212 protein-coding genes and 1 tRNA gene (2 of these 213 running past the window's edge) are annotated in these 225,988 nt (G+C 66.2%); 108 read left to right on the top strand and 105 right to left on the bottom strand.

Features of this window, described 5'->3' with window-relative positions:
• Both AC0WR5_RS04345 and AC0WR5_RS04340 read right to left on the bottom strand, forming a co-directional pair.
• Positions 1-152, bottom strand: partial view of a GNAT family N-acetyltransferase gene (locus AC0WR5_RS04345; protein WP_475867235.1) — the 5' end (the start) only. It extends 667 nt beyond the left edge of the window; the window shows 152 of its 819 coding nt (coding positions 1-152); it begins with the start codon at positions 150-152; its stop codon lies off the left edge, out of view.
• Positions 149-838: a GntR family transcriptional regulator gene (locus AC0WR5_RS04340; protein WP_475867233.1), complete on the bottom strand. Its 690-nt coding sequence runs from the start codon at positions 836-838 to the stop codon at positions 149-151. The genes AC0WR5_RS04345 and AC0WR5_RS04340 overlap by 4 nt, the downstream gene beginning before the upstream one ends.
• Positions 839-1,091: 253 nt before the next feature.
• On the opposite strand from AC0WR5_RS04340, the gene AC0WR5_RS04335 reads away from it, so the two are divergent.
• From AC0WR5_RS04335 to AC0WR5_RS04280, 12 genes are all read left to right on the top strand, one after another.
• Entirely contained in the window at positions 1,092-2,084 is a 993-nt protein-coding gene (locus tag AC0WR5_RS04335) for an ABC transporter ATP-binding protein (protein WP_475867232.1), read from the top strand.
• A 42-nt stretch (positions 2,085-2,126) separates the two neighbouring features.
• Positions 2,127-3,392, top strand: coding sequence for an ABC transporter substrate-binding protein (locus tag AC0WR5_RS04330; protein ID WP_475867230.1), 1,266 nt, complete (start codon positions 2,127-2,129; stop codon positions 3,390-3,392).
• A gap of 382 nt (positions 3,393-3,774) precedes the next feature.
• Positions 3,775-4,695 (top strand): ABC transporter permease, encoded by a 921-nt coding sequence (locus tag AC0WR5_RS04325; protein WP_475867228.1) that lies wholly within the window; start codon positions 3,775-3,777, stop codon positions 4,693-4,695.
• 3 nt (positions 4,696-4,698) lie between these two features.
• The gene (locus AC0WR5_RS04320) at positions 4,699-5,535 is read left to right on the top strand and encodes an ABC transporter permease (protein ID WP_475867227.1); all 837 of its coding nucleotides are present in this window, start codon (positions 4,699-4,701) and stop codon (positions 5,533-5,535) included.
• Position 5,536: 1 nt separating this feature from the next.
• Positions 5,537-6,193: an aspartate/glutamate racemase family protein gene (locus AC0WR5_RS04315; RefSeq protein WP_475867225.1), complete on the top strand. Its 657-nt coding sequence runs from the start codon at positions 5,537-5,539 to the stop codon at positions 6,191-6,193.
• A gap of 302 nt (positions 6,194-6,495) precedes the next feature.
• Positions 6,496-7,146 carry a GntR family transcriptional regulator gene (locus AC0WR5_RS04310; protein WP_475867223.1) on the top strand — a complete coding sequence of 217 codons (651 nt, stop codon included), beginning with the start codon at positions 6,496-6,498 and terminating at the stop codon, positions 7,144-7,146.
• A 161-nt stretch (positions 7,147-7,307) separates the two neighbouring features.
• The gene (locus AC0WR5_RS04305; protein ID WP_475867221.1) at positions 7,308-9,437 is read left to right on the top strand and encodes a DEAD/DEAH box helicase; all 2,130 of its coding nucleotides are present in this window, start codon (positions 7,308-7,310) and stop codon (positions 9,435-9,437) included.
• Between the two features lie 161 nt (positions 9,438-9,598).
• A complete protein-coding gene (ytfQ, locus tag AC0WR5_RS04300) occupies positions 9,599-10,558 on the top strand; it encodes a galactofuranose ABC transporter, galactofuranose-binding protein YtfQ (RefSeq protein WP_475867219.1) in 960 nt (319 codons plus the stop codon).
• Positions 10,559-10,653: 95 nt separating this feature from the next.
• Positions 10,654-12,204 (top strand): galactofuranose ABC transporter, ATP-binding protein YtfR, encoded by a 1,551-nt coding sequence (ytfR, locus tag AC0WR5_RS04295; RefSeq protein WP_475867218.1) that lies wholly within the window; start codon positions 10,654-10,656, stop codon positions 12,202-12,204.
• Positions 12,201-13,268, top strand: coding sequence for an ABC transporter permease (locus AC0WR5_RS04290; RefSeq protein ID WP_475867217.1), 1,068 nt, complete (start codon positions 12,201-12,203; stop codon positions 13,266-13,268). The genes ytfR and AC0WR5_RS04290 overlap by 4 nt, the downstream gene beginning before the upstream one ends.
• Positions 13,265-14,269 carry a galactofuranose ABC transporter, permease protein YjfF gene (gene yjfF / locus AC0WR5_RS04285; RefSeq protein WP_475867215.1) on the top strand — a complete coding sequence of 335 codons (1,005 nt, stop codon included), beginning with the start codon at positions 13,265-13,267 and terminating at the stop codon, positions 14,267-14,269. The genes AC0WR5_RS04290 and yjfF overlap by 4 nt, the downstream gene beginning before the upstream one ends.
• A 24-nt stretch (positions 14,270-14,293) precedes the next feature.
• Positions 14,294-15,055, top strand: a complete 762-nt coding sequence (locus AC0WR5_RS04280) for a FadR/GntR family transcriptional regulator (protein WP_475867213.1) — start codon at positions 14,294-14,296, stop codon at positions 15,053-15,055.
• Here AC0WR5_RS04280 and AC0WR5_RS04275 read toward each other — a convergent pair.
• From AC0WR5_RS04275 to AC0WR5_RS04250, 6 genes are all read right to left on the bottom strand, one after another.
• The gene (locus AC0WR5_RS04275; RefSeq protein ID WP_475867212.1) at positions 15,037-15,747 is read right to left on the bottom strand and encodes a GntR family transcriptional regulator; all 711 of its coding nucleotides are present in this window, start codon (positions 15,745-15,747) and stop codon (positions 15,037-15,039) included. The two genes, AC0WR5_RS04280 and AC0WR5_RS04275, sit on opposite strands and share 19 nt — an antisense overlap.
• Before the next feature lie 90 nt (positions 15,748-15,837).
• Positions 15,838-16,539 (bottom strand): VIT1/CCC1 transporter family protein, encoded by a 702-nt coding sequence (locus AC0WR5_RS04270; protein ID WP_475867210.1) that lies wholly within the window; start codon positions 16,537-16,539, stop codon positions 15,838-15,840.
• A gap of 186 nt (positions 16,540-16,725) precedes the next feature.
• Entirely contained in the window at positions 16,726-18,000 is a 1,275-nt protein-coding gene (locus tag AC0WR5_RS04265) for an ABC transporter permease (protein WP_475867209.1), read from the bottom strand.
• Entirely contained in the window at positions 17,997-18,920 is a 924-nt protein-coding gene (locus AC0WR5_RS04260; protein ID WP_475867207.1) for an ABC transporter permease, read from the bottom strand. The genes AC0WR5_RS04265 and AC0WR5_RS04260 overlap by 4 nt, the downstream gene beginning before the upstream one ends.
• A complete protein-coding gene (locus AC0WR5_RS04255; protein ID WP_475867205.1) occupies positions 18,917-20,008 on the bottom strand; it encodes an ABC transporter ATP-binding protein in 1,092 nt (363 codons plus the stop codon). Before AC0WR5_RS04255 ends, AC0WR5_RS04260 begins: the two co-directional genes overlap by 4 nt.
• 127 nt (positions 20,009-20,135) lie before the next feature.
• Positions 20,136-21,290 (bottom strand): extracellular solute-binding protein, encoded by a 1,155-nt coding sequence (locus AC0WR5_RS04250; protein ID WP_475867204.1) that lies wholly within the window; start codon positions 21,288-21,290, stop codon positions 20,136-20,138.
• Positions 21,291-21,578: 288 nt separating this feature from the next.
• Here AC0WR5_RS04250 and pdxR (AC0WR5_RS04245) point away from each other — a divergent pair, with 288 nt between their 5' ends.
• Positions 21,579-23,132: a MocR-like pyridoxine biosynthesis transcription factor PdxR gene (pdxR, locus tag AC0WR5_RS04245; protein ID WP_475867202.1), complete on the top strand. Its 1,554-nt coding sequence runs from the start codon at positions 21,579-21,581 to the stop codon at positions 23,130-23,132.
• A gap of 73 nt (positions 23,133-23,205) precedes the next feature.
• Positions 23,206-23,883 carry a pyridoxamine 5'-phosphate oxidase family protein gene (locus AC0WR5_RS04240; protein WP_475867200.1) on the top strand — a complete coding sequence of 226 codons (678 nt, stop codon included), beginning with the start codon at positions 23,206-23,208 and terminating at the stop codon, positions 23,881-23,883.
• Between the two features lie 61 nt (positions 23,884-23,944).
• Here AC0WR5_RS04240 and AC0WR5_RS04235 read toward each other — a convergent pair whose 3' ends face one another.
• The 8 genes from AC0WR5_RS04235 to AC0WR5_RS04200 all read right to left on the bottom strand — a co-directional run bounded on the left by AC0WR5_RS04235 (position 23,945) and on the right by AC0WR5_RS04200 (position 33,177).
• Positions 23,945-25,381, bottom strand: a complete 1,437-nt coding sequence (locus AC0WR5_RS04235) for an amidase family protein (protein ID WP_475867198.1) — start codon at positions 25,379-25,381, stop codon at positions 23,945-23,947.
• Positions 25,359-26,741, bottom strand: coding sequence for a glutamine synthetase family protein (locus tag AC0WR5_RS04230; RefSeq protein WP_475867197.1), 1,383 nt, complete (start codon positions 26,739-26,741; stop codon positions 25,359-25,361). Before AC0WR5_RS04230 ends, AC0WR5_RS04235 begins: the two co-directional genes overlap by 23 nt.
• A 33-nt stretch (positions 26,742-26,774) precedes the next feature.
• Entirely contained in the window at positions 26,775-27,503 is a 729-nt protein-coding gene (locus tag AC0WR5_RS04225) for a type 1 glutamine amidotransferase (RefSeq protein WP_475867195.1), read from the bottom strand.
• Positions 27,504-27,514: 11 nt separating this feature from the next.
• Positions 27,515-28,642 (bottom strand): ABC transporter ATP-binding protein, encoded by a 1,128-nt coding sequence (locus AC0WR5_RS04220; protein ID WP_475867194.1) that lies wholly within the window; start codon positions 28,640-28,642, stop codon positions 27,515-27,517.
• Positions 28,639-29,733, bottom strand: coding sequence for an ABC transporter ATP-binding protein (locus AC0WR5_RS04215; RefSeq protein WP_475867192.1), 1,095 nt, complete (start codon positions 29,731-29,733; stop codon positions 28,639-28,641). Before AC0WR5_RS04215 ends, AC0WR5_RS04220 begins: the two co-directional genes overlap by 4 nt.
• Complete coding sequence (locus AC0WR5_RS04210) at positions 29,730-30,590, bottom strand: carbohydrate ABC transporter permease (protein WP_475867190.1); 861 nt, start codon at positions 30,588-30,590, stop codon at positions 29,730-29,732. Before AC0WR5_RS04210 ends, AC0WR5_RS04215 begins: the two co-directional genes overlap by 4 nt.
• Positions 30,591-30,593: 3 nt before the next feature.
• Entirely contained in the window at positions 30,594-31,535 is a 942-nt protein-coding gene (locus AC0WR5_RS04205) for a carbohydrate ABC transporter permease (protein WP_475867189.1), read from the bottom strand.
• Positions 31,536-31,608: 73 nt separating this feature from the next.
• Positions 31,609-33,177 (bottom strand): extracellular solute-binding protein, encoded by a 1,569-nt coding sequence (locus AC0WR5_RS04200; protein ID WP_475867187.1) that lies wholly within the window; start codon positions 33,175-33,177, stop codon positions 31,609-31,611.
• Positions 33,178-33,491: 314 nt separating this feature from the next.
• Between AC0WR5_RS04200 and pdxR (AC0WR5_RS04195) the strand changes: the two genes are divergently transcribed.
• Both pdxR (AC0WR5_RS04195) and AC0WR5_RS04190 read left to right on the top strand, forming a co-directional pair.
• Positions 33,492-34,997, top strand: coding sequence for a MocR-like pyridoxine biosynthesis transcription factor PdxR (gene pdxR / locus AC0WR5_RS04195; RefSeq protein WP_475867185.1), 1,506 nt, complete (start codon positions 33,492-33,494; stop codon positions 34,995-34,997).
• 137 nt (positions 34,998-35,134) lie between these two features.
• Complete coding sequence (locus AC0WR5_RS04190) at positions 35,135-36,550, top strand: coniferyl aldehyde dehydrogenase (protein ID WP_475867184.1); 1,416 nt, start codon at positions 35,135-35,137, stop codon at positions 36,548-36,550.
• A 9-nt stretch (positions 36,551-36,559) separates the two neighbouring features.
• Here the strand turns inward: AC0WR5_RS04190 and AC0WR5_RS04185 are convergent, their stop codons facing one another.
• A complete protein-coding gene (locus tag AC0WR5_RS04185; RefSeq protein WP_475867182.1) occupies positions 36,560-37,600 on the bottom strand; it encodes an AraC family transcriptional regulator in 1,041 nt (346 codons plus the stop codon).
• 106 nt (positions 37,601-37,706) lie between these two features.
• Between AC0WR5_RS04185 and AC0WR5_RS04180 the strand changes: the two genes are divergently transcribed.
• Genes AC0WR5_RS04180 through AC0WR5_RS04165 form a run of 4 tightly spaced genes read left to right on the top strand, consistent with a single transcriptional unit; the run spans position 37,707 to position 41,853 of the window.
• Positions 37,707-38,981, top strand: coding sequence for an MFS transporter (locus AC0WR5_RS04180; RefSeq protein WP_475867180.1), 1,275 nt, complete (start codon positions 37,707-37,709; stop codon positions 38,979-38,981).
• Positions 38,981-39,733: a hypothetical protein gene (locus tag AC0WR5_RS04175; protein ID WP_475867179.1), complete on the top strand. Its 753-nt coding sequence runs from the start codon at positions 38,981-38,983 to the stop codon at positions 39,731-39,733. The genes AC0WR5_RS04180 and AC0WR5_RS04175 overlap by 1 nt, the downstream gene beginning before the upstream one ends.
• 12 nt (positions 39,734-39,745) lie before the next feature.
• Positions 39,746-41,023, top strand: a complete 1,278-nt coding sequence (locus AC0WR5_RS04170) for an aminotransferase class III-fold pyridoxal phosphate-dependent enzyme (protein WP_475867177.1) — start codon at positions 39,746-39,748, stop codon at positions 41,021-41,023.
• A complete protein-coding gene (locus tag AC0WR5_RS04165; protein WP_475867175.1) occupies positions 41,020-41,853 on the top strand; it encodes an SDR family NAD(P)-dependent oxidoreductase in 834 nt (277 codons plus the stop codon). Before AC0WR5_RS04170 ends, AC0WR5_RS04165 begins: the two co-directional genes overlap by 4 nt.
• Here the strand turns inward: AC0WR5_RS04165 and AC0WR5_RS04160 are convergent.
• The 3 genes from AC0WR5_RS04160 to AC0WR5_RS04150 are packed head-to-tail and all read right to left on the bottom strand — an operon-like array spanning position 41,850 to position 44,980.
• A complete protein-coding gene (locus tag AC0WR5_RS04160) occupies positions 41,850-43,472 on the bottom strand; it encodes a glycerol-3-phosphate dehydrogenase/oxidase (RefSeq protein WP_475867173.1) in 1,623 nt (540 codons plus the stop codon). The two genes, AC0WR5_RS04165 and AC0WR5_RS04160, sit on opposite strands and share 4 nt — an antisense overlap.
• A gap of 8 nt (positions 43,473-43,480) precedes the next feature.
• Entirely contained in the window at positions 43,481-44,308 is an 828-nt protein-coding gene (locus AC0WR5_RS04155) for an aminoglycoside phosphotransferase family protein (RefSeq protein ID WP_475867171.1), read from the bottom strand.
• Positions 44,309-44,332: 24 nt separating this feature from the next.
• Positions 44,333-44,980: a class II aldolase/adducin family protein gene (locus AC0WR5_RS04150; protein WP_475867169.1), complete on the bottom strand. Its 648-nt coding sequence runs from the start codon at positions 44,978-44,980 to the stop codon at positions 44,333-44,335.
• A gap of 60 nt (positions 44,981-45,040) precedes the next feature.
• On the opposite strand from AC0WR5_RS04150, the gene AC0WR5_RS04145 reads away from it, so the two are divergent.
• Positions 45,041-45,640, top strand: a complete 600-nt coding sequence (locus AC0WR5_RS04145) for a TetR/AcrR family transcriptional regulator (RefSeq protein WP_475867167.1) — start codon at positions 45,041-45,043, stop codon at positions 45,638-45,640.
• On the opposite strand, the gene AC0WR5_RS04140 is transcribed toward AC0WR5_RS04145, so the two are convergent.
• From AC0WR5_RS04140 to AC0WR5_RS04125, 4 genes are all read right to left on the bottom strand, one after another.
• The gene (locus AC0WR5_RS04140) at positions 45,637-46,704 is read right to left on the bottom strand and encodes a hypothetical protein (protein WP_475867165.1); all 1,068 of its coding nucleotides are present in this window, start codon (positions 46,702-46,704) and stop codon (positions 45,637-45,639) included. The two genes, AC0WR5_RS04145 and AC0WR5_RS04140, sit on opposite strands and share 4 nt — an antisense overlap.
• Before the next feature lie 2 nt (positions 46,705-46,706).
• On the bottom strand, positions 46,707-47,672 hold the full coding sequence (locus AC0WR5_RS04135) for an isopenicillin N synthase family dioxygenase (RefSeq protein WP_475867163.1): 966 nt from the start codon (positions 47,670-47,672) through the stop codon (positions 46,707-46,709).
• A gap of 255 nt (positions 47,673-47,927) precedes the next feature.
• A complete protein-coding gene (locus tag AC0WR5_RS04130; RefSeq protein ID WP_475867161.1) occupies positions 47,928-48,314 on the bottom strand; it encodes a DUF302 domain-containing protein in 387 nt (128 codons plus the stop codon).
• Positions 48,315-48,436: 122 nt separating this feature from the next.
• Positions 48,437-49,342 carry a hypothetical protein gene (locus tag AC0WR5_RS04125; RefSeq protein ID WP_475867159.1) on the bottom strand — a complete coding sequence of 302 codons (906 nt, stop codon included), beginning with the start codon at positions 49,340-49,342 and terminating at the stop codon, positions 48,437-48,439.
• Positions 49,343-49,591: 249 nt separating this feature from the next.
• Between AC0WR5_RS04125 and AC0WR5_RS04120 the strand changes: the two genes are divergently transcribed.
• From AC0WR5_RS04120 to AC0WR5_RS04085, 8 genes are all read left to right on the top strand, one after another.
• Positions 49,592-50,401, top strand: a complete 810-nt coding sequence (locus AC0WR5_RS04120; RefSeq protein ID WP_475867158.1) for a hypothetical protein — start codon at positions 49,592-49,594, stop codon at positions 50,399-50,401.
• A gap of 9 nt (positions 50,402-50,410) precedes the next feature.
• On the top strand, positions 50,411-52,216 hold the full coding sequence (locus AC0WR5_RS04115; protein WP_475867155.1) for a glycosyltransferase family 2 protein: 1,806 nt from the start codon (positions 50,411-50,413) through the stop codon (positions 52,214-52,216).
• Between the two features lie 4 nt (positions 52,217-52,220).
• Positions 52,221-53,987, top strand: coding sequence for a hypothetical protein (locus AC0WR5_RS04110; protein ID WP_475867154.1), 1,767 nt, complete (start codon positions 52,221-52,223; stop codon positions 53,985-53,987).
• Between the two features lie 72 nt (positions 53,988-54,059).
• Entirely contained in the window at positions 54,060-55,436 is a 1,377-nt protein-coding gene (locus AC0WR5_RS04105; protein WP_475867152.1) for a hypothetical protein, read from the top strand.
• On the top strand, positions 55,436-56,176 hold the full coding sequence (locus AC0WR5_RS04100; protein ID WP_475867151.1) for a hypothetical protein: 741 nt from the start codon (positions 55,436-55,438) through the stop codon (positions 56,174-56,176). Before AC0WR5_RS04105 ends, AC0WR5_RS04100 begins: the two co-directional genes overlap by 1 nt.
• Positions 56,166-58,493, top strand: a complete 2,328-nt coding sequence (locus AC0WR5_RS04095) for a sulfatase-like hydrolase/transferase (RefSeq protein ID WP_475867149.1) — start codon at positions 56,166-56,168, stop codon at positions 58,491-58,493. The genes AC0WR5_RS04100 and AC0WR5_RS04095 overlap by 11 nt, the downstream gene beginning before the upstream one ends.
• A 28-nt stretch (positions 58,494-58,521) precedes the next feature.
• Complete coding sequence (locus AC0WR5_RS04090; RefSeq protein ID WP_475867147.1) at positions 58,522-59,523, top strand: glycosyltransferase family 2 protein; 1,002 nt, start codon at positions 58,522-58,524, stop codon at positions 59,521-59,523.
• 35 nt (positions 59,524-59,558) lie between these two features.
• Positions 59,559-60,650: a glycosyl transferase family 90 gene (locus AC0WR5_RS04085; RefSeq protein WP_475867145.1), complete on the top strand. Its 1,092-nt coding sequence runs from the start codon at positions 59,559-59,561 to the stop codon at positions 60,648-60,650.
• Positions 60,651-60,690: 40 nt separating this feature from the next.
• Here AC0WR5_RS04085 and AC0WR5_RS04080 read toward each other — a convergent pair whose 3' ends face one another.
• Positions 60,691-61,293 (bottom strand): superoxide dismutase, encoded by a 603-nt coding sequence (locus tag AC0WR5_RS04080; protein ID WP_475867144.1) that lies wholly within the window; start codon positions 61,291-61,293, stop codon positions 60,691-60,693.
• 89 nt (positions 61,294-61,382) lie between these two features.
• Here AC0WR5_RS04080 and AC0WR5_RS04075 point away from each other — a divergent pair, with 89 nt between their 5' ends.
• Complete coding sequence (locus AC0WR5_RS04075) at positions 61,383-62,048, top strand: helix-turn-helix transcriptional regulator (protein ID WP_475867142.1); 666 nt, start codon at positions 61,383-61,385, stop codon at positions 62,046-62,048.
• Positions 62,045-62,176, top strand: a complete 132-nt coding sequence (locus AC0WR5_RS04070) for a hypothetical protein (RefSeq protein WP_475867141.1) — start codon at positions 62,045-62,047, stop codon at positions 62,174-62,176. Before AC0WR5_RS04075 ends, AC0WR5_RS04070 begins: the two co-directional genes overlap by 4 nt.
• Before the next feature lie 25 nt (positions 62,177-62,201).
• Here the strand turns inward: AC0WR5_RS04070 and AC0WR5_RS04065 are convergent, their stop codons facing one another.
• The gene (locus tag AC0WR5_RS04065; RefSeq protein ID WP_475867139.1) at positions 62,202-63,038 is read right to left on the bottom strand and encodes a protein NO VEIN domain-containing protein; all 837 of its coding nucleotides are present in this window, start codon (positions 63,036-63,038) and stop codon (positions 62,202-62,204) included.
• A gap of 349 nt (positions 63,039-63,387) precedes the next feature.
• A tRNA-Ser gene (locus AC0WR5_RS04060) sits at positions 63,388-63,477 on the bottom strand.
• 287 nt (positions 63,478-63,764) lie between these two features.
• Between AC0WR5_RS04060 and AC0WR5_RS04055 the strand changes: the two genes are divergently transcribed.
• The 9 genes from AC0WR5_RS04055 to aroQ all read left to right on the top strand — a co-directional run bounded on the left by AC0WR5_RS04055 (position 63,765) and on the right by aroQ (position 72,826).
• On the top strand, positions 63,765-64,982 hold the full coding sequence (locus tag AC0WR5_RS04055) for a D-alanyl-D-alanine carboxypeptidase family protein (RefSeq protein WP_475867138.1): 1,218 nt from the start codon (positions 63,765-63,767) through the stop codon (positions 64,980-64,982).
• Between the two features lie 16 nt (positions 64,983-64,998).
• Positions 64,999-65,631 carry a dTMP kinase gene (gene tmk / locus AC0WR5_RS04050; RefSeq protein ID WP_475867137.1) on the top strand — a complete coding sequence of 211 codons (633 nt, stop codon included), beginning with the start codon at positions 64,999-65,001 and terminating at the stop codon, positions 65,629-65,631.
• Between the two features lie 7 nt (positions 65,632-65,638).
• Positions 65,639-66,775 (top strand): DNA polymerase III subunit delta', encoded by a 1,137-nt coding sequence (locus tag AC0WR5_RS04045; protein WP_475867135.1) that lies wholly within the window; start codon positions 65,639-65,641, stop codon positions 66,773-66,775.
• Positions 66,776-66,815: 40 nt separating this feature from the next.
• Positions 66,816-67,628, top strand: a complete 813-nt coding sequence (locus AC0WR5_RS04040; protein WP_475867134.1) for a TatD family hydrolase — start codon at positions 66,816-66,818, stop codon at positions 67,626-67,628.
• Positions 67,628-68,425: an MBL fold metallo-hydrolase gene (locus AC0WR5_RS04035; RefSeq protein WP_475867133.1), complete on the top strand. Its 798-nt coding sequence runs from the start codon at positions 67,628-67,630 to the stop codon at positions 68,423-68,425. The genes AC0WR5_RS04040 and AC0WR5_RS04035 overlap by 1 nt, the downstream gene beginning before the upstream one ends.
• A gap of 21 nt (positions 68,426-68,446) precedes the next feature.
• The gene (locus AC0WR5_RS04030; RefSeq protein WP_475867131.1) at positions 68,447-69,379 is read left to right on the top strand and encodes an AEC family transporter; all 933 of its coding nucleotides are present in this window, start codon (positions 68,447-68,449) and stop codon (positions 69,377-69,379) included.
• Between the two features lie 91 nt (positions 69,380-69,470).
• Positions 69,471-70,241: a hypothetical protein gene (locus AC0WR5_RS04025; protein WP_475867130.1), complete on the top strand. Its 771-nt coding sequence runs from the start codon at positions 69,471-69,473 to the stop codon at positions 70,239-70,241.
• Positions 70,238-72,301: a sulfotransferase gene (locus tag AC0WR5_RS04020; protein WP_475867128.1), complete on the top strand. Its 2,064-nt coding sequence runs from the start codon at positions 70,238-70,240 to the stop codon at positions 72,299-72,301. Before AC0WR5_RS04025 ends, AC0WR5_RS04020 begins: the two co-directional genes overlap by 4 nt.
• A gap of 84 nt (positions 72,302-72,385) precedes the next feature.
• Entirely contained in the window at positions 72,386-72,826 is a 441-nt protein-coding gene (gene aroQ / locus AC0WR5_RS04015; protein ID WP_475867126.1) for a type II 3-dehydroquinate dehydratase, read from the top strand.
• 433 nt (positions 72,827-73,259) lie between these two features.
• On the opposite strand, the gene AC0WR5_RS04010 is transcribed toward aroQ, so the two are convergent.
• Complete coding sequence (locus tag AC0WR5_RS04010) at positions 73,260-74,132, bottom strand: MurR/RpiR family transcriptional regulator (protein ID WP_475867124.1); 873 nt, start codon at positions 74,130-74,132, stop codon at positions 73,260-73,262.
• A 134-nt stretch (positions 74,133-74,266) separates the two neighbouring features.
• Between AC0WR5_RS04010 and AC0WR5_RS04005 the strand changes: the two genes are divergently transcribed.
• The 9 genes from AC0WR5_RS04005 (at position 74,267) to AC0WR5_RS03965 (ending at position 83,447) form a co-directional block, all read left to right on the top strand.
• On the top strand, positions 74,267-75,028 hold the full coding sequence (locus tag AC0WR5_RS04005) for an N-formylglutamate amidohydrolase (protein ID WP_475867122.1): 762 nt from the start codon (positions 74,267-74,269) through the stop codon (positions 75,026-75,028).
• The gene (locus AC0WR5_RS04000; protein ID WP_475867120.1) at positions 75,025-75,618 is read left to right on the top strand and encodes a TRAP transporter small permease subunit; all 594 of its coding nucleotides are present in this window, start codon (positions 75,025-75,027) and stop codon (positions 75,616-75,618) included. Before AC0WR5_RS04005 ends, AC0WR5_RS04000 begins: the two co-directional genes overlap by 4 nt.
• Position 75,619: 1 nt before the next feature.
• The gene (locus AC0WR5_RS03995) at positions 75,620-76,948 is read left to right on the top strand and encodes a TRAP transporter large permease (protein ID WP_475867118.1); all 1,329 of its coding nucleotides are present in this window, start codon (positions 75,620-75,622) and stop codon (positions 76,946-76,948) included.
• Between the two features lie 56 nt (positions 76,949-77,004).
• Complete coding sequence (locus tag AC0WR5_RS03990) at positions 77,005-78,054, top strand: TRAP transporter substrate-binding protein (RefSeq protein ID WP_475867117.1); 1,050 nt, start codon at positions 77,005-77,007, stop codon at positions 78,052-78,054.
• Positions 78,055-78,130: 76 nt separating this feature from the next.
• Positions 78,131-79,492 carry a glutamine synthetase family protein gene (locus AC0WR5_RS03985; protein WP_475867115.1) on the top strand — a complete coding sequence of 454 codons (1,362 nt, stop codon included), beginning with the start codon at positions 78,131-78,133 and terminating at the stop codon, positions 79,490-79,492.
• 2 nt (positions 79,493-79,494) lie between these two features.
• A complete protein-coding gene (locus tag AC0WR5_RS03980) occupies positions 79,495-80,871 on the top strand; it encodes an aldehyde dehydrogenase family protein (RefSeq protein ID WP_475867113.1) in 1,377 nt (458 codons plus the stop codon).
• A gap of 10 nt (positions 80,872-80,881) precedes the next feature.
• Positions 80,882-82,027, top strand: coding sequence for an iron-containing alcohol dehydrogenase (locus AC0WR5_RS03975; protein ID WP_475867111.1), 1,146 nt, complete (start codon positions 80,882-80,884; stop codon positions 82,025-82,027).
• A 117-nt stretch (positions 82,028-82,144) separates the two neighbouring features.
• The gene (locus tag AC0WR5_RS03970) at positions 82,145-82,765 is read left to right on the top strand and encodes a DNA-3-methyladenine glycosylase I (protein ID WP_475867110.1); all 621 of its coding nucleotides are present in this window, start codon (positions 82,145-82,147) and stop codon (positions 82,763-82,765) included.
• A gap of 52 nt (positions 82,766-82,817) precedes the next feature.
• A complete protein-coding gene (locus AC0WR5_RS03965) occupies positions 82,818-83,447 on the top strand; it encodes a DUF4136 domain-containing protein (RefSeq protein WP_475867108.1) in 630 nt (209 codons plus the stop codon).
• An 88-nt stretch (positions 83,448-83,535) separates the two neighbouring features.
• Here the strand turns inward: AC0WR5_RS03965 and AC0WR5_RS03960 are convergent, their stop codons facing one another.
• A complete protein-coding gene (locus tag AC0WR5_RS03960) occupies positions 83,536-83,781 on the bottom strand; it encodes an accessory factor UbiK family protein (protein WP_475867106.1) in 246 nt (81 codons plus the stop codon).
• Between the two features lie 115 nt (positions 83,782-83,896).
• On the opposite strand from AC0WR5_RS03960, the gene lgt reads away from it, so the two are divergent.
• Genes lgt through pgeF form a run of 3 tightly spaced genes read left to right on the top strand, consistent with a single transcriptional unit; the run spans position 83,897 to position 86,633 of the window.
• On the top strand, positions 83,897-84,799 hold the full coding sequence (gene lgt, locus AC0WR5_RS03955) for a prolipoprotein diacylglyceryl transferase (protein ID WP_475867105.1): 903 nt from the start codon (positions 83,897-83,899) through the stop codon (positions 84,797-84,799).
• Complete coding sequence (locus AC0WR5_RS03950; RefSeq protein WP_475867103.1) at positions 84,796-85,881, top strand: class I SAM-dependent methyltransferase; 1,086 nt, start codon at positions 84,796-84,798, stop codon at positions 85,879-85,881. Before lgt ends, AC0WR5_RS03950 begins: the two co-directional genes overlap by 4 nt.
• The gene (gene pgeF, locus AC0WR5_RS03945) at positions 85,878-86,633 is read left to right on the top strand and encodes a peptidoglycan editing factor PgeF (protein ID WP_475867101.1); all 756 of its coding nucleotides are present in this window, start codon (positions 85,878-85,880) and stop codon (positions 86,631-86,633) included. Before AC0WR5_RS03950 ends, pgeF begins: the two co-directional genes overlap by 4 nt.
• Before the next feature lie 39 nt (positions 86,634-86,672).
• On the opposite strand, the gene AC0WR5_RS03940 is transcribed toward pgeF, so the two are convergent.
• On the bottom strand, positions 86,673-87,173 hold the full coding sequence (locus tag AC0WR5_RS03940) for an Lrp/AsnC family transcriptional regulator (protein WP_475867099.1): 501 nt from the start codon (positions 87,171-87,173) through the stop codon (positions 86,673-86,675).
• Positions 87,174-87,383: 210 nt separating this feature from the next.
• Here AC0WR5_RS03940 and trxB point away from each other — a divergent pair, with 210 nt between their 5' ends.
• The 3 genes from trxB (at position 87,384) to AC0WR5_RS03925 (ending at position 91,503) form a co-directional block, all read left to right on the top strand.
• Positions 87,384-88,364: a thioredoxin-disulfide reductase gene (gene trxB / locus AC0WR5_RS03935; protein WP_475867098.1), complete on the top strand. Its 981-nt coding sequence runs from the start codon at positions 87,384-87,386 to the stop codon at positions 88,362-88,364.
• A gap of 370 nt (positions 88,365-88,734) precedes the next feature.
• Positions 88,735-90,450, top strand: a complete 1,716-nt coding sequence (locus tag AC0WR5_RS03930; RefSeq protein ID WP_475867096.1) for a bifunctional sulfate adenylyltransferase/adenylylsulfate kinase — start codon at positions 88,735-88,737, stop codon at positions 90,448-90,450.
• A 210-nt stretch (positions 90,451-90,660) separates the two neighbouring features.
• A complete protein-coding gene (locus AC0WR5_RS03925) occupies positions 90,661-91,503 on the top strand; it encodes a glycosyltransferase family A protein (RefSeq protein ID WP_475867095.1) in 843 nt (280 codons plus the stop codon).
• 6 nt (positions 91,504-91,509) lie between these two features.
• Here AC0WR5_RS03925 and AC0WR5_RS03920 read toward each other — a convergent pair whose 3' ends face one another.
• The 3 genes from AC0WR5_RS03920 to AC0WR5_RS03910 form a co-directional block, all read right to left on the bottom strand.
• Positions 91,510-92,376: a hypothetical protein gene (locus AC0WR5_RS03920; protein WP_475867093.1), complete on the bottom strand. Its 867-nt coding sequence runs from the start codon at positions 92,374-92,376 to the stop codon at positions 91,510-91,512.
• Positions 92,377-92,553: 177 nt separating this feature from the next.
• On the bottom strand, positions 92,554-92,790 hold the full coding sequence (locus AC0WR5_RS03915; RefSeq protein ID WP_475867091.1) for a DUF1150 family protein: 237 nt from the start codon (positions 92,788-92,790) through the stop codon (positions 92,554-92,556).
• Between the two features lie 4 nt (positions 92,791-92,794).
• Positions 92,795-93,208, bottom strand: coding sequence for an Hsp20 family protein (locus AC0WR5_RS03910; protein ID WP_475867090.1), 414 nt, complete (start codon positions 93,206-93,208; stop codon positions 92,795-92,797).
• Positions 93,209-93,431: 223 nt separating this feature from the next.
• Between AC0WR5_RS03910 and AC0WR5_RS03905 the strand changes: the two genes are divergently transcribed.
• The 3 genes from AC0WR5_RS03905 (at position 93,432) to AC0WR5_RS03895 (ending at position 95,362) form a co-directional block, all read left to right on the top strand.
• Positions 93,432-93,656, top strand: a complete 225-nt coding sequence (locus AC0WR5_RS03905) for a YdcH family protein (RefSeq protein WP_475867088.1) — start codon at positions 93,432-93,434, stop codon at positions 93,654-93,656.
• Between the two features lie 151 nt (positions 93,657-93,807).
• Entirely contained in the window at positions 93,808-94,296 is a 489-nt protein-coding gene (purE, locus tag AC0WR5_RS03900) for a 5-(carboxyamino)imidazole ribonucleotide mutase (RefSeq protein ID WP_475867087.1), read from the top strand.
• Positions 94,289-95,362, top strand: coding sequence for a 5-(carboxyamino)imidazole ribonucleotide synthase (locus AC0WR5_RS03895; RefSeq protein WP_475867085.1), 1,074 nt, complete (start codon positions 94,289-94,291; stop codon positions 95,360-95,362). Before purE ends, AC0WR5_RS03895 begins: the two co-directional genes overlap by 8 nt.
• Positions 95,363-95,506: 144 nt before the next feature.
• Here the strand turns inward: AC0WR5_RS03895 and AC0WR5_RS03890 are convergent, their stop codons facing one another.
• The 4 genes from AC0WR5_RS03890 to groES form a co-directional block, all read right to left on the bottom strand.
• Positions 95,507-96,637, bottom strand: a complete 1,131-nt coding sequence (locus tag AC0WR5_RS03890; RefSeq protein WP_475867084.1) for an alpha-D-ribose 1-methylphosphonate 5-triphosphate diphosphatase — start codon at positions 96,635-96,637, stop codon at positions 95,507-95,509.
• Between the two features lie 85 nt (positions 96,638-96,722).
• Positions 96,723-97,241, bottom strand: coding sequence for a GNAT family N-acetyltransferase (locus AC0WR5_RS03885; RefSeq protein WP_475867082.1), 519 nt, complete (start codon positions 97,239-97,241; stop codon positions 96,723-96,725).
• A 245-nt stretch (positions 97,242-97,486) separates the two neighbouring features.
• Positions 97,487-99,136: a chaperonin GroEL gene (groL, locus tag AC0WR5_RS03880; RefSeq protein WP_475867080.1), complete on the bottom strand. Its 1,650-nt coding sequence runs from the start codon at positions 99,134-99,136 to the stop codon at positions 97,487-97,489.
• A 53-nt stretch (positions 99,137-99,189) separates the two neighbouring features.
• Entirely contained in the window at positions 99,190-99,477 is a 288-nt protein-coding gene (gene groES, locus AC0WR5_RS03875; protein ID WP_475867078.1) for a co-chaperone GroES, read from the bottom strand.
• Positions 99,478-99,814: 337 nt separating this feature from the next.
• On the opposite strand from groES, the gene AC0WR5_RS03870 reads away from it, so the two are divergent.
• Together AC0WR5_RS03870 and AC0WR5_RS03865 are read left to right on the top strand one after the other, a co-directional pair.
• Complete coding sequence (locus tag AC0WR5_RS03870) at positions 99,815-100,201, top strand: ArsR/SmtB family transcription factor (RefSeq protein WP_475867076.1); 387 nt, start codon at positions 99,815-99,817, stop codon at positions 100,199-100,201.
• On the top strand, positions 100,198-100,671 hold the full coding sequence (locus AC0WR5_RS03865) for an SRPBCC domain-containing protein (protein ID WP_475867074.1): 474 nt from the start codon (positions 100,198-100,200) through the stop codon (positions 100,669-100,671). The genes AC0WR5_RS03870 and AC0WR5_RS03865 overlap by 4 nt, the downstream gene beginning before the upstream one ends.
• 55 nt (positions 100,672-100,726) lie before the next feature.
• Here AC0WR5_RS03865 and AC0WR5_RS03860 read toward each other — a convergent pair whose 3' ends face one another.
• Positions 100,727-101,713: a ligand-gated ion channel gene (locus tag AC0WR5_RS03860; RefSeq protein ID WP_475867072.1), complete on the bottom strand. Its 987-nt coding sequence runs from the start codon at positions 101,711-101,713 to the stop codon at positions 100,727-100,729.
• Between the two features lie 183 nt (positions 101,714-101,896).
• A complete protein-coding gene (locus AC0WR5_RS03855; RefSeq protein ID WP_475867071.1) occupies positions 101,897-102,541 on the bottom strand; it encodes a DUF2161 domain-containing phosphodiesterase in 645 nt (214 codons plus the stop codon).
• Between the two features lie 405 nt (positions 102,542-102,946).
• On the opposite strand from AC0WR5_RS03855, the gene AC0WR5_RS03850 reads away from it, so the two are divergent.
• The 5 genes from AC0WR5_RS03850 to AC0WR5_RS03830 all read left to right on the top strand — a co-directional run bounded on the left by AC0WR5_RS03850 (position 102,947) and on the right by AC0WR5_RS03830 (position 107,887).
• Positions 102,947-103,867, top strand: coding sequence for a manganese-dependent inorganic pyrophosphatase (locus tag AC0WR5_RS03850; RefSeq protein ID WP_475867069.1), 921 nt, complete (start codon positions 102,947-102,949; stop codon positions 103,865-103,867).
• A gap of 260 nt (positions 103,868-104,127) precedes the next feature.
• Positions 104,128-105,408 carry an O-acetylhomoserine aminocarboxypropyltransferase/cysteine synthase family protein gene (locus AC0WR5_RS03845; protein ID WP_475867067.1) on the top strand — a complete coding sequence of 427 codons (1,281 nt, stop codon included), beginning with the start codon at positions 104,128-104,130 and terminating at the stop codon, positions 105,406-105,408.
• Positions 105,409-105,522: 114 nt separating this feature from the next.
• Positions 105,523-106,398: a TIGR01459 family HAD-type hydrolase gene (locus AC0WR5_RS03840; protein ID WP_475867065.1), complete on the top strand. Its 876-nt coding sequence runs from the start codon at positions 105,523-105,525 to the stop codon at positions 106,396-106,398.
• 101 nt (positions 106,399-106,499) lie between these two features.
• Positions 106,500-106,943: a MaoC family dehydratase gene (locus AC0WR5_RS03835; protein ID WP_475867063.1), complete on the top strand. Its 444-nt coding sequence runs from the start codon at positions 106,500-106,502 to the stop codon at positions 106,941-106,943.
• A 50-nt stretch (positions 106,944-106,993) separates the two neighbouring features.
• Positions 106,994-107,887: a DUF817 domain-containing protein gene (locus AC0WR5_RS03830; protein WP_475867061.1), complete on the top strand. Its 894-nt coding sequence runs from the start codon at positions 106,994-106,996 to the stop codon at positions 107,885-107,887.
• Here the strand turns inward: AC0WR5_RS03830 and AC0WR5_RS03825 are convergent.
• Positions 107,826-108,200: a hypothetical protein gene (locus AC0WR5_RS03825; protein ID WP_475867059.1), complete on the bottom strand. Its 375-nt coding sequence runs from the start codon at positions 108,198-108,200 to the stop codon at positions 107,826-107,828. The genes AC0WR5_RS03830 and AC0WR5_RS03825 overlap by 62 nt on opposite strands.
• A gap of 107 nt (positions 108,201-108,307) precedes the next feature.
• Here AC0WR5_RS03825 and AC0WR5_RS03820 point away from each other — a divergent pair, with 107 nt between their 5' ends.
• Complete coding sequence (locus AC0WR5_RS03820) at positions 108,308-109,087, top strand: alpha/beta fold hydrolase (protein ID WP_475867057.1); 780 nt, start codon at positions 108,308-108,310, stop codon at positions 109,085-109,087.
• On the opposite strand, the gene AC0WR5_RS03815 is transcribed toward AC0WR5_RS03820, so the two are convergent.
• Positions 109,084-109,269 (bottom strand): hypothetical protein, encoded by a 186-nt coding sequence (locus AC0WR5_RS03815; protein ID WP_475867055.1) that lies wholly within the window; start codon positions 109,267-109,269, stop codon positions 109,084-109,086. The two genes, AC0WR5_RS03820 and AC0WR5_RS03815, sit on opposite strands and share 4 nt — an antisense overlap.
• Before the next feature lie 304 nt (positions 109,270-109,573).
• On the opposite strand from AC0WR5_RS03815, the gene AC0WR5_RS03810 reads away from it, so the two are divergent.
• Positions 109,574-109,900, top strand: coding sequence for a hypothetical protein (locus AC0WR5_RS03810; RefSeq protein WP_475867053.1), 327 nt, complete (start codon positions 109,574-109,576; stop codon positions 109,898-109,900).
• A 208-nt stretch (positions 109,901-110,108) separates the two neighbouring features.
• Here AC0WR5_RS03810 and AC0WR5_RS03805 read toward each other — a convergent pair whose 3' ends face one another.
• Genes AC0WR5_RS03805 through AC0WR5_RS03790 form a run of 4 tightly spaced genes read right to left on the bottom strand, consistent with a single transcriptional unit; the run spans position 110,109 to position 114,564 of the window.
• Entirely contained in the window at positions 110,109-110,978 is an 870-nt protein-coding gene (locus tag AC0WR5_RS03805; protein WP_475867051.1) for an SDR family NAD(P)-dependent oxidoreductase, read from the bottom strand.
• Positions 110,979-111,029: 51 nt separating this feature from the next.
• The gene (locus AC0WR5_RS03800) at positions 111,030-112,058 is read right to left on the bottom strand and encodes an SDR family oxidoreductase (protein WP_475867049.1); all 1,029 of its coding nucleotides are present in this window, start codon (positions 112,056-112,058) and stop codon (positions 111,030-111,032) included.
• A complete protein-coding gene (locus AC0WR5_RS03795; protein WP_475867047.1) occupies positions 112,055-112,981 on the bottom strand; it encodes a bile acid:sodium symporter family protein in 927 nt (308 codons plus the stop codon). The genes AC0WR5_RS03800 and AC0WR5_RS03795 overlap by 4 nt, the downstream gene beginning before the upstream one ends.
• Positions 112,978-114,564: a flavin-containing monooxygenase gene (locus AC0WR5_RS03790; RefSeq protein ID WP_475867045.1), complete on the bottom strand. Its 1,587-nt coding sequence runs from the start codon at positions 114,562-114,564 to the stop codon at positions 112,978-112,980. Before AC0WR5_RS03790 ends, AC0WR5_RS03795 begins: the two co-directional genes overlap by 4 nt.
• A 92-nt stretch (positions 114,565-114,656) precedes the next feature.
• On the opposite strand from AC0WR5_RS03790, the gene AC0WR5_RS03785 reads away from it, so the two are divergent.
• The gene (locus AC0WR5_RS03785; RefSeq protein WP_475867043.1) at positions 114,657-115,325 is read left to right on the top strand and encodes a TetR/AcrR family transcriptional regulator; all 669 of its coding nucleotides are present in this window, start codon (positions 114,657-114,659) and stop codon (positions 115,323-115,325) included.
• Positions 115,326-115,450: 125 nt separating this feature from the next.
• Here the strand turns inward: AC0WR5_RS03785 and AC0WR5_RS03780 are convergent, their stop codons facing one another.
• Positions 115,451-115,933, bottom strand: coding sequence for a cytochrome b (locus AC0WR5_RS03780; protein ID WP_475867041.1), 483 nt, complete (start codon positions 115,931-115,933; stop codon positions 115,451-115,453).
• A 203-nt stretch (positions 115,934-116,136) separates the two neighbouring features.
• On the opposite strand from AC0WR5_RS03780, the gene AC0WR5_RS03775 reads away from it, so the two are divergent.
• Positions 116,137-116,310, top strand: a complete 174-nt coding sequence (locus AC0WR5_RS03775) for an entericidin A/B family lipoprotein (RefSeq protein WP_475867039.1) — start codon at positions 116,137-116,139, stop codon at positions 116,308-116,310.
• Between the two features lie 672 nt (positions 116,311-116,982).
• Complete coding sequence (locus AC0WR5_RS03770; RefSeq protein ID WP_475867037.1) at positions 116,983-117,591, top strand: hypothetical protein; 609 nt, start codon at positions 116,983-116,985, stop codon at positions 117,589-117,591.
• A gap of 19 nt (positions 117,592-117,610) precedes the next feature.
• Here the strand turns inward: AC0WR5_RS03770 and lepA are convergent, their stop codons facing one another.
• The 6 genes from lepA to AC0WR5_RS03740 form a co-directional block, all read right to left on the bottom strand.
• Positions 117,611-119,410: a translation elongation factor 4 gene (gene lepA, locus AC0WR5_RS03765; RefSeq protein ID WP_475867035.1), complete on the bottom strand. Its 1,800-nt coding sequence runs from the start codon at positions 119,408-119,410 to the stop codon at positions 117,611-117,613.
• Positions 119,411-119,560: 150 nt separating this feature from the next.
• Complete coding sequence (locus tag AC0WR5_RS03760; protein WP_475867033.1) at positions 119,561-120,202, bottom strand: hypothetical protein; 642 nt, start codon at positions 120,200-120,202, stop codon at positions 119,561-119,563.
• Positions 120,199-120,942, bottom strand: coding sequence for a hypothetical protein (locus AC0WR5_RS03755; protein ID WP_475867031.1), 744 nt, complete (start codon positions 120,940-120,942; stop codon positions 120,199-120,201). Before AC0WR5_RS03755 ends, AC0WR5_RS03760 begins: the two co-directional genes overlap by 4 nt.
• A 386-nt stretch (positions 120,943-121,328) precedes the next feature.
• The gene (locus AC0WR5_RS03750; protein WP_475867030.1) at positions 121,329-122,714 is read right to left on the bottom strand and encodes an NAD-dependent succinate-semialdehyde dehydrogenase; all 1,386 of its coding nucleotides are present in this window, start codon (positions 122,712-122,714) and stop codon (positions 121,329-121,331) included.
• Between the two features lie 210 nt (positions 122,715-122,924).
• Positions 122,925-123,281 (bottom strand): SHOCT domain-containing protein, encoded by a 357-nt coding sequence (locus tag AC0WR5_RS03745; protein ID WP_475867028.1) that lies wholly within the window; start codon positions 123,279-123,281, stop codon positions 122,925-122,927.
• 109 nt (positions 123,282-123,390) lie between these two features.
• Positions 123,391-123,834: a DUF6325 family protein gene (locus AC0WR5_RS03740; RefSeq protein ID WP_475867026.1), complete on the bottom strand. Its 444-nt coding sequence runs from the start codon at positions 123,832-123,834 to the stop codon at positions 123,391-123,393.
• A gap of 452 nt (positions 123,835-124,286) precedes the next feature.
• Here AC0WR5_RS03740 and AC0WR5_RS03735 point away from each other — a divergent pair, with 452 nt between their 5' ends.
• Both AC0WR5_RS03735 and AC0WR5_RS03730 read left to right on the top strand, forming a co-directional pair.
• Positions 124,287-125,045: an MBL fold metallo-hydrolase gene (locus AC0WR5_RS03735; protein WP_475867024.1), complete on the top strand. Its 759-nt coding sequence runs from the start codon at positions 124,287-124,289 to the stop codon at positions 125,043-125,045.
• 310 nt (positions 125,046-125,355) lie between these two features.
• Positions 125,356-125,676 (top strand): hypothetical protein, encoded by a 321-nt coding sequence (locus tag AC0WR5_RS03730; RefSeq protein WP_475867022.1) that lies wholly within the window; start codon positions 125,356-125,358, stop codon positions 125,674-125,676.
• 80 nt (positions 125,677-125,756) lie between these two features.
• Here the strand turns inward: AC0WR5_RS03730 and AC0WR5_RS03725 are convergent, their stop codons facing one another.
• Positions 125,757-126,224 carry a low molecular weight protein-tyrosine-phosphatase gene (locus AC0WR5_RS03725; RefSeq protein ID WP_475868880.1) on the bottom strand — a complete coding sequence of 156 codons (468 nt, stop codon included), beginning with the start codon at positions 126,222-126,224 and terminating at the stop codon, positions 125,757-125,759.
• Positions 126,225-126,324: 100 nt separating this feature from the next.
• Here AC0WR5_RS03725 and AC0WR5_RS03720 point away from each other — a divergent pair, with 100 nt between their 5' ends.
• On the top strand, positions 126,325-127,026 hold the full coding sequence (locus AC0WR5_RS03720) for an NAD-dependent deacylase (protein WP_475867021.1): 702 nt from the start codon (positions 126,325-126,327) through the stop codon (positions 127,024-127,026).
• On the opposite strand, the gene AC0WR5_RS03715 is transcribed toward AC0WR5_RS03720, so the two are convergent.
• From AC0WR5_RS03715 to AC0WR5_RS03700, 4 genes are all read right to left on the bottom strand, one after another.
• On the bottom strand, positions 127,023-127,460 hold the full coding sequence (locus tag AC0WR5_RS03715; protein WP_475867019.1) for a copper chaperone PCu(A)C: 438 nt from the start codon (positions 127,458-127,460) through the stop codon (positions 127,023-127,025). The two genes, AC0WR5_RS03720 and AC0WR5_RS03715, sit on opposite strands and share 4 nt — an antisense overlap.
• Positions 127,461-127,664: 204 nt before the next feature.
• Positions 127,665-127,955 carry a 50S ribosomal protein L28 gene (rpmB, locus tag AC0WR5_RS03710; protein ID WP_475867017.1) on the bottom strand — a complete coding sequence of 97 codons (291 nt, stop codon included), beginning with the start codon at positions 127,953-127,955 and terminating at the stop codon, positions 127,665-127,667.
• A 294-nt stretch (positions 127,956-128,249) separates the two neighbouring features.
• Positions 128,250-130,676, bottom strand: coding sequence for an ATP-dependent helicase HrpB (gene hrpB, locus AC0WR5_RS03705; RefSeq protein ID WP_475867015.1), 2,427 nt, complete (start codon positions 130,674-130,676; stop codon positions 128,250-128,252).
• Between the two features lie 41 nt (positions 130,677-130,717).
• Entirely contained in the window at positions 130,718-131,326 is a 609-nt protein-coding gene (locus AC0WR5_RS03700) for a YdeI/OmpD-associated family protein (RefSeq protein ID WP_475867013.1), read from the bottom strand.
• A 147-nt stretch (positions 131,327-131,473) separates the two neighbouring features.
• Between AC0WR5_RS03700 and meaB the strand changes: the two genes are divergently transcribed.
• From meaB to AC0WR5_RS03680, 4 genes are all read left to right on the top strand, one after another.
• Positions 131,474-132,451, top strand: coding sequence for a methylmalonyl Co-A mutase-associated GTPase MeaB (gene meaB / locus AC0WR5_RS03695; protein ID WP_475867012.1), 978 nt, complete (start codon positions 131,474-131,476; stop codon positions 132,449-132,451).
• Positions 132,452-132,848: 397 nt separating this feature from the next.
• The gene (locus AC0WR5_RS03690) at positions 132,849-134,030 is read left to right on the top strand and encodes an acetylornithine transaminase (RefSeq protein WP_475867010.1); all 1,182 of its coding nucleotides are present in this window, start codon (positions 132,849-132,851) and stop codon (positions 134,028-134,030) included.
• An 85-nt stretch (positions 134,031-134,115) separates the two neighbouring features.
• Positions 134,116-135,042, top strand: coding sequence for an ornithine carbamoyltransferase (argF, locus tag AC0WR5_RS03685; protein ID WP_475867008.1), 927 nt, complete (start codon positions 134,116-134,118; stop codon positions 135,040-135,042).
• 295 nt (positions 135,043-135,337) lie between these two features.
• Positions 135,338-137,377: an MDR family MFS transporter gene (locus AC0WR5_RS03680; RefSeq protein ID WP_475867007.1), complete on the top strand. Its 2,040-nt coding sequence runs from the start codon at positions 135,338-135,340 to the stop codon at positions 137,375-137,377.
• 76 nt (positions 137,378-137,453) lie between these two features.
• Here AC0WR5_RS03680 and AC0WR5_RS03675 read toward each other — a convergent pair whose 3' ends face one another.
• From AC0WR5_RS03675 to AC0WR5_RS03655, 5 genes are all read right to left on the bottom strand, one after another.
• Complete coding sequence (locus AC0WR5_RS03675) at positions 137,454-138,551, bottom strand: ABC transporter ATP-binding protein (protein WP_475867006.1); 1,098 nt, start codon at positions 138,549-138,551, stop codon at positions 137,454-137,456.
• Positions 138,552-138,559: 8 nt separating this feature from the next.
• On the bottom strand, positions 138,560-140,215 hold the full coding sequence (locus AC0WR5_RS03670; RefSeq protein WP_475867004.1) for an alpha-glucosidase family protein: 1,656 nt from the start codon (positions 140,213-140,215) through the stop codon (positions 138,560-138,562).
• A gap of 9 nt (positions 140,216-140,224) precedes the next feature.
• Positions 140,225-141,376 carry an ABC transporter permease subunit gene (locus AC0WR5_RS03665; protein ID WP_475867003.1) on the bottom strand — a complete coding sequence of 384 codons (1,152 nt, stop codon included), beginning with the start codon at positions 141,374-141,376 and terminating at the stop codon, positions 140,225-140,227.
• Positions 141,377-141,389: 13 nt separating this feature from the next.
• Positions 141,390-142,400, bottom strand: a complete 1,011-nt coding sequence (locus AC0WR5_RS03660) for a carbohydrate ABC transporter permease (protein ID WP_475867001.1) — start codon at positions 142,398-142,400, stop codon at positions 141,390-141,392.
• A 104-nt stretch (positions 142,401-142,504) separates the two neighbouring features.
• Positions 142,505-143,773, bottom strand: coding sequence for an ABC transporter substrate-binding protein (locus AC0WR5_RS03655; protein WP_475866999.1), 1,269 nt, complete (start codon positions 143,771-143,773; stop codon positions 142,505-142,507).
• Positions 143,774-144,021: 248 nt separating this feature from the next.
• Here AC0WR5_RS03655 and AC0WR5_RS03650 point away from each other — a divergent pair, with 248 nt between their 5' ends.
• From AC0WR5_RS03650 to gph, 3 genes are all read left to right on the top strand, one after another.
• Positions 144,022-145,053, top strand: a complete 1,032-nt coding sequence (locus AC0WR5_RS03650; RefSeq protein ID WP_475866998.1) for a LacI family DNA-binding transcriptional regulator — start codon at positions 144,022-144,024, stop codon at positions 145,051-145,053.
• 36 nt (positions 145,054-145,089) lie between these two features.
• Positions 145,090-146,412, top strand: coding sequence for a GH1 family beta-glucosidase (locus tag AC0WR5_RS03645; protein WP_475866997.1), 1,323 nt, complete (start codon positions 145,090-145,092; stop codon positions 146,410-146,412).
• Positions 146,413-146,800: 388 nt separating this feature from the next.
• On the top strand, positions 146,801-147,451 hold the full coding sequence (gene gph / locus AC0WR5_RS03640; protein WP_475866995.1) for a phosphoglycolate phosphatase: 651 nt from the start codon (positions 146,801-146,803) through the stop codon (positions 147,449-147,451).
• Between the two features lie 23 nt (positions 147,452-147,474).
• Here gph and AC0WR5_RS03635 read toward each other — a convergent pair whose 3' ends face one another.
• The 7 genes from AC0WR5_RS03635 to AC0WR5_RS03605 all read right to left on the bottom strand — a co-directional run bounded on the left by AC0WR5_RS03635 (position 147,475) and on the right by AC0WR5_RS03605 (position 153,480).
• Positions 147,475-148,398, bottom strand: coding sequence for a hypothetical protein (locus AC0WR5_RS03635; RefSeq protein ID WP_475866993.1), 924 nt, complete (start codon positions 148,396-148,398; stop codon positions 147,475-147,477).
• Between the two features lie 263 nt (positions 148,399-148,661).
• Positions 148,662-148,940: a putative hemolysin gene (locus AC0WR5_RS03630; protein ID WP_475866991.1), complete on the bottom strand. Its 279-nt coding sequence runs from the start codon at positions 148,938-148,940 to the stop codon at positions 148,662-148,664.
• A 107-nt stretch (positions 148,941-149,047) separates the two neighbouring features.
• Complete coding sequence (locus AC0WR5_RS03625) at positions 149,048-149,440, bottom strand: DUF983 domain-containing protein (RefSeq protein WP_475866989.1); 393 nt, start codon at positions 149,438-149,440, stop codon at positions 149,048-149,050.
• A 103-nt stretch (positions 149,441-149,543) separates the two neighbouring features.
• Positions 149,544-150,179: a LysE family translocator gene (locus AC0WR5_RS03620; RefSeq protein WP_475866987.1), complete on the bottom strand. Its 636-nt coding sequence runs from the start codon at positions 150,177-150,179 to the stop codon at positions 149,544-149,546.
• A 162-nt stretch (positions 150,180-150,341) separates the two neighbouring features.
• Positions 150,342-151,832 carry an inorganic phosphate transporter gene (locus tag AC0WR5_RS03615; RefSeq protein WP_475866986.1) on the bottom strand — a complete coding sequence of 497 codons (1,491 nt, stop codon included), beginning with the start codon at positions 151,830-151,832 and terminating at the stop codon, positions 150,342-150,344.
• Positions 151,833-151,898: 66 nt separating this feature from the next.
• Positions 151,899-152,399, bottom strand: coding sequence for an NUDIX hydrolase (locus AC0WR5_RS03610; RefSeq protein ID WP_475866984.1), 501 nt, complete (start codon positions 152,397-152,399; stop codon positions 151,899-151,901).
• 178 nt (positions 152,400-152,577) lie between these two features.
• Positions 152,578-153,480, bottom strand: a complete 903-nt coding sequence (locus AC0WR5_RS03605) for a LysR family transcriptional regulator (protein ID WP_475866983.1) — start codon at positions 153,478-153,480, stop codon at positions 152,578-152,580.
• A 185-nt stretch (positions 153,481-153,665) separates the two neighbouring features.
• On the opposite strand from AC0WR5_RS03605, the gene AC0WR5_RS03600 reads away from it, so the two are divergent.
• The 3 genes from AC0WR5_RS03600 (at position 153,666) to AC0WR5_RS03590 (ending at position 156,106) form a co-directional block, all read left to right on the top strand.
• The gene (locus tag AC0WR5_RS03600) at positions 153,666-154,079 is read left to right on the top strand and encodes a DoxX family protein (RefSeq protein WP_475866981.1); all 414 of its coding nucleotides are present in this window, start codon (positions 153,666-153,668) and stop codon (positions 154,077-154,079) included.
• A gap of 135 nt (positions 154,080-154,214) precedes the next feature.
• Positions 154,215-155,180 (top strand): glutathione S-transferase family protein, encoded by a 966-nt coding sequence (locus tag AC0WR5_RS03595; protein ID WP_475866979.1) that lies wholly within the window; start codon positions 154,215-154,217, stop codon positions 155,178-155,180.
• Positions 155,181-155,533: 353 nt separating this feature from the next.
• A complete protein-coding gene (locus AC0WR5_RS03590) occupies positions 155,534-156,106 on the top strand; it encodes a manganese efflux pump MntP (protein WP_475866978.1) in 573 nt (190 codons plus the stop codon).
• A 28-nt stretch (positions 156,107-156,134) separates the two neighbouring features.
• On the opposite strand, the gene AC0WR5_RS03585 is transcribed toward AC0WR5_RS03590, so the two are convergent.
• The 7 genes from AC0WR5_RS03585 to AC0WR5_RS03555 form a co-directional block, all read right to left on the bottom strand.
• Positions 156,135-157,529 (bottom strand): FGGY-family carbohydrate kinase, encoded by a 1,395-nt coding sequence (locus AC0WR5_RS03585; RefSeq protein ID WP_475866976.1) that lies wholly within the window; start codon positions 157,527-157,529, stop codon positions 156,135-156,137.
• A gap of 6 nt (positions 157,530-157,535) precedes the next feature.
• On the bottom strand, positions 157,536-157,850 hold the full coding sequence (gene rhaM, locus AC0WR5_RS03580) for an L-rhamnose mutarotase (protein ID WP_475868878.1): 315 nt from the start codon (positions 157,848-157,850) through the stop codon (positions 157,536-157,538).
• A complete protein-coding gene (locus AC0WR5_RS03575; protein ID WP_475866974.1) occupies positions 157,850-158,878 on the bottom strand; it encodes an ABC transporter permease in 1,029 nt (342 codons plus the stop codon). Before AC0WR5_RS03575 ends, rhaM begins: the two co-directional genes overlap by 1 nt.
• Entirely contained in the window at positions 158,865-159,866 is a 1,002-nt protein-coding gene (locus AC0WR5_RS03570) for an ABC transporter permease (RefSeq protein WP_475866972.1), read from the bottom strand. Before AC0WR5_RS03570 ends, AC0WR5_RS03575 begins: the two co-directional genes overlap by 14 nt.
• Positions 159,863-161,416, bottom strand: a complete 1,554-nt coding sequence (locus tag AC0WR5_RS03565; RefSeq protein ID WP_475866970.1) for a sugar ABC transporter ATP-binding protein — start codon at positions 161,414-161,416, stop codon at positions 159,863-159,865. The genes AC0WR5_RS03570 and AC0WR5_RS03565 overlap by 4 nt, the downstream gene beginning before the upstream one ends.
• Positions 161,417-161,520: 104 nt before the next feature.
• Positions 161,521-162,513, bottom strand: a complete 993-nt coding sequence (gene rhaS, locus AC0WR5_RS03560) for a rhamnose ABC transporter substrate-binding protein (protein ID WP_475866968.1) — start codon at positions 162,511-162,513, stop codon at positions 161,521-161,523.
• 74 nt (positions 162,514-162,587) lie between these two features.
• Entirely contained in the window at positions 162,588-163,391 is an 804-nt protein-coding gene (locus AC0WR5_RS03555) for a DeoR/GlpR family DNA-binding transcription regulator (protein ID WP_475866966.1), read from the bottom strand.
• A 185-nt stretch (positions 163,392-163,576) separates the two neighbouring features.
• Here AC0WR5_RS03555 and AC0WR5_RS03550 point away from each other — a divergent pair, with 185 nt between their 5' ends.
• Positions 163,577-165,682: a bifunctional rhamnulose-1-phosphate aldolase/short-chain dehydrogenase gene (locus AC0WR5_RS03550; RefSeq protein WP_475866964.1), complete on the top strand. Its 2,106-nt coding sequence runs from the start codon at positions 163,577-163,579 to the stop codon at positions 165,680-165,682.
• Positions 165,683-165,821: 139 nt separating this feature from the next.
• Positions 165,822-167,096, top strand: coding sequence for an L-rhamnose catabolism isomerase (rhaI, locus tag AC0WR5_RS03545; RefSeq protein ID WP_475866962.1), 1,275 nt, complete (start codon positions 165,822-165,824; stop codon positions 167,094-167,096).
• A gap of 42 nt (positions 167,097-167,138) precedes the next feature.
• On the opposite strand, the gene AC0WR5_RS03540 is transcribed toward rhaI, so the two are convergent.
• Entirely contained in the window at positions 167,139-168,056 is a 918-nt protein-coding gene (locus tag AC0WR5_RS03540) for a LysR family transcriptional regulator (RefSeq protein WP_475866960.1), read from the bottom strand.
• Positions 168,057-168,217: 161 nt separating this feature from the next.
• On the opposite strand from AC0WR5_RS03540, the gene chvE reads away from it, so the two are divergent.
• From chvE to AC0WR5_RS03485, 11 genes are all read left to right on the top strand, one after another.
• Positions 168,218-169,270 carry a multiple monosaccharide ABC transporter substrate-binding protein gene (gene chvE, locus AC0WR5_RS03535; RefSeq protein ID WP_475866958.1) on the top strand — a complete coding sequence of 351 codons (1,053 nt, stop codon included), beginning with the start codon at positions 168,218-168,220 and terminating at the stop codon, positions 169,268-169,270.
• A 132-nt stretch (positions 169,271-169,402) separates the two neighbouring features.
• Positions 169,403-170,968 carry a multiple monosaccharide ABC transporter ATP-binding protein gene (gene mmsA / locus AC0WR5_RS03530; RefSeq protein WP_475866956.1) on the top strand — a complete coding sequence of 522 codons (1,566 nt, stop codon included), beginning with the start codon at positions 169,403-169,405 and terminating at the stop codon, positions 170,966-170,968.
• Positions 170,969-170,980: 12 nt separating this feature from the next.
• Positions 170,981-172,174, top strand: a complete 1,194-nt coding sequence (gene mmsB, locus AC0WR5_RS03525) for a multiple monosaccharide ABC transporter permease (protein WP_475866954.1) — start codon at positions 170,981-170,983, stop codon at positions 172,172-172,174.
• A gap of 87 nt (positions 172,175-172,261) precedes the next feature.
• The gene (gene araD, locus AC0WR5_RS03520; RefSeq protein WP_475866952.1) at positions 172,262-174,007 is read left to right on the top strand and encodes an L-arabinonate dehydratase; all 1,746 of its coding nucleotides are present in this window, start codon (positions 172,262-172,264) and stop codon (positions 174,005-174,007) included.
• Positions 174,007-174,933 (top strand): Gfo/Idh/MocA family protein, encoded by a 927-nt coding sequence (locus AC0WR5_RS03515; RefSeq protein ID WP_475866951.1) that lies wholly within the window; start codon positions 174,007-174,009, stop codon positions 174,931-174,933. Before araD ends, AC0WR5_RS03515 begins: the two co-directional genes overlap by 1 nt.
• 13 nt (positions 174,934-174,946) lie before the next feature.
• Positions 174,947-175,864 (top strand): dihydrodipicolinate synthase family protein, encoded by a 918-nt coding sequence (locus AC0WR5_RS03510; protein WP_475866949.1) that lies wholly within the window; start codon positions 174,947-174,949, stop codon positions 175,862-175,864.
• Positions 175,865-175,878: 14 nt separating this feature from the next.
• Positions 175,879-177,396: an aldehyde dehydrogenase (NADP(+)) gene (locus tag AC0WR5_RS03505; protein WP_475866947.1), complete on the top strand. Its 1,518-nt coding sequence runs from the start codon at positions 175,879-175,881 to the stop codon at positions 177,394-177,396.
• A gap of 3 nt (positions 177,397-177,399) precedes the next feature.
• Positions 177,400-178,317: a 2-dehydro-3-deoxygalactonokinase gene (locus tag AC0WR5_RS03500; RefSeq protein ID WP_475866945.1), complete on the top strand. Its 918-nt coding sequence runs from the start codon at positions 177,400-177,402 to the stop codon at positions 178,315-178,317.
• A 26-nt stretch (positions 178,318-178,343) separates the two neighbouring features.
• A complete protein-coding gene (locus AC0WR5_RS03495) occupies positions 178,344-178,952 on the top strand; it encodes a 2-dehydro-3-deoxy-6-phosphogalactonate aldolase (protein ID WP_475866944.1) in 609 nt (202 codons plus the stop codon).
• Positions 178,949-179,824, top strand: a complete 876-nt coding sequence (locus tag AC0WR5_RS03490; RefSeq protein ID WP_475866943.1) for an SMP-30/gluconolactonase/LRE family protein — start codon at positions 178,949-178,951, stop codon at positions 179,822-179,824. The genes AC0WR5_RS03495 and AC0WR5_RS03490 overlap by 4 nt, the downstream gene beginning before the upstream one ends.
• 1 nt (position 179,825) lies before the next feature.
• Positions 179,826-180,824 carry an aldose epimerase family protein gene (locus AC0WR5_RS03485; RefSeq protein ID WP_475866942.1) on the top strand — a complete coding sequence of 333 codons (999 nt, stop codon included), beginning with the start codon at positions 179,826-179,828 and terminating at the stop codon, positions 180,822-180,824.
• 46 nt (positions 180,825-180,870) lie between these two features.
• Here the strand turns inward: AC0WR5_RS03485 and AC0WR5_RS03480 are convergent, their stop codons facing one another.
• The 6 genes from AC0WR5_RS03480 to AC0WR5_RS03455 form a co-directional block, all read right to left on the bottom strand.
• The gene (locus AC0WR5_RS03480; protein ID WP_475866941.1) at positions 180,871-182,322 is read right to left on the bottom strand and encodes an aldehyde dehydrogenase; all 1,452 of its coding nucleotides are present in this window, start codon (positions 182,320-182,322) and stop codon (positions 180,871-180,873) included.
• A 14-nt stretch (positions 182,323-182,336) separates the two neighbouring features.
• Positions 182,337-183,095, bottom strand: coding sequence for an ABC transporter ATP-binding protein (locus tag AC0WR5_RS03475; RefSeq protein ID WP_475866939.1), 759 nt, complete (start codon positions 183,093-183,095; stop codon positions 182,337-182,339).
• Complete coding sequence (locus AC0WR5_RS03470; protein ID WP_475866937.1) at positions 183,088-183,816, bottom strand: ABC transporter ATP-binding protein; 729 nt, start codon at positions 183,814-183,816, stop codon at positions 183,088-183,090. Before AC0WR5_RS03470 ends, AC0WR5_RS03475 begins: the two co-directional genes overlap by 8 nt.
• Positions 183,813-184,730, bottom strand: a complete 918-nt coding sequence (locus tag AC0WR5_RS03465) for a branched-chain amino acid ABC transporter permease (RefSeq protein ID WP_475866935.1) — start codon at positions 184,728-184,730, stop codon at positions 183,813-183,815. Before AC0WR5_RS03465 ends, AC0WR5_RS03470 begins: the two co-directional genes overlap by 4 nt.
• On the bottom strand, positions 184,727-185,599 hold the full coding sequence (locus AC0WR5_RS03460; RefSeq protein ID WP_475866933.1) for a branched-chain amino acid ABC transporter permease: 873 nt from the start codon (positions 185,597-185,599) through the stop codon (positions 184,727-184,729). The genes AC0WR5_RS03465 and AC0WR5_RS03460 overlap by 4 nt, the downstream gene beginning before the upstream one ends.
• A 73-nt stretch (positions 185,600-185,672) precedes the next feature.
• On the bottom strand, positions 185,673-186,887 hold the full coding sequence (locus AC0WR5_RS03455) for an amino acid ABC transporter substrate-binding protein (RefSeq protein WP_475866931.1): 1,215 nt from the start codon (positions 186,885-186,887) through the stop codon (positions 185,673-185,675).
• Positions 186,888-187,021: 134 nt separating this feature from the next.
• Here AC0WR5_RS03455 and AC0WR5_RS03450 point away from each other — a divergent pair, with 134 nt between their 5' ends.
• The 3 genes from AC0WR5_RS03450 to AC0WR5_RS03440 all read left to right on the top strand — a co-directional run bounded on the left by AC0WR5_RS03450 (position 187,022) and on the right by AC0WR5_RS03440 (position 191,649).
• Complete coding sequence (locus tag AC0WR5_RS03450) at positions 187,022-187,900, top strand: helix-turn-helix domain-containing protein (RefSeq protein WP_475866929.1); 879 nt, start codon at positions 187,022-187,024, stop codon at positions 187,898-187,900.
• A 143-nt stretch (positions 187,901-188,043) separates the two neighbouring features.
• A complete protein-coding gene (locus AC0WR5_RS03445) occupies positions 188,044-188,949 on the top strand; it encodes a substrate-binding domain-containing protein (RefSeq protein WP_475866927.1) in 906 nt (301 codons plus the stop codon).
• Positions 188,950-189,027: 78 nt separating this feature from the next.
• A complete protein-coding gene (locus AC0WR5_RS03440; protein WP_475866926.1) occupies positions 189,028-191,649 on the top strand; it encodes a methyl-accepting chemotaxis protein in 2,622 nt (873 codons plus the stop codon).
• Between the two features lie 110 nt (positions 191,650-191,759).
• Here AC0WR5_RS03440 and AC0WR5_RS03435 read toward each other — a convergent pair whose 3' ends face one another.
• Genes AC0WR5_RS03435 through AC0WR5_RS03425 form a run of 3 tightly spaced genes read right to left on the bottom strand, consistent with a single transcriptional unit; the run spans position 191,760 to position 194,563 of the window.
• Positions 191,760-193,064 (bottom strand): TRAP transporter large permease, encoded by a 1,305-nt coding sequence (locus AC0WR5_RS03435; protein WP_475866925.1) that lies wholly within the window; start codon positions 193,062-193,064, stop codon positions 191,760-191,762.
• A complete protein-coding gene (locus tag AC0WR5_RS03430) occupies positions 193,057-193,569 on the bottom strand; it encodes a TRAP transporter small permease (protein ID WP_475866923.1) in 513 nt (170 codons plus the stop codon). The genes AC0WR5_RS03435 and AC0WR5_RS03430 overlap by 8 nt, the downstream gene beginning before the upstream one ends.
• Before the next feature lie 4 nt (positions 193,570-193,573).
• Positions 193,574-194,563, bottom strand: a complete 990-nt coding sequence (locus AC0WR5_RS03425; protein WP_475866922.1) for a TRAP transporter substrate-binding protein — start codon at positions 194,561-194,563, stop codon at positions 193,574-193,576.
• A 334-nt stretch (positions 194,564-194,897) separates the two neighbouring features.
• Here AC0WR5_RS03425 and AC0WR5_RS03420 point away from each other — a divergent pair, with 334 nt between their 5' ends.
• On the top strand, positions 194,898-195,827 hold the full coding sequence (locus AC0WR5_RS03420) for a LysR family transcriptional regulator (RefSeq protein WP_475866920.1): 930 nt from the start codon (positions 194,898-194,900) through the stop codon (positions 195,825-195,827).
• Here the strand turns inward: AC0WR5_RS03420 and AC0WR5_RS03415 are convergent.
• The 6 genes from AC0WR5_RS03415 to AC0WR5_RS03390 are packed head-to-tail and all read right to left on the bottom strand — an operon-like array spanning position 195,824 to position 201,707.
• Positions 195,824-197,053 (bottom strand): four-carbon acid sugar kinase family protein, encoded by a 1,230-nt coding sequence (locus tag AC0WR5_RS03415; protein ID WP_475866919.1) that lies wholly within the window; start codon positions 197,051-197,053, stop codon positions 195,824-195,826. The two genes, AC0WR5_RS03420 and AC0WR5_RS03415, sit on opposite strands and share 4 nt — an antisense overlap.
• Positions 197,050-198,315 (bottom strand): ribulose-bisphosphate carboxylase large subunit family protein, encoded by a 1,266-nt coding sequence (locus AC0WR5_RS03410; protein ID WP_475866917.1) that lies wholly within the window; start codon positions 198,313-198,315, stop codon positions 197,050-197,052. Before AC0WR5_RS03410 ends, AC0WR5_RS03415 begins: the two co-directional genes overlap by 4 nt.
• 10 nt (positions 198,316-198,325) lie before the next feature.
• Positions 198,326-198,865 carry a VOC family protein gene (locus AC0WR5_RS03405; protein ID WP_475866915.1) on the bottom strand — a complete coding sequence of 180 codons (540 nt, stop codon included), beginning with the start codon at positions 198,863-198,865 and terminating at the stop codon, positions 198,326-198,328.
• 10 nt (positions 198,866-198,875) lie between these two features.
• The gene (locus AC0WR5_RS03400; RefSeq protein WP_475866913.1) at positions 198,876-200,153 is read right to left on the bottom strand and encodes a TRAP transporter large permease; all 1,278 of its coding nucleotides are present in this window, start codon (positions 200,151-200,153) and stop codon (positions 198,876-198,878) included.
• Positions 200,150-200,677: a TRAP transporter small permease gene (locus tag AC0WR5_RS03395; protein ID WP_475866912.1), complete on the bottom strand. Its 528-nt coding sequence runs from the start codon at positions 200,675-200,677 to the stop codon at positions 200,150-200,152. Before AC0WR5_RS03395 ends, AC0WR5_RS03400 begins: the two co-directional genes overlap by 4 nt.
• A 4-nt stretch (positions 200,678-200,681) precedes the next feature.
• Entirely contained in the window at positions 200,682-201,707 is a 1,026-nt protein-coding gene (locus AC0WR5_RS03390; protein ID WP_475866911.1) for a TRAP transporter substrate-binding protein, read from the bottom strand.
• A gap of 215 nt (positions 201,708-201,922) precedes the next feature.
• On the opposite strand from AC0WR5_RS03390, the gene AC0WR5_RS03385 reads away from it, so the two are divergent.
• Positions 201,923-202,966 (top strand): LacI family DNA-binding transcriptional regulator, encoded by a 1,044-nt coding sequence (locus tag AC0WR5_RS03385; protein ID WP_475866909.1) that lies wholly within the window; start codon positions 201,923-201,925, stop codon positions 202,964-202,966.
• On the opposite strand, the gene AC0WR5_RS03380 is transcribed toward AC0WR5_RS03385, so the two are convergent.
• Positions 202,963-203,673 carry a Rieske 2Fe-2S domain-containing protein gene (locus AC0WR5_RS03380; protein WP_475866908.1) on the bottom strand — a complete coding sequence of 237 codons (711 nt, stop codon included), beginning with the start codon at positions 203,671-203,673 and terminating at the stop codon, positions 202,963-202,965. The two genes, AC0WR5_RS03385 and AC0WR5_RS03380, sit on opposite strands and share 4 nt — an antisense overlap.
• Positions 203,674-204,019: 346 nt before the next feature.
• Positions 204,020-205,468 carry a flavocytochrome c gene (locus tag AC0WR5_RS03375; RefSeq protein ID WP_475866906.1) on the bottom strand — a complete coding sequence of 483 codons (1,449 nt, stop codon included), beginning with the start codon at positions 205,466-205,468 and terminating at the stop codon, positions 204,020-204,022.
• 422 nt (positions 205,469-205,890) lie between these two features.
• Between AC0WR5_RS03375 and AC0WR5_RS03370 the strand changes: the two genes are divergently transcribed.
• Complete coding sequence (locus tag AC0WR5_RS03370) at positions 205,891-208,095, top strand: NADP-dependent isocitrate dehydrogenase (RefSeq protein WP_475866904.1); 2,205 nt, start codon at positions 205,891-205,893, stop codon at positions 208,093-208,095.
• 112 nt (positions 208,096-208,207) lie between these two features.
• On the opposite strand, the gene AC0WR5_RS03365 is transcribed toward AC0WR5_RS03370, so the two are convergent.
• From AC0WR5_RS03365 to AC0WR5_RS03345, 5 genes are all read right to left on the bottom strand, one after another.
• Positions 208,208-208,699, bottom strand: coding sequence for a GlcG/HbpS family heme-binding protein (locus tag AC0WR5_RS03365; RefSeq protein WP_475866903.1), 492 nt, complete (start codon positions 208,697-208,699; stop codon positions 208,208-208,210).
• A 339-nt stretch (positions 208,700-209,038) separates the two neighbouring features.
• Complete coding sequence (locus tag AC0WR5_RS03360; protein WP_475866901.1) at positions 209,039-209,968, bottom strand: L-lactate dehydrogenase; 930 nt, start codon at positions 209,966-209,968, stop codon at positions 209,039-209,041.
• Positions 209,969-210,384: 416 nt separating this feature from the next.
• Complete coding sequence (locus tag AC0WR5_RS03355; protein ID WP_475866899.1) at positions 210,385-211,533, bottom strand: HlyD family secretion protein; 1,149 nt, start codon at positions 211,531-211,533, stop codon at positions 210,385-210,387.
• Between the two features lie 14 nt (positions 211,534-211,547).
• A complete protein-coding gene (locus tag AC0WR5_RS03350) occupies positions 211,548-213,362 on the bottom strand; it encodes an MFS transporter (protein ID WP_475866897.1) in 1,815 nt (604 codons plus the stop codon).
• Positions 213,359-213,808 carry a MarR family winged helix-turn-helix transcriptional regulator gene (locus AC0WR5_RS03345; protein ID WP_475866895.1) on the bottom strand — a complete coding sequence of 150 codons (450 nt, stop codon included), beginning with the start codon at positions 213,806-213,808 and terminating at the stop codon, positions 213,359-213,361. The genes AC0WR5_RS03350 and AC0WR5_RS03345 overlap by 4 nt, the downstream gene beginning before the upstream one ends.
• Positions 213,809-214,049: 241 nt before the next feature.
• On the opposite strand from AC0WR5_RS03345, the gene AC0WR5_RS03340 reads away from it, so the two are divergent.
• From AC0WR5_RS03340 to AC0WR5_RS03315, 6 genes are all read left to right on the top strand, one after another.
• On the top strand, positions 214,050-214,865 hold the full coding sequence (locus tag AC0WR5_RS03340; protein ID WP_475866894.1) for a helix-turn-helix transcriptional regulator: 816 nt from the start codon (positions 214,050-214,052) through the stop codon (positions 214,863-214,865).
• Between the two features lie 173 nt (positions 214,866-215,038).
• Positions 215,039-216,151 carry an ABC transporter ATP-binding protein gene (locus AC0WR5_RS03335; RefSeq protein WP_475866892.1) on the top strand — a complete coding sequence of 371 codons (1,113 nt, stop codon included), beginning with the start codon at positions 215,039-215,041 and terminating at the stop codon, positions 216,149-216,151.
• A complete protein-coding gene (locus tag AC0WR5_RS03330; RefSeq protein WP_475866890.1) occupies positions 216,148-217,101 on the top strand; it encodes an ABC transporter permease in 954 nt (317 codons plus the stop codon). Before AC0WR5_RS03335 ends, AC0WR5_RS03330 begins: the two co-directional genes overlap by 4 nt.
• 4 nt (positions 217,102-217,105) lie before the next feature.
• A complete protein-coding gene (locus AC0WR5_RS03325; protein WP_475866888.1) occupies positions 217,106-217,939 on the top strand; it encodes an ABC transporter permease in 834 nt (277 codons plus the stop codon).
• 30 nt (positions 217,940-217,969) lie between these two features.
• Positions 217,970-219,001, top strand: a complete 1,032-nt coding sequence (locus AC0WR5_RS03320; protein WP_475866887.1) for an extracellular solute-binding protein — start codon at positions 217,970-217,972, stop codon at positions 218,999-219,001.
• Between the two features lie 114 nt (positions 219,002-219,115).
• Entirely contained in the window at positions 219,116-220,348 is a 1,233-nt protein-coding gene (locus AC0WR5_RS03315) for a serine hydrolase domain-containing protein (RefSeq protein ID WP_475866885.1), read from the top strand.
• A 2-nt stretch (positions 220,349-220,350) separates the two neighbouring features.
• Here the strand turns inward: AC0WR5_RS03315 and AC0WR5_RS03310 are convergent, their stop codons facing one another.
• From AC0WR5_RS03310 to AC0WR5_RS03285, 6 genes are all read right to left on the bottom strand, one after another.
• Positions 220,351-221,838 carry a gamma-glutamyltransferase gene (locus AC0WR5_RS03310; RefSeq protein ID WP_475866883.1) on the bottom strand — a complete coding sequence of 496 codons (1,488 nt, stop codon included), beginning with the start codon at positions 221,836-221,838 and terminating at the stop codon, positions 220,351-220,353.
• A 10-nt stretch (positions 221,839-221,848) separates the two neighbouring features.
• Complete coding sequence (locus AC0WR5_RS03305; protein ID WP_475866881.1) at positions 221,849-222,598, bottom strand: SDR family NAD(P)-dependent oxidoreductase; 750 nt, start codon at positions 222,596-222,598, stop codon at positions 221,849-221,851.
• Positions 222,595-223,977: an amidase gene (locus AC0WR5_RS03300; RefSeq protein ID WP_475866880.1), complete on the bottom strand. Its 1,383-nt coding sequence runs from the start codon at positions 223,975-223,977 to the stop codon at positions 222,595-222,597. Before AC0WR5_RS03300 ends, AC0WR5_RS03305 begins: the two co-directional genes overlap by 4 nt.
• Positions 223,977-224,300, bottom strand: coding sequence for a 2Fe-2S iron-sulfur cluster-binding protein (locus AC0WR5_RS03295; protein WP_475866878.1), 324 nt, complete (start codon positions 224,298-224,300; stop codon positions 223,977-223,979). Before AC0WR5_RS03295 ends, AC0WR5_RS03300 begins: the two co-directional genes overlap by 1 nt.
• Positions 224,301-224,354: 54 nt before the next feature.
• Positions 224,355-225,551, bottom strand: a complete 1,197-nt coding sequence (locus AC0WR5_RS03290; protein WP_475866877.1) for a cytochrome P450 — start codon at positions 225,549-225,551, stop codon at positions 224,355-224,357.
• Between the two features lie 76 nt (positions 225,552-225,627).
• Positions 225,628-225,988, bottom strand: partial view of a hydantoinase B/oxoprolinase family protein gene (locus AC0WR5_RS03285; protein ID WP_475866875.1) — the end only. It continues 1,397 nt past the right edge of the window; only the last 361 of its 1,758 coding nucleotides appear in the window; its start codon lies beyond the right edge, outside the window — the gene reads right to left on this strand; it ends in the stop codon at positions 225,628-225,630.

The following is a 225,988-nucleotide window of genomic DNA, read 5'->3' as shown; positions in this document are numbered from 1 at the left end:
ACCACGCGGCCCGCGCGCTCGGCCACGAAAAACCCCTGCGGATCGGCGGCGAGAAAGGCCGCGGCATCGCCGAGACCGGGGTTCCAGCCCTCTGCCGCCGCCCAGTCGAGCAGCAGCGCGACATCCTCCGCCGTGGCAACTCTCATGCTCATCCGCCCAGCGCCTCCTTCAGCGTCCGCGGCGCCGAGGTGCTGTTGCGCAGGTCGAGCGAGGTAACGAGATCGAGCAGGTGGCTCTTCATCAGTTCCTCGGCCAGCCCCCCGTCGCCGGCGCCCAGCGCGTCCAGCAGCGCATGGTGGGCATTGCTCTCGCAGAGCGCCGTGCGCCGCTGCCAGTAGAGCGCGATGATCAGCGACGAGCGCGCGATCAGCTGCCGCACGAATTCCTCGATCGTGGCCTGGTCGGCGATCCGCGCGATCTCGATGTGGAACTGCCCCGAGAGATAGAGCGACCGCCCCACCTCGCCCGCGTGCATGGCGGCATGTTCATCGGCGATATGCCCCTTGAGCAGCGCCAGGTCCGCATCGGTCATCCGCTCGGCCGCGGATTTCGCCGTCCGCGGCTCCAGCAGCGCCCGCGCCTCGAAGACCTCGCGCGCCTCGCGCACAGAGGGCCGCGCCACATAGGCCCCCCGGTTGCGGCGCAGCTCGACCAGCCGGTCATGGGCCAGCTGCTGCAGCGCCGCGCGCACCACCGTGCGGCTGACACCATAGATGGTGCCCACCTCGTCCTCGCTCAGCTTGGCGCCCGGTTGCAGGCGATGCTCGTGGATCGCCAGGGCCAGTTGCCCCGCCACCCGCTCGCTCGCGGGATCCCCCGCCGGTTTGTCTGCCCGCATCTGAACCACCTCTCGCTGGCCGTCATGATTCTCTTCGCAACCCTATCAAAGGGGTCTGGCGGGCGCCGCAGCAATTCCAAACAGGATTGTATACGATCATGTTTTTAAAATTGTCTGTAAAATTGTGCACGAGCGCCCGACAACCGCCGCGAGAATGATCACTTCATGTTTCTCACCCGTGATCCGGCAATTTTCCCTGCCGCCGCGCGGCCGGCCTCTCGCAGGGTAAGGGCACACCACGGGGAGACGCGGCATGCGCACAGGACTGGATCTCGAACTTTCCCATGTCACCAAACGCTACGGAAGTACCGTCGCGGTGAACGACATCAACCACGTCTTTCCCAATGGCACCTACGTCTGCCTGCTCGGCCCGTCGGGCTGTGGCAAGTCGACCACCCTGCGCATGATCGCCGGTCACGAGACGATCTCCGAGGGCTCGATCCTGCTCGACGGCAAGGATGTCTCGCACCTGCCGCCGGCGAAACGCGGCACCGCCATGATGTTCCAGAGCTATGCGCTCTTTCCGCATCTCTCGGTCAAGGACAACGTCGCCTTCTCGCTGAAGATGAAGGGCACCGACAAGGCGACCCGCCTGAAGGCGGCGATGGAGATGCTCGACCTGGTCGACATGACCCACCTGGCCGAGCGCCTGCCCGCCCAGCTCTCGGGCGGCCAGCAGCAGCGCGTGGCCCTGGCCCGCGCCCTTGTGACGAAACCGAGGGTGCTGCTCCTCGACGAGCCGCTCTCGGCCCTCGATCCCTTCCTGCGCATCCGTGTCCGTGCCGAGCTGAAGCGGCTGCAGCGCGAGCTGGGCATCTCCTTCATCCATGTCACCCACGGCCAGGACGAGGCCCTGGCGCTCGCCGACGAGATGGTGGTGATGAACAACGCCGTGATCGAACAGGCCGGCCCGGCAAGAGAGATCTTTGCCCATCCCCGCACCGAGTTCGTGGCCCGTTTCATGGGCGGTCACAACGTGATCGACCTGAACGGGGCCCGCTATGCCCTGCGCGCCGACGACGTCCGCTTTGCCGATGCGGGCAAGCCCGCCCACAGCGCCACGATCCGCAGCGTCGAATACCAGGGCGCCCATGTTGCCGTCACCTCCTCCATGCCCGCCGGCGCGGGCGAGACCGAGGTGCTGGCCCTGATCCCCGAGGAGACCTTCTTCGCGGATCCCAAGAATCCGGGCGATGCCGTCGGCCTCGCCTGGGACGAAGGGCGGCTGCACCGCCTTCAGGCCTGACCCCGGGCCACCATCCAACGATCCAACAGTGAGGAAACTGCCATGAGCAAGATGCGCTACAGCCGCCGCTCGATCCTGAAAGCCGGGGGCGCCGCCGTCGCCGCCTCTGCCCTGCCCGCTCCCATGGTCTGGGCCCAGGAGATCAAGGACATCACCCTGCGCCAGTTCGGCACCGGCGTGTCGAACCTGAACGATGTCGCCACGAAGGTGAAGGAGGACCTCGGCTTTACCCTGGAGATGACCGCGCTCGATTCCGATGCCGTCACCCAGCGTGCCGCCACCCAGCCCGACAGCTTCGACATCGCCGACATCGAGTACTGGATCTGCAAGAAGGTCTGGCCCACCGGCAACCTGCAGGCCATGGATGTCTCGAAGATCTCGAACTACGACAAGATCGTGCCGCTGTTCAAGAACGGCAAGCTGACCCCCGAGACCGATATCGCCCAGGGCACCGCGCCCCATACCGTCAGCTTCATCGAAGAGCCGGGCGCCAAGAGCTTCGCCAGTGAAGAGACCAACTGGATGACGCTGATCCCCACGATCTACAACGCCGATACCCTTGGCATCCGCCCCGACCTGGTCGAGGGCCCGATCGACAGCTGGGCCGAGCTGCTGAACCCCGCCTACAAGGGCAAGGCCTCGATCCTCGACATCTCCTCGATCGGCATCATGGACATGGCCATGGTCTGCGAGGCCATGGGCGAGGTCCAGTACGGCGACAAGGGCAACATGACCAAGGAGGAGATCGACAAGACCATCGCGATCTTCACCGAGGCCAAGAAGAACGGCCAGTTCCGTGCCTTCTGGAAGACCTTCGACGAGAGCGTCAACCTGATGGCCTCGGGCGAGGTGGTGATCCAGTCGATGTGGTCGCCCGCCATCACCGCGGTGAAATCCCGGGGCATCCCCTGCGTCTACCAGCCGCTGAAGGAGGGCTATCGCTCCTGGGGCGGCGGTCTCGGCCTCTCCAAGGGGCTCTCGGGCATGGAGCTCGATGCCGCCTACGACTACATCAACTGGTATCTCTCCGGCTGGGTCGGCGGCTACCTGATGCGCCAGGGCTACTACTCGGCCGTGCCACAGACCTCCAAGGACTACATGACCGAGAACGAATGGGGCTACTGGTTCGAGGGCAAGCCCGCCACCGACACCATCACCAGCCCGACCGGCGACAAGCTGGCCGAGGCCGGCGACGTGCGCGACGGCGGCGACTTCTACGAGCGGATGGGCCGCGTGGCCTGCTGGAACTCGGTCATGGACCAGAACCAGTACATGGTGCGCAAGTGGAACGAGTTCATCGCCTCCTGATCCGGCGCTGATCGAACGACGCCGGGGCAAGAGTGGCATCCGCCCCGGCACAGGTCGGCCCGCGTGCTCCCAGGGCGGGCCGGCCCCCTCGCCTCCGCCCGGGACCATTGGATCCCCGGGCCGGGCGTGATCGTCGGGCGGCGGTTCTTCCTGCGCCAGTGCCCGTCCCTGCACCGTCCGATCCCCTTCTCGGGCGGTGCCCGGACCCCCCCGGGCCGCAGCGCCGATGCTGCACTGCAGTACCGACGTGATACCGACGTAATACCGACGCGATACAGCACGCGTTTTTGGCCATGATCCCATTGACTTGCTGCGGTGCGGTGCAATTCGGCGCAGATCACCGCACCGACGTTCCGAACCTCTAGCCGAAAGGCCGCTTCCGATGTCCGAAACCACTGTCCAGGCCCCCTCTGCCGCCACGGCCAAGGCCCCGCCCCCGCGCGAGGGGCGCCGTCTCGGGCGCCATGTCGTGGGCTGGCTCCAGGCCCTGCCGCTGACGCTGGTCCTGGTCTTCTTCCTGATCCTGCCGATCATCACAATCGTGATCGTAAGCTTCTGGCAAGCCACGGAATTTTCGATCATCCCGGCCTTCAGCCTGGAGAATTACCAGTTCCTCTTCTCCTCGCCGGTGACCTACAAGGTGTTCTGGGCCACCTTCCGCTATGCCTTCATCACCTGGGCGCTGACGCTCACCATCGGCTTCACGGTGGCCTATTACCTGGCCTTTCACATCCGCAGCCAGTCGGTGCAGATCGCGCTCTTCCTGCTCTGCACCATCCCGTTCTGGACCTCGAACATCATCCGCATGATCTCCTGGATCCCCTTCCTGGGCCGCAACGGGATCGCCAATAAAACCCTTATCGATCTGGGACTTATCGACCAGCCGCTGGAATGGCTTCTCTATTCCGACTTCTCCGTCATCCTGGCCTTCGTGCATCTCTACACGCTCTTCATGGTAGTCCCGATCTTCAACACCATGATGCGGATCGACCATTCCCTGCTCGAGGCCGCCCGCGACAACGGCGCTTCCGGTTTCCAGACCCTGGTGCACGTGATCATCCCGCTGACCAAGCCAGGCATCATGATCGGCACCATCTTCGTGCTGACGCTGGTGATGGGCGACTTCATCACCGTGCGCTTCATGTCAGGGTCGCAGCGCGCCAATGTCGGCCGGCTGATTTCCAATGATATCGGGCTGTTGCAATACCCCTCGGCCTGCGCCACGGCGGTGGTCCTGCTGCTGACGGTGCTGATCGTCATCGGGATCCTGCTGCGCTTCGTCAACATCCGCAAGGAGCTCTGAGCCATGGAAAAGCGCCCCCGCAGCTTCTGGTTTCTCACCGCCTTCTTCGTGCTCTTCGTGCTGTTCCTCTACGGCCCCACGCTCACCATCGGCATTCTCAGCTTCCAGGGGCCCGAAGGCGGGCTGACCTTCCCGATGCGCGGCGTCTCGCTCTACTGGTTCCGCGATCTCTTCCAGGAACAAGCCGTCGGCGACATCTGGGGCGCCTTCCGCCGCTCATTGGCCCTCGGCATCATGGTGATGATCGCCACCGTGGTCATCTCCGTTCTGGCCGGTCTCGCCTTCCGCAAGCGTTTCGCCGGGTCGGCCTTTTTGTTCTATCTCGCAATCACTTCGCTTGTGATCCCCTCGATCCTGATCTCCCTCGGTGTCGGGCTGATCTTCAACCAGCTTGGCCTCAAGATCCACTGGGCCACCTCCGGCTTCGGCTCGCAACTGACCTGGACGCTGCCCTTCGGCCTGCTGATCGTCTTTGCCGTCTTCAACCGTTTCGATCCCAGCTACGAAGAGGCCGCCCGCGACCAGGGCGCCAGCAACTGGCAGGTGGTGCGGCACGTGATCCTGCCGATCATCGCGCCCTCGCTGATCGGAGTCGCGCTCTTCGGCTTCACCCTGTCCTACGACGAGTTCGCCCGCACCCTGCTGACCGCCGGCAGCTACAATACCCTGCCGCTGGAAATCTTCGGGATGACCACCAATGTGACCACCCCGGTGATCTATGCGCTCGGCACGATGACCACGCTTTTCTCCTTTGCGATCATCGCGCTCTTCATCTTCGTGGTCTGGTCCACCGGGCGCCGCCGGGCGCGGCTCGGCTCGGATGCCGGCAAGGGTGTCTAGGATGCGGCTGCTCTTCATCAACCCCAACTCGACCGAGGCCGTGACCGAGAGCGTGGTGGCCGCCGCCCAGGCCATCCTGCCCGAGGCCGAGGTAATCGGCTGGACCAACCGCGACGGCCCGCCCGCCATCCAGGGCCCCGAGGATGGCGCCGCCGCGCTGCCCGGCCTGCGTGCGCTGCTGCCCCGGGCCCGGGCAGAGGGCGCCGATGCGATCATCATCGCCTGTTTCGACGACACCGGCCTGGCCGAGCTGCGCGCCCGGGCCCATTGCCCGGTGATCGGCATCGGCCAGGCCGCCTTTCACATGGCCAGCCTGCTGGGCGGCGATTTCTCGGTGGTGACAACCCTGCCCGTCTCGGTCCCGGTGATCGAGGAAAACATCACCGGTTACGGGTTCGCCGGCCATTGCACCTCGGTCCGGCCCTCGAACCTGGCGGTATTGACCGTCGAGGCCGGGGGCCCCGAGGTGATGGCCCGCCTGGGCCAGGAGATCCTTGCCGCCCGCGGCGAGGGCGCCGGCACCGTGGTGCTGGGCTGTGCCGGCATGGCGCACCTGAAGGCCGAGCTGGCCGCGAATTCCCCGCTGCCGCTGATCGAGGGCGTCGCCGCCTCTGCCCTTCTGGCCAATGCGCTCGTCCGTCTGCAGCGCAGCCTCTGAGGCGGAGACGCCCTGCGGGCCCCATCCCGACAGAATCACCCGCGCATCACATTGGCGCGACCTGTGACACCTCCGTCGACGCGCCCATCACGACGCGGGCCGTGCCGCTGCGGAAAAATCCTGCGACAATCCCGTGGGTTGACCTTGGTGGCGAACTTGGTGACACAAGGGAAAGGTTTCTTTCCACCGCTTCAATCTGAGAAGATGCCTTTCAACCCGGCCCGCGCCCCCGTCGGGCCTGTGGCAGAACCGCCACAGACAACGGCCAAGCGGACCGACGCCAACGCAACAGGAGAACCCAGGTGGAGCCATTCGAACTGCCGCAGCGTGCACCCAGCTTGCGTGACCAGGTCTACCAGGCCCTCCGCCGCCAGATCAGCGACGGCTCCTTTCCGCCCAATGGCGTGGTAGAGCTCGACCTCTCCGAAACACTGCAGGTGTCGCGCACCCCGGTGCGCGAGGCTCTGTTCCAGCTTTGCCGCGAAGGCGTTCTGGTCAAGCGTGGCCGCGGCTATCACCTGCCCAAGCTCGACAAGACGGACCGCCGCGAGATCTTCGAACTGCGCCGGATCATCGAACCCGAGGTGGTGGGCCTGGCCATCGAACGCGCGGGCGACAGTTTCTGCGAGGCCATACGCGCCACGCTCGACGCCGAGATCAAGGCGCATGAAGCCGAGGATGTGCCCGCCTTCATCACCGCCAACGGGGTGTTTCGCGGCACCCTGCTCGATGCCTGCGGCAACCGTCGCATGGCCTCGATGATGCGGCTGATGGACGACCAGGTGCAGCAATTGCGCCTTGTCACCCTGTCCGATCCGCTGAACCGCGCCCTGACGATCGAGTACCATCAGCGCGTCGTCGAAGCCTGTGGGCGCCACGATGCCGCCGGCGGCGTGGCCGCGATGCGCGAATTCATGGATGCCTCCTGGGCGCACTACCGTTCGGGCAGCTGAGCTGCCGCACAACACAGGATTTCTGGGCTTCCGGCAAAACTCTGCTATACAAGACGCACGGAATGCGTTAGGCGCCAGCCTTTCGCCCCTCCTACCTTCCTGCCGCGCCGGCCCGTCCGGGGCCGCCCGGCCGCCCGCCTTCCAGAAAAGCAGATCACCTCTTGAAACAGACCCTTGCAGCGGCCCTCGAACGCCGTGGATATGAAACCCTCACCCAGGTCCAGCAGGCCGTCACCGCGCCCGAGCTGGCCGGCGCCGACCTGCTCGTCTCGGCCCAGACCGGCTCCGGCAAGACCGTGGGCTTTGGCCTGGCCATCGCCCCCACCGTGCTGGGCGAGGAGGATCGTTTCCCCGCCGCCTCCACGCCGCTGGCCCTGATCATCGCACCGACCCGCGAACTGGCGCTGCAGGTCAAGCGCGAGCTGGCCTGGCTCTATGCCGATGCCGGCGCGGTCCTGGCCTCCTGCGTGGGCGGCATGGACATGCGCGACGAACGCCGTGCCCTGGAACGCGGCGCCCATATCGTGGTGGCCACGCCCGGCCGCCTGCGCGATCACCTGTCGCGCGGCACGATCGACCTGCAGGACGTGCGCGCCGTGGTGCTGGACGAGGCCGACGAGATGCTCGACCTGGGCTTCCGCGAGGACCTCGAGTTCATCCTGGGCGAAGCGCCCGAAGACCGTCAGACGCTGCTCTTCTCCGCCACCGTGCCGCCCTCGATCGGCAGCCTGGCCAAGAGCTATCAGCGCGATGCCGTGCGCGTGCAGACCGCCGCCGAGTCCAGCCAGCACAGCGACATCGAATACCGCGCCCTCTCGGTTGCGCCCCATGACGGCGACAATGCCATCGTGAACCTTCTGCGCTTCTACGAGGCGCCCAACGCGATCATCTTCTGCAACACCCGGGCCATGGTGAACCGGCTGACCACCCGCCTGTCGAACCGTGGCTTTGCCGTCGTGGCGCTCTCTGGCGAGCTGTCGCAATCGGAGCGTTCGCACGCGCTTCAGGCCATGCGCGACGGCCGCGCCCGCGTCTGCGTGGCCACCGACGTGGCCGCCCGCGGCATCGACCTGCCCAACCTCGAGCTGGTGATCCACGCCGAGCTGCCGTCGAACTCGGAAACCCTGCTGCACCGGTCCGGCCGGACCGGCCGCGCCGGGCGCAAGGGCGTCTCTGCCCTGGTCGTGCCGCCCGCCAGCTTCAAGAAGGCGCAGCGCCTGCTGAAATGGGCCAAGCTGAACGCCGACTGGGGCCCTGCCCCCTCCGTCGAAGAGGTCACGGCGCGCGACGAAGAGCGCATGCTGGCCGATCCCGCCTGGCAGGAAGAGATCACGCCCGCCGAGGCCGAGAGCATCGCCAAGCTGCAGGCTGAGTTCAGCCCCGAACAGATCGCCGCCGCCTACCTGCGGCTCTACCACACAGCGCATTCCGCGCCCGAGGAGCTCTCCGCCCCCGGCGAGCGCCCGCAGAAGGAACGCCGCGAATTCGGCCCCAGCACCTGGGTCTCGGTCTCGCTCGGCCGTGACCAGGGCGCCGAACCGCGCCGCCTGCTGCCGATGATCTGCCGCGCCGGCGACCTGACCAAGGACGATATCGGCGCGATCCGCGTGCAGGGCAACGAGAGCTTCGTCGAAATCCGGCAAGCGAGCATCGACGGTTTCGTCGCGGCCCTGGGCACCGCCATGATTCTGGAGGAAGGCGCCGCGGTCACCGTGCTCGACACGCCCCCCGCCGCCGCCACCCAGCGCCCCGAGCGCGGCCCGCGCCCAGAGCGCGGTCCCCGTCCGGATCGCGGCCCCCGTCCGGATCGCGGCCCCCGCCCTGATCGTGGGGATCGTCCGGATCGTGGCCCTCGCCCGGACCGTGGTGACCGAGAGGATCGCAGCGAGCGTCCTGCCCGCCCGCGCCCCCAGGACGCCGAGCGCAAGGAACGCGACCCCGAGGTGCACCAGTCCTACAAGAAGGCCGGCAAGCCCGGGGCAAAGCCCTATGGCAAACCCTCGGGTGACAAGCCCTACGAGAAAAGCCGGGCCGACAAGCCGCGTCATTCCAAGGCTGGCGCCCCTACAGGCAAACCCGCTGGCAAGCCTGCTTATGCCAAGGACAAACCCGCGAAATACGGCTCCGACGACAAGCCCAAGGGCAAGTCCTACAAGCCGAAGGGCCCGCCGCCGCCCGCGGGCAAGCCCAACAGCAAGAAGAACAAGGCCCGATCCGGCATGTCCAACGCTCAGGATCCAAGCAAATCCCTGCGTGGCCCCGACGCCCGGCCGCGGCGCCCGAAATCCTGATAACACAACGATAATTTCGGTTACCAAAGGGCGCTGCGAACCTCTCGCTGCGCCCTTTTTGGTTGTACCCCACAACGACTTCACAATCAAACATGGACATAAATAGTATAATATGACTAATTTCGAGTCGTGAGCGGGAGGCTCACGCAAGGGAGGAAATCATGAACCGTAAATACGTGCTTGGCGCGGCCGTTGCCGCGTCTCTCGCCGCCATGAGCGGCACAGCCTGGGCCCAGACCGTCGGCTTTTCGCAGATCGGATCCGAGAGTGGCTGGCGCGCGGCAGAAACCACGCTGACCCAGCAGGAGGCCGAGAACCGCGGCATCGACCTGAAATTCTCGGACGCCCAGCAGAAGCAGGAAAACCAGATCCGCGCTATCCGCTCCTTCATCGCCCAGGGCGTGGATGCGATCATGCTGGCGCCGGTCGTAGCCACCGGCTGGGACAACGTGCTGCAGGAGGCCCGCGAGGCCGAGATCCCGGTGGTCCTGCTCGACCGTCAGGTCGACAGTTCCGATGATCTCTACCTCACCGCCGTGGGCTCCGACCTGGTGCACGAGGGCGAAGTGGCCGGCGACTGGCTGGTCGAGGCCGTCGCAGGCGCGGATTGCAACGTGGTCGAGCTTCAGGGCACCACCGGCTCCTCGCCCGCCATTGACCGCAAGACCGGCTTCGAGCAGGCCATCGCCGATCACGACAACATCAAGATCATCCGCAGCCAGACCGGCGATTTCACCCGCACCAAGGGCAAGGAAGTGATGGAGAGCTTCCTCAAGGCCGAGGATGGCGGCGCCGACATCTGCGCGCTCTATGCCCATAACGACGACATGGCCGTGGGCGCGATCCAGGCCATCAAGGAAGCCGGCCTGAAACCGGGCAGCGACATCCTCGTGGTCTCCATCGACGCCGTGCCCGACATCTTCCAGGCCATGGCCGCCGGCGAGGCCAATGCCACCGTCGAGCTGACGCCGAACATGGCCGGCCCCGGCTTCGACGCGCTCGAGGCCTACTGGAAGGACGGCACCGCCCCCGAGAAGTTCATCCAGACCGAGTCCAAGCTCTACACCCAGGATGACGACCCGATGGCGGTCTACGAGATGAAGAAGGACCTGGGCTACTGAGCCAGGCCCGGCGGGCCCCGCGCGGGCCCGCCACTCCGCCCCCGGCCGCCGGGGGCGCCCCACCGAACGGAACGCCAGTCAAAGGGAGGCCCGCCTTGGCCGATGCCAGCACCCCGCCCCTTCTCTCTGCCCGCGCCCTCAGCAAGATCTTTCCCGGCACCCGCGCCCTCGACGAGGTCGATTTCGACCTGCGCGCCGGCGAGGTCCATGCCCTGCTGGGCGAAAACGGAGCCGGAAAATCCACTCTCATCAAGTGCCTGACCGGCGCCTATCAGCGCGACGGCGGTGCGATCTTCCTCGACGGCCGGCCGATCAGCCCGCGCGACACCCAGCACGCCCAGGCTCTCGGCATCGGCACCGTCTACCAGGAGGTCAACCTGCTGCCGAACCTGACCGTCGCCGAGAACCTGATGCTGGGCCGTCAGCCCCGGCGCCTCGGGCTGATCCGCAGCCGCGCCATGCGGCGCGAGGCCGCAGAGATCCTCGCCTCCTACGGCCTCGACGTCGATCCGAACCGCACGCTCGAAAGCTATTCCGTGGCCATCCAGCAGATCATCGCCATCGCCCGCGCCGCCTCGCTCTCGGGCAAGGTGCTGATCCTCGACGAACCCACCGCCAGCCTCGACACCCGCGAGGTCGAGATGCTCTTCGACGTGGTACGCGGGCTTCAGGCGCGCGGCCTCGGGATCGTCTTCATCTCGCATTTCCTCGACCAGGTCTACGAGATCAGCGACCGCCTTACCGTTCTGCGCAACGGCCGCCACGTGGCCACCGTCGCCGCCGCAGAGACGCCCCAGCTTGAGCTGATCAACCTGATGCTCGGCCGCGAACTTGGCGCGGAAACCCATGAGGGCGGCGCCGGCCCGGCACCGGAGGGCCCGCCGGTGCTCGACTTCGAACAGTTCGGCCGTCGCGGCGCCATTGCGCCCTTCGACCTGTCGATCCGGGCCGGCGAGGTCGTGGGCATGGCAGGCCTGCTCGGCTCGGGCCGCACCGAGACCGCCGAGACGCTCTTCGGCGTCCGCCCCCACGACAGCGGCAGCGCCACCTCAGAGGACAAACCGCTCTCGCTCTCTTCCCCGCGCGAGGCCATCGCCGCGGGCTTCGGCTTCTGTCCCGAGGACCGCAAGATCGACGGCATCGTCGGCGAGCTCTCGGTGAGAGAGAACATCATCCTCGCCCTGCAGGCCCGGCGCGGCTGGGCCCGGCCGGTGCCGCGCCGCGAACAGGCCGAGCTGGCCGAGCGCTATATCGCGCGCCTCGACATCCGCACCCCGGATGCCGAAAAGCCCGTGGGCCTGCTCTCGGGCGGCAACCAGCAAAAGGTCATCCTGGCCCGCTGGCTGGCGATGAACCCGCGCTTTCTCATCCTCGACGAGCCGACCCGGGGCATCGACGTGGGCGCCCATGCCGAGATCATCCGCCTGATCGAGGAGCTCTGCGCCCAGGGCATGTCGCTCCTCGTCATCTCCTCCGAACTGGAAGAACTGGTGACCTACAGCCACCGCGTGATCGTTCTGCGCGACCGCCGTCACGTGGCCGAGCTGACCCAGGACATCACCACCGACACCATGGTGGCGGCCATCGCCGCCCGTTCCCCCGCGGCAGAGCCCGCACAGCCGCAAGCGGAAAGGGCCAGCGCATGAGGCTTACCCACGGCTCCTTCCTGCGCCGCATCGCGCCGCAGCTTCTCACCCTAGCCGCCGTTCTGGCGCTGATCGGGGCGCTCAACCCCGGCTTCTTCGATATCGCGCTGGCCAACGGGCGCCTCTTCGGTAGTCCCATCGACATTCTCAACCGCGGCGCACCGGTGGCGCTGCTGGCCATCGGCATGACGCTGGTGATCGCCACCAAGGGCATCGACCTTTCGGTCGGCGCCGTCATGGCGATCTGCGGCGCCGTCGCCGCCTGGACAATCTCCCAGGGCTACGGCGCCGGCGCTGCCGTGACCCTCGCTCTCGCGGCGGGCCTCGTCGCGGGCCTCTGGAACGGCATGCTGGTGGCGATTCTGAACATTCAGCCCATCATCGCCACGCTGATCCTGATGGTGGCCGGGCGCGGCATCGCGCAGCTGATCACCCAGGGCAAGATCCTGACCTTCACCAATGCTGCGCTCACCTGGCTCGGCTCCGGCACGCTCTTCTCCATCCCCGTGCCGGTGGTGATCTGGATCGTCACCGCCGCGGTGATCACCCTGCTGGTGCGGCGCTCGGCCCTCGGCCTGCTGATCGAGGCCATCGGCATCAATGCCCGCGCCAGCCGCCTGTCCGGCGTCAACACGCGGGTGCTGATCATCGCGGTCTATGCCACCTCCGGCCTCTGCGCGGCGCTGGCGGGCATCATCGTCACCGGCGACATCCGCGGCGCCGATGCCAACAACGCCGGCCTCTGGCTGGAGCTCGACGCGATCCTGGCCGTGGTCATCGGCGGCACCTCCCTGCTGGGCGGGCGGTTCTCCATCGTGGCCTCGGTGCTGGGCGCGATGATCATCCAGTCGGTCAATACCGGCATCCTGCTCTCGGGCTTTCCGCCGGAATTCAACCTGGTGATCAAGGCTACGATCATCGTCGTGATCCTGGTGCTGCAATCGCCCCGCGTCGCCGCCGCCATCGCCCGCTGGAACGAACGCCGTCGCGACAGAGACGCCCCCCGCAACGACGGCCGCCGCAACGGCACCCATCGCGTGAAAGAGGAGACCCCCGCAGAATGAACCCGCGTTTCCTGCCGCTCGCGGCCACCCTCGCCATCTTCCTGCTGGCCTACGGTATCTGCATCCTGCAGTTCCCCGCCATGCTCTCCACCCGGGTCGTGGGCAACCTGCTCACCGACAACGCCTTTCTCGGCATCGTCGCGGTGGGCATGACCTTCGTGATCATCTCCGGCGGCATCGATCTCTCGGTGGGATCGGTCATCGCCTTCTCCGGCGTCTTCATCGCCGTCATGCTGCGCGATACCGGGCTGCATCCGCTCGCGGTCTTTGCGCTGCTGCTGGTGATCACCACGCTTTTCGGCGCCGTCATGGGCGGGCTGATCCACCTGCTGGAGATGCCCGCCTTCATCGTCACGCTGGCCGGCATGTTCATGGCCCGCGGCCTGGCCTATGTGCTCTCGATCGACTCGGTGCCGATCGATCACGGCTTCTATGACCGTCTCCAGGGGCTCTACTGGCTGATGCCCGGCAAGGGGCGGCTGACCCTGATGGGTGGCATGATGCTGCTGGTGGTGCTGGGCGGCATGCTGCTGGCGCACCGCACCCGCTTCGGCACAAATGTCTATGCCCTCGGCGGCGGCATGCAGGCTGCCCGCCTGATGGGCGTTCCGGTCGGCCGCACGACAGTTCTGATCTATGCGCTCTCCGGGTTCCTTGCAGGGCTTTCCGGCATCGTCTTCTCGATCTACACTTCTGCCGGGTACTCCCTGGCCACCGTGGGCGTCGAGCTCGACGCCATCGCGGCGGTGGTCATCGGGGGAACGCTGCTGACAGGAGGGCGCGGGTTCGTGGCAGGCACACTGATCGGGGTCATGATCATGGGATTGATCCAGACCTACATCATCTGGGACGGCACCCTGTCGAGCTGGTGGACGAAGATCGTCATTGGCGTGCTGCTCTTTGCCTTCATCCTGCTTCAGAAGGGCCTCGTGCTGATCACCGAACGGCAGACCGCGCGGCAATCGGCCCGTCAGGCAGAGGGGCTGCGGGCATCGGCATGACAGCTTCACCGTGACCCATCCCTCATGAACAGCCCCGACCGCCTCCTTCGCTCGGCCATCTCCGGCCCGCTCCGTCGCAACAGCCACGCGCTCGTGGTCGACGAAGTGGGCCGCGCCATCGTCGAAGGCGGTTTTGCCGTGGGCGCCACCCTGCCCAGCGATCCCGAGCTGGCCGAACGTTTCGACGTCTCGCGCACGGTCCTGCGCGAAGCGATGAAGACCCTGGCCGCCAAGGGGATGGTCGTGGCCCGCACCCGCGTCGGCACCCGCGTCACCGAGCGCGACAACTGGAACCTCTTCGATGCCGATGTGCTGCGCTGGCATTTCGAAACCGGGATCGACCGCAGTTTCCTCGACCACGTGCGCGACATGCGCCTGGCCTTCGAACCCGCCGCCGCCCGCATGGCCGCGCTGCACGCGACCGAGGCCGACATCGCCGGCATCCTGACCGCCGCCGATGCCATGCGCCCGACAGACGACAACGAGAGCTTCGCCTTCGCCGACCTGGCCTTTCACCGGGCGATCCTCACCGCTTCCAAGAACCCCTTCATGCATTCCGTCGGCAACCTGATCGAGGCCGCGCTCTCGATCAGCTTTGCCCTCTCCACCTCCGAGGACCGCGACCAGCGGCGCAATACCGTCGATCATCACCGGGCCATCGCCGAGGCCATCGCCGCCCGCGATCCGGAGGCTGCCGATCTCGCCATGCAGGTGGTCATCAACGAGGGCCGCAGCCGTATCGCCGGTCGCATCACCGGCCCCGAAGGTCAGCCGCCCGCCGCCTGATGCGCAATCGCCGCCGTGGCGCCGTCGACACCGGTATCGATGCGCACCCGTCCCGCAGCCCAGACCTCCTCGATCCGGCAGAGCGGCGCGCCGTGGCTGTCGTGGCACAGGTAGGCGCTGATCAGCACCGGCTGGTTGGCGGGTTGCTCGAGCAGCCGGGCCTCCCATTTCAGCGGCAGCCGCGCCTGCAGCACCGCCTGCCCGGCGATCGGCGCATCGGCCACCTGCGCAGGTTCCGGCGCGTCGTGGAACCGCAGCATCAGCCCCCGCCCGGCCACCCGCCCGCAGGAAATCACCCGCCGGAGCGCCGCCCCCGCGCCAAAGACCCGGCCCAGATCCAGCCGCCCGTCGCCGGCGAAATCGTCGCCCGCCCCGTCCTGCGGCGCCGGTCGCGTCTCGACAACGTCGAGGCTCAGCCGCGCCCCCTGCGCGGCCAGCTGTGCGTCGATCTCCGGCCCGATCCGCAGGTCATAGCAGAGCGACCGGCCCACGAAGGTGCCACGGCCCTGCTCCACGCTCAGCGCGCCCTCGGCCGCAAGCGCCGCCACCGCCCGGCGCAGCGAATGCCGCCCGACGCCGATGCGCGCCTGCAAGTCCTGCTCCGTCGGCAGCCGGTCCCCGGGCGCCCAGGCCCCCGCCGCGATCTCCGCACGGATCCAGTCGCGCGCCATTTCCCAGTTGCTCTCGCCCATGCCGACCCCCGGATCATCCGAACCTTTCCCGGTTCATGACCCGTTGATCTGTCACTCCCGTGTCAGGGACATGACGTTCTGACGAAGGTTTCAGACGCTGATGTCGAAGAGCAGTCCGATCGCCGATGTCACCACCATGGCCGCCGCGCCCCAGAAGGCCACCCGCAGCATCGCGCGCAGCCGCGGCGCGCCGCCCGCCTGTGCCCCCAGCAGCCCCAGCATGCAGAGCGCCAGAAGCGTCACCACCACGACCACCGGCAGGATATGCGCGGGCGGCGCCAGGAAGGCCGCCGCCACCGGCACCGCCGCCGCCACCGAGAAGGTCACACCCGAGGTGAAGGCGGCCTGCAACGGTCGGGCACTGTGCACCTCGCTCAGGCCCAGTTCGTCGCGGACATGGGCGCCGAGCGCATCCTTCTCCGTCAGTTCCCGCGCCACAAGGGCAGCGGTCTCCGGGCTCAGCCCGCGCGCTTCGTAGATCGAGACCAGCTCGCGTTCCTCTGCCTCGGGGTTCACCGTGAGCTCGTGGCTCTCGCGGCGGATATCGGCGCGCTCGCTGTCGCTCTGCGAGCTGACCGAGACGTATTCTCCCGCCGCCATCGACATTGCGCCGGCCGCAAGCCCGGCGACGCCCGAGATCAGCACCGTCTGCGGCGTGGGATCCGCCGCCGCCACCCCGACGATCAGCGAGGCCACCGAGACGATGCCGTCGTTGGCCCCCAGCACCGCGGCACGCAGCCACCCTGTGCGGTTGACGAAATGCTGCTCGTCATGGGCGGAATGATAGGTCATGGCGATCTCCCGGTCTGGCTTGGCTGTGGCTTCGCGTGGCGTGACTTGGCTTGGCTTCAGGGTTGCCGCCACCTTGGCCGCCCCCGCCGGAAGGTCAAGACGGAAGCGCGGCGCCTGCCCCCCGGACGCAAGGGGCCCGGTCCTGCCGGACCGGGCCCCTTTCCCGTCACGCGATGGCACGCGGGATCACTCCCCGGTCTCCTCCGCACTGCCGGGCGTGCTGCCGGGCGCAAGGGCCCCCGGCGCAAAGGCACCGCCAAAGGCCGAGGGACTGGCGGGCTTGGCCGCGCCTTCCTCCGGTGCGGCTTCCGACGGGGCCGGCGCCTCGGATGAGGGTGCCAGGCCGCCGGAGCCGAAGGCATTGCCGAAGGCCGAGTTCGACTTCGGCAGCGTGACCCCGCCTTCAGTCCCACCCTGGGTCGCGCCCTGCTCCTCGCGGCTGTCGCGCTGTTGCTGCAGCAGCTCCTGCTGGCGCTCGCGCTTCTCCTGCATGATGTCCGCCTGGCACTGCGAGCTGTCATGGTTGGCCCCGATCCAGCTCAGCACGCCGATGATGATCAGCAGGATGGCAAAGACCGTACCGGGGTGGGTCAGCGTGCGCATCACCGGGTTCAGGTACATCGGCGAGCGCGAGGCGCGGCCACCGTTGCGCGCCTCCTTGCGGCGCAGCCAGGCCTCGTGGGTCAGCGCCCCCATCAGTGTGATCACGATGATGATCACCGCCAGCGCCGAGAGCGAGGGATCGGTGCCCAACCGCACCTTCGAGGCCAGCGCGGTGGTAAAGGTGCTCTCCGAGAGGATGGTAAAGACGGTGGTGTTGTAGTTCTCGAAGCTGGCCAGCAGCGTGATGAAGGCGGCCGAGCCGATGGCCGGCGCCAGGAAGGGCAGCAGGATCTTGCGGAAGGCCTGCCCCGGGGTCGCACCCAGGTCGAGCGCCGCCTCGGTCTGGGTGGCGTCGAAGCGCTGCAGCCGCGAGATGAAGACCAGCATCGCATAGGCCGAGATGAAGGTGATCTGCCCGACGATGGTCAGGAAGAAGCCGTTGTAGAAGAAGAACTGGAAGGTGCCCCCCACCCCGCGTGCCACCTGCCCCCAGAGCACGATGGTCGAGATGCCCAGCACCACACCGGGGATCAGGATCGGCACGATGAAGGCGGTATAGAGAGCGGCGCGGAGCTTTGACGGCAGCTCCGACAGCGCCAGCGCCCCGGCAAGGCCGATCGGTACCGCAAGCAGCACCACGCCGATCCCGATGAAGAGCGAGTTCAGCAGCCCCGTCATCAGCCGCTGGTTGGCAAAGAGCACCCCGAACCAGTCGGTGGTAAAGCATTCCCAGGGCACCACGCGCGGAAAGCGCGAGGAGTTGAAGGCCGTGATCACCATGATGATCAGCGGGCCGAACAGGAAGGTAAAGAAGGCCAGCGTGTAGAGCAGGCTGAAGATCGATCCGCGCGCCTTCATTTGCCGATCTCCCCGACCGAGACCTTGAAGACCCGCATCATCAGCAGCACGAAGGTCACGCAGGTCACCAGCAGGATCACCGCATAGGCGGCACCGCGCGGCCAGTTCGAGCTCTCGTTGAACCACTGGAAGATAACCTGGGTGAACCACAGGCTGGACGGCCCGCCAAGGATCTGCGGCGCGGCCAGCGCACCGGCGGTCAGCATGAAGACCATCGTCGCGCCAGAGGCGATGCCCGGTTTCGCCACCGGCAGCACCACCCGCCAGTGCACCCGCCAGGTGGGCGCGCCCATGTCGCGGGCGGCCTCTACCTGGGCATGGTCCAGCGCCTCGACGGCGTTGTAGATCGGAAAGATCATCAGCAGGATATAGGCATAGGCCAGCCCGCAATAGAGCGCCACATCCGCCCGGACAAAGTCGATCGGCAGGTCCCAGAGCCCCAGCGCATTGCCGATGGAATTGACCACGCCGGTGGTGCCGAACAGGATGCGAAAGGCAAAGGCGCGCAGGATCTCGTTGACCCAGTAGGGAATGATCAGCCCGATCACCATCAGCCGCGCGCCCATGGGCGTTGCCGAATGGGCGAGGATATAGGCCACCGGGTAACAGATCATCACGTCGAGGATCGTCACGAAGACCGCCGCCACCAGCGTGCGCAGCAGGATCGTGATGTCGAGCGTGTTCAGGTTGCCTTCGCGGTCGAACAGGAAGGCCTTGTAGTTCTCGATGGTATAATGGTCGGCATCTGTGCCGATCTGGTCTGCCGGCAGGTTGAAGCGGAAGGAATAATCCAGCATCGACAGCTGCGGCAGGGTGATGAAGAGGATCAGCCAGGCAGTGATGGCGATGCAGACGAAGAGCGCGGCGCCCACGCCATGCCGGCGCGACAGCGAGCCGTAGAAATTGCGCAGCACGCTCATGATTCAGAGGCCATGTGTCCGAGGGGCAGGACGGTGGCGGTCTCGGGGGCAAAGCCCAGGCTCAGCGCCTTGCCCATGCCCGGCAGGGCCACGCCGCCCCCGGTATTGACCAGCGACAGCCGCAGCTCCTCCGTGCCCGCACGGGCAAAGACATGGTTGGTCGAGCCCTCGAATTCCTGCCGCGTCAGGATGCTGTCGAAACTGTTCACCTCCATGCCCGGCACCAGCTGCTCGGGCCGCACGAAGACAAGCGCCTCGTCGCCGCGGGCATAGCGGCGCCCACCGCCTGAACGCGCGGTGAACTGGCCCAGGGCGGTGTCCATCGTCACCATCTCGCCCTGCTGCGCGGCCACGCGGCCCCTGAAGGCGTTGTTCTCGCCCACGAAGGAGGCCACGAAGGCCGAGCGCGGGCGGTTGTAGATCACTTCCGGGCTTTCCACCTGCTCGATCACGCCGCGGCTCATCACCGCCACGCGGTCGCTCATGGTCAGCGCCTCGCCCTGGTCGTGGGTGATGTAGATGAAGGTCACGCCCACCTGCTGCTGGATCGCCCGCAGTTCGGTGCGCATGTGCTGGCGCAGCTTCAGGTCCAGCGCCGAGAGCGGCTCGTCGAGCAGCAGGATGTCCGGCTGCACCGCCAGCGCACGGGCAATCGCCACCCGCTGCTTCTGCCCGCCCGACAGCTCCGAGACCTTCTTGTCGCCGATCCCCGGCAGGGCGATCATCTCCAGCAGTTCGTCGGCCTTTTTCCGGCGTTCCTTCTTCGACTCGCCCCGCACCTCCAGCGGAAAGGCGATGTTGTCGGCCACGCTCATCAGCGGAAACAGCGCCAGGTGCTGGAAGATCAGTGCCGTCGGCCGCTTGTTCGGCCCCACGCCCGCCATGTCCTTGCCCCCGATCAGCACCTTGCCCTCGGTCGGCTCGGAGAACCCCGAGATGCAGCGCAGCAGCGTCGTCTTCCCGCAGCCCGAAGGCCCCAGGAAGGAGAAGAATTCGCCGGAGCGGATGTTGAGGTTGGCATTGTCGACGGCGGTATAGCTGCCGAAGCGGATCGTGACGTGATCCAGCGTGACGGTTCTGTCTTTCATGCGGAGGACTTCTTCTGGATGAGGGCCTGGCAATGGGAAGCCTGACGGAATGTGTCGGACGAAGGGAACCTGACGGTACGAAAAAGGCGCCGCCCCGGATCGCCCCGGGGCGGCGCCGCGCTCAGGGTCAGGAAGACAGGAACTTGTTGGTGAACTCGGTGCGCATCTCCGAGTACCAGGGCGCCTCGGCCGGCCAGGCGTTCAGGTTGGCCAGCGCGTCGCCCGGATAGGCATCGGCAAAGTTCTGGGCATAGATCTCGCCGCCATAGGCATCGGCGCCGATCACCGGGCTGTTGTAGCCGTGGCTCTTGATCGCCTCGCCCGCCCACTCGGGGTTGTAGGCCGCCTCGATGAAGGCATAGACCTGATCGATGTTCTTGGCGCCGGTGGGCATTGCCATGCCGTCGATCCAGGCCATCGCGCCCTCGACGGGCGCCCGGTACATCACCGGCTCGCCCTCGTTCTTCAGCGCGATCGGCGGGCCGTCCCAGGTCTGGCCGACGATGACGCCCTCGTTCAGCAGGCCGTTCTTCTGGGTGTCGGCATCGTTCCAGATCAGCTTGATGTTGCCCTTCTTCTCGATGGCGTGGTCGGTGATCTTGGTCCAGACGTCGGTCATCGTCTCCGGGTCGCCATAGGCCGCCCAGACAGAGCCCGGCTCCATCAGCCCAAGGCGCTCCATGCCCAGGCCCAGGCCCAGCAGCATCGAGTGGCCACGGCCCATCGTCTTGCCGGCATTGGCGTCGTCCCAGACGTCGTAGTAGCTCGGGAACTGGCCTTCGGGCACGAACTGGTCGGTGCGCCAGGCCACGCCCTCGGTGCCCCAGATATGCGGCACCCAGTAGGTGCCCTCGCCGTCGAAGCTCCAGAACTTGTCGCCCACGGCCATCGCCGGATTCACCTTGCTCAGGTCGATCCTGGACATGTCGAAGGGCTGCAGCAGGTCCAGCTCGGCCCAGAGCAGGTTGCGGTTCACGGTCGGCGAGACGATATCGAAGCCTTCGCCGTTCGTCGCCTTCAGCTTGTTGATGATCTCGTCGTTCGACCCGATGCCGGTAAAGTTCAGCTTGATGCCGGTCGATCCCTCGAAGGCCTCGACAAAGCTGGGCGGCAGGTAGTCGGACCACATCATCACGTTGATCTCGCCCGAGGAGGCGAGCGCCTGGCGGCTGACGATGGCGGGTGCGGCCAGGCCGCCGACAAGGGCGGCCGAGCCCTTCAGAAAGCTGCGGCGGGGCAGCAGCATCCGCCCGCCGGCACTGGAAGAATAGAGTTTGGTCATGGTTTTCCCCGTGGACTTGTTATCCAGGCCGCTCGCCGATGCGTTGTGCCGCGACGCCTCGCACCGCAGCTGCCCCGCTCCGCCGGCAGGCCCTGTGCCAGCCTATTGACCACCGCGTGACACAATTTAGAGCCAGAGCACCCGAACTATGGTGCCAGAGGGCATTCCGGCCATTTTTGCTTGGATTTGCACAAACGAGTGGCGTTCTACTTTGCCGTGCAGACAGCGCCGGCGGGGCTGTCGTGGCGGCATTTCGCGCCCCTGGGGCGCCGGACGTTCGGTGAGGCCATGCTGGAACATTTCTTCGAAGCGCCTTTCGAAACAGGCAGCTCGCTGCAGGAGCAGATCCAGCAGAGGTTGATCGACGCCATCCTCGGCGGCGCCCTCTCGCCCGTCGATCCCCTGCCGCCCAGCCGCGCCTTTGCCGAATCGCTCGGCGTCTCGCGCAACACCGTCTCCATCGTCTACGAACGCCTCTGCCAGGACGGCTTCCTGCAGGCCCGCCCGCGGCGGGGATATTTCATCGACGAGACCTTCCTGCGCGAACAGCTCGCCGTGCGGCCGCCCCGCGCCCGCGGCGCCGATGCCGCCGCCCGCCCCGATTTCGCCGCCAAGATGCAGCGCCGCCTCGATCGCCAGAGCAATATCGACAAGCGGCTGGACTGGCGCAGCTTCCCCTATCCCTTCCACTATGGCCAGGTCACCCGAGACGAGGTCTCCGTGGCGCGCTGGCGCGACTGCCTGCGCCGCGCCGGCACCTCGCGCCACGTCGCCACCTGGGCCGACGACATGATCGACAGCGACGATCCGATGCTGCTCGAACAGATTGCCCGGCGCATCCTGCCGCACCGCGGCTTTCGCGCCGATCCCGACGAGCTGATCGTGACCGTCGGCGCCCAGAACGCCATCTGGATGGTCGCCTCGCTGTTTCTCGGCCCTGGCTGCCAGGCCCATGTCGAGGATCCGGGCTATGTCGATGCCCGCAACATCTTCGAGGCCCATGGCGCCGGGGTTGTGCCCTGCCCCATCGATGCCAACGGGCTGCGCCCCTGCCCTTCGCTCGCCACCGCCGACCTGGTCTATGTCACCCCCGGCCACCAGGCCCCCACCAACGTGACCATGAGCATGGAGCGGCGGCTGGCCCTGCTCGAGGCCGCGAACCGGCACGACTTCCTCGTGCTCGAGGACGACTACGAGCACGAGCTGAATTTCGTCGGGGCCCAGCATCCCACGCTCAAGGCGCTGGACGAGACAGGGCGGGTGATCCACGCCGGCTCGCTGACGAAACCGATCTTTCCCGGCATCCGCCTCGGCTTCATCGCCGCCGACCGCTGCGTGGTGGCCGAGCTGCGGCGGCTGCGCCGGCTGATGTACCGCCACCCGTCGGCGCTGGCCCAGCGCGCCATGGCGCTGTTTCTCTCCGAAGGGCACTACGATGCCCATATTCGCCGGCACCGGCGGCTGATGTCGGCCAAGTGGCGTGCCATCATGGCCGAGATCGACCGCCGGCTACCCGACAGCCACGCCACGATGACCACGGGCGGCTCTGGCATCTGGCTGCGACTGCCGCCGGGGATCGAGGCCGTTGCCGTCCAGCGCGAGGCCGAGGCCCGCGGGGTGCTGGTGGAAACCGGCACCGTGCACTACCTGCGTCCCGATCCGCCCCGTGACCGGCTGCGGCTTGGTTTCGGCGCCATCGACACCGCCCGCATCGCCCCCGGCATCGCGCGGCTGGCACAGGCCATCGATGCCCTGCGACCGGGCCGCCCGCCCCGGGTCCTCCCGCTGAGGGGAGGCCAATCGGCCCCCCTGCCGGCGAATGGTCCTGCACCCAATCGGTAAATGGCTCTCTCGGCGCCGCCTGCGCTCCGACTAGCTTGGAAACAGACCCAATTCCAAGACGATGGAGACCTTCTTGCCTGATTCCACTCCCGGGGCCGCACAGGCGCCCACTGATCGCACGCGCCTGCGGCGCTACAACTGGCTTGCGAAATACGACCGCGACACGATCCACGACATCATCGACGCCGGCATCGTCTGCCAGGTCGGCTACGTGATCGACGGCGAGCCCTATGTCACCCCCACCTGCCACTGGCGCATCGGCGAATACATCTACTGGCACGGCTCCTCGGCCAGCCGCATGCTGAAGGCCCAGCAGAAGGGCATCAAGGTCTGCTTCACCGTCACCCACCTCGACGGCGTCGTCTTCTCCCGTGCCTCCTTCAACCACAACATCCAGTACCGTTCCGTCATCGCCTTCGGCGAGGCCGAGCTGGTCTCCGAGGAAGACAAGCGCGAGGTGCTTCGGGTCTTCACCGACCGTCTCGCGCCGGGCCTGTGGGATTATGCCCGCGTCCCCGCCGACCAGGAATGGAAGGCCTCCAAGGTGGTGCGCATGAAGCTCGACGAGGTCTCCGCCAAGGTTGCCGACGGCCTGCCCGAGGAGGACGCGCCCGATCTCGCCAGCGACCGCTGGGCCGGCCACGTACCGCTCCGCATGGTCCAGGACGCCCCCGTGCCCGCGCCAGAGCTGCGCGAGGGCACCGAGATGCCCGATTTCGTCCGGGCCTTCCGCTACGCCGGCCTGCGCTGAACGCCACCGCCGCACCGGAAAGGGCCGCCGCGTTCCCCACGCGGCGGCCCTTTTTGCCTTGTCAGAGGGCAATCTTCGGGCGCCTGCGCCAGAGTGGCCGCGCCCGCTCGATGGCCTCGGCCGCCTGCAGCACCCGCGCCTCGCCGCCCATCGGCCCGACGATCTGCACCCCCACCGGCAGCCCGGCGGCGGTAAATCCGATCGGCACCGAGGCGGCCGGCTGCCCGGTCATGTTCCAGGGATAGGTATAGGGGCACCAGCTCCAGTCGGTTTCGCCGAAGCCGTCGGGCGTGTCCTGCCCCGCCGCATAGGCCGGCACCGGCATCACCGGACCCACCAGCAGGTCGAAGTGGTTGAAGAAATCCTTCGCCGCGGCCCCGATCGCCAGCCTGTCGCCCATGGCGTCCTGGTACTCCGCCAGGCCGATGCCCGCGGCCTCCTCCGCCACCGCCAGGATCAGCGGATCGAGCAGGGCGCGCCGGGCTTCGGGCGTCTTCCGCACCGTCTCGGCACAGCCCGCGCGCCAGAACACCTCGAAGGGGCCCAGCGGATCCACCGGCCAGCGCGGCGCGGCCTCTTCCACGCCCGCCCCCGCCGCCTGCAACAGCAGCACCGCCTCCGCCACCAACGCATCGACCTCCGGATCGACCAGCGGCGCCCGGCAGCCCATGCGCGGCGAAAAGGCCACCCTCAGCCGCGTCACATCCCCCTCGGGCAACCCGCCCTCGCAGGGCACCGGCCAGGCATGCGGATCGCGCGGCTCGGGCCCCGCCATCACCTTCAGCATCAGCGCCGCATCGCGCACCCGGCGCGCCATCGGCCCGACCACGGAATGCGGCATGTCGGTATCGGGCGGAAAGGCGGGCACCCGGCCGAAGCCGGGCTTCACCCCCACTACGTTGCTGTGGCTGGCCGGGATCCGCAGCGATCCGGCCCCGTCAGACCCCAGCGCCAGCGGACCAAAGCCCATGGCCAGCGCCGCCGCCGCGCCCCCCGAGCTGCCGCCCGGCGTGCGCGTCAGGTCCCAGGGGTTCAGCGTCTCGCCATAGCGCGGCGAGCGCGTCACCACCTTGCAGCCCCCCTCCGGCGTCGCCGTGCGCGCCAGGACCACCGCCCCCGCCTCGCGCAGCCGCGCCACCGCGGGCGTGTCCTCGGCCATCGGCGCATCCCCGGCGATCCGCCCGCCGCGCCAGCGCGGCCAGCCGGCCACCGCCGAGAGGTCCTTGATCGTCACCGGCACGCCATCCAGCGCCGAGAGCGGCGCCCGCGCCCGCCAGCGCGCGGCCGAGGCCTCTGCCATGGCGAGCGTCCTCTCCGGCGCCAAGTCCACCACCGCGTTCACCTGCCCGTTCAGCGCCTCGATCCGCGCCAGCAGCCCGCGCGCCACGTCCACCGGGCTGAAGGCGCCGGCGCCATAGCCCGCCGTCAGCTCGGCCACGCCGGCATAGGCGAAATCCACGGGCACCGCCCGGCGGTCAGTAGAGCTCGAAATATTCATTGGTCTCCGCCGCCGGTATCTCGTCGCGCAGCCGCGCGTTCTCCTGCCATTTCATCGCCAGGTAGACATTCACGAATTCCTCGCCCAGCAGCTCGCAGAGCGCGCCATCGGCCTCCAGCGCATCCATCGCGTCGGAAAACTCGGTGGGCAGCTTGGCATAGCTGCTGTCGTCCTCCTTCGGCCCCTGCCCGGAGGGCATCAGCTCGCGTTTCTGCAGGATGCCCAGCAGGCCCGCGGCGATGGTCGAGGCGGCGATCAGATAGGGGTTGCCCATGGCTGAGGGCACCCGCACCTCCATGTGTGTGGCCTTGTCCTTGCTGGCCTTCACCCGCACCGAGGCGGAACGGTCCTGGATCCCCCAGGAGATGTTCGAGGGCGCATAGGTGCGCGGCCGGATCCGGCGATAGCAGTTCGGCGTCGGGTTCCATACCGCCATGGCGCCGCGGGTATGGTCCAGCACCCCCTGGATAAAGCTGCGGAAGGTCGCCGACATGCCGTCAGGGTCCTCCAGGTCGAGGAAGGCATTGTTGCCCGTGTCCTTCTCCAGCAGCGAGATGTGGAAATGCGAACAGCTGCCCGACAGGCCCTTGTAGGGCTTGGTCATGAAGGTCGCCAGCAGCCCCTTGGTGGCCAGGTATTCCTTCACCGTGTTCTTGAACACGAACCCGGTGTCAGAGGCCGCGACCCCCACCTCGGCGGAGTAGTTGATCTCGATCTGCCCGGGGCCGTGCTCGACGTTGTAGGTGATGATGTCGATGCCCTGGTCCTTGCAGGTGCGGATCAGGCCGTCGATCGCCGGGTGCTGGTGGGTGCGCGCGGTGGCAAAGATCGGCTGGCCGGGGAACAGCGGCTCGCGGGTCTCGGCGTCGACCACGTAGAACTCGTACTCGTGGCCCATCATCGCCTTGTAGCCCATCTGGTCGGCGATCATCAGCATCTTCTTCAGCAGCATCCGCGGCGAGGCCAGCTGGACCTTGCCGTCATACCACATGGTGTCACAGATCACCCGGCCCGTGCGTTCCAGCCAGGACACCGGGGTCAGCGTGGTGACATCCGGGATCATGATCCCGTCCTGGTAATTCATCTCCTCGTTATAGCCCGAGCCCCGCACCGGCACCGAGCCGCTGTCGAGCGCGACGGTGCCGCCATAGAGGTTCAGCCCCGAAACCATGTAGCCGGCGACGTGCTCCACCGGGATGGTCTTGCCACGGCTCATGCCCGCCATGTCGGCAAGCTCGAAGCGAAGGTAGTCGTACCCCTGCTCGCGCAGCAGCGCGACAAAGGCCTCGGCCTCCTCGCGGGTGGCCGTGCGCAGGGGCGGAATGGCGTCGAATTTCGTCGGGTCGGTGATCATTTGCATATTCGGAATCCCAAGGTGTCTGTCGCGCAAGTCTCAGGCCGCGCTGGCGGCCAGGATCGAAGCGAAATTGTCGTGCAGCAGGCGCGCGGTAGCGCGGTATTCGGGCAGGCGGGCGGCAACCGTGCCGGCCAGGGTGCGCGCGGCCTCCTCGCCCAGCGCAGCGCGCAGGCTCTCGGCATAGGCGGGCACGTCCTGCCATTCCGGCACGGTCTGCGGCGTGATCTCCACGTGGTACTGCAGGCCATAGGCATGCCGGCCCCAGCGCACCGCCTGGGTGGCGCAGGCCGGGTTCTCGGCCAGGACCACCGTGCCGGGGGCCAGGGTGCTGGCCTCGGCGCCGTGCCACTGGAAGGTCAGCATCGGCTCGGCAAGCCCCGCGAACAGCGGGTCGGCGCGGCCCGCGTCGGTCTTGGTCACCATGACCGGGCCCACCTCCGGCGCGCCGGTCATCTGCGTCACCTTGCCGCCCGTGGCCTCCACCAGCAGCTGATGGCCCAGGCAGATGCCCAGGTAGGGGCGGCCCATCTCCACCACCCAGGTGCGGATGGCGTCGATCTCGGGCTGCATCCAGGGCAGCTCGTCCTTCTGCCACAGGTCCTGCGGCCCGCCCATGGCAACCAGCAGGTCATAGGGCTCCAGGTCGGGGATCGGCTCCCCTTCCTCCAGTTCGACCACGTCCCAGACGTGCCCGGCCTCGCGCCAGAAGTCGCGGAAGGTGCCCGGGTGTTCGACGGGCAGATGTTGAAATACGAGAATGCGCATATTGGCTCCACTCACTTTGGCAGGTCAGGTGTCACGGCTTGGTCCGGGCGCGGGGTCAGCAGGCGGTCGTCCTCTGCCGAAAAGGCCAGCAGCCCCGCGCCATCCAGCGACAGGTTCAGCGGATCGCCCGGGCTCAGATGCGCCACCTCGCCCACCGGCGCGGTCAGCCGCAGCTCGGCCTCGCCCAGGCGCAGGGTGACCGCCGTCAGGTGTCCCAGCGGCTCCAGGTCGAGAACTTCGCCCCGCAGGGGGCCATCGGTCCTTATTTCGAGGTGTTCGGGTCTGATACCCAGTTTGAAGGCCTTTTCGGCGGGTTTTCGGAGGGTGGGGATCGGGACCGCCAGACCGGCGAAAAAGATCTGATCCCCCTCGATTTCGGCCGGCAGGATGTTGATTTCCGGCGCCCCGACAAAGCGCGCGGTGGCCACATCTGCCGGAAAATCATACAGATTTTGCGGCGTATCCACCTGGACCACCCGGCCCTCCCGCAGCATCACGATCCGGTCCGCCACCGCCATCGCCTCGCTAAAGTCAGGCGTGGCAAGGAAAAAACTGTGACCTTGCTCGACCTGCAGGCGCTTCAGCTCGGCCCGCAGCTCGATCCGCAACATCGCGTCCAGCGAGGACAGCGGCTCATCCAGCAAAAACACCGCAGGATCGCGCACCAGCGCACGTCCCAGCGCCACCCGCTGCCGTTCACCCCCGCTCATCGTGCGCGGCAAGCGATTGAGAACATGTGAGATTCTCAGCTGCGCGGCGAGGATTTTGACCTTTTCCTCGATCTTCACCTTGGGCACTTTTGCCAGTTTCAGCGGATAGGCGATATTCTCGAAACCGCTCTTGTCGGGATAAAGTGCAAGGCTATCAAAGATCATCGCCACGTTCCGCGCTCGCGGTTCCGCATGGGTCAGATCCCGCCCCGCGATTTCCACGCTCCCCGCCTCGGCGATCTCCAGCCCGGCGATCAGCTTCAGCGTCGTCGTCTTCCCCGCCCCTGCAGCGCCGAGCAGGACCGTCAGCGATCCCGCGGGCACGTCGAGCGTCAGCCCATCGACGGCGCTGGTGTCTCCATAGCTCCTGCTCAGCCCCGTAAGGCGCAAAGCAGGCATCCAGGCCTTTGTTTCCGTTACATTTTTCATTCCGCAGCCTCCATCGGACCGGGCATCAGGTCGCGGCTCATGTTGGTATCTGCGTCAAAGAACAGCAGTGCCTCGGGGCCAAAGGAGAGATCCACGGTGGTACCGACCGGGGGCATCTGAGCGGTCCGCACCAGCACTTTCACCGCATGGCCACCGGCCATGAGGGTCAACACCGCCTCGGGCCCGCGCGGCTCGGCACGGCTCACTCGCGCCGTCAGCCGCCCCTGCCCCGCCGGCACCAGAGTCACGCCCTGTGGCCGCAGTCCGAGGGTCACCCGGCCCTCCGGCATCTCCTCGCCCAGCGAAAGGGCGAAGTCACCGTTTCGGAAAATCCCTGCAGAAACAGAGCCTTGAATCAGGTTCATCGGCGGATCCCCAAGGAAGGAGGCCACGAAGGTATGCGCCGGCCGTTCCAGGATGCGCGTCGACACCTCGACCTGTCGCAGGGATCCCGCGTTCATCACCGCGATCCGGTCGGCCAGCGAGAGTGCCTCGATCTGATCATGGGTCACATAGAGGATGGTCAGCCCGATCTCGCCCTGCAAGCGTCGCAACTCTCGCCGCATGGCAAGGCGCGCCCCGCTCTCCAGGTTCGACAACGGTTCATCCAGCAACAGGATCGCCGGACGTGTCACGAGCGTGCGCCCGATGGCCACCCGCTGCATTTCGGATCCGCCCAGATCCCGCGCCCGCGCATTCAGCCGGTCGGACATGCCCAGCAGCTCGGCCACCTCGTCGACCGCCCGTGCAATCTCGGCCCTGGACATGCCGCGCACCTTCAAACCAAAGGCCAGATTCTGACGGACAGACATCGAAGTGAAGACAGCATAGTCCTGAAAAACAAGACCAATGTTGCGTTTCCCCGGCGCCACGCCGACCACAGATCGGCCGTCGATCAGGATATCGCCAGAGGTCGGTTCCTCGAGGCCGACGATCATGTTCAACGTCGTGGACTTGCCGCACCCGGAGGGCCCGAGCAGTGCAAGAGTCTTGCCGGCTGCGACCGTCAGGTCGATCTCGTTCACGGCACGCACTTCGCTTCCCGGGTATGTCTTGATCAGCGATTTCAGCTGCAGTTTCGGCTCGGTCATCGTTTTACCGCTCCAAAGGTCATGCCACGTGCGAGATGCGACTGGATGGCGTAGCCGGCCAGGATCAGCGGCAGCATGGCCACCACGGCCAGCGCTGCCTGCACGCCGTAGAGCGTGCCCGCCGTGGCCGTGACGTATTTCGCCAGTTGCACCGGAATCGTCGTGACATGGGTGTAGGACAGAACCAGGGCGAACATGAATTCGGACCAGTTCAGGATGAAGATGAACATCGTAGTGGCGAAAAGACCGCCTTTGATCAGGGGGATGGTCACCGTGAGATGCGCCATGATCCGCGAGCGCCCGTCCAGCATGGCAGCCTGCTCGATCTCTACCGGCAATTCGTCGACAAAGCTCTTCAGCATCCAGGTCGAGAAGGGCAGCGTCACGGCAACGTAGATGGCAATCAGCCCGCGGTAGGTGTCGATCAGGCCAACGGCCGAGAAAATGATCACGAAGGGCACGGCAATCGCCGCCGGCGGGAACATCCGCCCCGAGAGGATCACAAGCGGCGTCCATTTCGAGAGCTTGGAATAGCGCGACAGCCCGATGGCCGAGGCCAGGCCGATCAGGATCGACAATGCAGTCGAACTGACCGACGCGATGATGGACCCCATGATCGACCGGGTGGCTGACTGCGAGACCCCGCCGACGCCGTATTCCTCGATTGCCGAGGGATCGAAGAGCGTCTTGAAGTTCACAAGCGACGGATCATCGGGGATCCAGATCGCCGGCGCTGCGTTCCAGTCGGTCGGCGGCTTCAGTGCCGTCATGATGATCCAGAACACCGGAAACAACGTTATCACCAGGGCCCCGGCTAGCACCAACGCCAGGAGCGGAGAGAGTTTGCGGCTGGGCATGCCCTATCCTTTCAGAAGTTGGTCCCGCACTGGCAGGAGCATGAAGTTGATGATGAGGAGGGTGCCCACCAGCACCAGGAAGGCGGCCGCGGCACCATAGGCCAGCTGGAAGTCGTTGAAGGCGAGCTTGTAGATGTAGAGGCTGATTGTCTCGGTGGAGGAACCGGGCCCGCCGCGGGTCAGCATGAAGACTTCGTCGAAGAGCTTCACCACCTCCATGGCGCGGATTACGAAGGCCACGATGATCACCGGAAGCATCATCGGCAGCACCACGCGGAAGAAGATCTGTCGCGGAGAGGCCCCCAGGATCGTGGCGGCACGCACCGGGTTCTCGGGGATCGCGTTCAGCCCCGAGAGCAGGATCAGGAAAAAGAGCGGCGTCCAGTGCCAGACCTCGGTAACGATCACTGCCGCCACGGCTAAGGGAGCGGACCGGAACCATTCCGGCGTTGCATCGGAACCAATGAAGAAGCCAAGGATCTGGTTGATCGGCCCATTCGACTGGAACAGCATCCAAAAAGTGTAGCCAACGACCACGGGAAGGATCATCATCGGCGTCAGGAACGCCGAGAAGAGCAGGGATTTGCTTCGGAAATCGCGCAGGAACAAGAGCGCGAGCCCCAGGCCAAGCATGAATTCCAGGCTGAGGCAGATCACCGAGATGAAGAGCGTGCGAAACACGGCCTCGACAAAGCGGTTGTCGTAGATGATCAGCTCCTCGTAGTTGAAGAGCCCCATGAAACTGGCATCGAGCAACGAACCGCGGGTCGGTGACCAGTCGGTAAAGCTCATGTAGAGCGCCACGGCCAGCGGCACGATCAGCACCAGTACCGAAATGATCTGCCCCGGCAGGACGAGGAAACGGAGAGCCGGTTTGCGCGGACGGGAGCGGCCCTGCGCCGGCGCCGTTTGAACCGGCGCGTCTGTCTGGAGCACGTCTGTCATGTGAAGCGTGTCCTTTGTTTGTCAGTGAAAGGGCGGGCCGCACCACGGGGAGATGCGGCCCCGGGGGAGCCTGTCAGAGCCAGGTATCGGCGCCGGAGGCCTTCTTGATCGGCTCGGCCAGGTTCTCGGTCAGGGCAAGCCAGCTTTGCTGAACCTTGTCCTTGCCGATGCGCCGCGTGATCCGCTCGAAGCTGCGGGCGGCATCGTCCAAGGCCTCCTGCTTGCCCTTTTCGCCGGTCATGCAGGCGTGGATCTCCTTGTCGAGCGCGTCCTGATATTCGAACCCGCCGGGAATGCAGAAGTCAGGCACCGTGTTGACCATGTTGTCATAGAGCGTGTTCAGGTACGGCTGGGTGTAGGTATCCAGCATCCGCTGCGACGGCTCCTTCATGTGGGTCACGCGATAGGGGTCGGAATAGCCACCAAGATATGGAATCGCGTCCATCGAGATCGTGGGTGAGGTCATCCACTGTGCATAGGCATAGGCCAGATCCGGGTTGGCCGAATACTTCGATACCGCATAACCGTAGCCCCAGCAGAACAAGCCTGCGTAAAGCAGCGATCCGTCCTTGAGCTTGTCCGCCGGCATCACGGTGGCCGCGATATTGCCAGAGGTCGCCGGCCCGGTCGAAGGCGCCATGGAGTACTTGAACCCCGAAGGCCAGGCGATGTTCATGAAGCCCTCGCCGCGACCGAAGGCGTTGTAGTTCGACGACCAGGTGAAGGAGAAGGCATCGGGGTGCAGGAACTCGTTCATGGCCAGCATGTCGTCGAGAACCTGCAGGCCCTCGGGCGAGTTGAAGGTGGGGTTCATGTCGCGATCGAAGTAGAGCACGCCCTTGGACACCAGCCGCTGCATGAACATCCATTTCACGTAGTAACGCGAGCGATATTCCAGGGAGCCGTAGAAGTTGTTCGCCGGGTCATGCATGAAGCTGGCGAGGTTGTGGTATTCCTCCCAGGTGTTCGGCGTGGAAAGCGCCATGCCGAACTTGTCCTCGTACGCCTTCGCCTTTTCGGGATTGGCAAGGTAGTCGGATCGGCAAAGCAGCGTGATCTGGTCGCCGTCATTCAGCAGGCCCGCGACGCGACCATTGTAGAGCTGGGCATGGTGACTGGCCGGAAAGACGACGCCCCAGGACGGATCGAAGATCTCTGGATCGTACTTGTCTACATAGTCGGTCAGGTCGAAGATCACGCCGCTGTCGATCCAGTCGGGATAGGACATCGCCGTCGGCATCATCACGTCGTAGTTGCCCGTCTTGGCGACGGCTTCCTGCATGCCCTTGGTGTGGACCACCTCGTCGGGCTCCTCGATGAAGACCAGATCGATCCCGAGCTCGTTCTTCCAGAAATCGGCGTAGGGGGTCATGTTGCCAATGGAGCCAGTGGGGATCAGCAGCGTCAGCGTGCTCTTCGGCGCATTGGCGGCCGCCTGTTGGGCAAGGGCCCAGGCGCGTTCCTCCGGTCCCGAGATCGCCGCCCAGGCCTTGCGCGCGCCCAGCGGCGAGAGGGCCACCGCTTCAGCCACCGCGCCCGTGATCCCAAGGGCACCCATCTTTTTGATGAAGCTCCGCCGGCTCAGCGAGCCACTGTCCATCTTGTCAACGGTATCAAGAATTTCGTTCCGATTTTTTCTCATGTCTCTTTTCCCTGTTGTCCGCTCCCGGCGCAGGGGGATCTGCACCGGGAAACCTTTGTTCAGACACGACTTTCCCGTTCGCGGAACCGCATTTTCCGCGGCATCGGCCAGACCGGCCAACGTAAGGGCACCATGCCTTTTGTTCGATAAAGCGAGACTAGGTTCGACCGGTGCGATGCCGGTAGAACCATTTTGAAAATAACCGGGGGCACCAATCGCGAATTGGTCCCGTTGCCCTTTTCCCCGCGGCATGGCTGGGCAAGACTTGGGCCAACACCCTTGCTCCAAGACCTAGCCTTCCCAGGATAGCCGACATGCCAAAGACTGCCCGCGCGGGCCACCTGATCGCCATGGAGATCGACCGAACCGGCACGGTGCCAATCTACCGCCAGGTACTCGATGCCCTGAGAGAGGCGATCCTGACAGGCCGGCTGGCCACCGGCACCCGCCTGCCCTCGACCCGCGTCTTTGCCGAGGAAATGGAGGTCTCCCGCAACACGGTGATCCAGGTCTTCGAGATCCTGAAGGAAGAGGGTCTCCTGGACAGCCAGACAGGCGCGGGCACCTATGTGGCCGAACCCGTGCGGCTGATGCGGCTGGAACCACCCGTCGTCATTCCCGAGAGCGCGGAGACGGCCAGGGCGGCCCCGTTCCGATCGCTCTCCCGGCGCGGCAAGAACCTCGTTGCCTCGGCAAGCGGTGCCTTCTCGGAACGTCCGACGGGCTTCATGCCGGATCTGCCGGATCTGCGCGAATTCCCGATCAAGACCTGGATGCGGCTGCTGAACGAGACCTCCGGGCGGCTGACGGGCCAGATCCTCGCCGAGACCACGAACGCCGGCTATGAACCGCTGCGGCGCGCCATTGCCCAGCACCTGAACGCCTCGCGCGGGATGAACTGCGACTCGTCGCAGATCATCATCACTACCGGATCGCAGCAGGGGCTGGACCTGATCTGTCGAATGCTGCTCGACGCCGGCGACCCGGTCTGGCTCGAGGATCCCGGCTATATCGGCGCACATTCCGTGGTGCGTGCGAATGGCGGCACCCTCTATCCCGTGCCGGTTGATGCCGAGGGGATACAGGTCGACCGCGCCCTAGAGGATCACCCGGTGCCACGTATGATCTTCTGTTCACCTTCGTGCCATTACCCGCGCGGCGCGCCAATGTCGGGAGAGCGGCGAGAGGCTCTGGTGGCCGTGGCGAGGCGCTGTGGTTCCTGGGTGGTCGAAGATGACTACGACTACGAGTTCATCTATGACGCCCCCCAGCACTCCGCGGTCTTTGCCATGGACCAGGAAAACCGCACCATTCACATGGGCACCTTCTCCAAGATACTGCTGCCCTCGTTCCGGCTTGGCTATATCGTCGTGCCGCGCGATATGGCCGAGGCCTTTTCCAAGGCGCGCGCCGTTGTGGACAGGCACGCCTCGCTGATCGAGCAGATGGTCCTCTCGGAATTCATGCACCGGGGGCTCTTCGTCTCGCACATGCGCCGCATGAGAAAGCTCTACCAGGCGCGCCGAGATCAGTTGCGTAGCGGCCTTGCCGACATCTTTGGTGGCCCTGTCTGGCGGGATTCCGGCACCAGCGGCACCAACCTGGTGATCCCCCTGCATGACGAGGCGCCGGATGAGCGACTGTGTCGCGTGGTCTCCGACATCGGCCTTATCCTTCGCCCGCTTTCACCCTATTTTGTATCCCGCGCCCGCAAGCGGGGCCTGATCCTGGGCTTCTCGGCCTTTCGCGAAGACGAGATCGAGCGCGGCTTGCGTCTGGTGGCCGAGGTGGAACCGCAACTCAGGGACGCGCTGCCCTGACGGATCGGGCCGCACCGGTCGCAACGTCATGCCAATCGAGCACATCGGAAAGATTGCCCTTGCCCACACATGCGCGCTGAATTGCAGCGGGGCGGCACGCGAGATCATGCAAGGCGCCCCAAGCGGGAGGCGCTGCCATGAACATTCAACGGAACGAACCCGACATGCGTGCGATACTGGACCACCAGAGAAAGGCGTTTCTGAATGCGCCCGTACCCTCCCTCAAGGACCGGCGACAAACACTCAGGGGCCTCAAGGCCGCGATGCTCGCGCGACGCGCGGCCTTTCAGGCGTCGCTAAGCGCAGATTTCGGGCATCGCTCCCGGCACGAAACAGACATCATGGAGCTGTCCGGGCTGGTTCTGGGCATCGACTACCTGCATCGGAACCTGCGCCGTTTCATGCGGCCGGAGCGGCGCCCCGTCGGGATCTATACCCAGATGGGAAGAGCCCGTGTGGAGTATCAGCCCCTCGGCGTGGTTGGCGTGATGGCGCCCTGGAACTATCCCCTGGCGCTCTCCCTGATGCCGCTCGCCACCGCGCTCGCGGCCGGCAACCGCGTGATGGTGAAACCCTCCGAATTCACACCGCACACCAACGCGGTACTGAGCGAAATGCTGGCCGCGATCTTTCCTGCCGAAACGGTCGCCGTGGTCGAGGGCGATGCAGCCGTCGGCGCCGAGTTTGCCGCACTCCCCTTCGATCACCTGCTCTTCACCGGCAGCACCGCGGTAGGCCGCAAGGTCATGCAGGCCGCAGCGGCCAATCTGGTGCCGGTCACGCTCGAACTTGGCGGCAAGTCTCCGGTCATCGTCGAACGGGGTTACGATCTAAATCACGCGGCCGCCGGCATCGCTTTCGGCAAGCTGGTCAGCGCGGGCCAGACCTGCATCGCACCTGATTACGCCCTTTTGCACTCCGCAGATATCGAAGCCTTTGCGAGTGCCTATGAACGGGCTGTAGCCAAAGCCTATCCCGCTGGCGTGGACAGCCGGGACTACACGTCGATCATCAGCGATCAGCACTTTGCACGTCTCGACGGGCTGATCCATGACGCGCGTGAAAAGGGCGCGATCCTTCGCCCACTCGGTCAGCCGGCCGGCGCCTCGGCATCGCCCCGCAAGATGCAGCCCATGCTGCTGCTGAACGTCACCCCCGACATGCGCGTGATGCAGGAGGAGATCTTCGGGCCCCTGCTCCCGGTTATGGGCTACGAGGGTCTGGAGGACGCCATAGGACGCATCAACAGCGGGCCTCGCCCTCTCGCCCTCTACTATTTCGGCGCGGACAGACAGGCGCGGAGGAAGGTTCTTGACCGCACCGTTTCCGGCAATGTCACCCTCAACGGGACCATCATGCACGTGGCGCAGGATGCCCTACCCTTCGGGGGCGTGGGCGCAAGCGGCATCGGCGCCTACCACGGCATCGAAGGGTTCCGCACCTTCAGTCACGCGAAGGGGATCTATGAACAGGGTCGCTTCAATTCCACCCTGCTGCTGCGCCCTCCCTTCGGCCGGATGACAGATGCCATCCTGAAGATCCTGTTGCGATAGGTCCGGAGCTCAGTTCTCCGCCGGCCATGCCTCGAGCAACTCCCGCCGCAGTCGCCCGGGCGTCTTGCCTGTCCAGCGCCGGAAAGCGCGATGAAAGGCATGAGCGTCTGAAAAGCCCACCGCATGGGCAATCTGCTCGAGACCGAGCGCACGATTTCCAAGCAGTTCGCGTGCCCGGTCCTGCCGGGTGCGGTCCAGCAGCGTCGAAAAGGACGCCCCGTTCTCGGCCAGCCTGCGCCGCAACGTCCTTTCGCTCAGGCAAAGTGCCTCGGCGACATCTCCGGCAGAGGGGCGTGCCGCTAATCGCGCGCGCAGGGCCCGTTCCACCGTCTCGATGATCTCGTCGCTTTCGCGGCCATTTCTCCGCCCCTCCTCCAGCACCGCGAGCACCTGTCGATGGTTCAGCCGGTTTGCCGTGCGCAGGGGGTAACCGTGCCAATCCATGTCATAAACAAAAGTGCTGCAGAGCTGGGCGAAACGCACATCGCAGCCAAAGATCCGGGCATAGTCCTGCGCATGCGGCGGCGCCGGATAGGACAGCTCCACCCTCGTCGGGCAGAACCCCGAACCGATCAGGTCCCGTCCGATCTGCAAGAAACTGGCAAAGGCCTCCTCGACAAGGAAACGATGGATCGCCGGATCTGGAAAACGGCTGCGGGCCGCGACCTGCGCCGCCTGCGCCTCCGTCTCGATCTGAAAGGACAGCATCGAGCCGGCATCGCGTTGCAGCTGCAGCCCGAGCGCGATGGCCGCGCCGACCGTATCACAGGTCGTCATCGCATAGCCCACGAGACCGATCGAGGTCACCGTTTCGCGCACGCCGGTTTCAAGCCCGAGCGCGCTGCCCCCATCGACCCTGAGCGCCCGCAGGATCATCTCGCGCCCCTGCCGATAGGAGATGCGGCAGCCGGGATCATCCAGGTCCTGCACCGAAAAGCCAAGCCCCAGGAGCAGGCGATCGACCGGCAGATCGAGGTCCAGCATGGTCATGTAGAGACTGCGCAGCAGGAAGACAGGCGTATTCGCCTTGAGATACTCCGGGTCCTGCATTGCTGGCTCCACGCCCTTCTCCCGTCGACTGCTTCGCCCTTTCCAGCAACAATTCATCGCCCAGCGGGACGGGTGGTCAAGGGAATTCCCCCGTTCGGTCACCCGTATGGCCGACAAGGGCACTTTTCTGGCCCGAGGCGCCATTGCGATGGTTCCGGCATCCTTTAGCCTCGGTGGCGTTATCGCACATCTGCCCCCATCGCCCTGTCACAAGGGTGATCCACCCGTGAGTGCCGCCTTGAAGACATGGATCCTCAGCCTCAGTGCCGCCTTTGCCATCGCCCTTAATGGCACGATGGTGATGCCGGCCATCGTGCTGACCCTCAGTCGCCTGCCCGGATATGACGAAGCCCTCGCCACCGCCGTAGCCAGTGCCGAACTCGCCGGTATCGCGGTTTACGGTCTGCTTCTGGCCAAATGGGGCACGACGTCCCGTCGCCCCATCTTGATTCCGGCGCTCCTCGCCGTTCTGGCCGGTCAGTTGGCCAGCCTCTTTCTCACCATGCCGGCCGCTCTGGCCTCGGCCCGGTTCCTGGCCGGTCTCGGAGAAGGCGCGATATTCGGCCTGGTCACCATGCGGATCGCCTCGGCCCCCGACGCCGAACGCATCTGGGGCGCGATCAACCTGATTGGCGGCGTGGCCATGGGCCTGCTGCTCTTCGTGGTTTCTGCCCTGCCGGCCGAGGCTGGCTACCGTGCTGTCTTCCTCTGCATCGCAATTTTCATCGTGCTCATGTTGCCCCTGCTGCCCGCCCTGACACGCGGCAAACCCGCGTCAGCGCAGACACAGGATGCCCGCCCCATGGCGCCGCTCCGACTGGCGCTGACATTGGCGATGGTGCTGCTGATCTATGCGGTTCAGGCCGGACAATGGGCGATCTGCGGTTTCATCGGCCAGCTCAGTCATCTTCCACCGGCCGACGTCGGGTTTTACCTCGCGCTCTCTTCCGTTCTGGGGTTTGCAGGTGCGGCCGTCCCCGCCCTCACCCGTCGCAAATCCCTCCGCCTTCCCGCCATAGCAACCGGCCTGCTACTCATGGCCCTCTCGCTGCATGTCTTTTTCAATCACTTTGGCGCACTCTATTTCGTCGGTGCGCAGGTGGCCCTGAACATCGGCTTCTACATCGTCACGCCCTTCCTGACAGGCCTGCTGACCGAACATGATCGCGACGGCAGCCTGATGTCGCGAGCCCTGGTCATCGCACTTGTCGGTGCGGCTGCAGGCACGGCGCTGGCCGGCTTGTTGCTCAGCAGTCTCGGCCCCGGTGGTTTCAGCATGGTCTTCGTGGCTTTGACCCTCTTCACGGGGCTGATCGGGCTGATCATCTTCGTGCCGCTCCATCCGCGCACCGCCCATGGCCGATCGGAGGAAGCCTCCTGATGGACGCGACGACCCTTTCCCATATCAACCTCTTTGCCGTCCTCGGCGCCCTGCAGGATCTCTGCCGGCTGGACGTCGAGGCTCGGTCCCAGATCACCGAAACAGACACTTCCATCACGTTCGTGACGCGACGGGGCCCCACCGGCACACTGACCTTCGACCGCGGCAGCTGCCGCATGGAACAGGGCGCGCGACACGGGCAGATCCGCCTCTACCTGCATTCTCCGGATCGTCTGAATGCGCTGATGCGCGGGCAGGCAACACCAATACCATTGCGTGGCTTCCGCCACCTGAGGATCCTGACCGGCCCCTTTGAACGGCTGACCAAACGAATGGAAGCGGTCATGTCTCCACCTCCGGAAGAGCTGCAGGACCGAGTATTCCGCGCCCTGCACACCGAGATGCTGTTGCATGTGGCCGGTGCCGCACTGGTCGAGGTCGGCAACCATGATCCCGAACTGCAGGATTGGGCAGCCGCCATGCCCGACGGTACCATTGCCCTTACGGTCGTCGACGGCCCGGCCCTCTCCGTTACCAGGCAAAACGGACGGTTGACCTTCGCGCGCGGCATGCCCACGGCGCCCCGCGCACGGATGCAGTTTCGGGACATGGATGCCGCATTCGATGTGCTGACAGGCCGCAGCGACAGCTTCTCTGCCATTGCCGCCGAACGTCTGTCTCTCTCCGGGTTCATTCCCATGCTCGACGCCCTCGACAAGTTGCTGATCCGGGCCGGCGCCTACCTGACCTGAAGGAGGATCACAGTGGAGCCATACAGTTATCCGAAATCCAAGGCAGCCTTTGACCGGGCGATGAAAGTCATCCCGACCGGCATCTACGGGCACCTCGGGCCGGTGGAGGGCTGTGCCATCCCCCCCTCGGCCTTTCCCCGTTTCGCGTCACGCACCGAAGGCGCCTATTTCTGGGATCTCGATGGCAATCGCTTCATAGACTACATGTGCGCCTATGGCCCCAACATCCTGGGCTACAACGATCCCGACGTGGAAGCGGCAGCAGCCGCGCAACGGGCTCAGGGCGACTGTGCCACGGTCCCCTTCACGGCGATGATAGATGCGGCGGAACAGCTGGTCGATACGGTCGCCATGGCCGACTGGGCCTTTTTCGCCAAGAATGGCGGCGACGTGACCAGCCTCGCCCTAATGACCGCCCGGGCAGCGACCGGGCGCTCGAAGGTCATCCTCGTGAAGGGCAATTACCATGGCGTAGCGCCATGGACGCAAAAGAGCGGCTCTCCCGGCGTGGCGACCCAGGATGTCGCAAACAACCTCTTCGTCGAATGGAACGATTTCGACGGGCTAGAGGCGCTTGTCAAAGCACACCCCGGTGAAATCGCCTGCTTCCTGTCCACGCCATACTGGCACCCCGCCTTCCAGGACAACGAGCTGCCCGCTCCGGACTATTGGCAGAAGGTGCGCAAGCTCTGTGATGATCATGGCATTGTCCTGGCCATCGATGACGTGCGCTGCGGCTTCCGGCTCGACCTGCGCGGATCCGACCACCACTACGGATTCCGCGCCGACCTGCTGTGCCTCTGCAAGGCACTGGGAAACGGCCACAACTTTTCTGCCCTCTGCGGCAACGATGCGCTCAAGGACGCGGTATCGAGCGTCTTCTACACAGGCTCATACTGGCTCTCCGCGGTCCCTTTTGCAGCCGGCGTGGCAGCCATCTCCAAGATGCGCGAGATCGGCGCCGACCAGATCTGCTCTGACCTTGGCCGGCAGGTCACCGCGGGTCTCGCCGAGATTGCCAGCGACGAGGGGTTCTCTCTCGTCATCAGCGGTGAACCCTCGATGTGGTACATGCGCATCAACGACGACGACAGCCTTGCGCTGCACCAGCAATGGGTTGCCGAATGCGTGCGCCGAGGAGTCTTTTTCACCAATCACCACAACCTCTTCATCAACACCGCCCTTACACAAGGTGACATCGACCGCACTCACGAGGTAGCACGCGAGGCCTTCCGGATCGTCGCGAAGAACAACCCCTGGCTCAATGACAGGCAGCAGGTGCACGCGTGACGGCACCTGTTGCTCTCGTTGTCGGCGCCTCGTCCGGGTTCGGCTTCCTGGCGGCCTCCATGCTGCTGGAAGAGGGTCTGACCGTCTATGCCGCCGCCCGCCGCCCCGGCCCGATGGCACCGCTCGCGGAAAAGGGCGCGCACCTGGTGGAAATGGACGTGACCGATACGGCCTCGACCGACGCGGGCGTGGCCCGGATCATCGAAGAGGCAGGGCGGATCGACATCGTGCTGAACAACGCTGGATATGGCGCCTATGGCGCGGTCGAGGTAGTGCCTCTGAACGAGGCGCAGCGCCAGTTCGACGTCAACCTCTTCGGCCTCGCTCGGGTGAACAACGCGGTCCTGCCCCACATGCGCGCGCAACGCTCCGGCCGCCTGATCCTGACAAGCTCCCTTGCCAGCCATGTCAGTCCCCCGGGCCAGGGCTGGTATTCCGCCACGAAGCACGCGGTGCACGCCCTTGCCGACGCGATGCGCGGCGAACTTGCACCGCTCGGGATCAAGGTGATCCAGATAGAGCCCGGCCCCGTGCAAACCGGCTTCGAGAAGGTGGCCCTCGACGCCATGGATCGCCGGGCCACCCCCGAGGATTACCAAGAGATCCTCCGCGGTGCACGGCGTTTCATGGCCCGAAGCTATGCCTCTGCCCCGGGGCCGGAACGAACAGCGCGGGCCATGCTGCAAGCAGCGACGGCGCGGAAACCACGTGCCGTCTATCGGACGACCGCAGAGGCGCGTGTCGTGCCGGCCCTGCGCTTCATGCTGGGGACGGCCATCTTCGGGGGACTCCTGAACCAGATGATCCTGCGACAGGCGCGGCGGGATTAGCCATTGACGGCCGCCGGATGCGCCGGCGTCGGGACTTGCAACCGCGCCGTCAGCGCCGTCAGTTCCGCCCTTCGGCGTTCCTCATCCCATCCGGCCTCCTCAGCCACTACGTCTGCCACCCGGGCCAGTGTCTCCGGCGAAACGTCGCCCAGTGTCCCAAGCCCCATCCGGCGCATGACGACATCCTCCAGCGTCACCGCCGCTTCCATGCGCAGCGCATACACTGCCTGTGCAAGGATCTCTCCGTCTGCATCAAGAACCTGCCGAAGCGATGGCCGTTCCTGCACGAGAGACAGGACATCTTCAGCCGCCTCGCCATAAAACCTCACAAGGTGACCTATCGTGGCCTCGCCCAGCTCCGGATGTGCCTCGGCCAGCGACGCGGTGGCCTCGGAGAGGATCCCGATTCCATGTCCCTCCAGCGCATGCTGATCGGTGCGCGCACCGCTTCCGCACCTGTCCAATGCCTTCAGGATGCGCTTCACGGCCTTTGCCGCAAAGGCGCGGCTGGTTGTGTATTTGCCCCCTGTCGCCGTCATCAGTCCGGTCACGCCTGACGGGGCATGATCGACCAGTTCCGATGTGCGTGACGCGTTGTAACTGTCGCCCTCGCTCTCGACCAAGGGACGCAAGCCGCCATAGACGGCCTCGACATCCGCGATCGAAAGGGGTTCTGGCAGGGTTCCCATAGCGTTGATCTGCGCGATGAAGGTCTCGACCGCCTCGGCCGTCACGTGCCAGTCATCGACGGGGCCGGCATAGGGCGTCTCCGTCGGGCCGATAAGTGTTCTGCCGCGCCAGGGGGCAAAGCTGAAATGTCCGTGCTCCGAGACCTGCAGCACCATAACGTCGGTCAGCTTTCGGGTAACCAGGTAGATCCCTTCGGATCGCGTGGCCGGAGGCGGCCCGAGCAGCCCCGCTGTCTCCGGCGTTCGCGAGAGCAGCTCATGTGCCCAGGGCCCGGTCGCGTTCACCACCATCCGGGCACGTACCGTGTTGAGCTGCCCGTTGACGCTGTCGAGGATCTCGGCTCCGGTCACCTGTCTTCCGGTCAGGATAAGTTTGCGAACACGCGCATGGGTCAGCAGCTCGGCTCCCTCGGCCTGTGCCGAGCGCGCAAAGGCCAGCGTCAGCCGTTCCGGATGCGGCATCATGCAATCGTGGAAAAGGACGCCGCTGCGAATTTGCGGCAACCCCATGTCCGCAAGCTCCGCAGCCGCCAGCCGCCGATGGGCGGGAATACGTTGTGCCGGGTCGATCACGCAGTTTCGGTCAAAGGACAGCAGGTCATAGGCCACCAGGCCAATGCGGGCGATCAGCTCCGGCTCGGGCAGGACCATGGCGATCGGGCACACCAGCCCCGGCGCGATGTTCGACAGGACCCGACGTTCGGCCAGGGCCTCGCGCACCAGGCCAAGCTCCAGGTTCTTGAGATAGCGCAGCCCCCCATGGATCAGCTTACCGGTCGCAGCCGACGTCGCCCCGCCGATATCTCCCTTGTCGACCAGTGCCACCGACAACCCCTGCGCCGCCGCCTCGTAGGCCATGGCGCATCCCGTGATGCCGGCCCCGATGATCAGCAGGTCACGATCCTTGCCCGGTTCCAGGCCTCGTTTCATCTGCAGGCTCACCCTTCGCCTCCGAGCAGTTCCAGGATTTCCGCACGCAGCGCCGCGCGTTCGCTGGCGATATCCCATTCCGCCAGACGCAGGATCACTACCGGCAGGCGCCAGGCGTCTATGGCATCCTGATCCATGCCGGTCAGCCGCCGATACTCAAGCAGGTAGGCACGCCGCAGGATACGTCGCACGGTGTTGTAGAGCAGCTTCTGCGCCAGCGAGATTCCCGGCCAGAGTTCGGCATCAGCCAGCAGAAAAAGCGTCATCGCCACGTCCGCCTGTGGGGCGCCCCGCAGGGTCGTCTGCCAGTCGATCGTGGCGTATCCACCGCGATGACGGAAAACGTTGTTGGTATGAAAATCCATATGCAGCACTGTGCTGCCCCCCGGCAGAGCAGCGATAAGCCGCAGTGCGTCGCGCTTCTGTCCCTCGGTCAGAAAGCCCATCGCCTGTCGTGACAGCAGCGCCGTGACCTCTTGCCGGGCCTCGGGAAACACCTGGCTCTCGCAGGCGTGCAGCTCTGCATGACACCGGGCCAGAATCCGGCCACTTTCCTTCAGCTTCAGCAGGTTCTGCTCGGCCATCCGGGTCAGCGAGGCGCCGGTCAGCGCGTCGAACTCGATACCCGGCCGCCCCTCGATTGCCCTTCCCCCGTGACAGGCTATCACGGTGGCGCCAATGGCATAAGCCTCTTCGGAGTTCCGGATTTCGCGCTCAACAAGATCCGCGCTCACATCCGCTCCGAACACTTTCAGGACATGGCCCCCGCCCAGGTCGACGATCTCGCTCGTCCGCCCCGTGGCCAGCACCTTGCCCGCGATCTCCTCCCCAAGCATCGCGCCCCTCTCCTCCTGGTTACCTCAGGTCTTCCTCGTCGTTCCGTATCCGGTGCGAAAGGCATGCTCGACCACCGCCACCTGCTCCTCCAGGCTCAGCGCGCGAGGGTCGCCAAAGGCCTTCGCATCGGCATGAAGCTTGCACAGCCACTCCAGCAGAAGGGCATGCTTCACGGCCGCATCCAGATCCTTGCCATGGGCCACCGCGCCGTGGTTGGCCATCAATGCCGCCTTGCGGCCCTTCAGTGCACCGGCCACGTTCGCAGCCAGTTCCGGCGTCCCGAACACCGCAAAGGGCGCCACGCGGATCGCCCCTCCCAGGGCGATCTGCTCGTAATGGATCACAGGCAATTCGCTCAGCACGCAGCCCGCGGCCGTTGCGTAGGGCGCATGACAATGTACCACCGCGGCACAAGTTGCGCTGCGATAGACGCCCAGGTGCAGGTCGATCTCGGAGGTCGGGGCAAAACTGCCCTCGACGACCTGTCCCGACAGGTCCACCACCGTCACGGTTTCCGCCGTTGCCTCGGCCAGCTCCAGGCCCGTCGCGGTCACCGCAACCAGATCCCGCTGCCGCGCACTGACATTTCCGGACGTACCATCAACCAGGCCCCGCGCCGCCACCCGTCGCGCTGCCAGCGCGACCGCCTCGCGCAACTCCTCTATGGTCATTTCCTCGCTCATGCCGCAGGATGACGCTCAAACAAAATCAGAGTCAAGTTTGGTTTTAGCATGAATGCCCCTCTCGACGACCTTCCGCTGCGTCGCCTGCCCGCCCAGACCCGTTCACGCGAAAAGGTGACACGCGCCCTTGAGGCCGCAGATCGCCTGCTCGACGAACGCGGCCCCGAAGCCCTGAACCTCACGCAAGTGGCCCAGGCCGCCGGCGTCACCGTGGGCGCACTGCACCAATACCTTCCCGATCGCGAGGCGATACGCGGCGTGATGGCAGCGCGCTACTACCTGCGTCTCGAGGCCCTGATGCGCGAGCTGCTGACACAGGCCCCGGAGGAGCAGGGCATCGGCACCTTGCTTGATGCCGTCGTGGCCATCTATCGTGACGAGGCCACCACCCGCAGCCTTCGCCTAGGTGCCGAGACCGAGGCCTCGCGGGTGCACAAGGACACCATGGCCGGGATCTTGGCACAGGTGCTTCGGGCCCGGGGGCTCGTCTCGCCTGATCTCGCACAGCTGCGCGCCCGGACGATCTTCTTTGCCGCCGACGGTGTACTGAAAGAGGCTTTCCGCAAGGACGGTACGGGCGACCCCGAAATGCTGGCAGACCTGCGACGCATGCTCGAAGCCTGGCTCGCCCCGGCCCGGAAGCTCTAGCGCGGAAACAGGGCCGACAGCTCTGCAGAGGCCGCAACACAGGCCGCAAGTCCGGGAAAGGCCCATGGGTCGAGGCGCCCTGCGTCCCACAGGGCGACGCCGTCCAGCGTCACGGTCGCGTCCACCAGGTTCCAGCTGATTTCCCCCGGCGCAGCGGTCCCGCAGGTGTGAAAATGCAGCACCCGGGGGCTGGAGAACACCGTGTTCGACCAATAGTCCAGATCTTGCCCCGCCGGTTCGAAGTAACGGCAGCCGGGATGCAGCCCCGCGTGCCAGCTGTGCACGACGAAAGGGTCGAGCGCGAACCGTTCGGCGACCTGCAGATAGTGCGCACGGACGGCTGAGACATCTTCCTGCAACCCCTCGAAGGCCACGATACGGCCGGCTTCGATCTGCGCCATGACCTTGCCCTTCAGCGGCAGCACGGCGGGATCATAACTTCGGTTCCCGGTTGGCGTCAGCGCCACATCCACCACCACATGTCCCGAGAAGGCTTCCGCCGGAACCGGCGCCGGGACCCCGAGCGGAAACCGCTTGGTGGTCACATCCGCCATCATGCCGACCGCTGCGGTCCTATCGCCGGGCACCTGCACGCGCGCGGTGCCGGCCATGTCCGTTCCACGCGGACAGATGATCCTGATCCGCTCCGCCGTCACGATCTGCCGGTCCACCGCGTGCTTCAGGGCCTGCATCGCCGGATGCGGTACACATCCGAAATCCGAGGCGAGTGCCTCGGCGCTGCGGGCATAGACCATCACCCGATGCCCCTGCCCCAATCCATCAAACCGGCCCTGGTCGCCGATCCGCGCCAGGAAGACGATATTCGCGCCAGAGGCCAGCAATTCGACAACCTCGGGGGATTGTACGCCATCGGGTGGCCCCGCCTCGAAACGCCGTACGCGAATGCCTATACGGTCCGCCTCCGCCGCGATCACCTCGGTCACCTCTGCATCGTACCAGCCATGGGCCGGGTCCTCGTGACAGATGATGACATCGTCTCCCGGTTTCAGCCCTGCGCAGTTCTCAAGCAGGTTCCGGACAGCGATCCGTGAAGCATCCTCCATAGTCACGCCTTGCGATGTGCAAAGGCCCGCGCGAAGCGCCAGTTCAGGTAGTCACCGCATCGGATCGGCGGCTCCTGCGCTTCGTGCCCGGGCCCAAAAACGTCCCTGGCATCGATCATCGTCTCGGGGTCGGGATCAAAGGCAAGGACCAGCGACATGCGCTCCCGACCCGAGGTATTCACCACACGGTGCGGTGTCGACTTGTAGGCCCCATCCGTCCACCGGGCGAGAAGATCAGCCACGTTGACCAGAAGCGTGCCGGGGATAGGCGGCGCCTCTATCCATTCGCCTTTTGCGTCTTCCACCTGCAACCCGCCAACGTCGTCCTGGCAGAGCACGGTCAACACGCCGAAATCCGTATGCGGCCCGACTCCGAACTGATCCTCGCCAAGGTCGGCGTCCTGCGGCGGGTAGTAGACGAAGGAGCAACGCGACAACGGTTTCGCCGCGGTTTTCAGAAAGAAATCTTCCGGCAGATCCAACCCGAGGGCAAAGCCACGCAGCAGGTGGTGGGCCACCTCGTGCGCGTGAACGAAATAGCTCATGGCGAGCTGCTCCAGTTCGGGCTGAAACGCGGGCCAGCGGTTCCGGCCCCGCAGCGAATGATCGTCCGGAGTGACGCCATCGGCATCCTGAAAGCCCCAGATGAAGCTCTCCTTCAGATCAGCCCGCGCATCGTCCTGCATCCTGGCACCGCCCTGCGCCAGCCAGCCGCGATGCTGCGGCGACACGCGCACCGTCTCCTTTAGCGCCGGGTCGGCATGGAAGAAGGCATAGGCCGCCTCCCGTGCAGCCTCGATCTCCGCCTCCGGAATGCCGTGACCGCGCACGTAGATAAAGCCGAGCCCCTGGCTCGCCGCATGGAGGGCATGCGCGACGGCGACCGGAGCAGACCCGTCGCGCAGCGGCGTGATGTCGATAACCGGGATCTCTTCGGCTTCGGTCCGGCGCGCGGTGGCATAGCCCATCTTCAGTCCCCTTACCATGGGCGCCTTGGTTCGAAGGCCGCCGGTTCTCGTTCCGAGCCCCCCCAAATATACTTTCAAGAAATTTTTTTCCTCAAGGGAAATATCTATTCGGGGACGTCCAATCATCCCTTCCCTCCCGGTTGCGATGAAAGCCTGCGCAAAACGAAAACACCCGCAGCATCGCCACGGGTGTCCGAGGGCCGATGGGCCCGTTTGTTTCATCGCCTGGGCGGGGCGCCCGGCATGGGCAGGGCCTCAGATCGCAGCAACCACGGTTTCAAGCATGGCACGCACCTTGCCGGCCACCGCCGTCAGCTCTGCATTGTCGATGGCCTGCATCGAGGCCTCGGGATCCACTGCGCTGACCTCCACACCGGCATCCGTCGCCCGTAGGATCACGTTGCAGGGCAACATTGCGCCCACCCGCGGCTCCATCCCGATCGCCTGATAGGCCATGGTCGGGTTGCAGGCACCAAGGATGACATAGGGCGCCATGTCCTTGTCGAGCTTCTTTTTCATGGTCGCGGCGACGTCGATCTCGGTCAGCACGCCGAACCCGTTGTCGGCCAGAGCCTTGCGGGTGCGCGCGTCGATGTCCGCGAAATCACCTGCTTCGAAAATCCGGTCGATCGTATAGCTCATGGGAGTCCTCCTTCTCGCTCGCTTGCGGACAACCGCAGGTGCGGAGCCCTTCACATTCCAAGATATATATGCGTCTGCATTTTTCCAGACGCAGTGGTTGTTTTTCCGGGCGACAAGGCGCCTCAGATCAGGTCAGCCCAAGCCTGCCCGAGGCGCAACGGCCCGGTCTGGATCGAAGGGCAGCGCTTGATCTTGGCGCGCCGCGCCTCGTATTTCGCCAGAAGCGCTGTCATATCCAGCTCCTCGAAGGGCATCATGCGCCCGCGGCGCTCTGTCATCCAGTCCTGCATTTCGCGGATCTGCGCCACACCGGCCTGCCAGCCGCGAACCCCGTGATCATCCTTGGTGGCCCCGTCATCTTCCATGGCCTGGACCCGCTCCATCCGGCTGACGGCAATCTGCCCGGCCAGGGTCTCGTCCAGTGCCTTGAGATGAAACAGCACCAGCTCGGGGCGGATGTCCCAGGCGCCGTTGTGCCAGATATGGCCCCCCGGCTTCAGCTTGCGCGCAAAGGCGTCCATGCGGATGCTCGGCTTCGCATACTTGCTGTGCAGCCTGCCGAAGTGCCGCTGCGACAGGATCCTGCGTGCCGGATCAAAGGGAGCGGTCTCCTCGGGCATCTGGATGATCTCAAAGCCGATCGGGCAAATGTGATCCGATCCGCGGCCCTCCCGCTCAAGATAGTCGGGCAAACTCGCACCCAGGTCCGGTGCCGGCACAATCAGCTCGTCAACGTCGCCGCAGATAACCGCATCGTATCCCATGGCCAGGATCTCGCTGAAATGCTGCAGGATCCACCAGCGCCGCTTCTCGAAGACCGCTTCCCTACGGCCCACGGCAATCTCGATTACCGACGCCCCCGGCGCCGTCTGCGCGACATGTGCGCCGATGCCCGTCCCGGCCCCGTCGACGATGACATAGAGATGGCCCGCGCCGCCCAGTTGCCCGGCATAGTGCGATAGCCAGAGATCCAGGTAGACGACGTCGCTGGGCGCGCACATCGTCAGGGCCGCTACCGAGAATGTCACCGCACAACTCCTCTCCAGAACGTACCATCCCTAAGCGCTCGGGGGGCCTCGCCGCAAGGTGCCTGTGCTCCCTGATACCGCCCTGCCACATCGCCCCATGCCGGCCGGCTGTGGTACCAAAGACGCCTGTCAAATGCTTTTGACCCGTCAGCGTGCTGTCCGATGGACAGGACCCCATACCGGCGATAGTCTCGCAGAAAAATGGGGCCGCGAATGCCCCGTGACCACCTGGATAGAGATTAGACTCCCATGGATCTGAACCGCCGCCCCGTCGCCTCGTTGTGGATCGGGGACAAGCTGCAATATCTCAATCAGCTTTGCCTCAAGTCGCATCTGCGCCATGGTCACCCGACCACGCTCTACTGCACCGACGAGGTCACAAATGCCCCCGAGGGTGTCGACATCCGCCCGGCGTCCGAGATCATGGACATCGACATGTCCGTGGTTGAGAACACCTCCGCCTCCTTCCTCTCCAACGTCTTCCGCTACAAGATGATCCAGAAGACCGGCGCGATCTGGATCGACTGCGACGCCTTCTGCCACAAGCCCTTTCCCGATGAATGGGAGCATATCTATGCAGGGCACGGGATGCGCGGCGCGCTGAACTGCGGTGTCGTCGGGATCCCCCAAAAGGGCGAACTGATGGATCGGCTGCTCGATTACTACGAGAACTTGCCGGACTATCCCGCCTGGTGGAACAAGAACCAGCGCAAGAAGATGGACCGCCTCGACCCCAAGATCCCCTTGCCGGTGCGGATCTACAAGACCGAGCGCACCGCCTTCGGACCGCAGGCCTTTACCTATTTCGCCCAGCAGACCGGCGATATCGAGCGCGCGATGACCAACGACGTGCTCTATCCCGTGCCGTTCCAGCTCAACGACATCTTCTATGATCCCTACGGCCGGGTCGAAGGCTGGTTCACCGAGAATACCGTCAGCGTCCACCTCTATACCAACGGCACCAAACCCTGGTGGCGCAAGAACGTGCCGCTGGAGAATTCCTATGCCGATCGCATGTGCAAGGAGGTGGGCATCGACCCGTCGCTGGCACTGGAATAGCGGGGCGCCATGGCGTTGAAAAAGCATGCAAGTCCGCACGGCACCATCATGGCCGTGTCGATGATGAAGGACGAGGCGCCATACCTTCTGGAATGGTTCGCCCATCACCTCGCCGTCGGCTTCACCGACATCCTCGTCTATACCAACGACTGCAGCGACGGCACCGATGACATGTTGATCCGGCTCGAGGAACTGGGCCTGGGCTATCACCGACGCAACGACATTACAGAGGGGATCAAGCCGCAGCCCTCGGCGCTGAACTATGCCCAGGCCGAACCGCTGGTCGGCGCCGCCGACTGGGTGCTCGTCTTCGACGCCGATGAATTCCTCTGCATCAGGCACGGCGACGGCACGCTCGACGGCATGATCACCGAGGCCGAGGCAAGGGGCGCCAACGGCATCGTCATCACCTGGCGTATCTTCGGTTCGGGCTACGTCGAGGAATGGTCGCGCGCGCCGGTGACCGAACAGTACCTCTATGCAGCGCCGCGCCTGTGGAACAAGGGCTGGGGCGTCAAGACGCTATTCAAGTTCGATCCCGAGTACTGGAAGCTCGGGATCCACCGTCCCAAGATCAAGAACAAGCATCTCAAGGACGGGTTTCCCGAGACCGTGCACTGGCTCAACGGCTCCGGCGAACCGATGGAGGACTACTTCAAGTTCCGCGGCTGGCGTTCGATCCGCCGTACCCTGGGCTATGACTGGGCACAGATGAACCACTATGCCGTCAAGGGGATCGACGCCTACGCCATCCGCAAGTTCCGCGGCAACGTGAACAACAAGAAAGACAAGTACAACGCCGACTACTGGGCCCTGCAGGACCGCAACGAGGTCCGCGACGAGGCGATCCTGCGCCATGCCGAAAGGCGTGCAGAGATCTTCGACGAGCTGCTGAAGGACCCCATCCTGAACCGGCTGCACTTTGCCGCACTGGAACGTGTCGAGACCCGCCTGAACGAGTACAAGCAGACCGAGGCCTATGCCGAGATGAAGGCCGGGCTGATCGAGGCCGGAAAGGTGCCGATCAACAAGGTCGTCGCCAAGCCGCCCCAGGCCCGCGACCCCGCCAAGATCGCCGCCCTGATGAGCGAGGTCGAAAAGGCCGCCTCCGACAAGCCGAAAAAAGAGCGCCGCAACCCGGTCGTTGACGGTTGGCAGGATGATTTCCTGCCGGCACCGGTCGCCCTGCAGGACAATTCCCATGTCGAGGTGATCAAGAACCACGACATCATGATCCCGGCAGACGCCGCCGTCTTCGGCCCCGATGCCCTGGACCAGATCGCCGCCGGCAAATATGCTCGCCGCCACATGCGCCATATCACCGGACAGCTGGCGGACAGCGACCGGTTTCTCAATATCGGCGGCGAGGCCGGCGTGGTCGTCCTGCAGGCCCTTTCCACCCTTCCGGGCCTTGTGGCTCTGTCGCAGAACAGCCGCCCTGATCTGGCCCGCGTATCGGAGGGGATTGCACGATCCAATGGCCTCAGCGACACCTCACGCCTCAAGATAACCGATGGCCCCCTCGTGTTTCCCTCTGACGGAGAGGACGAAGCCGGTGGCTTCATGGCCCTCGTTGGAGATTTTCGGCCCTCCGTGCTGCGCGTCTGTGACCGCGACATCACTCCCGGCACGCTGGCTGCCATGCCTGTCGGCCGCCTGCGCCGCATCATCCTGCCTCAGGAACTTTTCTGCGAAAGCGCCCCGGAGTCGGACTATGCAGAGGCGCTCGCCGGAATCGGATTTCAGCGCAACGAAGACTGGCAGGACCGTGGCATGATCGTCTTCGACCGCACAGCCGCCCCGCCCGGAGCCTGACAAGATGCGGCCCGGACAGATGATCTACCGGAGCCCCCGCCTCTCGGCCCGTCTGGTCGAGGCGGGCAGTCAGCGCGTGGTGGTCTCCTTTCCCGATCGCGTCCATCCCACCGGCCCCGAGACCCCGGGCTGGGCAGAGTCCTTCCTGACCAAACGCGGGATCTCTGCCATCTACCTCGCGGTCACCGAGGTCGACTGGTATCAGTCGCCCGACTTCTTTGACGCCCTGCGCAGCTGCCGCGCGGCGCTCGGTCCGGATCGGCCCGTCACCTCCTATGGCTCCTCGATGGGCGCCTATGGCGCCCTGCTGGCCTCCCGCACCCTCGGCGCCGATCTCTGTGTCGCCCTCGCACCGCAGGTCTCCATCGACCCGACAGTTGCTCCATTCGAACGCCGTTTCAACGACGAAGCCGCCCGTATCGGGCCCTTCCGGTACGATCTGGCGGCCGAGGTTACCCCAGTATGCACCTATGTCATCGCCTGCGACCCCACCCATACCCTCGACCGTCGGCACCTCGCCCGGATCGAACAGAGCCACCCCGTCCGGCGCCTTCCGGTCTACGGCACGGGACATGGCGTGGTGGAAATGCTGACGCGCAGCGAGGAGACCCGCAACGCGCTGGCCGCCCTGCTCGCCCGTCAGGCCAGCCCGGCGCATCTTCGGAAAACGGTCCGTGATCAGCGCGCCGGTACGGCGGGTTACCTGCGCCGCATGGGCCGCAAAGCCGCGGGAAAGGGGCATACCACACTCTATGATTATCCCCGCGCGCTTCGCGCCGCCGGCCACCCGCGCATGAGCGAGAAGCTCCGGGCGGCCCTGCCGGCCTCCCGCCCGCGCCTGGTGATCCATTGCGGCCTGCCGAAAACCGGCACGAGCTCGCTCCAGGCCTATTTCCACGGCCACGCCGAGGCCTACCGGGCAGAGGGCATCCACTATCCGACCGAGGGGGCAGACCCCAGGGACCTGAACCATGCATGGTTTTCCCGGGCGCTGCGGGATTCCTCCGTCGAACAGCTAGGTGCCACCCTTGCGGCCCGGCCCGCAGGCTGCAAAACCGTCTTCCTTTCCGACGAAAGCCTCTTCGTCGAAATGCCGGGGCTGAGCGAGGCCTCAGTCTCCGCCCTGTCCGGCGCGCTCGAAGGCTATGATGTCACGCTGGTGCTCTTCGAGCGTGACAAGAATGCCTGGATGCGCAGCTTCTACCTGCAATCAATCCAGAACCGCCGCCCCGGTGGCGGTGCCGAGCAGCACTCCGCGCGTCACCTGTGGCAAACCAGCAAGAGCTACGCCGAATTTTTCGATCAGCCCTATTGCAGGCAGCTGCTCGACTTCGAGGCGATGCAGCGGTCGATGACAGGAACTTTCGGCGCGCGCGAGACTCTCGTCTTGCCTTTCACCCGCGGTCGCGACGTGGTCGAAGCCTTCTGCAAGGGCATTGGCTGGCCGCATCTCGGCAAAGGCCGCCGCCTCTCGGTGAACCCCTCGCTTACTGACAGCCAGGCAGAGGTGCTGCGCCAAGCCAACGCCCTCCGGGACGGCCAGGCCCGCTTCATGAAGGCCCTGATCGAGCTTCCGGCCAATTCCGACCCGGCCGCCATGCGCCCCAAACGTCGCGACAGGCTGGCCAGCCAGGCAAGGGCATTTCCCTGGCAAAGGCTTCAGTTCCGGCCCAACCCGCCGCTTGCGGTCACACCCGAGAGCTTTGCCGCCACCATCGACATCCTGCAGGCCAGGGCGGCCCGACTGATCGCAGCGACGGGTCCTTCCTGACACCCGTACCTGTTGCAACCTCCGTCAACTTTCCAGACTATCATCCATCAGAACATCAGGCAGGGACAGGCAATGTCTTCCGACGACGACAGGCAGATCTGGCAGGACGGCGATGGCAACGTGCTCTTGCGTGCCCGCAACGGCGACGTCATCCGTTTCGATGAAACCGGGCTGATCCTGAAGCTCTCCGATCGTGTCGTCGACGATATCCGAAGCCGCCTGCACCCCGATCCGGACCCCGCGATCCTGGGCGACATCGACGCCTGGAACCTGCGCACCCGCGGCGACTGGATCTGCTTCGAGGCCAACCTGCCCGGCATGTCCGCCCCCCGTGGCTACCGTCGCCGCACCGCCGGCGGCGCCATACTCGCCGAGACAACCGGGCCGGTTCAGGGCGTGCTCAGCCTTGGCGGGGCGCGCCGCGCCCGTGCCCTGCCCGGCCCGACGGGCTTTCCCCATCACGTCATCTCTGCCGCAGACGACATCGGCGCGGTCGGCGTGGCCGGGATCGAGAGTGCCGGTGCCACCGATCTTGCCGGCCAGCTGCGCGAGCAGACCTCCGATGCCCTTCTCGCCGAAGCGATCCTGCATCTGCGCCAGCAGGCCGGGCGTGCGCTTCCGCTGTTTTACGTGCGGGCCGAAACCGACCGCTCCGCCTCGATCGCCGACCTGGCGAGAGGCCCCGCCATGGATAATCTTGTGCAGGCTGCCCGCAACCTGACGGCCCTGGCAGACAGCCTCGGCAGGCCGGCGAAACTCGCCGCGCTTTCCGTCGACTTCGCCCTGGAAGACATCACCACCCCGCCAGAGGATTTCACGGCCGCGATGCGCGGCCTGCTCACTCAGCTGGCCCGCCGGCTCTGGGCCTGCGACCTGCCCCCGGCACCCGCGCTGATGGTCTTCGATACCCGCGCCCTTCGTTTCCGCCAGGCACAATGGCACCTGGCCCTGCACCGCTCCGACATGGGGCCGCTCTTTGCCGTACCGGGCTATGCACTCGACACCGATGCCCTCGACCGGCTTACCGATCAGGGCATGCGCCACCGCGCCATGATCGAGGCCGCCGCCCTGGCCGAGATCGAGGCCGGGCGCGATTGGCAGTGCCCTCTCTTCCTGCTCGCCGAGCGCGAAGGCACGGATCTGATCCGCCTAAAATCCAATGCCCTGGCCGCGCTTAGGATAGACCCGACCGATCCTTTCGGCGCCGGCCCCGCCCATGGCCTGCGGCTCGAGACGACGCAGGGTCCCATCGCCATCCGCAGCGTCCGGACGGACCCCGAAGAACCGCGCGACCTGCTCATCGAAACCGAGGGCCCCGCCCCCACCTCCGGCCTGACCCTTAGCTATGCATGGGACGGGCCCGGCGCAATCCGCGACGACTGGGTCGCATCCGCCGGCCCGCCCATCCACCGCTGGGCCTTGCCCGCAAGCCTCGAGGTGCACGGCTGATGCTCTTTATCGACATGGACCTGCCCCGCGGCGCCCTGCTGGACGACGCGCCCATCCCTGCTCGGCGCCTTTCCGTGCCCGGCGCCATCGCCTTCGATGCCGCGGGCCTCGTCGCCGCGGACGACGGCATCACCGGCTGGCAGGACCTCTCCGGCACCCATCTCGCCCGCCCGGCCGCCCCGAACCTGGGCCATGCCCGCAAGGCCACGCTGGCCGGGCGCCCGGTCCTGCAGACCCGCGCCGGGGTCAACTGCGGCTTCGCGCTCGATGCGCTTGCCCTGGCCAGCAGCAGCCTCAGCTTCGCGGTGATGTTCGCGGCACCGCTCGGAAGGCCCGGCACCCTGCTCACCCTGAACCCGAGCGAGGGCCGCAACTACCTGTTTCTCAGCGCCGCCGACGGCCAGGCCGAGCTCAAATACCGCGACGATGATACCGGACTGACCCGCCCTGTCGCGCAGGATACTGCCCTGTCACTGATCTGCGGCGCGGTCGCCGGGCCCGAGATAAAGCTGGCCGTGAACGGTGAGCCCCCCCAGGGCCTTACCGGTGCATTCTCCCTCGCGCCCGGCGCGCATGGCCTCTTCATCGCCTGCCGCAGCGACCGGGCCGGTATCGTCAAGACACTTGGAGAGGCGAAGATCGCCACGGTCTGGCTCTGGCCGGATCGCGATATCTTTGCCGGCGGCCCCTACCCCGAGCTGGTCGCGCATTGGCAACAGGAGGCCGGTCATGGGCTTTGATCGCGAGAGCACGCGCGACGACAACATTGCCGTCATCTGGATCGATGACATGATCGACATCTTCACTTGGCGGAATGCCTTCGGAATAGAGATCAAGACCCCCAACATCGACCGGCTGATGGCGAGCGGGGCGCAGTTCCGGAATGCCTATGCGACAGTGCCGCTCTGCGCCCCCTGCCGCGCAGAACTCGCCACCGGTCTCTCGCCTTTCCGTACCGGGCTGGTCGATCTCAACCGGCTCTGGCGCGACGTCCTGCCCCCCACGGCCGGTTGGCAGTACGACCTGCGTCGGGCCGGCTTCGAGACATTCACCACCGGCAAGACCGACGGCAACTACAAGCCAATGCCCGAAGACTACCGGCGCATTCTCTTCCATCATGACGTCGAGGCCAGCGACAAGGGCGGCCGCAAGGGCGTGCACGACTACCTCGACGGAAAGGGGCCGGGCGTGGCCGGTGTCAATCACCCGAATGATGACGGCTCCCAGGACGACAAGTTCTACGATTACTGGGTGGCCCAGAATGCCATCGACCATCTCGGTCGCATCGACCCCGCACGCCGACACCTGATCCAGCTCGGCTTCAAGCACCCGCATTACAACCTCGTGACCCCCGACCGCTTCTACCAGATGTACGATGTCGAAAAGATCACCTGGCCCGAGATCGCTGCGGAAGAGGATTACCACGGTCCGCAGCCCGGAATGGCGGTCTACGAGCTCGCCTATATCGTTAACGGCCAGTGGACCCCCGAGAAGGCCGGCGACGAGGGCTGGCGGCAGGTGGTTCGGGCCTATTTCGCCGCCTGCTCCCATGTCGACCACGAGATCGGCCGCTTCCTGGATGCGCTCGCCGCCTCTCCCATCGCCGGCAACACCACCGTGCTGCTGCTGTCGGACAACGGATTCAACCTCGGCAATCACGACAGTTTTCACAAGATGAGCCAGTGGGACAGCGCCGCCCACGTCCCGCTGGGCATCTGGTCCGCCCGGATGGATCGGCACAGCGATGTGGCCCTGCCAGTGTCCTTGGGCAACCTGCCCAAGACGATCATGGACCTGGCCGGCCTGCCCTATCGCCCCGACTGGGTGACCGGGCAAAGCCTGCTACCGCTGATTGATGACAGCTTCGGTGATTTCGACGCCACGAAATCGCCCGTGACCTGTGTCTTTGGCACCCTCAGCGTGCGCCCCTCCGTCCAAGGGCTCAGCCAGTTCCGCTACTTCCGCTATCCGAACGGCGAAGAGCATGTCTACGATGTGGTCGCGGATCCCGGCGAGACGACGAACATCGTCGCGACTGCCCCCCTTCAGACCCTGCGCGACGAGCTCGTCGCCGGCGCTCTCGACCTCGGGCTCGACCTGCGCGGCTTCGAGAACCCCGCCGATGGGGTCAACGCGATGATGGCGGTCGATGGCACCGTCGTGATGGCCGGCGGGCGCGGCAACAACGACTATTGGGCCTATGGCTCCGATGCCGAGAAGATCGTCGAGGAAAAGGACGGCGGCACCGATACCCTTTGGTACATGGCCGGCCCCGACGACTACGTCCTTCATGCCCCCGCAAATATCGAGAAGATCCGCATCGCCACCGTCGTCTCGCGCAACGAGAGCGCCAATCCCGACGGCAGCCGGGACGGCAAGCGCCTGCGCATCATCGCGCATCCCGACAGCCCGATCGAGTTCGAAACCTCCGAGCGGGTCACCATCGAGGTACGCGGATCGCTGGGCGACGACGTGATGATCGGGCCCAAATACGCCGGGGCGGAATTCCATGGCGGCGCCGGCAACGACCGGCTGATTGCCCGCTCCAAGCGGCGCAAGGATCGCAACCGCTTCTTCGGCGGCTCGGGCGATGATTACCTCTGGGGCGGAGAGAGCAGCGACCTGCTCGATGGCGGCACCGGCAATGACGTGATCCACGGCAACGGCGGCAACAACACCATTGTCGGCGGCCACGGCAACGACGTGATCCACGACGGGCCGGGCACCTCTCGGATCGACACCGGGCCGGGCAACAACCGGGTGATCTCCGAGGAGGGCGACGACATCATCACCGTCGGCACCGGCGAGAACACGATCACCGGCGGGTCGGGCAGCACCCGCTACGTGATCGCCTACGGCGGGCTGACTCGGATCACCGACTGGCACGCCGGTGTCGCGCTCGACCTTTCCGAATGGCCCGTCGCGCCTGAAATCACTGCCGTGCCAGAAGGCGTGCAGATCCGGCTGGGGGCCAGCTGTGTGATCCTGCAGGGCGCCACGGAAATCGATGCGGTCGCTTCCACGGTGGTACCGCCGCGCGCGGAACGTGATAAGTGACGACAAAGCTCAGACGGAAAGACGAACCATGGCGAAACGGGTGAAATACCTGCATGTGACGGCGATGAAGAACGAGGGGCCCTATATCCTCGACTGGATGGCCCATCACCTGGCCATAGGCTTCGGCCATTTCATCGTTGTCACCAACGACTGCGACGATGGCACCGATCGCATCCTCGACCGGCTGGCGGAACTGGGCCATGTCACCCATGCGCCCAACCCCAAGATGCTGCGCCGCAACGAAGGTCAATGGCAGGTCATGGCCCTGCGGTACGCCAAGCTCTTCAACGCCTACCGCGATGCCGAATGGATTTTGCATTCCGACGTCGACGAATACCTGCAGTTCAATACCGAGGATGCCACGCTCGACGGTTTCCTGGCACAGGTCGGAGAGAGCGACGCGGTCTCCTTCACCTCCGTGCCCTACAACAGCAACGGGCAGAGGGAGCTTGTCGATCGGCCCGTAACCGCGCAGTTCACCCAGCGGAACAAGCCCTATGCCGCCCTCGCCGAACAGGGCAAGCCGGTGCTGAACGCCGTCAAGACGCTCTACCGCAACGACGTGCCTTTCCGCATCCGGCGCAATCACCGCCCGCTGATGGAGCGTTTTTCCGCGGCCGGCCACGTCTGGCGCGACGGCTCGGGCCACGTCCTGCCGCCCGAGTACACTGACACCAAGATCAAGGCACTCGATTCCCTGACCAGCGTCGCCTACGCCCAGTTGAACCATTATGCCATCCGCAGCGCCGCCGCCTATTTGGTCAAGGTCGACCGCGGCGACGTGGCCGGCACCACCCGGCTGGAACAATCACTCGGCTACTGGGAAGGGTACAACCGGCCGGGCGACGACGATACCCGCTATGCCGGCCTCTCTCTCGCCGCACGTCAGATCCGCGATAGCCTCGGCGCCGATCCGGAACTGGCCGAATGGCACGCCCATGCCGTCGCCACGCATCAGGAAAAGGTCACCCGCATCCTTCAGACCGAGGCTGGCAATGCCCTGGCCGAGAAGATCGGCTATTTCGGCTGAGCCCGGTGGATGACGCGCGGTTCATAGAGGCCTCCGTGCAGCTGCAGCTGGGGCTCGTACCGGATCAGCCCCTCGCCCTGACAGAGGAGACACGCAGCCGCGCCCTGGCGGGAAGCAGCGGCTCCGCCCTCGCCTGGAACACTGCAAAGGGGCGCCCCTATCCCGACAACGGGTGGCGCTACGAGAAGGGCGCCGCTCCCGGTGATCCGCAGGCCGTCTTCAACACCAACCGCTTCGCCACCCTCGACAAGCCCCTGGGCGCCCTGCGTGGCCTCCTGGCCGCCGGAGCGGGCAGTGACCTGATCGTCGACATGCAGGATCGACGGTTGCGCGAAGTGGCACTGCCCGATGGGCGCCTGCATCCGGTCTTTGCCTTCAACCGCGCGGTGGGCGATCCCGGCCGCGTGCTCTGGCCCCTGCCCGGCTACCATGACATCGGCAGCCCCGGCTTTCTCGGCCCCGCCGACTGGACCGATGTCGCCTGGGCGAAAAAGGCGCCCCGCATCGCCTGGCGCGGCAACCTCAACGGCCGGGCCGACTGGCACGGTGAGGTCCGGCGCGAAGGGCTGCGCCTCGGGCCGCTGATGCGCAAGTACAAGAGTGGTGAGATCTCTGAGCGAAAGGCCCGCCGCACCCTCGAGCAATTCCCCCGTCACCGCCTGATGCATCGCTACATCGACGACCCGCGGTTCGACATCGGCTTTACCGGGGCCGACCGTGGCGCCCTGGAGGATTTTCCCTTCATGCCGCCCTACCTCCGCCCGAGACTGAGCCAGCAGGAGGCCCGCCTCTTCCGCTACATCCTGGTGTTGCCGGGCATGGACGTAGGCTCGTCCTTTTACTGGACGATGAACAGCGGCAGCCTTGCCCTGGTGATGGAGGGGGTCTTCGAAACCTTTGCCTCCGGGCACTTCCGCCCGTGGCAGCACTACGTGCCCTTCCGCCGCGACCTCGCGGACCTGGAGGAGCGGATCGACTGGTGTCTGTCCCATGACGCCGACTGCCGCCAGATGGCCGAAGCGGCACGGGCGCTCTGCGCTCTGCTCGCACGGCGCGACCTGCGCGACGAGATTGGCCGCCGCGTGGTTGCCGGCCTGACCCGCGCCATCGACACGGCGGCCGGCTGACCCCGGCGCGACAAGCCGCGACGGGGCCGGGTCACGCCGTTCAGGCGAGGTTTGCCTCGGCAAACTCATAGTTCGCCAGCTTGTCGAGGAAGTTGCTCACGTAGTCCGGGCGACGGTTGCGGAAATCGACGTAGTAGCTGTGCTCCCAGACATCGAGCCCCAGCAGCGCGGTGCCCTCGCCGGTCGCCAGCGGGTTCACCCCGTTCGGCGTCTTGGTCACGCCCAGGCTGCCGTCAGACTTCTGGATCAGCCAGGCCCAGCCGGAGCCGAACTGCGTGGTCGCTGCAGTTTTGAAAGCAGCCTTGAAGTCATCGACAGAGCCGAAGCTCTCGATCAGCTTGGCCTCCAGCGCGCCGGGGATGCCGCCACCGTTCGGCGACAGGGCGTTCCAGAAGTGGATGTGATTCCAGTGCTGGCCGGCCTGGTTGAACACGCCCGCGCGGGCCTCGTCGCCATAGGTCAGCGCAACGATCTCCTCCAGCGTCTTGCCCTGCAGGGCGGCGTCCTTCTCCACAAAGCCGTTCAGCGCCGTGACATAGGCCTGGTGGTGCTTGTCATGGTGCAGCTCCAGGGTTTCCTGGCTCATGCCACGTTCGGCGAGGGCGGAATGGGAATAGCCCAGGGCGGGAAGTTCAAAGGTCATCTCGGATCTCCTTTCGGGCCGACGCTTGCACGCCGCGGCCCGTTTCGTTAATTAAAAAAGCATTAGCTTTGAAAAACACCGGAGCGAATATGTCAAGCGACGACTTGGAAAAAGAAGTGTGGTCGCCCCGCGCCCCGGGCGAGCGGCTGCTGATGACGCTCAAGATGCACGGCCCCCAAACCTCGGCCGAGGTCGGCCGCCGTCAGCGCATCACCGGCGAGGCCGCCCGGCAACAGCTCCTGCGCCTGTCCGAAGAGGGGCTGGTAGCCGAAGAGCGCCGCAGTGCCGGTCGCGGCCGTCCCTCGACCTACTGGCATCTGACGGAAAAGGGGCAGACCCGCTTTCCCGATACCCATGCCGCGCTGACCGTCGACATCCTGCGCAGCATCTCCGACGTGCTGGGCCAAGAGGCGCTCGACCGCATCATCTCGGCCCGGGAGAGCGCCACCCTGGCCCAATATCGCCGCGCCATGCAGGACTGCGACACGACCCGAGCGCGGCTGGAACGGCTGGCAGCGCTGCGCAGCGCCGAGGGCTACATGGCCAGTATCGAAGAGGAGCCAGACGGAACCTTGCGCCTGATCGAGACACATTGCCCGATCTGCGCCGCCGCCACCTTCTGCCAGGGTTTCTGCCGTGCCGAGCAATCCGTCTTCCAGGGTGCGCTGGGGGCCGGGACGGTGATCGAACGCGATGAACATATCGTCAGCGGCGGCCGCCGCTGCAGCTACGTCATCCGAGAGGCCGGCGCATGAGCGCGCCTTCTCATGTGAAATGCCAATCTCGCACCTTCGCCGAAGCCCTCAGGCTTCTCAAGAAAGGCAATCTCTCCGAACTGGCAAATGACTTCTCAGGCTTTGCCAAGATCATCCGCGCGATTTGATACGCGGTTTCGGGTGCCGCCTGTTTCAATGAAAACTCGCCTGAAAGGACGTCGCGGTCAGCGATACATGCGCGTCCAGCGGCGGGCACAGCTCGAACGCCTTGGGCTCGCGCGCGAAGTTCCAGAGCCAGAACAGAGACCATTCCGAGCGCCGCTCCTCGGCCACGGCCAGCTCGTTGCGGCTGATGTGGAAGGGTGTGCGTTCCCAACCATTCGTCGTTTTCACCTCGATCAGGCGCGGGCGGCCATCCGTCGCGAAGCTCGCGATATCGTAGCCGGCACCATCGCCATCCTCCTCCGACACCCACCGGACCTTGCGTGCAAGATCGTCGCGCCCCGCTGATATAAGGGCTGCATGTTCATGCGCCAGGACGCGCTCCTCACCGGCACGGCCGAGGGCGCGGTTTCGCTCGTCTCTCGCCGCGACATCGAATTTGCGGGCGATGTGCAGCATCTGCTCCAGCTCCTGTGGCGGCGGCTGGTTCGACAGCGTAGGCGGCGGCCCGATCCAGATCGGCCGTGCCTCCGCCAGGCCAGTCGGCGCTCCTGTACCCGAATGGCGGCCGAGCCACGCCGAGTTCAGCGCCAGCCAACGCGCCACGGCATCCATCAGCGTCATCTGGAAATTGAAGGCAGGCTTGTAGCCCGGGATCCAGTCCTCACCCAGCCCCTTCAGCACGGCGCTGATGTTCTGGTGCTTGAATTCGACCGATCCCTCAGACCGATCATTCAACAGCGGCAAAAGCCTGCGCCGGTGCTCGGCCTTGTTGTAAGGGCGGCCGGATACGTCGTCGGCCAGCATCGCGAAGTAATCCGCGACGATCAGGTCGTTCTCTTGATCTGTCCAGGGCCCGCTTGACATCGCGCCAGGCTAGGGGCCGAAACTGCGTTTGTCATCAGTGACTTCGCGCAAGCCTCCCAAGACATACCAACCACAACGCCGCCCGTGTCGCGTCGCCATCTGCTTTGAGACAAGCCGGAACCAGCGAAACAGGGGCGCAGCGCGATCCGGTCAGTTCTCTGAAATATATGGGGGTTTTGAATCCGTCTTGCCCAGAGCGAGGGGCGGGTGGAAAGAGACGGCGGGCGTTCGGAAACCGAACTCGCGCGGCAGGTCAGTCTCCGAAGGGCGGATGGTCTTTGCAAACCCCTTTGGCACATAAAGAAAAAGGCCCCGCGAGGGACCTGTTTTCGGGTTTGCAGAAGCTGCGTGGCGGAGGAGGTGGGATTCGAACCCACGGTACGCTTTCACGCACGCCGGTTTTCAAGACCGGTGCAATCGACCACTCTGCCACTCCTCCGGTCCGAAGCTCCTAGCCCGTGCCGCGCGATTCTGAAAGAGAGCTCGAAACCCCGCGCCGCAACTTTTGCCACCCGTCTCCCCCCGCCCCACACCCACCCTCGCCGTGACGCAGCGCCATTGCGTCATCGGCTGTTCACATTTCCGGGCGGGGCTGGTCTTTTGGGCGGCATTCCGGTTACCAACCGGCAGGTTTATGCTAGAACGATGGCGCATTCGCGCTGAACTGCGCAAAGCAGGCCCGTTCGAAAAGCAGGCCAGTTCGACAAGCAGGAGTGAACTCGACCCATGCCGCTCGCCCCCCTACGTACCGGATTCGGCCTGCTGGCCGCTGCCGTTCTGATCCTCGCGGCCCTGCCGGCCCAGGCCTTCGACACCAATGCGCGCGCCGCCTATGTCGTCGATACCACCACCGGCACCACGCTGCTGTCGAAGAACCCCGACACGCCCATGCCCCCGGCCTCGATGTCCAAGCTGATGACGCTCTACGTCGCCTTCGAGGCCATCCGAGACGGCCGCCTGCGCCTCGACGAGGAGCTGCCCGTCTCGCAGCACGCCATGAACTACGGCGGCTCGACCATGTTCCTCGACACCACCGACCACGTGAAGGTCGAGGACCTGCTGCAGGGCATCATCGTGCTCTCGGGCAACGATGCCTGTGCCGTGATCGCCGAGGCGCTCTCGCCCGACGGCACCGAGGCCGGCTTTGCCCGCTACATGACCGAACGCGCTCACCAGCTCGGCATGAAGAACTCGACCTTTGCCAACTCCAACGGCTGGCCCGATCCGAACCAGCGGATGTCCGTGCATGACCTCGCCATCCTGGCCGAGCACATCATCACCGACTTCCCCGAATTCTACCCGCTCTTCTCCGAGCAGGAGTACAAGTTCGACGGCCGGGCACCGCAGAACATCCACAACCGAAATCCCCTCCTCGGCCTCGGCATCGGCGCCGACGGGCTCAAGACCGGCCACACCCAGGAGGCCGGCTATGGTCTCGTGGGGTCCGCCCAGCAGGACGGCCGCCGCATCGTCTTCGTGATCTTCGGCCTCGACAGCGAACAGCAGCGCGCCGAACAGAGCCGCGCCATCGTCAACTGGGCCTTCCGGCAGTTCCGTGAAACCACCCTCGTGCCCGCCGGTCAGATCGTCGCCACCGCGCCGGTCTTCCAGGGCGCGGCAAACGCGGTCGGCCTGACCGTCGCCGATGACCTGGTCACCCTGGTGCCGGCGCTCGCCGCCAGCTCCTCCGGCATCAACGCCGAAGCGGTCTACGACAGCCCGATCTCGGCGCCCATCGCCGCCGGCCAGAAGCTCGGCGAACTGGTGCTGAAACCGGAGGGCCTGCCCGAGAAGCGCGTGCCCCTGGTTGCCGCTCAGGCCGTCGCCGACGGCGGCTTCAGCGCCAAGGTGCAATCGGCCGTCAAATACCTCGTGCGCCGCCTGAACGACGGCCCGGAGGAGGCTCCCGCCACCGAGGCCGCCCCGGCAGACGCCTCCTCCTGATCAAGGCTCCCCGACCATGGCCGAGGGCCTCTTCCTCTCCTTCGAAGGCATCGACGGATCCGGCAAGTCCACCCAGGCACGGCGCCTGGCCGCGGCCCTGCGCGCGCAGGGCCGCGAGGTCGTGCTGACCCGCGAACCCGGCGGCTCGCCCGGCGCCGAGGAGATCCGCGCCCTCGTGCTCAACGGCGATCCCGACCGCTGGTCGGCCGAGACCGAGATCCTGCTCTTCACCGCCGCCCGCCGCGACCACCTCGAGCGGACGATCCGACCGGCCCTCGCCCGGGGCGCCGTGGTGATCTGCGACCGCTTTGCCGACAGCACCCGCATGTACCAGGGCCTGTCGCGCGGCGACCTGCGCGACATCGTCGACAAGCTGCACGCACTTATGATCGGGCAGGAGCCCGACATCACTATGCTGATAGACATGGACCCGGGCGAGGGCCTCTCCCGCGCCCTTGGCCGTGACGGCACCGACACCCGCTTCGAGGGTTTCGGAGAGGACCTGCAGCAGAAGATGCGCGCCGGGTTCCTCGAGCTTGCCGCCCAGGCACCGCGCTTCCGCGTGGTCGATGGCGCCGGCACCGTCGATCAGGTCTTTGACCGTCTCACCGCCGCCCTGCCGGAATTCTTCGCGGACGCCTCCGCATGAGGACCGCATGAGCGACGAAACCCGCCCGGAACCGGACCGCATCGAGGGTGCACCGCACCCCCGTGACACCCGCCGCCTGATCGGCCAGCAGGCCGCCGAGGAGGAATTCCTCGAGGCCTTCAACTCGGGCCGCCTGCATCACGGCTGGATGATCACCGGGCCGCGCGGCTCCGGCAAGGCGACGCTGGCCTGGTCCATCGCGCGCTTCCTGCTGGCCACGCCCGACCCCGAAGAGGACGCCGGCGGCATGTTCGGCGATGCGCTGGCGCCCGCCCGAGTCGACACGCTCGCCGTCTCGCCCGAGCATCCCGTGGCGCGCCGCATGGCCGCCGGCTCGGAACAGGGGCTTTTCGTGCTGCGCCGCGGCTGGAACGAAAAGACCGGCAAGCTCAAGGATCAGATCACCGTCGACGAGGCGCGCAAGCTCAAGGCCTTCTTCTCGCTGTCCTCCGCCGATGGCGGCCGCCGCGTCGTGATCGTCGATGCCACGGACGAGCTGAACACCTCGGCCGCCAACGCCATCCTCAAGCTGCTGGAAGAGCCGCCCGCGCGCGCCACCCTGCTGCTCGTCACCCACCAGCCCTCCGGCCTGCTGCCCACGATCCGCTCGCGCTGCCGCGTTCTGCGCCTGCGCGCCCTTTCGCCAGAGGACATGACCCGCGCCCTCGAACAGGCCGGCGTTCAGACCGATCACGCCGAACAGCTCGCGGCCCTGGCCGAAGGGTCGGTGGGCGCTGCCGTGCGCCTTGCCAATCTCGACGGGCTGGCGCTCTACGGACAGTGGATCGCGATCCTCGCCTCGCTGCCCCGGCTCGACCGCAACCGCGCACAGGCCCTGGCCGATGCCGCCGCCGCCCGCGGCGCCGAGGAACGCCGCGCGCTCCTCGTCTCTCTGCTGGACGTGGCGCTGGCCCGGCTCGCCATCAGCGGCGCCACCGGCCAGCCCCCCTTCCCCGAGGCGGTGCCAGGCGAGGCCGAGGTTTTCGCCCGATTGGCGCCCGATCCGCACATGGCGCGTGTCTGGGCGGCAGAAGCACAGGATATCGGCAGCCGTCTGCGCCATGGGCTGGCGGTCAACCTTGACCCTGCCGCGCTCATCCTAGATACGGTTTTCAGACTACAGAAAACCGCCGCCGGCGAGTGAGCCCCTTCACCCTTCCTGTCCGGCGCCGAGCAGGACAATCATGACAGACCTCCCCACGATCACCGACAGCCACTGCCATCTCGATTTCCCGGATTTCGAAGGCGAGCTGGATCAGGTGATTGCCCGCGCGGCCGAGGCCGGCGTCACCCGCATGGTCTCGATCTGCACGCGCCTTCGCAATGAACCCACCGTGCGCGCCATCGCCGAGGCCCACGCGCCGGTCTTCTATGCCGCCGCCACGCACCCGATGTCCGTCGCCGAAGAGCCCATGGCCACGGTCGACGAGCTGGTCGCGCTGGCGCAGCACCCGAAATTCGTCGCCATCGGCGAGACCGGCCTCGATTACCATTACACCGCCGAAAGCGCCGAGAAACAGCAGCAGAGCCTGCGCGTGCATTGCGCCGCCGCGCATCAGACCGGCCTGCCGCTGGTGATCCACGCCCGCGACGCCGACGAGGACATGATCCGCATCCTGTCCGAGGAACATGCCAACGGGGCCTATTCCTGCGTGCTGCACTGCTTCTCCTCCGGGCCCGAGCTGGCCCGCGCGGCGCTGGATCTCGGCTTCTACCTCTCGATGTCCGGCATCGCGACATTCAAGAAGAGCCAGGAGATCCGCGACATCTTCGCCTCTGCGCCCGTCGAGCGGATCCTGGTGGAGACCGACAGCCCCTACCTCGCGCCGCCGCCCCACCGCGGCAAGCGCAACGAACCCGCCTATACCGCCCTCACCGCCCGCGTCGGCGCAGAGGTCTTCGGCATGGACTACCCCGCCTTCGCGGCACAGACACAGGCCAATTTCGACCGCCTCTTCGCAAAGGCCGCCGCTTGGTCCGGACAGGAGGCCGCCTGATGGCACAGCTGCGTTTCACCATCCTCGGCTGCGGCTCTTCCGGCGGCGTTCCGCGCCTCGGCGGGCAATGGGGCGACTGCGATCCCTCGAACCCGAAGAACACGCGCCGGCGCTGCTCGCTCCTGGTCGAGCAGGAGCGTGACGGCGGCACCACCCGGGTGCTGATCGATACCTCGCCCGACATGCGCGCCCAGCTGATCGACGCCGGCATCGGAGAGCTGGACGCGGTGGCCTATACCCACTCGCACGCCGACCACGTCCACGGCATCGACGACCTGCGGCAGGTGGTCTTCAACACCCGCAAGCGCCTGGCCGTCTGGGCAGATGGCGACACCCAGGAAAGCCTGTTCAACCGCTTCGGCTATGCCTTCATCCAGCCCGAGGGCTCGCCCTATCCGCCGATCCTCGAGATGCACACGATCACCGGCGCCTTCACCATCGACGGCGCCGGTGGCCCCGTCACCCTGGTGCCCTTCCGGGTGAACCATGGCTCGATCGACGCCCTCGGCTTCCGGGTCCGAAACCTCGCCTACCTGCCCGATGTCGCCAGGATGTCGGACGAGGCCTGGGAGGCCTGCGCCGGCCTCGACTGCTGGATCCTCGACACCCTGCGCCGCGATCCGCACCCCACGCACTCGCACCTCGAGCAATCGCTGGCCTGGATCGAACGCGCCGCACCCGACCGCGCGGTGATGACCAACATGCACATCGATCTCGACTACGAGACCCTGGCCGCGGAAACCCCCGACCACATCGTGCCGGCCTACGACGGGATGCAGATCACCTATGAGATCTGATCCCGCCAGGCACAGCGGCGAATGAGCTCGCTCTTCACGATCATCCTGCCGGTCTTCCTTGTGCTGGGGGCCGGCTACATCGCCACCCGGGCGCGGCTCGTCTCGCTCGCCACCGTCGAAGGGCTGATGTCCTTCACGCAATCAGTGGCCTTCCCCTGCCTGCTCTTCCGCGCGGTCAGCACCTTCGACATCGGCGCGGAATTCCACTTCCCCCTGCTCTTCAGCTTCTATGCCGCCGCCATCGCCTGCTTTGTCCTGGGCATGCTCGGCGCCCGCCTTCTCGGCCGCGACGCCGAAGACAGCGTCGTCATCGGCTTCTGCTGCCTCTTCTCCAACTCCATGATGCTCGGCGTGCCGATCACCGAACGCGCCTTCGGCCTCGATGCGCTCGGGGCCAACTTCGCCATCATCTCCATCCACGCCCCGATCTGCTACACCCTCGGCATCGTCTCGATGGAGATGGTCCGCGCCGGGGGCGGCGGCCTCGACAAGTTCGCCCTCGCCCGCCGCATCCTGCGCCAGATCTTCCGCAATCCGCTTGTGGTGGCGCTGATGCTGGGCTTCGCGGTCAACCTCTCGGGCCTCACCCTGCCGGTGCCCCTGGGCGACGCGCTCGACATGATCGCCCGGGCCGCCCTGCCCTGCGCGCTCTTCGCCGTCGGCGGCGTTCTGGTGCAGTACAAGCTGGAGGGCGACTGGCGCCTGATCTCCATGATCTGCGTGCTCACCCTCGCGGTGCACCCCTCGATCACCTGGGGCCTGGGCACCGTCACCCATCTCGACACCGCCGCCTTCCGCTCGGCCGTGCTCACCGCCGCCTGCGCCCCTGGCGTCAACACCTATGTCTTTGCCAACCTCTATGACCGCGGCAAGCGCTCGGCCGCCTCCTCGCTGCTGATCGCCACCGGCGTCTGCCTCTTTACCATGTGGTTCTGGCTCGCCGTCCTGCCATAAGGGCGACGTCTGCCCCCGGTCCCCACCGCCGAAAATCTTGCCTGCCCTGCGCTTTGGCGCTACCCCTTTCTCAATTCGAGGGAAAGATCGCATGGAAATCTCGGTGACCTATCAGCGCGGCCCGACAGACCCCGGCTCGGGGCCCGTCCGCATCGGCTGGCTGCTCGACAAGACCGACAGCCCCGTCATCTACGACCCGCCTCGCCGGGTAAACTCCCGCGACGCACGCCGCGCCCATGCCAAGTCCGCCTCTCGCTGTCCCGCCGTGCTCGGCCTCGAGTCCCGCTACTTCGAGATCGCCTGCCCGTTCGACATCCACATCGGCTTTGCCCGCAACGCCGATGGCAAGCCGAACCTGATCAACCTCTCGGGCGACAAGAGCGCCATCCGCGCCTCCACCCTGGGCAAGCGAATGGTGATCGTGAACGAGAAGGAATGGCGCTACCCCGACCGGCCGATCATCCAGCTCAAGCTGCCCTACCTCTTCATCACAGACGAGCCGGTCTACATGACCCAGCTTGACGCCTACCTGCACTACAGGCCCACGCCCCTGCCCGGCACGATCTTTGGCGGGCGCTTCCCGATCAACCTCTGGCCGCGACCGCTGATGTGGGCCTTCGAATGGCATGACACGGAAAAGCCCATCGTGCTGAAACGGGGCGATCCGCTCTTCTATTGCCAGTTCGAGGCCGATGGCCCCGACCGCAGCGTTCAGATGATCGAGGCCCAGATGACGCCCGAGCTGCGCGACTACATGGAACACATCTCCGGCGCGGTGAACTACGTCAGCCAGACCTTCTCGCTCTTCGAGGCCGCCGAACGCGTGCGTCCCGACAAGCTCCTGAAGGCCCGCGAAACGTGAGCACCGGCGGCGGCCCCCGGGCAGGCAGCCCCGCCGGCGCCGCCCCCCTCGCCGCCGCCGGCGACGGCCATCGCGCACAGCCGGCGCCCCGCCATCCCGAAAGCAGCCCCCCAGACAGGCCTGTCCTCTCCTCCGAGGACATCGCCGGACGGCTGGAGCAGGCCCGGGGCGCCTTCCAGTCGGGCCAGATATCACAGTGCTGGTCGCTGATCGCGCCGCTGCTCGATTACCCCCCGCTGCCCTCCCTTCGCCAGCAGGAGGCCCTTCACTACCTCCAGCTCGGCTGCGCGCTGTATGGCCAGGGCGATCTCGATGCCGCACAGGCACTCAATGCCCGCCTGCCCGCTGCCCTCTGGACGACGATGCGCTATCGCCTGTCGCTGCGCCTGTGCGATCCGGCCACCGCCCGGCGCCTGCGCAGGCATCCCGGCAACGGCCCGCGCGAGCTGGCCGATTTCCGCACCACCGCCGGCCTGCACGAGATCTGGGCCCATCGCTATCGCACCGGGTTTCCGCTCTATGCCCACCGCTGGCAGGCGATCAATTTCCCCCGTGTCCTGCCTGATCGCGTCGCCCATGCGCCCCTGCCCGAGGATCCCGCGCAGGATGCCCAACTCATCGTGGTCGAACAGGGCCTGGGCGAGGTGCTCTTCCAGCTCGCCCACATCCGCGCCGCCGGCGGGCACGAGGCCGCCACCTTCACGGGCCTTGCGAAATACGGCTCACTGGTGCGGCGCTACTTTCCGCGCGGGCGGTTCGTCGCCGCCGGCGACCTGCCCCTTGTGCCGGTCGGGCAGGCGGCACCCGCTGCCCACCTCGGCGCCGATTTCATTGCCCGCGCCCATCGCCGCACCGGCAGCCTCGCGCCGGCTCACATGCTCGACCATCCCGCCCGCCACCCTTTCGACCTTCCGGTCTTCGGCCTCTGCTGGCGCGGCGGATCGGGTCAGAACCGCCGCGAGGAACGCTACATCCCGCTGCCCTTCCTGCTCGACATGCTGCCGATGGGGGCACGCTATCTCTCGCTGCAATACGATCTGACCGACGAGGAACGCCGCCTGCTCACCGCCGATCCGCGCTGTGCGGTGCCGCTTGCCGACCTCACCCGCGATCCGGCGCAGACGATCGACATGATCCGCCCGCTGGCCGGCGTGATCTCGGTCGACAGTGCCAACTGGCACATGGCGGGGTTCTCCGGCGTGCCGCTGCTGGCGCTGATGAACCGTACCGCGCATTGGTTCTGGGGGCCGCGGGCCGATGCCGCCTCGGTCTTCCCCACCGCCACAACCCTGCGAAAGGAGGATCTCTCCGCCCCTGCCATCGCCGCCTGGGTCGATGGCGCCACCGCCGAATGGCACCGACGCGATACCGACGTGATACCGACGCGATACCGACGCTCGGATTCCGACCTGTCAGAGCGTCCGCTCTTCGTCTGCGGATTGCCCCGTTCCGGCACCTCGATGACCATGCGCATCCTTGCCGCCCATGGCCTCTTCCTGGGCGAGACGATCCCTGGAAATGCAGATAATCCAAACGGTTACTACGAGAATCGCCGGATCCGCGAGAACCATCTCAAGCCGATTTTGCGGGCGCTTGGCGCCGATCCGCGCGGGGTCGCGCCCCTGCCCCGGACCGAGGCTCTGCCGCCTTTCCCCGATCTGTCCCGCCGACTCCTCTCCGCCCTCCGCGAAGAGGGATATGATGGAACGATTCCATGGGGTTACAAGGATCCCAAGCTGACGCTGCTCTGGCCGCTCTTTGCCCGCGCCTTCCCCCAGGCCACCTGGCTGATCCTCCGCCGGGATCGGGACAAGGTGCTGAATTCCATGACAAAAGCCAGCTTTCTCAAGCGCCATTCCACCAGCACCGAGTTCTGGAAGCCCTTCTGCGCCACCTATGACACCCGTCTGTCCGCCCTCCGCGCCAGCCCCTGCTCCGTCTTCACCGCAGACGCCGACGCCATCGCCGCCGGCGATGTCTCCGGCCTCGAGCCCGTCTGCGATGCCATGGGGCTTGCGTTCGACCCGATGACCGCACGCCGCGCCCTGCGCCGCGACTGATCCGGCACCGCCCTTGTTTTCCTAGCGTTTCCGGCGGGTTCTGCGTAAAGAGGGCCGCAAGACATTCATACACGGAGGGGCCACATGGCGCGCCAGATCCAGATCATCAACGGTCCGAACCTCAACCTGCTAGGCAAACGCCAGCCAGAGATCTACGGGCATGAAACCCTCGACGACATCGCCGCAGATTGCATCGCATTGGCCGCCGAACTCGCCCTTGGCGTCGATTTCTACCAATCGAACCACGAAGGCGGCATCATCGACTGCATCCACGCGGCCCGCGACACACATGATGGCATCATCATCAACCCCGGTGCCTTCACCCACACCTCCGTGGCGATCCTCGATGCGCTCAAGGCCTTCGACGGCCCCGTCCTCGAGGTCCATATCTCCAACGTCCACCAGCGAGAGAGCTTTCGCCACCACTCCTATGTTTCCCTGCGTGCAGAAGGGGTTATCGCGGGTTTCGGAACCCAGGGCTATCAGCTCGCCCTGCGCCGCATGGACGTTCTGCTCAAGGCCTGACCACCTATGGGAATGCCCCCTCCCGCAGCGCGGAAGGGGGCAGTTGCCGGCGTTCACTCTAAGGGAAGGGGAGCGTGGAGGACACTCAGCTGCCTCCGGACCGGCAACCCTGGCACGGCCCCTGCACAAAATCCGCAGGGCTTCAGTCACCGCTCCGCCTTTTCCCACCGGACAGCTGGCAGGGCAAAGACGGCATGATCTCCGGTACTAATGGTACTTTCGCCACCAACGAGGAGGGTCCCGTGGCGGTCATGACACGGCGCGGCCGAGAATTTCTGACAGGCCAGCAGCTTCGGGCTGCATGAACGGTTTCTCCGCACGGGTCTTCTGACCCGGATGGCCTACCGGTTCTGATCCCGCCGATATCTGCCTTTAACCAGGGGACCACCAGCGCAAGTTTAAGCATTGGTTAACTTCCAGGGGCGCCGCCCCCTCAGGTGAAACTGCGGAACACCAGCGTGCTCGAGAACATCGCCTCCAGCTCGTCCAGCCGCTCCCGGCTCTCGTCCCAGCGCTTGGCCTGGACCTCGGCAATCAGCGCTTCGACCACGGCCATGATCGCGATGGTGGAATCCCAGTTCGACGGCGCTTCGACCTGCAGGTGGAAGACGTTCTCCGCCACCTTCGCGATAGGAGAACTCCACTGGTCGGTAAACAACACGATCGTCGCCCCCCGCTGGTGTGCCAGTTCCGCCAGTTTCTGCAGGTCCTTTTCGTACCGGCGGATATCAAAGACCACGAGGACGGATCGCTCGTCCATGTCGAGCAGGTAGTGCGGCCAGACGTTCGGTGTCTGGCTCAGAAGCGTCACGTCGGCGCGGATGATCTGCATGTGATTGTGGAAATAGGAGGCAATGGAGCGGGTGATCCTGCCGCCCACGAAATAGGCAGGGCGGTCGATGTCAGACAGCAGGTCCGCCACCCGGTCAAAGACGGCAGTGTCCACTTCCTCCATCGAACGCCGCAGATTTGCGATCACCGCATCGGCAAAACGGTGAATCACGTGGCGCTCTCCGCCGCCCATACGCGCATCGCCCTTCAGCGCCGGCGCCTTGATCCGCTCGGCCACCTCGCCGCGCAGGGCGTTCTGCATCTCGGGAAAGCCCTCATAGCCCAGTTTCCGCGCCATACGGATCACCGTAGGCGTTGAAACCCCAGCCATTTCTGCCAGTTTGGTCACAGACTGAAGCCCCGCCATCGGGTAGTCGCGCAAGAGCACCTCGGTCACCCGTCGCTCCGATGCGGTCAGCCGGTTTCCGGCCTCCTGGATCCGCGTTTTCACCTGCTGGCCGGCCGCGCCCTGCATCCGCTGCCCTCCCCCTGTAATTATCTGTACAAATTATTCGCACCCTGTAGCCATGTCTACAGAAATGCGTTGACAGGTTGAGCAACTGCCGTTTCTCTGCCGGCATGGTGGGGATTGATACATCTATTCTTTCAATGCGCGAGCAACCCGCCGCCGAGGTAATCAACCCCGGCGGGATCGGTCCCGTCGTGCTGTGCTGCGAGCATGCCAGCGCCTTTATTCCGGAGGCCCTGGGCGATCTCGGGCTCTTGCCCGCAGACCGCTTCAGCCACGCTGTCTGGGATCCCGGAGCGCTGGCCCTGGCCACTTCAATGTCGGACCATCTCAGGGCGCCGCTCGTCGCGGCACGGGTGTCGCGCCTGGTCTACGATTGCAATCGCCCGCCCGAGGCCGCGGCCGCCATGCCGGAAAAGACCGAGAGGATCGACGTGCCCGGCAACCACGGCCTGAGCGCCATGCAACGCTCCGTCCGCACACGAGAGGTCTACGTCCCCTTTCGCGATACCCTGGCCCGGACGCTCGATCAGCACCCTGGCGCCCTGGTCACCGTGCATTCCTTCACGCCGACCTGGTTCGGCACGGCGCGGCCGACCGAGGTCGGCCTGCTTCATGATGCCGATCCGCGCCTGGCGCTCGCGATGATGGAGCACTGGCCGGGTCCGCTCCGGGCCGAACTGAACGCGCCCTATTCCTCCACCGATGGCGTCACCCACACCCTCGCCACCGACGCCCTGCCGCGCGGCCGGCTCAACGTGATGATCGAGGTCCGCAACGACCTTCTGGAAGACGAGGACGCCGTCGCCGCCGTGGCCGAACAGCTCTGCACCGCGCTCCTTGGGGCCCTGGCGCGCCTCGCCCCCACATCGATCGATCAATCCGCGGGGAACACCGCATGAAAGTCCTGCGCGGCTACATCCGCATCGTCGACAGCTTCAACTACGGGCTGGGGCGCATCGCCATGTTCGGGCTCTTTGCCCTGATGGGCGTGCTGCTCTGGTCCAGCGTGTCCAAGGTGTTCTTCACCCCCTCCATGTGGACGCTTGAAATGGCCCAGTTCATCATGGTGGCCTACTACATTCTCGGCGGGCCCTATTCGATCCAGCTCGGCACCAACGTCCGGATGGACCTGATCTATGCCGAGCTCTCGGACCATCGCAAAGCCTGGATCGACGCGATCACTGTCTTCTGTCTGATCTTCTACCTCGTGGTGCTGATCTGGGGCGGGCTCGCCTCGCTGTCCTATTCGCTGGGCAATTTCACCGGCGACTTCTGGAATTTCTTCCCTGCCCTCGTCCACGCCTATGTCACCGGCGGCCCCGATGCCGCCTCCGAGGTGCTCGGATACATGGAGCAATCCCCCTCCTCCTGGCGGCCCGTGATGTGGCCGATCAAACTGGTGACGGTGATCGGGCTGTTCCTGATGCTGCTCCAGGTTCTGTCCGAATTCTGCAAGGATATCATGCGCATTCGCGGAGAGACGATCTGACATGTCCTATGAAATGATCGGCCTCCTGATGTTCAGCTCAATGATGCTGATGCTGCTCACCGGGCAGCGCGTATTCGGCGCCATCGGCTTTGTCGCGGTTGTCGCCGCGCTCTTCCTCTGGGGAGACCGGGGCGGCTACGACCTCGGCTATGGCGCCCTGATGAAGCTGATGAAATGGTACCCGATGCTGACGCTGCCCATGTTCGTCTTCATGGGCTACGTGCTGTCCGAATCGAAAATCGCCGACGATCTCTACCGCATGTTCCACGTCTGGATGGGCGGGTTGCGCGGCGGGCTCGCCATCGGCACCATCGGCCTTATGGTCCTTGTCTCGGCCATGAACGGTCTCTCGGTTGCCGGCATGGCCATCGGCTCCACCATTGCCCTGCCGGAACTGCTGAAGCGCGGCTACGACAAGAAAATGGTCACCGGGGTGATCCAGGCCGGCTCCTCGCTCGGCATCCTCGTGCCGCCCTCCGTGGTGCTGGTGCTCTACGCGATGATCGCGCGGCAGCCGGTGGGGCAACTCTGGCTGGCCGGTGTCGGCCCGGGCCTGATGATGGCCGCGCTCTTCATCATCTACATCGTCATCCGCTGCGCCATGAACCCCTCCCTCGGACCATCGCTGACGGCCGAGGAACGGGCCGAGATCACCATGGCGGAAAAGCTGCGCCTGCTGCGCGCCGGCCTGCTGCCCGTGGCGATCTTCGCCGTCATGATGGTGCCCTTCGTCAAGGGCTGGACCTCGCTGGTCGAGGCCTCCGCCATCGGTGCGGTGGCCGCCTTCCTCGCCGCCGTGCTCAAGGGCCGCATGTCCTGGCGCGTCTTCGAGAGCGCGACGCGCCAGACCCTGGGCATCTCCTGCATGTTCATGTGGATCATCCTCGCCGCCCTGGCCTTCGGCGCGGTCTTCGACGGGCTGGGCGCGGTCAAGGCGATCGAGAGCTTCTTCACCGAGGACCTGGGCCTCAGCCCCTGGATGATCCTCATCCTGATGCAGCTCAGTTTCCTCGTCATGGGCAGCTTCCTCGACGATACCGCAATGCTTGTCATCGTGGCGCCACTCTACGTGCCGCTGGTGGGAGAGCTGGGCTTCGACCTGGTCTGGTACGGCGTGCTCTACACGATCACCTGCCAGATCGCCTACATGACGCCGCCCTTCGGCTACAACCTATTCCTGATGCGCGCCATGGCCCCGCCCGAGATCTCGCTCAAGGACATCTACGGCTCCATCGCTCCCTTCGTGGCGGTGATGATCCTGGCCCTCGTCATCGTCATGATCTTCCCGCAGCTGGCCACCTGGCTGCCGGATGCAGTCTACCGGAAATAAACAGCAGAACCCTGCCAAAGCAGGGCATTTCAACCAACCGTTAGGGAGTAAACACAATGACCAATAGACCGACGAACAGACGATCCTTTCTGAAGGGCGCGGCCATGGCCGCTCCCGCCGCCCTGGCTGCCCCCGGCATCGCCCGCGCGCAGGAGCCGATCCGCTGGCGCTTCCAGACCTACGCCGGCTCCGCGCTCGGCCAGGAGGTGACCAAGCCCGCGATCGACGCCATCAATGCCGCCGCCCAGGGCGAGCTGGAGATCGAGCTCTACTACGCCGACCAGATCGTGCCCACCGGCGAGCTTTTCCAGGCGCTGCAGCGTGGCACCATCGACGGCGTGCACTCGGACGACGACTCCATGGCCTCGCCCACCCCGGTGCGCAACTTCGGCGGCTACTTCCCGCTGGCCACCAAGCACTCGCTCGACGTGCCCGTGCTCTTCAACCAGTACGGCCTGGCCGAGATCTGGGACGAGGAATACGCCAAGGTCGGCGTCAAGTGGCTCTCCGCCGCAGGCCAGGATCCGTGCAACTTCAACACCGTCAACCCGATCCGCTCGCTCTCGGACATGGAAGGGCTGCGTCTCTACACCTTCCCGACAGCAGGTCAGTTCCTGGCGCAGTTCGGCGTCGTGCCGATGAACATCCCCTACGAGGATGCCCAGGTGGCCGTGCAGACCGGCGAGCTCGACGGCATGGCCTGGTCGGGCATCACCGAGGATTACACCGTCGGCTGGGCCGACGTGACCAACTACTTCCTCACCAACAACATCTCCGGTGCCTGGATCGGCTCGTTCTTCGTGAACCAGAAGCAATGGGCCGACCTGCCGGAGCACCTGAAGACCATCGTCTCCAACGCCATCGAAGCCAGCCACACCTACCGCAACCAGTGGTACTGGGGCGGCGAGGCGCGTCTTCGCGCCCAGGGCGACAAGCTTGAGCTGACGTCGATTCCCGCCGATGAATGGAAGAACGTAGAGGAAGCTGCCCTTACCTTCTGGGACGAAATGGCCGAAATGGGTGAGACGGAGGCGAAGATCGTCAAGATCTTCCGCGACTACAACGACGTGATTTCCAAGGCTGGCCCGCCGTATACCTTCGGCTGAGCCACATCGAAAAGTACAGCTATGGAGCGGGGCGGCCTGTCGGGCCGCCCCCTCGCAGGTCAGGAGGAAGGACGACATGGCAGCACTGACATTCGAGAAACTGAAGGCGCACGTGGATTCGGGAGAGGTGGATACCGTCCTGGCCTGCATCGTGGACATGCAGGGCCGCCTGATGGGCAAGCGTTTCCATGCTGCCCACTTCGTGAACAACGCCTGGGAAGAGAGCCACTGCTGTAACTACCTGCTGGCCACCGACCTCGAGATGTACACGGTCGAGGGCTATGCCGCGACCTCCTGGGCCGGCGGCTACGGCGACTACGTGATGAAGCCCGACCTCGACACGCTGCGCCCTGCCCCCTGGCTCGAGGGCACCGCCATGGTGCTCTGCGACATCCTTGATCACCACCACCACGAACCGGTCCCCCATTCGCCCCGCGCCATGCTAAAGGCACAGATCGCGCGCCTGGCCGAGATGGGGCTGACACCGATGATGGCGACGGAACTGGAGTTCAATCTCTTCGAGAAGAGCTATGACCAGATCCGCGCCTCCGGCTTCACCGATCTCGCGACGCTTTCGCCCTACAACGAGGATTACTCGATCCAGCTCAGCCTGCGCGACGAGGTGGTGCTGCGCCCGGTGCGCAACGCGCTCTACGCCGCGGGCATCCCGGTAGAGAACACCAAGGGCGAGGCCGAGGTGGGTCAGGAAGAGCTGAACATCATGTACGCCCGGGCGCTCGACTGCGCCGACTACCACACGATCGCCAAGCAGGTGGTCAAGGACGTGGCGCTGATGAAGGGCCATGCCGCCAGCTTCCTGCCGAAATGGCACCGCGACCGGGTCGGCAACTCGACCCACGTGCATCAGTCGATGTGGAACGACGACGGCAATGCCTTCTTCGACCCGGCCGATCAGTACGGCATGTCCGCGATGATGAAGAGCTACTGCGCCGGCCTGATCAAGTACTCGCCGGAATATACATATTTCCTCGCGCCCAACATCAACAGCTACAAGCGGTTCCAGGCCGGCACCTTCGCCCCCACCAAGGCCGTCTGGTCGGTCGACAACCGCACCGCGGGCTTCCGCCTCTGCGGCGCCGGATCGAAGTCGGTGCGCATGGAATGCCGTATTGGCGGCTCCGACATGAACCCCTACCTCGGCATGGCGGTCCAGCTTGCCGCCGGGATCCGCGGCATCGAGGAAGGGCTGACGCTCAAGGCCCCGGTCACGGGTGATGTCTATGACAAGAGCGAGGGGCTGGAAGTTCCCGCCACCCTGCGCGCCGCGCGCGAGACCATGACCAATTCCACCTTCCTGCGGGACACCTTCGGCGACGCGGTGATCGACCATTACACCCGCGCCGCCGACTGGGAGCAGGAAGCCTTTGACGCAGTCGTCACCGACTGGGAACTGCAACGCGGATTCGAAAGAGCCTGACCATGCCGCAGACAGCAAAACTCATCTCGCCGATCGACGGATCGATCTACCTCGAGCGCCCCTACCTGGACGAGTCGGCCGCCCGCGCGGCCGTAGAGGCCGCCCGCGCGGCGCAGCCCGAATGGGCTGCCCGCCCCATGGCCGACCGCATCGCGCTTGTCCGCAGGGCCGTCGCGATCATCGGCGAACAGACCGATCGCATGGCGACCGAACTGGCCCACCAGATGGGCCGCCCGGTGCGCTACGGCGGCGAATTCGGCGGCTTCAACGAACGCGCCAGCTACATGGCCGACATCGCCGAGAGCGCCCTCGCCCCGCTGGTGATCGAGGAGAGCGACGCCTTCACCCGCAAGATCACCCGCGAACCCCATGGCGTCGTCTACGTGATCGCGCCCTGGAACTATCCCTACATGACAGCGATCAACACCATCGCCCCGGCCCTGATCGCCGGCAACACCGTGGTGCTGAAACACGCGCTGCAGACGCTTAAGGTGGGTGAACACCTGGCCGAGGCCTTCCATGCCGCCGGCGTGCCTGCGGATGTGTTCCAGAACATCGTCATCACACATGACGTCAGCTCGGCGCTGGTCTCGGATAACCTCTTCGATTTCATCAACTTCACCGGCTCCGTCGCCGGCGGCCAGCAGGTCGAGCGCGATGCCGCCGGCACCTTCACCCCCGTCGCCACCGAGCTGGGCGGCAAGGATCCGGGCTATGTCCGCGCCGATGCCGATCTCGATGCCGCCGTCGACGGCCTGATGGACGGTGCGATCTTCAACGCCGGTCAGTGCTGCTGCGGGATCGAACGGATCTACGTGCACGAGAGCCTCTACGACGCCTTCGTCGAAAAGGCCGTGGCCTGGGTCAGGGCACAGAAGCTCGGCAATCCGCTGGAGGCGGACAGCACCCTCGGCCCGATGGCCAACGTGCGCTTTGCCCATACCGTCCGCGCCCAGATCGACGCCGCCGTGGCCGCCGGCGCCACCGCACATATCCCCACCGACCGCGCCGACGACGGCGGCGCCTACCTGACGCCGCAGGTTCTCACCGGCGTCACCCACGACATGGAGGTGATGCGCGAGGAGAGCTTCGGCCCGGTTGTCGGCATCATGCCCGTCTCGGGCGACGAGGAAGCCATCGCCCTGATGAACGATTGCAAGTACGGCCTGACCGCGGCCGTGTTTACCAAGGATGCCGCCGCCATGGACATTATCGCGCCCCGGCTGCAAACCGGCACCGTCTTCATGAACCGCTGCGATTACCTCGACCCGGCGCTCTGCTGGACCGGCTGCAAGAGTACCGGCCATGGCGCTGGTCTCTCGGTCCTGGGCTTCCACGCCCTGACCCGGCCGAAATCGCATCACTATCGCAAAGCCTGAGGGAATACCCATGAGCCTCACCGGAAACTGGTCCTACCCCACCGCGATCCGCTTCGGCGCCGGTCGCATCGCCGAGATCGCCGAGGCCTGCGCCGCGGCCAACATCCGCAAGCCGCTGCTGGTCACCGACCGCGGCCTGGCCGAGATGGAAATCACCCGGAAGACCCTCGACCTGATGGTCGCCGGCGGCCTCGGCCGGGGTATCTTCTCGGGCGTCGACGCGAACCCCACCGAAAAGAACCTCGACGAGGGCCTGAAGGTCTACCGCGAGGGCGGCCATGACGGCGTGATCGCCTTTGGCGGCGGCTCTGGTCTCGACCTGGCCAAGATGGTGGCCTTCATGGCCGGCCAGACCCGCCCGCTCTGGGATTTCGAGGATATCGGCGACTGGTGGACCCGCGCCGACCCCGCCGGCATCGCGCCCATCGTGGCCGTCCCCACCACCGCCGGCACCGGCTCCGAGGTCGGCCGCGCCAGCGTCATCACCAACTCCGAAACCCACGTGAAGAAGATCATCTTCCACCCCAAGGTCCTGCCCACCGTCGTCATCTGCGATCCGGAACTGACCGTGGGCATGCCGCAGTTCATCACCGCCGGCACCGGGCTCGATGCCTTTGCCCATTGCGTCGAGGCCTTCTCCTCTCCGCACTACCACCCGATGTCCCAGGGCATCGCGCTGGAAGGCATGCGCCTGGTGATCGACTTCCTGCCCCGCGCCTACGAGGATGGTTCGGACATCACCGCCCGGGCCCAGATGATGTCGGCCGCCATGATGGGCGCCACCGCCTTCCAGAAGGGCCTTGGCGCCATCCACGCGCTGTCGCACCCGATCGGCGCCGTCTACAACACCCACCATGGCACCACCAACGCGGTCTTCATGCCCGCCGTGCTGAAGCTCAACGCGGATGCGATCCGCGCCCGCTTCGACCGCGCCGCGCCCTACCTCGGGATCGAGGACGGCTTTGATGGCTTCTGCGACTTCGTCCAGCGCTTCAACGACCGCCTCGGCATCCCGCGCAAGCTCTCGGCACTCGGCGTCACCGCCGGCCGCGAGGACGAGATCGTCGAAATGGCGCTGCAGGATCCCTCCTGCGGCGGCAACCCGGTGACGCTGACCGCGGAAAACCTCAAGCCGGTGCTGCTCGAGAGCCTCTGAGCATTCGCAGCGACACACACCCGAACACCCGCCCACCGGCGGGTGTTCATGTTTTACCCCTTGCGCAATCCGGGCAATCAGGCAGACTGCATCCGTCCCCGACGCGCGAGGTTTGCCATGTCCCTTTTCACTGGCCCCGATGGCCTGCCCCGCTGCGGCTGGTGCGGTGGCGCGCCGGAATTCCTGCCCTATCACGACGACGAATGGGGCTATCCGGTGGCCGATGACAGGCGGCTATTCGAGAAGCTCTGCCTGGAGAGCTTCCAGTCCGGCCTCAGCTGGCGCACCATCCTGAACAAGCGCGAGAACTTCCGCGCCGCGTTCGACAGTTTCGACTTCCGACAGGTCGCCACCTATGGCGAGGCCGACGTCACCCGGCTGCTGGCCGATGCCGGCATCGTCCGCCACCGCGGCAAGATCGAGGCGGTGATCAACAACGCCGCCCGCGCCTGCGAGATGGTCGAGGCCGAGGGGGCCCTCGCGGCCTTCTTCTGGCGCTATGAACCCGCCACGCCCGACGCGCCACAAAGCGTGTCCGTCTCCGACGCATCAAAGGCGCTCTCGAAGGAGCTGAAGAAACGCGGCTGGAAATTCGTCGGCCCCACCACCGTCTTCGCCTTCATGCAGGCCATGGGCCTGGTGAATGACCACGCCGAGGGCTGTGCCTTCCGCGCCCTGGCGGCGCAGGCGCGCAACAGCTTCGAACTTCCTGTCCCGGAGACGTTCACAGGAACGTGACGCTTGGGTAACGTCTTCACAATCAAGAACGATCTCGCGAAGGACGGATCAAATGAAACTGCTGCGTAATCTTGTGATTGTTGCCGCCACGGCGATGCTGTCGGCCTGTACCTATGTCAGCACCGAGGTCGAGAGCTTCTCGACCATTCCCAACGGCGTTCAGCCGGCCACCGTCGCCATCAAGCCCGCCCCCGGGATGGACGGCAATTCCCTTGCCTGGCAGAACAACGCCACGATCCTGGCCGGCCTCTTTGCCGAAAAGGGCTATGCCACCGTTCCCGCCTCACGCGCTCGCCTCTCTGCCTCGCTCGGGTATTCCGTCGATGGCGGCAAGCAACAGACCCGCACCGAATCCGTGCCGATCCAGGGTGTTGTCGGCTACGAGACCGTCCCCGTCGGCAATCCGACCGAGGGCAAGACCATCCAAAAGCCGATCTATGGCACCGTGGGCTTCAACGACCGCCTGGTGACCGACACGATCTATACCCGCCGCGCCACCGTCAGCGTGACCGATACCACCACCGGCAAGCAGGTCTTCCAGGGCACCGGCGTATCCAAGGGCGAATGCCCCTCCTTCAGCCCCGTCGCCCAGCCGCTGCTGGCTGCGATCATGTCGAAGTTCCCGCAGGGCGGCACCGGCACCGTCACGCTGGAGAGCAAGGACAACACCTGCGGCAGCTGATTCCGCCTGCAGAACCACAAACAAGAAAGGCGCCTGCTTCGCGGCAGGCGCCTTTCTCATTTACGAAGGCCCCGAAGGGCAACGCTCATTACTTGGCGGCGGCTTCCAGCGCGTCGAGACGGGCCTTCAGGGCCTCGTTCTCCTCGCGCGCCTTCACGGCCATGGCGCGCACCGCGTCGAATTCCTCGCGGGTCACGAAATCACGGTCGGCCAGCCAGCGGTCAATCATGCTGTTGAAGGCGGTTTCGGCTTCGTCCTTTGCGCCCTGCGCCACGCCCATGGCGTTCGTCATCAGCTGGGACATGTCGTCGAAGAACTTGGAGCGGGTCTGCATCTGGGTCTCTCACACATAAGTGTTTCACTTGCCCCCTATATGGGCCGGGCAGCGCGCAGGCTCAACCCTGCACCGCCGCTTGACTTTGGATCTCGGGCGCAGGCAGATACCCCCGATGAAGGCCGCGATCCCCTTTCCCCCCGTCTCGCCAGAGATCTTCACGCTCCACCTCGGCAGCGTCACCTTTTCCCTGCGCTGGTATGCCCTCGCCTATCTGGTGGGCATCCTGCTCGGCTTCCTGCTGGCCCGCGCCGCGATCCGCCGCGACGGGCTCTGGCCCGGCAATCGCCCGGCCATGAACCGCGAACAGCTCGACGCCTTCCTCACCTGGCTGATTCTCGGGGTGATCATCGGCGGGCGGCTCGGCTTCGTGCTCTTCTACGAACCGTCCTACTACCTGCAGCATCCGCTCGAGATCTTCGAGATCTGGAATGGCGGCATGTCTTTCCACGGCGGCTTCCTCGGCGTGGTCATCGCCGCGCTGATCTTCTGCCGCAAACATGCCCTCATCTATCTCTCTGTCGGCGACATGCTGGCCTTGGCCACGCCGCCGGGCCTGCTGCTCGGCCGCATCGCCAATTTCATCAACGGAGAGCTCTGGGGCCGGCCGACCGACATGCCCTGGGGTGTGATCTTCCCCGGCTACGCGGCGCAGAGCTGTGCCACCGATCTGGCGCCCTGCGCCCGCCACCCCTCCCAGCTCTACGAGGCCGGCCTCGAAGGGCTGATCCTCGGGTTGCTGCTGATCTTCATCGCCTTCAACACCCGCGTGCTGAAGCACCCCGGGCGGCTGATGGGCACCTTCATCATGGGCTACGGCATTGCGCGGTTCGTGGTGGAGTTCTTCCGCCTTGCCGATGCACAGTTCATCACCTCGACCAATCCGCACGGCCATGTCATCCAGTTCACCCAGACCCTCGGCCTGACAATGGGACAGACGCTCTCGCTGCCGATGATCCTCGTCGGCCTCTTCTTCATCCTCTGGTCCTTCCGCCGCAACTCCACCGCACCCGCATGACCGACCTGACGGAATACCTGCTCACCCGGATCGCCCATGACGGGCCGATGCGGATCAGCGACTACATGGCCGACTGCCTGCTGCATCCGCAGTTCGGCTATTACACCACGCGCGATCCGCTGGGCGCCGCCGGAGATTTCACCACCGCCCCCGAGATCAGCCAGATGTTCGGCGAGATGCTGGGCCTCGCGCTGGCCCAGACCTGGCTCGATCAGGGCCGCCCCCCGGCCTTCGTCCTGGCCGAGCTCGGGCCCGGCCGTGGCACCCTCATGGCCGATATCCTGCGGGCCACCCGCGCCGTGCCCGGTTTTCACGCCGCCGCGCGCGTGATGCTGCTCGAGGCCTCGCCCACCCTGCGTGAGGTCCAGCGTACCACGCTTGCCGGTCATGCCCCGGAATGGATCGACAGCCTCGAGGCCCTGCCGCCGCTGCCGCTCTTCCTGGTGGCCAACGAATTCTTCGATGCGCTGCCGATCCGGCAGTTCGTCCGCGCCGAGGGCGACCTCTGGCAGGAGCGGCGCGTCGCCGCGCAGGACGGCCGGCTGGTGCCTGGCCTTGCCGGGGCCGTGCCGATCCCCGCGCTCGACGACCGCCTCGCCGATACCGCCCCCGGCGACCTGATCGAGGTCTCCGCCGCCGCGGCGGCCTTTGCCGCCCGGATCGGCGCCCAGGTGGCGGCCCATGGCGGCGTCGCCCTTATCGTCGACTACGGCGACTGGCGCTCGCAGGGCGATACCTTCCAGGCCCTGCGCCAGCACGAATTCGCCGACCCCTTCGAAGCCCCCGGTCAGGCCGACCTGACCGCCCATGTCGACTTCGAAACCCTCGCGAAGGCCGCGCATCCCGCCGCGCACAGCCTGCTGACCACCCAGGGCGTCTTCCTGGAGCGTCTCGGCATCACCGCACGGGCCCAGGCCCTGGCGCAATCGCTGCAGGGCGACGCGCTCGATGCCCATGTCGCCGCACATCGCCGCTTGACCCACCCCGCGGAAATGGGGACGCTCTTCAAGATTCTGGCCATCTATCCAACCGACCAAAGCCCCCCTCCCGGCCTGGAAAGCCCTCCGCGAAAGAGCGCATGACACTCGAAATCCTCACGTCCCCGTCTCTCCGTCCGCTGACGCATGGTTTCTTCACCCGCAAGGGCGGAGCCTCCTCCGGCATCTTTGCCGGGCTCAACTGCGGCACCGGCTCCTCGGATCAGGCCGAGATCGTGTCGATCAACCGGGCCCGCGTGGCCGAGGCCATGGGTGCGACGCCCGCCGCCCTCGCCTCCGTCCGCCAGGTGCATTCCGCCCGCGCCGTGGCGCTCGACGCGCCCTTCGAGACCCCGCCCGAGGCCGACGGCATCGTGACGGCCACCCCCGGCGTGGTGCTTTCCGTGCTTACCGCGGATTGTCAGCCGGTACTGCTCGCCGATCCGGATGCCGGCGTGATCGCCGCCGCCCACGCGGGCTGGCGTGGCGCCATCGATGGCGTGCTCGAAGCCACGATCGACGTCATGGTCGAAACCGGCGCCAGCCGCGGCAACATCACCGCCGTCATCGGCCCGACGATCAGCCAGCGGGCCTACGAGGTCGGCCCCGAGTTCCTGGATGATTTCCTCGCAGAGGATCCCGAGAACAGCCGCTTCTTCGCCAATGGCAACGACGACCGCTTCCATTTCGACCTGCCGGGCTACGGGCTGCACCGGCTGCGCTCCGCCGGGGTGAAACAGGCGGAATGGATCGGCCATTGCACCTATTCCGATCCCGAGCGCTTCTTCTCCTACCGCCGGACCTGCCACGACGGACAGGCCGACTACGGCCGGCTCATCTCCGCCATTCGCCTGTAGGGGCGCTGCGTGCAGGCTCTGCCTTGCGGACCGACCGGCTCAGGCGTCGCGCGCCAGCCGGTCCTCCAGCACGTCGAAGGGCACGCCCGGCTCGTCCTTGGCACAGCGGATCACCAGCGAGGTCTTCACGCTCGCCACGTTCTCGGCCGAGGTCAGCTCTCCGGTCAGGAAGCTCTGGAAGGTGCTCAGGTCCGGCGCCACGCATTTCAGGATGAAATCCACCTCGCCGTTCAGCATGTGGCACTCCCGCACGAGCGGCCAGCTGCGGCAGCGGTTCTCGAAGGCCACCAGGTCGGCCTCGGCCTGGCTCTGCAGCCCGACCATGGCAAAGACCTGCACCTCGAAGCCCAGTTCGCGCTCGTCGACGCTGGCGTGATAGCCCCGGATATAGCCCGCCTCCTCCAGCGTGCGCACCCGCCTCAGGCAGGGCGGCGCAGAGATTCCCACGCGTTTTGCAAGTTCCACGTTGGTCATTCTGCCGTCGGCCTGAAGCTCCGCTAGGATCTTCCGGTCGATGGGGTCGAGTCTGGTGCCTGGCATGCCTGTATTCTCCGAGATTGCGTTTCTTATAACAGCACCCTTCGCCTGCGCAATAATGTTTCACAACTGCGCAAGATTTCACCTGTCATGCCCCATGCTCACGGCCACATTATTCCGCAGGCCCTCCCCGGCACCATCCCTGCCGCCGCCGCTTGCACCGACAGGGACACATCCTTAAGTAGGCTGCAACCAGACATGAAAGGGTCCAAGATGGCCGAACAGCGCAAAACCAAGGTCCTGATCATCGGTTCCGGCCCCGCGGGCTATACCGCCGGCGTCTACGCCAGCCGCGCCATGCTCGAACCGATCCTCGTACAGGGCATCGAACCCGGTGGTCAGCTGACCACCACCACCGAGGTCGAGAACTGGCCCGGCCAGACCGAGATCCAGGGCCCCGACCTCATGGTCAACATGGAGTCCCACGCCCGCGCCATGGGCACCGAGATCGTCTCCGACATCATCACCGACCTCGACCTGTCGAAGCGCCCCTTCGTCGCCAAGGGTGACAGCGGCACCGAATATGTCGCCGACGCGGTGATCCTGGCCACCGGCGCCCGCGCCAAGTGGCTCGGTCTCGAATCAGAGGAGGCCTTCAAGGGCTTCGGCGTTTCCGCCTGCGCCACCTGCGACGGCTTCTTCTACCGCGGCCAGGAAATCGTGGTGATCGGTGGCGGCAACACCGCCGTGGAAGAGGCGCTCTTCCTCACCAACTTCGCCTCCAAGGTCACGCTGATCCACCGTCGCGACGAGTTGCGCGCCGAGAAGATCCTGATCGACCGCATGAACAAGAACCCCAAGATCGAGCCGCTCTGGTTCCACGAGCTGGTCGAGGTCGTGGGCGAGGACAACCCCAAGGGCGTGAGCGGCATCAAGGTCCGTGACGTCCGCTCCGGCGCCGTAACCGAACTCGACGCCAAGGGCGTCTTCGTGGCGATCGGCCATGCGCCCGCCTCGGAACTGGTCAAGGATCAGCTCGAGCTGCACAACGGCGGCTACGTCAAGGTCCAGCCCGGCTCCACCGCCACCTCCGTGCCCGGCGTCTTTGCCGCCGGCGACCTGACCGATCACAAGTACCGTCAGGCTGTGACCTCGGCAGGCATGGGCTGCATGGCGGCACTGGATGCCGAGCATTTCCTGGCCGCCGAAGGCATCGCCGAGGTCCAGCCCGGCGAAGTTGCCGAGATCGGCTGACCTGGCCCTGGGCGGCTTCGACTGCCCCAAACCATGTCATGACTCCGGCAGGGGCTCCCTCCTGCCGGAGTTTTCGTGCCCGCCCCGTCCATTCCGCCACGCTGCCCCGATGCCTCTCTCCGACGCGGCGGGGCGCCCGGCGGGCCGAAAAGGACAGGTGCACGCCAAGGGCCTCGTCGCGCCGGCAGTTTTCCCGCTCCTTTCCCGCTCGGCACAACCACGTTCTGCCCTCACCGGACCCTTTGTGGCACTTTCCTGCGTCCAGCCCCGTCGAATGTTCAGCGCCGGCTTGCCCTTGCCCGGCCGACGGGTCTAGGAATTTCAGCGCATATTTCCTGCGTCACGCCATTCCGAATTCAGGGATTAATCGATGAACACGCCAATTTTTGCCCCTGTGCCCGAACTATTCGTTTCTTACGATTCAGCACAAAAACTCAAGGTCGAGGCGGCGGACCTCGTCAGCTGGGATCTGACCCCGCGGCAGATCTGCGATCTGGAACTGCTGATGAACGGTGGCTTCGCGCCGCTGAAGGGCTTCCTGACCGAAGCCGATTACGACGGCGTGGTCGAGACCATGCGCATGGCCGACGGCTCGCTCTGGCCGATGCCGATCACCCTCGACGTCTCCGAGGCTTTCGCCTCGAAGCTCGAAGCCGGTCAGGACATCGCGCTGCGCGACCAGGAAGGCGTCATCCTCGCCACCATGACCGTCACCGACAACTGGGTTCCGAACAAGTCGAAGGAAGCCGAGAAGGTCTTCGGCGCCGATGACCTGGCCCACCCGGCCGTGCACTACCTGCACAATGTCGCGGGCAAGGTCTATCTCGGTGGCCCCGTCACCGGCATCCAGCAGCCCGTGCACTACGACTTCAAGGCCCGCCGCGACACCCCGAACGAGCTGCGTGCCCACTTCCGCAAGATGGGCTGGCGCAAGGTCGTGGCCTTCCAGACCCGCAACCCGCTGCACCGCGCCCACCAGGAACTGACCTTCCGCGCCGCGCGCGAAGCCGAGGCCAACCTGCTGATCCATCCGGTCGTCGGCATGACCAAGCCCGGTGACGTCGATCACTTCACCCGCGTGCGCTGCTACGAGGCGGTGCTCGACAAGTACCCGGCCTCGACCACCGCGATGTCGCTCCTGCCGCTCGCCATGCGCATGGCCGGCCCGCGCGAGGCTGTCTGGCACGGCCTGATCCGCAAGAACTTCGGCGTGACCCACTTCATCGTCGGCCGCGACCACGCCGGCCCCGGCAAGAACTCCGCCGGCGAGGACTTCTATGGCCCCTATGACGCCCAGGAGCTCTTCCAGGAGCACGAGGAAGAGATGGGCATCAAGATGGTGCCCTTCAAACACATGGTCTACGTCGAGGAGCGCGCCCAGTACGAGCCCAACGACGAGATCGCCGACAAGGACAAGGTCACCATCCTGAACATCTCGGGCACCGAGCTGCGCCGCCGCCTGGCGGAAGGCCTGGAGATCCCCGAGTGGTTCTCCTTCCCCGAGGTGGTCGCCGAGCTGCGCAAGACCAAGCCGCCGCGGGCCAAGCAGGGCTTCACCGTGTTCTTCACCGGCTTCTCCGGCTCGGGCAAGTCGACCATCGCCAACGCGCTGATGGTCAAGCTGATGGAACAGGGCGGCCGCCCCGTGACGCTGCTCGACGGCGACATCGTGCGCAAGAACCTCAGCTCCGAGCTGGGCTTCTCCAAGGAGCACCGTGACCTGAACATCCAGCGGATCGGCTACGTCGCCTCCGAGATCACCAAGAACGGCGGTATCGCCATCTGTGCCCCGATCGCACCCTATGCCGCCACCCGCCGCATCGTGCGCGAAGGCATCGAACAGTTCGGCGCCTTCGTCGAGGTGCACGTGGCCACGACGATCGAGGAATGCGAACGCCGCGACCGCAAGGGGCTCTACAAGCTGGCGCGGGAAGGCAAGATCAAGGAGTTCACCGGCATCTCCGATCCCTACGACGTGCCCGAGAACCCCGAGCTGCGCCTGGAGACCGAGGGCACCGACGTGGACAACTGCGCCCATCAGGTGCTGCTCAAGCTCGAAGCAATGGGCCTGATCAACGGCAACTGAGCTACCGTTCACACCAGGACACCAAAGGGCCCGCCCAAAAGCGGGCCCTTTTCTCTTGTCGATATACCGCCGCCTCACTTTCCTGTCGGAAATATCCCCGCCGGAGGCATCGCCGACAGGGCATATCGCCACCCGCCTCCGTTTCGCCGCGCTTTGACATTCCGCCACTCAGCGCCTACCTCAGCGAACAGCCCAAGGAGGGAGATCCGGATGCTCGTCGTTTCGCTGTCCACCATTCCGCCGCGCTTCGACATGCTGGGCGCCACCCTGCGCTCCCTGCTGGCGCAGCGCGCGCAGATCGACGTGATCCGCGTCAATATCCCCGAGAGCTACCGCCGCTTCCCCGAACATGCCTTCACCCGGCCCGACCTGCCCGAGGGCGTAGAGCTCCACGTCGGCCCCATCGACTACGGCCCCGCCACCAAGGTGCTGCCGGCGCTGGCCGATTACCGCGGTCGCGAGGACGTTGAGATCATCTTCTGCGACGATGACCGCATCCATGCCCCCGACTGGGCCGAAAGCCTGCTCGCCACCGGGCACGCCAATCCGGGCTGCGCCGTGGCTGCCAGCGGATTTCACCTGCAGGATCTTGGCCTCACCCTCGCGCATCCGCATCAGCCCCGCGCCGAACAGCCACGCCCCGCCAAGGACCTCTCCTATCGCCTCGCCCGGCTGCGCCAACAGACCCGCGAGGCGCTCGGCGCCCGCAAGACCGTGAAACCCTCACGCCCCCGCGTCGGCGGCCGCGAGGGGTTTCTCGACATTCTCGAGGGCTGCGGCGGCGTCCTCGTGCGCCCGGAGTTCTTCGATGAACGGGTCTTCGAGGTGCCGGACAAGCTCTGGAGCGTCGACGACATCTGGCTCTCCGGCATGCTGGAGACCCGCGGCATCGGCATCCGGTCCAGTTTCGCCACCCCGGTGCCGGTGGAACAGCCCGGCGCCGGCGACAGCGCGCTGGTGAACGCGGTGATCGAGGGGCTCGACCGGCTGCAGGCCAATATCGGCTGCGTCCGCTACCTGCAGGAGCGCTACGGGATCTGGCAGGAAGCCTAGACCGACCTAGAGCGAGGCTGCCATTGCCTCGGCCGTGCGCAGCTCCAGGTTCGCATAGGGGCGCATCTGCGCGCGCGCCCGCTCCAGCGCCGGAACCCTCGCGGCGTAATCCTCTTCCGACATGGCGCGCAGGGCGGCCTGGATCTCGGCCTCGCTCTCGCAGATGATCAGCCCGCTGGTGTCGATGTAATCGCCGATGTTCGGGCAGCCCCAGTAGATCGGCACCGCCAGGCAGAAGAGCGCATCCAGCAGCTTCTCGCTGAAGTAATCCGCCTCGCGCGAGTTCTCGATCACCACGGAATAGCGATAGGGCGCCAGCCCGTCGGCCTTCTCGTCGAAGGGGGCATAGCCGCCGCCCATCACGTCCAGCTCGATGCCTTCCGCCGCGCTCCAGTCGGCGATGTCGTGGCGCAGCCTGTGGCCCACCTGGCTTCTCTTGGCCGAGGCGATCAGGCTGCACATCTTCGCCTTGGTCAGGTCGCGGCTCTCCCAGTCGGGCACCCAGGTGGTGCCGAAGGGCACGAAGACCCCGTTGGGCAGCGCATCGACCAGTTCGCGATCATGGCTGAAGACGCGAAAGAACTTGCGATGGGTCAGTTTAAGCCAGCGTCGGTGCCGCGCGTGGATCACCCGCGGCTCCTGCACCATGATCGAGACCTTCGCCTTCAGCCGGTGAAACAGCCGCAGGTGCCATTCGTTGCGGGGATAGAGGATCAGGTGATCCTCGCGCCCCATGTCGCCCAGGGTGGCGCCCTTCAGCCGCTCGGGCTGGCCCAGCGGCCAGATCATCCCGTCGCAGGGGATCTGGTCGTAACGGCCCTTCAGGCGGGTGCCGTAGGGCGCGATGGCAATGGCCGGCGTGGTTTCGGTCATCGGGTGGGTCCTGCAATTTGGTCTCACCGGGGTAAAAGGCGCGGCGGGGATTGTCCACGCTCAACTGCCACCCCGCAGACGGCAAGGGGCGCCACGGCTTCCGCCGTGACGCCCCGGATGTCATTTCCCGGCCGCTTCGATCCCGCTTCATTCCCGGGCTTTCGCAAACTGCCCTGGTCAGTGCACCGTCACCGGCGCCAGGTCGTTCTGCCGGGCCAGGATAAAGGCCATGTCGCGGTCCTTGACCAGCGCCAGGCGCTCGCCGTTGGCATCGTGCACGGCAAAGATCTGCTTCACGCCGGGGATCTGCTCGCGCACTTCCTCGGGCAGCTCGGCCGCGTCGACGGGCCGGACATAGACGATGCGCTCGGCTGCGATGGCACCGTCTTCGCTGAATTCGTACTTGTGGTCCATGGGATTACCCCCTCTTGATCGAAATGCGCTGCACCACCCGCTCGGGCTCGGCCCGGCTCAGGTCGACGTGCAACAGGCCGTTTTCCATGACGGCTTCCCCTACCTCGACACCCTCAGCGAGCACGAAGCTGCGCTGGAACTGTCTAGCGGCGATCCCGCGATGCAGAAAGACGCGGCCCTCGCCATCCTCGGCCTGGCGACCCCGGATCACCAGCTGGCGGTCTTCCAGCGTGATGGCCAGGTCGTCTTCGGCAAAGCCGGCGACGGCCAGGGTGATGCGATAGGAATTCTCGGAGGTCTGCTCGATGTTGAAGGGCGGATAGCCCTCGTTTCCGGACTTGGCGCTGCGCTCCAGCAACCGTTCCAGCTGTTCGAACCCAAGAAGATAGGGGTGAGACCCCAGGGTCATTTTGCTCATGTCTTGCGCGTCCTTGCATGAAAAGCGACGTCTGATGACGGGCTCCCGCAGGCGGCGAACCCGGCTTCCCTCAATATGGTCACCGCCCCGGCCCCGTGCAAGTCCCTGATGCGGCACAAGTCCCTGATCACCGTGCATCTTGGCCGGCAGTCCCCCCCGGGGCTTTGCGCATTTGGACTTTCCGCCTATCCTGACCTCCCAGGCACCAAAGGTAGAATCACCCATGAACGCCCCGACAGACATTTCGATGAAAACGGATGATGTGCTGAGGGTCGAACTGGAGGTGTTCCGCCGCGAGCACCGCGACCTCGACGAGGCGATCACCGCCATGCAGGAGCGCGGCACCTCCGATCAGCTGACCCTGCAGCGCCTGAAAAAGAAGAAGCTGCACCTCAAGGACCGCATCGCCCTGATCGAGGACCGGCTGACCCCCGACATCATCGCCTGAGCGTGCCTGCCCGACCATGCCCACCCGCCCCGTCCGGCGCCATCCCGGCATCACCTCGCGCGATTTTCCGAACCCCGCCATTGCCCCGATTGCTCCCGTGGCGCGATCCTTTATAAGCAGGCACTCCTGACCCGCTACGGAGGACCCGGCGATGAGTGACGTGAAGGTAGGGATCATCATGGGCAGCCAGTCCGACTGGCCCACCATGCGCGAGGCCGCGAGCGTGCTCGAAGAGCTCGGCGTGCCCTACGAGAAAAAGATCGTCTCCGCCCACCGCACTCCCGACCGGCTCTGGTCCTACGGCAAGACGGCCGCCGACCGCGGCCTGCACGTGATCATCGCGGGGGCCGGCGGCGCTGCCCACCTCCCCGGCATGATGGCCTCCAAGACCCGCGTGCCGGTGATCGGCGTGCCGGTGCAAACCCGCGCCCTCTCCGGTGTCGACAGCCTCTATTCCATCGTCCAGATGCCCAAGGGCTTTCCCGTGGCCACCATGGCCATCGGCGCCGCGGGTGCCGCCAACGCGGGCCTCATGGCCGCCGGCATCCTGGCGATCTCCGATCCCGCCCTCGCCGCCCGCCTCGACGCCTGGCGCGAGGCCCTCTCCGCCTCCATCCCCGACGAGCCCTCCGATGACTGATACCCTGCCCACCGGTTCCACCATCGGCATCCTCGGCGGCGGTCAGCTCGGCCGCATGCTCTCGGTCGCGGCCTCCCGCCTGGGCTTCCGCACCCATATCTACGAACCTTCTGCCAATCCGCCCGCGGCGGACGTGGCCCATGCCGTCACCACCGCCCCCTACGAGGACGAGACCGCCCTCACCGCCTTTGCCCGGGCGGTCGACGTGGTGACCTACGAATTCGAGAACGTCCCCACCTCCGCGCTCGACCTGATCGAGAGCATCGTGCCCATCCGCCCCGGCCGCGAGGCCCTGCGCATCTCCCAGGACCGGCTGACGGAGAAGGATTTCCTCACCGGCCTCGGCCTGAAGACCGCCCCCTATGCCGATATCCCCGATGCCGCGGCGCTCGAGGCCGCCATCGCTGCCCTCGGCACCCCCGCCATCCTGAAGACGCGCCGCTTCGGCTATGACGGCAAGGGCCAGGCCCGGCTCACCTCCCCCGCGGATGCACCGCAGGCCATCGCCGACATGGCCGGCGCCCCGGCGATCCTCGAGGGTTTCATCGACTTCTCCGCCGAGATCTCGATCATCGGCGCCCGCGCCATGGACGGCGCCGTGGCCTGTTTCGATCCCGGCACCAATGTCCACAGCGACGGCATCCTGCGCACCACCACCGTGCCCAGCCAGATCCCCGCCGCCCTGCGCATGGATGCCGTGCTGCTCGCCGGCCGCATCCTCAACGCGCTCGACTACGTGGGCGTCATGGGGGTCGAGCTCTTCGTCACCCCCCATGGTCTCATCGTCAACGAGATCGCCCCCCGGGTGCACAATTCCGGCCACTGGACCCAGAACGGCTGCACCGTAGACCAGTTCGAACAGCACATCCGCGCGGTTACCGGCTGGCCCCTCGGCGATGGCCAGCGCCATTCCGACGTGGTGATGGAAAACCTGATCGGCGACGATATGGACCGCGTGCCCGAACTGGCCGCCCGCCCCGGCGCCGCCCTGCATCTCTACGGCAAGGCCGAGACCCGCCCGGGCCGCAAGATGGGCCACGTCAACCTGGTCACGCCCCTCTCCTGAGCGGCCAAGGCACGGGGCGCCCCGGCCCCTGTCATGGCGGCGCCCGCGCGCGCCCATTCCGCGCGCCCATTCCCTGCGCCCATTTTCTTGTGACAAATATCCCGGGGGAATGCGCAGGACGGGCGCAGCGCCCCCTGCCCGCCCTCAGCCGATGAACTGCTCGGCCAGCTCCGCGCCCAGCCAGGCCAGCCGCCCGCCGGCAATCGTCGCGCCCAGGCGCCCCGTTTCCGGGTTCAGCACCACGAGATCCGCCCTCAGCCCGGCCTCGATACGCCCCCGGTCGCCCAGCCCCAGCACACGGGCCGGCTCCTCCGAGACCAGCGCCCAGGCGCGTTCCATCCCGAGGCTTTCGGCCAGCTTCAGGGCCGCCTGCCGCGGCGCCGGGTAGTGATAGTCCGAGGCCAGGGCATCGCAGAGCCCCGCCTCCACCAGCTCCGCCGCGGAGGCATTGCCAGTGTGCGAGCCGCCCCGCACCACGTTGGGCGCGCCCAGCACCACCGCATCGCCGCCCGCGCGGGCCTCTTCCGCCGCCTCCCGCGTCTCGGGAAATTCCGAAACCGTCACCCCCATGGTGCGCCAGTCGCGCCGCATCTCCGCGGTGCTGTCGTCATGACTGCCAAAGCGCACCCCGGGCAGCTGCGCGATCAGCGCGCGCAATGCCGCCGGCACCTCCCCTCGCCGCCCGTGCAGCTCCTGCAGCAGCGCCAGGTGCGCCTCGGGCGAACGCCCGCTCTTCAGCGCCTGCCCGGTCAGCCGCGGCGGGCGCTTGCCCTTCTCCAGCGCGGCGTGGGGCACGTGGTCGTTGAAGACGACGTAGGAGATGCCATGGCGCGCCACCAGCGCCGCCACGGCGTCGAAATGATCGGTCAGGTGGGTCTCCAGGCGCAGCTGCACCCGCAGGTCCACCGCCTCGCGCGGCGCCACCTCCGCATGGGCCGCCAGCATCCGCGCTGCGAAATCCGGCCCCCGCATCCCGCCTTCCCAGGAGTAGAACTGCGCCAGCATCGCCGTCGTGATCCCGTTCACCGCCAGCTCGGCCGCGGCCATCGACAGCCCCTCGCCCATGTCGAGGAGCGCCCCGCGGCGCGGCGCCAGGTGCCGTTCGAAGCCGTCGCCATGGGCATCCACGATACCCGGCAGCACCTGCCAGCCTGCCAGGTCGACCGCCCGTCCCGGCCGCTCGTCGCACAGGCGCCCCCCGGATATGCCGAGGACATCGGCACTCCAGCCGCCCGGGCGCAGCACCTGCGCCCCGATGATGTGAAAGGGTCTCATGACGCCCTGTTAGCGGCCCTGCGCCCCCGGGAAAAGCCCCGGCAGCGGCCCTGCATGCGGACCGCCCGGGCGGCCGCCCGGCGCCTCAGCCCGTCGGCGCCGTGTCGAACACCGAGTAGGCGCGGGCATAGACCAGCTCCTCCTCGGCAAAGGCCGTGCCCGCCGCGATCGGGTAGAGCAGCGTATCCGCGATCGAATAGGGCGTCTTGAGGTTCTGCGCCGCCTTGTAGGTAAAGCCGAAGCGCTGGTAGTAGCGCCCGTCGCCCAGCACCGTGATCGCCTTGGCATGGGCACGGCGCGCATAGTCGAGCCCGTAGCGGATCAGCTCGTTGCCGATCCCGTGGCTGCGCACCTGCGGCAGCACCGCCAGCGTCGACAGCGCCAGCCAGTCGCGCGGTGCGATCATCCGAGAGAACCCGGCGTAGCCGACGCAGCGCTCCGAATCAAAGGCCAGCAGTTCCACCGCCATGTCTCCCGCTTCCCGCAGCGAGGCCACCAGACGCGCCTCGGTCGGCGTATCATAGGCAAGCGTCAGGACGTTGCTCACCGCGATATCATCGCCGGGAGCATAGAGACGTAGCGAGATCTGAGACTTACGGGCCATGGGAATCCTGTCTTTCGAAGCGGCGGATGCCGGTTCCTGAGCAGTCTAACTACTCGCTCCGGGGCTGCATCATGACTTTGGCGCAAGGTGGAAAAAAATTCCTCAACAGTTCCCCAAATGCTGTTTTTCCGACCAAAAGGCCGACGTCGACGACCGGGAACCGTCTGCCCTCAAACGAAAAAGGAGGCCCGAAGGCCTCCTTTCCCTTTCCGCCCGGGGGCGAAAGATCCGGTTGGATCGGCAGATTACATCATGCCGCCCATGCCGCCCATGCCGCCCATGTCGGGCATGCCGCCACCGGCACCGCCATCCTTGGAGGGCTTGTCGGCAACCATTGCCTCGGTGGTGATCAGCAGGCCTGCGATCGAGGCTGCATCTTCCAGCGCGGTGCGGGTCACCTTGGCGGGGTCGATCACACCGAAGGCGAACATGTCGCCGTATTCTTCGGTCTGAGCGTTGAAGCCGAACTTCAGGTCGGTGCTTTCGCGGACCTTGCCGGCCACGACGGCGCCGTCGACGCCTGCGTTCTCGGCGATCTGGCGCAGCGGTGCTTCCAGGGCCTTGCGCACGATGGCGATCCCGGCTTCCTGGTCGGAGTTCGCACCGGTCAGGCCTTCGAGGACCTTGCCGGCCTGAACCAGGGCAACACCACCACCCACGACGATGCCTTCTTGCACGGCAGCGCGGGTTGCGTTCAGGGCGTCATCGACGCGGTCCTTGCGCTCTTTCACTTCCACTTCGGTCAGGCCGCCGACGCGGATCACGGCAACGCCGCCTGCCAGCTTGGCAACGCGTTCCTGCAGCTTCTCGCGGTCGTAGTCCGAGGAGGTTTCCTCGATCTGGTTGCGGATCTGGGCCACGCGGGCTTCGATCTCGGCCTTGTCGCCGGCACCGTCAACGATGGTGGTTTCGTCTTTGGTGATGGAGACCTTCTTGGCCGAACCCAGCATGTCCATGGTCACGGACTCGAGCTTCATGCCCAGGTCTTCGCTGATCACCTGACCGCCGGTCAGGATGGCGATGTCCTGCAGCATGGCCTTGCGGCGATCGCCGAAGCCCGGTGCCTTGACGGCTGCGATCTTCAGACCGCCGCGCAGCTTGTTGACCACGAGGGTGGCCAGCGCTTCGCCTTCCACGTCTTCCGCGATGATCAGCAGCGGCTTTTGCGACTGGATCACCGACTCGAGCAGCGGAACCATCGGCTGCAGCGACGAGAGCTTCTTCTCGTGCAGCAGGATGACGACGTCTTCCAGCTCGGTGGTCATCTTGTCGGCGTTGGTCACGAAGTAGGGCGACAGGTAGCCGCGGTCGAACTGCATGCCTTCGACGACTTCGACTTCGGTTTCCATGCCCTTGTTTTCTTCAACGGTGATGACACCGTCGTTGCCGACCTTCTGCATGGCTTCCGCGATCTCGCGGCCGATTTCCTCTTCGCCGTTGGCGGAGATGGTGCCGACCTGAGCAACTTCTGCGGTGTCGTTCACGGGGCGCGAAGCGGCCTTGATGGCTTCGACGACCTTGGCGGTTGCCAGGTCGATGCCGCGCTTCAGGTCCATCGGGTTCATGCCCGCGGCCACGGCCTTGGTGCCTTCTTTCACGATGGCTTGCGCCAGCACGGTTGCGGTGGTGGTACCGTCACCGGCTTCGTCGTTGGTGCGGGAAGCAACTTCCTTCACCATCTGTGCGCCCATGTTCTCGAACTTGTCTTCCAGTTCGATTTCCTTGGCGACCGACACACCGTCCTTGGTGATGCGGGGCGCGCCGAAGGATTTCTCGAGCACAACGTTGCGGCCTTTCGGGCCCAGGGTCACCTTCACCGCGTCGGCGAGGATGTTCACACCCTTCAGCATCTTGTTGCGGGCTTCGGTGTTGAATTTGACGTCCTTGGCAGACATGCGCGTGTCTCCTGACTATTCGTTGAAATTCATGCGAAATGCAGTGAAGCGACTTAGGAGATGATCCCCATGATGTCGCTTTCCTTCATGATCAGCAGCTCTTTGCCGTCCAGCGTGATCTCGGTGCCCGACCATTTGCCGAACAGGACCTTGTCGCCTTCCTTGACGGACAGGGCGATCAGTTCGCCGTTGTCCTTGCGGGCGCCTTCGCCAACGGCGACGATCATGCCCTCTGCGGGTTTTTCCTTGGCGCTGTCGGGGATGATCAGACCACCCTTGGTCTTCTCTTCGCTTTCGACGCGTTCCACAAGCACACGGTCATGCAGCGGTTTGAATGCCATCTCTGAGGCTCCTTGGCTCAAAGTTTCTCCCTCACACCCTCCCGAACGGAGGGCGTTATCACTCACCTGTAGTGAGTGCTAACGCCGCATAGCTAGGCAAGCTCCGATAGCCTGTCAAGCAATCCGTGGCGAAAAAATCGGGCCTCGCACCGCTCCCGCGCGATGCCTCCCGGCTCTCCGCCCAAAGGACAGCCGCCGCCCTGCGACGCCTTTCAGATAAGGGGCCCGCCACAGGGCGCCAAACGGCTCAGCGGAAACCGGCCAGAGCCCGCCAATAGTTAAGCCGCCACCGAAGTATTTTCTTGACCCGACTCGCCCGATCCGGAAGGTTAAGTGAATGCTTGACCATCCCGAAACAGAGCCCCCCGACCCCGCCGCCACGCTTTTTCATGCCCTGGGCGATGCCACCCGCCGCGCCATGGTCGAACACCTCGCCCGCGGCCCCGCCCCGGTCAGCGCCCTTGCCGCCGGCCTGCCGATCAGCCTGCCGGGGGTGATGCAGCACCTGCGCGTGCTGGAAGACGCCGGCATCGTGCGCAGCGAAAAGACCGGGCGCACCCGGATCTGCACCCTGCAGCCCGATGCCCTCGCCCGCGCCGATCAGTGGCTCACCCGTCAGCGCCTGTTGGCCGAGAAACGCCTCGACCGTTTCGGCGCCCATCTCGCCGCCCACCCGGAGGAGGATCCGCCCTCCCCGGCGCCCCCAGAGGAGGACACCCCGTGACCACCCCCGTCTTTCACCATCAGTTCACCGTCGAGCGCCGCTACCCGGCCTCCCCCGCCCATTGCTTCCGCCATTTCCTCGACCCCGAGGCGCGCAGGATCTGGTACATCCATGTCGAGGACGGCTGGATCCTGCACGACTACGAACCGGCCACCGATCCCGCCCCCGGCGCCCGCGAATACATGCGGGTCTCGCCGCCCGGCTCGCAGGTTGTCATCACCAATGACACCCGCCATTGCGTCGTCGTCCCCGGAGAGCTCTTCGTCTATGCCTACTGGATGACGCTCGACGGCGCCCATATCTCGGCCTCCGTCGCCACGGTCGAATTCCGCCCCGACGGCAACGGCACCCACCTCGTCTTCACCGAACAGGGCACCTTCACCGAGGCCGACATCAGCGGCCGTCTCGGCGGCACCGAGGCGATGATGGACGGCTTTCTGCGCTATCTCGATCGCCCCGGGGTGCTGTGACCGGCCCAGCGCCCGCGCCTGTCTCCGCCCAAGGGCAAGGGTCTGGGGCAAGGTCTCAGTGCAACGCGTTCCAGAAGACCAGCCAGATCAGCACCAGGTAGACCGCCATGATCGCCGGCCCGGCGATGAAGTTCAGCCGCACGGCAAAGGCATGGCTGCGCACCCGGCGCATCCGAAAGACGAGCAGCGACAGCATCAGCACGGACAGGATCGCGCCAAAGGTCAGAACGCTCAGCTTGTCCGCCACGCCGAAGACGGCATCGTAACCGATGGCATCTTCAAGCCTGTAGCGGTTGAAGACCGCCGCAAAGATCGAGCCGGTGGTCATCCCCACCCGCGTCCCGAATTCCTCGATCGGCACAAAGATCACCAGCATGGAAATCGCCAGCGCCATGAAGAACCCCGAGAACTTCTCGAAGAGCACCGGCGAGATATCCCTCGCGATTTCAACGCTGATGATCAGCTGCGAAAAGGTCGGCGCGACATCGTGATGACCGAACCGCGTGCCATAGGTGTGGTCGAATGCGCCCAACCCGAGTTCGGTCACCCGCCATCCCGGCAACTCCACGAAATCCGCCATCACCACGCCGTCCGGATCCGGCACGAGGCGGACTTGCTCCACTGTGTCCGCAGCCTCCAGGCGCACCACCAACCTCTGCGTGTCGAAGGGATAGTTCCGAATGTCGAAGCCGTGGTCGATCTGTGCCACGAAACTGATCGCAGAGTACCGCCCAGCTCCGTCCGGCAGCTCCGTCTGACGATAGTCCGTCACCTGTACCGACCGTGCGATGATCTGCGTATCGGTCATCGGGTCCAACTGGCCCGACGGATCCACGAACCAGGCATAGCCGCCGATGCGGAAGCTGCCATCGGCGGGTTCCACGTCGGAAATTGAGGTGATGAATATCCCGACGGACACCTCGACCGGCTCGGCCCGCGCCGCGGCGGGCCAGAGCGGCAGGACCATGCAGGCGATCAGCATCATGGCGGCAAGCGGCAAGCTGCGGATCATCGTCTGGAAAGGGGCAAGGGGCTGGCGCATCTGTCATCCTCCGTGGCCCCGGCCCATCGGCACGGCACCGGGCAGGCTGCCCGGTCCCTGCCCGGCCCGCGGCAGCTCTCCCCATGGTGGATGGCCCGGCCTCCGCTTGCAAGCCCCTGCCGGGGCCATGGCGCCCGGTCGCCGGGCTCCTGTCGCCGCGCCGCCTCGCCCGCCCCGCCTGTTTCAGCCGACTTCCGGTGCGGCCCGGCCCTTCGGCGTCAGGGCATAGGTGCCCGTCGCCACCCGCTCGAACCAGCCATAGTGATCGTCGCGCATGATCGTGGTGGCCCGCGGCACGCCGGTGGCCTTCGCCACCGCGGCGCCCTTGCTCGGCCCTTCCAACGCCAGGTGCCGGGCACAGCGGATCGCGTCCTGCCGATAGGCCGTCATCAGCGTCACCCGGGTCGAACCGCCCTGGTTCGGATCGCCTTCCCGGCGCTGAAATTCCCGCAGGAGCTTTCCCTGCCGCTGCCGGTTCTGCCGGGGCTGGTAGGGGCCCGGGTCGCAATGCACCTCGACAAAGCCGTCCCGCACCCGCACCGTGATCAGCCCAAGGCCAAGGCGGCGGCACAGCCCAACATGTGCGGCCAGCTGCTTGCGACCGCGCAGCGCCGGAATGGCCAGGTAGACGAAATCGCTCATCGTCTGCCGGTCCACTCCCTGCTGCACCAGGGTCAGGTTCATGCCGCGCTTCAGCTCCACGATCACGGGCTGCGGATCGTCGTCACGCAGGGCCACCACGTCGGCGCCCCGCACCTCCGCCTTCACCTCATAGCCCTGCCCCTCGAGAAAGGCCTTCACGGGCGCATAGAGATCCGTCTCTGCCATCTTGCCTGCCATGAGATGCTGATAGCGCGCGCCGGCCCCGCTGCGAAGGGCCGAAGAGCATGAAAGCGAAGGATGAGGATTTGCCTGCCGCAGCGCCCGCGCCGTTAAGCGCGCGCTGCGTTAACCCGTGCACCTCGGCGGATCCGCACCGACGCGATACCGACGTGATACCGACGTGATACCGACGTTGCGATTTCGGCCGATCTGCCCTGTTAACCCGTGCAAATCCGGGCGATTCGCTGCAGTGCAGTACCGACGTGGCGTGCGTACCCGGTAGGCATTCCGCAACCCGATTACCCCCTCCCCGGCCCCGCGCGGAAAACCCAGCGTTCCATGGGTGACAAGGCGCCGGAGCGCTCCTATAAGGGCGCGCAAAGACCCATATTTCAAAGGAACTCTGATAGCATGACGATCAAGGTTTTTGGCCACAAGTCCCCCGACACCGATTCCGCGGGCTCCGCGCTCATCTGGGCCTGGTACCTCAACGAGGTCGCCGGCACGCCGGCCGAGGCCAAGCTGCTGGGCGAGCCCAATACCGAAGCCGCCTATGTGCTTGAAAAATGGGGTTTCTCCAAGCCCGAGATCATCTCCGAAGTGACCGCCGAGGATGATGTCGTCATCGTCGACACCAACAACCCGGCCGAGCTGCCGGCAGCGATCAACGACGCCAACGTCATCCAGATCATCGACCACCACAAGCTGGTCGGCGGCCTTGAAACCAAGGGCCCGATCGACATCACGATCAAGCCGCTCGCCTGCACCGCCACCATCATGTACGACCTGATGGGCGAGGCCACCTCCAAGCTGCCCGACAACGTCAAGGGCCTGGTGCTCTCGTGCATCCTTTCGGACACGCTGGAGTTCCGCTCGCCCACCACCACCGACATCGACAAGGCCCTGGCCGAGAAGCTCGCCTCCGAGCTGAACATCGAGATCGGCACCTACGCTTCTGAAATGTTTGAAGCAAAATCCGACGTCTCGGCCTTCTCCGATGCCGAACTGATCCGGATGGATTCCAAGGAATACGCGGTCGAAGGCACCAAGTTCCGCGTCTCCGTGCTGGAAACCACCGCACCCAAGATCGTGCTCGACCGCAAGGCCTCGCTGATGGAGAGCTTCAAGACTGTCGCCGCCGAAGATGGCGTCGACGAGGTGCTGCTCTTCGTGGTCGACATCCTGAACGAGGAAGCCACCCTCTTCGTGCCGAACGACCTGGTCAAGACCGTTGCCGAGAAGAGCTTCGATGCCACTGTCGAGGGCGACACCGTCGTCCTGCCCGGTATCATGTCCCGGAAAAAGCAGATCATCCCGAACCTCAAGCTCTGATCTGCACCGCACTCCCTATCGGAAAGGGCGCCCACCAGGGCGCCCTTTTTCTTTGGCAACCGGGGGGCTCTGCCCCCGCCGCCGCTCCGCGACGCCCCCCGGATATTTCGAACAGGGAAACAAGCGGATACCCCCCCCGTTTCCCTGTTCGAAATATCCCTGCCGGAGGCACGGCCCTAGGGGCCGTTCAACACGTCGCCTTTCCCCCCACGACCAAACCTGATCTACCTCGTGAAGCCATTTCACGGAGGAGTTTCAGAATGACCCAAGGTTTCGACACCCTGCAAATCCATGCCGGCAGCGCGCCCGATCCTGCCACCGGCGCCCGTCAGGTCCCGATCTACCAGACCACGGCATACGTTTTCCGCGATGCCGATCACGCGGCGGCGCTCTTCAATCTGCAGGAGGTGGGATATATCTACTCCCGCCTCACCAACCCAACCGTGGTCGCGCTGCAGAACCGCATCGCGGCACTGGAAGGGGGCGCCGGTGCGGTTTGCTGCTCCTCGGGGCATGGGGCACAGATCATGGCGCTCTTTCCGCTGATGGGCCCAGGATTGAACATCGTGGCCTCGAACCGCCTCTATGGCGGTACCATCACGCAGTTTTCCCAGACCTTCAAACGCTTCGGGTGGTCCTGCACCTTTGTCGACATGGACGACGAGGAGGCGGTCAAGGCGGCCATCGACGCGAACACCCGCGCCATCTTCTGCGAGACGATCGCAAACCCCGGCGGCTATGTCACCGATATTCCCGCCATGGCGAAGATCGCTGATGCCTCCGGCATTCCGCTGATCGTCGACAATACCTCGGCCACGCCCGCCCTCTGCCGCCCCATCGAGCTGGGCGCCACGCTGGTGGTGCATTCGATGACGAAATACCTGACCGGCAATGGCACCGTTACCGGCGGTTGCGTGGTGGATTCCGGCACCTTCGACTGGGGGGCTTCAGGCAAGTTCCCCTCGCTCTCCGACCCCGAGCCCGCCTATCACGGGCTGAAGTTCCAGGAGACCTTCGGCCCCGCTGCCTTCACCTTCCATTCCATCGCCATCGGTCTGCGCGACCTGGGCATGACGCTGAATCCGCAGGCCGCGCACTACACGCTTATGGGCATCGAGACGCTCTCGCTGCGCATGGCGAAACACGTGGAGAATGCCACGGAGATCGCCCGATGGCTGGAGGCCGATCCGCGCATCGATGCGGTCACCTACCCGGGTCTGGAAAGCAGCCCTTACCACGCCCGCGGCAAGACGATCACGCCCAAGGGGGCCGGCGCCCTCTTCACGGTGGCGGTCAAGGGCGGCTATGACGCCTGCGTCAAGCTGGTCGAAAATCTCAAGCTCTTCAGCCACGTGGCCAATCTCGGGGATACCCGCTCGCTGATCATCCACTCCGCATCGACAACGCACCGCCAGCTGACCGAAGAGCAGCAACGCGCTGCCGGCGCTGCACCGGAGGTGGTGCGGCTGTCCATCGGAACCGAGGACGCCGCAGACCTGATCGCGGACCTTGATCAGGCGCTGTCGGCAGCCACCAGCTGATCGCCTGATCCTCTGCGGGGCCGGAACTTCCACTGGCCCCGCGCCGTTTGATCCGGCATACCCTGCGCAACCCGCGGCAGCCCCGCATCAGGCCCTTTGCCCCAAGGATATTTCATGACCCGGATCGTTTCCTCCCTCGCCGAAATCTCTGACGACTACGACGCCTTCTTCGTCGATCTCTGGGGCTGCGTGCACAACGGCGTCCACGCCCTGCCCGAGGCCGTCGCAGCCCTGCAAAAGGTCCGGTCCGAGGGCAAGAAGGTCGTTCTCGTCACCAACTCCCCCCGGCCGCGGGCACAGGTCGAAGCCCAGATCACCGAAGATTTCGGCGTGGCCCGTGATGCCTGGGACATGATTGCCACTTCCGGTGACAGTGCCCGGGCCGCACTCTATGACGGAGCCGTGGGCGACAAGGTCTATTTCATCGGCGTTGAGCAGGAAAAGACCTTCTTCAAGCCCCTCAACATCCAGGAAAACCCGGACGAAATCACCATCGTGCCCCTGGAAGAGGCCGAGGGCATCGTCTGCACCGGCCCCTTCGATGCCATGGCAGATCCTTCTGTGCTGCGCCCGCAACTGCTGCTGGCCAAGACCCGCGGGCTGAAACTGCTCTGCGCCAACCCGGATATCGTCGTCGACCGCGGAGATCACCGCGAATGGTGTGCCGGCGCTGTGGCGCAGCTCTATTCCGAGATGGGGGGCGAGAGCCTCTATTTCGGCAAGCCGCATCCGCCGATCTACGATCTGGCACACATTCGCCTGTCAGAGATCCACGCCGATGCGAAGAACGCCCGGATCCTGGCCATCGGCGACGGGATTCACACCGACATCGAGGGCGCGATTGGAGAGGGGATCGACTCACTCTTCATCACCGGGGGCCTGGCGGCCGAAGAAACCCGCACCGAGGAGCAGCCCGACCCGGAAGCGCTCGCGGCGTTCATCAAACAGGAACGAATCGAGCCTACCTTCTCCATAGGCAAGCTGAGATAAGACGAAAGCAGGGTTGCTTTCTGCGTCCGCAAAGTAATATTGTTACGCTAAAGGCGATTCATTCGCCGCAATATTACTCTCTCGATTTCATGGAGGGGCGGATGTTGGATAACTTCCCGCGCGGTACGATCTGCATCGAAGACATCGAGATGGGCATGACCCGTCACCTGAGAAAAGTCGTGACCGACGAGGACATCGAAATGTTCTCGAAGGTCTCGACGGACAGGAACCCGGTTCACCTCGATGACGACTATGCCCGCGACACGATCTTCGGTGGCCGGATCGCCCATGGTATGCTGACCGCAGGGCTCGTTTCCGCCGTGATCGGCGAACAGCTGCCCGGACATGGCACGGTCTACATGGGGCAATCGCTGAAATTCCTAGCCCCGGTTCGCCCGGGCGACATGGTTACCGCAGAGGTCGAGGTGATCGGCATCGACCATGGCAAGCGCCGTGTGCAACTCGATTGCAGGTGCATGGTCGACGGCAAGAAGGTGCTGATCGGAGAGGCCACGGTCCTGGCGCCCTCTGCCAAGTTCGACTGAGCCCGCCTGAAACGCTGGACAGAGGCCGGTGCGGCAGCGAAAAGCGGGGCATGACGGATCTAGCCCCTGATGCCTTTTCACAGCGTGCCGCCCGACGGGTTCGCACTCTTCTGCCGCCTTTCTGGGCCGGCCTTACGATCTTTGTCGCCAAGCAGCTCTGGGCCGCGCTTTTTGCCATTATCATCCTCGGGTCGATCCTGATCTCCCGTGCCATCTGGCAGCCCGACTGGCCCCTGGCGCGCTACGACGCATTGTTCCTGATCGCCGTAACCACCCAAATCATCCTGCTGGCAACCAGGCTGGAAACCCCGCAGGAGGCCCTGGTTATCCTGTTGTTTCACTTTACCGGCACGGCGATGGAGTGGTTCAAGGTCAACCACGGCAGCTGGCATTATCCCGAAGCGGGGGTTTTCAAGGTGTTCAACGTGCCGCTCTTTACCGGCTTCATGTATGCCTCGGTCGGCAGCTACATTGCCCGGGTCACCCGTTCCTTCGACGCCGTCTTTGCCCCCTATCCGCCCTATTGGACAAGCGTCGTGCTGGCCGTGGCCATCTATGGCAACTTCATGGCGAACAACTATTTGCCGGACATCCGGCTGGCGCTCTTCGCGGCGAGCCTGCTGCTTTTCCTGCGCACACGGATGTGGTTCCGCATCGGAGAGAAGTGGCTCTGGATGCCCTTCCCGCTCGCGGCGCTCGCCATCGCGGTCGCGCTCTGGATCGCTGAGAACATCGGCACGGTCACCGGCACCTGGGCCTATCCCGGACAGGATCGGTTCCAGTTCGTGTCCCTGCAGAAAATGGGCTCTTGGTACCTGCTCTTCTTCGTCAGCTTCACAACCGTCACGCTGGTCCTGCGCGACGCCCTGCGCCACGCGCCCTTCAGCCCGGGATCACGTAGCGGGTCATCACCACAAGCAGGACCGCAAGCAGCAGAAGGTTAAAGGCGATCGAGGAAAGCACGTCGAGCGTCAGTCCGATCTTACGATCGCGTGGATCATAGGCGTCCACCGCGACACCCATCTTCCGAACTGGGGCCTTCAGCTTGCTGTGATCAACCTGTCGCGACAGCTTCGGATGCTCATCAAGCGTCTGTGCTTCAATGATCTTTTCCGCGGAACTGCGTGCATAGCGGGGCAACCGGCGCCCGGCCTGTGCAACCAGTTCAGCAAAGCTGCCGTCCTTGCGGTTCAGCTTCTTGCGGAGGTTGCGCTCCAGCTTTTCCACTTCGGTGCGAAACTGAGCTTCGTCGAACATCGTTAACTCCCGGACCCTGGCGGGCAATCTAGCGCAGCGCGGCGGCGGGGCCAATATCAGCGGCAATACCTCTGGTGGCGATCCGCCGGCTTGGCTATTCCTGCATCATGCTGAACGTGATCCGCCATGACGGCCCCGCCGCACCTGCCCCCCTCGTGATCGTCCATGGCCTCTTCGGCTCTGGGCGGAACTGGGGCGTGATCGCGAAACGGCTCTCCTCGGAGCGGCAAGTCATCTGCGTGGACATGCGCAACCATGGGAATTCCTTCAGGAATCCCTCGCAATCCTACCCGGACATGGCCGCCGATCTGGCCGAGGTGATCGACACGGAAGGGCGACCATGCGACGTGCTGGGGCACTCGATGGGAGGGAAGGCGTCGATGGTGCTGGCGATGCTCTACCCGGAGAAGGTGGCGCGGTTGGTGGTGGCGGACATCGCGCCGGTGACGTACCGGCATTCGCAGCAGGAATTTATTGATGCGATGAAAAGCGTGGACCTGCAGAAGGTTAACAGACGCTCGGATGCGGAACAGCAGCTGGCTGCGGCGAGCGTTGAACGCGCATTGCAGAGCTTTTTCACGCAAAGCCTTGATGTCCAAGAGAAAAAATGGCGCCTGAACCTGGATGTGCTGGAAGACCAGATGGACCTGATCACCGGCTTTCCGGAGGATCTAAAAGGCCCCTACGAGGGCCCCACCCTGTTCCTTTCAGGCGGGGAAAGCCGCTATATGAAGCCGGAATATCGCAGCCATATCAAAGAGTTGTTCCCCAACGCCCGGTTCGCGAAAATCCCCGGCGCGGGGCACTGGCTGCATGCGGAGAAGCCGCGGGAGTTCGAGGCCATCGTGGCGGAATACCTCCGCCACGGGGACAAGGCCGAGAGTTAACCGTCTCGCTCGACCACGCGGATCGCCTGCCGCGCCAGCGGACGGGCCAGGGCGAAAGAGCCGGCATAGGCCAGAACGAAGGCCGGCACGTTCGCGTAACCTGTTGAAAACAGGGCCGTTTCAAGGCCGCTGGACAGGGCGACGGCCATCAGGATGAAGAGCGGCGCTTCGGGAATTTGCATGGGGAGCCTCCTTTCCTATGTCCCTAGTCTAGGCCCCGCAGCCGCGATTAACCTTGATCAGGATCAGATTTCGCACCGGCGACTCATCTTTGAAAGAGTTAATCCGAAGGCGCCGCACGGGGCCTTAAGCCCCTGAACCGACGCAGCGGCCAGGATGGATCAGGACCGAATCGGGGGGGAAACGGGGCCGATCCCCTACCCCCGAAACGGGCCCGAAAACGCCCGGAATCGGGGCATCGGTCCTTTTTCGCCCGATTGCGGGACCGAAGCCCCGACCCGGCCCAGAGCAACCGGAGAGCCACCCGTGCAATTGCCCCATCTGAAGACCATGTCGGTGACAAAATTTCGCGAAACCGCAAATAAAGAGCTGCGCTGGATGAACGACATGGGCGGCCACATCTGGCTGACCCGGCACGGGCGCCACGTGGGCGCGGTGATCCCGATGAGCCAGGTGAAGGCGCTGGAAACTCTGCTGCGCTGGGACACCGAGGAATATGCCCGCAAGCAGGAACGCGATTACCAGACCTGGAAACGCGCCAAGGCGAAAATGGAATACGTGGCCTGGGTGCCCTATGGCAGCGAGGACCTGACCGAGGCCGAGAGCCTGGCCATGCTGTACAAGGGCGACTGACGACACCCCGAAAGAGCGCCCCGAAAGAGCGCCCCGGAAGCGCGATCGGCGAAAGCGACCGGGAAAGGCGCGGCGGACGCGGGAAGATTCGGCGCCGGGCGGGCGCAACCTGCCCTGCCCGGCGCCTGGCCGGCGACTCCTGAGCGGGGGCGCGATCAGGGCGCCGCCGCCGCTCACCTCCCCAGGTGGAGCCTGCCGGATGGGGGCCCTAGCGCGCGGCGGAGCGCGGCGCGGCACGGCGGATGTTGCGGACCATGGCCCGCTCCATCAACCGGGGCGAAAGACGCTGGAGATACCAGGCGAGCCGCGCCACGCGGCCCACGGGGATCATCGTCACATCATGGGAAAGGCCGCGCAGGATCACCCGGGCGGCGGCGGCGGGGCTCATGTAGTCCATGCCGTCGGCGGCGGCGCCGGGGCGGCCGATGCCGCCCTGCCCCGCGCCGGGATCCGCGGCATCGGGATTGGTGGCCACGAAGGAAGGCGCGGCGATGACCACGCGCACGCCATGGGGCGCCTCCTCGGACCGCAGGGAATGGAAGAACCCTTCGAGCGCATGTTTCGAGGCGGCATAGGCGGTGCGCCGGGTCAGCGGCGAGAACCCCGCCACCGAGGAGATTGCCAGGTGGATGCCGCCGGCCGCGCGCAGGTCGGGCAGGAAGGCCGCGGCCATGGCGACGGCGGCGAAGTAGTTGACCTCGAACAGCCGGCGATGGGCGGCGGGGTCGCTGTCGGCGAAATCGGCGATCATCGTGACCCCGGCGTTGTAGATCACCATGTCGATCGAGGGCCGCGCGGCGCGGATCGCGGCGCAGCTCGCGTGGAGGGCGGCGGCATCGGTCAGGTCGCAGGGCCAGAGACTGATATCGGGGCCGATATGGGGGCTGGCGGCGTTGTCGAGCGCCGCGCCCGGCAGGTCGACCAGGGCGCAATGCCAGCCCCGTTCGATCAGCCCCGCGGCCAGCGCACGACCGAGGCCGCCGGCGCCGCCGGTGATCACGGCGGTGCGCCCGTGGCGAGGGGCCGTACCGCGCCGGTCAGCGGCATGTTCGGAATGATCGGCGGAGCTGTGGGTCATGGAGGCTGGCATCAAAAGGGTCACTGGTACTGGTGTGGAAATGGGGTGGCGTCACGGCAGGGCGGCACGGCGCCAGAGGTCGAAGACGGCGGCGGCGTCGAGCTCTGGCTGATAGCCGAAGTCGCGTTTCAGGGCGGTGTTGTCGAGCACGGGGCGGTATTGCAGGAAGCCCACCTGCTCCGGCCCGTAGCGCGACAGGCGCAGCGGCCGGGCCAGCGCCAGCCCCCGGCGCAGCACGCCCGCGGGCAGGCGCACCAGCGGCTTGCCCATGGCGCGCGCCAGGTCGGCCATGGTCATGCGCCCGTCGGCGGCGACGTTGTAGATGCCCGACGGCCCGTCGGTGGCCGCGCGCAGCAGGATCCGGGCGAGGTCTTCCGTCCAGATGAAGACGAAGGGGCTGTCGCTGCCGCGGATGGCGAGCAGGCGCGGCTTGTGGAAGAGCGCGGTGATCTGGTTTTCAACCCCGGCGCCCAGCACCGTGCCCACGCGCAGCACCACCTGTTCGAGCTGCGGCGCGTTCTTACGGGCGCGGGCGAGCAGCTCCTCGACCTGGCGCTTGTGATCGGAATAGGCAAACTCCGGGTTGCCGCGCAGGGCGCAGCCCTCGGTGAGGGGCACGGGGTTGTCGGCGTGATAGCCATAGGCCGCCCCCGAGGAGGTGACCACGAGCCGTTCGACGCCATGGGCGATGCAGGCGGTCAGCACGCGGCGGGTGCCCTCGACATCCACCTGGTATTCCCAGGCGCGGGTCGAGCCCTTTGGCGGGGTGACGATGGAGGCCAGGTGCACCACCACCCGCGGCCGCAGGCGCGCGATGACGCGATCGGCATCGCCGCCGGTGACATCGAGCGTGTGGAAGGCCGAGCCCTGCGGCAGCACCAGCGGCGCACGGATGTCGGTGGCGTGGACGGGACCCTGGACAGTGTTCGAGAGGCCGAGGCTGCCGATCTGGTCGAGCAGCGCCTGCCCCACCATGCCGGCGGCGCCGGTGATCAGGATGCCGCCATCGGGATTGCCCTGCAGGGCGCGCCCGAGCGAGGCCGGCAGCGGGCGGCGTTCGGTGGTGCGATTATTGCTCATGCGGTCACCTCGCGCTTTACCGGGCGGGGCAGCGGGCGGCGGCGCCAGAGGGTGGCGAGGGCGAGGCCAGCAACGGCATGCCACATGCCCCAGAAGGCCGCGACCACGGCCATGCCGCCGAGGCCGCCGAAGAAGGAGAAGATCAGGATCAGGCCCAGGCCCGAGTTCTGGATCCCGGTTTCCATGGTGATGGCGCGGCGGTCGAAGGCGGACAGGCGGAAGAGGGTTGCCGTGCCGAAGCCGCCGGAGAAGGCGAGCGCGTTATGGGCCACGACGAGGCCCGCAACCATCCAGGCGTAATGCAGGAAGAAGGAGAAGTTGCCGGCCAGAGCGATGACGATGAAGGCGAGGAAGATCACCATCGAAAGCGTCTGCAAAGGGCGGCGCAGGCGGGCGGCGAGCCGGGGCGCGCGGGCGGCCAGCGCCATGCCGGCGGCGAGCGGCAGCAGCAGCATGAAGAAGACGATCAGGGCCATGCGCATCGGGTCGATGTGGATGATCTGCAGCAGCTCTCTGGTGGGGGGATAGAGGCCGCCCCAGAAGGAGATGTTGAGCGGGGTCATCACCACCGCGGCCATGGTGGCGATGGCGGTCATGGAGACCGAGAGCGCGGTATTGCCGCCGGCGCGGTGGGTGAGGAAATTGGAGATGTTGCCGCCCGGGCAGGCGGCCACGAGGATGAGGCCGAGGGCGATGGAAGGGCGCGGCTGCACCAGCAGGATCAGCGCGAAGGTGAGCACCGGCAGAACGATGAACTGGGAGATCATGCCGGCGATGACCGGGCGCGGGCGGCGCGCCAGCTGCCGGAAGGCGCGGGGGTCGATGTCGAGGGCGATGGCGAACATGACCACGGCGAGGACGCCGTTGAGCAGGGCGAGCGAGCCGGGGCTGAAGTTCAGGCGGATGAGATCGAGATCGGTCATGGAGCCGCCTGTTTCAGCGCGTCGATGCGGCGGGTGACGGCGCGGCGATAGGTGGCCTTGTCGACGTAATAGGCCATGCGGGGCAGGTCGATGTAGGACATGCCGCCGGTGGCGCGGGTGAAGCCGCGGGCCTTTTCGTCGTGGATCGCGCGGGCGGCGACGTTGCCGCTACGCAGGCCCGCGATGTAGCGGGCGACCATCTCGGCCTGCTCGTGGCGGCCCTGCCAGCCGAGGCCGGAGGCCTCGACCATGCCCATGACGAAGAGATCATCGCGCGCGGGGTGCATGCAGTTGAGGAAGAGATGCGGCGCGTGGCCCTGCCAGTTGAGCAGCTCGCGGTCGATGAACGGATAGTGCAGCCGGTAGCCGGTGGCCGCCAGGATCATGTCGTAGCTGCCGGTGGTGCCGTCGGTGAAGGTGACCGTCTGCCCGGAGATGTCGGCGATATCCGGCCGGATGCCGATGTCGCCGTGCCCTGCGTGGAAGGTCACCAGGGAATTCACCACCGGGTGGCTCTCGTAGAGGGCATAATCGGGTTTTGGAAAGCCGAGGCGCTCGGGCCGGCCGGTGAAGGCCCGCAGGATGGCACCATCGACCCGGCGTTTCAGCCACATCGGCAGGCGGATCGCGCCGCCCAGCGTGTCGGTGGGCCGCCCGAAGACGTATTTCGGCACGAAGTAATAGCCCCGCCGCATCGACAGGTCGACGGCCTCGGCGTGATGCACCGCATCCACCGCGATATCGCAGCCGGAGTTGCCGGCACCCACGATCAGCACCCGCTTGCCCTCGAACTGATGGGCATGGCGATACTGGCTCGAATGGATCAGCTCGCCGCAGAAATCGCCGGGAAAGCGCGGCAGGTTCGGCTCGGAGAGCGTGCCGTTGCAGATCATCACCGTGCCGAAGAGCGCGCTGTGCTCCTCGCCCTCCTCGCGCCAGGTGACGCGCCAGCCCTCGCCCGGCGCGCCCAGCGGCACGCAGGAGAGCACCTCGGCATTGAAGCGGTAGTGATCGCGCAGGCCGAAGTGATCGGCGAAGGCGCGGAAATAACGCTTGAGCTCGCGGTGCGACGGATAATCGGCCAGGCTGTCTTCCATCGGGAAATCGGCAAATTCCGTCATCCGCCGCGAGGAGATCAGATGCGCGGTCTCGTACATGGTGGAGCGGGGCGCGTCGATGTCCCAGAGACCGCCGACATCGCCGTGCAGTTCGAACCCCCGGAAGGGCACGCCCTGTTCGGCCAGCGTCTTGGCCGCCGCCAAGCCCATCGGCCCCGCTCCGATCACCGCGACGCGGCGCAGCTCCTCCTTCTGCGCGGCACCCGCGGTGGTGCCCCGACCCGGCAGGGCGTCTTCCGGTAGCGCCTCTGCCGGGTCCGGTTCGGCCAGGGACGGCCAGGACGGTTGCGGCGCTCCCCGTGCCACGCCCGTCCGGGCCTTTCCTGTCCGGGGCCCCTCGGTCCGTTCCCCCTCGGTCCGGACCAATCCAGTCTCTGCGCCCCGCCCCGCGTCGGAGGCCTCGTTTCGGGCCGGATCCTGTGCCGGATCGGCCGGGCGCAGGCCCGTTGCTGTCGCGTTCGTCACGTCGCGATCCTCCTCCCAGAGATGGGAAGAGCCTCCCAACTCTTCCGGATCTTTAACTTGACCAATCGTTCAACCTAAAGCAAGGTAAATTCATGGCACATGTTTCACCGAAACCGGAAGAGCGACAAAGAGCCCTGTCAAAACGGGCACTTGCGGCACGCGCGAGGATATTTGACGCGGCGGAACTGCTCTTTGCCTTCAACGGATTTGACGGCACTTCGATCCGCGACATCGCCGGCGAGGCCGAGACGACCGCGGCCTCTGTGCTGTTTCACGGCGAATCAAAGCAGGAGCTGTTCCACGCGGTGGTGATGCGGCGCGCCGACGAGATGATGGCGTTGCGCCTGCAGGCGCTGGACCGCGCCCTGCAGCAAGAAGTGCAGGCAGATGTCGACGAGGTGCTCGCCGCCTGCCTGCTGCCGATGATCGAACGGGCGCTGACCGGCGGCCCCCAGTGGATGGCCTATGTGCGGCTGGTGGCGATCGTTTCGACCGAGGAACGCTGGCGCGAGATGAGCGAGGCCTGTTTCGACCCGACGGCCGGGCCCTTCATCGAGGCGCTCTCGGCGCTCTATCCGCAGGCCCCTCGCGAGGCGGTGGCAACCGCCTATGTCTACACGATCTCCGCCGCGCTCTCGCTGGCAACCGCCCGCTGGCGGATCGAGGCCCTGGCCGGCGATCGTGACGTGCAGGACCGCGCGCCGCAGGATCTGATCCGCTTTTGCGCGGCCGGGATGAGGGCCGTGCTGGAGACCGCGTGAGCCAGGGCCCCTGCCCCGCCAGGATTGCCGACGGGAAAAGGGCCGCCTCGGGGCGGCCCTCTCTTCCGGCCGGTGCGGTGGCCGCTCGCCTTGCCTCTGCCCCGGATGATCGCCGGGGGCACGGCTCAGGCGCCGGGGCGCATCCGGGCCAGCAGGTTGGTCTTGAGCACCAGCTGGTGATAGATCGCCGCCGCCACGTGCAGCACCACCAGCGCGATGAGCAGCACCTTGAAGAGCTCGTGCGCGGCACCGGCAGGGCCGACCATGCCGAACCAGGCCACGGCGCCCGACACCGGCATCAGCACCAGCAGCGCGTAGAGCGCCCAGTGCGTCAGATGGGCAATCACCTGCTGCCAGGCGGGCTCTTCCGCCGGCAGGGCGGGCACGCCATGGGTGAAGCGCAGCAGCACGCGCCAGAGCGCGAGCAACCCGATCAGCACGCCGACGACAACATGGAAGATCGCGCCGCCGGTGGGGGTGAAAATGCCGCTGTCCATGTTGACATGCCAGGCATGGCTCATGGCATCGGCAAATATGAACTGTACGGCAAGAAGGATGACGACGGCCCAGTGCAGCATGATCTGGGCCCTGGAATATTGGGTGGGCATTGGCTGTTCCTCTGTTGGCTTTTGCGCGCGCCTTTCGAGATCATACGCCCGGCCTGCGGGCTTCCGTCGCGGATTGCTCGCGGAAAACTGCCGATATGGCCCAAAAGCCGCGCCGCGGGCAATCTGCATGGAACCCGCATGGAACCCCGCCGGGGGCCAGGGCGTTTACTCCTTGAAACACAAGACGTTTTTCGGAGGACGAGATGAAAAAGGTATTCCTGCCCGCCGTGGCCCTGCTGGGCGTGATGGCCCTGAGCGCATGCGAAACGGTCGAGGGCGCAGGCCGCGACATGCAGAACGCCGGCCAAGCCATCGAGGGCGAAGCGCAACAGACCCAAGCCGAGCAGCGGGCCCAGACCCCGCCGCCGCAGATGTGATCCGAGGGTTTCGGTAGTGAGTGACGAGCCGGGGGCGAAAGCCTCCGGTTTTTTATTGGGGGGTCATCGGGGATGTGCTTGGTGATTTTAGCGAACCACAATTGTAAGCTGCATTAACAACCCTGATTCCGCCGGGATTTAACGAATGGCCCCTTTTGTCGCCGTCGCATTCACCTCTGTAATATCCCTCATATACTTGACGGGGTACACATACCTTGATGGATACTATGCGACATTCGAAATCGAAGTCCCGGAACTTGGCTATTCAATACAAGACATATTTGTACATAGCGCACCTCCCATCAAGACGGTTCTGGCAGATGTTTATAAAAATCCAACGAACCAGCTAATCAACGTACTCCTGTTTCTTATACTGATTTTGATTTTAGGGCGAACGGTACAAACACGAACAATCCCGACAAGACCCCTCACCTGGTCTGCAGCACTCATATTCGCATTGTCAGCGTGTTTCGTGACTTTCACATGGCTCACTGCGGCAAAAATCGGAAAAGAGCGCGCCGAAAGTCAGATTGGATCCCTCAATCTTGTGAAGTTGACGACCAAAGAGGATAGCCGGTTAAATCTGAACACAGGGACGCAGCAGCTACACCACATTATATCAACAAAAGACATGCATTTCCTGTTGCTAACTTACGAAAACGGAGAGGACCGATGGGTAATACGCGTACCAAAAGAAGCCACTACATCCTTAAGGGCTTATCAGGACTGATATTTTCCGCAAATCTCATGATAGCCCCTCAGCTACTGAGAGCAGAGCAGGCTACTGTTACAGCGGTAATAGAAACTCCGATCACCTTTCTCAGCAAAGGCACAACCCATTACAGGCTGGCAGACCCGGACCGTCCTCGGATCGGGACACTGATCACGCCTGCAAGCACAAAACCGGATGCTGAAAATTTCCGGTTTTGCGACGGAACCACTGCGAAAGTCGTGATTGAAACCCTCATAAAGTCAAAAGATTCCTGTGACAGATCGCCCGAGGGCCCCTTCAACCTCGCTGATTTTGCATCTGGTCGAGCAATCCCCGTATACAATACGGATCGGAAGGTGATTGGCGCACTCTATGACGTTACCGCAACGGACCTTGGATACGAAGGCACCATATCGGTACCGACCGAAATTACCGAACAAGACCAATTTACGCAGCCGCCTACCTTCCCCCCGACCGAAGAGGTGGCGCCACAAAGGATCACAGATTTCGGCATCGCAACCGGCACCGATGGTCAGATCTCAATCATACTGGAAGAGCAGAATTCGTAGCTCCTCCAGCTAGTTACGATCAATTGTCCATCTTCAGGGCGGAGATGAAAGCCTCCTGCGGGATGTCGACCTTGCCGAACTGCCGCATCTTCTTCTTGCCCGCCTTCTGCTTGTCCAGCAGCTTGCGTTTCCGCGTCGCGTCGCCACCATAGCACTTCGCCGTCACGTCCTTGCGCATGGCCGAGAGGGTCTCGCGGGCGATGACCTTGCCGCCGATGGCCGCCTGGATCGGGATCTTGAACATGTGGCGGGGGATCAGCTCTTTCAGCTTCTCGCACATCGCCCGGCCGCGCATTTCCGCCCGGTCGCGGTGCACCATCATCGAGAGCGCATCGACGGGTTCGTCGTTCACCAGGATCTGCATCTTGACCAGGTTGTCCTGACGATAGCCGGTCAGGTGGTAATCGAAGGAGGCATAGCCCTTGGTGACCGATTTCAGCCGGTCGTAGAAGTCGAAGACCACCTCGTTGAGCGGCAGGTCGTAGACCACCAGCGGGCGGGTGCCGGCATAGGTCAGCTCTTCCTGGATGCCGCGGCGATCCTGGCAGAGCTTGAGCACGTCGCCGAGGTATTCGTCGGGCACCATGATGGTGGCCTTGATCCGCGGTTCCTCGATGTGGTCGACATAGGTCAGGTCGGGCATGTCGGCGGGGTTGTGCAGCTCCTGCATCGACCCGTCCTTCATGTAGACGTGGTAGACCACCGAGGGCGCCGTGGTGATCAGCTCGATATCGTATTCGCGTTCCAGCCGGTCGCGGATCACCTCGAGGTGCAGCAGGCCGAGGAAGCCGCAGCGGAAGCCGAAGCCCAGCGCCGCCGAGGTTTCCATCTCGTAGCTGAAGGAGGCGTCGTTGAGCGCCAGCTTCTCGATCGCGTCGCGGAGGTCCTCGAACTCGGCACTGTCCACCGGGAAGAGGCCGCAGAAGACCACGGGGATCGAGGGTTTGAAGCCCGGAAGCGGCGTCTCGGCGCCCTTCTTCTCGTGGGTGATCGTGTCGCCCACCTTGGTGTCGCGCACCTGCTTGATCGAGGCGGTGATGAAGCCGATCTCGCCCGGGCCCAGTTCGTCGACGTTCTGCATCGCGGGGCGGAAGACGCCGATGCGGTCGATCTGGTGGATCGTGCCGTTGCGCATGAACTTCACGCGGTCGTTCTTCTTCATCACCCCGTCCATGATCCGGACGAGGACGACGACGCCCAGGTAGGGGTCGTACCAGCTGTCGACCAGCATCGCCTTGAGCGGCGCGTCGCGGTCGCCGGTGGGCGCGGGCAGCCGGTGCACGATGGCCTCCAGCGTCTCGTGGATGCCGATGCCCGATTTCGCCGAAACCAGCAGCGCGTCGGAGGCATCGATGCCGATGACATCCTCGATCTGCTCGGCCACGCGCTCGGGCTCGGAGGCCGGCAGGTCGATCTTGTTCAGAACCGGCACGATCTCGTGGTCGGCGTCGATCGCCTGGTAGACGTTGGCCAGCGTCTGGGCCTCGACGCCCTGGGTGCTGTCGACGACCAGCAGAGAACCCTCGACCGCGTGCATGGAGCGGGAGACCTCGTAGGCAAAGTCGACGTGCCCGGGGGTGTCGATCAGGTTGAGCACGTAGAGCTCGCCGTTGTCGGCGATATACTCGATGCGCACGGTGTTCGCCTTGATGGTGATCCCGCGTTCCCGCTCGATATCCATCGCGTCGAGCAGCTGCTCCTTCATCTCGCGTTCCGAGACGGTGTTCGTGGATTGAATCAGCCGGTCGGCCAGGGTGGATTTCCCGTGGTCGATATGGGCGACGATGGAGAAGTTACGGATATGCGCAAGATCGGTCATGATGCGCAGCATATGCGGGGGAAAGGGGCGTTTGGCAAGTGGGTGTGAGGGGGCTCCAATGCCGTGGGCACCACCTTTTGTTGAAAGGCGCTCCACTTTCCGCGGCAAGGCATTCGCCCCTCAAATCCCGCGAGGCAGTGACAGAACGCCTCAGTTCATGCCGGCGTCCCCAAACAACGCTGAAATGTCGGCGCGGAAAGCCTTCAAGAAGTCAGTGAACTGTTTCTCCGTTTCCAATTTGGAAAGGTCTTCCTCACGCATAAAGCTGCGCCATGTACCGTCCGCATTCATCATCGGGCCAGCGTCGTTGCCTACAGGGTCGTCGATGTTCCAAAGATCATCCCAGCAATCAATTTCACGCGGCTCTGCCTGCCACTGAAAGGCATAAAGGCTCACGCACGTTTCGGATGATTTGGCCGGAGCAAGTGTCAGTGGGTCGGGAGACTTGCCAGGTGTTTCGCGCGCTGCCTCCACGAATGCATGATCGGCACAAAACCAGAGGAAAACGATACATTCGCCCTTACGGACCGTCCAACGCCGCTGCCCGCTTTGGTTCAGGCAGACCATACAGCTGTTCATCGGCAAGAAATCCCAGACCCACTTCTCACTGGGGTTGGTGTTCCTTTGAGGCGCCATCGCATGCTCGGTCGCACACCAGTTGGCGAACTCCAGAGGCTTCAGTTCCCTCGATGCAATTTGCATCATTGACTGGACCCGCTTCTGATAGGCCGCGACCACACGATAGGCGACCCGCAGATTGACCAAGCTCTCGTCCCAAGTTCGATCCGTCATTTCCACTCCTCTAAGCCCGTCGCCGCATCCAAAGAGAGCAAAGGCATTTTTCGAAGGGCGCTGTCGAAGGGCACATGGAGGTACCCGAAGAGGTTGAGGGCATAGACCATGTCCTGAAGAATTCGCCTGTCCGGAGCTATGGTACATTCGTCCAGCTCCTTGGAGAGGGCACGTGCCAGATCCTGCCAGCCGCAAGACGCGACCTGCACCTCTTTGCTCACGGAGCGGGCCTCGGCCACGAAAGCTTGCAGGGAACTGATCTTGCCGCCTATCGCCAGGAACCCCAGAATATCGGGGGCGCCGGCACCCTCTTGCTCGCGTTGCACCACATAGGCACTTAGCTGAGACTTCCACTGAGCAGAATGTTGAGACGCATGTCCAAGCTTCGCTTCCACAATCATGTGCATGCTGCGTTCCGGATCGCCGAGGCTCCACTCCGTGTAAACATCCGGCTCGACAAATTTGCGGCCATCATCGGAGAAACCCCAGCGTGGCCAGAACTCGATATTCTCGAGTGACACGAGCTTCCAATTGAACATTGTCTCCGCATCGCTTCGCCCTTGGTGTTTCGTCGCGTTGAAAAGAATTCGCATTGCGAGAGATGGCGAGAGGTAGGACAGGCGTTCGAAAATCGTCGCCGTTATGTGGTCTTCAATAGTTCGAAAGGTCTCTCTCCAGGCAACGCGGTCTTCAGCGCCCTGAAACCGCCCAGCTTTCGCGTGCAGAATTGAGTTCAACATCGAATGGCTCCCAGGCAGCTTGTTGCCCTTGCCTATTCAGGCCCCGAGGGGGCGGCTAACGCAACATCGGCAAGCAATCTTGCGTCAGCAGTGTGTCCGGCCCGCAATGGAATGCGCGCCTCCACTTCCGCGACGCACGCCCGCCTGCCCGGCCCGCTTGTCATGACATCGCCAATGCGCCCTCCCGAGGGGGAGGGTCCGGCGCGGCCCGGCGTGCCGCCGGGCGTGACGGTGCCGCTTGGGCGCCCCCGCCCATGGGGCGGGGGCGGCGGGGTGGGCCTCGATGGCCCGCACCGGCGCCACCCCAAACGCGAAACCCCGCCCGGTAGATCCGGACGGGGCTGACATCGACCCGGGCGGCGGGCCCGGGCGCGGGATCGAAGCGATCAATCCACGATGTAGAGCGACTTGGCGTTGACGAATTCCTTCATCCCGAAGCCGCCGTGCTCGCGGCCATAGCCGGAATCCTTGACCCCGCCGAAGGGCATGTTGGGGATCGCCACGTTGTAGCCGTTGATCGAGACCATGCCGGTGTCGAAATACTTCGAGGCCAGCTCGCGGGCGCGTTTGACGTCGCGGGAATAGATCCCGCCGCCCAGGCCAAAGCGGCTGTCGTTGGCGATGCGCATCGCATCCTCGTCGTCGCGGGCGCGGATCACCGAGGCCACCGGACCGAAGAGCTCGTCGTCATAGGCGGGCTGACCCGGGGCGACATCCACCAGAACCGTGGCCGGGTACCAGGCGCCGGGGCGGTCGGGCACCTCGCCGCCGGCGAGGACGCGGGCGCCCTTCTTCACGCTCTCGGTCACCTGCTTGTGCAGCTCGTCGCGCAGTTCGGTGCGCGACATCGGGCCGAGCTTCGTGCCGTCGCGGGTGGGATCACCCGGCTCGATGGCGGCGAACTTCTCGGTGATGCGGCGCAGGAACTCGTCGTAGTTCCTGTCGGTCACCACGAAGCGCTTGGCGTTCACGCAGGTCTGGCCGTTGTTGTAGAGCCGCCCCTGCAGGCACCCCTCGACGGCGCGGTCGAGATCGGCATCGTCGAGCACCAGGTGGGCGTCGTTCGAGCCGAGCTCCAGCACGGTCTTCTTGACCAGCTTGCCGGCCTTCTCGGCCACGGCGCGGCCGGCCGGGTCGCTGCCGGTCAGGGTGATGCCACGCACCAGCGGGTTCTCGATCACGCCGTCGGAGGTCTCGTGGTCGATGACCAGCACGGTGAAGAGGTTCTTGGGCAGGCCGGCGCGCTCGAAGAGGTCGCGCAGGAAGAGGCCGGAGCCGGTGCAGCTCGAGGCGTGTTTCAGCAGTACGCCGTTGCCCGCCATCAGGTTGGCCACGGCATAGCGGACGACCTGGTAGGAGGGGAAGTTCCAGGGCTGGATCCCGTAGATCACGCCCAGGGGGGAATAGGTGATGACGCCGGTGCCGCCGGGGATCTTGCGCTCTTCGTCGGCAAGGTCGCTGGGGCCGTTCTCGGCGGTGAAATCGCAGATCGCTGTGCAGAGGTCGACCTCCTGCCGGCTGTCGCCGATCAGCTTGCCCACCTCGGCGGTCATCAGCTGCGCCAGCTCCTCCTTGCTGTTCTGCAGCTCCTTGCCGATGGCCCGGACGACCTTTGCGCGGTCCTCGAGGGAGACCAGGCGCCAGTCGAGGAAGGCCTCGTGGCAGGCCTGGACGGCCGCCTTGGCCTCGGTCGCGCTCATCATCACGTAATCGTCGAGGGGTTTGTCGGTGGCCGGATTGATGGTGGTGATCTGGGTGTTCAGGTCTTTCATGACGTCCGCCTTTCGTTGCGTGTGTCGTGAAAAGAGAACGTGTCACCGCCCCGGAAGTTTCATCCGGTCGAGATTTCGTGACCAGGGGGGGCCGGGGGCGCCGTGGCGCGGCCCGGCGGCCCCGTGCGGCAAACCCTTGCGGTCAAAGCAGAACCCCGGCTCTGGCGGGCAGAACCGGGGGCATTTGCGCTTGCGCGGCTCGCCGCGGCATCAGAGGCCGAGGATCCTGGCCTTCTGGGTCTGGAATTCCTCTTCGCTGAGGATGCCCTGCTCCTTGAGGGCGGCCAGTTCCTTGAGCCGCGCGATGCCGGCATCGTCGAGCCCGCCCGCGGCGGGAGGCGCGGCAGGAGCCGGGGCCTCGTAAACGGCGGCGGGTTCGGCGGCGGCCACTGGAGCTGCCGCCTCGGCGGCCTGCGCCTGCTGGGCGGCGGCCTTGTTGGCGCGGCGGTTGTTCATGGCACCGGCGGTGGCATTGGCGGTGCCGACGATGATGGCGGTGCGGCCGGCGGTGCGCACGGCACCTCCGATGAGGCCGGGGCGACCGCGGCGGGAACCTCCGAGGGGCATGTTCTGTCTCCTTCTTCACGTTGTCCCGGGCAGCACGCGGCGTTCTGCCTCACGGCTCCGGGGAAATTCCTTGAGCCGCGCGCGGGGCACGGCCGGGTTCGGGACGGGATCAGACCTCGTCGGCGATGGCCAGCAGGGTCTCGCGGGCGGCATCGATCACGGCGCCGGGAATGCGTTCGGACATCAGCAGGGACCCACCGGAAGCGACGACGGCCTTAGCGAAATCCGCCGACCAGAGGTGCTCGAACATGACGATCAGGCAGGTGCTGTTCAGCGGCACTTCCTCGGCCAGCTCGGCCAGATCCTCGTCGGAGAGCATGCCGAATTCCTCGCCGGTGAGCTTGATCATCGCCTCGGAGATGTCATCCTTGAAATCGGTGACCTCGAGCATGGCAACATCGCCCTCGGCGTCCTTGGTGACCACGGCCAGGTCGATGACCCGGATCAGGCCCTTGTCGACCAGGTCCATGAAGGCCGGGGCGACCTGACCGTTGAAGGTGTTGCCCTCGAAACCGATGATCACGAGCTCTGTGGGTGCGGTGGGTTCCGACATTCTGCCGTTCCTCATTCTGAAAAATCAAGTTCACGTACAGATTGCGCGGGGTTTACCCGTCAGACAAGCCCGCAGAACGCCATTGCCGGGAGTTTTACCGTATATTCATTTCAGACGGACCATTTGCCACAGCGCTGACCGGCAGGGCGCCCGCCATGCCCACCCGGGCCGGCGCCCACAGGGGCCCGCCCCGAGAAAAGCCCAATGGTGGCGCGATTCGTCCCGCGCCGCGGGAGTGATCTCGCCGGGATACGCCAGCGCGTGACGCGACCAGAGCCGTGAGGCCAGCGGCGGGGCGCTGCGCCGCGTGACGCGATCTCGGGGCCCCGGGCGGCGAACACCCGGCGGGCCGGGCTGCTGACGTCTTCGTGAAGTGGACCGGGAGCGAAACCATCCTACCCTTTGCCCAGATCAACCTGGGAGGGATTCCGATGAACCGCAGAAGGCTATTGATGACCGCCCTGGCAGGGGCTGCCACCGCACCGTTGCTGCGCCCCTTCGCCGCCATGGCCCAGAACCTGACCGGCGACAGCTATGACACCGCCGGGGGCGACAAGCTGAGCATCCATCCGGTGCAGCACGCCAGCTTTGTCATGGACACGCCCGCGGGCGTCATACACGTGGACCCGGTGGGCGGCGGCGCGGCCTACGAGGCGCTGCCGGCGGCGGCCGCGATCCTGATCACCCACCACCACGGCGATCATTTCGATCCCGAGACCCTGGCCGCGCTGCAGGAGCGCGCGGGCGGGGGCGTACCGATGATCGTGAACCCCACCGTGGCAGAGGCCCTGCCGTCGGAGCTGGCGGCACTGGCCACGGTGATGGCGAACGGCGACAGCGGCGAGTTGCTTGGCCTGCCCATCGAGGCGGTGCCTGCCTACAACATGACCGAGGACCGGCTGCAGTATCACCCCAAGGGCCGCGACAACGGCTATATGGTGACGGTGGACGGCCTGCGCGTCTATATCGCGGGCGACACCGAGGACACGCCGGAACTGCGCGGGATGGAGGATATCGACATCGCCTTCGTGCCCTTCAACCTGCCCTACACGATGACCGAGGAGCAGGCCGCCGAGGGCGTTGGGGCCTTTGCCCCCAAGGTGGTCTATCCCTATCATTACCGCGGAAGCGACCCGGAGAAATTCGCCAGCCTGTTGAGCGAGGCCGGCGCCCCAACCGAGGTGGTGATGGGCGGCTGGTACCCCGCCTGAGCCACGGCGCACCGGGACGAACCGGCGGAAGGGGGCCCGGCGGCCCCCTTTCGGCTGTTCCGGGGTGGAGCCCGTTGCGGCGCGCACGGCCTGCTCAAAAACCCGTGACCCTTGCTCTCGATGGCAGGCGCGAGCGGCGCAAAGCCAGGCTGTGAAGGGCTCTCGGCGCCTGCCGGAGCCATGGCAATACGTACAAGAGGCTTGAGAATTTACCAAAAATTTGCCATGTTTCCGGCACAAAGCCGGACAGGAACGTACCGCGGGCAGTGGTGTGATCCGACCAAACCGGCATGGGACAGAGGCAGATTTCATGAAACGAGTACGACCGATCGCAGCGGCGGCCATGACAGCAGTGATGCTCACGGGCCTGACCCCCACCATCAGTTTCGCAGGCCCGATCAGCAGCGCCTGCCTGAGCTCGGACCGCGCGGCGGCCAGCCGGGCGCTGTGCAGCTGCCTGCAGCAGGCGGCGGACATCACCCTGAGCAAGCGCGACCAGCGCAAGGCCGCGAAGATGTTCAGCAAGCCCGACCTGGCGCAGGAAGTGCGCATGTCGAGCTCTCGTCGCGACGAGGAATTCTGGAGCAAATACGTGGCCTTCGGCGACATGGCCACGGCCAACTGCTCGTAATCACGCCCCCCGGGCATGACATGCAAAACGGCGCCGGAGCCTCTCCCGGCGCCGTTTTTTGTTGCCTGTTCCGGTTGTCGTCAGGCCTCGATCCGGGCCAGCAAGCCGCGGGTGCACTCCTCGATCAGGTCCAGCGCGCCATCGAAATCGCGGGTATACCAGGGATCGGGCACCTCGGTCGCCCCGGCATGGGCCGAGCCCTCGGGCAGGTAGTCGGTGAAGAGGCGCACGGGGGTGGCATTGCCCGCCGGACGCTGGGCCTCGATATCGGCGAGGTTGCTGCCGTCCATGGCCAGGATCAGGTCGAATCGGTCGAAATCGGCACGGGTGAACTGGCGCGCGCGCAGGTCCGACATGTCGATGCCCCGGGCGCGGGCGGCGGCCTGCATCGGGCCATATGGCGGCTCTCCGGCGTGCCAGCCGCCGGTGCCGGCGCTGTCGAGGGTGAGGTCCGGCGCCAGTTCGGAGGCTGCAGCGCGGGTCACCGCCTCGGCCGAGGGCGAGCGGCAGATGTTGCCGAGGCAGACGAAGAGGATGGATGTGGTCATCGCGGTGGTCACGGCGATCCCTTTCGTGCAGGTTTCGGGGTGTCCCCCAGACCTAGCGCGGGGTCGGGGCGAGGAAAAGCACGGAAGGGAGTGCAGGCAGATGGAAAAGATCGTGATCCTGACGGGTGCGGGCATTTCGGCCGAAAGCGGGCTGGGCACCTTTCGCGATGCCGGGGGGCTCTGGGAGCAGCACCGCATCGAGGACGTGGCGACGCCCGAGGGGTTTGCGCGCGATCCCGGGCTGGTGCAGCGCTTCTACAACGCCCGCCGCAAGGCCGCCGCCGACGCCCGCCCCAATGCCGCCCACAGGGCGCTGGCACGGCTGCAGCGGGACTATCCGGGCGAGGTGGTCCTGGTGACGCAGAACGTCGACGGGCTGCACGAGGCGGGCGGCTCGCCTTCGGTGATCCACATGCACGGGCAGCTGGACCAGGCGCTGTGCTTTCGCTGCGGCCACCGCTGGCCGGCGCCGATGGAGATGCAGGTGGGAGAGCCCTGCCCCGCCTGCGCGGCCCCGGCCGGGCGGCCCGATATCGTGTGGTTCGGCGAGATGCCCTATCGCATGGAGGAGATCTATGACCACCTGGCGGGCTGCACGCTCTTTGCGGCCATCGGCACCTCGGGGCAGGTCTATCCGGCCGCGGGATTCGTGCAGGAGGCCGACCGCATCGGCGCCCATACGGTGGAGCTGAACCTGGAGCCCTCGGTTGGGGTGTCGGCCTTTGGCGAGGCACGGCAGGGGCCGGCCACGCAGACGGTGCCGACCTGGGTCGAGGAGCTTCTGGCCGAGGCGGACGCCTAGCGCTCAGGGTTCACCGGCACCTCGACGGTAATCTCTCCGGCCTGTTCGAAGGTCAGCGTGAGGGGGAAACTGTCGCCTTGCGTGAGCGCCCCGGTCAGCCCCATCAGCATGACGTGATCACCGCCCCGCTGCAGCAGGGCGCCGCCGCCCGCCGGCACCGCGATGCCGCCCTCTATGGCGCGCATCTTCATCACGCCATCAGCCCCCTGCTGGTGGCCGTGCAGGGCGCTCCTTTTCGCCGCCGGGGTCTCTACCGCGATCAGCCGGTCATCGCCCGGCCCTGTGTTCCGCAGCGCGAAGTAGATCGCGCCCGAGCGGGCCACGGGGCTGAGCACAAGGGCATGGGGACCCTCGATTCGAATCTCTGCCGCGGCGGCCAGGGGCAGCAAGGCGAGCATCGGAACGGCGGCCAGGATCGGGAGCAGACGGGGCATGGCGGTCTCCGGGTGTCGTGTCTGGAGCCCTCGGACAGGGGCGTTGCAGGCGGCCTCCGGCCGGGCCACAGGCGGACGCGCACCCATCCCAAGCCAAAGGCCCAGCTCTTGGCCCAGCTATAGGACGGACAGGCCCAACCACCAAACGCAAACAACCCCGCCAAAGGGCGGGGCTGTCCGTAGCACGTCGAAAGATCGAAGGGATCAGGCCTCTGCGGTCTGAGCCTTTGCGATTTCTTTCTTAACTTTCAGTGCGTTGGCAGAAAGATCGGTGTCTTTCGCCTTTTCCAGGAACTTGTCCAGGCCGCCGCGGTGGTCGACCGAGCGCAGGGCCGAAGCCGAGATGCGCATCTTGATGTTCCGGCCCAGGATCTCCGAACGCAGGGAAACGTCGTTCAGGTTGGGCAGGAAACGGCGGCGGGTCTTGTTGTTGGCGTGGCTGACATTGTTGCCAGTCATCGGGCCTTTACCAGTCAGTTCGCAACGGCGCGACATGTCATCTTCCTCGTCTCATCTGAAGGGCGGGTCGCGCCCCGTTCAATGCAAACGGGCGCCGCGCGCAGCAGCACCCTGAATCTCGTCCGGCGTCTTTAGGCGGGGACGCCGGAAAGGTCAAGCCTGAGATGCGGGCATTTGGCGCGGGACGCAGGGTTTTACCCCTTTTGCCCGCAGCCGGCACGGGGCCAACGGATCCTGCCCCAGCCCTATCCCGGTTGCGACCCGCACACAAGCGACCCCGTGGCGCGGCTCATCACGGACCTCTGCGCCTGCCGTGCAGGGTCGGATCCGCTACGTTCCCCTGCGCTTGGCGCGCAGGGTCGGATCCGCCTGCGTCGGATCCTCGGGCCAGGGATGGCGGGGATAGCTGGCGCGCATGTCCTTGCGCACGTCCGGATAGGAATTGGTCCAGAAGCCGGGAATGTCCTGGGTGACCTGCACCGGGCGACCGGCCGGCGAGAGCAGCGTGACCACCAGCGGACGGCCCGCCACGGTGGGGTGGGTCGTCTGGCCGAACATCTCCTGGACGCGGAGGGAGATCGCGGGGGATTCTCCGGAATAGTCGATGGGAATGCGGCGCCCGAGCGGGGTGGTGAAATGCCCCGGCGCCTCGCGGTCGACGAGCTGTTGCTGATGATAGTCGAGGCGCGCGCGCAGGGCTGGCAGGATATCGAACCCTTTCCAGTCTCCGGCGCTGCGAACATTGCCGAGATGCGGCAAGAGCCAGTCTTCGAGGCTCTCCATCAGGGCATCGTCGGAGAAATCCGGCAGGTCGTCATGGCGGGCAGCGGCAAGGCGGACGCGGGCCAGGAAGAGGCGCGCGGGCTCTGAGGGCAGCAGGCCCAGCTCGCGCACGCCGTCGAGCATGGCGCGGGCGACGTCCTCTGCCGGGGCGTCCTTCCAGGTGCGGTCGCTCAGGGGGATCTGGCCAAAGCGCTCCTGCTGCCGGGCCACCACGCGACGCTCGCGGCGGGACCATTCGCAGAAGGAGACCTCCTCGATCTGGTCCGCGAAGAGGGCGCGGATCTCGCCCTCGGTAATCTGGGCGGCCTGTCGGATGCGGGCCTCGCGCGGGTCGCCATCGGTATCGGTGGTGACGATCAGCCGGGCACCGGCGAGCGGATCCTGATCCGGCAGCGCCGCGCCCTTGCCCCCCGAGAGCAGGTAGCGCGGCAAATCCCCAGGGCGGCGCAACCCGACGCGGTCGGGATAGGCGAGCGCGGCCATCTCGGCCGCCGAGAGGGCGCGGGCGGCCCCGGCATCCCGGGCAAGGCGCTGCGCCTCTTTCCGGATGCGGGCCAGCGCGCCGGGATCGGCGCGGCTGTCACGGTCGCCCGAAAGCGCCCGCAGCCGCAGGGTGAGATCGACGGGCGCGCCGCGCGACATCGGATCGCGGTCGGCCAGCAGGGCGGCCAGCGGCGCGGCATCGCGGCCCGCAACCGCCAGCATGTGAGCGAGGCGCGGGTGTAGTGGCAGGCCGGCCAGGCGGCGGCCATGTTCGGTGATCAGCCCCATGTGATCGAGCGCGCCCAGCATGCGCAGGAGCGCCTGCGCCTCGGCATAGGCGCCCTCTGGCGGCGGCGTGAGAAAGGCGAGCTGATCCGGGCCCGCGCCCCAGAGCGCGAGCTCCAGCGCGAGGCCGGAGAGATCGGCGGCCTCGATCTCGGCCGGGGGATAGGCCGGCAGGGCGCCCTCCTCTCCGCGCGTCCAGGCGCGGTAGGCGCGACCGGGCGCGACACGGCCCGCACGACCGGCGCGCTGATCGGCCTCGGCGCGGGAGACCTTCTCGGTGACCAGCCGCGACATGCCGGAGCCGGGATCGAAGCGGGCGCGGCGGGACTGGCCGGCATCGACTACCGCGCGCACCTCGGGAATGGTCAGCGAGGTCTCGGCGATGGAGGTGGCCAGCACCAGGTTGCGCCCCCGTGCGGGCGGGCGCAGGGCGGCCTGCTGATCGGCGAATTTCATCGCACCATAGAGGGGGCGGATGTGGCAATCGCCCGGCAGCCGGCCCTTTAGTGCGGTCTCGAGCCGGTTGATCTCTCCGGCGCCGGGCAGGAAGACGAGGACGCCGCCATCTGTTTCCTTCGCCACGCGGATGACGAGATCGGCGAGCGCCGGCCAGGTGTCGCGCCCCTTTGGCAGCGGGCGGTCGGCATGGACGACCTCGACCGGATAGGCGCGCCCCTCGGAGGTGATCACCGGCACGTCCCCCATGAGCGCAGCCACGGGGCCGGCATCGAGCGTGGCCGACATGGCCAGCAGGATCAGGTCGTCACGCAGGGCGCCGGCGATCTCGAGGCAGAGGGCAAGGCCGAGGTCGGCGTTGAGCGAGCGTTCGTGGAATTCGTCGAAGATCACCGCGCCGATGCCCGAAAGCTCGGGGTCGGTCTGGATCATGCGGGTGAGGATGCCCTCGGTCACCACCTCGATGCGGGTGGCTTTCGAGACCTTGCTCTCGCCGCGCACGCGGTAGCCGACGGTCTGACCGGGCGCCTCGCCCAGGGTTTCGGCCATGCGTTCGGCGGCGGCGCGGGCGGCGAGGCGACGCGGCTCGAGCATCAGGATGCGCCCCGCGGTCAGTCCGGCGTCACGCATGGCGAGCGGCACGCGGGTGGTCTTGCCGGCGCCGGGCGGGGCCTGCAGCACGGCGCGCCCCCCGGCGCGAAGGGCGGTGATCAGGTCTGGCAGGGCGTCATCTATGGGAAGGCGGATCATGGCACGCTTATCCCCGATCCGCGCAGGCGCGTCCATCGGGCTCAGCGGTCGTGCATCCCCTGGCCCGCGAGGATGCGGGGGCGGGCCTTTTCAAGGCGGGCGCTGCGGGTGGCGCTCTGCTTCGCTTGGCCGATGTGCAGGATCCAGCCGCGCTGGCGCCCCGGAGTGAGGCCCTCGAAGGCCTGCTGCAGTTCCGGGTCGGCCTCGAGCGCGGAGAGCAACTCCTCCGGCATGTCGAGATCATCCTTCGCCATCTCGACCCGGCGACCGGCATGCTCGTTCCGCACCGCCTCCGCGATGTAGGCGCGCAGGGTATCGGCAAGCGGCGGGATCTGATCGGCGGCGGTGAACCGCACGTAGCGGACGGAGCGGGAGTTGGCCCCCGGCGCTTCGAGGATGCCGGCGGGATCGGGCAGCAGCACGCCCTTGAAGAAGGAAAGGCCGCAGCTCTCCTTCATCCGCCAGAGGGTGGCGACATTCCCACCACCCGGCGCCGTTCCCGCCATGTAGACGGGCCCGCGCCATTTGAACCCCTCGGTGACCGGACAGGTGCGCACGATGGCCCGCAGGCTGTTCAGCTCCTCGCGCCAGAGGGCCTCCTCCGCGAAGAAGGCCGCGATGCGCGGATCCGGTTCGGATGCCTCTGCCATGCTCCCCTCCCCCTTGGGCCTGACGGCGCTTCGTGGCGAAGTATGCGCGGCGCTGCAGGCCCTGTCCATGCCGTCGTGGCGCCCGCGCGCTCTGGACGGGCCCGGCCAGAGCGCGCTACACCTCTCGGCGGAATGACGGGAGGGCCCATGGAACTCGAGACGATGGCGGAAAAGCTGCTGGCGGGCGACCGGCGGGCGCTGAGCCGGGCGATCACCCTGGTGGAGAGCAGCCGCGCCGATCACCGCGAACAGGCGGTGCAGCTGATCCAGCGGGTGGCCGGTGCCGGACGCCAGGCCCTGCGCGTCGGCCTCTCGGGTACGCCGGGCGTGGGCAAGTCGACCTTCATCGAGGCCTTCGGCATGATGCTGACGGCGCGCGGGCTGAGGGTGGCGGTGCTGGCGGTGGATCCCTCCTCGGCACGCTCCGGCGGCTCGATCCTGGGTGACAAGACCCGGATGGAGCGCCTTTCGCGCGACCCGATGGCGTTCATCCGCCCCTCGCCGAGCCAGTCGCAACTGGGCGGCGTGGCCCGGCGCTCGCGCGAGGCGGTGGCGCTCTGCGAGGCCGCAGGCTTCGACGTGGTGCTGATCGAGACGGTTGGCGTGGGCCAGTCGGAAACGGTAGTGGCCGAGATCAGCGACCTTTTCCTGCTGCTGCTGGCACCGGCGGGCGGCGACGAGCTTCAGGGGGTCAAGCGCGGCATCATGGAGATGGCCGACATGATCCTGGTGAACAAGGCCGACGGCGACCTGAAGCCAGCCGCCACGCGGACCTGCTCTGACTATGCCGGCGCCCTGCGCCTGCTGCGCAAGCGCCCGCAGGATCCGGAAGGCTTCCCGAAGGCGATGATGGTCTCCTCGATTGAGGAACAGGGGCTGGAGGCGGCCTGGACCGAGATGGAAGCCCTGGCAGACTGGCGCCGTGCCGAGGGCCATTTCGACACCGCCCGGGCGGCCCAGGCGCGCTACTGGTTCCGCGAGGACGTGAAACAGGGGCTGTTGGCGCAGCTGGAGACCGGCGCGGCGAAGGCCCGAATGGAAACCCTCGCCGATGCGGTGGCCAGCGGCAAGAAGACCCCGGCGCTCGCTGCCGAGGAAATGCTCGCCGCCCTGCGCGGGGCCTGAGGGCAGTGGGGGGCTCTGCCCCCATCGGCCAGAGGCCGACTCCCCCGGGATATTTCCGGCCAGATGACGGGCCCGTCGACACGGCCGGCCCCTCTCGGAAGAGACCGGCTCTTTCATCTGGCCAAAAATATCCCCGCCGGAGGCATGCAACATCCGCCAGCGGCGGTGCGGCATATATGAATTGGGACTATGCAAGCGGCACGGATGGGCGTAAAGACGGCGCCATGATCGCAAAGCTGCATATCGCACTTCGACGCCGACGCGCGTAAGACCGTTCCCAAGGGAACGGGCAGCCGATCCGCGCGCCACAAGAGGCCGCACAAAACCACCCCTTGAAAACTTGACTTGCCCTGCGAGCGCGTGCTCTTTCAGGGCTTCCGATACCAGAGGACCGAGAATGATCCCTCCTGTTCTGCCGACCTATTCCCGTGCGCCGCTTCACTTCGTGAAGGGCGAAGGCTCCTGGCTGATCGAGGAGGACGGCCGCCGTTTCCTCGACCTTGGCGCCGGCATCGCGGTGAACTGCCTCGGCCACAGCAACCCGGCGCTGGTCGAAGCGCTGACCGAACAGGCCGGCAAGGTCTGGCACCTGTCGAACCTCTACGAGATCCCGCAGCAGGAAGAGCTGGCCCGGCGGCTGGTGGATGCGACCTTTGCCGATACCGTCTTTTTCACCAACTCCGGCACCGAGGCCTGCGAGCTGGCCGTCAAGATGGCGCGGAAGTACTGGTACGAGAAGGGCCTTCCCGAGAAGGTGGAGATCATCACCTTCGACGGGGCCTTCCACGGCCGGTCGAGCGCCGCCATTGCGGCCGTTCCCACCGAGAAGATGGTCAAGGGCTTCGGCCCGCTGCTGACCGGCTTCAAGCAGGCCAAATGGGGAGACTGGGACGCGCTCGAGGCCATGGTGGACGACAAGACCTGTGCGATCATGATCGAACCGGTGCAGGGCGAAGGCGGCATCCGCCCCCTGCCCGATGCCGCGCTGAAGCGGCTGCGCAAGATCGCGGACGACAAGGGCTGCCTGCTGATCCTCGACGAGGTGCAATGCGGCGTGGGCCGGACCGGCAAGCTATTCGCGCATGAGTGGGCCGGCATCACGCCGGACATCATGATGGTGGCAAAGGGCATCGGCGGGGGCTTCCCCCTCGGGGCCGTGCTGGCCACCGAGGAGGCCGCGAGCGGCATGGTCGCGGGCACCCATGGCTCGACCTATGGCGGCAACCCGCTGGGCTGTGCCGTGGGGATCGCGGTGATGAAGCAGGTGGCCCAGCCCGCCTTCCTCGACGAGGTGAACCGAAAGGCCGCGCTGCTGCGCCAGAAGCTGGAAGGACTGATCGCCGCGCATCCCGATGTCTTCGAGGCGGTGCGGGGCCAGGGCCTGATGATCGGGCTGAAGTGCACCCCTGCCGTCGCCGCCGGCGATTTCGTCAAGGCCGGATATGGCGCCGAGGTGATCACCGTACCCGCCGCCGACAACGTGGTGCGCCTGCTGCCGCCGCTGAACATAACCGATGAAGAGATCGCCGAGGCCGCAACCCGGCTCGACGCCGCCGCAACCGCGGTGACCGGGGGCTGAGGCCCGCACGCGATCAGCACCGACACCCGGGCGCGGGGCCGCCATGCGGCCGCCCTGCCCCGGACACGAGAGAGACGACGTTCCGATGAACCACTTCCTTGACCTTCACACCACCGATGCCGGCGAGCTGCGGCAGATCATCGACCATGCCCGGGCCATGAAGACCGCCCGCGAGGGCCGCCCGAAGGGCATGCCCGACGACGAGCAGGCCCTTGCGGGCCGCATAGTGGCGCTGATCTTCGAAAAGCCCTCGACCCGGACGCGCGTCAGCTTCGACGTGGGCGTGCGCCAGCTGGGCGGTCAGTCGATGGTACTGTCGGGCGGCGAGATGCAGCTGGGCCACGGCGAGAGCATCGCCGATACCGCCCGGGTACTGAGCCGCTATGTCGACATGATCATGATCCGGACCAACGAGGAGGCGATCCTGCACGAGCTGGCGGAATATGCCAGCGTGCCGGTGATCAACGGGCTGACCAACGAGAGCCACCCCTGCCAGATCATGGCCGACATCATGACCTTCGAGGAGCACCGCGGGCCCATCAAGGGCAAGAAGGTGGTCTGGACCGGCGACGGCAACAATGTCTGTGCCAGCCTGCTGCACGCGGCGGGGCAGTTCGGCTTCGATTTCACCTTCTGCGGACCGATGCAGCTTGATCCCGATCCCAAGGCCATGGGCTTTGCCCGCGACCAGGGCGTGAGCGTCACCGTCGAGCGCGACCCGATGCGCGCCGTCGAGGGCGCCGACCTTGTGGTGGCCGACACCTGGGTCAGCATGCATGACGCGCAATCCACCCGCGAGCGGCGCCACAACATGCTGCGCCCCTACCAGGTGAACGACGCGCTGATGGCGGCGGCCGGCGAACAGGCGCTCTTCATGCACTGCCTGCCGGCGCACCGGGGCGAGGAAGTGACCTCCTCGGTCATGGACGGGCCGCAATCGGTGATCTTCGACGAGGCCGAGAACCGGCTGCACGCCCAGAAGGCCGTTATGCGCTGGTGCCTCGGCCTCTGAGCGCCAGGACCGGATCGATCCGAGTAAGGGCCCGCCGCAAGGACGGGCCCTTTTTCATGGCCATTCGCGGGGCACGGGCCCGCGGCTTTTGTGTCGTCATCTGTACGGACTGAGGGAAACAGGCCGCAACGGCATGATTTCCAACGGCTTGCCAGACGGTTGAGGCTGGATCGGGGCATCGAAAGGTGGCTATTTGACGGGAAGGCCCGTCGAAGGGGCATTCAGGCAGCCCATGCCGCCCGCAAGGGCCGGCAGCACGGGCGCGCAGGGAGAGATCCAGAATGGAACAGACCACATGACACAGGACGCCGCGAAACAGTCCGCTCAAACACCGCCCCCCCCGGCCGCCGCCGGCGCCCCGGCGTCTAAATCCGAGGTACGGATCGTCTTTGCCGCCCTGATGCTGGTGATGCTGATCGCGGCGCTGGACCAGACGATCGTCGCCACTGCCCTGCCCACCATCGTGGGTGACCTGGGCGGCATGCAGCACCTGTCCTGGGTGGTGACCGGCTACATGCTGGCGACCACCATCGTGACGCCGCTCTACGGCAAGCTGGGCGACCTCTATGGCCGCAAGATCGTGATGCAGGTGGCCATCGTGCTGTTCCTGCTTGGCTCTGGCCTGTGCGGACAGTCGCAGAGCATGGGCGAGCTGATCGCCTTTCGGGCGCTGCAGGGCCTGGGCGGCGGTGGGCTGATCGTGGTGGCCACGGCGGCCATCGGCGACATCGTCAGCCCGCGCGAGCGCGGCAAGTACCAGGGCTATTTCGGCGCCGTCTTCGGCGTGGCGACGGTGATCGGGCCGCTGATCGGCGGCTTCCTGGTGGATCACCTGAGCTGGCGCTGGATCTTCTACGTCAACCTGCCCGTGGGTGCGGTGGCGCTGGTGGTGCTGGGCATCGCCTTCAAGGCCAGCAGCGAGCGCGAGAAGGTCACCATCGACTACCTGGGGGCGGCGCTGCTGGCGGTGACGCTCTCCTCGGCGGTGCTGCTGACCAGCCTGGGCGGCACCTCGATCTCCTGGGATTCGACGCTTGCCCACGCGATGGAGGTCATCGCGGTGCTGGGCCTGCTGGCCTTTGTCTGGGTGGAAAGCCGCGCGCGGGAGCCGATCATGCCGCTGTCGCTGTTCCGCAACCGCAACTTCCTGGTGGCGGCGGGCGTCGGTTTCATCGTCGGCGTGGGCATGTTCGGGGTGATCACCTACATGCCCGCCTTCCTGCAGGTGGTGCACGGGCAGAGCCCCTCGGGTGCGGGCCTGCTGATGACCCCGATGATGCTCGGCGTACTGGTGGCCTCGGTGGGCAGCGGAGCGCTGATCACCAAGCTGGGCCGGTACCGGATCTATCCCATAGTCGGCATGGGCCTGATGGTGGTGGGACTGCTGCTGCTGTCGCTGCAGACGGTAGGCACCGGGCTGATCTATGCCGGCTTCGCGATGCTGGTCATGGGCTTCGGCATGGGCCTGGTGATGCAGGTTATCATCCTGGCGGTGCAGAACGCCGTCGACTATGCGCTGTTGGGGGTTGCCACCTCGAGCGCGACGATGTTCCGCTCGATCGGCGGCTCCGTGGGCGTCTCGGCCTGTGGCGCGATCTTCAATGCGCGGCTGGTGCAGAACTGGGAGGCGGCGATGCCCGGCACGCCGCTGCCCGCGGCGAGCGACGCGATCGCGGTGGCCGCCCTGCCGGCGGCGGAACAGGCGCCCTACCTGGCGAGCTTTGCCGATGCGCTGCAGCCGGTCTTCCTGATGGCGGCGGCGATCTCGCTCGCCGGGTTCCTGCTGACCTGGCTGCTGAAGGAGGTACCCCTGCGCACCGGGATCAGCGCCGAGGACATCGCCGCGGGCTTCCTGATGCCCCGCGACGCGACTTCGCTCGACGAGTTGCAGACCATCGTGGCACGGATTACCGACCGCGAGAACCAGTGGCCGGCGATCCTGAAGCTGGCCAAGGTGAACACCATCGACCTGCCCCCTGACGGGCTGTGGCTGATCCTGCGGCTGGGCGCCGACCGGGGCCGGGCCAGCGTGGCGACCCTGGCCGCTCAGGGCGGGTCGGACGTGGCCACGGTGACCGACCTCGCCCGGCGGGTCACCGAGAGCGGCGAGGTCACGCTGGAGGGCGAGGAGGTGCTGCTGACCAGCGCCGGGGTGGCGAGCTATGATTCGCTCGTGAGCGCCTACAGCAACCGCCTGCAGGAGTTCGCCGACCAATGGGAAGCCGAAGTCGAGCGACCGAAGGTGCTTCAGATGGTCACCGACATGACCCACGAGCTCTTCTCGACCCTGCCGCTGGAACCGGTCTATGAGGCGCCGCCGGCCTTTGGCGGCTGATCCTGGGACGACAGATGTGAAAAGGCCCCGGCGCAACACTGCGCCGGGGCCTTTTTCATGACAGGCGCGAAGGGCCTCAGGCGGCCGGGCCCATCGACAGGCCCTCGTGGAAGAGGTGCACGTTCGAGGGCGCGGCGGTGAGCCAGACATCCTGGCCGCGCAGGCCCTTGTGGACCCCCGGCAGCTTGGCGATCATGGCTTCCTTCTCGCCGGGGCGCAGCTCGAAGTAGACCAGCGTCACCTCGCCCAGGGCCTCGGTGATGTCGACCTTGCCGAGATAGAGCGCATCGCTGCTGTCGGAGGGGGCCAGATGCTCGGGGCGGACGCCGATATTGACCTGCTTGCCCATGTCGGCCTCGGTCGTGGGCACGCCGGAGACGGCGGTGCAGCCATCGGAGAGGCGCACGGTGGTCTGCTCGCCGGTGGCGATGATCTCGCCCGGGAGAAGGTTCATGGCCGGTGAGCCGATGAACTGTGCGACCAGCTCGTTCGCGGGCCGCTCGTAGAGCTCCAGCGGGCTGCCGACCTGGGCGATGCCCTTGTTGGCCAGCACCACGATGCGGTCCGCCAGCGTCATCGCCTCGACCTGGTCGTGGGTGACGTAGATCATCGTGCTGTCGGGCATCGATTCCTTGAGCTTGGCGATCTCGAGCCGGGTGGCGACGCGCAGCGCCGCGTCGAGGTTCGAGAGCGGCTCGTCGAAGAGGTAGATCTGGGGATCGCGCACGATCGAACGGCCGATGGCCACCCGTTGACGCTGACCGCCCGAAAGCGCCTTTGGCAGGCGGTCGAGGTAATCCTCGAGCTGGAGGATCCGGGCGGCGTTGTTCACCGCCTCCTCGATCTCCTTCTTCGATTTCTTGGCCAGTTTCAGCGCGAAGGACATGTTCTCGCGCACGGTCATGTGCGGGTAGAGCGCGTAGGACTGGAAGACCATGGCGATGCCACGCTGTGCCGGGGGCACGTCGTTCATCCGCACATCCCCGATGGTCAGGTCGCCGCCGGTGATCTTTTCCAGGCCCGCTATCATCCGCAGCAGGGTGGACTTGCCGCAGCCCGAGGGGCCGACGAAGACGACAAGCTCGCCTGCCTTGATGTCGAGGTTGATGTCGTTGAGGACATTGACCGCGCCACCGTAGGACTTGCTGACGTTACTGAGTTTGAGATCTGCCATGTGGTGGTTCAGTCCTTCTTGCTCAGGATTGCATAACCCCAGGCCGGCAGCGAGAGCGTACCGCCATCGCCCGGCGCCACGGCACCGGCGAGATCCGCGGCGAGATCGGTCCAGGGACCCGCAGGCACCTCTGCCGTCGCGGCCTCGGCGCCGAGGTTGAAGACGCAGTGGATCGTCTCGCCGGCACCGCTGCGGGTAAAGCTGAGCACGCTGCCCTCGGCCTGAAGCGGCGTCTGGGTGCCGGTGCGCAGCGCCTCGTGCGACTGCCGCAGGGCGATGGCCTTGCGGTAGAAGTTCAGCAGCGAGTCGGGATCGTTTTCCTGCAGGTCGACGGCAATCGAGGCCTGGGTGCCGCTGACCGGCAGCCAGGGACGCCCGGTGCCGAAACCGGCATGGGGCGAGCGGCTCTCCCAGACCATGGGGGTACGGCAGCCGTCGCGGCCCTTGAAATCGGGCCAGAAGTCGATGCCGTAGGGATCCTGCAAGTCCTCGTAGGCCACGTCGGCCTCCTCGAGACCGAGCTCCTCGCCCTGGTAGATGCAGACCGAGCCGCGCAGGGCCATCAACAGCACGTTGAACATGCGCAGGCCGGCAGCGTCGAGGTTCCAGCGCGAGGCGTGACGCACCACATCGTGGTTGGAATAGGCCCAGCAGGCCCAGCCGTCGGCCGCGACACGGTCGATATCGTCCATGACCTCCTTGATGAAGCCTGCCGTGGGCGTATCGCCGGAGAGCAGCTCGAAGGCATAGCACATGTTCATCAGGTCATCGCCGGCAGTGTACTGCCCGAGAATCTCGAGGCCGTGCTGTTCGTCACCCACCTCGCCGACGGCGGCGGCGTTGTAGGGCTTCATGACGGCACGCAGCTTCTTGAGGAAATCGATGTTTTCCGGGCGGGACTTGTCGTAGATGTGCTCCTGCCAGGTGTAGGGGTTCACGGCAGGCGCGGTGCGCGCGGTGCGCTCGCCGGTAACCGGCGGGTTGTCCCGCAGCTCGACGTCGTGGGTGTAGAAGTTGACCGTGTCGAGGCGGAAGCCATCGACGCCCAGGTCGAGCCAGAACTTGGCGACCTTCAGCAGTTCGTCCTGCACTTCCGGGTTGTGGAAGTTGAGGTCGGGCTGCGAGGCCAGGAAGTTGTGCAGGTAGTACTGCTGGCGGTGGGCATCCCACTGCCAGGCGGAACCGCCGAACATCGACAGCCAGTTGTTGGGCGGCGTGCCGTCGGGCTTGGGGTCGGACCAGACGTACCAGTCGCTCCGGGGGCTGTCCGGCCCGGTGCGGCTCTCGACGAACCAAGGGTGCTGGTCGGAGGTATGCGACAGCACCAGGTCGATCATGATCTTCAGGTTCAGCTCGTGCGCGCGGGCCAGCATGTCGTTGAAGTCATCGAGCGTGCCGAACATCGGATCGACGTCGCAGTAATCGCTGACGTCGTAGCCGAAGTCCTTCATCGGCGAGGTGAAGAAGGGCGAGATCCAGACCGCGTCGACGCCCAGCGAGGCAATGTGATCGAGACGCTTGGTGATGCCCGCGAGGTCGCCGATGCCGTCGCCGTTGCTGTCCTGGTAGGAGCGCGGATAGATCTGATAGATCACGCCGCCGCGCCACCAGTCGGCATCTTTCACGAGGTGGTTTCCGGTTTTGGGAGCCAGGGTTTCGTTCATGGGACTATCCTATTTGACGGAGCCGGCCAGGAGACCGCGCACCAGGTATTTCTGCATGGCAAAGAAGACGATCAGCGGCACGACGATCGAAATGAACGCGGCCGTGGCGAGAATTTCCCAGTCGCCACCGCGGGAGCCCATCAGCTCGACGATCTGCGCCGTCATCACGGTGGTCTGACCGGTGGCGTCGATCAGGAAGACCTTGGCCACGAGGAGGTCGTTCCAGGTCCACAGGAACTGGAAGATGGCGAAGGAAGCGAGCGCCGGGAAGGAGAGCGGCAGGATGATCTTCATGAAGATCTGGAATTCCGTTGCCCCGTCCACCCGCGCGTTCTCGATGATGTCGCGCGGCAGCCCGGCCATGTAGTTGCGCAACAGGTAGATGGCCATTGGCAGGCCGAAGCCGGTGTGTGCCAGCCAGACGCCGAGGTAGCCCTTGCCGATGCCGATGTTCAGGTGAAGCTTGAGCAGCGGAATGAGCGCCAGCTGCAGCGGGACAACCAGAAGGGCCACGACGCAGGCGATCAGGAAGGCGCGGCCCTTGAAGTCCATCCAGGCGAGCGCATAGGCGGCGAAGGCGGCGATGACGATCGGGATCACGGTGGCCGGGATGGTGACCGTCAGCGTGTTGAGGAAGGCGCGCCCCATGCCGTTGACGTTGCTCTTGTCGAAGAGCACGTGGCGGTAGTTTTCCAGCGTCAGCGAGGGCGGCAGCTTGGCCGTGGCGAAGATGCGCTGGCCGCGGCTGCCCTCGAAGGGCTCGTTGTTCCGCAGGGTGTAGTTGCCGTCTTCGTCCACGGTGATCTCGCCTCCGCGGGGCAGCTCTGCGGTGTCACCGGGTTCATAGGCGCTGATGTCGCGCGAGGTGACGCCCCAGGCCGAGATCGGCGCCGGCGCCTGGCCTTCGTCGAAGAGGTTGCCCTCGATCACGTACATGCCGTCGACCTGCTGCTGGCTGTCGGGATCGCCGGTGCGCAGCGTCATGTTCTGTTCCGTTGGGAACATCGCCTTCCACCAGCCGCTCGAGGCGATCTGGTCGGCGGTGCGGAAGGAGGAGATGAAAAGGCCGAGCGTGGGAATGATCCAGAGGATCACCAGCAGCGCGACCGAGAGGTTCACGACCCAGCTGAGGGCGGATTTCCTGCCTGCGATATTGTCCATTCTGCGGGCTCCCTCAGTTCTTCATTTCACGGCGCGCATTGCGCACGTTCCAGACCAGGATCGGCAGCACCAGCACCATGATGATGATGGCGGCAGCAGAGCCGAGGCCCCAGTCGTTGGCCCGGAAGAGCTTGTCGAACATGTAGTTCGCAAGCACCTGCGTGCCCCATTGGCCGTTGGTCATGGCAAAGACGATATCGAAGACCTTGAGCACGATGATGGTGATCGTGGTCCAGACCACCAGGATGGTGGAATAGATCTGCGGCACCTTGATCTTGAAGAAGATCTGCATCGGGTTGGCGCCGTCGACGATGGCGGCCTCGATGGTTTCCTCGGGGATACCGCGCAGGGCGGCGGAGAGGATCACCATGGCGAAACCGGTCTGGATCCAGACCAGCACCGCCATGAGGAAGAAGTTGTTCCAGAACGGGATCGTCAGCCACTGCTGCGGGTTCTCGCCGCCGAGCGCCATGTAGACCGCGTTGAGAATGCCGATCTGGGCCACGTCCACGGGGCGGGCATCGTAGATCAGCTTCCAGATCACCGCGGCCCCGACAAAGGAGATCGCCATCGGCATGAAGATCATCGACTTGGCCAGGCCACCCCACTTGATGCGGTCGGTCAGCTGGGCCGCCAGCAGGCCGATGGCGGTGGAGAAGGCCGGCACGACGATCAGCCAGAGCGCATTGTTGATGATGGCTTCCCAGAACTTGGGATCCCCCATCAGCCGCGAATAGTTCTGCAGGCCGACGAATTCATAGCCGCCGCCGGGCACGCGCTGGGTCACCGAGAGACGCAGGGTCTCGAAGACCGGGTACACCAGGTAGAGGCCGAGCGCGAAGATGGCGGGGAAGAGGAAGAGCCAGGGGCGAACCAGGTTGGCGCGGTTGATGTTGCGGCCGATGTTAGGCCCCCGCGCGGGAAAGAGAACCCGGTCGAGGATCAGGTTGGACAGATAGAAATATCCGATACATCCGCCCAGACCGATCAGGATCGTGATCAATCCCTGCAGCACTGGATTCATAGTGGGGCTCCCGGCAATTCTTCAGTTAAATCGAGGTACGGGCAACCCGGTCACCGACCGGATTGCCCCGAAATCTGTGCTGATTTCCAGAAAAGGAAAGCGGCTTACTTGATGCCGTCCCAGGCAGACTGGATCTGATCGCCGACGTCCTGGGCGGATTTGCCGCCCACGTAGTCGACCATGCCGGTCCAGAAGGCCCCTGCCCCTATGGCACCGGGCATCATGTCCGAGCCGTCGAAGCGGAAGGTGGTCGACTCCAGCAGGATGTCGTTCATCTTCTTCATCGTCGGGTCACCGAACTTGGACGTGTCGACCGTCTTGAGCGGGGTCAGGAAGCCGGTGCGGGCCATCCAGATCTCATGCGCCTCGTTGGTCTGCAGGTACTTGATCAGCGCTTCCGCCTCGGGGCTGTCGTTGGTGATGCCCCAGAGGGTGCCGGCGCCCAGGACCGGGGTACCCAGATCCTTGCTCTCGTAGGCCGGCATGTAGAAGAAATCGGCATCCTCGCCCATCACCGTCCCGTCCGGGAAGAAGCTGGGAATGAAGGAGGCCTGGTGGTGCAGGTAGCACTGCGGCGGCGAGGTGAAGAGACCCTTCGGGCTGTCGCGGAAGTCGGTCGAGGCCACGGCGCCGGAGCCACCGGAGACGTAGTCGTCGTTCTTGGCGAAATAGCCGAACTCCTCGATCGCCTCGACGATGCGCGGATCGTTGAAGGGGATCTCGTTGGTGACCCAGCCGTCATAGACCTCGGGCGGCTGCGTGCGCAGCAGCATGTCCTCGACCCAGTCGGTGGCCGGCCAGCCGGTGGCACCGCCGGAGCCGAGACCGATGCACCAGGGCGTGCCGCCGTCCTCGACGATCTGGTCGGTCAGGGCCTTGAGCTCTTCCATGGTCGTGGGCACTTCGTACCCCATGTCATAGAAGTTCTCGGGGACGTACCACACCAGCGACTTCACATCGACCTTGTAGGGGAAGGTGTAGAAGGCATCGGTGCCGTCGGGGCCGGTGTAGGTGCCCAGGTCGACCCAGGAGTCGCCGGCCGCGTAATTCTCGGCGACGAACTCTGCGGTGCCGTCGGCAAGGGGCGTCAGGAAACCGTTGCGGGCCATGTCGGAGGCAAGGCCGGGCTGCGGGAAGATCGCGATGTTCGGGGCCGAACCGGCCTCGGCATCGATCATGATCTGCTGTTCGAAACTGTCGGAACCGACATAGGAATAATCGATCCCGGTGGCGGCGGTGAACCCGTCGAGAACAGCTTCCACGTCCTCCTGGTCCGGGCCGAGCCACGGGCCGAAAACAGTGACCTGATCGGCGTGTGCCATGCCCGCCGACAGAGCCACGATTGCGGCACCGGTAAAGAGTGATTTCTTCATTTCTGGTCCTCCCCTCGATCGACGTTATCACGCCGTTTTCAAAATCTAGCGAATCGAATTTCAAAGCGCTTTGGGTGCAAAAGGTTAGAGAGCATCGCGCGGCGACCTGTCAACCTTCGGGACAAAAAACGCTCATATTTCATGGGCTATATGCGTAGTCTGGGAGGCGGGGCAAAGGCCATTGACGTGAGAGTTCTTTGCCTCCACACATAAATTGCCGCCGAATTTGAAAGCGCTTTGGAATGTCCATGAACTTGAAGTCCCTGGCAGAGATGCTGGGACTGTCACAGACAACGGTCAGCCGGGCCCTGAACGGTTACCCGGAAGTCAGCGAGGCCACGCGGCAGCGCGTGCAGGAGGCTGCGCGCAAGTTCAATTACACACCCAACAGCCGCGCCAAGGGCCTGGCGACCGGGCGCACGATGATGATCGGGCAGGTGATTCCAACCACCCTGCGTCACGAGATGGTAAACCCCGTCTTTGGCGATTTCGTGGCAGGCGCCTCGCAGGCGCTGGCAGGGCATGGCTATGACATGGTGATCACCCGCGTCGCGGACGACGCGGAAATGAGGATCTACCAGGAATTCCGCGCCCGCGGCGTGGTCGACGGAGTGATCCTGCAGGGCCCCTCGGTGGAGGACCGCCGGATCAGCCTGCTGAACGCGATCAACCTGCCCTTCATCGTGCACGGGCGCTCTTCCGGCGTGAGCGAGACCTACAGCTGGGTCGACGTGAACAACCGCCGCTCGTTCCAGCACGCCACGGAGTTTCTGCTCGACCTTGGGCACCGCCGGATCGCGCTGATCAACGGCTTGGAAAACATGGATTTTGCCTGGCGTCGGCGGCGTGGCTACGTGCTCGCCCTGGAGGCGGCGGGCATCGCCCCGGATCCGCGGCTGATGCGCTCGGCCGAGATGACCGAGGACTATGGTCACCGCGAAACGATGGAACTGCTGCACGGCGAGAACCCGCCCACGGCGATCCTCTGCGCCTCGATGATCGCTGCCATCGGCGTGCGCCGGGCGCTGCAGGACCTGGGCCTGAAGATGGGCCGCGACGTCTCGGTGATCACCCATGACGATGACCTGTCCTACCTGAAGAACGGCACCGATGTACCGATCTTCACCGCCACGCGCTCTTCCGTCCGGCACGCCGGCGAGCTGCTGGCCGAAAACCTGGTGCGGCTGATCGACGATCCGGGTGCCGCGCCGATTCAGAAGATGCTGGAAGCCGACCTCGTGGTCGGCCGCTCCACGGGCCCTGCCCCCAACAAAGCCTAGCGTTTCCGGACGCATAGCCCCCAGAAGGACCTGACCATGAATTTCACCCGCAAGGATTTCCCAAAGGACTTCCTCTTTGGCACGGCCACCTCGGCCTATCAGATCGAAGGCCATGCCTTTGGTGGTGCCGGCAGCACCCACTGGGACACCTTTGCCCAGACCCCGGGCAACGTGGTGCGCGCCGAGAACGGCGACTGCGGCTGTGACCACTACCACCGCTACGAAAGCGACCTCGACCTGGTCGCCGCGGCGGGCTTCGACTGCTATCGTTTCTCGACCTCCTGGGCCCGTGTCATTCCCGAGGGCCGGGGCAAGCCGAACCCGGAAGGCCTTGATTTCTATGACCGTTTGACCGACGCCATGCTGGAGCGCGGGATCAAGCCCTGCGCCACGCTCTACCATTGGGAACTGCCGAGTGCGCTGGCGGATCTGGGGGGGTGGAGAAATCGCGACGTGGCCAAGTGGTTCGGCGATTTCACCGAGGTCATCATGGGCCGAATCGGTGACCGGATGTATTCCGTCGCGCCCATTAACGAACCCTGGTGCGTCGGCTGGCTGAGCCACTTCCTGGGCCACCATGCGCCGGGGCTGCGCGACATCCGCGCCACCGCCCGGGCGATGCACCACGTGCTGCTGGCCCATGGCACCGCGATCGAGCGGATGCGCGGGCTGGGCATGTCCAACCTGGGCGCCGTGGTCAACATGGAGTGGTCCGACCCGGTGGACGACAGCCCCGAAGCGCTGAAATCGGCGGAGCTTTACGACGCCTATTACAACCGGTTCTTCCTGTCGGGGATGTTCAAGAAATCCTATCCCGACAACGTGATGGAAGGTTTCGGCCCGCATATGCCCGAGGGCTGGCAGCACGATTTCGACACCATCGCCCAGCCGCTCGACTGGGTCGGCGTGAACTACTACACGCGCAAGCTGATGAAGCCCAACGACGGCCCCTGGCCGCACCACGAGGAACAGGAAGGCCCGCTGCCAAAGACCTTCATGGACTGGGAAATCTATCCCGAGGGGCTGAAGAAGTTCCTGGTGCGCACCGCCAAGGAATACACCGGCGACCTGCCCCTGCTGGTGACCGAGAACGGCATGGCCAATGCCGACGTGATCAGCAATGGCAAGGTCAGCGACCCGGAGCGGATCGACTATGTAAATCAACACCTTGCCGCGGTGAAAGAGGCCATCGACGAGGGCGCGCCGGTGCAGGGTTACTTCCTGTGGTCGCTGATGGACAACTACGAATGGGCGCTCGGCTACGAGAAGCGCTTTGGCCTGATCCACGTCGATTTCGACACCATGGAGCGGACCCCGAAGGAGAGCTACTACGCCGTGCAGAAGATGCTGGCGGGCTGATTTCAGGCCGAAGTTCGGCGAAAACGCCTTTGACAGTGAGCGCCCCGGCCATCGGCCGGGGCGTTAACGTTTGGGGGCCTGAAACGCGCGGTTTCGGGGCCCGGAAACGGGGCCGGAACGGCGAAAATGGCAAAATCCTAACGTGTTGATTTCGGCCAATTCCAACGTCGGTATTACGTCGGTATCGCGTCGGTATCACGTCGGTGCGAAACCGGCGCCGCCGGGGGCGGGCGAAACCTTAACGGCACGGCAGGCCGGAAAGGCCCTGTTAATCCTTTGCGGAGCGGCACGGCTCTGCGACAAGGGAGGCTGCGGGGGCCCCTGCCCCGGCAGCCAGATCCGCCCGGAGACCCCGGGCACAGGTGGAGGAAGCGAAGGAAAATGCCCCATGGCCCGCATCGTCTTTGACCTCGACGGCACGCTGATCGACAGCATCGAGGATATCCGCGCCATCGCCAACGCGGTGCTGGCCGACCTGGGCGCGCCGCCGCTGAGCCGGGCCGAGACCCGCAGTTTCGTGGGCGAGGGCACGGTGAAGCTGATCGAGCGGATGATCGCGGCGCGGGAGCTGGACCCGGCGCTGCAGGAGGCGATGCACGCGGCGCTGCTGTCGCGCTACGAGACGGCGGTGGACCTGACGGTGACCTATCCCGGCGTGCCCGGCGCGCTGGCCGCACTGCGCCGCGCGGGGCACAGCCTGGCCGTCTGCACCAACAAGCCCGAGGGGGCGGCGCGCGCGGTGCTGGCGCATCTGGGCCTCGACGCGGGGTTCGACGAGATCCTGGGCGGCGACCGCGTGGCGCGGCGCAAGCCCGACCCGCTGCCGCTGACCACGGTGCTGAACCGGATGGGGCGCGGCATGGCGCTCTATGTGGGCGACAGCGAGACGGATGCCGCCACGGCGGCAGGCGCGGGCGTGCCCTTTCTGCTGTTCACCGAGGGCTATCCCAAGGGCGACGTGGCGACGATCAGGAGCGCCGGGCGCTTCGGGGATTTCGGGGAGCTGCCGGAGCTGGTGGAGCGGATGTTGGGGTGTTGAGGGGGGGTTAGAGCCGAATTAAATCAATGCTTCCTCCTTGAGGTTTCGTCCCAAGAGAACGCCGGGAAGCTCGTTTCTCTTTTTATCCGGATATATTTCTTACGCAAACCCTCAATCCTTTGTTCTAAGATTTCCCTCTTCTTTGCCTCGACGTACCGGCTACCGCGAAGGCGTGACAAAATGCCTATGCTCACATCCACGGCTTTTGGATTGAAGTCATTGACGATCTCGAAAAGTTCGGCTGTCATAGCGACCTGCTTTCGGAAAGACAGATACAACAGCGTCAAATCGGAAAATTCATCCGCTGAAAGCTGTTCCCCAAGGAGATCGGAATCTTCGATTGAAAGCTGTCCACGAATGAATTTGTGCGCCGCCTTGCTTTCTTTCGACTTTCTGCCGGAAGACCCATTTCTGTAAACCGGCACAATGTAATAGAAAATCGCAATGTAGGCAAAAAGCTCGTAGCGCCCGCGCACCACGACCTGACGCAACCAATATTCAAACAGTATATTTTCGACAAAGCTATCTTGGCGCCGCAGAATTTTGTGTATTATCCCCCTGTAGCGCCTCGTCACGGCATCGACACGAATTACGAAATTCACGTACTTGTCGATCTTGTCGAGTGCCGCGTAGTCGCTTTCCCGAACGGACGACCTGTTTGTAAGACGTCTCGCAAGTGCGCCTTGGACCGCGCTGTAGCAACTGTCGACGAGCATGACATTTCTAACAAATAAAAAGTCATGATCAACCCAGAACTCCCGATGCATTGCAGCCAATGCAGCGTTCCGGTCATCCTTCTGCTTCGCCCAATTGTACCAAGCTAGAATGGCACTGGCGACCAGCGTCGCACAGGCAATCGCAAATGGCCCCATTACCGCCAAAGAAACCCCAAAGATCGTGACCTCTGGTGTGCCGGCCGGGCAATCTGCCAGCTTCGACAAGTCCATGCTTTCGACGTAACACAACATAGCCGCCCCCTCACAACACGTCCAATATGGAAGCATCGAAAGTTTCGGGGGGCCAATTATCAAAGCCCGATTGATACGACCAAATACAAACGAGCATTCAGGCGATTAATTTTCAACCAGCCCGGGCGAGGCCTTGCATGTGGCAGTCTTCTCACTCGATGCGGCTGGAAGCGACTTTCAAAATGAAGGCACCGAAGCAGCAATGTAGCGGCAGAATGCAAGCTCTCCGAAGAGGACTAGCCCTACCCCTTCGCCTCGCGGAACAGCGTCCATTCGTCCACCACGCGGCCATCGGCGAGGTGGCAGTCGCCGGCCTGGCCTTCGGGCGTGTCGCGCATGACGACCGTGCCGCCGATGGAGACGCAGTATTCCGAGGCGGGGTTGGCCAGGCCGGTGGGCTGGCTGTCGACCTGGGCGCCCATCTCGGGGCCCATGTCCACGCAGCCCGCGAGGGCCAGCAGGGCCGCGGCGGGCAGCAGGGACAGGCGGAAGTCAAAACGGGCGGAAAGACGTCTGGTCATGGAAAATCTCCTCTGTGTCGGGAAGAGTTTACACGCGGGCCGGCGGTGCGGAAGGCGAATGCGGGTCACGCCCCCTCAAAGCGGCGGGGGTGTTGCGTGAGCGCGGCTCAGAAGCCGTACATCCGCTTGGCCCATTGCACGGCGACAAAGCCGCCCTTGACCGGGGGCAGCATGGCCAGCGCCAGGGCGACGCAGATCACCGAGAGCACGAGGGCCATGATCAGCGGGGTGTCGTGCAGCATCGGGTAGACGACCGGCAGCAGGAAGATGCCCACGTGGCCCACCAGCAGGATGGTGACATAGGCCGGGCCGTCGTCGGCGCGCTGGGGGGTATAGTCGAGGCCGCAGTCGGGACAGGCGGGGCGCACCTTGAGATAGCCGTCGAAGACCGCGCCGGTGCCGCAGCGCGGGCAGCGGCGGCGCAGCCCGTTGCGGAGCGCCGGGCGCAGGGGGCGCTCGGGCTGGTCCGTCTGGGGCATGTAGTCGCGCGACTGCGTCATGACAGCCTCCGGGGGGGCATTTCACTCGCAGACACATCTATAGGTTTTGCGGCGCGCGGCAAAGGGGGGATCGGGCCGGAGCGGCGGCAGGGTTAACGGCGGATCAGGGGCGGGAGAGCAGCAGCCGCAGGCCGGCGGCGCCGAAGACGGCGGCCATGAGCCCCTCGATCCAGCGGCGGGCCTGGCGGTAGCCGCGCACCATGGGGGCGGTGGAGAAGAGCAGCGCGTAGCCCGGGAAGATCACCACGCCGAGGAGCGCGCAGCCGCCGAGGAGCGCGGGCAGCTGCGCCGGGGTCCCCGAGGCGGGGGCGAGGCCGAGGGACATGATGGCCATCCAGCCGAGCACGGCCTTGGGGTTTGTCAGGTGCAGGAGCACGCCGCGGCGGTAGAGGCGGCCGAGGGGCACGAGAGCGGCGGGGGTGGACGGGCCCGGATCCGGGCGGGCGGCGGCGCGGGCGGATTTCACCGCCAGCCAGAGCAGGTAGAGGCCGCCGGCGATCTTGAGCAGGACGAGCGCGCCGGCCCAGGCGGTGAGCAGCGCCGAGAGGCCGGCGGCGGCGGCCAGCGCCCAGATGTAGCTGCCGGTGAGCACGCCGGTGGCGAGCGCCAGACCGGCGCGGCGCCCCTGCCCCATGGCCACGCCCATGATCGCCATGTTCGAGGGCCCGGGGCTGGCCACGGCGATGACGTAGGAGAGATAGACCAGGAGAAGCGGGCTGAGGCTGTCGGGCAGGTGCATGGGGACCTCGGGCGATGGGGCATCGGAGCGAGCCTAACGCGCGGGGCGGACAAGAAAAGCCCCGGCGCGGCGGCCGGGGCTGAAAGGCGCGAAATGGCGCGCGATTTGCACGGGTCGGGCCGCGGAAGCGGCAGCCACGGCGTCAGCCGCGTAAGGACTGCCTCAGGAGAGCGCCATGTTCAGCACCAGGAACATCACGGCCGAGAGCAGCGCCGCGGCGGGCACGGTGATGACCCAGGCGGCGATGATGGTCATGAAGTGCGAGCGGCGCACCAGCTTGCGGCGGCGGCGTTCCTCGGCCGGCAGGCGCTTGGCCTGGGGCAGCGTGAGGGAGAACTTGCGCGCGCGCCGGCCCATGTACCATTCGCGGAAGAAGCCCACGCCGAAGACCGCCCCCACGGCGATATGGGTGGAGGAGACCGGCAGGCCCAGCCAGGAGGCGAGGATCACGGTGACGGCGGCCGAGAGCGAGACGCAATAGGCGCGCATCGGGTTCAGCTTGGTGATCTGATTGCCGACCATCTTGATCAGCTTGGGGCCGAAGAGGATCAGGCCGAAGGAGATGCCGAAGGCGCCGATGACCATGACCCAGGAGGGAATCGCCACCTCGCCGGTGACCGAGCCCGCCTGCTGGACATAGACGATGGCCGCGAGCGGACCCACGGCATTGGCCACGTCGTTGGCGCCATGGGCAAAGGACAGCAGACCGGCCGAGACCACCAGCGGGAAGCCGAAGAGCGCCTTGAGCGAGCGGTTGCGGTTCTCCATGCCCTGCGACTGCCGGCGGATGGCGGGAATGGCGATCAGCCAGGCCAGCACGCCGGCGCCGATGCCGATCAGCAGGGCGCGGCCCATGTCGATGTGGATCAGGTGCTTCAGCCCCTTGAGCGCCAGGTAGGTGCCGAAGGCCGCGGTCATCACCCCGATCAGCACCGGCACCCAGGTGCGGGCGGCGGCGATCTTGTCCTCGGTGTAGATGATCTTCCACTTGATGAAGGCGAGCATGGCGGCGGCGATCACGCCCCCCAGCAGCGGCGAGATCACCCAGGAGAGGGCAATGGCCCCCATGGTGCCCCATTGCACCGCGGCAAAGCCCGCGGCGGCAATGCCCGCGCCCATCACCCCGCCCACCACCGCATGGGTGGTGGAGACCGGGGCGCCGATCCAGGTGGCAAGGTTCACCCAGATGGCGGCGGAGAGCAGCGCCGACATCATCGCCCAGACGAAGACCTGTGCCGAGGCCACGGCGGAGGGATCGATGATGCCCTTGGAAATGGTCGAGACCACGTCGCCACCGGCCAGGAGCGCGCCGGCGCTCTCGCAGATGGCGGCAATGGCGATGGCGCCCACCATGGAGAGCGCATTGGCCCCCACGGCCGGGCCCATGTTGTTGGCCACGTCGTTGGCGCCGATGTTGAGCGCCATGTAGGCGCCGATGGCGGCGGCGGCCACCACGATCAGCGAGCCCGGCTCCTGCCCCATGATCAGGGCGGCGGCGAGACCCGCGAGGATGATGAAGACCATCGAGACGCCGACACCCACCAGCGGGCGCGAGACGTACATCGTGGCATATTCGACGCGCGAGAAGCGGTTGAGGTCCCTGTCGAGGGTCTCCCACTGGCGCTCGTTGGATTGTTCGGACACGTCACTCATTCCGTTACTGGCCGCGATCCGGAGCACCGCGCGGCACGCAGGCCGCCGCGGCGCGGGCGCGACAGATCAGCCGGGAACCCCCCTTGTGCCGGCGACCAGGTCGGCCGGCAGGTTGCGCAGGAGTTTCTTCAGCTCGGGTTCGACCACCGCGGCCGCGGCCTGTTCGGGGGTCATCCATTCACGCCGGCGTTCGGCGCGCTCGGGAAATTCGTCGTGCAGCTTGGCCACGCGGATCGCGAAGACCTCGACGTCGGTGGGCACGGGCACCCCGCCCGACAGCCGCTTGTCGTAGGAATAGCGGCCGATGCGGGTATAGACGTGGCTGGCCGGTTTCACCCCGGCCTCTTCCCAGGCCTCCTCGGCGGCGGTGCCGCCGGCATCATAGCCGCGCTTTGGCCAGCCCTTTGGCAGCACCCAGCGCCCGGTATCGCGCGAGGTGATCAGCAGCACCTCGATCCCGGTCAGCCCGGCCCCCTCGGCCGGACGCCAGCAGAGCGCCGCCGCCTGAAACCGCGACGGGCGACGGATGATCGGAACGATGAGAGTGTTCCAGAAGGTCTGAAGCATGGCCGGTCTCCGGGCTGCGGGTTGAGAGAACGCCCCAGCCGAGGCTGGAACGGACGGGCGGGTGAGGGCCGCAGATAGCATCCACAGGGCTTTCTGGCAATGTCCGCTACTCCCGCCGGGGAAAGATCGCGTAAGGGTCGAAACATCCGCACGAATTTTCCCGACCTGTGCAAGGGGCTCAGCGCGGCGCCCCCTCGAAAGCCGCACGATTGTGACCGAGAAAATCCAGGAATGCCCGCAGGCGCCGCGACATGCGGCGCCCCGAGAGATAGACGGCGTGCACCTCGAGCGGGCGCGAGGAGACCGAGGGCAGCACCCGGACGAGCCGCCCCTCCTCCAGGGCGCTGCGGGTCATGAAGCCGGGCGAGAAGGCGATGCCCTCGCCCGCGAGCGCGAGATCGAGGGCGGCGCGGGCCGAATTGACCAGGAAGGGCCCGGTGACGGCGACGCGGCGCTCCTGCCCGCCCTCGGTCAGCATCCAGCCCCCCTGCCCGCGCAGGTTGGTGTCGCGGATGCAGGCATGGCGGGCGAGATCGTCGAGGGCCGCGGGCATGCCGTGACGGGCGATGTAGTCCGGCGCGGCCACGAGGCCGAGGTCGAGCACGGCCAGGCGGCGCGACATCAGCGCGGAATCGGCCAGCGCCCCGATGCGGATCGCCACGTCGATGCCCTGCGGCGCGAGGTCGACATGGGCATCGGAGAGGCGCAGGTCGATCACCAGGTCGGGATGGGGGGCGCGGAACTGCCGCGTGAGCTCGGCCAGGAACATCTCTCCGAAGGTGACGGGCGCGGAGATGCGGAGGGTGCCGGTGAGCCCGGCGCCGGGCTCCTTGACGGCGGCGGTGATCTCCTCGAGCTCGCCCAGCCAGTCGGGGGCGCGGGCATAGAGCCGTTCGCCCGCCGCGGTCATGCCGAGGCGCCGGGTGGTGCGCTGCAGCAGGCGGGTGCCGAGGCGGTCCTCGAGCTCGCCCATGTATTTCGAGGCGAGCTTGCCGGAGATGCCGAGCCGTTCGCCGGCCCCGGTGAAGGAGCCGGTTTCCACCGCCGTGACGAAGACGCGCATGCCGTCGAGGAAGTCCATCGGCCAATTCTCCACATGTTGAGGAAAGTGATGGAACACATACGCCGTATCATGGAGCAAGGGAAGAGGCCATATTGCCCCCATCACGACAACAGTGCCGGGCCGGAGACGCCCGGCCGGAACGGCGCCTCCGGGACCCTGCACGAGACATGCGACACGCGGATCCCGACGCCATGGAGAAGAAAATGACCGATCTGAGAACCGCCCCCTACGCCATCTTCCTGCTGCGCGTCGTCACGGGGATCTATTTCGTGGTGCACGGGCTGACGAAGTTCTTCGTCTTCACCCCCGCCGGCACCATGGGCTACTTCCAGTCGCTGGGCCTGCCCGGCTGGCTGGGCATCATCACGATGGTGCTGGAGATCGTCGGGGGCCTGGCGCTGATCACCGGCGTGGCCAGCCGCGTCTTTGCCTTCGTGCTGACCTTTACCCTGCTTGGGGCCGCATGGTTCGGCCATGCCGCCAACGGCTTTGCCTTCAACAACGCCGGCGGCGGCTGGGAATACCCGGTGATGTGGGCGGCCGTGATGCTGGCCCTGGCCGGCCTGGGCGACGGCAAGTGGGCGCTCTTCCCGACCTCGAAGCTGATCGGGAAATAAGCAGGCAGGGGGATGGGGGCGCTGCCCCCATCGCACCCCGTGGACGGGGCGCGATTCCCCCGGGATATTTCGAACAGGGAAACAGCCGGGACGTGTCCCGCTTGCAGCCCGGTTGCACGGACAAGGAGAACGACGATGCTGGTTGATGGCAAATGGACGAAGGACTGGACCCCGGTGCAGGCCAAGGACGAAAAGGGCCGTTTCGTGCGGCAGGTCTCCTCCTTCCGCAACTGGATCACTGCCGACGGATCGGCGGGGCCCACCGGTGAGGGCGGGTTCAAGGCCGAGGCGGGGCGCTATCGCCTCTACGTGGCGCTGATCTGTCCCTGGGCCTCGCGCACGCTGATCGCGCGCAAGCTGAAGGGGCTGGAAGACTTCATCGAGGTGACCGTGGTGAACCCGGCGCTGACCGACGAGGGCTGGTCCTTTGGCGGCTATCCCGGCGCGGACGAGGACCCGCTCTTCGGGGCGAGCTACCTGCACGAGCTCTATTCCCGCGCCGACCCGCATTACAACGGCCGGGCCACGGTGCCGCTGCTCTGGGACACCAAGCTGGGCGTGGCGGTGAACAACGAGAGCGCGGATATCGTGCGGATGTTCAACACCGCCTTCGAGCACCTGGTGCCGGGCAAGGTGGACCTCTACCCTGCCCCGCTGCGCGAGGAGATCGACGCGCTGAACCCGCGGATCTACGACCTGCTGAACAACGGCGTCTACAAGGCCGGGTTCGCCAGCACCCAGGAGGCCTATGACGAGGCCGTGGAGGGCGTCTTCGCCATGCTCGAGGAGCTGGAAGGGCGCATCGCGGGGCCGTTCCTGTTCGGGGACAGCGTGACCGAGACGGATATCCGCACCTTTGTCACCCTGATCCGATTCGACGCGGCCTATCACGGGCTGTTCAAGACCAACCGCAAGCGCATCGCGGATTATCCCAAGGTGCAGGCGCTGATGGAGGCCGTGCTGCGGCTGCCGGGCGTGCGGGAGACGGTGAACATGGATCACATCACCCGCGGCTACTACTCGATCAAGGCGCTGAACCCCACGGGCATCCGCCCCACCGGGCCGGAGCATGTGCTGAAGCTGCTGGACAGCGTGAAGTGAAAAACGGCGGGAGTGGCGAAGTGCCGCTCTCGCCGATCTGCCATCTGCGGGGCCCCTGCGCGGATGCGGCGGGCCTGTGGACAGATTTGCACGGGTGAGCGCTTTGGCCCGGATTTCAGCGACTTGGCGGGACGGGTGCCGGGCAGATGCCCTGCGACGGGGGTGAAGACGGGCGGCGCCGTTCAACCCCTGAGGCCCAGTTGCAAATGACACTCAATATCCAATTAATTGATATTGTTGACACTTTCTCTCGGCAACCCTAGATCCCCCGGACCGGTCAGATGGCCGCCAGGGGATTTTCCCGTGGTGGCGCAGGATGTGACAGGGCCGGACCAGACCTGAAGGAAGATCCCATGACCCCGGTTGCCATAGGCATTCTGGCCCTGAGCCTGTCCGTCGACGCCTTCGTGGCCGCGCTGGGGCGTTCTGCGGGCACCCGGGACCGGATCGGCGTGGGCCCTGCCCTGCGCACCGGCGCGGTCTTTGGCCTGATCGAGGCGCTGACCCCGGTCGTGGGCTGGGCGCTGGGCATGGCGGCGAGCCGCTATGTCGCCGTGGTGGATCACTGGATCGCCTTTGCGCTGCTGGGATTCGTCGGCGGGCGCATGGTGCTGGGCGCGCTTGAGAGCCGCGAGGACAGCCCGGAGAAACGGACCGGCCGGCGCGGGGTGATGACGCTGGTGGCCACGGCCCTCGGCACCTCGGTGGATGCCATGGCGGTGGGGGTCTCGCTGGCCTTTGTCAACGTGAGCATCTGGGTGGTGGCGCTGGCGGTGGGCCTGGCCACCACGATGATGGCGACGCTGGGCCAGCTGGCCGGGCGGCAGCTTGGCCTGCGGTTCGGCCGGATCGCCGAGGGCGCGGGCGGCGTGGCGCTGATCGTGATGGGCCTCGGCATCCTGCTGACGCATCTCGGCGTGCTCTGACGGCGCTGCGGCGCGAAGTCGGCCGGGCCTAGGCGGGCGCGGATTGCACAGCCGGTTCGGCCGCGACACGGGCCCGCCAGCGGCGGGCATAGGCCCTGAGCAGATCGGCATCTTCGGGCAGCGGCACCGCGCGGGTGGGTGCCAGCGGCGCATCGCATTGCGCCAGCAGCGCCGCGCCCGCGGAGGTGCCGGTGGCCGAGCCCGCGACCTCGACGCCCTCGGGGCGGAGTGCTGCGAGCATGGCGAGGTAATCGGGATTGCGGGCAAAGGGCCCCTCGATGATCGCCGGGCCGCGCGCACCGACGAGGGAGAGGCAGGTTTCCGTCATCAGCGCGAGGTAGAAGGAGAGCGCCACGGCGCGGGCGCCGCCCTGCGGCTCGTCTTCGATCCATTGCATCTGCCGGCGCTGAAAGGGGCCGGAGCTGGGCTCGACCGCGGGCAGGAGCATCGGGCCGGAAGAGAGGACCTCGGTACGGGCCTTTGCGGTGTCGGGGGGCGTATCAGCGGGCCGGATCAGCTCGTATTCGCGCCCGCCCATGAAGCGCGCCGAGGGCACCGGGTGGCCCAGCGCGTTGACATTGGCGAGGGTGTCGCGGGCGGGATCGAGGGCGACATTGTCGCCGCCGATGGCCATGGCGACGACCCAGGTGCCGGTGGAGACCACCGAGAAGGCGCCGGAGCGCCCGGCCACATGCGGATAGAGCGAAGCATTGGAATCATGGATGCCGCACATCACCGGCGTGTCGGGCGCGAGGCCGGTGCGGGCGGCGACATCGGCGGTGACCCTGCCCAGCGTATCGCCCGAGTGCAGCGCCGGGGCCATGATGTCGCGGATGCCGAGGCGGTCGACAAGGGAGGAGAAGCGCTCCTCCCAGGGGTTCCAGAGATCGGTGTGGCAGCCGAGCGAGGTGACGTCCGACGCGATCTGCCCGGTGAGGCGGAAGCCCCAGTATTGCGGGTAGGTGACGATATGGGCGGTGCGGGCGCGCAGGGCGGCATCGGAGGCGAAGAGCCAGTGCAGCTGTGCCCCGAGGTTGAGGCCCATGGGCAGGCGCGGCGAGCCGGTTTCGGCGAAATCGGGGCGCAGGCGGTCATAGGCCTCGGCCATGCCGTCGGGGCCGGTGAACTCGTAATCCAGCATCGGGGCGGCAAGGCCCCCAGCCCGGTCGAGCAGCACCGCCGCCGCGCCATGGGTGGTGACGGAGATGGCATCGACGCCGTGGCTGTCGTGAAAGCGCGCGAGGTGGTCGAGGAAGAAGGCCCAGTGCCCCTCGAGATCGAAATGCGGAAAGGGCGGGCCGGGCAGCACCCGGTTGGGCCGGGTGACGACGGCGATCTCCTCCATGGTGGCGGGGTCGACCAGCGCGAGTTTCGCGTTGGTCTTGCCCAGGTCGATCACGGCGATATGGCGCGGGGCGGGCATGGCCGGTCACTCCATGTGAAAGAGCAGCGGCAGGTCGGTGGTGACCGGCGCATTGTCGGGGTGGGTCGCCATGATGTCGGCCATATGGGCCCACCAGCGCTGCATCACCGGGTGGTCGGGCAGCGCATCCATGGTGTGATCGTCGCGGCGCCAGAGCACGGCAAAGAGCGTGTCGGTCTCCTCGTCGAGGTGGATCGAGTAATCGGAGACGCCGGCCTCGTGGAGGAGCGCCGAGAGCTCGGGCCAGATCTCGTCGTGCCGGCGCTGATACTCGGCGCGGCAGCCGGGGTTGAGGCGCATCTTGAAGGCGTGTTTCTGCATCATGCCCGCCTGCGCCACTGGGAGATCAGGCGCGGCAGGGCGATGACGCCGATCAGCAGCACGCCGGTGAAGATCGAGATGACGATGCCGGGCACGTTCAGCAGCCCGAGGCCGAAGGTGAGCAGCCCGAGAACGAAGGCCGCGATGACCACGCCGGGGATCGAGCCGGAGCCGCCGAGGATCGAGATGCCGCCGAGCACCACCATGGTGACCACCTCGAGCTCCATCCCGGTGGCGATGGAGGGGCGGGTGGAGCCCAGCCGCGAGGTGAGGCAGATGGCGGCGACGCCCGACATCAGCCCGGTGAGCAGGAAGAGCATCATCTTGACCCGCGGCACGCGGACACCGGAGAAGAGCGCGGCGGTGTCGTTGTTGCCGATCGTGAAGACATGGCGGCCGAAATTCGTCTTGTGCAGGAGCACCGAGAAGATCACGGCGAGGACGCAGAAGAGCACGAATTCGAAGGAAATCACCCAGAAGACATAGCCCTGCCCGAAGAAGGCGAAACTGTCGGGGTAGCCGCGGAAGGCGCCATCGCCCAGCACGATGTAGGAGATGCCGCGGAAGAGGCTCATGGTGCCGATGGTGACCACGATCGAGGGCAGGCCCATGCGGGTGACAAGCACGCCGTTGAAGGCGCCGCAGAGCAGCCCGGTGGCAAGGCCGATCAGCACCAGCGACGGGGTGCCGAAACCGGCGGTGGCCGCAGCCCCCATGGCGGTGGAGGCCAGCGCGATGATGGCGGCGACCGAGAGGTCGATCTCTCCGGCGATGATCAGCAGCGCCATGGCGAAGGCGATCATGGCCTTTTCGGTGAAGTTGAAGGTGGCGTCGGAGAGCGACCAGGGCGAGAGGAAATAGGGCGAGGCGAAGCAATTGGCGATGAAGATCGCGACGCCCACGAGGAGCAGCAGCGCCTCCCAGCTCTTCAGAACGCGCTGGCCGCGGGTGGTGAGCCGGTCGGGGATGTGGCGGGGGCCTGCGGGCTGGGCCCGGGCGGGGGTGGAGACGGTTTCAGACAGGCTCATGTGCGTGCTCCGCTTTGCGCAGGATGATGCGGCCCCTGGTGCGGCCGGCGCGGGCATTGAGCGCCACGGCGATGATGATCGCGGCGCCGGAAATGGCGAGCTGCCAGAAGGGCGAGATGTTGACCACCGGCAGGGCGTTCTTGATCACGCCGAGAAAGAGCGCGCCGAGGACGATGCCCGCGACAGAGCCGGAGCCCCCCGCGATGGCCGCGCCGCCGATGACGCAGGCGGCGACCACGTCGAGCTCGAACCCGCCGGCGATGTCGACATAGGCCACGGCATAGCGCGAGACCCAGAGATAGCCCGCCAGCCCCGCCAGCATCCCCGAGAGGGTGAAGGCGAGGAACTGCGTGCGGCCCACGTCGATGCCTGTGTAGACGGCGGCGTGCGGGTTGCCGCCCACGGCAAAGAAGGCGCGGCCGAGGGCGGTGCGGGTGACCAGCAGGAAGGCCCCGATGATCACCAGCACGGCGCACCAGGTGAGCATGGGAAAGCCCAGGACCTCGAGCCGGGGGAAGCCGGTGAAGGTCTTGCTCATCTCGTGCGCGTTCACCCATTTGCCGTCGGAAATCAGGAAGATGATGCCGCGGAAGATGGTCATGGTGCCCAGCGTGACGACGATGGGCGGAATCGCCATCTTCCACACGAAGAAGCCGTTGATGGCGCCGAGGAAGGCCCCCATGGCGAGCGCCAGCATCAGGGTGAAGACGATGGGCAGGTCAGGCGCCGCGATGTTCAGCAGGGCGCAGACCATGCCGGTGAGGGCGAGGTTCGCCGCCACCGAGAGGTCGATGCAGCGGGTGAGGATCACCATGAACTGCCCCAGCGCCAGGATGATCAGCGCCGAGGTGTCGTTGAAGACCGCGGCGAGGTTCGAGGGTGCGATGAAGCCGGGGAAACGGGTGGCGACGAGGGCCAGCAGCAGCACCAGCGCGAGCGCCAGGAGCATTTCCCGGGTGAGTTTGAAGTGGCGTCCGATCTGGGTCATGCGGCGTCCTCCGTGGGCAGGTCGGCGCCGATGCCGGCGGCATGGCGGACGAGGGTTTCGGGGGTGAGGTCATCGCCCGAGAGCTCGGCGGCGATGCGCCCCTCGCGCATCACGATGACCCGGTCGGACATGCCCAGGATCTCGGGGATCTCGGAGCTGACCATGATGACGGCGAGACCCTCGGCGGCAAGCTCGGCCATGAAATCATGCACCGCGGCCTTGGAGCCGATGTCGATGCCCTTGGTGGGCTCGTCGAGGATGATTACCCGGGGTTGGGTGGCCAGCCACTTGGCGATCACCACCTTCTGCTGGTTGCCGCCCGAGAGGCTGCCGACGGGTGTGTCGAGGGAGGCCGCGCGCAGCTCGAGCCGCTCGGTGTATTTCCGCGCCAGCGCGAATTCCTCCGACAGGCGGATGAAGCCGTCGCGGCTGGTCTGGTTCAGCGACGGCAGGGTGACGTTCTGGAAGATCGGCATGGCGGTGATGGCGCCCTGCTTGCCGCGATCCTCGGGGACATAGACGATGCCCTCGCGGATCGCGTCGGCGGGCGAGCGGATCAGCCGCAGGTCGCCGCCGATGCGGATCGCGCCCTTGGAGGGCCGGGTGATGCCGATCAGCGATTGCATGAACTCCGACCGCCCGGCGCCGACAAGGCCGTAGAAACCCAGGATCTCGCCCCGGCGGAGGGAAAAGTTGATGTCCTCGAACTCGGTCGGGTGGGCATAGCCGGCGACGCGCAGGATCTCCTCTCCGGGGGCCTTTACCCGCGCCGGAAAGACCTGATCGACGGAACGGCCCACCATCATCTGCACCAGCTCCCCCTCGGAGATGTCGGCGATCATGCCGTCGCCCACGAACTGGCCGTCGCGGAAGACGGTGAAGCGGTCGGCGATGCGGAAGATCTCGTCGAACTTGTGCGAGATGAAGAGGATCGCCTTGCCCTGGGCCTTGAGCTGATCGACCAGCTCGTAGAGTTCCTGGATCTCCTTGTGCGAGAGGGCGGCGGTGGGTTCGTCCATGATCACCACGCGGGCGTCGATGGACAGGGCGCGGGAAATGGCGACGAGGTGTTTCGAGGCGATGCCGAGATCGGCGAGGCGCACGCCCGGGTCGATATCCGCGCCGATGCCGGTGAGGATCTCCTGCGCATCGCGGCGCATGCGCCGCCAGTCGATCATGCCGAGGCGGTTGCGCGGGGCATGGCCGAGAAAGATGTTCTCGGCCACCGTCAGCTCGTCGAAGAGGACGGTTTCCTGGTGGATGGCGGTGACACCGGCGCCGGCGGCGTGCTGGGCGGTGGGAAAGGACGTGGGCGTACCGTCGAGCAGGATTTCCCCACCGTCGGGCTGATAGATGCCGGTGAGGATCTTGACGATGGTCGACTTGCCGGCGCCGTTCTCGCCCACGAGGGCAGTGACCTGGCCGGGGTGGAGCGAGAGCTGCACGCCATCCAGCGCCTTGACGCCGGGAAAGACCTTTTCGATGCCGCGCAGCGCCAGCACCGGCTGATCGGCGGGCGGCCCCTTGGCGGATGTGGAATCATAAGGCATTGGCAGGCCTCCGGAAATTTCGGGTGCGGGAGCGGTGCGGCCGGGATGCGGCCGGGGCAGTTCAACCGGGGGTGCGGGCGGCCCGGAGGCCGCCCGGAAGAGGATCAGAAGATGCTCTTGAACTCGTCGATGTTGGACGAGTCGTAGACGAAGGGATCGGCCATGGCGCCGGAGAGGTCGTCATCCAGCGTCAGCTCGCCCAGGCGCCCCATCGGGATGGTGCCGCCGGGGGTGGCCTCTGCCTCGCCCGAGGCGAGCTCGTAGGCGATCATCGTGGCGGCATAGCCGAGGTCGATCGGGTTCCAGATCGCGAAGGATTTCGACGCGCCGCTCTCGATGGCACCGGCCATTTCCGAGGGCAGGCCGAGGCCGGTCACGTTGACCTCGCCGATCTTGCCGGCGTCCTCGACCGCCTGGGCGGCGGCCACGATGCCCACGGAGGTGGGCGCGATGATCGCCTTGAGATCGGGGTAGGTCTGCAGCAGGCCGGTGGCCTCGCGGTAGGACTTGTCGGCCAGGTCATCGCCATAGACGGTGCCCACGACATTGATGCCGGGGTATTGGTCCATGACCTTGTTCATCTCCTCGATCCAGATGTTCTGGTTCGTCGAGGTGGTGGTGGCCGAGAGCACGGCGACGTCACCGCCCTCGGGCATGTTGTCGGCGGCGAGCTTGATGATCATGTTGCCGATCAGCGGGTTCGACGAGGGGTTCAGGTGCACCGAACGCCCCTCCGGCGCCACGCCCGAATCCCAGGAGATCACGGTGATGCCGCGCTGCATCGCCTTTTTCAGCGTCGGCACCAGGGCATCGGTGTCATTGGCGGAAACGGCGATGGCATCGACGTTCTGCGCGATCAGCGAGTTGATCACCTCGATCTGGCCCTCGGCCGTGGTCTCGGTGGGGCCGGTGTAGATGATCTCGACATTGCCGAGCTCGTCGGCGGCCTGCTGGGCGCCATCGGCGGCGGCCTCGAAGAAGCCGATGCCCAGCGCCTTGGCCACCAGCGCGATGCGCAGGTCCTCGGCCGAGGCGGCGCCGGCGCCCAGCGCCAGCGCGGATACGGCACCGAGCAGTACTTTCGTGAAATTACCCATGGTCTCTCCTCCCAATTGGATAGTCGTGTTTCAGGCCCCCTGCCCGCCTCCTCTGCGGGTGGTATGGCGGGCGTCTACGTCCCTGAGGCCTCCTGTCGCGTGGCACTTGCCGTGGCCACGGTCAGCTGTACGCCGGCGGCCTCGAGCATCGAGGCGGCACGGTCGGTTATTCCGTCGTCGGTGATCAGCCGGTCCACCCGCTCCAGCGGGCAGAGCACCAGCGAGGACCGGTTCTCGAACTTGCTGGAATCGGCCAGCACGACGAGTTCGTCGGCCTGCCCGATCAGCTTGTGCTCGGCCTGGATCAGCAGCGGGTCGGCCTCCATCAGGCCCAGCGGCCCGACCCCCTGCGCGCCCATGAACATGCGGCGGGCATAGAAATTGCGGGTGACGTCATTTTCGAAAGGCGACAGGACGATGTTCTGCTCGCGATAGATGACACCGCCCGACAGCAGGATGGTGTTCTTGGAATGCTTCAGCAGATGCTCCGCGATGGGAAAGCTGTTGGTGAAGATCTGCAGCCGGCGCGAGGCCAGCGGATGCACCATCTGGAAGGTGGTCGTGCCGCCGTTGATGATGATCGGCTCGCCATCCTCGCAGAGCTCGACCGCGGCGCGCGCGATTGCGCGTTTCTGAGCGATCCTGACGGTTTCGTTCACGGTGAAGGGCCGCCCGGCCAAGCCCGGGAACTGCGTGGGATGCAGCGCCTCGGCCCCGCCGCGCACCCGGCGCAGCTTCTTCTGCACGTGCAGCGCGGCGATATCCCGGCGGACGGTCGCCTCGGAGGCCCCGGTCAGCGCGCAAAGCTCTGGAACCGTGACCACGGGGCGTTCCTGCACCGCAGACAGGATGATCCTGTGACGCTCTTTCTCGTGCATGCTGGCTCCTCTCTCTTCGATCACTTTCGCAGAGGTTCAATCATTGTCAATCATAAATGATACAAAACTTTCATGCTGCAGCGCAGTATGATCAGTTATGATTGTTTGTGATTGACAATGAGCCAAACCCCTGACAGCCTTTTCCATGGAAACCGTTCTGTCAGGAACGCGTCGGAGGAACCAGCATGACAATTCACACCCCCGCAACCACGCGGCTCATCTCCAAGTGGGACGATGCCAGGGCCAGCGAGATGAGCGAAGCCGAAAAGCTGCTCTACCGGTCGAACCTGCTCGGCTCGGACAAGCGGATCACCAACTACGGTGGCGGCAATACCTCGGCCAAGGCCATGGAGAAGGATCCGCTGACGGGCGAGATGGTCGAGGTGCTCTGGGTGAAGGGATCGGGCGGTGATGTGGGCTCGATCAGGATGGACGGGTTCTCGACGCTCTACATGAGCAAGCTGCAGGCGCTGAAGGGCCTCTATCGCGGGGTGGAGTTCGAGGACGAGATGGTGGGCTACCTGCCCCACTGCACCTTCAACCTGAACCCGCGCGCGGCCTCGATCGACACGCCCCTGCACGCCTATGTGCCGAAAAAGCACGTCGATCACATGCACCCCGACGCGATCATCGCCATTGCCGCCTCGAAGAACTCGAAGGAGCTGACCGAGCAGATCTTCGGCGATCGCATCGGCTGGCTGCCCTGGAAGAAGCCGGGCTACGAGCTGGGGCTCTGGCTGGAGAAATTCTGCCTCGAGAACCCCGAGGCCGAGGGCGTGGTGCTTGAAAGCCATGGCCTCTTCACCTGGGCCGATGACGCAAGGGAATGCTATGGCCTGACGCTCGACATCATCAACACCGCCATCGCGTTCTTCGAAAAGGAAACCTCGGGCATAGAGGCCTTTGGCGGCGCGGTGCACGAGAGCCTGCCGGCCGCCGAGCGCCGCGCCGTTGCGGCGAAACTGATGCCGGCGATCCGCGGCATGGTCTCGGGCAAGCAGCACATGGTGGGCCATTTCGAGGACAGCGCCGCGGTGCTGGAATTCGTCAATGCCCGCAACATGGGCGCGCTGGCGGCGCTCGGCACCTCCTGCCCCGATCACTTCCTGCGCACCAAGATCCGCCCGCTGGTGGTCGATTTCGACCCGGCAAAGGGCAATATCGACGAGGTCCTCGCGGGCCTGCCGGCGCAGGTCGCCGCCTACCGCGAGGATTACGCGGCCTATTACGAACGCTGCAGGCATGACAATTCGCCGGCCCTGCGCGACGCCAACGCGGTGGTCTACCTGGTGCCGGGCGTGGGCATGATCACCTTTGCCAAGGACAAGGCCACGGCGCGGATCTCGGGCGAGTTCTACGTCAACGCCATCAACGTGATGCGCGGCGCCTCCGCCGTCAGCGAATACTGCGGCCTGCCCGAGCAGGAGGCCTTCGACATCGAGTACTGGCTGCTCGAAGAGGCCAAGCTGCAGCGCATGCCGGCACCCAAGAGCATGGCCGGGCGGGTGGCGCTCGTCACCGGCGGCGCCGGCGGCATCGGCGCGGCCACCGCCGCGCGCTACCTCGCCGAGGGGGCCTGCGTGATGCTGGCCGATATCGACGAGGGCGCGCTCGAGAGCACCAAGGCCGCGCTCGCGGGGCGCCATTCCGCCGACGTGGTGCGCACGGTGGCGATGAACGTCACCGACGAGGCCGCCGTTGCCGCCGCCTACGGCGAGATCGCGGTGGAATTCGGCGGCGTCGACGTGCTGGTCTCCAATGCCGGCATCGCCTCCTCGGCCCCCGTCGAGGAGACCTCGCTGGAGCTCTGGAACCGCAACATGTCGATCCTCTCCACCGGCTACTTCCTGGTTTCGCGCGAGGCCTTCAAGCTGATGCGCACCCAGGCCATGGGCGGCGCGGTTGTCTTCGTGGCCTCCAAGAACGGCCTGGCGGCCAGCCCCAATGCCTCGGCCTATTGCACCGCCAAGGCGAGCGAGCTGCACCTGGCGCGCTGCCTGGCGCTCGAGGGCGCCGAGGCCGGCATCCGCGTCAACGTGGTGAACCCCGACGCGGTGCTGCGCGGCTCGAAGATCTGGGAGGGCGAATGGCTCGACCAGCGGGCCAGCACCTATGGCACCGACAAGGAGGGCCTCGAGGAGATGTACCGCAACCGCTCGATGCTGAAGCGCTCGGTGCTGCCCGAGGACATCGCCGAGGCGGCCTATTTCCTGGCCTCCGAGAAATCGGCAAAATCCACCGGCAACATCCTCAACGTCGATGCCGGCAACAAGGAAGCCTTCACCCGCTGAGGCGCCCCAGGGGGGGGAGCGCACCGCCGCTCCCGTCATCTGGCCAGAAATATCCCGGGGGAGTCGCGCCCCGCGCGACGGGGGCAGAGCCCCCCTCCCCGCCCCCGGCAACGAGACCTGATTCATGGGAGGAGAAACCATGTTCGACCAGGACAATATCGCCGCCTCCAACGGCGCCGCCGAAGAGGCCCTGCGCCGCGACTACGATGCATTGGGCGACAAGCTCGCCCGGACCGGCATCGAGATCGAGGCGATCAAGGAGCGCGCCATGGGCTTTGCCGTGGCCGTGCCCAGCTGGGGCACCGGCACCGGGGGCACGCGGTTCGCGCGCTTTCCCGGCCCCGGCGAGCCGCGCCACATCTTCGACAAGCTCGACGACTGCGGGGTGATCCAGGCGCTGACCCGCGCCACGCCTTCGGTCAGCCTGCACATCCCCTGGGACAGGGCGCCGGTGGGCGACCTGCTGGCCAAGGCCGAAGAGGTGGGCATCACCTTCGACGCGATGAATTCCAACACCTTCCAGGATCAGCCGGACCAGGCGCATAGCTACAAGTACGGCTCGCTCTCGCATGTAGACGCGGCGACGCGCGCCCAGGCGGTGGAGCACAACCTCGAGACCATCGAGATCGGCACTGCGCTGGGATCGAAGGCCCTGACGGTCTGGATCGGGGATGGCGCCAATTTCCCCGGCCAGACCCACATGGGCAGGCAGTTCGACCGTTACCTCGCCTCGATGAAGGAGATCTATGCCGGCCTGCCCGAGGACTGGCGGATCTTCTCCGAGCACAAGATCTACGAGCCGGCCTTCTATTCCACCGTGGTGCAGGACTGGGGCACCAGCCTGATGATCGCGCAGGAACTGGGCGAAAAGGCCGCCTGCCTGGTGGATCTGGGCCACCACGCGCCCAACGTGAACATCGAGATGATCGTCAGCCGGCTGATCCGCGCCGGCCGCCTCGGCGGGTTCCATTTCAACGACAGCAAGTACGGCGACGACGACCTCGACAGCGGCACGATCGAGCCCTACCGGCTGTTCCTGGTCTGGAACGAGCTGGTGGATGCCGAGGGCACCCCCGGCCTCGACCTGAGCCACATGATCGACCAGAGCCACAACGTGACCGACCCGATCGAGAGCCTGATGGTCTCGGCGATGGAGATCCAGCGCGCCTATGTGCAGGCAAGCCTGGTCGACCGGGTGGCGCTGGCCGGCTACCAGGAGGAGAACGACGCGCTGATGGCCTCGGCCACCCTGCGCGCGGCCTTCCGCACCGATGTCGAGCCGATCCTGGCCATGGCGCGGCTGGAGGCGGGCGGCGCCATCGACCCGGTCATGGCCTATCGCGCCAGCGGCTACCGGGCGCAGGTCGCCGGCATCCGGCCCCCGGTCAGCGGCGCGGGCGGCGGCATCGTGTGATCGGCATTGTCTGAAGGCATCCCGTGACGGGCTGCGACGGGCTCAGATCCGCCGCAGCACCTCCTTCAGCACCCGGTCCGAGGCGCGGGGCAGCTCTCGGCCGCGGTTGGCCAGCACGTAATAGGGCGAGACGGTGATCTTCTGCTGCAGGTCGAGCACCGAGAGCCGGGCGCCGAGATTGTCGGAGGTCAGCACCTCGGCCACTTCCTCGGACTGCGGCGAGATCACATCCGAGCGTGCCAGCAGCGAGAGCACGATCAGCAGCGAAGAGCTGTTGTTGACGTTGCGCGGCACCGGGGTGGCGCTGTCGAGAAAGGCGGTTTCCACCGCCTGGCGGATCGGCGAGCCGCGTTCCTGCACCACCCATTCATAGGGCGTGAGCGCCTCGAGCGTGAGGCCCCTCTGCCCGGCAAGCGGGTGCGATTCGCGCACCAGCATGGCGACATCCTCGGTGCGGGCGGGATAGACATCGAACTCGGAACTGTCGTGATCCTGCGTCAGCCGCGCGATGACGAAGTCGAAGCGCCCCTCGCTGAGGCCGCGCACCAGGGTGACCGAGGGGCTGACCTCGATCGTGGCCTCGATGTCTGGGCTCTCTTCCTTTACCTTGCGGATGGCGGGCATCAGGATGCCCATGGCGGGCCCGGTGACGGCACCCACCCGGATCTCGCCCGAGCTGCCGATGTTCAGGTTCGAGACCTCGGTCTGAAGATCGTCGAGCTCTGACAGTATCACCCTGACATGACGCAGAAAAACCTGCCCCACCGGGGTCGGCTCCATCCAGCGGGGATGGCGGATGAAAAGCGGTGCCCCGGCCTCGGATTCGATCTCGGCCAGCATCCGCGAGGCCGCGGGCTGGGAGATGGCCAGGGCATCGGCGGCGAGTTGCAGCTTTTGCAGCCGGGCGATCTCGAAGATCAGCCGCAGGTGCATCGGCTTCATGCGGCGGGGCAGGTCCATCACAATCTCCATAACATATTTGGTATGTTAATCTCTGATAATAGAATTTTACAGATATGTATATCTTTGAGTACGCAAGAGCTGGTTGAGGAGACCAGCCGTGACTGACGCACCGGAGCACAGATGCCCGGTCCGGTCCGGCGCACAACGTGGAGGAGATCATGATCTTCAAGAAACTTGCGGCCATTTCGGCCGTCGCTCTCATGTGCTCTGTCGGCCCCGCGGCCGCCGAGCTTGTCGGGATTTCGATGCCCACCAAATCGTCCGCCCGCTGGATTTCCGACGGCGACTCGATGGTGAAGCAGTTCCAGGATGCGGGCTATGACACCATCCTGCAGTACGCAGAGGACGACATTCCGAACCAGCTGGCCCAGATCGAGAACATGATCACCCGCGGCGTCGACGTCCTGGTGATCGCGTCCATCGACGGCACCACCCTGACCAACGCGCTGGAGAACGCCTATTACGCGGATATCCCGGTGGTGGCCTATGACCGCCTGATCCGCGACAGCGAGCATGTCAGCTACTACGCCACCTTCGACAACTTCCAGGTCGGCGTCCTGCAGGCGAACTCGCTGGTGAAGGGCCTGGAAGAGCGCTTCCCCGACGCGGAAACCTGGAACGTCGAACTGTTCGGCGGCAGCCCGGACGACAACAACGCCTACTTCTTCTACAACGGCGCGATGTCGGTGCTGCAACCGCTGATCGACAGCGGCAAGATCACCGTGGTCTCCGGGCAGGAGGGCATGGACCAGGTCGGTACCCTGCGCTGGGACGGTGCCGTGGCACAGGCCCGCATGGATAACCTGCTGTCGGCGAACTACACCGACAAGCCGGTGCATGGCGTGCTGTCGCCCTACGACGGTTTGTCCATCGGCATCCTCAGCTCTCTCAAGGGCGTGGGCTACGGCTCTGGCGACATGCCGATGCCGATCGTCACCGGCCAGGACGCCGAGCTGCCCTCGATCAAGTCGATCATCGCCGGCGAACAGTACTCCAGCATCTTCAAGGATACCCGTGAACTGGCCCGCGTGACCGTGGGCATGGTGCAGGCCCTGCTGGAAGACTCGGAGCCCGAGATCAACGACACCGAGACCTACGACAACGGCAAGAAGATCGTGCCGTCCTACCTGCTTGAGCCCGTCACCGTCGACGGCAGCAACTGGAAAGAGATCGTGGTCGAAAGCGGCTACTACAGCCCCGACCAGTTCTGATCCCGCAGGCATGAACAGGCGCGGCCGGAGATCCTTTCGGCCCGCCATGATCCGCCGCCCTGCCCCCTGGGCCACAGGCCGGGGCACCGCGCGGCGGATCCCATCCTCCCCAAGAATGCAAAAGGCAAAGCCATGACTTCTTTGCTTGAAATGCGCTCCATCACCAAGGAATTCCCCGGCGTGAAGGCGCTCGACAACGTCAACCTGACGGTGGCCGAGGGCGAGATCCACGCGATCTGCGGCGAGAACGGCGCCGGGAAATCCACGCTGATGAAAGTGCTCTCCGGCGTCTACCCCGCCGGCACCTATGACGGCGAAATCCACTATGACGGCAAGCTGGCCGAGTTCGCGAACATTTCCGACAGCGAACACCGTGGCATCATCATCATCCACCAGGAGCTGGCGCTGGTGCCGCTGCTGTCGATCGCCGAGAACATCTTTCTCGGCAACGAGCGCGCCCACCGCGGCGTCATCGACTGGCGCGAGACCTTCAGCCGCACCGGCGAGCTGCTGAAGAAGGTCGGCCTGACCGAGAGCCCCGGCACGCTGGTCGACAGCCTGGGCGTGGGCAAGCAGCAGCTGGTCGAGATCGCCAAGGCGCTGTCGAAGGACGTGCGCCTGCTGATCCTGGACGAGCCGACCGCAGCCCTGTCCGAGCATGACAGCCAGGCCCTGCTGGACCTGATGCTGGAGCTGAAGGCCCAGGGCGTGACGCAGATCATCATCAGCCACAAGCTGAACGAGGTGCGCCGCGTGGCCGACAGCGTGACGGTGATCCGCGACGGCTCGACCGTCAGCAGCATGAACACCCGCAGCGACGACATCACCGAGGACCGCATCGTGCGCGACATGGTGGGCCGCGACATGTCCGACCGCTATCCCCCGCGCGAGGCACGCGCCGGCGAGATGATCATGGAGGTCGAGGGCTGGAACGTCTGGCACCCCGATCACGCCGACCGGCAGGTGATCCGCAACGCCAGCTTCAACGTCCGTGCGGGCGAGGTGGTGGGCATCGCCGGGCTGATGGGCTCGGGGCGCACCGAGCTTGCCATGTCGATCTTCGGCCAGAGCTATGGCCGCAACATCAGCGGCGAGGTCAGGATGCACGGCCAGTCGGTGAACGTGTCGGACGTGGGCCGCGCCATCGATGCGGGCCTGGCCTATGTGACCGAGGACCGCAAGAGCCTTGGCCTGGTGCTGGAAGAGACCATCGTGAAGAACACCACGCTGGCACACCTGGAGGGTGTGTCGAAGCGCGGCGTGCTGGACGAGACGAAGGAAACCGAGGTGGCCGAGGGCTATCGGCGGGCGATGAATATCCGTACGCCCAGCGTTTTCCAGAAGGTGATGAACCTCTCGGGCGGCAACCAGCAGAAGGTCGTGCTGTCGAAATGGCTGTTCGCGGAGCCCGAGGTGCTGATCCTCGACGAGCCGACGCGCGGCATCGACGTGGGCGCGAAATTCGAGATCTACGGGATCATCAATGACCTGAGCGCACAGGGCAAGGGGGTGCTGATGATCAGCTCCGAGATGCCCGAACTGCTGGGCATGTGCGACCGGATCTACGTGATGAACGAGGGGGCCCTGGTCGGCGAACTGACCGCCGCAGAGGCCAGCCAGGAAAAGATCATGTCGATGATCGTGACCGATGTGGTCGACGAGCACGTCGACGAGCCCGCCATGGGCGCAGCGGAATAGGGAGTGGGAAACGTGGAACTCGCTGAGAAGAACAACGAGAGCGGCGGCAAGGGCCTGGGCGAATACCTGGCCGGCCACCTGAGGGAATACGGGCTGCTGGTGGCGCTGATCGCCATCATGCTGTTTTTCCAGGTCGTCACCGACGGCACGCTGCTGAAACCTGTCAACATCACCAACCTGTTCCTGCAGAACAGCTATATCATCATCATGGCGCTCGGCATGCTGATCGTCATCGTGGCGGGCCATATCGACCTGTCGGTCGGCTCCGTCATGGGCTTTGTCGGCGCGCTGGCCGCCGTGATGATCGTCAACTGGGGCTGGCCGGTCTGGGCCACCATCCCCGCCTGCCTGGTCATGGGCGTGGCCATCGGCGCCTGGCAGGGCTACTGGGTTGCCTACTGGAAGATCCCGGCCTTCATCGTGACACTGGCGGGCATGCTGGTGTTCCGCGGCCTGTCGCTGTGGCTGCTGGAAGGCCAGTCCGTGGGCCCCTTCCCGCGCAGCTTCCAGTCGCTCTCCACCGGCTTCATCCCCGATTTCTTCGGCACCGGGCGGCCCAATGGCACCGCCCTGGCCGCCGGGGTGATCGCCGCCGTGCTGATCCTGTGGATGGGCCTGCGCCAGCGCGCCCGCAACGCGAAGTTCGGCACCGAGGACGAGCCGATGATCTTCTTCGTGATCCGCAACTTCATCATCTGCGGCGCGCTGCTCTACGTCACCTGGAAGCTGGCCTGGTTCCGCGGCCTGCCCAACGTGCTGATCTCGATGGTGCTGCTGACGGTCGTCTATGCCTTCATCACCCAGAGCACCGTGCTGGGCCGCCGGATCTATGCCCTGGGCGGCAACGAGAAGGCCGCAAAGCTCTCGGGCATCAAGACCGAGCGGCTGACCTTCCTCAGCTTCGTCAACATGGGGCTGCTGGCGGCGCTGGCGGGGCTGATCTTTGCCGCGCGGCTGAACACCGCCACCCCCAAGGCCGGTTTCGCGGTCGAGCTCGACGTGATCGCGGCGGTCTTCATCGGCGGCGCCTCGATGTCGGGCGGATCGGGCAAGATCGTCGGCGCGGTGGTCGGCGCCTTCATCATGGGCGTGATGAACAACGGCATGTCGATCATGGGGATCGGCATCGACTATCAGCAGATCATCAAGGGTCTGGTGCTGCTCGCCGCCGTCTTCTTCGACGTCTATCAGAAGAACAAGGGCTAGGACGTGCCCGGCCCTCCTCGCGGCATCCGCCGCGGAGAGGGCACCACGCCCTTCCCCGCAAGTCCCAAGGTATCAAGGTACACCAAAATGACGTTCAAACCCGCCCAATGGCCCCGCAAGCTGCGTTCGCAGGAATGGTATGGCGGCAATTCGCGCGACACGATCTATCACCGCGGCTGGATGAAGAACCAGGGCTATCCGCATGATCTGTTCGACGGGCGGCCTATCATCGGCATCATGAACACCTGGTCCGACCTGACACCCTGCAACGGCCACCTGCGCGAACTGGCCGAAAAGGTGAAGGCCGGCATCTGGGAGGCCGGCGGCTTCCCCGTCGAGGTGCCCGTCTTCTCGGCCTCGGAAAACACCTTCCGCCCCACGGCGATGATGTTCCGCAACCTCGCCGCCCTGTCGATCGAGGAACAGATGCGCGGCCAGCCCATCGACGGCTGCGTGCTGATGGTGGGCTGCGACAAGACCACCCCCAGCCTGTTGATGGCGGCGGCCAGCTGCGACGTACCCTCCATCGTCGTCACCGGCGGGCCGATGCTGAACGGCTATTTCCGCGGCGAACGCGTGGGCTCGGGCACCCACCTCTGGAAGTTCTCGGAGGCGGTGAAGGCCGGCGAGATGACCCAGGAGGAATTCCTCGAGGCCGAGGCGGGCATGTCGCGCTCGACCGGCACCTGCAACACCATGGGCACGGCCAGCACCATGGCCTCGATGGCCGAGGCGCTCGGCATGGCGCTCTCGGGCAATGCCGCGATCCCGGCGGTCGACTCGCGCCGCCGCGTGATGGCGCAGATGTCGGGCCGGCGCATCGTGCAGATGGTCAAGGACGACATGAAGCCCTCCGACATCATGACGAAGGAGGCCTTTGAAAACGCGATCCGCACCAATGGCGCCATCGGCGGTTCGACCAATGCAGTGATCCACCTGCTGGCCATCGCGGGCCGGGTGCAGGGCGTCGACCTGACGCTCGACGACTGGGACCGCTGCGGCCGCGACGTGGAGACCATCGTGAACCTGATGCCCTCGGGCAAGTACCTGATGGAAGAGTTCTTCTATGCCGGTGGCCTGCCCGTGGTGATCAAGCGCCTGGGCGAGGCCGGCCTGTTGCACAAGGACGCCCTGACCGTCTCCGGCGAGACGATCTGGGACGAGGTGAAGGACGTCATGAACCACAATGACGACGTGATCCTGCCGGTGGGCAAGGGGCTGACGCAGCATGGCGGCATCGCCGTGCTGAAGGGCAACCTGGCGCCGCTGGGCGCGGTGCTGAAACCCTCTGCCGCCTCGGAACACCTGATGCAGCACCGGGGCCGCGCCGTCGTCTTCGAGGACATCGACGACTACAAGGCCAAGATCAACGATCCCGACCTGGACATCGACGAGACCTGCGTGATGGTCCTGAAGAACTGCGGGCCCAAGGGCTATCCGGGCATGTCGGAGGTGGGCAACATGGGCCTGCCGCCGAAGGTGCTGCAGAAGGGGATCACCGACATGGTGCGGATCTCGGATGCGCGGATGTCTGGCACGGCCTATGGCACCGTGGTGCTGCACACCTCGCCCGAGGCCGCTGCCGGGGGCCCGCTGGCCGTGGTGCGCAATGGCGACATGATCGAGCTCGACGTGCCGGGGCGGTCGATCCACCTCGATATCTCCGAAGAGGAGCTGGCCGCGCGCCTGGCGGAATGGACGCCCAGCCACGACCAGTTCGAGAGCGGCTATGGCTGGCTGCACCAGCAGCACGTGCAAGGCGCGGATACCGGCGCCGACCTCGATTTCCTGAAGGGGTGCCGCGGCAATGCGGTCGGAAAGGACGCGCACTGATGAAACTCGCGCTTGTTGGAATTGGCAAGATCGCGGTGGATCAGCACGTGCCCAGCCTCGCCGCCTCGGCGGACTGGGAGCTCTCTGCGACGGTCTCTCGCCACGGCACGGTCGAGGGTGTGCCCGCCTATTCGGATTTCGACGCCATGCTGGCCGAGAACCCCGATATCGGCACGGTCTCGCTCTGCCTGCCGCCGGTGCCGCGGTTCGACTACGCGGCAAAGGCCATCGCGGCCGGGCGTCACGTGATGCTGGAAAAGCCGCCGGGCGCCACCCTCTCGGAGGTCCAGGCCCTCAGCGACATGGCCGCGGCGGCGGGCGTCACGCTCTATGCCACCTGGCACTCGCGCGAGGCCGACAAGGTCGATGCCGCGCGCGACTGGCTGGCGGACAAGGCACTGAAATCGCTGACGGTCACCTGGAAGGAAGACGTGCGGCGCTGGCACCCGGGCCAGGACTGGATCTTCGAGGCCGGCGGCCTGGGCGTATTCGATCCCGGCATCAACGCGCTCTCCATCGTCACCAAGATCCTGCCCGATCCGATCCACCTGGAGGCCGCGGCGCTGCATTTCCCGGAAAACCGGCAGGCGCCGATTGCCGCCGATCTTGCCTTTTTCCACCCCGGTGGGGCGGATGTGACGGCGGTCTTCGACTTCCTGCAGGAGGGCGAACAGACCTGGTCGATCGAGGCGGTGACAGAGGCCGGCACGATGCTGCTGACCCACGGCGGTGCCAAGATGTTCATCGACGGCGTCGAACAGGGCCAGTCCGAGGACGGGCTCTCCGGCGAATACCCCCGCCTTTACGCCAACATGGCCGCCCTCGTGCGTGCAGGGCAGAGCGAGGTCGACCTCGCCCCCATGCGCCACGTGGCCGATGCCTTCCTGCTTGGTCGTCGCGAGACGACAGACCCCTTCGAGTTTTGAGAAAGGACCGACAGTGAAAACGCCCCTTACCGGCATCCTGCCCGTCGCCCCCACCCCCTTCCACGCCGATGGCCGCGTCGACGAAGACGGCATGCGCCGCGTGCTCGACCTGCTGATCGACCAGGGCGTGGATGCCATCTGCATCCTGGCCAATTACTCCGAGCAATTCGTGCTGTCGGACGAGGAACGCGCCCTGCTGACGCGGATCTCTATCGAACATGTCGCGGGCCGGGTGCCGGTGATCGTGACGATCAGCCATTTCTCGACCGCCATCGTGGTGGAGCGGGCGAAATACGTCGAGAGCCTGGGCGGCGCCATGGTGATGATGATGCCGCCCTATCACGGCGTGGGCCTGGTGCCGGCGGCCGAGGGAATCTTCGAGCATTTCGCCGCCGTATCGGAGGCGATCAGCATCCCGATCATGATCCAGGACGCGCCGCTCTCGGGGGTGACCCTGCCGGTGCCGCTGCTGGTCAAGATGGCGAGCGAGCTGGAGCAGGTGAGCTATTTCAAGATCGAGACGCCCTTTGCCGCAGACAAGCTGGCGGCGCTGATCGAGGCCGGTGGCGACCACATCGTCGGGCCCTTCGACGGCGAGGAGGCGGTGACGCTGCTGGCCGACCTGGACGCGGGTTGCACGGGCACGATGACATCGGGGATGTTCCCCGAGATGATCCGCCCTATCGTTACCCACTACCTGGCCGGCGACAAGGACGCCGCGCTGGAACAGTGGAAGCTCTGCATGCCGCTGATCAACCACGAGAACCGTCAGTGCGGGTTGCGCGCCTGCAAGACGGTCTATGCCGCCGGGGGCGTGATCGGATCCGATTATGTCCGCCATCCCCTGAAACCCATGTCCCCGCGCACGAAGGACCGGCTCCTCCAGCTTGCCGGTGACCTAGACATCATGGCGCTGCGCTGGGGCAAGTGAGAGAGGTACCACCCATGACCTTCAAACCCCATGGCAAGCATCTGATTGCCGGCGACTGGGTCGCCACGGATGCAAAATTCACCTCGAAACCCGTCACCGGCGAGGCCGAGAGCTTTTCCGTCGGCAATGCCGATCTGGTGAACGCGGCCGTGCTGGCCGCCGAGGAGGCCTTCTGGGAATACGGCTATTCCTCGCGCGAGACGCGCGCGGCCTTTCTGAACGCCATAGCCGACGAGATCGAGGCGCGCGGCGAGAGCATCACCGCCATCGGCACCGCCGAAACCGGCCTGCCCGCCGGGCGCCTCGAGGGCGAGCGCGGTCGTACCACCGGCCAGCTGCGCCTGTTCGCGACGCATATCCTCAAGGGCGAATACCTCGACCGGCGCCATGACGTGGCCCTGCCCGACCGTCAGCCCCTGCCCCGCCCGGACATCCGGCTGATGCAGCGGCCCATCGGCCCGGTGGCCGTCTTCGGCGCCTCGAACTTCCCGCTGGCGTTTTCCACTGCCGGCGGCGACACCGCCAGCGCCCTGGCCGCCGGGTGCCCGGTCGTGGTCAAGGGCCACGAGGCGCATCCCGGCACTGCCGAGATCGTCGCCGAGGCGATCCATGCCGCGATCCGCTCCTGCGGGATGCATCCCGGCACCTTCTCGATGATCCACGGCGGCAGCTACGAGGTGGGCGGCGCGCTGGTGCAGCATCCGCTGATCAAGGCCGTCGGCTTCACCGGCAGCCTGCGTGGCGGCAAGGCGCTCTTCGATCTCTGCGCCGCACGCCCCGAGCCGATCCCCTTCTTCGGCGAGCTGGGCTCGGTGAACCCGATGTTCCTGCTGCCCGAGGCCATGGCCGCGCGTTCCGACGAGATCGCCGCCGGCTGGGCCGGGTCGCTGACCATGGGCGCGGGGCAGTTCTGCACCAACCCCGGCGTGCTCGTCGTGCTGGAGGACCAGGCCGAGAGCTTTACCGCCGTGGCCACCGCCGCGCTCGACAAGGTCGGGCCGCAGGCCATGCTGACCGAGGGCATCGCCGACGCCTATCGCAAGGGCCGCGAGACCATTGCCGCCCAGGCCGGCGTGCAGGAGGTGCTGACCTCCATGTGCGACCTGCGCAATGCCACGCCCTATGTCTTTGTCACCAGCGGCGATGACTGGCTGTCGAATGCCGCGCTCGGGCACGAGGTCTTCGGGCCGCTCGGCGTGATCGTCAAGGTGAAGGACACCGACCAGATGGTCGCCGTGGCCCACAGCCTCGAAGGGCAGCTGACCACCACGCTGATGATGGACGACGGCGATACCTCGCTGGCGCAGGTTCTGCTGCCGGTGCTGGAGCGCAAGGCCGGCCGGCTGCTGGTCAACGGCTATCCCACCGGCGTCGAGGTCTGCGATGCCATGGTGCATGGCGGCCCCTACCCGGCCTCCACCAACTTCGGCGCCACCTCGGTGGGCACGATGGCGATCCGCCGCTTCCTGCGCCCGGTCAGCTATCAGAACCTGCCCGAGGCCCTGCTGCCCGATGATCTGAAGGATCTCTGAGCCATGCAGCAGCCTCTTCGCATCACCGCCGAGTGGATCGCAGTGGACTGGGGCACGTCGAACCTCCGCCTCTGGGCCATCGGCCGGGGCGGAGAGGTTCTGGCCGAACGCAGCTCCGGCGACGGGATGGGCACGCTCGCGCCCTCCCGGTTCGAGCCGGCGCTGCTGGCGCTCTGCGACGACCTGCTCGATCCCGCGCGCCGCACCGAGGTGCTGATCTGCGGCATGGCGGGCGCCCGTCAGGGCTGGATCGAGGCGCCCTACAAGCCGGTGCCCTGCGTGCCGGCCAGCCGGCAGACCGTGCGGGCCCCCGCCCGGGATCCGCGCCTGTCGGTGCGCATCCTGCCCGGCCTGTCGCAATCGGATCCCGACGACGTCATGCGTGGCGAAGAGACCCAGATCGCGGGGTTCCTGGCCGGTCAGCCCGAGTTCGACGGCACGCTCTGCCTGCCCGGCACCCATTGCAAATGGGTGCGGGTGCAGGGCGGCGCGGTGCAGCACTTTCGCACCGCCATGACCGGAGAGCTGTTCGCGCTGATCTCGCAGCACTCGGTGCTGAAGCATTCGGTATCGGAGGAAGGCTTCTCCGAGAGCGCCTTTACCGCCGGGCTGGAGGTGGCCGCCACCCGCCCCGAGGCCATGCCGCTCGAGCTCTTCTCGATCCGTCCCGCCTCGCTGCTCTCGGGCACCGCGCCCGAGGCCGGGCGTGCGCGCCTCTCGGGGCTGCTGATCGGCTCGGAAGTGGCCGCCACCCGCGCCTTCTGGGAGGGGCTGCCGGTGGCCATCGTCGGCGCCCCCGCCATCGCCGCGCGCTATCTTCAGGCGCTGCGGCACTTCGGTGGCACTGCCACCATCAGCGATACCCCCGCACTGGCCTTGCAGGGCCTGCGCGCCGCCCATGCCAGCATGACCCCCGCCTGAGACAGCTGCCGGAAAGACCCGAACACATGACCCGCAACATCATCGCCATCCTGCGCGGCCTGCCGCCCGAGGATGCCCTGCCCGTCACCGAGGCCCTGATCGCCGCCGGCATCACCAGGATCGAGGTGCCGCTGAACTCGCCGCAGCCGCTGGTCTCGATCGCCGCGATGGCCCGGGAATTCGGTGACCAGGCGCTGATCGGGGCCGGCACCGTGCTGAGCGTGCGCGCCGTGGCCGACGTGCAGCAGGCCGGCGGCCGGCTGATCGTCTCGCCCGACATGAACCCCGAGGTGATCCGCGCCACCAAGACCTGCAACATGGCCTCCTATCCCGGGGTGATGACGCCGACGGAGTGCTTTGCCGCACTGCGCGCAGGCGCCGACGGGCTTAAGTTCTTTCCCGGCAGCCTGATCGGCCCGGCGGGCGTCAAGGCGGTCCGTGCCGTGCTGCCCCCCGAGACAGAGGTGCTGGCCGTCGGCGGCGCAGGCCCCGAGAACTTTGCCGAATGGTTCGCCGCCGGCATTTCCGGCTTCGGCATCGGCACGGCCCTTTACCGGCCCGGCGACAGCGCCGATACTGTCGGTGAACGGGCGGCGACAATCGTGGCCCGATACGACGAAGAGGCCCCCGCATGAGCGCACCCACGGCCCAGGCCGAGGCCCGGATCCACGATGCACGGCCCTGCCACCTCGGCGAGGGCGTCCTCTGGCATCCCGAGCGGCGACAGCTCTTCTGGTTCGACATCAACGGCAAGCGCCTGCTGTCTCAGGATCCGGGCCGCGGCACGGCGCTGGAATGGCAGTTCACCGAACACCATTCCGCCGCCGGCTGGGTGGACGAGGATACCCTGCTGCTGGCCTCCGAAACCGGGCTCTGGCGCTTCGACATCGCCAGTGGTGCGCGCGATCAGGTCCTGCCGCTGGAGGCCGAGCGCCCCCATACACGCTCGAACGACGGGCGGGCCGACCCGATGGGCGGCTTCTGGATCGGCACCATGGGCAAGCAGGCCGAGCGCGAGGCCGGCGCGATCTACCGCTTCTACCAGGGCCGAGTGACGCCGATCTTCCTCGGCATCACCATCCCCAACGCGATCTGCTTTGCCCCCGACGGACGCACCGCCTATTTTGCCGATACGCCGACCCGGCACATCCTGCGCCAGCCGCTCGATGCCGAGGGCTGGCCCGCGGGACAGCCCGAGCTGTTCATCGACCTGCGCTCCGAGAACAAGAACCCCGACGGCGCGGTGGTGGATTCCGAAGGCTACTTGTGGAACGCGCAATGGGGCGCCGGACGGGTGGCGCGCTATGCCCCCGACGGCAGCTTCGACCGCGCGGTCTCGGTGGGCGGGCGCCATGCCTCCTGCCCGGCATTCGGCGGGCCAGACCTGACCACGCTCTACGTCACCACCGCGCTCGAGGACATCGAGGATCCCGATGCGGCGCAGGGGCTGCTCTATCACTGCGAGGCCGGCGTGCGCGGCCAGGCCGAGCACCGCGTGGTGCTGTGACATGGTGATGGTGCACCCCTTCGGCACCCTGCCTTCCGGCGAGACCGTGCAGAAGGTCGTGCTGCAGGGCGAGGGGCTGGCCGCCTCGGTGCTGGGCTATGGCGCGCGGCTCCAGGACCTGCGCCTCGAGGGCGTTTCCCATCCGCTGGTGCTGGGCGCCGAAACGCTTGCGCCCTACCTGGGCCCGATGGATTACTTCGGGGCCACCGTGGGGCGCTATGCCAACCGGCTGGCCGGCGGGCGCTTCAGCCTCGCCGGCAAGAGCCACGCCGTCGACCGCAACGAGAACGACCGGACATGCCTGCACGGCGGCTCTGACGGTATGGCCTTCCACAATTGGGCGCTGGAGGGGGCCGAGGGCGACCAGGCGGCCTTCACTCTGGTCCTGCCCGATGGCCACATGGGCTTTCCCGGCACCCTGCGCGCGCGGGTCAGCTACCGCGTCGCGGGCCGCGCGCTCGAGATCGAGATGACGGCCACCTGCGACAAGGATTGCCCGATCTCGCTGGCCCATCACTCCTATTTCAACCTCGACGGCGGCGGCGACGTGAAGGACCACCTGCTGTCGATCGCGGCAGAGAACTACCTGCCTGTCGACGCCGAGACCCTGCCCACCGGAGAGATCGCGCCGGTCACCGGCACGCCCTTCGATTTCGAGGCGCTGCGCCCCATCGGCACCCATGGCTACGATCACAACTTCTGCCTGCCCCTGCCCCGCGGCGAGATGCGCCCCGTGGCGCGCCTGCTCGGCACCTCGGGGCTCTCGATGACCGTGGAAACCGATGCGCCGGGCCTTCAGGTCTACGATGCGGCCCACCTCGGCGACACCGGCGCCACCGGCCTGCACGGCCTCGACGGCATCCGCTACGGCAAGCGCGCCGGGCTGGCGCTCGAGACCCAGGAATGGCCCGACGCGCCGAACCGGCGCACCTTCCCCTCGCCCCTGGTCCCCGCGGGCCGGCTCTATCGCAACCGGATGCGCCTCAGCTTCGGCGGCTGAGAGAGGGCCGGGGCCCTTGGAGGCTCTGCCCGCAGGGGGGATCCCCTCAGATCGGGTAATGCAGCGGGCCGTCCTGCAGGGTGACCCAGCGCAGCTCGGTAAATTCGGCGATGCCCGCCGTACCGCCGAACCGGCCATAGCCCGACCCCTTGAGCCCGCCGAAGGGCATCTGCGCCTCGTCGTGCACCGTGGGGCCGTTGACATGGCAGATCCCGCTCTCGATGCGGCGCGCCACCGCCAGGCCGCGGGCCTGGTCACGGGTGAAGACTGCGGCGGAGAGGCCGAAGTCGGAGGCATTGGCGACGCTCACGGCCTCGTCCTCTCCCGCCACGCGGATGATCGCCGCAACCGGGCCGAAGCTCTCTTCCTCGTAGAGGCGCATGGCCGGGGTGACATTGTCGAGGGCGATGGCATCGAGCATCGTGCCCGTGCCGCCGCCGCCCGCGATCAGCTGTGCTCCCTTCGCGAGTGCATCCTCGGTCAGGGCACGCACGCGGGCCGCGGCCTCGGCGCTCACCAGGCTGCCGAGCGGCGCCTGTCCCGCCAGCGGATCCCCCGCGGTGAGCGTCGCGACCTTGTCGGCGAAGGCGGCCGAAAAGGCATCGGCCACGCCCTCGGTCACAATGATACGCTCCGTCGACATGCAGATCTGACCCTGGTTCATGTAGGCGCCGAAGGCCGCCGCGCTGACCGCCGCCTCGACATCCGCATCATCGAGAACGATGAAGGGCGCCTTGCCGCCCAGTTCCAGCAGCGCGGGTTTCAGGTGGCGTCCCGCCGCCTCGGCGATGATGCGCCCGACGCGGGTGGAGCCGGTGAAATTCACCCGCCGCACCGCGCGGTGGGCAATCAGCGTCTCGACAACGCCGGCGGCATCGCTGGGCGCGTTGGAGACCGCGTTGACCACGCCCGCGGGCAGGCCCGCGCCCGCGATGGCCTCGATGATCAGCGCATGGGTGCGCGGGCAAAGCTCGGAGGTCTTCATCACCACCGTGTTGCCGCAGGCCAGCGGCGTGGCCACCGAGCGCACACCCAGGATTACCGGCGCGTTCCAGGGCGCCATGGCCAGCACCACGCCAACCGGCTGCCTGAGCGCCAGCGCCGTGGTGCCGGGACGGTTCGAGGGGATGACCTCGCCCTTGATCTGGGTGGTCAGGCTGGCCGCCTCGACCAGCATGTCGGCGGCCAGGTGCACGTTGAACCCGGCCCAGGCCTCGGTGGCGCCGATCTCGTCCTTCATGGCCGCCACGATCTGCGGGCCGGCCTCGCGCAGGCGCCCTGCCGCCGCCAGCAGGTAGCCCCGCCGCTCTGCCGCCGTGGTCGCAGACCATTCCGGAAAGGCCGCCGCCGCCGCATCCGCCGCGGCCTCTGCATCGGCCAGCGAGCAGGCCGCCGCCGAGGTCACCGGCTTGCCCGTCACCGGGTTGGCCCGCTCGAAGCGCCGCCCGTCCGAGGCCGCGCGATAGGCGCCGCCGATGAAAAGCTCCGTCGTCTCCATGAGACCTCCGCCTCCTAGCATGTCTCCTCCAGATCTATCTGTGCCGTGGTGCCGCCCAGGAAGGCGTGGCGCACGGCGGGATCGGTGGCCAGGTCCGCCGCCGCGCCCTCGCCCACGATCCGCCCTGCCTCGAGCAGGTAGCCGCGATCGGCCAGCGCGAGGCTCTCGCGCACGTTCTGCTCCACCAGCAGGATCGCCAGCCCCGTCTCCCGCACCCGCCCCAAGGTGGCAAAGAGCTCCTTGGTCACGATCGGCGCAAGGCCAAGGCTCGGCTCGTCGAGCAGCAGGTAGTCGGGAGCCGACATCAGCGCCCGGGCAATTGCCACCATCTGCTGTTCGCCCCCCGACATCGTGCCGGCAATCTGCCGTCGCCGCTCTGCCAGCTTGGGAAACAGCGCCAGCACCCGCTCCCGGGTTGCCTCCTCGCCCTCCCGCGCGCGGGCCGGGTTGGCGCCCAGCTTCAGGTTCTCCTCGACCGTCAGGCGCGGAAAGATCCCCCGCCCCTCGGGCACGAGCGCGATGCCCTGTCCCACGATCTGATGCGCCGGCTGGCCGGTCAGCTGCGCGCCGTTCAGCCGCACCGCGCCGCCCGAGGCCCGAACCATGCCGCCCATGGCCTTCAGCAGCGAGGACTTGCCCGCGCCATTGGCGCCCAGCAACGCCACCGTTTCGCCCGGGGCGACATTCAGCGACACCGCGTCGAGCGCCAGGTGCTTGCCATAGCGGATCGTCAGCGCCTCGACGCAGATCCCGGTTTTCCTGTCCTCAGGCATCTTCCTCTCCCAGGTAGGCGGCCACCACATGCGGATCCGAGAGCACCTCTGCCGTCGGCCCGTCGGCGATCTTGCGGCCGGCGGCCATGACCACGCAGCGCGGGCAGAGCGCACGCACCGCATCCATGATGTGTTCGACCAGCAGGATGGTCAGCCCGCCGCTGGCCAGGCTTCGGATCAGCTCGATCCCCTGCTGCAGCTCGCTCGGGTTCAGCCCCGCCAGCCATTCGTCGAGCAGCAGCAGCCGCGGCTCGGCCGCCAGGGCCCGCGCCAGCTCCAGCCGCTTCTGGTCGATGTAGGTCAGCTCTCCGGCCAGCACGCCCGGCGCCGGGGTCAGCCCCACGGCGCGCAGGCAGGCGCGGGCGTGATCCTCTGCATCCGGCCCCCACATGCGGTTTCGCCCAAAGGCCGCGGGCACCATGACGTTCTCGGTGATCGACAGGCTCGGCAGCACCCGCACCAGCTGGAAGGTCCGCGCGATGCCCGCCCGGGCGATCACGTCGGGGCGCCTGCCGGTGATCACCGCGCCGTCAAAGCGGATCTGCCCGGCGCTGGGTTTCAGCGCCCCCGAGATCAGGTTCATCAGCGTGGTCTTGCCGGATCCGTTCGGCCCCAGCAGCCCCACCACCTCGCCCGGCGCGATGGCAAAGCTCATCCCGTCCACCGCCCGCACGCCGCCGAAGCGCTTGCCGACGCCCTCGAGTTCCAGAAGTGCGCTCATGCCTTGGCCTCCCTGTTGCGCCGCAGCCGCAGTTTCTCCAGTGCCGCCAGCACGCCATCGGGCAGGGCAAAAACCACGCCGATGAAGAGCAGCCCCAGCAGGATCGAGAAATGATCGGGGAAGCGCGCCGAGAGCCATTCGAAGAGCAGGAACAGCGGCACCGCGCCCAGCACCGGCCCCCAGCGGCGGGTGGCCCCGCCCAGCAGCGCCATGATCACGGTCAGGAAGCTGACCTGCGGATTGAAGACGATCGCCGGCTCGATATAGACCCAGCGCACCGACTGGATCGCGCCGGTGAGGGTGATCAGCGTGGCCGAGAGCACGAAGAGGATCAGCTTGGTGCGTGCCAGCGGAATGCCCGCATGCGCCGCCACCAGCTCGTCGTCGCCGATGACCTTGAGCGCCAGGCCGATGCGCGAGCGGTGGATCCAGCCGGTGAGCAGCACCACCACCGCGGCGAGGCCCAGCAGCTGCCAGAGCACCATCTCGGGCGTGATGTCGAGGAAGATGTAGCGGCCCAGCGTGCCGGTGACATTGACCTCGAACCAGGTGATCAGCTGCCGGATCAGCTCGGTCAGGCCGAAGCTGAAGATCACGAAGTAGATGCCGGCCAGCCGCAGCGTCGACAGGCCCACCAGCAGCGCCAGCACCGCCCCGATGCCCCCCGCCGAGAGCAGCACCAGCGGCCAGGCCATCAGCTCGCTCAGTACCGCCACCGCATAGGCGCCCACCCCGAAGAAGGCCGCCGTGGCCAGTGAGATATAGCGCGTCGGGCCGGAGAACATCGCCCAGCTCGTCGCCAGGATGCCATAGCTGACCAGGCCGATCAGCAGGCCCACGCCATAGGCTTCGACCACCAGGGGGGCACAGGCCAGGATGGCAAGAATGCCAAGGGCAATCACGTCCTGTCTCATGCCGCACCTCCGCCGAAGAGGCCCTGCGGCCGCCAGAGCAGCACCAGCAGGAAGAGCGCATAGGTCGCCGCCAGCGTCAGACCCGGGTCGACATAGACCGAGACCAGCGTCTCGATCACGCCCAGCAGCAGCCCGGCGATCAGCGCGCCCATCAGGTTGCCCACGCCGCCCATGATCACGATCACCAGCGCCTTCATGGTAAAGAGCACGCCCATCGAGGCCGAAAAGGTCTGGTACATGGAGATCACGACGCCGCCGGCGACGGCCAGCGCGCCACCCAGGGCAAAGCCCGCCCGGGCCACGCGGTTGACGTCGATCCCGACCAGCGGCGCCGACCCCGGCGTCAGCGCCACGGCGCGGAGCGTCAGGCCCCAGCGGCTCTGGGTGAGCACCAGGTAGAGCCCGCCGCCGATCAGCACCGAGAGCCCGAAGGCGATCAGCCGGTTCAGCGCCACGGTGGTGCCAAGGATGTCGACGCCCTGTGACAGATAGGGATAGCTCTGCAGGTTGCCGCCGAAGATCACCAGCAGCACCCCCTGCACCACGAAGAGCAGCCCGAAGGTGGCCAGGATGCTGTCGACCTCGAGCCGCCCGCTGTCGCCCGAGCGCGCCACCAGCGGCCGCATCATCACCTGGTAGACGGTCCAGCTGATCAGATAGCCCAGCGGCACCAGCACGATCAGCGCCACAAGCGGTGAGATGCCCAGCGCCTGCACCAGCATGAAGGTGGCGAAGGCGGCGCAGATCAGCAGCTCTCCGTAGGCAAGGTTCATGATCCGGGCGATGCCGTACTGAAGCGACAGGCCAAGCGCGATGAGCGCATAGCTGCCCCCCAGCACCAGCCCGAAGACGAGTGTCGAGACAAGCAAGGGTTATACTCCGGCGTTCTGCAGGTATTCGGACAGGAGAGGGCCCTGCTGGGCCCCCTCCCTCGGGTCTGGGTCAGTCCCAGTCGGGTTTCGGCACCACGGGCGCCACGGCGCCGGGGCGGTCGGCGGGCGCCACGGCCACGAACTGGCCGTTCTGCCACTGCCCCGTCAGCCAGAGATTGCGCAGCTGGTTGTCCTCCAGCTTCACCTCGCCCAGCACCGTGTCGAAGGTGCCGGAGGAGAGCTCGCCCGCCAGCGCCTCATGGTCGAGCCCCACGCGCGAGATCGCCTGTTCCAGCATCTCCAGGCTGGCGTAGGTCACCGCGCTGGCCCAGCTGTCGGGCACCTGGCCGGTGGCCGCCTCGTGTTTCTGGAAATACTCCTGCACCGCCGGGCTGGCTGCATCGACACCGCCGATCGACATAACGCCGGATTCGATGCCGCCGGTGACCTTGGGATAGATCGGAAAGGCCCCGCCGACGCCGACATAGAAGACCTTGGGGTTATAGCCCGCAGTCTGCGCCTGTTTCGTCACGCCGAAGCTGCCCGGCGGATAGGAAAAGGCGATGAAGGTATCGGCACCGCTGTCGGCCGCGGCACTCACCATCGGTGCGAAATCCGAGGTGCCGGCCGGATAGGTCTTGTCATAGGCGAGGTCGAAGCCCGCCTCTTCCAGAGCCGGGCGCGCCGCCTTGATCAGGTCGATGCCAAAGCCGTCGGCCACCGAGATCACGGCGACCTTGTCGTTGATCTCGCCTGCTTCCTTCAGGCCCGAGAGCATTTTGGCCAGCTCGGTCGCGTAATCATGCCCGCCGCCCAGCAGCCAGAAGCTCCGCTCCCAGCGCTTGGCAAACTCGGGCGCCATGTCGGTGACCGAGGTCGCGGCCAGCTGCGGATAGCCGAAGCGGTCCATCAGCGGCGCCACCGCCAGGTTGAAGCCGGTGCCCCAGGGCGGCAGGATGATGTCCACCTTGTCCTGGGTGGCCAGGCGCTCGACCGCCCGCACCACGTCCTCGGCGCTGGAGCGGTCGTCGTATTCGATCACCTCGATCTTCTTCTGGCTGCCATCGGGCAGGGTCAGCCCGCCGGCGTCGTTCACCTCCTTCACCCAGAGCTGATAGTTGGGCAGCGTCGAGATGCCGGCGCCGGTGGCATTGGGGCCGCTCTTCGAGATCGCATATCCGATGGTGACGGTATCGCCCTCGGCCAGAACCGGGGCGCTCAGGCCCGCGCTCAGGGCAAGTCCCGAGATCATGCAGAACAGCGTCCTGCGCGTCGCAAGTGTCATTTTGGTCTCCTCCCGTTCGGTGCGCACCGGGGGCTCCTCCAACTCCCGGTTGACCTTGACAGGCAAGATACCAGTGACACGGGCGTTTAAAATGCACTAGTGTCGCCGATTATTGCACTTGTGCAGGAGGAACCGTGCCAGACCGCCCGTCGAACGTGATGAAGCGCCGCAGCCTGACCATCGAGGCCCGGCAGTTGCAGACCAGCCTGCATCCGGTCGAAACGCGGCTCGACGCGGGCCTGTCGCACCTGGTGATCCCGGCCGCCGGGCCCCTGACGCTGGAGCGCGACGGGCGCAGCCACCTGGTCGAGCCACCGCGGCTGATCTGGCTGCCGCCGGGGCCGGCGGCGCGCCTGCGCATGGCCGCCGGCGGGCGGGGCGCGCACCTGCGCCTTAACGAGGTCGGCCTGGCCCATGCCCTGCCGACCGGGGCGCTGAACCTGCGCCTCCGGGGCCTGCTGGCGCAGCCGCTGCAGCTCTCGCTGCCCGAGCAGGACCGGGCCGAGATCTTCCGCCACCTAGACGTGATCGCCACCGAAACCCGTACCCCCGCGCCCGGCACCGAGGTGATCATGGCAGGCCTCGTCTCGGTGATCCTGGTACGGCTCTGGCGCGCCGGTCAGGCCGGGGCGCTCGGCGCCACCGGCCAGCCGCAGCCCCTGCTCGACCGCTTCGTGCTGCTGGTGGCGCAGCACCGGCGCGAGCATTGGAGCGTGGGCGACTACGCCACCGCCATCGGCACCACGCGCGAACGGCTTGGCCGCGTCGTGCAGCAGGCCACCGGTCTTTCGCCCCGCGCCTTCATCCACCGCGAGATGATGGCCGACGCCCGCGACCTGCTCTCGCATTCGCGCCTGCAGATCGCCGAGGTGGCCTTTCGCCTCGGCTTCCAGGACCCGGCCTATTTCAACCGTTTCTTCACCCGCAACGAGGGGACGTCGCCCGGGCGCTTCCGCCGCGACGCCCCCGCCGATGCCGCGCATCACGCGCCCTCCTATGCCGCCTGGCCCTAGGCTCGTGCTCGCAATACCCTGCAGTTTAGACGTTTTCCCGGCGCCGATTAGGCACCTGTTAGCTCTTGGCCCGTACCGATGGCTCCGATGCAGCCGCACCGCGAGAGGGTGCACAGCTGCCTGTGTAGGAGAAGGAAACGGGAATGAAGCGCAGTCTCGGCATCGCCGCAGCAATCCTGCTCGCCGCAAGTCCGGCGGCTCAGGCCACCACCATCGGGGTCACCCTCGCCAACGCAAGTTTCGCCTTTGTCCAGAGCCTGCAGGCCGCCTACGAGGCCCGCACCGACGTCGAGATCGTCGTCGTCGATGCCGCGGGCGACGGGGCCAAGCAGCTCGATCAGGTCAATCAGTTCGTGGCCGACGGCGTCGATGCGATCATCGTCAACCCGATCCAGCCCGACGAGGGGATCACCATGACAATGGCCGCCGGCGACCTGCCGATGGTCTTCGTCAACCAGGAGCCGATCAACTCCATGATGCTGCCGCCGACCCAAGTGTATGTCGGCTCGAACGAGAATGTCTCGGGCACGCTGGAGATGAAGGAAGTCTGCCGCCTGATGGGTGGCAAGGGCACCATCGCCATTCTGGTCGGCAACGTCGATACCACCGCCGCCCGGATGCGGACCCAGGCGGTGCACGACGTGCTCGACACCCCCGATTGCTCGGGCATCTCCGTCACCCGCGAGGGCCAGGCCAACTGGGAACCCGACCAGGGCGAGGCAATGGTGCGTGACTGGCTGAATGCCGGCGTCTCCGTCGATGCCATCGTCGCGAACAACGATGCCATGGCCATGGGCGCGATCAAGGCGCTGAAGGCCCGCGGCATCGCGATGGACTCGATCATCGTCGCGGGGGTCGATGCAACCTCCGATGCGCTCGACGCCATGGCGGCCGGCGATCTCGATGTCACGATCTTCCAGAACGCCGTCGGTCAGGCGGATACCTCGGTCGACGTGGCGATAAAGCTGATCAACGGCGAACCAGTCGAGAGCCAGGTCTGGGTTCCCTTCGAACTCGTGACCCCCTCGAACATGTCCAACTACCGCTGACCTCGCACTTAAAGGCGGCCCGCCGGTACATCCGCCGGGCCGCACCCTGCCATTTCGCCAAGGCAAGAAAGGCGCTCCATGAGCAAGAAACCCGGATCAATTTGGGGTAAGACAGCGGTCAAGGTCGGCGCGGCGGTCGGGCTGATGGGCCTGTCGACCGTCGGTGCCATTGCCGTCGCCTTCTTCGTTTTCAACAGCTTTTCCAAGCAGATCGACTTCCTGACGTCAAAGACCGTGCCGGAACTGGCCGCCAGCGCCGAAGTCGTGACCCAGAGCGGCCATCTGAAGGATGCCTTTGCCGAGTTGGTGCTGGCCCGCAACCCCGAGGGCCTTGAAGAGGCCGTCATCCAGGCCTCGACCGAGCTTGACCACTTTGCCGAGGCCGCAGCAAACCTGCCACCGGCAGAGGCCGCCGACCTGGCCCGGGCCACCAACGAGATGCGCGTCAGCATCGAGGATCTCGCCGAGATCCGCCGTCACGAATTCGAGACGGACCGCCGCATCACCTTCGCCGTGCAGGACCTGGGCAACCTCGACTCCTGGATCTCCGCCGAGCTTTCCAACCTGGGCAAGCTCAGCCTGGTCCAGATGCAATACGGCGCCAACCAGACGATCAAGAACGTTGACCAGACCCTCAAGGATATCATCCTGAACGATTTCCGGGTCCTGCGCACCGCCGTTCAGCTCAAGGCCGACCTCAACATGGTCACCGGCTCCGTCCTCTCCCTCTCCGCCCTTCAGGACGAGGACCTGCGCGCCCAGGCGCAGGACATGGGAACCTCCGCCCTCGCCGATTTCGAGCGCTACCTTCCCGATCTCCTGGCCGTGCCCGAGGTCGATCCGGTGCCATTGCAAACAGCTCTCTTGGTCGCCAAGACCTCCCTCTCCGGCGGCAACACCGTCAGCCGTCGCCCGGATCAGCTCCTGAAACTGCGCTCCGACAGCGTCAATGCCATCAACAGCGCCATCACGCGCCTGTCCTGGAACCTGACCCAGACCTCAAACGCGGCGTCCGACAAGAACTCCACCCAGATCCGACACCTCATCGACATCGACGTCGCCCGCATTCTCGAGCTCAGCCACCTGTCCACCAGCGTCTCGGATTTCGTCGTCGCCGGGTTCAAGGGCGCGGTAGCCAGCAATGACAGCCAGCTCACCGCCGCCCAGGCAGATCTCGTTGCCGCCGGCGATGGGCTGGCCGAAGCCGTGACGGCCGCCGCACCCGGTCTGGCCGGCCGGATGGATCAGCTCATGGCCTTCGGGGATCCCGAGACCGGTATCGTCGCCCTGCGTCGCGAGATGCTGCAGGCCTATGACAATGCGATTACCGCCGAACGCGAAGCGGGCTCCGACCTCCAGGTCGCCGCATCCAAGGCGCTCGCGCTCGGATCAGAGGCCACGCAGGATATCGAACGTGCCGCCGCCGGTCTCAGCAATCACATCGCCTCCGCGCGCACTCAGATGATCGCCATCGCGATCGCCGCCGTGGGCCTGCTCATCGCGGTCCAGGTCGGGGTGCGCTTCCTTCTGGTCAAGCCACTCCAGGCTGTGACCGCGTCCACCCGCCGCCTCTCCGAGGGTGATCTCTCTGCCCTCGACAGCGCGCCGAAAACCGGCGGCGAGATCGGCGAAATGGTCGATGCCCTTGCCATCTTCCGCGACAACATGCGCAAGAACGAGGAACTCGAGGAGGAAGCCCGCGCCAAGGCCAAGAGCCAGGCCGAAGTGGTGGCACAGTTGGCTACCGGCCTCGACCATCTCAAGAGCGGCGACCTGACCCACCAGCTCGACAGCCCCTTCCCGGAGGCCTACGAGCAGCTGCGCAGCGACTTCAACGCCACCGTCACCAACCTCGCACAGACCATCGCGACCATCTCGGAAAGCGCCCGCCTTGTGATGGAGACTGCCGGCGAGATCAGCAGCGCCTCGACCGCGGTCGCGCGTCGCACCGAAAGCTCGGCCGCCTCTCTGGAGGAAACTGCCGCCGCGCTGGAAGAACTGACCGTCTCGGTGAAGTCCGCCTCTGACCGCGCTGACGAATCCGGTCAGATCGTCACCACCACCCGCAACGATGCGCAAAAATCCGGCAAGGTGGTGCAGGAGGCCGTCGCCGCCATGCAGCGGATCGTCCAATCCTCCGACAGCGTCTCGCGGATTGTCAGCGTCATCGACGACATCGCCTTCCAGACCAATCTGCTGGCCCTCAACGCCGGGGTCGAGGCCGCCCGCGCGGGCGAGACCGGTCGCGGTTTTGCCGTGGTGGCCTCCGAGGTCCGCGAACTTGCCCAACGATCCTCGGATGCCGCCAAGGAGATCGGCCAGCTCATCAACGAGAGCTCCGAACACGTCAAGAGCGGCGTGGACCTGGTCGGTCAGACCGGCGATTTCCTCTCCGCGCTCGTCAATTCGATCAACATGATCTCCGACAATGTCGTGGGCATCGCCTCGGCCGCGCGGGAACAATCAACCGGCCTGAGCGAGATCAACAACGTCGCAAGCCAGCTTGACCGTGCCACCCAGCAGAACGCGGCCAGCTACGAGGAAACGACCGCCGCCACCAACTCGCTCTCGAGCGAGGCCAAGACCCTCTTCGGCGAGGTGTCCCGCTTCAAGCTGCCACGCAACATACAGCTGCATGGGCAAATGACGGCACCTGCGGCCTCCCATTCCTCCAGGGACGACTGGACGGATGTCGCCTGACATGCACCACAGGCACCCGCCAGCGCACAGCGCCACCTGAAAACGACAAACCCGGGCCTATGGCCCGGGTTTTCCTTTGGATCACGCCCCTGCAACCGGGCTATGCCCGATCAGTTGTACATCGAGTTCGGGATCATCAGGGCGATCTGCGGGAACACGATGATCAGCACGATGCAGAGGATCATCGCCATCAGGAAGGGCGTCACCCCGCTGAAGACCGTCGAGAGCGGCACCGTCTTGGCGACGTTGCGCACCACGAAGACGTTCAGCCCGACCGGCGGTGTGATCATCCCCATCTCGATCACGATCACCGCGATCACGCCGAACCATATCGGGTCGAAGCCCAGGGCCATGATCACCGGGTAGTAGATCGGCACCGTGATCACCAGCATCGCCAGACCATCAAGGAACATGCCCAGCACGACGTAGCTGAGCAGGATGATGATCAGCGTGCCATAGGTGCCCAGGCCCAGCCAGGCCAGCCCGTCGCCGAGCGCCGTCGGGATGTTCGTCAGCGCCAGGAAGGGGTTCAGCACGTTGGCCCCGATGACGATCATGTAGAGCATTGCCGAGGTCCGCACCGTGTCCATCACCGCGCGGCTGAAGCCGGCAAAGTTCAGCGCCCGGCTGGCGAAGGCCAGGATGACGATCAGCGCCGCGCCGATCCCCGAGGCCTCGACCGGGGTGAAGACACCGAGATAGATGCCACCGATCGAGATCAGGATCACCGCCAGCAGCGGCATGGCCCGGAACAGCGTGGCGAACCGCTCGCGCATCGGCAGCGACTCGCCCTTGGGTCCGGCCGAGGGGTCGCGCAGCGTCACCAGCCAGATCGCCCCGATGAACAGCGCCATCATCAGCATGCCCGGCAGGATCCCCGCCATGAACAGCCGTCCGATGCTCTCTTCGGTCAAGATCGCGTAGATCACGAAACCGGTCGACGGCGGGATGAGGAAGCCCAGCGTGCCGCCCGCCGCGATCGACCCGGTCGAGAGCCCGTCGCCATAGCCCAGGCGCTTCATCTCGGGCAGGGCCACCTTGCCGATGGTCACGGCCGTTGCCACCGAGGACCCGGAGACCGCGGAAAAGGCCGCACAGCCCATGACCGAGGCCGTTGCCAGCCCACCGCGGAACCGCCCGACCCAGGCATAGGCCGCATCATAGAGCCCCCGGCTGAACCCGCTTTCCGAGCTGACGTTGCCCAGCAGGATGAACATCGGGATCACGATCAGCGAATAGTTCGCCACCGCGCCATAGGTCTCGGTGATCATGATCGCGCCGGCACGGCGCAGCCCCTCGATCCACCAGGTCCCGAAAAAGCCCACCATCAGCATTGCAAAGGCCACCGGCGTGCGCAGGATCATCAGCCCGAAAAGGGCCACGAACCCCAGGATACCGATTGTCAGATCACTCATCTGCCGGCTCTCCCGTGGCAATGATTTCAATCAGTTGCACCACGAACACCGCGATGGTCAGCGCCATGCCGAGCGCGATCAGCGCATAGAAGGGCCAGAGCGGCAGGCCCAGCATGTTCGTCGTGTCTTCGAATTCACGGGCGTCCATCGCCTTGTACCAGGCGCGATCGACCATGTAGTAGAGCACCACCACCGAGAGCACGCGCGTCAGCACGTCTCCGGCAAAGCGGCCCCATTTCCCGATCAGCTGATCGAAGATGTCGGCGCGCACGTGCACGCCGCGGGCCGTGGTATTGGGCAGCGCCAGCATCACCAGCGCCACGGCGTTCAGCTGCACGATCTCGTTGATCCCGAGGATCGGGCTGCCGAAGAAATACCGAGCCCCCACCCCGACGGCCAGGACGACGACCATCGCCAGCAGCAGGACGCCTGCGGCGACGGCCAGAACCGTCGTGGCCCTGTCGGTGACAACCGACAGGGCACGAACTGTCTTTGCAGCGCTCAAAGGATCACTCGCCCTTCAGCGTGTCGATCATCGTCTGGGCATCCTTGCCCTCGGCCTCCAGGTCCGCGACGATGCCGGGAACGATGCTGTCAGAGGCGGCGTTGAACTCGGCCAGCGCGTCACCTTCCAGCACGATCACCTCGTGGCCGGGCATGGCGGCAAACGAATCGATGCCCTTCGCGGCCTCGGTCAGCTGCACCTGCTGGCCCAGCAGGGAAGCGTCCTTGCCCGCCTTCAGCACCGCTTCCTGATCCTCGTCGGACAGGCTGCGGAAGGCATCGCGGTTCATCACGATGAAGAAGGGAGAGTTGGTGCTGTCAAAGCCCACGGTCAGGTAATCGGCCACCTCGCCCAGGTTGAAGGCATCGGTGCCGGTGCCGTCGATCAGGGCGGCGTCGATCACGCCGGTCTGCAGCGAGTTGTAGATGTCCGACACGGGCATCGACACCGGCGTCGCGCCCCAGGCCTCGACCATCAGGCCGGTGTTGCGCGAGGGCACGCGGATCTTCATGCCCTTGACGTCCGCCAGGCTGCGCACCGGCTTGTCGGCGCTGTAGAGCAGGTTCTTGGCCGAGGACCAGAGCGAGACCAGCTGCACGCGGCGGAATTCCGGCGCGAAGAGGTCGATGTTGTTCCAGATCGTCTCGGTGCCGGTTTCCTCGTCCAGCACGCCGGGCAGTTCGGCCAGCAGCGTCATCGGGAAGGTCGAGGCGGTATAGCCGGCCAGCGAAACCGACAGGTCGGAAACGCCGTCAACGGCACGGCTGTATTGCTCCACCGGGCCCGGGCCCAATTCGCCGCCGTTGTACAGGCGCACGGTCACGTCCCCGTCCGAGTTCTCGGCGACCATTTCGGCAAAGGGCTCGAAGGCACCCGAGGTATAGGGGTGACCGGCGGCCAGGAAGTTCGCGAACTTCAGCTCTTCGGCGCCGGCGGCACCTGCCGTCAGGCCGAGGGCAAGCAGGCTCGCCGTGATCGTCTTCTGAATTCCCATGAAATCCTCCCTGGGGGTTGCGGCATCCGCCCTGGCAGCAGGCGGATCCGTTGAATACCTTGGTGGAGCTGCGCGTCAGTTCCGCGAAAGCGGCCGGCCCCCAGCGGGCCGGTTGCGGCCTGACCGGGCCGAAGACGGCATCAGGGCTTTCGCGCTGTACATCGGTCCTGTCATGAAACCTCTCCTCGCCTCTACCGCGGCGCCCTGCCCTTCCCCTGCGGGTCCGGGCCGGCAGCCACGCCTCCATGACCGCTGATAATACAAAGGTTAGTTTCCGTAGCAATTTATGCTAATTGGACATTCCGTTCAGAAATCTGAACGATAGAGGTTTCGCATGAACTGGAATATTGACGATGTCCCGGTGTTCATCGCCGTGGTCGAGACACAGGGCATCACCGCCGCAGCGAGAGAGCTCGGAATGCCGAAAAGCACGGTATCAGCTGCACTTACGCGCCTTGAGCAAGGGCTTGGCCTGCGCCTGATGGACCGAAACTCCCGCAACCTCCGGGTCACGGGAGAGGGCGAGACATTCTACCGGCAGGCGCTCCGAATCATGGAGCAGGTTCAGGAAACTGACGCTGCGATGTCCGAGTTGACCTCGGTGCCGGCGGGCCGCCTCTCGGTCGCCCTGCCCCCCGCTTTCTGCAACGAGATCCTCGCGCCGACCCTCGCGGACTTCCGCTGTGCCTACCCGGCGATCGAGCTCGAGCTGGTGGTGACCAGCCGCGCGGTCGACATGATTCGAGACCGTGTCGACGTGGCAATCGTGGTCGGGCCGCAGGATGATTCAGAGCTGATCCAGCGCAATCTCGTCTCCGGCACGCTACGCTGGGTCACCAGCCGCCGCTACCTCGACCGGATCGGCGGGCCCGAGGCGCTGGTCGATCCCCGGCCGCATGTGCAGATCTGCGAAAAACGCTATGGGCAGCGCCGCATGCCCGTGCGCATCCATGGCCACGCCAGCGAGATCGACCTCTCCAGCGGCATCACCCACGTGAACGATCCGCTCGCCGTGCGCACCGCGGTGATGAACGGGGCCGGGATCTCGCCGATCCCCGAATTCTACTGCCGCCCGCAGATGATCGGCGAAGGGCTGGTCGAGGTCTGTTCCCACATCACCTTCAACCCGGCGATCTCGCAGCTCTCGGTGGTCTATCCCAGCCGCCGCCTGATCTCGCCCAAGATCCGCGCCTTTCTCGACCTGCTCGACCGGATCTGCCGGCCCGGCGCCGAAAAGCCTGCGGTGGAACTGCCTGCCCCCTAACCTGCGAGCGCCGCGAACCGGGCAAACAGGTCCTCGCCGCCCATCTGCCCGCCCTTCAGCATCAGCCTCAGGCCGTTGCGTGCCGGATCGGCATGCAGCGCCCGGCAGAGGCCCACCCCCGGCGCCAGCGGCGCGAGATAGTCGATCGCGCCCAGCTCCAGCGCGGCACAGATCCGGCTGCTGGTGTCGCCCCCGGCGATGCCCAGCCAGCCCACCGGCGCCCGCCCCAGCACCCGCGCCAGCATCGCGCTGGTCAGTGCCGCCAGCCGCTCGGGCGGCATGGCGTAGTCCGCCTCCGGGTCCAGGTGCATCAGCACCCGCGCGCCCCGGGCCAGCGCCGCCACCGCGGCCTCCTCCGTGGCCCGCGGGCTGCACAGCGCGCCGGGGCCCACCGGAATGCGGTCAAAGCCCTCCGCCGCCGCCACCTGTGCCCGGGTCAGCGCGGACCGGCTGCCGGCAAAGATCAGCACCCTTTCATTGGGCGCCGCCGCGCCCTCCGGGGTCACCGGCACGCCCTCGCGGCCCGCGCTCAGCGCCTCGGCAACCGAGCTTGCGCCGATCAGAAGCTGCCGTCCGCCCCGCGCCCGCAGGGCCGTGCCGATCTGCGCCACGTGCTCCTGCGACAGCGCATCGAGAAACACCCGCCCCTCCAGCCGCGTCCGCAGCTCGCCGAACTGCGGTGCCGCCACCAGGCTCAGCGCCAGCCCCTGCGCCCCCAGGTGGCGCAGCAGGTCGGCCTCGTGCATGGGCGTCACCGGGTGATCGCGCATGATCGGGTGCCGGTCGATGCGATAGACCACGCCGTCGGGCCCGCGCGCGAAGAGCGTGCCGAACACGGCATAGCGGCCCAGGCTCGGCTGGCCGCCGATCACCGCCGTCACCTGCGGGCCATGCAGCGCCTCGAGCGCCAGCGCCGCGGCCCCGATCGAGCCGATCTCGGGGTGGCTGTCGAAGGTCGAGCAGACCTTCAGGTGCACCACCTCGGGGCCCAGCGCCGCCAGCGCCGGCCAGGCCTCGGCGATCTCGCGCCGCGCCTCCTCCGGGCCCTGCGCCCGCAGCGCCGTGGCCAGGCCCACCGCCTGCAGCCCCGCCGCCTCCTCGGGCGCGGGCGGCCGCAGGAACAGCCGCGCCCGCCAGCCCGCCCGCGCGAATGTCGCCAGCGTGTCCGAGGCGCCGGTGAAATCGTCGCCGACAAAGACGACCGGAGGGGCGCCCACCGCCATCATTTGTCTCCGAAGAACCGCATCGCCTCGGCCAGCGCCGGGTGATCCGCCGCGGCCTCGGCCAGGGGCACGCCCGCCTCACAGGCGTCGTAGGCCTGGCGCAGGCTCTCGATCCCGGCCTCGGCGCCGCCCGGATGGGCCAGGATGCCCCCGCCGCACATGAACATCAGGTCGGGCGATCCCGCCGCCTCCAGAGTCGCGGGCAACGTGCCGGCCCATTGGCCGCTGGAAAAGGCCGGCATCACCCGGTCATCCGGCCCGCCCGCGCTCAGCGGCATCAGGCAGGCGCGCGCGGCCTCGGTCACCTCGTCCTTCGTGTCCACGAACTTGCCGCCGATGCCATGCACATGCATGTGGTCGATGCCCGCCAGGCGATAGAGCGCGTGATAGGCCTGGAACCCCATGCCAAGGCGCGGATGCCGGCTCATGGCGCCGAACCCGTTGCGATGGGCGTGGATCGCCAGGCCGGTGTGGGCGCGCAGGGTCTCCATCCCCGACAGCCCGCACCAGTTCAGGCTGGCCATGACACAGCTGCCGCCCTCGGCCTCCACCAGGTCGGCGTGGCGCTTCATCGCATCGGTCTCGTCGGTGATGTTGAAGGCCATCATCACCTGCCGCCCGGTCTTCTCGCGCCATTTGCGGATCACCGCCATCACCGCCGGAATCCGCTCGGAGAGCGGCGCCCAGTCGGGGTTGGCGCAGACCTCGTCATCCTTGATGAAATCCACCCCCGCCGCGCAGAGGCGATCGACAAGCGCCGCGATCTCCTCGGGGCGCAGGCCGACGTTGGGCTTGATGATCGTGCCGAAGACGGGCCGCCCCTCCACGCCCATGCTGGCGCGGCTGCCGGCGATGCCCTGCGCGGGCAGCGGATAGCGCGCCCGGTAGCTTGCCGGCACCTCGAGGGTCATCAGCTTCAGCCCCGTCACCTCGCCCAGGTCGTAAAGGTTGCCCGAAACGGTCGCCGCCAGCGTCGCAAGGTTTCGGCCGATGTTCCCTGTGGGATAGGCGATGCGCACCCGCGCGAAGCGCCAGGGCCCGCAGGCCCGCTTCCGCTCCAGGTAGGCCGAATGCAGCGTCGGCGCGGCGCCCTCCTCCAGCACCTCCACCGACAGCACCTCCGCCGCCGAGCGCGCCCGCAGCTCGTCGGTCTCGCCCTCGACGCGCACGAAGGTGCCGCTCGACTGCTCGCCCGCCATCATGGCGGCGACCTTCTCCACCTCTACCGGCGTTTCCACCAGGTATTCCGCGATCACCCGTTCCATTGCCATGTCCTCAGAGCGTCGACAGGTCCGGGAAGGGCCGCACCGGGTCGCTGCCGTCCCAGCCCACGCTCGCCTCGCGGATCATGTCGAACATCACGCCCTTTGGCCCCAGCACCTCCGACAGTTCGATCACCGTGCCCGGGTGATGCTCCTCGGCGAAATAGGCAAACCGCCCGTTGGTGCCCACCTCGCCCGACATCTGCACGTGGAACCCGCGTTGCAGCATCCGCTCCAGGTCACCCTCGTAATCCTTCGTCCAGAAGGCCACGTGCTGTAGCCCGCGCAGGCCGCGCTGCATGAAATCGCGGTACATCGAGGGCACGTCGTTGCGGCACTGGATCAGCTCGACCTGCATCTCGCCGCTGTTGGCCAGCGCCACGGAATTATGCGGCTCGTATTGCACCCCGTCGAAGTAATAGTTCTCGATCGGCACCTTGGGATTGTAGAACCACGGGCCCACGCCCATGACCTCGGACCAGTATTTCATGCCCGCCTCGATATCGTCGACGACATAGCCAAGCTGGCGGATGGGGCCCAGAAGAATGCTCATGGCAGGATCCTCATTTCATGAGTTGGTTGGGCAGCCAGGTCGAGATCGCCGGAACGGCGGACACGACGACTAGCGCCAGGATCAGGGGGATGAAAAAGGGCAGAACGCCCCGGATGACGGTGTTCACCGGCATCTTGGTGATGATCGAGATCATGTAGAGGCTCATGCCCACCGGCGGCGTCAGCAGCCCGATCATCAGGTTCAGCACGAAGACGATGCCCAGCTGCAGCGGATCCACCCCCGCCTGCACCAGCGCCGGTGCGATGATCGGCGCGATGATCAGGATCGCCGCGATGCTCTCCAGCACCATGCCGACGGCCAGCAGCAGCAGGTTCACCAGCAGCAGCAGCACCAGCGGGTTGTCACTCAGCCCCAGCAGGAAGGCCGAGGCCCGCATCGGCACCATGTCCAGTGTCAGCACCCAGGCAAACAGCGCCGCACCGGCCACGATGAACAGGATGTTGGCGGTGGATTCCACCGTTTCGCGCAGGGCGCCGATCACCTTGGCCGGGGTCAGGCTGCGATAGATGAAGATGCCGATCAGCAGGGCATAGCCCACGGTCACGCCGGCCACTTCCGTCGGGCCGAACAGCCCGCTCATCAGCCCGCCGATCAGCAGCACCGGGGCGAGAAGCGCCGGAAACGAGATCACGAACTGCCGGCCGATCACCTTGCCGCTGGTCGGGATCGTGTCGCGCGGCAGGTCCTTCATCCGCGCCATCACGCCCACCTGCGCCATCAGCAGCACCGTCAGCAGCAGCGCCGGCACGATGCCCGCCAGCAGCAGCTTCACCGCGCTCACGTTGGCGACGCTGGCATAGATGATGATCGGGATCGAGGGCGGAAAGATCGGCCCGATGGTGGCCGCGGCCACGGTCAGCCCGGCGGCAAAATCCTTGCGATAGCCCTGCTTCACCATCTCGTCGATCTGGATCTTGCCCAGCGCCCCGATGTCGGCCAGCGCCGCGCCCGAGATGCCGGAAAAGATCAGGCTGACCAGGATGCTGACCTGCGCCACCGCGCCCCGGAACCGGCCGAGGATCATGCGCACCAGGTCGAACAGATGCGTCGTCACCCCGATCGCGCTCAGCAGGCTGGCCGCCAGGATGAAGAGCGGCACCGCCAGCAGCGGCGAGCTGTCGAGCGAATTCAGGCTGCGCTGCGCCAGCACCGAGACCGGCAGCCCCTGCATCAGGATCACCATGCCCGAGGGCAGCGCCAGGCACACCGCCACCGGCGCTCCGAGGACCAGCAGCCCCAGGAACAGGCACAAAAGGATCAGGCTCATTGCGGTATGTCCGTCGGGTCCGTGTGAAGGTCATGGGCCTGGCCGGTGGCCCATTCCGCCATGCGGAAGGCCATCACCAGCGCCAGCAGCACCGTGCCGGCCAGTGCCAGCGAGTAATAGAATGTATTGGGCATCTGCATCGCCGGGGTCAGGAACTTGCCCGCCTTGGGCAGGAACTCCGCAAAGCCCCAGAGGAACAGCCCCGCACAGGCCAGCGTCGAGATGTCCGAGACGAAGGCCGAGATCTTCTGCGCGCCCGCGCCCAGCATGTCGGGCACCATGGTGACCGAGACCAGCAGCCGCCGGGCTGCCAGGCTCGGCACGGTGACAAAGACCAGCCCGATGCCGCAGAACCGCGCAAGCTCGTCCGCCCAGGGCAGGCCCAGGTCATAGAGGTTGCGCGCCACCACCTGCGACACCACCAGCACCGCCATCAGCGCCAGCAGCCCCACCGCCAGCCAGACACCCGCCGCCGTCAGGGCGCCAAGGGTCACGCGGGCCATGTTCATCGGTCCGGTCTTCATCGGCTCAGCCCGGGATCTGGTCGATCATGTCGTAGAGCTCGCCGTATTCCTCGCCGAAACGCTCGTTCACCAGCTCGCTGACCGAGGCGCGGAATTCATCCACCTTCAGCCCCTCCTCCGGGCCGATCACCGTCATGCCCAGGTCGCGCAGCTGCTGGGTTTCCGAGGCCTCGTTGTCCAGGATCGCGGCGGTGGCCTTCTGCCGGGTCATCTCGGCGGCCTCCATGATCGCGGCCTGCTGCGTCTCGCTCAGGCCCTGCCAGACGCTCTCGTTCATCACCACCATCTCGGCGTTGGTCATGTGCTGCGTCAGCATCAGGTAGTCCTGGATCTCGTTCAGCTTGACGTTCAGCACCACGTTCACCGGGTTTTCCTGCCCCTGCACCACGCCCGTGGCCAGCGCCGTGGGCACTTCCGACCAGTCGACCGGCACGGCAACGGCGCCCATGCCCTCGACGGCGGTGGTGTACATCGGGAAGGGCACGGCGCGGATCTTCACGCCCGCCAGGTCCGCGGGGCTCAGGATCTCCTCGTTCGCGGTCAGGTTCCGCGCGCCGAAGTAATGCGCATAGATCACCCGCACGCCGGCGTTCTCGATCAGCCCCTCGTTCAGCTTCTGCATCACCGGGGAATTCACGTCGGTGACGTTCATCAGGTGCTCGACCGAGCGGTAGAGATAGGGCGTGTCGAGCGCCCCGAAGGGACCATAGAGCGAGCCCAGTGCGCCGGCGGTGTTGTGCGAAAAGGCGATCGTTCCGAGCGAAACCGCCTCGGCCATCTCCTGCAGCTTGCCCAGCTGCCCGGCCGGAAAGACCTGCACCTCGATGTCGCCGTCGCTGGTCTCGGCCAGCGCCTCTGCGAACCAGTCGGCCTGCGCCCCGGCCACCGAGGCCGGCTCGTTGTTGTGGCCATAACGCAGCGTCGTCTTGGCACTCGCGGCCTCCGGCAGACCCGACAGGCCGGTGGCCAGCGTCGCCGCTCCCAGGATGCCCAGCGCCGAACGGCGGTTGATTGTCCCTTTGATCTTCATGATGTCCTCCCTGACAAAAATGAGGTGTTCTGACGGCCTCTCCCAACCGCCCACCCCGGGCCGGCGCACTCGTCACAATTCCGCAGCGCAGCATGACGAAGATCGCTACATCAAGCGTCACGGCGATACGGCAAAACAGCAAACATGCCAGCTATTGACCGAGGCTAGGTTTCCGCGCACCCTAAGTCAAAATGTTTGAAATGAGGGTTTTTGAGGTGTCTGAGGGTTCCGATCAATCCGGCAAGCCGCAGCTCCGCGATCTTGCCGCACGCTCCGGGGTCTCGCTGGCCACCGTCGACCGGGTGATCAACCGCCGCAAGGGCGTCAAGGAGCGCACCCGCCGCCATGTTCTCGCCGTGGCCGAGGAGATCGGCCTGCTCGACCCGGTCGAACTGGCCCGCCTCACGGCGCCGCGCCCGCCCAACATCGCCTTCCTGCTGCCGGCGGGTTCGAATCCCTACCTGCGGCTGCTGGGCGAGATGGTGCGCGCCCGCGTCGCCACCGCGCAACAGGGCGCGCCGGAGCTGCGCTGCTTCTTCATCGAGGGGTTCGATCCCGCCGCCCTGGCCGAGGCCCTGCGCCGCAACGCGAAATGGGCCGACGGCATCGTCTTCTTCGGCCTCGATCACCCCGAGGTGCGAGAAACCGTCTCCGACCTCGCCCGCGGCGGCACCCGCCTCGTCACCATCGTCTCCGATCTCGGGCACCCGGGCATCTCGGCCTATGTCGGCATGGAGAACCGCGCCGTCGGCCGCACCGCCGGCTACCTGCTGGGCCGGCTGATCCGGGCCGAGGCCGGCGCCGTCGCCCTGGTCGCGGGCTCGCGCCACTACCGCGCCCATACCGAGCGCGAGGCCGGCTTTCTCTCGATCCGCGAAGAGCTCTTTCCCCATCTCGGTGTCATAGGCCTGCACGAGGGGCATGACGACAGCTCGCAGAACTATCGCCACACCCTCGACCTGCTCGGGCAGCACCCCGACCTGGTGGGCATCTACAACGTCGGCGGCTCCTCCGGCGGCATCGCCCGGGCGCTCTCGGAGCAGAACCGCGGCGACATCGTCTTCGTCGGTCACGGGCTCACCCCCGACACCCGGCGCGCCCTCCTGGGCGGCGCCATGGACGTGGTGCTCAATTCCGATCCCGCCACGCTGATCGACCGCGCCCTCGCCGCCATCCGTCAGCCGGATCACCCCGTCGCCCCGGTCAAGCTCGACATCGTCCTGCGCGAGAACCTTCCCACCGAGGAAGCCACGGCCTAGAGGCCGGCACCGCCCTCGGCGGCCGCCGCCTCGATCGCCGCCGCCATCGCCGCCAGCGCGGCGCCGTAGCGCGCCCGGATCCCGGCAATCTCCGCCGCATCTGCCGGCGCATGCACGCCCAGCCGCACCGCCCGCAGCACGCTGCGCCCGGCCTCCTGCGGCTGCACGAAGAGCACCATCTCCTCCTCGCCCACCCGGAAATGCAGATAGGCCCCGGCGGTCTCGAACCGCGCCACCGGCGTGCGCGCCATCGTGAACCCCGCCGACAGCTTCAGGCACAGCGCCGGCGGCGCGGCCACCGGCTGTTCCGACAGCGACAGCCATCGCGCGCCACTCAGCACCTCCGGCACGTCAAAGGCCGGCGCCGGCTCCGGCGCGGCCCAGATCAGCCCGGCCCCCTCGGCCGCCGGAAAGGTCTCCGGATCGCCCTCGCCATAGCCCTTCAGCGCCACCCGGTGGCAGGCACAGACCAGCGCCTCGCCCGAGACATGCGCCCCCTCCAGCAGCGGCGCGCCCCCGACCGGACAGCGTGCGGCCCGCGCCCGGATGCCGCCGCCCGCGCCCTCGGCCCGCCACAGCACCATCTCCTGGCCCAGCAGCACCGCCCGGATCGGTGCCCCCACCTCCAGGTCCTCCGACGCGGCGACGGGATACCAGGGCCCGAGGCCACCGGCCCCGCCCATGTCTCTCGTCGGATCGCTCGGCATGATCGTTCCTTTCGACAAACCTGCGCGTCTCGCGGCACCGCCAGCAGGCGGTGCAGGTCGTTCCCGTTGCGGGCCTGCGGGGCGATACGGGCTCCGGCCGGGGCGGCAAACAGGCCCGGCCTTGCGGCCCGGCGCCCCGAACTGATCATGGCCGCACGCTAATATGGCAGGGCAGAATCGCCCAATGCCACATGCGCCGCGGCCGCCCCACGGCGGCTCCCCGCCGGCAACTGCCCGGGAAACAGGCGATTTCGTCCCGTCGAACGGGCCCTTGCCGGCCTCCCCCCGCGCAACAAGAAAGCCCCCCGCCGTGGCGAGGGGCCCTCCCGTTCCTGCAGGCTCCGCCTCAGCGGGCGGCCTGGGACACCTTCTTCACCGCCGCCGCGGCGGTTTTGCCGGCCACCCGGCCAAAGACCAGGCAATCGATGATGGCGACACTGCCAAGGCGGCTGGCGCCATGCACGCCCCCCGTCACCTCGCCCGCGGCATAGAGGTTCGGGATCACCTCGTTGTCGATGTCGATCACCTGCGCGCGGCCATTGATCTGCACCCCGCCCATTGTGTGGTGGATCTTGGGCCAGATGTGCATGGCATAGAACGGCGGCTCGACCATCGGCTTGACGTTGTCGAGGAAGGTCTTGCCGAATTCCTCGTCATTGCGCGCCTCGACATAGCCGTTATAGCGCGCCACCTGCGCCTCCAGCGCCTCCACCGGCATGTCATAGGCCCTTGCCAGATCGGCAATCGTGTCAAAGGTCTTCACCAGCCCGGTTTCAAGGTCCTTGCGCAGGCCCCACCAGATGAACTTGATGCCGTAGTTGTCACAGATCCCCACGGCGGGATGGCCCGTGGCCACTTCCGCATCGGCGCGGATCTTGCGGTCGGCCAGCTCGTCGACAAAGCGCTTGCCCGTGGTCGGGTCCACCATGATGCCATAGGGAAAGACCGATCCGCCGGCAAAGCCCGGCCCGGTGCCCATGCCCTTTTCGTCCGGGCTGGCCCAGGGGCCCAGCTGGATCCAGCTCAGCTGCACCGGGTTGGCGCCGATGCGCAGCGCCGCCTTCAGCCCCTCGCCGGTGGCCCCCGCATGGTTGGTGGAATCAAAGGCATCGGTCAGCCGCGGATCCTGCGCCGTCCGGAACGCCAGGTCGCGAGAGAACCCGCCCGAGGCCAGGATCACCGCCCCGGCCTTCACATACTCCAGCGTACCGCTGTGATCGTCGGGGAATTCATAGTTTTCCCGGATCGCCACGCCCTGCACCGCGCCCTGGGCATCCTGCAGAAGAGCCTCCAGCTTGCAGTTGAAATTGATCTCGACGCCCAGCTCCTTCAGCTTCTCGACCTGCCGGTTCACGATCTCAGACCCGTGGCCGTTCTTCGTCTGCAGGGTCCGCGCCACCGAGTGGCCGCCCATGATGTTCACCCGGTCGGCATATTCCGCGCCCAGGCGCTCCTGCGTCCAGACCACCGTGTCGTTCGACAGCTCGGCCACCGTGCGGGCCAGCTCGACGTTGTTCAGCCCCAGGCCCGCCGCCTGCATGTCCTGCAGCATCAGTTCGGGGGAATCCTTGACCCCCGCCTTTTCCTGCCATTCCGAACAGGCCGCGGCGACCTGCCCGCCATTGATCATCGAGTTGCCGCCATAGGTGTCCATCTTCTCGTAGATCTTCACCCGGGCGCCGGCATCCACCGCCTCGATCGCGGCCGAGAGCCCGGCAAAGCCGCTGCCGATGATCACGATGTCCACCTCTTCGTCCCATTTGTCCGGAACGACGGATTTCACGGAAGCAGTCATGGTCTTTCCTCCTTTTTCATCGGAATACGTACCAACTGCCCGGACGATACTCCTCGTTCAAAACCCGGTTTTGACTCAGATCAATCCCCTCTGGGATCGGCCATTTCCGGCCGATCCGTGCCCCTCGCGCCCCACGTCGCGCGCCTGCCCCGGCCGCGCGCTCCGGCGCCCCCGGGGCCATCGCGCCCGGCGCCGTTTTCGGGCCGCAGCGCAACATTTCAAGCGCGCCCTTGCCTGCAGCGGCGGGCAAGACGCGCTCCACTGTTGCTATCGGCGCGATCACAATCTAGGTGAGTTCTGACGAATTTTCCTGCGTCCATGGCAGAGCCCGGTTCGGATCCGGCCTCCGGACGCCCGTCCTTGCGTTCACCGCCGCCCGCCACGCGGCCCAAGATTCCTGATTTGGAAAAGGGGGAAGAAACATGGCAGATCCCAAGCAGCCCGATATTGTGTATACAAAGGTAGACGAAGCGCCCGAGCTCGCCTCGGCCTCGCTCCTGCCCATCATCCAGGCCTTTGCCGCCTCCGCCGGTGTCACCTTCGGCACCAAGGACATCTCGCTCGCCGGCCGCATCATCGCCACCTTCTCCGACGTGCTGCCCGCCGAACAGCAGCAGCCCGACGATCTCGCCCTGCTGGGCGAGCTGGTGAAGACGCCCGATGCCAACGTCATCAAGCTGCCCAACATCTCTGCCTCCGAGCCCCAGCTCGTTGCCGCGGTGAAGGAGCTTCAGGCCCAGGGCTACGCCCTGCCCGACTACCCCTATTCCCCGTCCACCGACGAGGAAAAGGCCGTCCGCGCCAAGTACGACACCATCAAGGGCTCCGCCGTGAACCCCGTGCTGCGCGAGGGCAACTCCGACCGCCGCGCCGCCGTCGCGGTCAAGAACTATGCCATGGCCAACCCGCACCGCATGGGTGAGTGGACCGCCGACAGCAAGACCCGCGTCTCCGCCATGTCGGGCGGCGATTTCTTCTCCAACGAGAAGTCCGTCACCCTGAAGGAGGCCGCCACCGCGAAAATCGTGCTGGAAACGCCTGAGGGCGAGACCGTCCTGAAAGAGGCCGTCTCCTACCCCGCCGGCACCGTGGTCGATGCCACCTACATGTCCGCCGCCGCGCTCGACGCCTTTCTCGCCGAGGAAATCGAGAAGACCAAGGCCGAAGGCACGCTCTTCTCGCTGCACATGAAGGCCACCATGATGAAGGTCTCCGACCCGATCATCTTCGGCCACGCGGTCAAGGCCTGGCTGGCCCCCGTCTTCGAGAAGTACGGCGACAAGATGGCCGAACTGGGCGTGAACCCCAACGGCGGCCTCGGTGCCCTGCTGGAACGCGTCGCGGGCGAGCCCGAGATCATGGCCGCCATCGAGGAAGTGCGCGAGCTGCGCCCGCCGATGTACATGGTGAACTCCGACAAGGGCATCACCAACCTGCACGTCCCCTCCGACGTCATCATCGACGCCTCCATGCCCGCGCTGATCCGCGCCGGCGGCAAGGGCTGGGGCCCGGACGGCAAGGAACACGACACCAACTGCGTGATCCCCGACAATTCCTATGCCCCGGTCTATGATGCCACGGTCGAATTCTTCAAGGCCAACGGCAAGCTGAACCCGGCCACCGCCGGCACCGTTCAGAACATCGGCCTGATGGCGCAGAAGGCCGAGGAATACGGCTCCCACCCCACCACCTTCGAGATCCCCGCGGCGGGCACCGTCAAGATGATCCTCGAAGACGGCACCGTGATCCATTCGCATGCCGTCGAGGCCGGCGACATCTGGCGCTCCGCCTCTGCCCGCAAGGCCCCGATCGAGGACTGGGTCAACCTGGCCATCGAGCGTCAGGCCGACACCGGTTTCCGTGCCATCTTCTGGCTCGATGCCGCCCGCGCCCATGACGCCGAGCTGATCGAATACGTCAAGCCGATCCTCGAGGCCAAGGGCGTCGCCGACAAGTTCGAGATCATGGCCCCCCGCGAAGCGACCATCGCCAGCCTGGAGACCATCACCAAGGGCGAGAACACCATTGCCATCACCGGCAACGTGCTGCGCGACTACCTGACCGACCTCTTCCCGATCCTCGAGCTCGCCACCTCGGCCAAGATGCTCTCGATCGTGAAACTGATGAACGGCGGCGGCCTCTTCGAGACCGGCGCCGGCGGCTCGGCCCCCAAGCACGTGCAGCAGCTGATCGAGGAAAACCACCTGCGCTGGGACTCCCTGGGCGAATTCTGTGCCCTGGGCGAGAGCTTCAAGTTCCTCGCCGCGTCGAAATCCAACCCCAAGGCCAAGGTCCTGGGCGAGGCCGTCGACAAGGCCACGCAGGGCATCCTCGACAACAACCGCTCGCCCTCGCGCAAGGCCGGCGAGCCCGACAACCGCGACAGCCACTACTGGTTCGCCCGCTACTGGGCCGAGGCACTCGCGGCCCAGACCGCAGACGCAGAGCTGGCGGCCTATTTCGCGCCCATCGCGCAAAAGCTGGCCGAGGGCGAAGAGCTGATCCTGTCGGAACTGGCGGCGGTCCAGGGCAAGCCCGCGGATCTCGGCGGCTACTACCACGGCGACCCGGAAAAGGTCACCGCGGTGATGCGCCCCTCCGCCACGCTGATCTCGATCATCGGCTGAACGGCAGGGCACGGAACGGCGGGCCACTGACAGGCGGCCCGCCCCCGCCGGAAACATCAAAGCCGCCGCCGGATCGCTCCGACGGCGGCTTTTTCGTGCGCGCGGGTTATGCTCAGCCGTCCGAGCTGTCGCCCGACAGCGCCTTGGCCGCGGCCTGGGCCACCGGCGTGTCGATGGCGCCATCCGGGGTCGAGACGCCCACGCCGCCCAGGTCGACACCATCGGCCGAGAGCTTGGCGCCCCCGGGCATCGGCGCCAGGCCCGGCACGGCCAGCAGGTTGCTGGCGCCCCCCTCGTTCAGCATCTTCAGGAAATCGTCGGAATCGGCATGGAACAGCGCCGCGGTCTTCGCCTTGGCGATGGCCGAGGCGTCGCAGCTGGCATAGGCGCCCTGCTGGCGCTCGAAGAAGATCACCGATCCCTCGGCATTGGCCACCGCCACGCAGCCCTTCACGTCGCGCGCCGCCATGGCCTCCTCTGCGGCCGCCACCACCGTGGCCACGTCCTGATCCTCCAGCACGCTCTGGGTGGTGACGGCGCCGGCCTGGCCTGCGCCGAGGAATAGCACCGGCAGCGCGGCGAGGGTTAGAACCATCTGTTTCATCTCGGGTCTCTCCAGTCTTGCTTGCCCGGCCCGGGACAGGCGCGGCAGCGCCCGGCCCGGAACATCGGGATCCCCTTCAGGATAGGCACGCTCGGCCCGCAGACAAGGCCGCCGCACCCGGTCACGACCGCCCCGGGCCGCCCCGCGACGCGCCCGACAGGTCCGGGCGACGCCCCCGGCCCTTGCAGCACAGGTCCGGCGGCCGCACGGCGGAAAACCGCCCGCCCCGCGCTCCTCGCCTTCGCAATTTCGTGAGGAATGACTGAGGTTTAGCAGGACACCGACGGTTCGCTCAGGGAATGGAGGCGGGCACGGGCCCGCCCCACCCCGCCGCCGCGCTCAGGCCAGCTGCAGCGCGGTCTCCTTCAGCATCTCGGCAGAGCGGCGCAGGGCATGGCTTTCGGCATAGTTCAGCTGCGGGATCAGCGTCTCGACCGCGCCACCGGCGCCGATCACCCGCGGCAGGCTCAGCGCCACGTCGCGCACGCCCTCGATCTCCTCGACCGTCATCGAGACGGTCAGAACCGCGCGCTGGTCATCCCGGATCGCGCGCACGATCCGCGCCAGCCCGGCGCCGATCCCGTACCAGGTCGCGCCCTTGCCATCGATGATCCGATAGGCCGCCCGGCGCACCAGCTGGTCGATCTCGCCGCGCACCGCCTCCGTGACGGGCCGGCCCACCTGCTCGGCGAACTCGCCCGCGGCCTCCGATCCCGCCCTGGCCGAGGACCAGGCCAGAACCTCGCTGTCGCCATGCTCGCCCAGCACCCAGGCCTGCACCGATTCCGCCGCGATGTTCAGATGCCGGCCGAGGAGATAGCGGAACCGCGCGGTGTCCAGCACGGTGCCCGATCCGATCACCTGCGCCCGCGGCAGGCCGGACGCCCGCAGTGCCACCTCCGTCATGATGTCGACGGGGTTCGAGGCAATCAGCAGGATGGCCTCCGGGGCGTATCGGCCGATCTCGCCGATCACCTGACCAAAGACATCGGCATTGCGGCTCAGCAGGCTCAGCCGGCTCTCGCCCGGCTTCTGCGCCACCCCGGCGGCGATCACCACCACCTGCGCCCCGGCCAGCGCCGCATAGTCGCCCGCCCGCACCTGGCAGGGGGCTGCAAAGGGCACCGCATGGGCGATGTCCTCGGCCTGGGCCCGCGCCATGTCGGGGTTGTGATCCACCAGGACCACCTCGCTGGCGCTGGCCTGCAGCACCATCGCGTATCCCGCCGCCGAGCCCACCATGCCCGCACCCACGATTCCCACCTTCATGTCGTTCTCCCACTCTGCCGGCCCATCTCCACTGCCGCCATGGTAGCGATCCGGCCCCCGCGGTCAAAGACAAGCTCAAACCCGCCAAGCCTCGCCTGCAGCGGCAGTCCCGGCGCCACATTCAGAAGCCTCCGGCGGGGATATTTACGGCCAGATGAAAGAGCGCCATCGCTCCCTGTCATCTGGCCCGAAATATCCCGGGGGAGCGCCGCAGGCGCGGGGGCAGAGCCCCTGACCCGCGCAGATTAACCATTCTTCGAGCCCGGTTTCGCACCGACGCCTTACCGACAGGATACCGACGTAATACCGACGTTGGAATTGCGCGATTTCAACAGGTTAATCATATTCCAAAAACAAGATGCCGACGCCCGTTTCCGGGGCGCCGGCATCTGTTCGAACCGAGCGGAAAGGCGCGTTCAGGAGGGGTCGCTTTCCTCTTCCGCATGGTCTGCCGTGGGCCAGCCAAGCTCGGCGCCCGAGGGCGGCAGCTCCTCGCGGGCAGATTGGTTCTCCTCCGGCAGCGCCGCCGCGGCAGTATCCACCCGCGCCACCACCGACATCCCCGGAACCAGTTGATCTGCAAGCGGTTGTCCGGCGTCGATCGCCACCCGGACCGGCAGGCGATGGGCGATCTTGATGAAGTTGCCGGTGGCGTTCGAGGTGCCCATGACGCTGAATTCCGAGCCTGTCGCAGGCGCAAAACGCTCCACCCGGCCGGTCAGTCTCGCGCCGCCAAGGGCATCGACGGTAAAGCTTACCGGCTGGCCCAGGTGCATCCCCTCAAGCTGGGTTTCCTTGAAGTTGGCCACCACCCAGATCCGATCCGGCACGATGGTCGCCAGGTTCGTCCCCGCCGAAACATACTGTCCCACCCGAGCCGAAACCTCCCCAAGCCGCCCGTCCACCGGCGCGGTGATCGTGGTGTTGTCGAGGTTGATCTGCGCAAGGCGCACCGCCGCCTCGGCCTGGTCCACGCTGGCCTCCAGCGACTTGCGGCTGGTGATCACGGACGCCAGGCTCTGCTGCGCCGTTTCGACGCTGGCCTCGGCCTGCTGCAGCGAGGCCTTGGCCTTTTCATAGGCCAGCTGTTCCTCCTCCAGGTCCTGGGCGGTGATGACTCCCCGCTCCTTCAGCTCCTTCGAGCGGTTCAGGTCGGCTTCCTCCTGGGCCAGGCTGGCCTGGGCAGAGACCACACCGGCCTTCGCCGAGGCCAGGCTCGCCTCGGCCGAGCGGCGGTCCTGCTCGGAACTGTCGAGAGAGGCCTGCGCGGATTCGAGCGCCGCCTTGGCCGAAGCCAGGTTCTCGCGATAGGTCCGCGCATCGAGCTGTACCAGCAGGTCGCCGGCCTTGACGCGCTGGTAGTCCTGCACCGCGACATCCTCGACCAGGCCGGAAAGCTGCGGCGCGAGGAAAGTGACCTGACCTTTGACATAGGCGTCATCGGTCATGCGCGTGGAAGAGGTAAAGGGTGGCAGGCGCCAGGCATAGAGGATGCCGGCCACGCCCAGCACACCGATGACGATGGCCAGGACCGTGGCAATATGACGGGAAAATTTGGAGAGCATGACTATCACTCGGTTCAGGCAGGTTGCGTTTCAGGATCGGATTCGGCGCGTTTCGCGGCCAGGCCGGCCCGCAGCGCGTCCAGCGCCACATGGCCCAGCAGAAGGCCAAGGGTCAGCACGGCCAGCACCGCGGTCAGCTTGAAGGCATCGGCATAGGCCATGACGTAGGCCTGCGTGCTGGCCTGCGTGGCCAGCTGCTTGACGGCCTGCGCGCTGCGCTGGGTCGAATCCGAAATGGTCGGAGCATAGAGTTTCACGAGCTGGCTCAGGCTTTGTGTCACCAGCGGATCGGTTTTTGACATTGCCGCGTAGAGGTCCTGCAGATGGACCTGCTGGCGGATCTTGACGAAGGTCTGGAAGACGGCACTGCCGAGCAGCGCCCCCACTTTCTGTGTTACCAGGAAGACGATGATGAAACTCAGGATATATTGCCGTCCCTTCATCAGCGCCGCCATGAAGCCCTTGAGCATCGCAGGCGGCAGGAAAAGCGCCGAAGCCAGGCCGATCAGCCCCTGCGAGACGTAGAACTGTGCCGGAATGAAATCGGAGGTCACACGGCTGTCGAGCAGGGCGCCAATGACGATCATCACCAGGGCCACGCCATGGAAGTAGGGTTCGCGCCCCGGCTTGATCGTCACCGCACAGATCACCCCGCCCAGGATCGTCATCGCCAGGACGATTGCCCAAAGGCCCATCATCTCCTGGTTCTGATAGCCCAGGATGCGCATCAGGCCGGCCACGCCCGAGGTCTGCTCGCTCAGCAGAAGGCGGAAGAGCAGAAGCGCACCGGCGAAATGCATGATGGCCGGGCTCAGGATCCAGCGCACGTCGATCAACGGCGATTCACGGTTCAGTTCCATTGCCACCGAAGCGGCCAGGCAGCCGATCCCCAGGGCCAGAGTCCAGCCGATCCAGGCGTGTTCCGTCCACCAGTAGGAGGCCGCCAGGGTAAAGACCACGGCGAGACAGCCGAAGCCTATGAAGATAAAGGAGAACGAGATCACATCGGCCGGGTGGATCACCTTTTCCCGCGGCTGCGGGGCCAGCGGCAACAGGTAGATCAGCCCGAGCGCCACCGCGGCCATGGAGGCCTCGAGCGCCGTCAGCCCGTGCCAGCCACCGGTCTCGATCAGGTAGGGCGAGATCAGGCGCGTCAGCGGTGAGCCGATGAAGATCAGCGTCAGGGCAAAGGCGACACCGATGTTCAGCTTTTTCTGGGGCGGCAGGGGCTCCAGCGTGTAGAGGAAGGCCAGCGAAGTCATCGGCGCGGCCGCACAGCCGCAGATGAAACGCACCGCCACGTTCGAGATCAGCCCGTCCGCGGTGTAGTTCAGCAGCCCCGCCAGCAGGAAGAGCATGATTGACCATTCAGCAAAGTGGCGCAGGCCGTATTGCGCCCGGATCTTGATCAGTGCCAGCGTCAGCGAAACGTTCGGCGCCATGTAGGCCGCAAAGAGCCACATGGTCTCGTACTGGGTCGCCCCAAAGGCGCCCTGCAGCTGCGTCATGTTCGAGGAGACGACGCTCTGGCTGAAGGATTGCGACAGGGCGAGCATGGCTGCGGTCAGGAAATAGGCGGCGGCGCGCAGCGGGTGCATCGGCGTGAAGGGCGGCATGGCCGGCGCTCCGCCCTGCGGTTTCGCGGGGGCTTCGGCCGGCTCGGGGGCACCCTCATCGCCGGCGGCCGCCTCGCGGTCATCCTCTGCGGCCGGGGCCTCCGGTTCGGCAGGGCGCTGCTCCGTGGTCCCCTCCCCCGGGGCCACGGCGTCTGCCGGCGCCTTTTCTGTGTTGTCGGGGCGTGTCTGCCCATCTGGGGAGGGGGTCGTCATGATTGGTCCAGCTTCACAAGGTTGTCGATCATCTGCAGGATGACCCTGTGCGCGAGGTCGAGGTCCTCGGGCGCAATACCCGAAACAACTTCCTCGCGCAGGCTTTCTGTTAGATTAAGAATCGTCTCCACATGTGATCGCGCAGCCTCGGTCAGGTAGACATGGCGTTGCCGCCGGTCTTCCTGCGAGATCTCCCGGTGCACCATTCCGCATTCTTCCAGGCCGTCGATCATGCGCGCCATCGTAGGGCGTTCCACATCGGTCATTTCGGCCAGCGCCGCCTGGCTGGCGCCGTCGTTGCGCGCCAGGACAAGCAGCAGGCGCGCCCGCGACTGGGTAACGCCAAGGTTTGCCGCCCGCGCATCGAAACGCGTGCGCAGCTTGCGAGTCATCGTCGAGATGTCGCGAAAGAATATGGTCGGGTTGGCATCGGTTTCTTGTGACATGGGATAACAGGTAGCCCCCTAATCGTTAGCGTGCTACCTAAATTCCCCGATCCCGTTTGGCAAGCCGACAACACCTGCGTTTTCTGCACAGCTCCTATGCAGCGCCATGTGCAGCCCCGCGCGAACCTGCCCGCCCGGCCCGTCCGCGCCACTTTCCGCAGGGGTGTCTGTTGCGACTGTCGCCCCACTCGCGCAAGATCCCCGGATTGGGCAGAAGCAAGAACAAGAAAGAGTGCAGACCATGCACGAACCGATCGACATGTCATTGCCGGACAAGCCCGACGGCCCGGAGCAGACCACGCGCCTGCACCTCGCCGACACGATTCTGGCGCTGCACAGTGCCGATTTCTTCCCCGAGATGACACGCTACCTGCAGAGCCTCACGGCCTTTTCCGGCATTTTCGTCAGCCGCCTGCACGCGTCGAAACCGCCACAGCACCTCTATGACAACGTCCGTGCCGAAAGCCGCGCGCATGTGGTCGATCAGTACCTCGACACCGCCTACCTGCTCGACCCCTTCTTCAACGCCTACCTCGCGGGCAGCATCCACTCGGTCAACCGCCTGCGCGACGTGGCCCCAGACCGCTTCACCCGCTCGACCTACTACAAGCATTACTATGGCCTGCTGGGGCTGCGCGACGAACTGGGGCTGCTGATCGACATGCCCGACGGCTCCGCGATCTTCTACTCCATCGGCCGGGTCGGAGATGCCCCGCGGTTCGGCGCCCGCAGTGTGCAGGCCTTCGAGGAGCAGCTCTGCGTGATCGCCTCGCTGACGCAGAAGCACCTGCTGCACACGCCTCGTGCCGATCCCGCCGACATTGCCGCCGAGACCCTCGCCGGCGCCCTGGAACGCTTTGGCGAAGGCATCTTGACGGCGCGGGAGCAGGAGGTCGCCGCGATGATCCTGCGCGGTCACTCCACTGCCTCGATCTCTTCCCGCACCGGCGCCGCCGCGGGCACGGTCAAGATCCATCGCAAGAACCTCTACCGCAAGCTCGGCATCTCCTCCCAGTCCGAGCTCTTCGCCCGCTTCCTGCAGACGATGCTGGGCTGAAATCCTCGCCGGCGGCGCGAATTTCAGCAGATGACGGCGCCCATCCAGGGTGACGTGGCGTGGATGCCGCGGAACCGGTCCATCTATCCCCAAGGGGATATTTACGCTTTTCCGACTCGCCCCCTAGGCTTGCCTTCAACGCGGCAAGACGTGAACTACAGGGGGTGTAAACCATGGCCCAGCCCGGCCCGTCCAAGCAGCCGGAACCCGCCATTTCGGCGCGTTCCATCGTCAAGACCTTCGGCCAGGGAGAAGCCGCCGTCCAGGCGCTCAAGACTGTCTCCCTCGACATCCGCGAGAACGAGTTCTTCACGCTCCTCGGCCCCTCGGGCTGTGGCAAGACCACGCTCCTGCGGATGATCGCGGGCTTCGAGCTGCCCACCGAGGGCACGATCTACCTCTCCGGCCGGGACATCACCGCCCTGCCCCCGCACAAGCGCCCCGTGAACACAGTCTTCCAGAGCTACGCGCTCTTTCCGCACATGACCGTGGCCGAGAACATCGGCTTCGGCCTAAAGATGCTGGGCCGCCCCAGGGCCGAGATCGCCGAGATCACCGCCCGCATGCTCGCCCTTGTCCAGCTCGAGCCGATGGCCAACCGTCGCACCGACCAGATGTCCGGCGGCCAGCAGCAGCGCGTGGCACTGGCCCGGGCTCTTGCCCCCTCGCCCAAGGTGCTGCTGCTCGATGAACCGCTCGCCGCCCTCGACCTGAAGCTGCGCAAGGAAATGCAGCTGGAGCTGAAGCGCCTGCAGAGCGAGACCGGCATCACCTTCATCTTCGTCACCCATGACCAGGAAGAGGCGCTGACCATGTCCGACCGCATCGCCGTGATGAAATCCGGCGAGGTCCTGCAGGTCGGCGCGCCCGAGGACATCTATGAACGGCCCGCGCACCGTTTCGTGGCCGACTTCATCGGCGACATCAACATCCTGAACGGCACGCTTTCGCAGGTGAACGGCACCCTTGGCCAGGTCGAGCTCGCCCCCGGCTGCACCATCGCGGCCCGCCTGACCACGGCCGGTGAAAACGCCGCCCGCGTGCCCGTGGCGATCCGCCCCGAGGATGCCACCCTGGCCCCCGGCGGCACCCCCGGCACCCTCGCCGGCACCATCGAGAACATCGTCTACTTCGGCGCCGCCACCAATCTGCACATCGCCCTGCCGGATGGTCAGCGCTTTGTCGTCCGCTGGGCCGGGCGCCTGCCTCCGGCGGCCAACATCCACATCGGCGGCCCCGCCGCCATCGACCTCAGCGGCGCCAATGCCCAGGTGCTTGCCGGATGAGCCAGGTCAACGCCTCCTCCCCCGCAGAGATATCCGGCGAAACGCCCGCGCTTGACGCGGCCCGCCGGCAGAACCGCAAGCGTGCCACAGCCAATCGCACCGGCCTGCTGGTGCCGGCGATCCTGACGATCATGGTCATCTCGATCCTGCCGCTGGCGATCACCGTGGTCTATTCCTTCCTGAAACCCGGCACCTATGGCGGCGTCGTCTGGGAATTCAGCCCCGATGCCTACATCCAGTTCCTCTTCGAGCGCGACATCTTCGACGACACGCTCTCGTTCAACCCGTCCTACCTCTCGATCTACCTGCGCTCAATCGGCCTTGCTCTCGGCGCCACGGTGGGCGCCCTGATCCTGGGCTTTCCCACTGCCTATTTCATCGCGACGAAGCCGCGCGAGAACCGCAACTTCTGGCTCTTTCTCGTCACCCTGCCCTTCTGGACCAACCTGCTGATCCGCACCTTCGCGATGCTGCTGATCATCCGTGACGACGGCATCATCAACATGGCCCTGATGAAGCTCGGGCTGATCGAGACTCCGCTGCAGATCCTCTACACCGACACCGCCGTCTTCATCGGGCTGATCTACAGCTTCCTGCCCTTCATGGTGCTGCCGCTCTACGCCAGCCTGGAAAAGCTCGACTTCCGCCTGATCGAGGCCGCCTACGATCTCTATGCCTCGCGCCTGAAGGTCCTGAAGGAGGTAATCCTGCCACTGGCCAAGCCCGGCATCATCGCCGGCTCCATCCTGGTCTTCATTCCCTGCCTCGGCTCCTACATCACGCCGGAACTGCTCGGCGGCGGCAAGAAGCTGATGATCGGCAACATGATCGCACTGCAGTTCGGCAGCTCGCGCAACTGGCCCTTCGGCTCGGCCGCGGCCCTCATCCTCATGGCGCTTGTGATCATCGCCCTCTGGATCAACCTGCGCCTCGCGCGCGACAAGGAGTAATCCGATGGCCGAGACCTCCGCGAAGAAACCCAAGTACAAGACCATCGACCTGCGCCGGCAGCCGGGCTTCAACGCCATCGCCTATTTCTGCCTGATCTGCCTCTATGCGCCCGTCGTCGTGCTGATCATCTTCTCCTTCAACGACAACCGCTCCGTCGTCCGCTGGACGGAATTCTCCTTCCGCTGGTACATTGAGGTCTGGCACGACAGCGGCATGCAGAACGCCGCCTGGATGTCGATCCAGATCGCCTTCGTGGCCACCCTCTTCGCCACCACCTTCGCCACGATGGCGGCCTTGGCGACCACCCGTGTGACGCCCTACCGCGGCATGAACATCGTCTTCGGCATCATCAACCAGCCGCTGATGATCCCCGAAATCGTCACCGCCATCGCCACGCTCTCGCTCTTCTCTTTGGTCAAGAAGCTTACCGGCATCAACGGCATCGGCTACCTGATGGCGGCCCATGTGGCCTTCTGCATCCCCTTCGCCTTCATGCCCATCCGCGCCCGGCTGCAGGACATGACCCTGGTGCTGGAACAGGCCGCGGGCGATCTCTACGCCACGCCGTTCCGCACCTTCCGCTATGTCACGCTGCCGCTGGTCATGCCCGGCATCGTGGCCGGCGCCATGCTCGCCTTCGTCGTCTCGCTCGATGACGTGATCATCACGCTGATGGTCGCCGGCCCCGGCGAGACCACCCTGCCGCTCTACATCCTCGGCGCCATCCGTCGTGGCATCACCCCCGAGATCAACGCCGCCTCCACCATCCTGGTGGCGCTCTCGGGCCTGCTCGTCACAGCGTTCTTCTTCATCCAGAAGCGCTCAAATCGCCGGTAAACGGCATATAAAACAGGGAGTATCCACCTCATGACCTCACTCAGGACTGCGCTGCTCGCGGCCACGTCTCTCTCGCTGCTCGCCACCGCGGCGGCGGCCGAGGGCGAACTGCACATCTACAACTGGGGCAATTACACCAACCCCGACCTGATCGAGAAATTCTCCAAGGAATACGATGTCGACGTCACCCTCGACAGCTACGATTCCAACGAGACCATGCTGGCCAAGGTCCAGTCCGGCAACACCGGCTACGACATCGTGGTGCCCGGCGACTACATGATCGCCGTGATGATCGAACAGGGGCTGCTGGCCAAGGTCGAGCCCAACAAGATGTCCAACTTCGGGAACATGGATCCCAAGTGGGTCGACGTCTACTGGGATCCGGGTCGCGAATACTCGATCCCCTACCAGTGGGGCACCACCGGATTCTCCGTCGATACCACCGTCTACGAGGGCGACATCGACACCCTCGACCTGCTCTTCAACCCGCCCGAAGAGCTCAAGGGCCGGATCAACATGCTCAACGACATGAACGACGTGATCAACGCCGGGCTGCGCTACAAGGGCTATGACCGCTGCAATGACAACCGCGAACAGCTCAAGGACGTCACCGAGCTGCTGCTGAACGCCAAGCAGTACTGGCGCACCATGGATTATTCCACCATCGAGAAGCTGACCTCCGGCGATGTCGACCTGTCGCAAACCTGGAACGGTGCCGCCCTGCGCGCCCGCAAGGAACGTCCGGACCTGGCCTATGCCTATCCCAAGCAGGGTTTCAGTGGCTGGATGGACAACGTCGCCGTGCTCTCCGATGCGCCCGACATGGACAACGCCAAGCTCTTCATGAACTTCATGATGGAGCCGGAGAACGCCGCGCTCACCTCGAACTTTGCCCGCTATGCCAACGGCATCAAGGGTTCCGAGGAATTCATGGATCCCGATATGCTCGACGCGCCCGAGATCGTGATGCCGGCCGATGCGCCCGCCCCCGATTTCGTGCCGCCCTGCCCGCAGGACGTGGTCGACATGTACAACAAGATCTGGACCCGCCTGAAACAGTGATCACGGCCCGCGGGGCCTGATCCCCATCATCCGCCCCGGCCCGTGACAGGTTCCGGCGCCCCCTCGTGGCGCCGGAGCCGAGCAAGGCGCGCACTCTCCGAAAGGCTCTCCCGCATGTCCGACAGCACGATCACCTTCCCTGCGCCGGCGCCCCGCACCGCCCGCGAGATGGGGATCATGCAGGGTTTTCCGCCACCGCCGGAAAAACGCCCCACGCTCGAGAACTGGGATCTGCCGCCCTTCAACCGCTGGAGCTTCCAGCACATCCGCAGCCTCTTTCCCACCGTCGACGTCCAGCGCGGCAGCGGCCCGGTGGATGATATTCCCACGGCCCCGCAGGATCTCGGCGGCATCACCTTCCAAACCGCCGGCGGACAGCGGATGCGGCTCGACGATTTCCTGCTGGCCTCCTACACCGACGGCTTCCTGGTCCTCCACCGCGACCGGATCGTGCATGAATCCTATGCCAACGACATGGCGCCCGACACGCCGCACCTGTCGCAATCGGTGGCGAAATCCGTCGTCGGCCTGCTCGCGGGCATCCTCCACGCGGACGGCCTGCTCGATCTCTCGGCGCCGCTCTCAGACATCGTGCCAGAGCTGGCCGCCTGCGGCTTCGGCGATGCCACCGCCGATCAGGTCCTGGACATGCAGAGTGGCGTCCGCTTCACCGAGGATTACAACGCCCCCGACAGCGACATGACCCGGATCGACATCGCCTCCGGCTGGCGCCCAACCCGTCGCCCAGGTCCGCGGCCGACGATCCGCGATGTCATCCTCACGCTGCCGCGCATCCGTCCGCACGGGCAGCGTTTCGAGTACCGCTCGATCGAGACCGACGTGATCGCCTGGGTGCTGGAACGCGTCGCGGGCGCGCCCCTGGCCGATCTGGTCAGCGCCCGCATCTGGCAGCACATCGGCGCCGAGCGCGACGCCTTCTTCACCGTCGACGGGGCCGGCACCGCGCTGGCCGATGGCGGCTTCAACGCCACGCTGCGCGACTACGCGCGCCTCGCCCGGCTGGTGATGACCGGCGGCCGGGCCATGGGGCGCCAAGTGCTGCCCGCCAGCTGGATCGACGGCCTGCGCCATGGCGAGGCCGCCAAATTCGGCGCGCCCTACGATCAGATCACGCCCGGCGGCGCCTATCGCCGCTTCTGGTGGATCCGCGACAATGCCCGAGGCGACGTCTGCGCCCGCGGCGTCTTCGGCCAGCTCCTCTATGCCGATCCGGCCAGCGAGTTGCTGGTGGTCAAGCTCTCGACCTGGCCGGACTACGTGATCCGCTCCTACACGCTCGACACCTTCCGTGCCATCGACGCGATCCGCGCCGAACTGGGCGCCTGAGGTCAGACGGCGCCGCTGGCCGTCAGCCGCCGCCAGTCGGGCAGCGCATGGGGCACGCCGCCCTGCACGCCGGCCACCACCACCGCACCCAGCCGCGTGTCGCCCGCCGGAAGCATCCGCAGGTCGTGCCCCAGCGCGGCGAGCGCCTCCGCTTGGGGATGGCCCTCCTCGATCAGCACCGCGCCGTTTTCCGAACGCCAGCGCGGCGCGGCCACGGCCTTCGCCAGGTCCATGCCCTCCACCCGCGCCTTCTGCAGCACCTGCAGCAGCGTCTGCACCTGGCCGTCCGCGCCCGGCGTCGCCATGGCCCAGACGGCCCCGGTCTCTACCTCGGTCAGCAGCGCCGGCGCAAGCGTGTGCACCGGCCGCTTGCCCGGGGCGGCATCGTTCGGTGCCGGGCCGAACCCTGCTGCCCGGTCGTTCAGGGTAAATCCGCCCTCGGGCACATAGACCGCCGATCCGAAATCGTCGAAGACGCTCACCAGCGAGGACACCACCATGCCCTCGGCATCGGCACAGGCCACGCCGGCAGTATGCAGATAGGCCCGCGGCCCGCCCCTGAGCAGCGCGCGCTTCGGATCAAAGCTCAGCTCTTCGGCCATCAGGCTCTCGCCCTCGGCGGCCCGCGCGCGATAGGCGAATGCCGCCTCGGTCAGCTCGATGCCTGCATGGTCGCTCGCAGCCCCCGCCTCCGGCGCCGCCGCTTCCAGCGCCCGCATCGACATGTTCAGCAGGATGCCCTGTGTCGCCGGCGGCTGGGTATGCAGCCGGCACCCGGCCCAGTCGCTTGCATTCGGCGCCCTCACATCCGTCTCGTGGGTCACGAAATCACTCGCCGTCAGGCAACCGCCCAGGGCCCGCACCGCATGTTCCACCGCCTCGGGGATCGCCCCTTCGTAGAAGGCCGCCTCGCCCTCCACGGTGATCCGCCGCAGCAGCGCGCCAAGCTGCGGCAAGCGCACCCTTGCCCCGACGGGCTGATCGAAGAGCGGCCATTCGCCGCTCTCGGCCCCGCCTGCGACCAGCCGGTCGCGCTGGATCTGCAGCGCCTCGCCCAGGTTGCTCGACACATGGAAACCGCCCTCGGCCAGGGCAATCGCGGGGGCCAGCAGCTCGGTCATGGCCACCCGTCCAAACCGCGCGTGGGTGGCGGCCCAGGCGCTGACCAGCCCCGGCACGGTGATCGCGTTCGCGCCTTCCAGCGCCTGGCCCGCATAGGCCATCGGCGCCTTGCCGGTGCCGTTTATCGCCATCACCTCGCCGCCCGCATGGACCAGCGCCAGCATGTCACCCCCCAGACCGCAGGCATCCGGCGCCACCACGGCCAGCACCGCCTGCGCCGCGATCATCGCATCGGCCGCCGTGCCGCCCAGCATGAAGGCCCGCTGCCCGGCCGAGACCGCCAGCGGATGCGCCGCCGCGATCGTGCCGGTGATCCCCGTGATCACCGGCCGCTCGGCCGAGGAATACCCGTCGGAAAAGTTGAACATCGCGTCCTCCTCAGACTGCCGTGAACCCACCGTCTACCACCAGCGAGGTGCCTGTGACATAGCGCGCGGCCTCCGACGCCAGGTAGAGCACCGAGCCCGCCACTTCCTCCGCAGTACCGTGGCGCCGCATTGGGATACCACCGTCGATCTGCGCACGCACCGCCGCCGGATCTTCCTGGTGCTCCCAGAAGGCATCGTTGAAGGGCGTGTCGACCCAGCCGGGCAGCAGGGCGTTCACCCGGATGCCGTCCGGCGCCAGCTCGTCGCAGAGCGCGCGCACCAGGCCGATCACCCCGGCCTTGGTGGCGTGATAGGCGGGCATGCCCGCATGGCCCCGCATCGCCCCGGTCGAGGAGGTGAAGATGATGCTCGGGTTGCCCGAGGCGCGCAGGTGCGGCGCCGCGGCCTGGGTGATCAGAAAGGGCAGCCGCAGGTTCAGCGCCATCGAGGCCTCCCACATCTCCACCGTCCAGTCTTCCAGCTTGGCCGAGACCAGCGTCGCCGCATTGACAAAGACGCAGTCGATGCCGCCCAGCCGCTCCACCGCAAAGGCCACGGCTGCGGCCGGTGCCTCAGTCGGCACGAGATCCAGCTCGAGCGTCGCCACCCGACCGGCCAGCGCCCCGGCCTTTTCCTCCAGCGCGGCAAGGCCCGCTGCGTTCACGTCACAGACCACCACGTCGTGGCCCTCGGCGGCAAAGGCCAGGGCCACGGCGGCCCCGATCCCGGTGGCTCCCCCTGCAATCAGCGTTCTGGTCATGGGTTCGTCCCTTTCGTCGTGAAATTCTCTGTTTGCAGGTGGTCATGGGTCCAACCCACCCGCGCTTCAAGCTGTGCGCCCAGCCCCAGCAACAGCGCCTCGCTCCCCGGCGCCGCACCGAAGAGCACGCCCTCGGGCATGTTCCGCCCATCCCGCAGAAGCGGCAGGCAGAGGCTCGGCGCCCCGCTCAGGTTCCAGGGGCGCGTGAAGCAGGTATAGTGCCGGTTCAGCGCCATCGTCTCGCAATCCGGCCGGCCCAGCGACAGCGCGCCATGCGCCGGCGCCCCCGCGTTCAGCGCCGGCTGCATCAGCACATCGAAATCGTCCCAGAGCCGCGCCATCTCCGCGCGCCAGCGCAGCACCACGTTTCGCGCCCGCAGCACCGCCGCTCCGCTCACCCCGCGCCCCGCCATAACCCGGGCCCAGGTCGCCGCTTCGAAATGCTCCGGGCAGGCGGGAATGCCGGCGGCCTCTTCCATCGCCGCCACGGTCTCCGCCATCGAGGCCAGCCGCAGATCACGTTCCGCCGCGGCCAGCTCGGGCCCGATCTCCGGCAGGCTGGCCGGCAGCATCTCGTGCCCCAGCCTGCGCAGAACATCGGCCACGCCCTCCAGCCGCGACAGGATCGCCGCATCGGTCGGTCCGCCATCCGCGGCCCGCGTGATCCGTCCGATCCGCAGCGGCCGCGCGCATGGCACCACCCCGGCCAGGTCGGGCCGCGCGGCACCAACCGAAAGCGCCAGCGCCTGATCCGCCACGCCCCGCGTCAGGGCATTCTGCGCGGCAAATCCAGCAGCGCCCTCGATCCGCTCCGGGCCCAGCGGCACCAGGCCGTGCGTCGGTTTCAGCCCGACCAGCCCGCAGAGCGCGGCAGGGATCGTGATCGACCCGCCCGCGTCACTGGCCAGCGCGATGGGCACCACGCCGGTGGCCACCGCCACCGCCGCACCGCCGCTCGACCCGCCGGCGGACAATTCGGTATCGTATGGATTGCGGGTGACCATGCCCCAGCGGCGGCTCTCACAGCTCGAGCTCCCGCCCAGCTCGGGCGAATGGCTCAGCCCGACGATCTGCGCCCCGGCCTGCAGGTAGCGATCGACGATCACCGCATTGGCCCGTGCCGGGGCCGCGGGAAAGTCGCTGCCGTTCACCGTGGGCCGCCCGGCCAGGGGCATGTGCAGGTCCTTGACCAGCACCGGCACGCCCCGCAAAACGCCCTCTGCCGCCCCCCTCAGGGGCGGGTCGAATGTCTCGCAGACGGCCTCCAGCGCCGGGTTCACCTGCGCCAGTCGCGCCCGGTTCGCCGCCGCGATCGCATCGGCCTCCAGCCCGCTCCGGGCCAGCGCCAGGGCAGAGAGCGCGCCCGGCGCAGGCACCATCAGTATTGCTCTTCCGGCAGGCGCACGATCAGCCCATCCATGGCCTCGGTCATGATCAGCTGGCAGGACAGGCGGCTCTCGGGCAGGCGTTCACTGGCCGTCGCGTCCAGCATCTCCTCCTCCACCGGGCTCACCTCGGGCAGCACGAAACCGTCGCCGTTCTGCACGTAGACATGGCAGGTGGCACAGTTGATCGCCCCGCCGCATTCGCCGACGATCCCGTCGACATTGTTCATGATCGCGGCCTCCATGACAGAGGTGCCGACGGCCACGTCGACCCGGGTCTCGGTGCCATCGGGGGCGATAAAGGTCACACTGGGCATAGGTCAGAAATCCTTGGTTGGGTCGGGCGGCGCGCCTCCGTGCCGCCCCGCCTCTCACGCCGCTTTCGGCGTCAGTTTCAGCGGCAGTTTCGTCAGGCCGCGCAGGCCGGGGTTCAGGCGCACTTCGCTGGGGCCGGCCACTTCGACGGCCTCGATCTGCCGCGCAAAGGCCTGGAAGAAGCACTCGGCCTCCAGCCGTGCGAACATCTGGCCGACACAGCCGTGCACGCCCACGCCATAGCCCAGCTGGGTGCCGCGGATGTTGCGGGTGATGTCGAAGCTCTCGGGCGCCTCCCAGACATCGGGATCCCGACCGGCAGAGCCGATGAAGATCATGACCTTCTCGTGCTTGCCGATCTTCTGGCCGGCGAACTCGGTCTCCTTCAGCGTCGTGCGGAACAGGCTCTGAGAGGAACTGTCCAGCCGCGTCGCCTCCTCGAAGGCCGCACGCGCCAGGCTCGGATCATCGCGCAGCAATGCGTATTGATCCGGGTGCTCGGCCAGCAGCCGCAGGCACAGCCCGATGCTGTCCACCGTGGTGTCGACGCCAGCAGACAGGAAGGTCCGCACCAGCATCATCGCCTCCTCCTCGGTGATCTGCCCCTCGTCGGCAGCGGCATAGATCATCTGGCCCACGCCCCCGGGTGCCAGGCGATCGCGCTGGCAGCGCTCCATGATCCAGTCCGGGACATGGGCGTTGTCGGCCATGAACTTCTCGTACCAGGGAATGATCGGTCCGAAGGAACCGAAGACCATCGCGCCATAGACGAGCAGGTTCTCGCGATCATCCTCCATCAGGCCCACGCTGTCGGGGAACACCTTCAGCGGATAGCGCTTGGTCAGCGCCTCGACCGCCTCGATGGTGCCGTCGTGCTTGACCTCGGACACCATCTTCTCGGCGTCTTCCTCGAAGCGGCCGCGGATCTGGCGCAGAACCTTGGGGTTCAGCGCCCGGCTCAGCACCGTACGGGTGCGTGTGTGCTCCGGCGGATCGACCTCCAGGATGATCGAGGGCTTCCGCCAGGGCGGCGTCTCGAAATAGTTGGCAAGTCCGCCGCCACCCGCGTTGGAGTAGGTCTCGTAGTCGGTCAGGATCGTCTTGCAGGCATCGTAATGCGAGACGGCCCAGCAGCCGTGCTTTTCCAGCCAGACGATGGGCCCCGCGGCGCGCAGCTCGGCATAGGCGGAATAGGGATCGCTGCGGAACTCCTCGGAGAACGGGTCAAGCTGTGATGTGACGCGGTTTGGCATTGTGCTCTCGGATCTTTCTAGAGGTTTCGAAGGTGCCGGGCAGAGGCAGTCGGTTGGGGGGCATGGCACCCGGGGGTCACCCCGGTGCCCGTGCCCGTGCCTCGGCGCGCAATTCGGACCGGAGCGCTTCCGTGGCCTCGATATCCGGCGTGCCCTTTGCCAGGTCGGCAAAGATCACACCGTAAACCGTCCGGGCATGATCAGGGGTAATCAGCCCGTCCAGCAGGTCGTCGGCCACCCTCTCGACGCTGCGCGTCAGCGGGTCGCCATATCCGCCGCCACCGGCCATGACGTGGCGCACCACGTCCCCGGTGTTCAGCGTTTCGGGTGTCGTTGGCAAAACGGGCAGAACCCTTGTGCTGTTGCCAGACAGGATCTCGGTCTGGGCGGGCGATCCCGTGGCCCCGCCGAACAGGCCGTGCGGCGGGAACTTGCCC

This window comes from Pseudooceanicola sp. DL12 (genome assembly GCF_056270665.1).
Note: the sequence above shows the minus strand (reverse complement) of the source record. Positions and strands in the feature narration are given on the sequence as shown.

Coding starts and splice junctions, on each gene's coding strand:
- rhaI (WP_475866962.1), top strand. CDS start 165,822: ATGTTCGACCAGGACAATATCGCCGCCTCCAACGGCGCCGCCGAAGAG.
- AC0WR5_RS04250 (WP_475867204.1), bottom strand. CDS start 21,290: ATGACCAAACTCTATTCTTCCAGTGCCGGCGGGCGGATGCTGCTGCCC.
- AC0WR5_RS03965 (WP_475867108.1), top strand. CDS start 82,818: ATGAAACTGCTGCGTAATCTTGTGATTGTTGCCGCCACGGCGATGCTG.
- AC0WR5_RS04090 (WP_475867147.1), top strand. CDS start 58,522: ATGGCGAAACGGGTGAAATACCTGCATGTGACGGCGATGAAGAACGAG.
- AC0WR5_RS03815 (WP_475867055.1), bottom strand. CDS start 109,269: ATGCAAATTCCCGAAGCGCCGCTCTTCATCCTGATGGCCGTCGCCCTG.
- AC0WR5_RS03355 (WP_475866899.1), bottom strand. CDS start 211,533: ATGCTCTCCAAATTTTCCCGTCATATTGCCACGGTCCTGGCCATCGTC.
- AC0WR5_RS03435 (WP_475866925.1), bottom strand. CDS start 193,064: ATGAGTGATCTGACAATCGGTATCCTGGGGTTCGTGGCCCTTTTCGGG.
- AC0WR5_RS03375 (WP_475866906.1), bottom strand. CDS start 205,468: ATGACTGCTTCCGTGAAATCCGTCGTTCCGGACAAATGGGACGAAGAG.
- AC0WR5_RS03975 (WP_475867111.1), top strand. CDS start 80,882: ATGAGCCTCACCGGAAACTGGTCCTACCCCACCGCGATCCGCTTCGGC.
- AC0WR5_RS04105 (WP_475867152.1), top strand. CDS start 54,060: ATGTCTTCCGACGACGACAGGCAGATCTGGCAGGACGGCGATGGCAAC.
- AC0WR5_RS03625 (WP_475866989.1), bottom strand. CDS start 149,440: ATGACGCAGTCGCGCGACTACATGCCCCAGACGGACCAGCCCGAGCGC.
- AC0WR5_RS03555 (WP_475866966.1), bottom strand. CDS start 163,391: ATGCACGAGAAAGAGCGTCACAGGATCATCCTGTCTGCGGTGCAGGAA.
- AC0WR5_RS03615 (WP_475866986.1), bottom strand. CDS start 151,832: ATGAGTGACGTGTCCGAACAATCCAACGAGCGCCAGTGGGAGACCCTC.
- AC0WR5_RS04180 (WP_475867180.1), top strand. CDS start 37,707: ATGGCCGACAAGGGCACTTTTCTGGCCCGAGGCGCCATTGCGATGGTT.
- AC0WR5_RS03575 (WP_475866974.1), bottom strand. CDS start 158,878: ATGAGCCTGTCTGAAACCGTCTCCACCCCCGCCCGGGCCCAGCCCGCA.
- AC0WR5_RS03605 (WP_475866983.1), bottom strand. CDS start 153,480: ATGGACTTCCTCGACGGCATGCGCGTCTTCGTCACGGCGGTGGAAACC.
- AC0WR5_RS03895 (WP_475867085.1), top strand. CDS start 94,289: ATGACTGATACCCTGCCCACCGGTTCCACCATCGGCATCCTCGGCGGC.
- groL (WP_475867080.1), bottom strand. CDS start 99,136: ATGTCTGCCAAGGACGTCAAATTCAACACCGAAGCCCGCAACAAGATG.
- AC0WR5_RS04325 (WP_475867228.1), top strand. CDS start 3,775: ATGTCCGAAACCACTGTCCAGGCCCCCTCTGCCGCCACGGCCAAGGCC.
- AC0WR5_RS04280 (WP_475867213.1), top strand. CDS start 14,294: ATGAACAGCCCCGACCGCCTCCTTCGCTCGGCCATCTCCGGCCCGCTC.
- AC0WR5_RS04335 (WP_475867232.1), top strand. CDS start 1,092: ATGCGCACAGGACTGGATCTCGAACTTTCCCATGTCACCAAACGCTAC.
- AC0WR5_RS03890 (WP_475867084.1), bottom strand. CDS start 96,637: ATGAGACCCTTTCACATCATCGGGGCGCAGGTGCTGCGCCCGGGCGGC.
- AC0WR5_RS03505 (WP_475866947.1), top strand. CDS start 175,879: ATGACCTTCAAACCCCATGGCAAGCATCTGATTGCCGGCGACTGGGTC.
- AC0WR5_RS03805 (WP_475867051.1), bottom strand. CDS start 110,978: ATGACCCACAGCTCCGCCGATCATTCCGAACATGCCGCTGACCGGCGC.
- AC0WR5_RS03595 (WP_475866979.1), top strand. CDS start 154,215: ATGCTGGTTGATGGCAAATGGACGAAGGACTGGACCCCGGTGCAGGCC.
- AC0WR5_RS03290 (WP_475866877.1), bottom strand. CDS start 225,551: ATGCCAAACCGCGTCACATCACAGCTTGACCCGTTCTCCGAGGAGTTC.
- AC0WR5_RS03390 (WP_475866911.1), bottom strand. CDS start 201,707: ATGAAGATCAAAGGGACAATCAACCGCCGTTCGGCGCTGGGCATCCTG.
- AC0WR5_RS03650 (WP_475866998.1), top strand. CDS start 144,022: ATGAACTTGAAGTCCCTGGCAGAGATGCTGGGACTGTCACAGACAACG.
- AC0WR5_RS04000 (WP_475867120.1), top strand. CDS start 75,025: ATGAAAGTCCTGCGCGGCTACATCCGCATCGTCGACAGCTTCAACTAC.
- AC0WR5_RS03335 (WP_475866892.1), top strand. CDS start 215,039: ATGGCCCAGCCCGGCCCGTCCAAGCAGCCGGAACCCGCCATTTCGGCG.
- trxB (WP_475867098.1), top strand. CDS start 87,384: ATGGCCGAACAGCGCAAAACCAAGGTCCTGATCATCGGTTCCGGCCCC.
- pdxR (WP_475867202.1), top strand. CDS start 21,579: ATGCTGGAACATTTCTTCGAAGCGCCTTTCGAAACAGGCAGCTCGCTG.
- rpmB (WP_475867017.1), bottom strand. CDS start 127,955: ATGTCGCGCCGTTGCGAACTGACTGGTAAAGGCCCGATGACTGGCAAC.
- AC0WR5_RS03395 (WP_475866912.1), bottom strand. CDS start 200,677: ATGAAGACCGGACCGATGAACATGGCCCGCGTGACCCTTGGCGCCCTG.
- AC0WR5_RS03680 (WP_475867007.1), top strand. CDS start 135,338: ATGACACAGGACGCCGCGAAACAGTCCGCTCAAACACCGCCCCCCCCG.
- aroQ (WP_475867126.1), top strand. CDS start 72,386: ATGGCGCGCCAGATCCAGATCATCAACGGTCCGAACCTCAACCTGCTA.
- AC0WR5_RS03630 (WP_475866991.1), bottom strand. CDS start 148,940: ATGACCAGACGTCTTTCCGCCCGTTTTGACTTCCGCCTGTCCCTGCTG.
- AC0WR5_RS04225 (WP_475867195.1), bottom strand. CDS start 27,503: ATGCGCATTCTCGTATTTCAACATCTGCCCGTCGAACACCCGGGCACC.
- AC0WR5_RS03860 (WP_475867072.1), bottom strand. CDS start 101,713: ATGCGCCAGCCCCTTGCCCCTTTCCAGACGATGATCCGCAGCTTGCCG.
- AC0WR5_RS03610 (WP_475866984.1), bottom strand. CDS start 152,399: ATGCTTCAGACCTTCTGGAACACTCTCATCGTTCCGATCATCCGTCGC.
- AC0WR5_RS04040 (WP_475867134.1), top strand. CDS start 66,816: ATGACAGACCTCCCCACGATCACCGACAGCCACTGCCATCTCGATTTC.
- AC0WR5_RS03440 (WP_475866926.1), top strand. CDS start 189,028: ATGAGCAAGAAACCCGGATCAATTTGGGGTAAGACAGCGGTCAAGGTC.
- AC0WR5_RS03830 (WP_475867061.1), top strand. CDS start 106,994: ATGACGGATCTAGCCCCTGATGCCTTTTCACAGCGTGCCGCCCGACGG.
- AC0WR5_RS04190 (WP_475867184.1), top strand. CDS start 35,135: ATGAACATTCAACGGAACGAACCCGACATGCGTGCGATACTGGACCAC.
- AC0WR5_RS04065 (WP_475867139.1), bottom strand. CDS start 63,038: ATGTCAAGCGGGCCCTGGACAGATCAAGAGAACGACCTGATCGTCGCG.
- AC0WR5_RS03350 (WP_475866897.1), bottom strand. CDS start 213,362: ATGACGACCCCCTCCCCAGATGGGCAGACACGCCCCGACAACACAGAA.
- AC0WR5_RS04200 (WP_475867187.1), bottom strand. CDS start 33,177: ATGAGAAAAAATCGGAACGAAATTCTTGATACCGTTGACAAGATGGAC.
- AC0WR5_RS03465 (WP_475866935.1), bottom strand. CDS start 184,730: ATGAGACAGGACGTGATTGCCCTTGGCATTCTTGCCATCCTGGCCTGT.
- AC0WR5_RS03340 (WP_475866894.1), top strand. CDS start 214,050: ATGCACGAACCGATCGACATGTCATTGCCGGACAAGCCCGACGGCCCG.
- rhaM (WP_475868878.1), bottom strand. CDS start 157,850: ATGCAGAAACACGCCTTCAAGATGCGCCTCAACCCCGGCTGCCGCGCC.
- AC0WR5_RS03750 (WP_475867030.1), bottom strand. CDS start 122,714: ATGAAAGACCTGAACACCCAGATCACCACCATCAATCCGGCCACCGAC.
- AC0WR5_RS03315 (WP_475866885.1), top strand. CDS start 219,116: ATGTCCGACAGCACGATCACCTTCCCTGCGCCGGCGCCCCGCACCGCC.
- AC0WR5_RS03725 (WP_475868880.1), bottom strand. CDS start 126,224: ATGACCACATCCATCCTCTTCGTCTGCCTCGGCAACATCTGCCGCTCG.
- rhaS (WP_475866968.1), bottom strand. CDS start 162,513: ATGGGTAATTTCACGAAAGTACTGCTCGGTGCCGTATCCGCGCTGGCG.
- AC0WR5_RS03515 (WP_475866951.1), top strand. CDS start 174,007: ATGAAACTCGCGCTTGTTGGAATTGGCAAGATCGCGGTGGATCAGCAC.
- AC0WR5_RS04235 (WP_475867198.1), bottom strand. CDS start 25,381: ATGAATATTTCGAGCTCTACTGACCGCCGGGCGGTGCCCGTGGATTTC.
- AC0WR5_RS03985 (WP_475867115.1), top strand. CDS start 78,131: ATGGCAGCACTGACATTCGAGAAACTGAAGGCGCACGTGGATTCGGGA.
- AC0WR5_RS03475 (WP_475866939.1), bottom strand. CDS start 183,095: ATGCCTGAGGACAGGAAAACCGGGATCTGCGTCGAGGCGCTGACGATC.
- AC0WR5_RS04120 (WP_475867158.1), top strand. CDS start 49,592: ATGGATCTGAACCGCCGCCCCGTCGCCTCGTTGTGGATCGGGGACAAG.
- AC0WR5_RS03735 (WP_475867024.1), top strand. CDS start 124,287: ATGACCGCCCTGGCAGGGGCTGCCACCGCACCGTTGCTGCGCCCCTTC.
- AC0WR5_RS03775 (WP_475867039.1), top strand. CDS start 116,137: ATGAAAAAGGTATTCCTGCCCGCCGTGGCCCTGCTGGGCGTGATGGCC.
- AC0WR5_RS03940 (WP_475867099.1), bottom strand. CDS start 87,173: ATGCCAGGCACCAGACTCGACCCCATCGACCGGAAGATCCTAGCGGAG.
- AC0WR5_RS04255 (WP_475867205.1), bottom strand. CDS start 20,008: ATGAAAGACAGAACCGTCACGCTGGATCACGTCACGATCCGCTTCGGC.
- AC0WR5_RS04205 (WP_475867189.1), bottom strand. CDS start 31,535: ATGACAGACGTGCTCCAGACAGACGCGCCGGTTCAAACGGCGCCGGCG.
- tmk (WP_475867137.1), top strand. CDS start 64,999: ATGGCCGAGGGCCTCTTCCTCTCCTTCGAAGGCATCGACGGATCCGGC.
- AC0WR5_RS04340 (WP_475867233.1), bottom strand. CDS start 838: ATGCGGGCAGACAAACCGGCGGGGGATCCCGCGAGCGAGCGGGTGGCG.
- AC0WR5_RS03310 (WP_475866883.1), bottom strand. CDS start 221,838: ATGTTCAACTTTTCCGACGGGTATTCCTCGGCCGAGCGGCCGGTGATC.
- AC0WR5_RS03980 (WP_475867113.1), top strand. CDS start 79,495: ATGCCGCAGACAGCAAAACTCATCTCGCCGATCGACGGATCGATCTAC.
- AC0WR5_RS03415 (WP_475866919.1), bottom strand. CDS start 197,053: ATGATGGCGGTGGGCGCCCCTCCGGTCGTCTTTGTCGGCGACGATTTC.
- AC0WR5_RS04210 (WP_475867190.1), bottom strand. CDS start 30,590: ATGCCCAGCCGCAAACTCTCTCCGCTCCTGGCGTTGGTGCTAGCCGGG.
- AC0WR5_RS03670 (WP_475867004.1), bottom strand. CDS start 140,215: ATGAACGAAACCCTGGCTCCCAAAACCGGAAACCACCTCGTGAAAGAT.
- AC0WR5_RS03755 (WP_475867031.1), bottom strand. CDS start 120,942: ATGTTGAACTCAATTCTGCACGCGAAAGCTGGGCGGTTTCAGGGCGCT.
- AC0WR5_RS04330 (WP_475867230.1), top strand. CDS start 2,127: ATGAGCAAGATGCGCTACAGCCGCCGCTCGATCCTGAAAGCCGGGGGC.
- AC0WR5_RS03745 (WP_475867028.1), bottom strand. CDS start 123,281: ATGCCCCTCGGAGGTTCCCGCCGCGGTCGCCCCGGCCTCATCGGAGGT.
- AC0WR5_RS03665 (WP_475867003.1), bottom strand. CDS start 141,376: ATGGACAATATCGCAGGCAGGAAATCCGCCCTCAGCTGGGTCGTGAAC.
- AC0WR5_RS03380 (WP_475866908.1), bottom strand. CDS start 203,673: ATGCCGAGCGATCCGACGAGAGACATGGGCGGGGCCGGTGGCCTCGGG.
- chvE (WP_475866958.1), top strand. CDS start 168,218: ATGATCTTCAAGAAACTTGCGGCCATTTCGGCCGTCGCTCTCATGTGC.
- AC0WR5_RS03490 (WP_475866943.1), top strand. CDS start 178,949: ATGAGCGCACCCACGGCCCAGGCCGAGGCCCGGATCCACGATGCACGG.
- AC0WR5_RS04150 (WP_475867169.1), bottom strand. CDS start 44,980: ATGACCATAGAGGAGTTGCGCGAGGCGGTCGCGCTGGCAGCGCGACGG.
- AC0WR5_RS03760 (WP_475867033.1), bottom strand. CDS start 120,202: ATGACGGATCGAACTTGGGACGAGAGCTTGGTCAATCTGCGGGTCGCC.
- AC0WR5_RS04270 (WP_475867210.1), bottom strand. CDS start 16,539: ATGACCTATCATTCCGCCCATGACGAGCAGCATTTCGTCAACCGCACA.
- AC0WR5_RS03770 (WP_475867037.1), top strand. CDS start 116,983: ATGGGTAATACGCGTACCAAAAGAAGCCACTACATCCTTAAGGGCTTA.
- AC0WR5_RS04030 (WP_475867131.1), top strand. CDS start 68,447: ATGAGCTCGCTCTTCACGATCATCCTGCCGGTCTTCCTTGTGCTGGGG.
- araD (WP_475866952.1), top strand. CDS start 172,262: ATGACGTTCAAACCCGCCCAATGGCCCCGCAAGCTGCGTTCGCAGGAA.
- AC0WR5_RS03820 (WP_475867057.1), top strand. CDS start 108,308: ATGCTGAACGTGATCCGCCATGACGGCCCCGCCGCACCTGCCCCCCTC.
- AC0WR5_RS03845 (WP_475867067.1), top strand. CDS start 104,128: ATGACCCAAGGTTTCGACACCCTGCAAATCCATGCCGGCAGCGCGCCC.
- AC0WR5_RS03720 (WP_475867021.1), top strand. CDS start 126,325: ATGGAAAAGATCGTGATCCTGACGGGTGCGGGCATTTCGGCCGAAAGC.
- AC0WR5_RS03420 (WP_475866920.1), top strand. CDS start 194,898: ATGAACTGGAATATTGACGATGTCCCGGTGTTCATCGCCGTGGTCGAG.
- argF (WP_475867008.1), top strand. CDS start 134,116: ATGAACCACTTCCTTGACCTTCACACCACCGATGCCGGCGAGCTGCGG.
- meaB (WP_475867012.1), top strand. CDS start 131,474: ATGGAACTCGAGACGATGGCGGAAAAGCTGCTGGCGGGCGACCGGCGG.
- AC0WR5_RS03550 (WP_475866964.1), top strand. CDS start 163,577: ATGACAATTCACACCCCCGCAACCACGCGGCTCATCTCCAAGTGGGAC.
- AC0WR5_RS03675 (WP_475867006.1), bottom strand. CDS start 138,551: ATGGCAGATCTCAAACTCAGTAACGTCAGCAAGTCCTACGGTGGCGCG.
- AC0WR5_RS04130 (WP_475867161.1), bottom strand. CDS start 48,314: ATGAGCTATACGATCGACCGGATTTTCGAAGCAGGTGATTTCGCGGAC.
- pdxR (WP_475867185.1), top strand. CDS start 33,492: ATGCCAAAGACTGCCCGCGCGGGCCACCTGATCGCCATGGAGATCGAC.
- AC0WR5_RS04075 (WP_475867142.1), top strand. CDS start 61,383: ATGTCAAGCGACGACTTGGAAAAAGAAGTGTGGTCGCCCCGCGCCCCG.
- AC0WR5_RS03485 (WP_475866942.1), top strand. CDS start 179,826: ATGGTGATGGTGCACCCCTTCGGCACCCTGCCTTCCGGCGAGACCGTG.
- AC0WR5_RS03360 (WP_475866901.1), bottom strand. CDS start 209,968: ATGAAGGTGGGAATCGTGGGTGCGGGCATGGTGGGCTCGGCGGCGGGA.
- AC0WR5_RS03570 (WP_475866972.1), bottom strand. CDS start 159,866: ATGACCCAGATCGGACGCCACTTCAAACTCACCCGGGAAATGCTCCTG.
- AC0WR5_RS03470 (WP_475866937.1), bottom strand. CDS start 183,816: ATGAGCGCACTTCTGGAACTCGAGGGCGTCGGCAAGCGCTTCGGCGGC.
- AC0WR5_RS04320 (WP_475867227.1), top strand. CDS start 4,699: ATGGAAAAGCGCCCCCGCAGCTTCTGGTTTCTCACCGCCTTCTTCGTG.
- AC0WR5_RS03915 (WP_475867091.1), bottom strand. CDS start 92,790: ATGGACCACAAGTACGAATTCAGCGAAGACGGTGCCATCGCAGCCGAG.
- AC0WR5_RS04080 (WP_475867144.1), bottom strand. CDS start 61,293: ATGACCTTTGAACTTCCCGCCCTGGGCTATTCCCATTCCGCCCTCGCC.
- AC0WR5_RS03590 (WP_475866978.1), top strand. CDS start 155,534: ATGACCCCGGTTGCCATAGGCATTCTGGCCCTGAGCCTGTCCGTCGAC.
- AC0WR5_RS04230 (WP_475867197.1), bottom strand. CDS start 26,741: ATGCAAATGATCACCGACCCGACGAAATTCGACGCCATTCCGCCCCTG.
- AC0WR5_RS04290 (WP_475867217.1), top strand. CDS start 12,201: ATGAGGCTTACCCACGGCTCCTTCCTGCGCCGCATCGCGCCGCAGCTT.
- pgeF (WP_475867101.1), top strand. CDS start 85,878: ATGACACTCGAAATCCTCACGTCCCCGTCTCTCCGTCCGCTGACGCAT.
- AC0WR5_RS03445 (WP_475866927.1), top strand. CDS start 188,044: ATGAAGCGCAGTCTCGGCATCGCCGCAGCAATCCTGCTCGCCGCAAGT.
- AC0WR5_RS03785 (WP_475867043.1), top strand. CDS start 114,657: ATGGCACATGTTTCACCGAAACCGGAAGAGCGACAAAGAGCCCTGTCA.
- AC0WR5_RS04215 (WP_475867192.1), bottom strand. CDS start 29,733: ATGACCGAGCCGAAACTGCAGCTGAAATCGCTGATCAAGACATACCCG.
- AC0WR5_RS03365 (WP_475866903.1), bottom strand. CDS start 208,699: ATGAAACAGATGGTTCTAACCCTCGCCGCGCTGCCGGTGCTATTCCTC.
- AC0WR5_RS03700 (WP_475867013.1), bottom strand. CDS start 131,326: ATGGCAGAGGCATCCGAACCGGATCCGCGCATCGCGGCCTTCTTCGCG.
- AC0WR5_RS04095 (WP_475867149.1), top strand. CDS start 56,166: ATGGGCTTTGATCGCGAGAGCACGCGCGACGACAACATTGCCGTCATC.
- AC0WR5_RS03910 (WP_475867090.1), bottom strand. CDS start 93,208: ATGAGCAAAATGACCCTGGGGTCTCACCCCTATCTTCTTGGGTTCGAA.
- AC0WR5_RS04140 (WP_475867165.1), bottom strand. CDS start 46,704: ATGGAGGATGCTTCACGGATCGCTGTCCGGAACCTGCTTGAGAACTGC.
- AC0WR5_RS03855 (WP_475867071.1), bottom strand. CDS start 102,541: ATGGCAGAGACGGATCTCTATGCGCCCGTGAAGGCCTTTCTCGAGGGG.
- AC0WR5_RS04115 (WP_475867155.1), top strand. CDS start 50,411: ATGGCGTTGAAAAAGCATGCAAGTCCGCACGGCACCATCATGGCCGTG.
- AC0WR5_RS03950 (WP_475867103.1), top strand. CDS start 84,796: ATGACCGACCTGACGGAATACCTGCTCACCCGGATCGCCCATGACGGG.
- AC0WR5_RS03345 (WP_475866895.1), bottom strand. CDS start 213,808: ATGTCACAAGAAACCGATGCCAACCCGACCATATTCTTTCGCGACATC.
- AC0WR5_RS04110 (WP_475867154.1), top strand. CDS start 52,221: ATGCGGCCCGGACAGATGATCTACCGGAGCCCCCGCCTCTCGGCCCGT.
- AC0WR5_RS04185 (WP_475867182.1), bottom strand. CDS start 37,600: ATGCAGGACCCGGAGTATCTCAAGGCGAATACGCCTGTCTTCCTGCTG.
- AC0WR5_RS03330 (WP_475866890.1), top strand. CDS start 216,148: ATGAGCCAGGTCAACGCCTCCTCCCCCGCAGAGATATCCGGCGAAACG.
- AC0WR5_RS03840 (WP_475867065.1), top strand. CDS start 105,523: ATGACCCGGATCGTTTCCTCCCTCGCCGAAATCTCTGACGACTACGAC.
- AC0WR5_RS03500 (WP_475866945.1), top strand. CDS start 177,400: ATGCAGCAGCCTCTTCGCATCACCGCCGAGTGGATCGCAGTGGACTGG.
- AC0WR5_RS04220 (WP_475867194.1), bottom strand. CDS start 28,642: ATGAAAAATGTAACGGAAACAAAGGCCTGGATGCCTGCTTTGCGCCTT.
- AC0WR5_RS04055 (WP_475867138.1), top strand. CDS start 63,765: ATGCCGCTCGCCCCCCTACGTACCGGATTCGGCCTGCTGGCCGCTGCC.
- AC0WR5_RS04070 (WP_475867141.1), top strand. CDS start 62,045: ATGAGCGCGCCTTCTCATGTGAAATGCCAATCTCGCACCTTCGCCGAA.
- AC0WR5_RS04315 (WP_475867225.1), top strand. CDS start 5,537: ATGCGGCTGCTCTTCATCAACCCCAACTCGACCGAGGCCGTGACCGAG.
- hrpB (WP_475867015.1), bottom strand. CDS start 130,676: ATGATCCGCCTTCCCATAGATGACGCCCTGCCAGACCTGATCACCGCC.
- AC0WR5_RS03635 (WP_475866993.1), bottom strand. CDS start 148,398: ATGGACTTGTCGAAGCTGGCAGATTGCCCGGCCGGCACACCAGAGGTC.
- AC0WR5_RS03655 (WP_475866999.1), bottom strand. CDS start 143,773: ATGAAGAAATCACTCTTTACCGGTGCCGCAATCGTGGCTCTGTCGGCG.
- AC0WR5_RS04260 (WP_475867207.1), bottom strand. CDS start 18,920: ATGAGCGTGCTGCGCAATTTCTACGGCTCGCTGTCGCGCCGGCATGGC.
- AC0WR5_RS03645 (WP_475866997.1), top strand. CDS start 145,090: ATGAATTTCACCCGCAAGGATTTCCCAAAGGACTTCCTCTTTGGCACG.
- AC0WR5_RS03410 (WP_475866917.1), bottom strand. CDS start 198,315: ATGGAACGGGTGATCGCGGAATACCTGGTGGAAACGCCGGTAGAGGTG.
- AC0WR5_RS03320 (WP_475866887.1), top strand. CDS start 217,970: ATGACCTCACTCAGGACTGCGCTGCTCGCGGCCACGTCTCTCTCGCTG.
- AC0WR5_RS03970 (WP_475867110.1), top strand. CDS start 82,145: ATGTCCCTTTTCACTGGCCCCGATGGCCTGCCCCGCTGCGGCTGGTGC.
- AC0WR5_RS03930 (WP_475867096.1), top strand. CDS start 88,735: ATGAACACGCCAATTTTTGCCCCTGTGCCCGAACTATTCGTTTCTTAC.
- AC0WR5_RS03960 (WP_475867106.1), bottom strand. CDS start 83,781: ATGCAGACCCGCTCCAAGTTCTTCGACGACATGTCCCAGCTGATGACG.
- AC0WR5_RS03540 (WP_475866960.1), bottom strand. CDS start 168,056: ATGGACCTGCCCCGCCGCATGAAGCCGATGCACCTGCGGCTGATCTTC.
- AC0WR5_RS03825 (WP_475867059.1), bottom strand. CDS start 108,200: ATGTTCGACGAAGCTCAGTTTCGCACCGAAGTGGAAAAGCTGGAGCGC.
- AC0WR5_RS03325 (WP_475866888.1), top strand. CDS start 217,106: ATGGCCGAGACCTCCGCGAAGAAACCCAAGTACAAGACCATCGACCTG.
- AC0WR5_RS03400 (WP_475866913.1), bottom strand. CDS start 200,153: ATGAGCCTGATCCTTTTGTGCCTGTTCCTGGGGCTGCTGGTCCTCGGA.
- AC0WR5_RS03405 (WP_475866915.1), bottom strand. CDS start 198,865: ATGAGCATTCTTCTGGGCCCCATCCGCCAGCTTGGCTATGTCGTCGAC.
- AC0WR5_RS03425 (WP_475866922.1), bottom strand. CDS start 194,563: ATGGGAATTCAGAAGACGATCACGGCGAGCCTGCTTGCCCTCGGCCTG.
- AC0WR5_RS03800 (WP_475867049.1), bottom strand. CDS start 112,058: ATGAGCAATAATCGCACCACCGAACGCCGCCCGCTGCCGGCCTCGCTC.
- groES (WP_475867078.1), bottom strand. CDS start 99,477: ATGGCATTCAAACCGCTGCATGACCGTGTGCTTGTGGAACGCGTCGAA.
- AC0WR5_RS04265 (WP_475867209.1), bottom strand. CDS start 18,000: ATGAAGGCGCGCGGATCGATCTTCAGCCTGCTCTACACGCTGGCCTTC.
- AC0WR5_RS03565 (WP_475866970.1), bottom strand. CDS start 161,416: ATGCCTTATGATTCCACATCCGCCAAGGGGCCGCCCGCCGATCAGCCG.
- AC0WR5_RS04275 (WP_475867212.1), bottom strand. CDS start 15,747: ATGGGCGAGAGCAACTGGGAAATGGCGCGCGACTGGATCCGTGCGGAG.
- AC0WR5_RS03300 (WP_475866880.1), bottom strand. CDS start 223,977: ATGGTGCCTGCGCCGGGCGCGCTCTCTGCCCTGGCGCTGGCCCGGAGC.
- AC0WR5_RS03885 (WP_475867082.1), bottom strand. CDS start 97,241: ATGGCCCGTAAGTCTCAGATCTCGCTACGTCTCTATGCTCCCGGCGAT.
- AC0WR5_RS03850 (WP_475867069.1), top strand. CDS start 102,947: ATGACGATCAAGGTTTTTGGCCACAAGTCCCCCGACACCGATTCCGCG.
- AC0WR5_RS04035 (WP_475867133.1), top strand. CDS start 67,628: ATGGCACAGCTGCGTTTCACCATCCTCGGCTGCGGCTCTTCCGGCGGC.
- AC0WR5_RS04025 (WP_475867130.1), top strand. CDS start 69,471: ATGGAAATCTCGGTGACCTATCAGCGCGGCCCGACAGACCCCGGCTCG.
- AC0WR5_RS03730 (WP_475867022.1), top strand. CDS start 125,356: ATGAAACGAGTACGACCGATCGCAGCGGCGGCCATGACAGCAGTGATG.
- AC0WR5_RS03905 (WP_475867088.1), top strand. CDS start 93,432: ATGAACGCCCCGACAGACATTTCGATGAAAACGGATGATGTGCTGAGG.
- AC0WR5_RS03920 (WP_475867093.1), bottom strand. CDS start 92,376: ATGACCGAAACCACGCCGGCCATTGCCATCGCGCCCTACGGCACCCGC.
- AC0WR5_RS03620 (WP_475866987.1), bottom strand. CDS start 150,179: ATGCACCTGCCCGACAGCCTCAGCCCGCTTCTCCTGGTCTATCTCTCC.
- AC0WR5_RS04005 (WP_475867122.1), top strand. CDS start 74,267: ATGCGCGAGCAACCCGCCGCCGAGGTAATCAACCCCGGCGGGATCGGT.
- AC0WR5_RS03995 (WP_475867118.1), top strand. CDS start 75,620: ATGTCCTATGAAATGATCGGCCTCCTGATGTTCAGCTCAATGATGCTG.
- AC0WR5_RS03690 (WP_475867010.1), top strand. CDS start 132,849: ATGATCCCTCCTGTTCTGCCGACCTATTCCCGTGCGCCGCTTCACTTC.
- lgt (WP_475867105.1), top strand. CDS start 83,897: ATGAAGGCCGCGATCCCCTTTCCCCCCGTCTCGCCAGAGATCTTCACG.
- AC0WR5_RS03990 (WP_475867117.1), top strand. CDS start 77,005: ATGACCAATAGACCGACGAACAGACGATCCTTTCTGAAGGGCGCGGCC.
- AC0WR5_RS04160 (WP_475867173.1), bottom strand. CDS start 43,472: ATGAAACGAGGCCTGGAACCGGGCAAGGATCGTGACCTGCTGATCATC.
- AC0WR5_RS03370 (WP_475866904.1), top strand. CDS start 205,891: ATGGCAGATCCCAAGCAGCCCGATATTGTGTATACAAAGGTAGACGAA.
- AC0WR5_RS03780 (WP_475867041.1), bottom strand. CDS start 115,933: ATGCCCACCCAATATTCCAGGGCCCAGATCATGCTGCACTGGGCCGTC.
- AC0WR5_RS04010 (WP_475867124.1), bottom strand. CDS start 74,132: ATGCAGGGCGCGGCCGGCCAGCAGGTGAAAACGCGGATCCAGGAGGCC.
- AC0WR5_RS04100 (WP_475867151.1), top strand. CDS start 55,436: ATGCTCTTTATCGACATGGACCTGCCCCGCGGCGCCCTGCTGGACGAC.
- AC0WR5_RS03295 (WP_475866878.1), bottom strand. CDS start 224,300: ATGCCCAGTGTGACCTTTATCGCCCCCGATGGCACCGAGACCCGGGTC.
- AC0WR5_RS03305 (WP_475866881.1), bottom strand. CDS start 222,598: ATGACCAGAACGCTGATTGCAGGGGGAGCCACCGGGATCGGGGCCGCC.
- lepA (WP_475867035.1), bottom strand. CDS start 119,410: ATGACCGATCTTGCGCATATCCGTAACTTCTCCATCGTCGCCCATATC.
- gph (WP_475866995.1), top strand. CDS start 146,801: ATGGCCCGCATCGTCTTTGACCTCGACGGCACGCTGATCGACAGCATC.
- AC0WR5_RS03480 (WP_475866941.1), bottom strand. CDS start 182,322: ATGGAGACGACGGAGCTTTTCATCGGCGGCGCCTATCGCGCGGCCTCG.
- AC0WR5_RS04155 (WP_475867171.1), bottom strand. CDS start 44,308: ATGCTTGGGGAGGAGATCGCGGGCAAGGTGCTGGCCACGGGGCGGACG.
- AC0WR5_RS03455 (WP_475866931.1), bottom strand. CDS start 186,887: ATGACACTTGCGACGCGCAGGACGCTGTTCTGCATGATCTCGGGACTT.
- AC0WR5_RS03495 (WP_475866944.1), top strand. CDS start 178,344: ATGACCCGCAACATCATCGCCATCCTGCGCGGCCTGCCGCCCGAGGAT.
- AC0WR5_RS04135 (WP_475867163.1), bottom strand. CDS start 47,672: ATGGGCTATGCCACCGCGCGCCGGACCGAAGCCGAAGAGATCCCGGTT.
- AC0WR5_RS03835 (WP_475867063.1), top strand. CDS start 106,500: ATGTTGGATAACTTCCCGCGCGGTACGATCTGCATCGAAGACATCGAG.
- AC0WR5_RS03600 (WP_475866981.1), top strand. CDS start 153,666: ATGACCGATCTGAGAACCGCCCCCTACGCCATCTTCCTGCTGCGCGTC.
- AC0WR5_RS03715 (WP_475867019.1), bottom strand. CDS start 127,460: ATGCCCCGTCTGCTCCCGATCCTGGCCGCCGTTCCGATGCTCGCCTTG.
- AC0WR5_RS03740 (WP_475867026.1), bottom strand. CDS start 123,834: ATGTCGGAACCCACCGCACCCACAGAGCTCGTGATCATCGGTTTCGAG.
- AC0WR5_RS03795 (WP_475867047.1), bottom strand. CDS start 112,981: ATGACCGATCTCGATCTCATCCGCCTGAACTTCAGCCCCGGCTCGCTC.
- AC0WR5_RS03925 (WP_475867095.1), top strand. CDS start 90,661: ATGCTCGTCGTTTCGCTGTCCACCATTCCGCCGCGCTTCGACATGCTG.
- AC0WR5_RS03660 (WP_475867001.1), bottom strand. CDS start 142,400: ATGAATCCAGTGCTGCAGGGATTGATCACGATCCTGATCGGTCTGGGC.
- AC0WR5_RS04175 (WP_475867179.1), top strand. CDS start 38,981: ATGGACGCGACGACCCTTTCCCATATCAACCTCTTTGCCGTCCTCGGC.
- AC0WR5_RS04045 (WP_475867135.1), top strand. CDS start 65,639: ATGAGCGACGAAACCCGCCCGGAACCGGACCGCATCGAGGGTGCACCG.
- ytfQ (WP_475867219.1), top strand. CDS start 9,599: ATGAACCGTAAATACGTGCTTGGCGCGGCCGTTGCCGCGTCTCTCGCC.
- AC0WR5_RS03585 (WP_475866976.1), bottom strand. CDS start 157,529: ATGCCCGCCCCGCGCCATATCGCCGTGATCGACCTGGGCAAGACCAAC.
- mmsA (WP_475866956.1), top strand. CDS start 169,403: ATGACTTCTTTGCTTGAAATGCGCTCCATCACCAAGGAATTCCCCGGC.
- yjfF (WP_475867215.1), top strand. CDS start 13,265: ATGAACCCGCGTTTCCTGCCGCTCGCGGCCACCCTCGCCATCTTCCTG.
- AC0WR5_RS04145 (WP_475867167.1), top strand. CDS start 45,041: ATGAATGCCCCTCTCGACGACCTTCCGCTGCGTCGCCTGCCCGCCCAG.
- AC0WR5_RS03870 (WP_475867076.1), top strand. CDS start 99,815: ATGCTTGACCATCCCGAAACAGAGCCCCCCGACCCCGCCGCCACGCTT.
- purE (WP_475867087.1), top strand. CDS start 93,808: ATGAGTGACGTGAAGGTAGGGATCATCATGGGCAGCCAGTCCGACTGG.